General features: G+C 47.1%; 211 protein-coding genes, 1 tRNA gene, 4 pseudogenes and 2 riboswitches (1 of these 218 cut by a window edge). Of the genes and pseudogenes, 115 read left to right on the top strand and 101 right to left on the bottom strand.

Going from position 1 to position 230,686, the window contains the following annotated elements; genetic code table 11:
- Positions 1 to 1,169 (top strand): hypothetical protein (locus B5D50_RS20320; RefSeq protein WP_159448585.1); only part of this gene is annotated, 1,169 nt, incomplete at its 5' end.
- A gap of 40 nt (positions 1,170 to 1,209) precedes the next feature.
- Here B5D50_RS20320 and B5D50_RS05805 read toward each other — a convergent pair.
- Complete coding sequence (locus B5D50_RS05805) at positions 1,210 to 1,623, bottom strand: putative toxin-antitoxin system toxin component, PIN family (RefSeq protein WP_078921653.1); 414 nt, start codon at positions 1,621 to 1,623, stop codon at positions 1,210 to 1,212.
- Complete coding sequence (locus B5D50_RS05810; RefSeq protein WP_143594267.1) at positions 1,620 to 1,925, bottom strand: ribbon-helix-helix domain-containing protein; 306 nt, start codon at positions 1,923 to 1,925, stop codon at positions 1,620 to 1,622. The genes B5D50_RS05805 and B5D50_RS05810 overlap by 4 nt, the downstream gene beginning before the upstream one ends.
- A 161-nt stretch (positions 1,926 to 2,086) precedes the next feature.
- On the opposite strand from B5D50_RS05810, the gene B5D50_RS05815 reads away from it, so the two are divergent.
- Positions 2,087 to 4,942 carry a toll/interleukin-1 receptor domain-containing protein gene (locus tag B5D50_RS05815; protein WP_078921654.1) on the top strand — a complete coding sequence of 952 codons (2,856 nt, stop codon included), beginning with the start codon at positions 2,087 to 2,089 and terminating at the stop codon, positions 4,940 to 4,942.
- Positions 4,929 to 6,341, top strand: a complete 1,413-nt coding sequence (locus tag B5D50_RS05820; RefSeq protein WP_200807040.1) for a pyridoxal phosphate-dependent decarboxylase family protein — start codon at positions 4,929 to 4,931, stop codon at positions 6,339 to 6,341. The genes B5D50_RS05815 and B5D50_RS05820 overlap by 14 nt, the downstream gene beginning before the upstream one ends.
- A 134-nt stretch (positions 6,342 to 6,475) precedes the next feature.
- On the opposite strand, the pseudogene B5D50_RS05825 reads toward B5D50_RS05820, so the two are convergent.
- A pseudogene (locus B5D50_RS05825) lies at positions 6,476 to 7,239 on the bottom strand (transposase).
- A 173-nt stretch (positions 7,240 to 7,412) separates the two neighbouring features.
- Here B5D50_RS05825 and B5D50_RS05830 point away from each other — a divergent pair.
- The 4 genes from B5D50_RS05830 to B5D50_RS05845 are packed head-to-tail and all read left to right on the top strand — an operon-like array spanning position 7,413 to position 8,970.
- Positions 7,413 to 7,682, top strand: a complete 270-nt coding sequence (locus tag B5D50_RS05830) for a hypothetical protein (RefSeq protein WP_143594268.1) — start codon at positions 7,413 to 7,415, stop codon at positions 7,680 to 7,682.
- A 7-nt stretch (positions 7,683 to 7,689) separates the two neighbouring features.
- Positions 7,690 to 8,259 (top strand): hypothetical protein, encoded by a 570-nt coding sequence (locus B5D50_RS05835; RefSeq protein ID WP_078921656.1) that lies wholly within the window; start codon positions 7,690 to 7,692, stop codon positions 8,257 to 8,259.
- A 55-nt stretch (positions 8,260 to 8,314) separates the two neighbouring features.
- Entirely contained in the window at positions 8,315 to 8,746 is a 432-nt protein-coding gene (locus B5D50_RS05840) for a putative toxin-antitoxin system toxin component, PIN family (RefSeq protein ID WP_143594269.1), read from the top strand.
- Entirely contained in the window at positions 8,737 to 8,970 is a 234-nt protein-coding gene (locus B5D50_RS05845) for a toxin-antitoxin system HicB family antitoxin (protein WP_078921658.1), read from the top strand. Before B5D50_RS05840 ends, B5D50_RS05845 begins: the two co-directional genes overlap by 10 nt.
- Before the next feature lie 51 nt (positions 8,971 to 9,021).
- On the opposite strand, the gene B5D50_RS05850 is transcribed toward B5D50_RS05845, so the two are convergent.
- The 5 genes from B5D50_RS05850 to B5D50_RS05870 all read right to left on the bottom strand — a co-directional run bounded on the left by B5D50_RS05850 (position 9,022) and on the right by B5D50_RS05870 (position 14,271).
- Positions 9,022 to 10,035: a fumarylacetoacetate hydrolase family protein gene (locus B5D50_RS05850; protein WP_078921659.1), complete on the bottom strand. Its 1,014-nt coding sequence runs from the start codon at positions 10,033 to 10,035 to the stop codon at positions 9,022 to 9,024.
- Positions 10,032 to 11,330 (bottom strand): homogentisate 1,2-dioxygenase, encoded by a 1,299-nt coding sequence (hmgA, locus tag B5D50_RS05855; RefSeq protein WP_078921660.1) that lies wholly within the window; start codon positions 11,328 to 11,330, stop codon positions 10,032 to 10,034. The genes B5D50_RS05850 and hmgA overlap by 4 nt, the downstream gene beginning before the upstream one ends.
- A 9-nt stretch (positions 11,331 to 11,339) precedes the next feature.
- Positions 11,340 to 11,552 (bottom strand): DUF2783 domain-containing protein, encoded by a 213-nt coding sequence (locus tag B5D50_RS05860; protein ID WP_234975809.1) that lies wholly within the window; start codon positions 11,550 to 11,552, stop codon positions 11,340 to 11,342.
- Between the two features lie 6 nt (positions 11,553 to 11,558).
- Positions 11,559 to 13,232 (bottom strand): FAD-dependent oxidoreductase, encoded by a 1,674-nt coding sequence (locus B5D50_RS05865; RefSeq protein ID WP_078921885.1) that lies wholly within the window; start codon positions 13,230 to 13,232, stop codon positions 11,559 to 11,561.
- A gap of 76 nt (positions 13,233 to 13,308) precedes the next feature.
- Complete coding sequence (locus B5D50_RS05870; protein WP_078921661.1) at positions 13,309 to 14,271, bottom strand: MBL fold metallo-hydrolase; 963 nt, start codon at positions 14,269 to 14,271, stop codon at positions 13,309 to 13,311.
- Positions 14,272 to 14,382: 111 nt separating this feature from the next.
- Between B5D50_RS05870 and B5D50_RS05875 the strand changes: the two genes are divergently transcribed.
- Complete coding sequence (locus tag B5D50_RS05875; protein ID WP_078921662.1) at positions 14,383 to 14,850, top strand: MarR family winged helix-turn-helix transcriptional regulator; 468 nt, start codon at positions 14,383 to 14,385, stop codon at positions 14,848 to 14,850.
- A gap of 42 nt (positions 14,851 to 14,892) precedes the next feature.
- On the opposite strand, the gene purN is transcribed toward B5D50_RS05875, so the two are convergent.
- Positions 14,893 to 15,546, bottom strand: a complete 654-nt coding sequence (purN, locus tag B5D50_RS05880; protein ID WP_078921663.1) for a phosphoribosylglycinamide formyltransferase — start codon at positions 15,544 to 15,546, stop codon at positions 14,893 to 14,895.
- Positions 15,536 to 16,576, bottom strand: a complete 1,041-nt coding sequence (gene purM, locus B5D50_RS05885; protein WP_078921664.1) for a phosphoribosylformylglycinamidine cyclo-ligase — start codon at positions 16,574 to 16,576, stop codon at positions 15,536 to 15,538. The genes purN and purM overlap by 11 nt, the downstream gene beginning before the upstream one ends.
- A gap of 311 nt (positions 16,577 to 16,887) precedes the next feature.
- On the opposite strand from purM, the gene B5D50_RS05890 reads away from it, so the two are divergent.
- Complete coding sequence (locus B5D50_RS05890) at positions 16,888 to 18,195, top strand: hypothetical protein (protein WP_078921665.1); 1,308 nt, start codon at positions 16,888 to 16,890, stop codon at positions 18,193 to 18,195.
- Positions 18,196 to 18,204: 9 nt separating this feature from the next.
- Here B5D50_RS05890 and B5D50_RS05895 read toward each other — a convergent pair whose 3' ends face one another.
- Positions 18,205 to 19,368, bottom strand: a complete 1,164-nt coding sequence (locus B5D50_RS05895; protein ID WP_078921666.1) for a pyridoxal phosphate-dependent aminotransferase — start codon at positions 19,366 to 19,368, stop codon at positions 18,205 to 18,207.
- 35 nt (positions 19,369 to 19,403) lie between these two features.
- Here B5D50_RS05895 and B5D50_RS05900 point away from each other — a divergent pair, with 35 nt between their 5' ends.
- On the top strand, positions 19,404 to 20,228 hold the full coding sequence (locus B5D50_RS05900) for a M23 family metallopeptidase (RefSeq protein WP_078921667.1): 825 nt from the start codon (positions 19,404 to 19,406) through the stop codon (positions 20,226 to 20,228).
- A 446-nt stretch (positions 20,229 to 20,674) separates the two neighbouring features.
- Here B5D50_RS05900 and B5D50_RS05905 read toward each other — a convergent pair whose 3' ends face one another.
- Positions 20,675 to 21,052 (bottom strand): YkgJ family cysteine cluster protein, encoded by a 378-nt coding sequence (locus B5D50_RS05905; RefSeq protein WP_078921668.1) that lies wholly within the window; start codon positions 21,050 to 21,052, stop codon positions 20,675 to 20,677.
- Positions 21,053 to 21,087: 35 nt separating this feature from the next.
- Complete coding sequence (gene nhaR, locus B5D50_RS05910) at positions 21,088 to 21,984, bottom strand: transcriptional activator NhaR (protein ID WP_234975810.1); 897 nt, start codon at positions 21,982 to 21,984, stop codon at positions 21,088 to 21,090.
- A 124-nt stretch (positions 21,985 to 22,108) separates the two neighbouring features.
- Here nhaR and B5D50_RS05915 point away from each other — a divergent pair, with 124 nt between their 5' ends.
- Positions 22,109 to 22,597 (top strand): Rrf2 family transcriptional regulator, encoded by a 489-nt coding sequence (locus B5D50_RS05915; protein WP_078921669.1) that lies wholly within the window; start codon positions 22,109 to 22,111, stop codon positions 22,595 to 22,597.
- Between the two features lie 154 nt (positions 22,598 to 22,751).
- Here the strand turns inward: B5D50_RS05915 and B5D50_RS05920 are convergent, their stop codons facing one another.
- From B5D50_RS05920 to rnr, 4 genes are all read right to left on the bottom strand, one after another.
- Positions 22,752 to 24,377 carry a hypothetical protein gene (locus B5D50_RS05920; RefSeq protein WP_078921670.1) on the bottom strand — a complete coding sequence of 542 codons (1,626 nt, stop codon included), beginning with the start codon at positions 24,375 to 24,377 and terminating at the stop codon, positions 22,752 to 22,754.
- Positions 24,378 to 24,581: 204 nt separating this feature from the next.
- Complete coding sequence (locus B5D50_RS05925) at positions 24,582 to 25,244, bottom strand: outer membrane protein (RefSeq protein ID WP_078921671.1); 663 nt, start codon at positions 25,242 to 25,244, stop codon at positions 24,582 to 24,584.
- A gap of 357 nt (positions 25,245 to 25,601) precedes the next feature.
- Positions 25,602 to 26,354, bottom strand: coding sequence for a 23S rRNA (guanosine(2251)-2'-O)-methyltransferase RlmB (gene rlmB, locus B5D50_RS05930; RefSeq protein ID WP_078921672.1), 753 nt, complete (start codon positions 26,352 to 26,354; stop codon positions 25,602 to 25,604).
- Positions 26,354 to 28,594: a ribonuclease R gene (gene rnr / locus B5D50_RS05935; RefSeq protein WP_078921673.1), complete on the bottom strand. Its 2,241-nt coding sequence runs from the start codon at positions 28,592 to 28,594 to the stop codon at positions 26,354 to 26,356. The genes rlmB and rnr overlap by 1 nt, the downstream gene beginning before the upstream one ends.
- Positions 28,595 to 28,718: 124 nt before the next feature.
- Here rnr and B5D50_RS05940 point away from each other — a divergent pair.
- The 3 genes from B5D50_RS05940 (at position 28,719) to B5D50_RS05955 (ending at position 29,945) form a co-directional block, all read left to right on the top strand.
- Positions 28,719 to 28,803 (top strand) — tRNA-Leu (locus B5D50_RS05940).
- Between the two features lie 147 nt (positions 28,804 to 28,950).
- Positions 28,951 to 29,286 (top strand): Arm DNA-binding domain-containing protein, encoded by a 336-nt coding sequence (locus tag B5D50_RS05945; RefSeq protein ID WP_078921674.1) that lies wholly within the window; start codon positions 28,951 to 28,953, stop codon positions 29,284 to 29,286.
- A gap of 365 nt (positions 29,287 to 29,651) precedes the next feature.
- A complete protein-coding gene (locus B5D50_RS05955) occupies positions 29,652 to 29,945 on the top strand; it encodes an addiction module antidote protein (protein ID WP_078921675.1) in 294 nt (97 codons plus the stop codon).
- A 292-nt stretch (positions 29,946 to 30,237) separates the two neighbouring features.
- Here the strand turns inward: B5D50_RS05955 and B5D50_RS05960 are convergent, their stop codons facing one another.
- Positions 30,238 to 32,091, bottom strand: a complete 1,854-nt coding sequence (locus B5D50_RS05960; protein WP_078921676.1) for a response regulator — start codon at positions 32,089 to 32,091, stop codon at positions 30,238 to 30,240.
- A 352-nt stretch (positions 32,092 to 32,443) separates the two neighbouring features.
- Here B5D50_RS05960 and B5D50_RS05965 point away from each other — a divergent pair, with 352 nt between their 5' ends.
- From B5D50_RS05965 to B5D50_RS05995, 7 genes are all read left to right on the top strand, one after another.
- The gene (locus B5D50_RS05965; RefSeq protein ID WP_234975811.1) at positions 32,444 to 33,439 is read left to right on the top strand and encodes a PhoH family protein; all 996 of its coding nucleotides are present in this window, start codon (positions 32,444 to 32,446) and stop codon (positions 33,437 to 33,439) included.
- On the top strand, positions 33,436 to 33,915 hold the full coding sequence (gene ybeY, locus B5D50_RS05970) for an rRNA maturation RNase YbeY (protein ID WP_078921677.1): 480 nt from the start codon (positions 33,436 to 33,438) through the stop codon (positions 33,913 to 33,915). Before B5D50_RS05965 ends, ybeY begins: the two co-directional genes overlap by 4 nt.
- 5 nt (positions 33,916 to 33,920) lie before the next feature.
- On the top strand, positions 33,921 to 34,775 hold the full coding sequence (locus tag B5D50_RS05975) for a transporter associated domain-containing protein (RefSeq protein ID WP_078921678.1): 855 nt from the start codon (positions 33,921 to 33,923) through the stop codon (positions 34,773 to 34,775).
- Between the two features lie 26 nt (positions 34,776 to 34,801).
- A complete protein-coding gene (locus tag B5D50_RS05980) occupies positions 34,802 to 35,479 on the top strand; it encodes a tellurite resistance TerB family protein (RefSeq protein WP_078921679.1) in 678 nt (225 codons plus the stop codon).
- 96 nt (positions 35,480 to 35,575) lie between these two features.
- A complete protein-coding gene (gene lnt, locus B5D50_RS05985) occupies positions 35,576 to 37,081 on the top strand; it encodes an apolipoprotein N-acyltransferase (RefSeq protein ID WP_078921680.1) in 1,506 nt (501 codons plus the stop codon).
- A 19-nt stretch (positions 37,082 to 37,100) separates the two neighbouring features.
- On the top strand, positions 37,101 to 37,568 hold the full coding sequence (locus B5D50_RS05990; protein WP_078921681.1) for a hypothetical protein: 468 nt from the start codon (positions 37,101 to 37,103) through the stop codon (positions 37,566 to 37,568).
- Between the two features lie 30 nt (positions 37,569 to 37,598).
- Positions 37,599 to 38,552: a DUF808 domain-containing protein gene (locus tag B5D50_RS05995; protein WP_078921682.1), complete on the top strand. Its 954-nt coding sequence runs from the start codon at positions 37,599 to 37,601 to the stop codon at positions 38,550 to 38,552.
- Positions 38,553 to 38,583: 31 nt separating this feature from the next.
- On the opposite strand, the gene B5D50_RS06000 is transcribed toward B5D50_RS05995, so the two are convergent.
- From B5D50_RS06000 to B5D50_RS06010, 3 genes are all read right to left on the bottom strand, one after another.
- Positions 38,584 to 40,095: a peptidoglycan-binding domain-containing protein gene (locus B5D50_RS06000; protein WP_078921683.1), complete on the bottom strand. Its 1,512-nt coding sequence runs from the start codon at positions 40,093 to 40,095 to the stop codon at positions 38,584 to 38,586.
- Between the two features lie 106 nt (positions 40,096 to 40,201).
- On the bottom strand, positions 40,202 to 41,623 hold the full coding sequence (locus B5D50_RS06005) for a FecR family protein (protein ID WP_078921684.1): 1,422 nt from the start codon (positions 41,621 to 41,623) through the stop codon (positions 40,202 to 40,204).
- Positions 41,624 to 41,637: 14 nt separating this feature from the next.
- The gene (locus B5D50_RS06010) at positions 41,638 to 42,924 is read right to left on the bottom strand and encodes a surface lipoprotein assembly modifier (RefSeq protein WP_159448586.1); all 1,287 of its coding nucleotides are present in this window, start codon (positions 42,922 to 42,924) and stop codon (positions 41,638 to 41,640) included.
- A gap of 298 nt (positions 42,925 to 43,222) precedes the next feature.
- Between B5D50_RS06010 and B5D50_RS06015 the strand changes: the two genes are divergently transcribed.
- The 3 genes from B5D50_RS06015 (at position 43,223) to B5D50_RS06025 (ending at position 47,197) form a co-directional block, all read left to right on the top strand.
- Positions 43,223 to 45,439 carry a CHASE2 domain-containing protein gene (locus B5D50_RS06015; RefSeq protein WP_078921686.1) on the top strand — a complete coding sequence of 739 codons (2,217 nt, stop codon included), beginning with the start codon at positions 43,223 to 43,225 and terminating at the stop codon, positions 45,437 to 45,439.
- An 82-nt stretch (positions 45,440 to 45,521) separates the two neighbouring features.
- Positions 45,522 to 46,718: an MFS transporter gene (locus tag B5D50_RS06020; RefSeq protein ID WP_078921687.1), complete on the top strand. Its 1,197-nt coding sequence runs from the start codon at positions 45,522 to 45,524 to the stop codon at positions 46,716 to 46,718.
- 95 nt (positions 46,719 to 46,813) lie between these two features.
- Positions 46,814 to 47,197, top strand: coding sequence for a hypothetical protein (locus B5D50_RS06025; RefSeq protein WP_078921688.1), 384 nt, complete (start codon positions 46,814 to 46,816; stop codon positions 47,195 to 47,197).
- Between the two features lie 98 nt (positions 47,198 to 47,295).
- Here B5D50_RS06025 and B5D50_RS06030 read toward each other — a convergent pair whose 3' ends face one another.
- On the bottom strand, positions 47,296 to 48,609 hold the full coding sequence (locus tag B5D50_RS06030; RefSeq protein WP_200807041.1) for an omega-aminotransferase AptA: 1,314 nt from the start codon (positions 48,607 to 48,609) through the stop codon (positions 47,296 to 47,298).
- 139 nt (positions 48,610 to 48,748) lie between these two features.
- Between B5D50_RS06030 and bmt the strand changes: the two genes are divergently transcribed.
- The 3 genes from bmt (at position 48,749) to B5D50_RS06045 (ending at position 52,437) form a co-directional block, all read left to right on the top strand.
- On the top strand, positions 48,749 to 49,801 hold the full coding sequence (gene bmt / locus B5D50_RS06035) for a betaine--homocysteine S-methyltransferase (RefSeq protein ID WP_078921689.1): 1,053 nt from the start codon (positions 48,749 to 48,751) through the stop codon (positions 49,799 to 49,801).
- Between the two features lie 97 nt (positions 49,802 to 49,898).
- Complete coding sequence (locus tag B5D50_RS06040; RefSeq protein WP_078921690.1) at positions 49,899 to 51,998, top strand: molybdopterin-containing oxidoreductase family protein; 2,100 nt, start codon at positions 49,899 to 49,901, stop codon at positions 51,996 to 51,998.
- A gap of 88 nt (positions 51,999 to 52,086) precedes the next feature.
- Positions 52,087 to 52,437, top strand: coding sequence for a YajD family HNH nuclease (locus tag B5D50_RS06045; RefSeq protein ID WP_078921691.1), 351 nt, complete (start codon positions 52,087 to 52,089; stop codon positions 52,435 to 52,437).
- Between the two features lie 50 nt (positions 52,438 to 52,487).
- Here the strand turns inward: B5D50_RS06045 and B5D50_RS20040 are convergent, their stop codons facing one another.
- From B5D50_RS20040 to metK, 5 genes are all read right to left on the bottom strand, one after another.
- Positions 52,488 to 53,150 (bottom strand): hypothetical protein, encoded by a 663-nt coding sequence (locus B5D50_RS20040; protein ID WP_143594270.1) that lies wholly within the window; start codon positions 53,148 to 53,150, stop codon positions 52,488 to 52,490.
- A gap of 142 nt (positions 53,151 to 53,292) precedes the next feature.
- The gene (locus tag B5D50_RS06060) at positions 53,293 to 54,864 is read right to left on the bottom strand and encodes an ATP-binding response regulator (RefSeq protein WP_143594271.1); all 1,572 of its coding nucleotides are present in this window, start codon (positions 54,862 to 54,864) and stop codon (positions 53,293 to 53,295) included.
- 251 nt (positions 54,865 to 55,115) lie between these two features.
- Positions 55,116 to 55,790, bottom strand: coding sequence for a response regulator (locus B5D50_RS06065; protein ID WP_159448587.1), 675 nt, complete (start codon positions 55,788 to 55,790; stop codon positions 55,116 to 55,118).
- A 208-nt stretch (positions 55,791 to 55,998) separates the two neighbouring features.
- Positions 55,999 to 57,420 (bottom strand): adenosylhomocysteinase, encoded by a 1,422-nt coding sequence (gene ahcY / locus B5D50_RS06070; RefSeq protein WP_407701245.1) that lies wholly within the window; start codon positions 57,418 to 57,420, stop codon positions 55,999 to 56,001.
- Positions 57,421 to 57,444: 24 nt separating this feature from the next.
- Positions 57,445 to 57,535: riboswitch (S-adenosyl-L-homocysteine riboswitch) on the bottom strand.
- Between the two features lie 9 nt (positions 57,536 to 57,544).
- Positions 57,545 to 58,705: a methionine adenosyltransferase gene (metK, locus tag B5D50_RS06075; protein WP_078921697.1), complete on the bottom strand. Its 1,161-nt coding sequence runs from the start codon at positions 58,703 to 58,705 to the stop codon at positions 57,545 to 57,547.
- Between the two features lie 28 nt (positions 58,706 to 58,733).
- Positions 58,734 to 58,817: riboswitch (S-adenosyl-L-homocysteine riboswitch) on the bottom strand.
- Between the two features lie 284 nt (positions 58,818 to 59,101).
- On the opposite strand from metK, the gene B5D50_RS06080 reads away from it, so the two are divergent.
- Positions 59,102 to 59,356 (top strand): hypothetical protein, encoded by a 255-nt coding sequence (locus tag B5D50_RS06080; RefSeq protein WP_078921698.1) that lies wholly within the window; start codon positions 59,102 to 59,104, stop codon positions 59,354 to 59,356.
- Positions 59,347 to 61,413 (top strand): Ig-like domain-containing protein, encoded by a 2,067-nt coding sequence (locus tag B5D50_RS06085; protein ID WP_078921699.1) that lies wholly within the window; start codon positions 59,347 to 59,349, stop codon positions 61,411 to 61,413. Before B5D50_RS06080 ends, B5D50_RS06085 begins: the two co-directional genes overlap by 10 nt.
- Positions 61,414 to 61,496: 83 nt before the next feature.
- Here B5D50_RS06085 and B5D50_RS06090 read toward each other — a convergent pair whose 3' ends face one another.
- From B5D50_RS06090 to B5D50_RS06125, 8 genes are read right to left on the bottom strand one after another with little or no spacing between them, the layout of a single operon-like run.
- Positions 61,497 to 62,249, bottom strand: coding sequence for a peptidylprolyl isomerase (locus B5D50_RS06090; RefSeq protein ID WP_078921700.1), 753 nt, complete (start codon positions 62,247 to 62,249; stop codon positions 61,497 to 61,499).
- 3 nt (positions 62,250 to 62,252) lie between these two features.
- On the bottom strand, positions 62,253 to 62,930 hold the full coding sequence (narI, locus tag B5D50_RS06095; protein ID WP_078921701.1) for a respiratory nitrate reductase subunit gamma: 678 nt from the start codon (positions 62,928 to 62,930) through the stop codon (positions 62,253 to 62,255).
- Position 62,931: 1 nt separating this feature from the next.
- Entirely contained in the window at positions 62,932 to 63,615 is a 684-nt protein-coding gene (gene narJ, locus B5D50_RS06100; RefSeq protein ID WP_078921702.1) for a nitrate reductase molybdenum cofactor assembly chaperone, read from the bottom strand.
- Positions 63,612 to 65,165, bottom strand: a complete 1,554-nt coding sequence (gene narH, locus B5D50_RS06105) for a nitrate reductase subunit beta (RefSeq protein WP_078921703.1) — start codon at positions 65,163 to 65,165, stop codon at positions 63,612 to 63,614. The genes narJ and narH overlap by 4 nt, the downstream gene beginning before the upstream one ends.
- A complete protein-coding gene (locus B5D50_RS06110; protein WP_078921704.1) occupies positions 65,162 to 68,914 on the bottom strand; it encodes a nitrate reductase subunit alpha in 3,753 nt (1,250 codons plus the stop codon). Before B5D50_RS06110 ends, narH begins: the two co-directional genes overlap by 4 nt.
- Before the next feature lie 5 nt (positions 68,915 to 68,919).
- Positions 68,920 to 69,312 carry a TusE/DsrC/DsvC family sulfur relay protein gene (locus B5D50_RS06115; RefSeq protein ID WP_078921705.1) on the bottom strand — a complete coding sequence of 131 codons (393 nt, stop codon included), beginning with the start codon at positions 69,310 to 69,312 and terminating at the stop codon, positions 68,920 to 68,922.
- Between the two features lie 19 nt (positions 69,313 to 69,331).
- On the bottom strand, positions 69,332 to 70,939 hold the full coding sequence (locus B5D50_RS06120; protein ID WP_078921706.1) for an MFS transporter: 1,608 nt from the start codon (positions 70,937 to 70,939) through the stop codon (positions 69,332 to 69,334).
- 21 nt (positions 70,940 to 70,960) lie between these two features.
- Complete coding sequence (locus B5D50_RS06125) at positions 70,961 to 72,241, bottom strand: MFS transporter (RefSeq protein ID WP_078921707.1); 1,281 nt, start codon at positions 72,239 to 72,241, stop codon at positions 70,961 to 70,963.
- Between the two features lie 272 nt (positions 72,242 to 72,513).
- Between B5D50_RS06125 and B5D50_RS06130 the strand changes: the two genes are divergently transcribed.
- Both B5D50_RS06130 and narL read left to right on the top strand, forming a co-directional pair.
- Positions 72,514 to 74,376, top strand: coding sequence for a histidine kinase (locus B5D50_RS06130; protein WP_234975812.1), 1,863 nt, complete (start codon positions 72,514 to 72,516; stop codon positions 74,374 to 74,376).
- On the top strand, positions 74,366 to 75,016 hold the full coding sequence (gene narL / locus B5D50_RS06135) for a two-component system response regulator NarL (protein WP_078921708.1): 651 nt from the start codon (positions 74,366 to 74,368) through the stop codon (positions 75,014 to 75,016). Before B5D50_RS06130 ends, narL begins: the two co-directional genes overlap by 11 nt.
- On the opposite strand, the gene B5D50_RS06140 is transcribed toward narL, so the two are convergent.
- Entirely contained in the window at positions 74,961 to 75,575 is a 615-nt protein-coding gene (locus B5D50_RS06140; RefSeq protein WP_078921709.1) for a CBS domain-containing protein, read from the bottom strand. The genes narL and B5D50_RS06140 overlap by 56 nt on opposite strands.
- A 252-nt stretch (positions 75,576 to 75,827) precedes the next feature.
- On the opposite strand from B5D50_RS06140, the gene trxA reads away from it, so the two are divergent.
- Positions 75,828 to 76,697 carry a thioredoxin gene (gene trxA, locus B5D50_RS06145; RefSeq protein WP_078921710.1) on the top strand — a complete coding sequence of 290 codons (870 nt, stop codon included), beginning with the start codon at positions 75,828 to 75,830 and terminating at the stop codon, positions 76,695 to 76,697.
- Positions 76,698 to 76,777: 80 nt separating this feature from the next.
- Here trxA and xseA read toward each other — a convergent pair whose 3' ends face one another.
- Complete coding sequence (gene xseA / locus B5D50_RS06150) at positions 76,778 to 78,112, bottom strand: exodeoxyribonuclease VII large subunit (RefSeq protein WP_078921891.1); 1,335 nt, start codon at positions 78,110 to 78,112, stop codon at positions 76,778 to 76,780.
- Between the two features lie 104 nt (positions 78,113 to 78,216).
- Here xseA and guaB point away from each other — a divergent pair, with 104 nt between their 5' ends.
- The 3 genes from guaB to B5D50_RS06165 all read left to right on the top strand — a co-directional run bounded on the left by guaB (position 78,217) and on the right by B5D50_RS06165 (position 82,634).
- Positions 78,217 to 79,674 carry an IMP dehydrogenase gene (gene guaB, locus B5D50_RS06155; RefSeq protein WP_078921892.1) on the top strand — a complete coding sequence of 486 codons (1,458 nt, stop codon included), beginning with the start codon at positions 78,217 to 78,219 and terminating at the stop codon, positions 79,672 to 79,674.
- A gap of 92 nt (positions 79,675 to 79,766) precedes the next feature.
- Entirely contained in the window at positions 79,767 to 81,344 is a 1,578-nt protein-coding gene (guaA, locus tag B5D50_RS06160; RefSeq protein WP_078921711.1) for a glutamine-hydrolyzing GMP synthase, read from the top strand.
- Positions 81,345 to 81,347: 3 nt separating this feature from the next.
- The gene (locus B5D50_RS06165) at positions 81,348 to 82,634 is read left to right on the top strand and encodes a hypothetical protein (protein WP_078921712.1); all 1,287 of its coding nucleotides are present in this window, start codon (positions 81,348 to 81,350) and stop codon (positions 82,632 to 82,634) included.
- A gap of 32 nt (positions 82,635 to 82,666) precedes the next feature.
- On the opposite strand, the gene B5D50_RS06170 is transcribed toward B5D50_RS06165, so the two are convergent.
- The 11 genes from B5D50_RS06170 to B5D50_RS06220 all read right to left on the bottom strand — a co-directional run bounded on the left by B5D50_RS06170 (position 82,667) and on the right by B5D50_RS06220 (position 91,336).
- Positions 82,667 to 83,383 (bottom strand): DUF3581 family protein, encoded by a 717-nt coding sequence (locus B5D50_RS06170; RefSeq protein ID WP_078921713.1) that lies wholly within the window; start codon positions 83,381 to 83,383, stop codon positions 82,667 to 82,669.
- A gap of 43 nt (positions 83,384 to 83,426) precedes the next feature.
- Complete coding sequence (locus B5D50_RS06175; RefSeq protein ID WP_078921714.1) at positions 83,427 to 84,050, bottom strand: LysE family translocator; 624 nt, start codon at positions 84,048 to 84,050, stop codon at positions 83,427 to 83,429.
- Positions 84,050 to 84,844, bottom strand: a complete 795-nt coding sequence (locus tag B5D50_RS06180) for a thymidylate synthase (protein ID WP_078921715.1) — start codon at positions 84,842 to 84,844, stop codon at positions 84,050 to 84,052. Before B5D50_RS06180 ends, B5D50_RS06175 begins: the two co-directional genes overlap by 1 nt.
- 16 nt (positions 84,845 to 84,860) lie before the next feature.
- On the bottom strand, positions 84,861 to 85,058 hold the full coding sequence (locus B5D50_RS06185) for a hypothetical protein (protein WP_078921716.1): 198 nt from the start codon (positions 85,056 to 85,058) through the stop codon (positions 84,861 to 84,863).
- Positions 85,059 to 85,168: 110 nt separating this feature from the next.
- Complete coding sequence (nusB, locus tag B5D50_RS06190) at positions 85,169 to 85,672, bottom strand: transcription antitermination factor NusB (RefSeq protein WP_078921717.1); 504 nt, start codon at positions 85,670 to 85,672, stop codon at positions 85,169 to 85,171.
- A gap of 1 nt (position 85,673) precedes the next feature.
- Positions 85,674 to 86,150, bottom strand: a complete 477-nt coding sequence (gene ribH, locus B5D50_RS06195; RefSeq protein ID WP_078921718.1) for a 6,7-dimethyl-8-ribityllumazine synthase — start codon at positions 86,148 to 86,150, stop codon at positions 85,674 to 85,676.
- A 42-nt stretch (positions 86,151 to 86,192) separates the two neighbouring features.
- Positions 86,193 to 87,302: a bifunctional 3,4-dihydroxy-2-butanone-4-phosphate synthase/GTP cyclohydrolase II gene (gene ribBA / locus B5D50_RS06200; RefSeq protein WP_078921719.1), complete on the bottom strand. Its 1,110-nt coding sequence runs from the start codon at positions 87,300 to 87,302 to the stop codon at positions 86,193 to 86,195.
- A gap of 116 nt (positions 87,303 to 87,418) precedes the next feature.
- Positions 87,419 to 87,814, bottom strand: a complete 396-nt coding sequence (locus B5D50_RS06205; RefSeq protein WP_078921720.1) for a hypothetical protein — start codon at positions 87,812 to 87,814, stop codon at positions 87,419 to 87,421.
- A 13-nt stretch (positions 87,815 to 87,827) separates the two neighbouring features.
- A complete protein-coding gene (locus tag B5D50_RS06210) occupies positions 87,828 to 88,154 on the bottom strand; it encodes an Hpt domain-containing protein (RefSeq protein ID WP_078921721.1) in 327 nt (108 codons plus the stop codon).
- Positions 88,135 to 90,468 carry a hybrid sensor histidine kinase/response regulator gene (locus B5D50_RS06215; RefSeq protein WP_078921893.1) on the bottom strand — a complete coding sequence of 778 codons (2,334 nt, stop codon included), beginning with the start codon at positions 90,466 to 90,468 and terminating at the stop codon, positions 88,135 to 88,137. Before B5D50_RS06215 ends, B5D50_RS06210 begins: the two co-directional genes overlap by 20 nt.
- 19 nt (positions 90,469 to 90,487) lie before the next feature.
- Positions 90,488 to 91,336 carry an ethylbenzene dehydrogenase-related protein gene (locus tag B5D50_RS06220; protein ID WP_078921722.1) on the bottom strand — a complete coding sequence of 283 codons (849 nt, stop codon included), beginning with the start codon at positions 91,334 to 91,336 and terminating at the stop codon, positions 90,488 to 90,490.
- 310 nt (positions 91,337 to 91,646) lie between these two features.
- On the opposite strand from B5D50_RS06220, the gene B5D50_RS06225 reads away from it, so the two are divergent.
- Positions 91,647 to 92,906 (top strand): OmpP1/FadL family transporter, encoded by a 1,260-nt coding sequence (locus tag B5D50_RS06225; protein WP_078921723.1) that lies wholly within the window; start codon positions 91,647 to 91,649, stop codon positions 92,904 to 92,906.
- Between the two features lie 113 nt (positions 92,907 to 93,019).
- Positions 93,020 to 94,591, top strand: coding sequence for a hypothetical protein (locus B5D50_RS06230; protein WP_078921724.1), 1,572 nt, complete (start codon positions 93,020 to 93,022; stop codon positions 94,589 to 94,591).
- A gap of 206 nt (positions 94,592 to 94,797) precedes the next feature.
- Here B5D50_RS06230 and B5D50_RS06235 read toward each other — a convergent pair whose 3' ends face one another.
- The 7 genes from B5D50_RS06235 to B5D50_RS06265 form a co-directional block, all read right to left on the bottom strand.
- Positions 94,798 to 97,623 carry a valine--tRNA ligase gene (locus B5D50_RS06235; protein ID WP_078921725.1) on the bottom strand — a complete coding sequence of 942 codons (2,826 nt, stop codon included), beginning with the start codon at positions 97,621 to 97,623 and terminating at the stop codon, positions 94,798 to 94,800.
- 60 nt (positions 97,624 to 97,683) lie between these two features.
- On the bottom strand, positions 97,684 to 98,013 hold the full coding sequence (locus tag B5D50_RS06240; protein ID WP_234975813.1) for a hypothetical protein: 330 nt from the start codon (positions 98,011 to 98,013) through the stop codon (positions 97,684 to 97,686).
- 45 nt (positions 98,014 to 98,058) lie between these two features.
- The gene (locus B5D50_RS06245; RefSeq protein WP_078921727.1) at positions 98,059 to 98,481 is read right to left on the bottom strand and encodes a DNA polymerase III subunit chi; all 423 of its coding nucleotides are present in this window, start codon (positions 98,479 to 98,481) and stop codon (positions 98,059 to 98,061) included.
- Complete coding sequence (locus tag B5D50_RS06250) at positions 98,482 to 99,966, bottom strand: leucyl aminopeptidase (protein ID WP_078921728.1); 1,485 nt, start codon at positions 99,964 to 99,966, stop codon at positions 98,482 to 98,484.
- Positions 99,967 to 100,139: 173 nt separating this feature from the next.
- Positions 100,140 to 100,616, bottom strand: a complete 477-nt coding sequence (locus tag B5D50_RS06255; RefSeq protein ID WP_234975814.1) for an RDD family protein — start codon at positions 100,614 to 100,616, stop codon at positions 100,140 to 100,142.
- Between the two features lie 45 nt (positions 100,617 to 100,661).
- Entirely contained in the window at positions 100,662 to 101,387 is a 726-nt protein-coding gene (locus B5D50_RS06260; protein WP_078921730.1) for an LrgB family protein, read from the bottom strand.
- Complete coding sequence (locus B5D50_RS06265; protein WP_078921731.1) at positions 101,374 to 101,760, bottom strand: CidA/LrgA family protein; 387 nt, start codon at positions 101,758 to 101,760, stop codon at positions 101,374 to 101,376. Before B5D50_RS06265 ends, B5D50_RS06260 begins: the two co-directional genes overlap by 14 nt.
- 171 nt (positions 101,761 to 101,931) lie before the next feature.
- Between B5D50_RS06265 and murJ the strand changes: the two genes are divergently transcribed.
- The 11 genes from murJ to htpX all read left to right on the top strand — a co-directional run bounded on the left by murJ (position 101,932) and on the right by htpX (position 112,317).
- Positions 101,932 to 103,488 carry a murein biosynthesis integral membrane protein MurJ gene (murJ, locus tag B5D50_RS06270; protein ID WP_078921894.1) on the top strand — a complete coding sequence of 519 codons (1,557 nt, stop codon included), beginning with the start codon at positions 101,932 to 101,934 and terminating at the stop codon, positions 103,486 to 103,488.
- 98 nt (positions 103,489 to 103,586) lie between these two features.
- Positions 103,587 to 105,185, top strand: a complete 1,599-nt coding sequence (locus B5D50_RS06275) for a DUF945 family protein (RefSeq protein WP_078921732.1) — start codon at positions 103,587 to 103,589, stop codon at positions 105,183 to 105,185.
- Between the two features lie 12 nt (positions 105,186 to 105,197).
- Positions 105,198 to 106,079: a DMT family transporter gene (locus B5D50_RS06280; protein WP_078921733.1), complete on the top strand. Its 882-nt coding sequence runs from the start codon at positions 105,198 to 105,200 to the stop codon at positions 106,077 to 106,079.
- A 42-nt stretch (positions 106,080 to 106,121) separates the two neighbouring features.
- Positions 106,122 to 106,958, top strand: coding sequence for an alpha/beta fold hydrolase (locus B5D50_RS06285; RefSeq protein ID WP_078921734.1), 837 nt, complete (start codon positions 106,122 to 106,124; stop codon positions 106,956 to 106,958).
- Between the two features lie 95 nt (positions 106,959 to 107,053).
- Positions 107,054 to 107,215 (top strand): ribbon-helix-helix protein, CopG family, encoded by a 162-nt coding sequence (locus B5D50_RS06290; protein WP_200807042.1) that lies wholly within the window; start codon positions 107,054 to 107,056, stop codon positions 107,213 to 107,215.
- A 266-nt stretch (positions 107,216 to 107,481) separates the two neighbouring features.
- Complete coding sequence (locus B5D50_RS06295) at positions 107,482 to 108,054, top strand: Uma2 family endonuclease (protein WP_078921736.1); 573 nt, start codon at positions 107,482 to 107,484, stop codon at positions 108,052 to 108,054.
- 48 nt (positions 108,055 to 108,102) lie between these two features.
- Positions 108,103 to 108,387, top strand: a complete 285-nt coding sequence (locus B5D50_RS06300) for an ATP-binding protein (protein WP_078921737.1) — start codon at positions 108,103 to 108,105, stop codon at positions 108,385 to 108,387.
- Positions 108,388 to 108,444: 57 nt separating this feature from the next.
- Positions 108,445 to 108,711, top strand: coding sequence for an ATP-binding protein (locus B5D50_RS06305; RefSeq protein ID WP_159448588.1), 267 nt, complete (start codon positions 108,445 to 108,447; stop codon positions 108,709 to 108,711).
- A 218-nt stretch (positions 108,712 to 108,929) separates the two neighbouring features.
- A complete protein-coding gene (locus B5D50_RS20050) occupies positions 108,930 to 109,079 on the top strand; it encodes a hypothetical protein (protein ID WP_234975815.1) in 150 nt (49 codons plus the stop codon).
- Between the two features lie 29 nt (positions 109,080 to 109,108).
- Entirely contained in the window at positions 109,109 to 111,355 is a 2,247-nt protein-coding gene (gene parC / locus B5D50_RS06310) for a DNA topoisomerase IV subunit A (protein ID WP_078921739.1), read from the top strand.
- A gap of 74 nt (positions 111,356 to 111,429) precedes the next feature.
- Positions 111,430 to 112,317, top strand: a complete 888-nt coding sequence (gene htpX / locus B5D50_RS06315; protein ID WP_200807043.1) for a protease HtpX — start codon at positions 111,430 to 111,432, stop codon at positions 112,315 to 112,317.
- 69 nt (positions 112,318 to 112,386) lie between these two features.
- On the opposite strand, the gene B5D50_RS06320 is transcribed toward htpX, so the two are convergent.
- The 3 genes from B5D50_RS06320 to B5D50_RS06330 form a co-directional block, all read right to left on the bottom strand.
- Entirely contained in the window at positions 112,387 to 112,941 is a 555-nt protein-coding gene (locus B5D50_RS06320; protein WP_078921740.1) for an outer membrane beta-barrel protein, read from the bottom strand.
- A gap of 102 nt (positions 112,942 to 113,043) precedes the next feature.
- Positions 113,044 to 113,709: an outer membrane beta-barrel protein gene (locus tag B5D50_RS06325; RefSeq protein ID WP_159448589.1), complete on the bottom strand. Its 666-nt coding sequence runs from the start codon at positions 113,707 to 113,709 to the stop codon at positions 113,044 to 113,046.
- A 233-nt stretch (positions 113,710 to 113,942) separates the two neighbouring features.
- Entirely contained in the window at positions 113,943 to 114,221 is a 279-nt protein-coding gene (locus B5D50_RS06330; RefSeq protein WP_078921742.1) for an FmdB family zinc ribbon protein, read from the bottom strand.
- A gap of 73 nt (positions 114,222 to 114,294) precedes the next feature.
- Here B5D50_RS06330 and B5D50_RS06335 point away from each other — a divergent pair, with 73 nt between their 5' ends.
- The 7 genes from B5D50_RS06335 to B5D50_RS06365 all read left to right on the top strand — a co-directional run bounded on the left by B5D50_RS06335 (position 114,295) and on the right by B5D50_RS06365 (position 121,778).
- Positions 114,295 to 115,146, top strand: coding sequence for an SDR family NAD(P)-dependent oxidoreductase (locus B5D50_RS06335; RefSeq protein WP_078921743.1), 852 nt, complete (start codon positions 114,295 to 114,297; stop codon positions 115,144 to 115,146).
- The gene (locus tag B5D50_RS06340) at positions 115,143 to 115,565 is read left to right on the top strand and encodes a hypothetical protein (protein ID WP_078921744.1); all 423 of its coding nucleotides are present in this window, start codon (positions 115,143 to 115,145) and stop codon (positions 115,563 to 115,565) included. Before B5D50_RS06335 ends, B5D50_RS06340 begins: the two co-directional genes overlap by 4 nt.
- A 146-nt stretch (positions 115,566 to 115,711) precedes the next feature.
- Positions 115,712 to 116,512, top strand: a complete 801-nt coding sequence (locus tag B5D50_RS06345) for a caspase family protein (protein ID WP_143594275.1) — start codon at positions 115,712 to 115,714, stop codon at positions 116,510 to 116,512.
- An 83-nt stretch (positions 116,513 to 116,595) separates the two neighbouring features.
- Positions 116,596 to 119,115 (top strand): nSTAND1 domain-containing NTPase, encoded by a 2,520-nt coding sequence (locus B5D50_RS06350; protein WP_078921746.1) that lies wholly within the window; start codon positions 116,596 to 116,598, stop codon positions 119,113 to 119,115.
- A 12-nt stretch (positions 119,116 to 119,127) separates the two neighbouring features.
- Positions 119,128 to 119,823, top strand: coding sequence for a hypothetical protein (locus B5D50_RS06355; RefSeq protein WP_078921747.1), 696 nt, complete (start codon positions 119,128 to 119,130; stop codon positions 119,821 to 119,823).
- A gap of 20 nt (positions 119,824 to 119,843) precedes the next feature.
- Positions 119,844 to 121,097: a caspase family protein gene (locus B5D50_RS06360; protein ID WP_159448590.1), complete on the top strand. Its 1,254-nt coding sequence runs from the start codon at positions 119,844 to 119,846 to the stop codon at positions 121,095 to 121,097.
- Positions 121,098 to 121,121: 24 nt separating this feature from the next.
- Entirely contained in the window at positions 121,122 to 121,778 is a 657-nt protein-coding gene (locus B5D50_RS06365; RefSeq protein ID WP_143594276.1) for a glycoside hydrolase family 19 protein, read from the top strand.
- 21 nt (positions 121,779 to 121,799) lie between these two features.
- Here the strand turns inward: B5D50_RS06365 and ltaE are convergent, their stop codons facing one another.
- The 4 genes from ltaE to B5D50_RS06385 form a co-directional block, all read right to left on the bottom strand.
- Positions 121,800 to 122,882: a low-specificity L-threonine aldolase gene (gene ltaE, locus B5D50_RS06370; protein ID WP_078921749.1), complete on the bottom strand. Its 1,083-nt coding sequence runs from the start codon at positions 122,880 to 122,882 to the stop codon at positions 121,800 to 121,802.
- Positions 122,879 to 123,289, bottom strand: a complete 411-nt coding sequence (locus tag B5D50_RS06375; RefSeq protein WP_200807044.1) for a PaaI family thioesterase — start codon at positions 123,287 to 123,289, stop codon at positions 122,879 to 122,881. Before B5D50_RS06375 ends, ltaE begins: the two co-directional genes overlap by 4 nt.
- A gap of 102 nt (positions 123,290 to 123,391) precedes the next feature.
- A complete protein-coding gene (locus tag B5D50_RS06380) occupies positions 123,392 to 125,179 on the bottom strand; it encodes a vWA domain-containing protein (protein ID WP_078921751.1) in 1,788 nt (595 codons plus the stop codon).
- 203 nt (positions 125,180 to 125,382) lie between these two features.
- The gene (locus tag B5D50_RS06385) at positions 125,383 to 125,688 is read right to left on the bottom strand and encodes a hypothetical protein (protein WP_078921752.1); all 306 of its coding nucleotides are present in this window, start codon (positions 125,686 to 125,688) and stop codon (positions 125,383 to 125,385) included.
- A 265-nt stretch (positions 125,689 to 125,953) separates the two neighbouring features.
- Here B5D50_RS06385 and B5D50_RS06390 point away from each other — a divergent pair, with 265 nt between their 5' ends.
- Positions 125,954 to 127,360, top strand: a complete 1,407-nt coding sequence (locus B5D50_RS06390; RefSeq protein WP_159448591.1) for an MFS transporter — start codon at positions 125,954 to 125,956, stop codon at positions 127,358 to 127,360.
- 87 nt (positions 127,361 to 127,447) lie between these two features.
- On the opposite strand, the gene B5D50_RS06395 is transcribed toward B5D50_RS06390, so the two are convergent.
- Together B5D50_RS06395 and B5D50_RS06400 are read right to left on the bottom strand one after the other, a co-directional pair.
- On the bottom strand, positions 127,448 to 127,909 hold the full coding sequence (locus B5D50_RS06395) for a hypothetical protein (protein WP_078921754.1): 462 nt from the start codon (positions 127,907 to 127,909) through the stop codon (positions 127,448 to 127,450).
- A gap of 226 nt (positions 127,910 to 128,135) precedes the next feature.
- Positions 128,136 to 129,812, bottom strand: coding sequence for a glutamine--tRNA ligase/YqeY domain fusion protein (locus tag B5D50_RS06400; RefSeq protein ID WP_078921755.1), 1,677 nt, complete (start codon positions 129,810 to 129,812; stop codon positions 128,136 to 128,138).
- A 197-nt stretch (positions 129,813 to 130,009) separates the two neighbouring features.
- On the opposite strand from B5D50_RS06400, the gene panB reads away from it, so the two are divergent.
- Together panB and panC are read left to right on the top strand one after the other, a co-directional pair.
- A complete protein-coding gene (gene panB, locus B5D50_RS06405; protein WP_078921756.1) occupies positions 130,010 to 130,837 on the top strand; it encodes a 3-methyl-2-oxobutanoate hydroxymethyltransferase in 828 nt (275 codons plus the stop codon).
- Positions 130,838 to 130,864: 27 nt separating this feature from the next.
- Positions 130,865 to 131,740, top strand: coding sequence for a pantoate--beta-alanine ligase (panC, locus tag B5D50_RS06410; RefSeq protein ID WP_078921757.1), 876 nt, complete (start codon positions 130,865 to 130,867; stop codon positions 131,738 to 131,740).
- An 82-nt stretch (positions 131,741 to 131,822) separates the two neighbouring features.
- On the opposite strand, the gene B5D50_RS06415 is transcribed toward panC, so the two are convergent.
- Positions 131,823 to 133,775, bottom strand: a complete 1,953-nt coding sequence (locus tag B5D50_RS06415) for a S41 family peptidase (RefSeq protein ID WP_078921758.1) — start codon at positions 133,773 to 133,775, stop codon at positions 131,823 to 131,825.
- A 127-nt stretch (positions 133,776 to 133,902) separates the two neighbouring features.
- On the opposite strand from B5D50_RS06415, the gene B5D50_RS06420 reads away from it, so the two are divergent.
- The 4 genes from B5D50_RS06420 to B5D50_RS06435 are packed head-to-tail and all read left to right on the top strand — an operon-like array spanning position 133,903 to position 137,114.
- Positions 133,903 to 134,943, top strand: coding sequence for a YncE family protein (locus B5D50_RS06420; RefSeq protein ID WP_078921759.1), 1,041 nt, complete (start codon positions 133,903 to 133,905; stop codon positions 134,941 to 134,943).
- A gap of 60 nt (positions 134,944 to 135,003) precedes the next feature.
- Positions 135,004 to 135,624 carry a LemA family protein gene (locus B5D50_RS06425; RefSeq protein ID WP_078921760.1) on the top strand — a complete coding sequence of 207 codons (621 nt, stop codon included), beginning with the start codon at positions 135,004 to 135,006 and terminating at the stop codon, positions 135,622 to 135,624.
- Positions 135,625 to 135,627: 3 nt separating this feature from the next.
- Positions 135,628 to 136,587, top strand: coding sequence for a TPM domain-containing protein (locus B5D50_RS06430; RefSeq protein WP_078921761.1), 960 nt, complete (start codon positions 135,628 to 135,630; stop codon positions 136,585 to 136,587).
- Positions 136,581 to 137,114, top strand: a complete 534-nt coding sequence (locus B5D50_RS06435; protein WP_078921762.1) for a TPM domain-containing protein — start codon at positions 136,581 to 136,583, stop codon at positions 137,112 to 137,114. The genes B5D50_RS06430 and B5D50_RS06435 overlap by 7 nt, the downstream gene beginning before the upstream one ends.
- A 42-nt stretch (positions 137,115 to 137,156) precedes the next feature.
- On the opposite strand, the gene B5D50_RS06440 is transcribed toward B5D50_RS06435, so the two are convergent.
- From B5D50_RS06440 to B5D50_RS06450, 3 genes are read right to left on the bottom strand one after another with little or no spacing between them, the layout of a single operon-like run.
- A complete protein-coding gene (locus B5D50_RS06440; RefSeq protein ID WP_078921763.1) occupies positions 137,157 to 137,606 on the bottom strand; it encodes a GFA family protein in 450 nt (149 codons plus the stop codon).
- Between the two features lie 11 nt (positions 137,607 to 137,617).
- The gene (locus B5D50_RS06445; RefSeq protein ID WP_078921764.1) at positions 137,618 to 138,658 is read right to left on the bottom strand and encodes an ABC transporter permease; all 1,041 of its coding nucleotides are present in this window, start codon (positions 138,656 to 138,658) and stop codon (positions 137,618 to 137,620) included.
- The gene (locus B5D50_RS06450; RefSeq protein ID WP_078921765.1) at positions 138,655 to 139,551 is read right to left on the bottom strand and encodes an ABC transporter ATP-binding protein; all 897 of its coding nucleotides are present in this window, start codon (positions 139,549 to 139,551) and stop codon (positions 138,655 to 138,657) included. The genes B5D50_RS06445 and B5D50_RS06450 overlap by 4 nt, the downstream gene beginning before the upstream one ends.
- Before the next feature lie 203 nt (positions 139,552 to 139,754).
- Here B5D50_RS06450 and betI point away from each other — a divergent pair, with 203 nt between their 5' ends.
- Positions 139,755 to 140,369 (top strand): transcriptional regulator BetI, encoded by a 615-nt coding sequence (gene betI, locus B5D50_RS06455; protein WP_159448592.1) that lies wholly within the window; start codon positions 139,755 to 139,757, stop codon positions 140,367 to 140,369.
- Here betI and recB read toward each other — a convergent pair.
- Positions 140,356 to 143,934 (bottom strand): exodeoxyribonuclease V subunit beta, encoded by a 3,579-nt coding sequence (recB, locus tag B5D50_RS06460; protein WP_078921767.1) that lies wholly within the window; start codon positions 143,932 to 143,934, stop codon positions 140,356 to 140,358. The genes betI and recB overlap by 14 nt on opposite strands.
- 216 nt (positions 143,935 to 144,150) lie before the next feature.
- Between recB and B5D50_RS06465 the strand changes: the two genes are divergently transcribed.
- Positions 144,151 to 144,483, top strand: coding sequence for a hypothetical protein (locus B5D50_RS06465; RefSeq protein ID WP_078921768.1), 333 nt, complete (start codon positions 144,151 to 144,153; stop codon positions 144,481 to 144,483).
- 122 nt (positions 144,484 to 144,605) lie between these two features.
- On the opposite strand, the gene B5D50_RS06470 is transcribed toward B5D50_RS06465, so the two are convergent.
- The 3 genes from B5D50_RS06470 to B5D50_RS06480 all read right to left on the bottom strand — a co-directional run bounded on the left by B5D50_RS06470 (position 144,606) and on the right by B5D50_RS06480 (position 147,208).
- On the bottom strand, positions 144,606 to 145,913 hold the full coding sequence (locus B5D50_RS06470) for a vWA domain-containing protein (protein WP_078921769.1): 1,308 nt from the start codon (positions 145,911 to 145,913) through the stop codon (positions 144,606 to 144,608).
- Positions 145,906 to 146,949 (bottom strand): AAA family ATPase, encoded by a 1,044-nt coding sequence (locus tag B5D50_RS06475; RefSeq protein WP_078921770.1) that lies wholly within the window; start codon positions 146,947 to 146,949, stop codon positions 145,906 to 145,908. Before B5D50_RS06475 ends, B5D50_RS06470 begins: the two co-directional genes overlap by 8 nt.
- 112 nt (positions 146,950 to 147,061) lie before the next feature.
- Positions 147,062 to 147,208, bottom strand: coding sequence for an oxidoreductase-like domain-containing protein (locus tag B5D50_RS06480; protein ID WP_078921771.1), 147 nt, complete (start codon positions 147,206 to 147,208; stop codon positions 147,062 to 147,064).
- A gap of 186 nt (positions 147,209 to 147,394) precedes the next feature.
- On the opposite strand from B5D50_RS06480, the pseudogene B5D50_RS06485 reads away from it, so the two are divergent.
- Positions 147,395 to 147,505, top strand: a pseudogene (locus tag B5D50_RS06485) (IS1 family transposase); the annotation flags it as partial.
- 103 nt (positions 147,506 to 147,608) lie between these two features.
- On the opposite strand, the gene B5D50_RS06490 reads toward B5D50_RS06485, so the two are convergent.
- Positions 147,609 to 147,893, bottom strand: a complete 285-nt coding sequence (locus B5D50_RS06490; RefSeq protein ID WP_078921772.1) for a hypothetical protein — start codon at positions 147,891 to 147,893, stop codon at positions 147,609 to 147,611.
- 112 nt (positions 147,894 to 148,005) lie between these two features.
- Between B5D50_RS06490 and B5D50_RS06495 the strand changes: the two genes are divergently transcribed.
- Positions 148,006 to 149,697, top strand: a complete 1,692-nt coding sequence (locus B5D50_RS06495; RefSeq protein WP_234975816.1) for an NAD(P)/FAD-dependent oxidoreductase — start codon at positions 148,006 to 148,008, stop codon at positions 149,695 to 149,697.
- Between the two features lie 12 nt (positions 149,698 to 149,709).
- Here B5D50_RS06495 and B5D50_RS06500 read toward each other — a convergent pair whose 3' ends face one another.
- Together B5D50_RS06500 and argB are read right to left on the bottom strand one after the other, a co-directional pair.
- Positions 149,710 to 150,459, bottom strand: coding sequence for a hypothetical protein (locus B5D50_RS06500; protein ID WP_200807045.1), 750 nt, complete (start codon positions 150,457 to 150,459; stop codon positions 149,710 to 149,712).
- A gap of 61 nt (positions 150,460 to 150,520) precedes the next feature.
- Positions 150,521 to 151,402, bottom strand: coding sequence for an acetylglutamate kinase (gene argB / locus B5D50_RS06505; protein ID WP_078921774.1), 882 nt, complete (start codon positions 151,400 to 151,402; stop codon positions 150,521 to 150,523).
- A 122-nt stretch (positions 151,403 to 151,524) separates the two neighbouring features.
- On the opposite strand from argB, the gene B5D50_RS06510 reads away from it, so the two are divergent.
- Complete coding sequence (locus tag B5D50_RS06510) at positions 151,525 to 152,694, top strand: UbiH/UbiF/VisC/COQ6 family ubiquinone biosynthesis hydroxylase (protein ID WP_078921775.1); 1,170 nt, start codon at positions 151,525 to 151,527, stop codon at positions 152,692 to 152,694.
- Here the strand turns inward: B5D50_RS06510 and B5D50_RS06515 are convergent.
- Entirely contained in the window at positions 152,657 to 153,205 is a 549-nt protein-coding gene (locus B5D50_RS06515; protein WP_078921776.1) for a hypothetical protein, read from the bottom strand. The two genes, B5D50_RS06510 and B5D50_RS06515, sit on opposite strands and share 38 nt — an antisense overlap.
- Before the next feature lie 294 nt (positions 153,206 to 153,499).
- On the opposite strand from B5D50_RS06515, the gene B5D50_RS06520 reads away from it, so the two are divergent.
- Both B5D50_RS06520 and aroE read left to right on the top strand, forming a co-directional pair.
- A complete protein-coding gene (locus B5D50_RS06520; RefSeq protein WP_078921777.1) occupies positions 153,500 to 153,829 on the top strand; it encodes a hypothetical protein in 330 nt (109 codons plus the stop codon).
- Between the two features lie 20 nt (positions 153,830 to 153,849).
- Positions 153,850 to 154,668 (top strand): shikimate dehydrogenase, encoded by an 819-nt coding sequence (aroE, locus tag B5D50_RS06525; protein WP_078921778.1) that lies wholly within the window; start codon positions 153,850 to 153,852, stop codon positions 154,666 to 154,668.
- On the opposite strand, the gene B5D50_RS06530 is transcribed toward aroE, so the two are convergent.
- The gene (locus B5D50_RS06530) at positions 154,665 to 155,255 is read right to left on the bottom strand and encodes a Maf family protein (protein WP_078921779.1); all 591 of its coding nucleotides are present in this window, start codon (positions 155,253 to 155,255) and stop codon (positions 154,665 to 154,667) included. The two genes, aroE and B5D50_RS06530, sit on opposite strands and share 4 nt — an antisense overlap.
- Before the next feature lie 151 nt (positions 155,256 to 155,406).
- Here B5D50_RS06530 and B5D50_RS06535 point away from each other — a divergent pair, with 151 nt between their 5' ends.
- The 4 genes from B5D50_RS06535 to B5D50_RS06550 all read left to right on the top strand — a co-directional run bounded on the left by B5D50_RS06535 (position 155,407) and on the right by B5D50_RS06550 (position 158,221).
- Positions 155,407 to 155,937, top strand: a complete 531-nt coding sequence (locus B5D50_RS06535) for a YceD family protein (protein ID WP_078921780.1) — start codon at positions 155,407 to 155,409, stop codon at positions 155,935 to 155,937.
- Positions 155,938 to 155,944: 7 nt separating this feature from the next.
- Positions 155,945 to 156,151 (top strand): 50S ribosomal protein L32, encoded by a 207-nt coding sequence (gene rpmF, locus B5D50_RS06540; RefSeq protein WP_078921781.1) that lies wholly within the window; start codon positions 155,945 to 155,947, stop codon positions 156,149 to 156,151.
- A gap of 82 nt (positions 156,152 to 156,233) precedes the next feature.
- On the top strand, positions 156,234 to 157,259 hold the full coding sequence (gene plsX / locus B5D50_RS06545) for a phosphate acyltransferase PlsX (protein ID WP_078921782.1): 1,026 nt from the start codon (positions 156,234 to 156,236) through the stop codon (positions 157,257 to 157,259).
- Positions 157,256 to 158,221, top strand: coding sequence for a beta-ketoacyl-ACP synthase III (locus B5D50_RS06550; RefSeq protein WP_078921783.1), 966 nt, complete (start codon positions 157,256 to 157,258; stop codon positions 158,219 to 158,221). The genes plsX and B5D50_RS06550 overlap by 4 nt, the downstream gene beginning before the upstream one ends.
- A gap of 48 nt (positions 158,222 to 158,269) precedes the next feature.
- Here the strand turns inward: B5D50_RS06550 and B5D50_RS06555 are convergent, their stop codons facing one another.
- On the bottom strand, positions 158,270 to 158,713 hold the full coding sequence (locus tag B5D50_RS06555; protein ID WP_078921784.1) for a cytochrome b/b6 domain-containing protein: 444 nt from the start codon (positions 158,711 to 158,713) through the stop codon (positions 158,270 to 158,272).
- A gap of 120 nt (positions 158,714 to 158,833) precedes the next feature.
- Positions 158,834 to 159,220, bottom strand: coding sequence for an antibiotic biosynthesis monooxygenase family protein (locus B5D50_RS06560; RefSeq protein ID WP_078921785.1), 387 nt, complete (start codon positions 159,218 to 159,220; stop codon positions 158,834 to 158,836).
- Positions 159,221 to 159,313: 93 nt separating this feature from the next.
- Between B5D50_RS06560 and B5D50_RS06565 the strand changes: the two genes are divergently transcribed.
- Positions 159,314 to 159,772, top strand: a complete 459-nt coding sequence (locus tag B5D50_RS06565; RefSeq protein WP_078921786.1) for a MarR family winged helix-turn-helix transcriptional regulator — start codon at positions 159,314 to 159,316, stop codon at positions 159,770 to 159,772.
- Between the two features lie 104 nt (positions 159,773 to 159,876).
- Here the strand turns inward: B5D50_RS06565 and B5D50_RS06570 are convergent, their stop codons facing one another.
- From B5D50_RS06570 to B5D50_RS06585, 4 genes are all read right to left on the bottom strand, one after another.
- Positions 159,877 to 160,377: a hypothetical protein gene (locus tag B5D50_RS06570; RefSeq protein WP_143594277.1), complete on the bottom strand. Its 501-nt coding sequence runs from the start codon at positions 160,375 to 160,377 to the stop codon at positions 159,877 to 159,879.
- Between the two features lie 61 nt (positions 160,378 to 160,438).
- Positions 160,439 to 161,146 carry a hypothetical protein gene (locus B5D50_RS06575; RefSeq protein ID WP_078921788.1) on the bottom strand — a complete coding sequence of 236 codons (708 nt, stop codon included), beginning with the start codon at positions 161,144 to 161,146 and terminating at the stop codon, positions 160,439 to 160,441.
- A gap of 53 nt (positions 161,147 to 161,199) precedes the next feature.
- A complete protein-coding gene (locus B5D50_RS06580; RefSeq protein ID WP_078921789.1) occupies positions 161,200 to 162,567 on the bottom strand; it encodes a hypothetical protein in 1,368 nt (455 codons plus the stop codon).
- Positions 162,564 to 163,256, bottom strand: a complete 693-nt coding sequence (locus tag B5D50_RS06585; RefSeq protein ID WP_078921790.1) for a vWA domain-containing protein — start codon at positions 163,254 to 163,256, stop codon at positions 162,564 to 162,566. The genes B5D50_RS06580 and B5D50_RS06585 overlap by 4 nt, the downstream gene beginning before the upstream one ends.
- Positions 163,257 to 163,576: 320 nt before the next feature.
- Between B5D50_RS06585 and B5D50_RS06590 the strand changes: the two genes are divergently transcribed.
- Together B5D50_RS06590 and B5D50_RS06595 are read left to right on the top strand one after the other, a co-directional pair.
- The gene (locus B5D50_RS06590) at positions 163,577 to 164,080 is read left to right on the top strand and encodes a CYTH domain-containing protein (protein ID WP_078921791.1); all 504 of its coding nucleotides are present in this window, start codon (positions 163,577 to 163,579) and stop codon (positions 164,078 to 164,080) included.
- Positions 164,070 to 164,741: an HAD family hydrolase gene (locus B5D50_RS06595; RefSeq protein WP_078921792.1), complete on the top strand. Its 672-nt coding sequence runs from the start codon at positions 164,070 to 164,072 to the stop codon at positions 164,739 to 164,741. Before B5D50_RS06590 ends, B5D50_RS06595 begins: the two co-directional genes overlap by 11 nt.
- 18 nt (positions 164,742 to 164,759) lie before the next feature.
- On the opposite strand, the gene B5D50_RS06600 is transcribed toward B5D50_RS06595, so the two are convergent.
- The 3 genes from B5D50_RS06600 to B5D50_RS06610 are packed head-to-tail and all read right to left on the bottom strand — an operon-like array spanning position 164,760 to position 166,771.
- A complete protein-coding gene (locus B5D50_RS06600; protein WP_078921793.1) occupies positions 164,760 to 165,617 on the bottom strand; it encodes a 23S rRNA (adenine(2030)-N(6))-methyltransferase RlmJ in 858 nt (285 codons plus the stop codon).
- A 21-nt stretch (positions 165,618 to 165,638) separates the two neighbouring features.
- Positions 165,639 to 166,250, bottom strand: a complete 612-nt coding sequence (locus tag B5D50_RS06605; RefSeq protein ID WP_234975817.1) for a thermonuclease family protein — start codon at positions 166,248 to 166,250, stop codon at positions 165,639 to 165,641.
- The gene (locus B5D50_RS06610) at positions 166,205 to 166,771 is read right to left on the bottom strand and encodes an arylesterase (RefSeq protein ID WP_234975818.1); all 567 of its coding nucleotides are present in this window, start codon (positions 166,769 to 166,771) and stop codon (positions 166,205 to 166,207) included. The genes B5D50_RS06605 and B5D50_RS06610 overlap by 46 nt, the downstream gene beginning before the upstream one ends.
- Positions 166,772 to 167,094: 323 nt before the next feature.
- Between B5D50_RS06610 and B5D50_RS06615 the strand changes: the two genes are divergently transcribed.
- The 9 genes from B5D50_RS06615 to B5D50_RS06655 all read left to right on the top strand — a co-directional run bounded on the left by B5D50_RS06615 (position 167,095) and on the right by B5D50_RS06655 (position 180,973).
- On the top strand, positions 167,095 to 169,833 hold the full coding sequence (locus B5D50_RS06615) for a DUF2339 domain-containing protein (protein WP_078921796.1): 2,739 nt from the start codon (positions 167,095 to 167,097) through the stop codon (positions 169,831 to 169,833).
- Positions 169,823 to 171,187 carry a DUF3999 family protein gene (locus B5D50_RS06620; protein WP_078921797.1) on the top strand — a complete coding sequence of 455 codons (1,365 nt, stop codon included), beginning with the start codon at positions 169,823 to 169,825 and terminating at the stop codon, positions 171,185 to 171,187. The genes B5D50_RS06615 and B5D50_RS06620 overlap by 11 nt, the downstream gene beginning before the upstream one ends.
- A 387-nt stretch (positions 171,188 to 171,574) precedes the next feature.
- Positions 171,575 to 171,940, top strand: coding sequence for a response regulator (locus B5D50_RS06625; protein WP_078921798.1), 366 nt, complete (start codon positions 171,575 to 171,577; stop codon positions 171,938 to 171,940).
- Between the two features lie 108 nt (positions 171,941 to 172,048).
- On the top strand, positions 172,049 to 172,501 hold the full coding sequence (locus B5D50_RS06630) for a chemotaxis protein CheW (RefSeq protein ID WP_078921799.1): 453 nt from the start codon (positions 172,049 to 172,051) through the stop codon (positions 172,499 to 172,501).
- A gap of 3 nt (positions 172,502 to 172,504) precedes the next feature.
- Positions 172,505 to 173,743, top strand: a complete 1,239-nt coding sequence (locus tag B5D50_RS06635) for an ABC transporter substrate-binding protein (RefSeq protein ID WP_078921800.1) — start codon at positions 172,505 to 172,507, stop codon at positions 173,741 to 173,743.
- A complete protein-coding gene (locus B5D50_RS06640; protein ID WP_078921801.1) occupies positions 173,740 to 175,590 on the top strand; it encodes a methyl-accepting chemotaxis protein in 1,851 nt (616 codons plus the stop codon). Before B5D50_RS06635 ends, B5D50_RS06640 begins: the two co-directional genes overlap by 4 nt.
- 24 nt (positions 175,591 to 175,614) lie before the next feature.
- On the top strand, positions 175,615 to 178,476 hold the full coding sequence (locus B5D50_RS06645) for a hybrid sensor histidine kinase/response regulator (protein ID WP_078921802.1): 2,862 nt from the start codon (positions 175,615 to 175,617) through the stop codon (positions 178,474 to 178,476).
- A 26-nt stretch (positions 178,477 to 178,502) separates the two neighbouring features.
- Entirely contained in the window at positions 178,503 to 179,549 is a 1,047-nt protein-coding gene (locus B5D50_RS06650; RefSeq protein ID WP_159448593.1) for a response regulator, read from the top strand.
- Between the two features lie 113 nt (positions 179,550 to 179,662).
- On the top strand, positions 179,663 to 180,973 hold the full coding sequence (locus tag B5D50_RS06655) for an SEL1-like repeat protein (protein WP_078921804.1): 1,311 nt from the start codon (positions 179,663 to 179,665) through the stop codon (positions 180,971 to 180,973).
- On the opposite strand, the gene B5D50_RS06660 is transcribed toward B5D50_RS06655, so the two are convergent.
- Entirely contained in the window at positions 180,966 to 181,289 is a 324-nt protein-coding gene (locus B5D50_RS06660; RefSeq protein WP_078921805.1) for a BolA family protein, read from the bottom strand. The genes B5D50_RS06655 and B5D50_RS06660 overlap by 8 nt on opposite strands.
- Positions 181,290 to 181,368: 79 nt before the next feature.
- On the opposite strand from B5D50_RS06660, the gene B5D50_RS06665 reads away from it, so the two are divergent.
- The 8 genes from B5D50_RS06665 to B5D50_RS06700 all read left to right on the top strand — a co-directional run bounded on the left by B5D50_RS06665 (position 181,369) and on the right by B5D50_RS06700 (position 190,806).
- Positions 181,369 to 182,340, top strand: coding sequence for an AAA family ATPase (locus tag B5D50_RS06665; RefSeq protein WP_078921806.1), 972 nt, complete (start codon positions 181,369 to 181,371; stop codon positions 182,338 to 182,340).
- The gene (locus B5D50_RS06670) at positions 182,340 to 183,257 is read left to right on the top strand and encodes a DUF58 domain-containing protein (RefSeq protein ID WP_078921807.1); all 918 of its coding nucleotides are present in this window, start codon (positions 182,340 to 182,342) and stop codon (positions 183,255 to 183,257) included. The genes B5D50_RS06665 and B5D50_RS06670 overlap by 1 nt, the downstream gene beginning before the upstream one ends.
- Positions 183,254 to 183,742 (top strand): DUF4381 domain-containing protein, encoded by a 489-nt coding sequence (locus B5D50_RS06675; RefSeq protein WP_078921808.1) that lies wholly within the window; start codon positions 183,254 to 183,256, stop codon positions 183,740 to 183,742. Before B5D50_RS06670 ends, B5D50_RS06675 begins: the two co-directional genes overlap by 4 nt.
- A 1-nt stretch (position 183,743) precedes the next feature.
- Complete coding sequence (locus tag B5D50_RS06680; protein WP_078921809.1) at positions 183,744 to 184,730, top strand: vWA domain-containing protein; 987 nt, start codon at positions 183,744 to 183,746, stop codon at positions 184,728 to 184,730.
- The gene (locus B5D50_RS06685) at positions 184,731 to 186,503 is read left to right on the top strand and encodes a VWA domain-containing protein (protein WP_078921810.1); all 1,773 of its coding nucleotides are present in this window, start codon (positions 184,731 to 184,733) and stop codon (positions 186,501 to 186,503) included. It begins immediately after the preceding gene.
- Positions 186,503 to 188,230: a BatD family protein gene (locus tag B5D50_RS06690; protein ID WP_078921811.1), complete on the top strand. Its 1,728-nt coding sequence runs from the start codon at positions 186,503 to 186,505 to the stop codon at positions 188,228 to 188,230. The genes B5D50_RS06685 and B5D50_RS06690 overlap by 1 nt, the downstream gene beginning before the upstream one ends.
- A gap of 292 nt (positions 188,231 to 188,522) precedes the next feature.
- A complete protein-coding gene (locus B5D50_RS06695; protein ID WP_078921812.1) occupies positions 188,523 to 189,410 on the top strand; it encodes a helix-hairpin-helix domain-containing protein in 888 nt (295 codons plus the stop codon).
- 292 nt (positions 189,411 to 189,702) lie between these two features.
- On the top strand, positions 189,703 to 190,806 hold the full coding sequence (locus B5D50_RS06700) for a glycine cleavage T C-terminal barrel domain-containing protein (RefSeq protein WP_078921813.1): 1,104 nt from the start codon (positions 189,703 to 189,705) through the stop codon (positions 190,804 to 190,806).
- A gap of 65 nt (positions 190,807 to 190,871) precedes the next feature.
- Here the strand turns inward: B5D50_RS06700 and B5D50_RS20820 are convergent, their stop codons facing one another.
- From B5D50_RS20820 to B5D50_RS06715, 5 genes and pseudogenes are all read right to left on the bottom strand, one after another.
- Positions 190,872 to 190,961, bottom strand: a complete 90-nt coding sequence (locus B5D50_RS20820; protein ID WP_143594285.1) for an IS3 family transposase — start codon at positions 190,959 to 190,961, stop codon at positions 190,872 to 190,874.
- A 64-nt stretch (positions 190,962 to 191,025) separates the two neighbouring features.
- A pseudogene (locus B5D50_RS20825) lies at positions 191,026 to 191,157 on the bottom strand (IS3 family transposase); the annotation flags it as partial.
- A gap of 7 nt (positions 191,158 to 191,164) precedes the next feature.
- On the bottom strand, positions 191,165 to 192,757 hold the full coding sequence (locus B5D50_RS06705) for an OmpA family protein (RefSeq protein WP_078921814.1): 1,593 nt from the start codon (positions 192,755 to 192,757) through the stop codon (positions 191,165 to 191,167).
- 37 nt (positions 192,758 to 192,794) lie between these two features.
- Positions 192,795 to 193,469, bottom strand: coding sequence for a hypothetical protein (locus tag B5D50_RS06710; protein ID WP_078921815.1), 675 nt, complete (start codon positions 193,467 to 193,469; stop codon positions 192,795 to 192,797).
- Positions 193,470 to 193,576: 107 nt separating this feature from the next.
- Entirely contained in the window at positions 193,577 to 194,539 is a 963-nt protein-coding gene (locus B5D50_RS06715; protein ID WP_078921816.1) for a D-2-hydroxyacid dehydrogenase, read from the bottom strand.
- 188 nt (positions 194,540 to 194,727) lie between these two features.
- On the opposite strand from B5D50_RS06715, the gene B5D50_RS06720 reads away from it, so the two are divergent.
- The gene (locus B5D50_RS06720; RefSeq protein WP_234975819.1) at positions 194,728 to 195,885 is read left to right on the top strand and encodes a lytic murein transglycosylase; all 1,158 of its coding nucleotides are present in this window, start codon (positions 194,728 to 194,730) and stop codon (positions 195,883 to 195,885) included.
- 59 nt (positions 195,886 to 195,944) lie between these two features.
- Here B5D50_RS06720 and B5D50_RS06725 read toward each other — a convergent pair whose 3' ends face one another.
- Positions 195,945 to 197,126, bottom strand: coding sequence for a pyridoxal-phosphate-dependent aminotransferase family protein (locus tag B5D50_RS06725; protein WP_078921818.1), 1,182 nt, complete (start codon positions 197,124 to 197,126; stop codon positions 195,945 to 195,947).
- A gap of 154 nt (positions 197,127 to 197,280) precedes the next feature.
- On the opposite strand from B5D50_RS06725, the gene B5D50_RS06730 reads away from it, so the two are divergent.
- The gene (locus B5D50_RS06730; RefSeq protein ID WP_078921819.1) at positions 197,281 to 198,294 is read left to right on the top strand and encodes a quinone-dependent dihydroorotate dehydrogenase; all 1,014 of its coding nucleotides are present in this window, start codon (positions 197,281 to 197,283) and stop codon (positions 198,292 to 198,294) included.
- Positions 198,295 to 198,328: 34 nt separating this feature from the next.
- On the opposite strand, the gene B5D50_RS20465 is transcribed toward B5D50_RS06730, so the two are convergent.
- Positions 198,329 to 199,168, bottom strand: a complete 840-nt coding sequence (locus B5D50_RS20465; protein WP_078921820.1) for a hypothetical protein — start codon at positions 199,166 to 199,168, stop codon at positions 198,329 to 198,331.
- A 458-nt stretch (positions 199,169 to 199,626) separates the two neighbouring features.
- On the opposite strand from B5D50_RS20465, the gene B5D50_RS06740 reads away from it, so the two are divergent.
- The 12 genes from B5D50_RS06740 to gyrA all read left to right on the top strand — a co-directional run bounded on the left by B5D50_RS06740 (position 199,627) and on the right by gyrA (position 215,307).
- Positions 199,627 to 200,592, top strand: a complete 966-nt coding sequence (locus tag B5D50_RS06740) for a carbohydrate porin (RefSeq protein WP_078921821.1) — start codon at positions 199,627 to 199,629, stop codon at positions 200,590 to 200,592.
- A gap of 22 nt (positions 200,593 to 200,614) precedes the next feature.
- Positions 200,615 to 201,568 (top strand): carbohydrate kinase family protein, encoded by a 954-nt coding sequence (locus tag B5D50_RS06745; protein ID WP_078921822.1) that lies wholly within the window; start codon positions 200,615 to 200,617, stop codon positions 201,566 to 201,568.
- 46 nt (positions 201,569 to 201,614) lie between these two features.
- The gene (gene zwf, locus B5D50_RS06750) at positions 201,615 to 203,090 is read left to right on the top strand and encodes a glucose-6-phosphate dehydrogenase (protein WP_078921823.1); all 1,476 of its coding nucleotides are present in this window, start codon (positions 201,615 to 201,617) and stop codon (positions 203,088 to 203,090) included.
- The gene (pgl, locus tag B5D50_RS06755; RefSeq protein ID WP_078921824.1) at positions 203,087 to 203,785 is read left to right on the top strand and encodes a 6-phosphogluconolactonase; all 699 of its coding nucleotides are present in this window, start codon (positions 203,087 to 203,089) and stop codon (positions 203,783 to 203,785) included. The genes zwf and pgl overlap by 4 nt, the downstream gene beginning before the upstream one ends.
- 20 nt (positions 203,786 to 203,805) lie before the next feature.
- Positions 203,806 to 205,635, top strand: a complete 1,830-nt coding sequence (gene edd / locus B5D50_RS06760) for a phosphogluconate dehydratase (protein WP_078921825.1) — start codon at positions 203,806 to 203,808, stop codon at positions 205,633 to 205,635.
- A 4-nt stretch (positions 205,636 to 205,639) separates the two neighbouring features.
- The gene (gene pgi, locus B5D50_RS06765; RefSeq protein WP_078921826.1) at positions 205,640 to 207,286 is read left to right on the top strand and encodes a glucose-6-phosphate isomerase; all 1,647 of its coding nucleotides are present in this window, start codon (positions 205,640 to 205,642) and stop codon (positions 207,284 to 207,286) included.
- Between the two features lie 13 nt (positions 207,287 to 207,299).
- Positions 207,300 to 207,923 (top strand): bifunctional 4-hydroxy-2-oxoglutarate aldolase/2-dehydro-3-deoxy-phosphogluconate aldolase, encoded by a 624-nt coding sequence (gene eda, locus B5D50_RS06770; protein WP_078921827.1) that lies wholly within the window; start codon positions 207,300 to 207,302, stop codon positions 207,921 to 207,923.
- Between the two features lie 101 nt (positions 207,924 to 208,024).
- The gene (locus B5D50_RS06775; protein WP_078921828.1) at positions 208,025 to 208,492 is read left to right on the top strand and encodes a methylglyoxal synthase; all 468 of its coding nucleotides are present in this window, start codon (positions 208,025 to 208,027) and stop codon (positions 208,490 to 208,492) included.
- A gap of 43 nt (positions 208,493 to 208,535) precedes the next feature.
- A complete protein-coding gene (gene pyk, locus B5D50_RS06780) occupies positions 208,536 to 209,987 on the top strand; it encodes a pyruvate kinase (protein WP_078921829.1) in 1,452 nt (483 codons plus the stop codon).
- A 61-nt stretch (positions 209,988 to 210,048) separates the two neighbouring features.
- The gene (gene glgC / locus B5D50_RS06785; protein WP_078921830.1) at positions 210,049 to 211,374 is read left to right on the top strand and encodes a glucose-1-phosphate adenylyltransferase; all 1,326 of its coding nucleotides are present in this window, start codon (positions 210,049 to 210,051) and stop codon (positions 211,372 to 211,374) included.
- Positions 211,375 to 211,376: 2 nt separating this feature from the next.
- The gene (locus B5D50_RS06790; protein ID WP_234975820.1) at positions 211,377 to 212,552 is read left to right on the top strand and encodes an MFS transporter; all 1,176 of its coding nucleotides are present in this window, start codon (positions 211,377 to 211,379) and stop codon (positions 212,550 to 212,552) included.
- A 151-nt stretch (positions 212,553 to 212,703) separates the two neighbouring features.
- Positions 212,704 to 215,307 carry a DNA gyrase subunit A gene (gene gyrA / locus B5D50_RS06795; RefSeq protein WP_078921832.1) on the top strand — a complete coding sequence of 868 codons (2,604 nt, stop codon included), beginning with the start codon at positions 212,704 to 212,706 and terminating at the stop codon, positions 215,305 to 215,307.
- Positions 215,308 to 215,353: 46 nt separating this feature from the next.
- Here the strand turns inward: gyrA and B5D50_RS06800 are convergent, their stop codons facing one another.
- Entirely contained in the window at positions 215,354 to 216,007 is a 654-nt protein-coding gene (locus tag B5D50_RS06800) for an NUDIX hydrolase (protein WP_078921833.1), read from the bottom strand.
- A 193-nt stretch (positions 216,008 to 216,200) separates the two neighbouring features.
- Here B5D50_RS06800 and ppnP point away from each other — a divergent pair, with 193 nt between their 5' ends.
- Positions 216,201 to 216,512, top strand: a complete 312-nt coding sequence (gene ppnP, locus B5D50_RS06805) for a pyrimidine/purine nucleoside phosphorylase (protein WP_078921834.1) — start codon at positions 216,201 to 216,203, stop codon at positions 216,510 to 216,512.
- Between the two features lie 49 nt (positions 216,513 to 216,561).
- Here ppnP and B5D50_RS06810 read toward each other — a convergent pair whose 3' ends face one another.
- The 4 genes from B5D50_RS06810 to B5D50_RS06825 all read right to left on the bottom strand — a co-directional run bounded on the left by B5D50_RS06810 (position 216,562) and on the right by B5D50_RS06825 (position 220,925).
- Positions 216,562 to 217,830 carry a TlpA family protein disulfide reductase gene (locus B5D50_RS06810; protein WP_078921835.1) on the bottom strand — a complete coding sequence of 423 codons (1,269 nt, stop codon included), beginning with the start codon at positions 217,828 to 217,830 and terminating at the stop codon, positions 216,562 to 216,564.
- A gap of 101 nt (positions 217,831 to 217,931) precedes the next feature.
- Positions 217,932 to 218,429, bottom strand: a complete 498-nt coding sequence (locus B5D50_RS06815) for a DUF4124 domain-containing protein (protein WP_078921836.1) — start codon at positions 218,427 to 218,429, stop codon at positions 217,932 to 217,934.
- Between the two features lie 269 nt (positions 218,430 to 218,698).
- Positions 218,699 to 219,880: an acetyl-CoA C-acyltransferase family protein gene (locus tag B5D50_RS06820; protein WP_078921837.1), complete on the bottom strand. Its 1,182-nt coding sequence runs from the start codon at positions 219,878 to 219,880 to the stop codon at positions 218,699 to 218,701.
- A 121-nt stretch (positions 219,881 to 220,001) separates the two neighbouring features.
- Positions 220,002 to 220,925, bottom strand: a complete 924-nt coding sequence (locus tag B5D50_RS06825) for a LysR family transcriptional regulator (RefSeq protein ID WP_143594278.1) — start codon at positions 220,923 to 220,925, stop codon at positions 220,002 to 220,004.
- Between the two features lie 154 nt (positions 220,926 to 221,079).
- Between B5D50_RS06825 and B5D50_RS06830 the strand changes: the two genes are divergently transcribed.
- The 7 genes and pseudogenes from B5D50_RS06830 to B5D50_RS06860 all read left to right on the top strand — a co-directional run bounded on the left by B5D50_RS06830 (position 221,080) and on the right by B5D50_RS06860 (position 227,379).
- On the top strand, positions 221,080 to 222,501 hold the full coding sequence (locus tag B5D50_RS06830; RefSeq protein ID WP_078921838.1) for a form I ribulose bisphosphate carboxylase large subunit: 1,422 nt from the start codon (positions 221,080 to 221,082) through the stop codon (positions 222,499 to 222,501).
- Between the two features lie 93 nt (positions 222,502 to 222,594).
- Positions 222,595 to 222,951 carry a ribulose bisphosphate carboxylase small subunit gene (locus tag B5D50_RS06835; RefSeq protein WP_078921839.1) on the top strand — a complete coding sequence of 119 codons (357 nt, stop codon included), beginning with the start codon at positions 222,595 to 222,597 and terminating at the stop codon, positions 222,949 to 222,951.
- A 57-nt stretch (positions 222,952 to 223,008) separates the two neighbouring features.
- The gene (locus tag B5D50_RS06840; protein ID WP_078921840.1) at positions 223,009 to 223,323 is read left to right on the top strand and encodes a hypothetical protein; all 315 of its coding nucleotides are present in this window, start codon (positions 223,009 to 223,011) and stop codon (positions 223,321 to 223,323) included.
- Positions 223,324 to 223,352: 29 nt separating this feature from the next.
- Positions 223,353 to 224,165, top strand: coding sequence for a CbbQ/NirQ/NorQ/GpvN family protein (locus B5D50_RS06845; protein ID WP_078921841.1), 813 nt, complete (start codon positions 223,353 to 223,355; stop codon positions 224,163 to 224,165).
- 153 nt (positions 224,166 to 224,318) lie between these two features.
- A complete protein-coding gene (locus tag B5D50_RS06850; RefSeq protein WP_078921842.1) occupies positions 224,319 to 226,661 on the top strand; it encodes a nitric oxide reductase activation protein NorD in 2,343 nt (780 codons plus the stop codon).
- Positions 226,662 to 226,683: 22 nt separating this feature from the next.
- Positions 226,684 to 226,998, top strand: a pseudogene (locus tag B5D50_RS06855) (IS66 family transposase); the annotation flags it as partial.
- A gap of 63 nt (positions 226,999 to 227,061) precedes the next feature.
- Positions 227,062 to 227,379, top strand: coding sequence for an ATP-binding protein (locus tag B5D50_RS06860; protein WP_078921843.1), 318 nt, complete (start codon positions 227,062 to 227,064; stop codon positions 227,377 to 227,379).
- A 572-nt stretch (positions 227,380 to 227,951) separates the two neighbouring features.
- On the opposite strand, the gene B5D50_RS06865 is transcribed toward B5D50_RS06860, so the two are convergent.
- Both B5D50_RS06865 and B5D50_RS06870 read right to left on the bottom strand, forming a co-directional pair.
- Positions 227,952 to 230,471 (bottom strand): S8 family peptidase, encoded by a 2,520-nt coding sequence (locus B5D50_RS06865; protein WP_078921844.1) that lies wholly within the window; start codon positions 230,469 to 230,471, stop codon positions 227,952 to 227,954.
- Positions 230,471 to 230,686 carry the end of an AAA family ATPase gene (locus B5D50_RS06870; protein WP_078921845.1) on the bottom strand. 777 nt of this gene lie beyond the right edge of the window, so only the last 216 of its 993 coding nucleotides appear in the window; its start codon lies beyond the right edge, outside the window — the gene reads right to left on this strand; its stop codon occupies positions 230,471 to 230,473. Before B5D50_RS06870 ends, B5D50_RS06865 begins: the two co-directional genes overlap by 1 nt.

The following is a 230,686-nucleotide window of genomic DNA, read 5'->3' on the forward strand; positions in this document are numbered from 1 at the left end:
CGCTGGAAGAAATGCAGCCGTTGTTTAGTGCGGTGGCGCATGGGTGTGCGGCGGGGTTGCATCAGCAGGCGTTGGATGAGGTTTATTGGCCTCGTATCCGTAGAAAAGATAATCACTATAGTTTGTATCAACTCGGTGCTTTTAGGGATGATTTAGCTACAGTCGCTCATTTTTTTGAGAAAACATGGTCTACTCCCATCGTTAAAATGTCTCCATTGAGCCAGATTCAGGTTTTAAATTGGGCGAGTTTTTGTTTAAGAGTTTGGGGACGCTTAGCTGAAGCTATTGAGCCAGCTAAACATAATCTTGCATTAGCTATTCAGCAAGAAGAGTGGAGTGAAGCTACACATGCCTCAAGTAATTTGTGCGAGATCGAGCTACTTTTAGGTGAGTTGATGAAAGCACAGAAAACGGCTGAAGTGTCTATCAGGTATGCTGATTATTCGAGGAATTTGTTTCTGCGTATGAGTAAACGTGCTACCTATGGGTATACTTTACATCAGAATGGAAAAACAGACGAAGCTTTGCGTTACTTTTTAGATTCAGAGACGCTTCAACAGCAATATGAGTCGCATCGCCCTTGTTTACACTCATTGCGTAACTTCTATTACTGCTCTTTGCTTTTAGATGAGGGGAAAACTTTAGAGACAAAAGAACGTACATGTTATTCTTTAGCTATTTCTAAAGAGGAAAAGGGTCAGTTGTCGATTGGGTTGGATACTTTGCTGTTAGGTGTAGTTTATATGCAGAGTGCAAGGTTCTTTGAAGCGGGTGAGCAACTAAATAATTCAGTAAATACTTTAGTGAGTCGTCCAGATTATTTAGCCCACAGCCTGCTCACCCGCGCCGCGCTGCACCGCCACACCCGCGACTTCGCCCGCGCTCAGGCTGACTTACAGGAAGTGTTCGACATCGCCGACGGCAGTGGGATGCGGCTGCATTTGACGGATTATCATTTGGAGATGGCGCGGTTGCTGATGGCGGAGTCTCTTGCTCCCTGCCCCCCTTGCGGGGGAAGGGCTGGGGAAGGGGGGAATAGCCGCGCAGCGGCTGACCCTGCATACCACATTGCCGCCGCCGCCAAACTCATCAAAGAAACGGGCTACCACCGCCGTGACCAAGAATTACTGGATTTGCAACAAACCCTTGCTAAAGAAAGCCGCCCATGAACACTCCGCAGCGGCTTGGCTACATAGCTTATCCGAGTTCTCAGGCTTGACGCTTAGCCGGCAAATCAAGCTGGAGAAATGCCGCTGGTGTCACCACATCAACACCCACGCAGACATCCGCCGGAAAGTCGTTGCCATTGCCCGTTACCAAATATTTCGCGCCACTTGCCAGTGCGGCTAACAAATAAGGCACATCCTTTGGGTCTGGGAGTGGATAAGCAAGCGGCTCTGGATAAACGAATTCAGCCACCCGTGCCATGTCCAGCATGAAACCTTCCAGTTTGTCGCGGACACGGGCAAATTTGGGGCGGGATACCACATCCTGATATTCAGCCAAAATATCCGGCGACATCACTATCTCGTAATGCGCCAGTGCCGTTTGGAGCACGGCACGGCATGTTCCCGCTGTCAGCCCCGCTGAAATCAAAATGTTGCAGTCAATAACAACCTTCATGCTTTGCCTTGGCGGTAGGCTTGAATTTCTTCACGTACCATCTGCATGATTGCTTCTTCGCTCATATCAGCAAATTCTTCGGGGGGTGGTTCCGCCAAACGCTGTTGCAAGTTTTTGCGGGCGATTGCCTGTATCAGTTGCCACTTGCGGGCATCTTGCTCGCGTTGGGCTTGGAGCTGCTCTTGGTCACGACGGATAAGGCTGCGGATGTAATCGCTGATATTGCTGTAATCGCCCCCCGTTACCCGTTGGTTGATCCAGGTTTTCATATTGTCGGGTAAAGAAATGTTTAGCGTGGTCATGATTTAACTCTCCCATGTGCCGATACTTAGAGTCTTGAACGTTGACTCATTATTGTCAATATTGCCACATTGGCGCGGTGATCAAATGTTCATAAAGCCGGACAAAATGACGGATAAGCGGTATTATCAAGCCTATTGTAAAGTGAACAGGGCTTGCTCACATGACCAAGGTTTTCATCAGTTACAGTCACAAAGACGAGGCGTGGAAAGACCGCCTGCAAACCCAGCTTGCCGTACTGGAAATGGAGGGCTTGCTGTCGGTGTGGGAAGACCGCCAGATTGCTCTGGGTGATAGCTGGTATCCTGAAATCGAAACAGCGCTCAACACGGCTGATGTCGCCATCTTGCTGATCAGCGCCGATTTCCTCACGTCCAGATTCATCCGGGGTGAAGAAATCCCGCGTTTGCTGGAGCGGCGGGAGCAGCAAGGGATTCGTGTCATCCCGCTGATCTTAAAGCCCTGCCCCTGGAAAAAGGTTGGCTGGCTCAGTGCCATGCAGGGGGCGTCACGCGACAACGTACCGTTATCCACCTTGGTTGAGCATCAGCAGGATGACATCCTGTGTAAGCTGGCAGAAAAGATACACGATCTGGTGGGCACTTGTCGGTCGGGCTTCAGCCCGACAATCTCCCCGACGACGCCCTCCATCCACTCCGACCGCCTCCCCACCGTCAAAGGCGGCTTCTTCGGACGCACCGCCGAACTGCAACTCCTCAACACCGCATGGGCAAACACCACCACCCGCATCGTCCAATTCATCGCCCCCGGCGGCACAGGCAAAACCAAGCTGCTGCGCCACTGGCTGAACCACACCGCCAATATTCCTGTACTGTTTGAGTGGTCTTTCTATGCCCAAGGTTCTAGCGAAGACAAGCAGACTTCCGCCACGCCGTTTTTCAGCCATGCGTTTGCCAAGCTGGGTTCGAGCCGCGAGCGGTTTGCGTCAGAGGAGGACAAGGGCGACCACCTCGCCGAATTACTGCACGGCAAACGCTACGTGCTGGTGCTGGATGGTCTGGAGCCGCTGCAACACGGCGGCGCGGCGATGCGCGGCGAACTCAAGGACAAAGCCATCCGCCAGTTACTGCGCCAGCTTGCCCGCCATCCAAGCGGTTTGTGCATTATCACCACGCGGATTGCGCTGCATGAACTCAGTGACCGCGACGCGCCCACCGTCATCCGCCACGATCTGCAAAACCTGACGGTGGCAGATGGCATCCAGTTGTTGCAATCGCTGGGGGTAGTGGGCAGTGCGGCGGAACTGGGCAAGGCAGTGCGTGAATACGGTGGTCATGCGCTGGCGTTGAGTTTGCTGGGGAATGTGTTGCGGCTGCGGCATCAGGGCGATGTGCGCAAGCGCGATACGCTCAAGGCATTGGTCAAAGCCAAGGGCAACCGCGACAGCCGCCACGCCTTCAAGGTGATGCAGGCTTACGCGGAATGGTTTGCGGGCGAGCCGGAACTGGCGTTGCTGCACTTGTTGGGGCTGTTCGACCACCCCATCGGGCAAGACGTGCTGCAAATGCTGTGGGATGCGCAGATTCCGCACCTGACCGCAGGCATTGATGAAGATGAATGGCTGGAAGCCATCGCCAGTTTGCGCGAAGAGCACCACCTGTTGTCACAGCATGACAGCGGCGGCGACCTCGACTGCCACCCGCTGATCCGCGAATACTTCGGCGGGCAACTGCAAACCCAGCAGCCGCAAGTGTGGCAGCAGGCGCATGAACGGCTGTACGAATACTACAAAGCCCTACCGGAGAAAGAGTTTCCCGATACGCTGGAAGAAATGCAGCCGTTGTTTAGTGCGGTGGCGCATGGGTGTGCGGCGGGGTTGCATCAGCAGGCGTTGGATGAGGTTTATTGGCCTCGTCTTAGACGTGGGGAAGACAATTATATATGTAAAAGTCATGGTGCGTTTAGTGACAGCCTTGCCGTACTAGCGATCTTTTTTACTAAACCGTGGGAAAATCTGACAGAAAAATTAGAGCAGAAATACAAAGAGTTGTTATTAGATTGGGTTAGTTATTGTTTACGATCACTGGGACGATTGCATGAAGCAGAGCAGTCTTATCAAGCCTATATAAGCATAATTAAAACGACCTTATATTGTAAACGAACTGCGATAGCATTTAATAATTTGAGCGAAGTGCAACTTCTGCTTGGCAAAATAAATGAAGCTGAGAAGCAAGCTAAAAAAGCTATTAAGTTTGCATCTAATGATGGAAATTGGTACATAAAAACGAGTGCAACCTATGCTTATTCTTTGCTTCAGAGAGGGGATGTTACTGCTGCAGCTGATATTTTCATACAAATAGAGCAGGTCTTTAAAAATGATCTCTCTATTGGGTTTTTATTGTCAGTTGAAGGCTTTGAGTACTGTGACTTATTGTTGGAGCAGCAATATGTATCATGTGTATTGGAGCGTGCTGAAAAGGCTTTGGACTACGCACGATTCAAAAAAATGAGTCTATTGAGCATTTCATTAGATCAGCTCACCCTCGGATGTGCCCATCTACAACAAGCTCTCAGCTCATCCTCCTGCTCCCTGAGCGAAGCCGAAAAGTGGCTGGAGCAAGCTGTTACTGGCTTGCGCGCTGCAGGAGTACAGCATCACCTACCTCGCGGTCTGCTCGCTCGCGCCGCGCTGCACCGCCACACCCGCGACTTCGCCCGCGCTCAGGCTGACTTGCAGGAAGTCTTCGACATCGCCGACGGCAGCGGGATGCGGCTGCATTTGACGGATTATCATTTGGAGATGGCAAGGTTGTTGGTGGCGGAGTCTCTTGCTCCTTCCCCCCTTGCGGGGGAAGGTTGGGAAGAGGGAAATAGCCGTGAAGCGGCTGACCCTGCATACCACATCGCCGCAGCCGCCAAACTCATCAACGAAACCGGCTACCACCGCCGCGACCACGAGCTGCTAGCATTGCAGGCAGCATCAGGGATGTTATGCCATCGCCAGAGTGCACACGGGGATAACGCCAACGCAGGAGTGTTTAAGCATGACAGAGAATAAGCGGATAGCTGCCGATACGCTCGGCATGGAGGCCGCCGAGATGCGCCGCCTCGGCTACAAACTGGTAGACATGGTAGTCGAGCGGCATCTGCACCGTAACCATGAACCCGCCATCCAGATCGGTCAGCCGCAAGACTTGCTGGCAGCGCTGGGGGGCGAACTGCCCGAATACCCACTGGATGCCGATGAGTCACTGGAGTTACTGGCACAAGTAGCACTGGCGCATCAGCAACATGGTGATCATCCGCGTTATTTTGCACGTGTACCCGGACCCGGTTCGTTTGCCGCCTTGCTCGGTGAGTGGCTAGGCGTAGGCTTCAATACCATTGCCGCCTCCTGGGGGGGTGGTTCTGGCCCTGCGACGCTGGAAACCGTCGTAACCGGCTGGCTGGCGCAGTTGCTGCGACTACCGACCCACACGGAAGGTGTGATTCTGTCCGGTGGCTCCATCGCCAATCTGAACGCTTTTATGGTCGCACGGCATGAAACAGGTACAGGTGTCGCCTACCTGACTGACCAGACCCACGCCAGCCTGAAGCGTAACCTGCAACACATGGGACTGCCGGATAGCCATATCCGCATCCTCCCCAGTGATGCCGATTACCGCATGGACATGCACACGCTGCGAGCCGCCATCGCTGGGGATAGGCAAGCTGGTTTGATGCCGATGATGGTCGTCGCCAGTGCTGGCACCACCAATACCGGCGCAGTTGACCCCCTAGTAGAAATTGCAGCGCTCTGCCGCGAACAGGGTTTGTGGTTTCATGTGGATGGTGCTTATGGCGCACCGGCAGCACTCACCGCCCAAGGCCAACGCTATCTGGCCGGGATGGAGCTAGCCGACTCACTGGTGCTGGATCCGCACAAGTGGCTGTTCCAGCCGTATGATGCCGGAGTTTGCCTGATCACCCGCCCCAGTGCGCTGGAGCGCTGCTTTGCCATGTACCCGGAATACCTGCGGGATGCACAGGGGCAAGCACAACAGGTCGTCAACTTCGGTAATCGCAGTCTGGAGCTGACCCGCCGTTCACGGGCAGTGAAGCTGTGGATGTCGCTGCGCACGTATGGAGTCGCCCGCTTCCGGGAGGCGATCCAGTACGGCATCGAACTGGCGGAGCTGGCTGAAAAGGTGCTGCACGAACAGCCTGATGTTTGGGAGGTCGTTACACCTGCACAGATCGGGATTATCTGCTTTGCCTTGCGTCATGCCGAACCCGGCGAACATGCCCGCCGGGCGCAGACTCTGGCGGACAGTGGCTTTGCCTGCCTGACTTCGACCCAGCTACGTGGACGCGAAGTGCTGCGACTGTGTACCCTGAATCCGCTCACGACGGAGACGGATATCCGGGAAACACTAGCGCGTTTAGCTGCGTATCCTCTCCCCGCCCGGATCGTATGAGGGCTTGACCGCAAAGCGCGACAAACTCAAGTGATTAGCGTTGGCCTATCAGCGTTTTGTTAGAAAAAACACCAATCCATCGCAATTTTCAGATCGTTTTCCCGCATTTTTGCGGATTTTTCGGGGATTTCCCCTCAAATGGGCACAACGCCGCTTGCTTTGAGCGAACAAAGCCGCCGCAGGTTGTATACGGTAGCCTTGATGCTGAGTCCGAAGACTGCCCGTGCCAACCCAATGCTACAGATGGCTTTCCCATCGCACCGATTGATCCAAACACATGCTCAACCCGTGCACGGGGTCTAGCGATGCGGGTGTTGCGGCGCTTCTGGCAGTCGGATGGCGGCTTGCCTTTCTTGGCTCTGTGCTGGATGTGTAACCGCCAGCCACCTTGGTGGAGGCGTTGTTCACGGGATGGGTCTTCATAACCTTTGTCCGCCCATACGTCACGGCAGGTGTTGGCTCGATCAAGCACCACTTCAAAAGGGTGGGTGTCATGCTCTTTGGCCGTACTGATGTGGCGTTTACGGATGAGTTTATATTTCTGGTCAGCACTGATGCTGAGTTTGTAGCCGTGGTAACTTTTGCCGTGTTTCTTCGTCCAGCTTGCCTCAGTATCCTTTTGGCGACGTTGCGCAGAATTGGTATTCCAATGCCTCGTCCGACAGGTTGTACAGGTGTTGCAATACCAAGATTCGTACCATCAGTTCCGTTGGATAGGGCGGACGGCCTCTCCTCGCTTGTCACTGGGGCGTGGGGCGATGTGGTCGATTTCTGCTGCCAAGGCGACAAAGTTGACGTGCTGGTTCAGCGTGGATAGCAGATCGCCCTTGCGGTCGAGTTTCTGTTCACGCTCTTCGGCGGCAAACAGGCTGGTTTTGATGGCACTTTTCTTGGGCATGGCTAGTAACGAGGTCGTTGGCTCGGATGGGAATTTTCTCACATTTGTGTGGGTATTGGTGGGTTTTTAGAGGTTCCGAAGTCTTTGGGGAAATCCAATCAGAACCCTCACTACCGATGCTCAAGAAGCCTTATTAAATTATGCACGGGTCTAATTTGCGTGGATTGGGACGTTTGCAAGAAGCATTAGAAGTAATGCAGAAAAATATCGAAATAACTATTGAGAATCGAGATTGGCGCGAGACTGCAATAGGTTTTAATAATATCAGTGGCATTCATTTGACTCTAGGCAACTTAGGTGATGCTTTTAAGAGTGCTTGTGATAGCCTCGAATATATTGAAAAACCAGAAGATACAGGGCGTTTACTTACTCAGCTTGGTCTGCCCATCGAACTTACAGAAAATATTGGAATGCTGGTGGTTAATGATACAGTCTTTGATTAGCTCATCTATGAGATTTGATTACTGTCAACTCTTATTAGATGAGGGGGAGAATGATGCAGTAATTGATCGAGCCAAATATACACTCAATATTGCCAAGGAGAATAATTGGTTATCGGATATTGCTCTTGATCAACTCTCAATTGGTCGAGCGTATTTTCAACAGGCTATGTACCAAGATGCTTTGATCTGGATTGATCAATCAATATCTATTTTTCATGGTGCTGGATACATAGACATATTACCTTTCGGTCTGCTAAACCGCGCTGCGCTGCACCGCCACACTCGTGACTTCGCCCGCGCTCAGGCTGAGTTGCAGAAAGTGTTCGACATCGCCGACGGCAGCGGGATGCGGCTGCATTTGACGGATTATCATTTGGAGATGGCAAGGTTGTTGGTGGCTGCATCGGGCTTCGACTTCGCTCAGCCCGCGAACAGTGAAACGACCCGTTGCCTGAGTGGAGTCGAAGGCAATATGCAAAGCGCTCGGATTCATATCGCCGAGGCCGAACGCCTCATCAAGGCAACAGGCTACCATCGGCGGGATAAGGAGTTGGCAGAGTTACAAGCCCAACTATAAAAATGATAGCGGATATGCTATCATTATCTAATTAAAATGATTACAAGTAAATTGTTTGAAAGTTTTGATTGATACGAATGTTCTGGTAGCCGTTATGCTTGGAAAGGAAGGTTCTGCTGCTAGGAAAGTTTTGGAAATCGCTTTGCAAAATCAAATAACCCCGTTGGTGGGTGAAGCTTTATTCAATGAATACTGGGATGTGCTCAGCCGTGAAGATCTAATGTGTCACTGCCCTTTGGATACAAATGAGCGCTTAGAGTTTTTGTCAGCTTTTTTAGCTTGTTGTGAGTGGTGTCGAATTTACTTCGGGTGGCGACCTAACCTCAAAGATGAAGGTGATAATCATCTTATTGAACTTGCACTGGCAGGCAGAGCCAAATATATCATCAGCAACAATATACGTGATTTGAAAAGTGGTGACTTAATTTTTGATGACTTACAAATTGTCACACCGCAAACATTTATACAGGAGGCATTATGGGCGTAATTACAGTCAGGCTACCCGAAGACACGCATCAGCGAATTAAAAATTTAGCCGCCTCACGCAATATCAGCATCAATAAACTCTACGAAGAGTTTACCATCATGGCTTTGACCGAGTTTGATGCAGAAAACCGTTTCAAGGCTTTAGCAAGTAAAGGCAATAAACAGCGCGGATTGGAGCTACTCAAAAAGCTCCAAAACCACTATGGCGATACCCAAGTCTCATAGTTTAGCGGGTCAACTTCAGAAGGAGTTATATCCTCCTTCTTTGAGAGAGCTTTAGCCCTTATACGCTACCACCTGCTGATCAATTGCCCCAAACACGCTTTGCCCCTGCGCATCCAGCATTTCAATCCGAATCGTATCACCGAATTTCATAAACGCAGTTTGGGGTTGACCCGTATTAATGGTTTCAATCATGCGTACTTCCGCGATACAGGAATAACCCACGCCACCTTCAGCCACCGCTGAACCATGTTCGGTATCTTGCTTATTCGATACCGTCCCTGAGCCAATAATTGCACCTGCACCTAAAGGGCGAGTCTTGGCAGCATGGGCGATGATTTGCGGGAAGTTGAAGGTCATATCTTCACCCGCATTCGCTTTACCGAAGAGAGCTTGGTTATAAGTAACCAATAGTGGCAAATGTACCCGCCCATCTTGCCACGCAGCACCCAATTCATCGGGTGTGACCGCTACGGGTGAGAATACACTAGAGGGTTTAGATTGAAAAAAGCCAAAGCCTTTGGCGAGTTCAGCTGGAATCAAACCGCGCAAAGACACATCATTCACTAGCATCAGGAGGCGAATCTTATCAGCGCAGACTTCAGGGCTAGCGCCCATTGGCACATCATCAGTAATCACGGCTACTTCCGCTTCAAAATCAATCCCCCAGTCTTCGCTGGCTAAGGGTACTGGGTCGCGTGGGCCAATGAAGCTATCCGAGCCACCTTGATACATCAGCGGGTCCTGCCAAAAACTGGTTGGCATGTCGGCATTACGTGCCTTACGTACCAATTCAACATGGTTGACATAAGCGCTCCCATCGGCCCATTGATAAGCACGCGGCAGGGGAGAGGCACAAGCGCCTTCATCAAAGGTAAAGCTAAGCGGGGCTTGACCGCTATTCAATGCATCGGATAAAGCTTGTAAGCGTGGGGCAAGATTTGCCCAATCGTCTAGAGCCGCTTGGAGGGTCGGGGCGATACCGCTTGCTTTCACCGCGTGCTTTAAATCGCGTGAAACTACGATTAATTCGCCATCCCGGCCTTGTTTTAATGAGGCGAGTTTCATGCTGCTTCTCCAAAATGCTTAGTTAAACCCGCCCAGCACTCCATATAGTCGGTTTGTAAGGCGGGTGTTTGCAAGGCAAAACGAGTGGGTTGAATGACATAACGCGATTCAAACATAAACGCGAGCGTATTTTCATAGCGCTGTGGTTTGAGTTCAGCATGGCTGGCTTTTTCAAACACCGCTGCTTCCGGGCCATGCGGTGAGAAGCTATTGTGTAAGCTCGCACCACCGGGGTCAAATCCCCCGCTGTCTTTAGCATCATACACGCCCAAGATTAAGCCCATGAATTCACTCATAAAATTACGATGATACCAAGGTGGGCGGAAAGTAGCTTCAGCCACCATCCAACGAGGTGGGAAGATCACAAAATCGACATTTGCTACCCCCGCTTGGCCTGAGGGCGAAGTTAATACGGTGAAAATCGAAGGATCAGGATGATCGTAGCTGACCGTATTCATTACATTGAAACGGGCGAGATCATATTTGTAAGGTACAGAATTACCGGTCCAGGCGACGACATCGAGCGGTGAATGGCTTAAGTCACAGACATAATTCTGCCCCATGAATTTAGTCACTAACTCAAACGCGCCTTCACGATCTTCGAAAGCTGCGACCGGGGTTTGGAAGTCACGATCATTCGCATAGCCATTTGCACCGACTGGGCCGCGTTCGGCGAGAATCAGGGGATGACCATAGTTTTCGCAAACATAACCTCGTGCTGTTGCATTCAAAAGTACGACTCGCCATTTCATTCCGCGTGGGATAACCGCAATTTCACCCGGCACAAGTTCCAAGATGCCACATTCAGTGTGTAGCCGCAGGCCACCCGCTTGAGGTACTAATAGCATTTCGCCATCTGCATTCAGATAGAAACGCTCCTGCATAGATTGATTAGCCCGATAAATATGAATGCCTATCCCAGCTTGCCCCGGTACACTGCCATTGACGGCGAGTGTCGTTAATCCGGCCACAAAATCAGTGGGTTCAGTCGGGATAGGCAGCGGTGACCAACGCAGCATATCTGGTGGCGTTACCGCTTCTGTTAAGGGTGCACTTCGAGTTAAACCGTTCTCAAGCGGGCGATAGCGGCCTTGAATCACGGAAGGGCGAATCCGATAAAACCAAGTCCGGCGATTATCGGCCCGTGGCGCCGTAAAAGCCGTGGTATTGAATTGCTCAGCATATAAGCCGTATTGGACGCGCTGTGGGCTGAAACGCCCTACTGGTAAAGCGCCTGCTAAGGCTTCGGATTCAAATTCATTGCCGAAGCCGTGTAAATAGTGCAGTTCACTCATGCAAAACTCCTATTCATCGGTTGTGGTTACTTGAGCAGCTATCCGCATGGCTTCGAGCAGAATCGCTTGATCACCAATATGATTGGCGAGAATTAAAATTAATCGGGCGTTGATACGTTCACTTTTGCGCTCATCACCTTCACGGTGTAAATCAGCGAGCGCTGCAAAGAAAGCATCGGCATCCGAGAAATTAGCTTGAAGATTTAATGAATTCATCGTCATTTTGGCTTACTCCTTGCCTAATGCACGTTGCATCGCCGCCCTAACTGAAGCTGCTTGCACTTGTCGCCAACGCGCTGCCACATGCTGATCGGGGCGAATTAAATAAGCAGTGCCGGGTTTAAGGTCATAGCGCTCAGTGACTAAGCCAAGGTGATCTTTCAATGTTGTGTAATTGGGAACAGGTTGGTCAGCCAGTTGATCCGCAATCATGAGGATCTCTAAATCAGGGATTGACTTAAGGGCAGCTAAGTCCTCATCCGCTAAATCACGCCCATCGACTAAGAGTACGAAACGATCCCCTAATTGTTGCAAAAGCCAAGGTTCGCTACGGTAGGCAGTACTCAAAGCGGTGATCGGTGCATCCTTACAACTAGCCCCGGGGCGCAGTGCTGCGGGGAATTGATCACTGCGAGTATCCGGTGTATTTAGAGTCGAACCTGCATAAATACAAGGGGTGGATAAACGTCCGCTATTGACTAAAGGGCGCGCAAAAGCGTAATGCTCAGCCAGCTCTAACGCGGTGTCGCGGAATAAGCGAGTGACCCGATTTTTGGGCGTAATGAAGTCAGTGGCACGGGTGGAGTTGAGGATATTCTCATCCGCGCCCTGACTGCGTTCTTGATCATAAGTTTGGAGTAAACGGGCAGGCGCTTGCTGCTTTAACACACGGGCTAGCTTCCAGATGAGATTTTCTGCCGATTGCAGCGCTCCATTTGCGCCCCGTGCACCGAAGGGCGAAACCTGATGGGCTGAATCACCCACAAATATAATCCGATCTTGGTGAAGGAAGGAATCCATGCGCCGACAACGGAAGCTATAAACGCTCAACCATTCAAACTCAAACTCAATATCATCGCCGAGCATGGCCTGCACGAGGGGACGGACTTTTTCTGGGTCACGCCAAGCTTGCCGATCCGCATTCGGGCCGAGTTGGAAGTCAATCCGCCAGCAGCCATCAGGTTGCTTATGCAAGAGCACCGATTGCCCCGGATGGAAGGGGGGATCAAACCAAAACCAACGTTCGGTCGGGAAATCCGCTTTCATTAGAATATCGGCAATCAAGAAAGTGTCATTGAAAATCTGCCCTCTAGATGACAAACCTAGGCTGTCTCGAATCGGGCTATTAGCCCCATCGGCGACCAAGACATAATCACAAGTCATGTGATATTCGCCTTCAGGTGTACTGACACTGACCTCGACTTGTTCACCTATTTTCTTAACTTGGGTGACTTTAGTTTGCCAGCGTAAATCAATTTCTGGAAAGTCTTGAATCCGATTAACTAGAAACTCTTCAGGGTAGTACTGCTGAATATTGATGAAAGCAGGGCGTTGATGACCGTTTTCAGGCAGTAGATTAAACTCATAAACTTGGCGCTCATGGAAGAATACTTTGCCTAATTGCCAAGTCACTCCCTTATCCACCATCGCTTGGCCACAGCCGACGCGATCTAAAATTTCCAAGGTGCGCTTAGAGAAACATAAGGCGCGTGAGCCGTAGCTGACGGTATTATCTTCATCTAAAACCACGCTGGGGATACCTTGCTTGGCAAGATCTAGAGCACAATACAACCCAGTGGGGCCACCACCAACAATTAACACGGGATGATGAGCTGGCGGCTTAGCGTCTTGATCACGGCTGCGTTGGAAGGCATAGACTGGATTCACATAGGTTGAAACCACAATATTCACTCCTCCTGAAGGTTGAAGTTCTAAAGCCTTGCAACACTAGCAAGGCTCAATGGCGTGAACTAGCCTGTTATTGGCTAACCACGGCTTGGAGTGAATGCCACATTTGATTATCTCGCTCAGCCGTCCAAATACGTGGATCAGGATAGTCGCCTGCTTCGTCATAGCAACGGGTAACATCAAACGGTAAGCAGTGTTCGAAAATAACCCAATGGCCGAATTGAGGTTGCAGTAATTGATAGGTATTTGCATAAGTCGCTGCTAAATCCATACCGGCTGCACGGCAAGCTTTCACATTGCCATACATTTGTGCTAAGAAATCTCGCGTACCATGAATTGCTGCCAAACATTGCTCTGCAGTGACCAAAGCTTCGCCACGACCGGGGACTAATTTTTCCGGTTGCAAGGCGGCAATTTTGTCTAAAGTGTTCGGCCATTCCTCGTGATAAGCATCTCCCGTGTAAGGGGTTGCGCCATACTCCACTTGATCGCCAGAGAACAAGATTTTTTCTTTCGGTAACCAAACGACCGTATCGCCTTTCGTATGGCCTTTGCCTAAATGCATAATCCGCACTTCGCGCTGCCCCATAAAGACGGTCAACTCACGTTCAAACACAATATTCGGCCAAGTCAAACCCGGAATCGAGCTAGCATCTGCGAACAGACGTGGGAAACGACCTAATTCAGATTCAAAGTCTTGCTGACCCCGTTCGACAATCAGATCATAGGTATGACGGCTGGCATAAATATTTTGGGGTTGATAGGCTGAAGCGCCTAACACACGCACAGCATGATAATGCGACATCACCACATGCTTAATCGGCAAATCAGTCACTTCGCGAATGCGGCGAATGACATCCTCTGCCATTGTGGGGGTGGCTTGGGTGTCGATCACCATCACGGAGTCATCACCAATAATAATGCCAGTGTTCGGATCACCTTCAGCCGTGTAGGCATAGACACCTTCAGCTAATTGCGAAAAACTGATTTGTTTTTGATCTAGATCAGCTACGGATGCAAATTGTTTACCCATAATCTGGCAGACTCCTCATAGTGTGCGGTGGTGAAATTAGTTTCGATCAAAACTAATATAATTTCGAATAAAATCATTTGCAAGAAAAATTAATATAATTAAAATGTTGCAATGAACAAATTAGAGCTTGAAAATTTTTTGCCTTACCACCTTTCCATTACCTCTGAAATGGTGAGTCGGGCTTTATCTAAAGTCTATGCTGATTTTGGGGTGACTATTCCTGAATGGCGGGTCATGGTACATCTTAATCACCATGGTTCTTTGACACCTAGCCAGCTAGGCGTGGCGACTAGCATGGATAAGGCGCGTGTAAGTCGAGCTTTAATCTTAATGGATAAAAAAGCCTTGATCAGTCGGCAGGTCGATCAGTGGGATAAGCGGGTTGCACATATTTGCTTGACGGACACTGGCAAGGATTTGTTTACCCAGATTGAACCGGAAGTCATGGCATGGAATGCTTGCTTAGCGCGGGATATGCCCGATCAACAACATGATGATTTGCTGCAAGCTTTAAAAACCGTAGAAACTTGGTGTAAAGCCCAAGGCGACAGCACCAGTGAAGCGGACTATGATGATTGATTAGCTCAAGTCTTCAAAGAGCAGCAGAACAAACCGTAGCGCTTAAACAGCGTTGTGCTTAAGTTTGAGGGGGGCTAACAAACGTTGGCCATCTAAATAAGCAGCACCGTCTTGGTAGCTTAGGCGCTCAGCACAAAACCAAGCGACGACTTGCGGATAGATGCGGTGCTCTTTAACGAGGACACGTGCGGCTAAAGTTTCTGCGGTATCTTCGGCGAATACTGGAACTTCAGCCTGTAAAACCACCGCTCCCGCATCCAGTTCAGCGGTCACGAAATGCACACTCGCCCCATGTATTTGCGCTTGATCATCCAAGGCACGTTGATGGGTATGCACCCCCTTATAGGCGGGCAAGAGGGAAGGGTGGATATTAAGCATCCGCCCAGTATAAGCCTGCACAAACTCTGCCGTGAGAATCCGCATAAAACCCGCCAACACCACTAAATCGGGTTGAAAGCTATCAATCAAGGCTTTTAAGGCTTGATCAAATGCAGCCCGCTCGGCAAAGTTTTTATGATCGAGGGTTTGGGTTTCAATCCCGGCTGCCTGTGCACGCTCCAAGCCATAAACCCTAGGTCGATTGCTAATCACCGCGACTATCGAGGCTTGAATATCGCCTTGTGCACAAGCATTGATCAGGGCTTGTAAATTACTGCCACTGCCGGAGATTAAAACAACAATCCGTTTAGTCGACATAAGTTACATGTGTCTCAGCGGCATCCGTGGTGGCAAGCTCTCCAATCACCCAAGCAGGTACATGGTCTAAACGGCAAGTCGTGAGAATATCTTCTTTATCTTGAGCAGCGACCACTAAGATCAGGCCAATTCCACAGTTGAAGGTACGCAACATTTCTTCTTCAGTTACCTTACCTTGTTCTTGTAGCCAATTGAAAATCGCCGGACGCTCCCAACTTTTACACTTCACTCGTGCTTGCAGACCAGCGGGCAGAACACGGGGTAAATTATCGGTGATACCGCCCCCAGTGATATGGGCGATACCATGAATATCATGGCGTTTTAGTAGGTTGAGTACCAACTTAGTGTAAATTTTAGTAGGTTCTAACAGGGTCTGGCCTAAGGTGGAATTGCCAAAAGGCGCAGTTAAGGACGCTTGGCTGACTTCAAGGATTTTACGAATCAAGGAATAGCCATTGGAGTGTGGACCACTAGAGCCAATCCCAATCAATACATCATCACGATGTACTTTGGTTTGATCAATGATCTTATCACGTTCAACCACACCGACACAGAAGCCAGCTAGATCAAAATCATTGCCATGATACATACCCGGCATTTCAGCCGTTTCACCCCCGGCTAACGCAGCACCGGCTTGTAAGCAACCTTCAGCAATACCTTGAATGACTTGCTCAGCCACATCGACATCTAATTTGCCCGTTGCATAATAATCAAGGAAGAATAAAGGCTCGGCACCACTGACAATAATGTCATTCACGCACATGGCAACTAAATCAATGCCGATAGTGTGATAAATGCCAGTATCTAAAGCTAATTTAAGCTTAGTACCGACCCCATCAGTGCCAGAGACTAAAATTGGTTGTTTATACTGTGGCGGAATCGCTAATAAAGCACCAAATCCCCCAATCCCTGAAAGCATTTCAGGGCGGCGCGTTTTTTGCGCATGTGGTTTAATCCGGCGAACTAATTCTTCGCCTGCATCAATATCAACACCCGCATCGCGGTAGCTTAGAGAAACACCTTCAGCCATTGCCATTCTGTTCCAGAGTCAGGGAGCGCTAGATTTTAGCATGTCTTTTGGGGTAGCGCCTGCTTTTCAGTTGCAGGATTTGTTGGGGGGGCGTAGTTAGTGGCGATTTGCTGAAGCGATGTAGATAGAAGTAGCAGCCTAACTCAGAAGAGCTTAGCTCTATGATTTTTAAAATAATTATCTAGAATTCAGTGAATTAACTTGTTATCATAAAATTAATTTATTAAAACATATGAGCCTCTCCGGCACTGTTAGGGCAAGCAGCAGGTGAGGCATTCTCTTCGGCAAGCAACCAATTAATAGTAAAACAAATGCAAGCTAAGACCATACTGATCGGCTTAATCCTCAGCGTATTAAGCTTAACGCCTTGGATAATTCAAGCAGACACTTTAAGCAGCCATCGACCGCAACCAGACTTTGATCAAGACGGTTTAGGCGATGAATTAGAGCGGCAACTCAAGACTGATCCGGCTTTAGCGGATACTGATGGGGATGGTGTTTTAGATGGTATTGAAGTGGGCGCTAATCCTAAGCAGCCTCTTGATACGGATCAAGACTCAATCATCAATGCGGTTGATTGGGAGGATGATGGTGATCAAATTCCCAGCGTGTTGGAATCCAAGCAGGATACAGATCAGGATGGTTTGGCTAATTATCTAGATTTGGATAGCGATGCCGATGGTCAGCCTGATCAGGAGGAGGCGAGGCTGGCAGGTCTAGATAGCGATCAGGATGGCATTGATGATCGGTTTGATGCTGATTTCACTCAAGGCCAAGATCGGAATGGTGATGGTGTGGATGATAAAAGCGTGTTAGTGGCGGCGATCACCCAGTTTAGCTCAAAACCCGTATTGGCGACTCAATCGCTCACTCCAGCAGTGCCACCTAGCCCAGCTTTAAAGCCAAGTACTGAAGTCAGTAGTACTAATGAAGTGTTAGAGGTGGAAGTATCCGAAACCGCTGAGCTTAGTATGGTGGTTAATCCGTCATTATTTGAAGGTAATGCCCGTATTTTAGCAAAAAAACCTGATACCGATGGGGATGGTGTCCCTGATGACTTAGAGCTAGGTTTGGATGCCAAGCACCCCGTCGATACCGATGGGGATGGTATTTTTGATTTTCTAGACGAAGATGATGATGGCGATCATGTGCTGACGGTCATCGAAGGTGAGGCGGATCGAGATGGAGATGGGCGCGTTAATTACTTGGATGTGGATGAAAGTGGTTATTTTTATTGCGCTAATTCTGGGCGAATTGTCAAAGGAATTAAACACTTTAAAATCACCCCGAGTCATGAGGTAGTCTTGCAAGCTGATGCAAAAACTGGACGTTATCGTTGGTATGCTCTTAAACCCGGAACTTATACCTTGCAATTTATTTTGCCTAAAGGCTTGCGTACTGTGACTGAGCTAGAAAAGGGGCAGCTCTATGTGACGGGTGCAAATGGTGCGGTAGTCAATCTCGGCTGGAGTGAAAGTATTAGTCAAGAAGGGCGGTTAGCACGCTTTAATCCACAACAATTACCAGTTTGGTATAGCTCATTTGTGATTCAAGCGGGCGCTCCACCGATTATTAATCAGAATATTCCTTTAACCGGTGAAGCCTGCCTGAGCCGTTAAATTTTAAGCTCACAAATGCTTAGCTAACCGCTCTACGGCTTGTTCAAGTTCGGCTAAAGCAGTGGTATAGGCAAAGCGAACATGGATTTTTGCTGCCGACTCACCGAAGTCAATGCCGGGAGTAAATGCGACTCCAGCGGTTTCTAATAAACGTAGGCTCAAGGCATGACTATTGTCACTAAAGCGCTCCGCATCCGCATAGATGTAAAAAGCACCTTGTGGATTGTTCTGAATCTTAAAGCCTAAGTTTTGTAAGGCGGGGAGCAGAAAGTCACGGCGCTTGGCAAATTCAAAACGACGCTCTTCCGTAATCGCCAGTGTCGTTGGTTGAAACGCTGCGAGTGCAGCATATTGTGCAACCGTCGGGGGGGAAAGGAATAAATTCTGTGCTAAACGATTAATCGCATCCACGGCATAGTCTGGGGCAATCAACCAGCCTAAACGCCAGCCGGTCATTCCAAAATATTTCGAGAAACTATTCACAATCCAAATATCATCTGCAATGCTGAGCGCAGTGCTTGGCTCTTGATCATAAGTAAGCCCTTGATAGATTTCATCGACAATAAAAGTCGCTTGTTGTTGGGCGATATAGGTCGATAACTGCTGGGTGAGTTCAGTACTTAATAAACTACCTGTTGGGTTAGCTGGAGAAGCCAATAAGACCGCCCGAGTCTGCTCGCTCCAAACCTGTTGCACCTGCGCTAGACTGGGTTGATAATTGTGTGCAGCTGTCACTGGAATCGAAATCGGTTGCCCTTCAAACAGACGCACCAAATGTCGATTGCAAGGATAACCCGGATCAGTCAATAAAACTTGATCCTGTGGATTCACTAATACGCCAAGTGCTAATTGCAAAGCACCGGATGCCCCCGGTGTTACGATCACTCGCTCAGGCGCTAGTTTGACTTGAAAGCGTTGCCCATACCAAGCAGCGATAGCTTCACGTAATTCGGGAAGGCCACAAGCGGGTGTGTATTTAGTTTGGCCCGCTTTTAAAGCGCGTAAACCTGCCTCGACGATGGGTGCGGGGGTACTGAAATCAGGTTCTCCCACTTCCATATGAATAATCGAGCGCCCACTACTCGCTAATTGGCGAGCGCGTGCCAGAATATCCATGACATGAAAGGCTTGGATGGACTTCATCCGTTCGGCTAAGATAGTAGGCTCGGACATAATAATTAATCACTTAAAACAATAAGGCTTGAAAAATGGTCAGGGCTATAACAATCCTAACAGGCTTAACGCTACTCGCTTGTGCTTGCACAACACAAGCTTTTCCTACACAGCAAGCCGTTCCCGGTGGGCTGGTAATCATTCCTGTCGCTAAGCAATCGCAAGCAGCACCCCTTGCGTATTATGCGGGACAACGAGTCACCATCGTTCCGCATCAGGGCGAGTGGCTGGCTTTAGTCGGTATTCCTTTAGATGCCAAGCCAGGACCACAGCAACTGGAGGTGGCTAGTGCAGGTCAGCAGGAAACGATCAGTTTTGCAATTAGCCATAAGTCTTATCGAACCCAACGCTTACGGCTGGCAGATCATAATACCGTTGAGCCTGATGAAGCGTCATCCGCACGAATTATACAGGAATTAGCTTTGCAAAAGCGCTTGGTTAGACAGTTTTCAGAGCAAGAAGCTCAGACTGAATTTATTCGCCCAGTGGCTGGGCGGGATAGTGGACGTTTTGGTTTGCGGCGTATTTTAAATGGGCATCAGCGTCAGCCGCATAGTGGGATGGATATAGCAGCGGCGAGTGGTACACCAGTTAGGGTTGCTGCCTCGGGTAGAGTTATCTATACGGGTACACTATTTTTTAGTGGTCAGGTAGTTTATGTTGATCATGGAGGTGGACTTTTAAGTATGTACGCCCACTTGAGCCAAATTCATGTGCAACAGGGTGAAATGGTCACGCAAGGTGATTTATTAGGTTTGGTCGGAAAAACTGGGCGAGCCACCGGACCACATTTGCATTGGTCGGTTTATTTGAATGGGGCAGCGGTTAATCCGGCTTTATTTCTGCAGAAAGGCAATTGATTAAAAATCAGTCCATATATTCAGGTTTGATTCAGTGCTGAATCAATAAAATAGCTTCAACTTCAGCAGGAATCGCGAAAATTGGGGTTTGTGGTAGCGGTTCTGTCGTCACGACGATGCTGTAATAAAAAAATAATGTTTCCGCCGTTCTGACACTCAATGGCTTAGAGGTTTCAGAATGACGCGAGCTGAGGTTGCCGTTCCTGATTTGCCTTCACAACCGGCCATTCATTGGGGAGCTGGTTGTTGGGTAGATTAGGAGCTGTCAGGGATAGGCTGTGTATAACGCCATCCTTGATTTCCAAAGACTTGATCTTTGGAGTTCTTGAGTCACCTTCACAAAGCAAGCGGATCATGCTTTTTAGATCCGCTTTTTTATTTCAGCTAGTATAGAAAATTTTTATTAAATAAACAAGACCTGAATACCTAGGGTCGGTAACATTTCTTTATATTTCGCTATGAGTACCCGCTTTAATGGGTGCTAGGGGCGCTAAGCCATAGTGGCGACGTGCTCGATCACACGCCTCATTCGGCTCCCCCGCTTCCCATGACGCATTAAATTCTCTGCAAGGTGAAGGCCGTTGAGGATGAATGCTGCACAACACTGTTTGCCCTACCACACCTTGCAAGGCGCAACAGCGAGGCTTTGGTTGATCAGTGCCTTTCATGGCTGAGCGATGCGGGGAAATAGGCTGAGTTAATTCCGTAGGTACATATCCTCCGGGAGCAGCATCCGTCTCGCCCCAGTAAAAAGACACGCGAAAGCATGCACAACAAGCACCACAGCTTAAACAGGGATTAGGTGAACTAAGAGGATTTGGCATGATTTTACCTTATGCGCTGAGTGTAAACTGTGAGCTTAGTGTAACCAGCCTTGAGCATGTTCAGTAATGGCTTTAATGGCAGGATGAGTGATTTTTCGCTCAATCGAGATGGCATAGAAATTCTCATTAATATCACAACTGCGGCCAATTACTTCTACACGACCTTCTTGTTGTAAAACCGCCTCTAAGGCAGTGGGCGCAATAAATATACCTGTGCCTGCAAAACCAAAAGCTTGCATTAAAGCACTATCATCAAACTCACCAACAATCATCGGGCGAACTTGTTGATTATGAAACCATGTGAGCAGTTTAGTCCGAATAGCGGCACCCTCACTTAAAATTAACAGCGGTGCACCATCTAAACAGCTTGGAAATTCACCTGCTAAGCTCGCTTTCAGCGCGGGGCTTGCAAAAAAACTAATCCCACTTGAGCCTAGCTTATGGCTAAAACCTTTGACATTCATAGTATTAGGCATCGGACTATCTGCAATCACTAACTCCATCCGATGTACTGCTAAATCGGCAATAAGGTCAGATAATTTACCCTCAGTGCAGACAATATGAACTTTTTTCTGCATAGACATGGCGGGTTCTAGTAAACGATAAGCAATCGACTTAGGCACTAAATCCGAAACGCCGACTCTAAACAATTGAGCATGGCCTTTCAGCAGGTGTTGTAGGACTTGTTCCAACTCATCGCCTAATTGAAAGATCTCATTAGCATAGTTTAAGGCAACTTGCCCTGCCTCTGTCAGCTCAAGACCACGGCCTTGGCGTTTGAACAGATCAGTGCCTAAAGAAGCTTCTAATAAGCTAATTTGGCCACTTAAAGTTTGCGGTGTTAAGTGCAAGCTTTCACTGGCTCGTGCAAGGCTGCCCGCCGTGGCGACCTCGCGCATATAGTAAAGGTGTTTGTAGTTAATCATGGTCATTAAGTTCCTTAAAAAGCTTCGTTTTTTACGAACTAAACAGGTTCAAAATTCGAATTTTTATTAAAGTGGTTCTTTTATATACTCTCTACATGCCTTAAGTAAACCGTTATATAGGAGACGGCAGATGAAACTGACAACACAAAGCCAACGCGCAGTGATGGCAATGCTGGCGTTGGCATTACATAACGATCGCAAGGTACTCCGGTTAAGCAATCTCGCTAAAGAACAAGGGATTTCTTTATCGTATATGGAGCAACTATTTTATAGTTTGCGCCATGCGGGTTTAGTCGAAGGGATTCGTGGCCCCGGTGGTGGCTATCGTTTAGGTCGCCCAGCAGGGCGAATTTCGATTGCCGATATCGTTCGGGCGATTGAAACGCATGGTGAAGAAGATCGTGATGCCGCTGCTTGCTCGAATCAGGCTAATATTGATGCGATGTTGGTCGGTTTAGATGAGCGTGTCGCTGAGTTTCTAGATGGTATTAGTCTAGAAAGCTTAACTTATAAACATAAAAAGCAAGAAACAGCTTATCGTCCGGGGACGACAGCGAGTTTGATTGCCCGTATGTTTCCTGCACGGGGTGGTTTTATGCCCCAACCTGCAGGTGCATAAATAGATGCTTACTTGGTAAGTGTTTGATAACTGTTTGATTAAACTTGGTTTGATTGAAGTTCACTCTCAGCTGCCTGACTCCTCCTTAATCGCTACTGGCAGCTCATGTCGAGCGGGGTTGTCGCAAACATCAACCCCGCTTTTTAAGTACCGCTTAAGATTCACGCCCTAGAATACGATTAAACCATGCACCGATTCGTGAAGGCCGTGTTCCTGTTCCTGTTGATGGGCTTCTCGAGGGTGGTGTCGTGGTCGTAGTCGTTGGGTTAGGACTTGAAGGAGTCGGTGCAGGCACCGGTGGCGTATCGGTTGCTGCACGTACCGTACCATTTGAGAAAGCAATCAAGCGTTCAACAACTTTTGCTAAGGGTGCTCGATCATTCAGTGCAGCTTGAATCGCAGAGGTTCGCCAACTCACTGGCATGGCGCGTCGTATATCATCCCAATTACCACTGGCGGAGTTCTCATAGCGAGTTTGGGCTGGTGTCCCTTTGGCGGGTGTCCATAAGAAATCAGGGTGTTCATTCCGATACCATTCACCGCCAATAATCACATCATTCGCATCGAGTTCTAAATCATATTCATAAGCGACTTGTTGGATAGAATCATAAGCGGCTTGATCCTCCTCACGTTGAGTCGGGTTAACTTCTACGATATAGGACACTAACATAGACACACCGACGACGGAGCGGGTTTGAGGGCTACGGAAGCGTTTAAATTTATCAGTCGTATAAGCACTAATCGCGAGCTTAGCCTGTGCTAAGTTACTCGTGGCTTTACGAGTCTGGGGATTAAAGTAGGTATAGCTATAACCATACACAGGTTGATTCCAGACTTCATAATCAAAGGTGACATCAAAGACCATACTGCGTTTCGCCACGCCAATTTGATTCACAACCGCTAAATGCCAAGTACCCGGATTAGTATCGAAGCATTGCGCAGAGGTAACCCGCCCGGTACTTTGATCTAAGCTTGGGTTTTTATCATTACACCGCCCACCAATAAACCGAGTACGAGCAGGCATATTCGCCCATAGTAAGGAAGCAAGCGCTTTAATATCGGCTGGGAAGAATTTAATCGGAACATTGTCAGGGGTGACAAGGGTGACTGCTTTTTTAGGGCGAGCCAGCATATAGGCAGCGGGTGCCCAACCGTGGCAAATACCCATCCACGATTCAACCGAACCCGTTGCATCATAAAAGCTTTTACCATCCGCCCACATCCGTTGAGTCAGGCTGCCCTCCGCATCTCCGATGATGGCATCGTATTTTTCTGCCGGAGACAGGCGGTTAATCCGTGAGGCACTCCGACTTTTGATAATCGCTGCCACAGGATTAGCTGCCACGTAATTCCAGTTTTTTTGCCAATCGTCACTATTGGGAAAGTTGGGATCACCATAACGCGCACCTAATTCACCTTTGTATAAACCCCAATAATCATCTGACCACGGTGTTTCAGCGAGTTTGGCCTGCTTAAGCTTAGCGGTTTCCATCTCTTGAAGTTTGGTATAGCGCAAAGCATCAACGAGATTAACCGCCTTATCATTGGCTGCCGCTGCCGCCCGTGCAGTCCCCTGCGAGTTGAGAGCTAAAGCGCGTTGGCGCGCTAGGTCACGAGCCTCCACAAAGCGACGATTGGCAATGGTCGTGGCTCCAAATAAAGTTACTCCCGCGACGGGATTGCCATTCGCATCGTATTTGGTGGGCTTTTCATTCATGAATGCCACTGGATTGCGATTAAAAGCATCTAGGCGGGCATTAATCTCAGCTTCTCGATCCATCGGGTGTTCCTTGCTTGGGCTTGTTAGTATCAGCTAATTATAGTGTGTTCAGGCAAGTTTGCTGATTCGCTGGGTTATCTAGCGTGGGTCAGCACCCAACAGTCGATGAACTCACGTGGGTATTGCAGAGGTAGATCTACTTTTACCCACGAGGAGTGCTCATGCTAGGTCATATAAAACTCTAAATCATATAAATTAGCCTGACTAAAAATTAATAGTCAAACTACCCATTAATTCTCCACCTTTATAATTTGAGTTTAATCTTGAGCCATTTGCTGCTTTATGGCTATGTGATTTGCCAAGATTAGCGTATTGATAATCTAAACCTAGGTTAATGTGTTTACTAACCGCGAGATTAACTCCTGCACCCACCCCATAAGCCGCTTTGGTTTTTGCACGCTTCGCATAAGTCAGGGTATTAACATCATCTTGAGCCAGTCGACCCTGTAAACTATTACGTGCTAAACCCACACTGCCTTTTGCATAAGCTTGCAGATTATAAGCCATTGGTAGACGATAAACTCCGCTTACCATCAGGGCTTTATGCTGACTCTTAGCCTGCTCCACTTCATAATAAGCACGTTCGCCATGCGCTTTCCAGCCGCGTCTGCGCCAGTCGACTTCGACGCTGTATTGAGAGTTTAAGTGATAACCGAGGCGTAGATCGGTGATTTTGGTTTTATCCAGTGAGCCGTGATCAGCGCCTTTAGCGGGGAGTGATAAGTTTCTTTTTGCACCCCCCGTCTGTTGGCTGAGCTTGGGTTTATGATAAGTTTTACCAGCCGCAACTCCGCCGTACCAACGAGTTTCTGCATAAGCAAAGTTTGAGATACATAAACAACAACTGACAATTATTAATTTTTTCATTCTATTAACCTCACAAATGTATTCAAATAATCAAGGGCTATAATTAAATTTATTTTTGAATAACGATTTGTTAATTTACATTAAAATTTTTTATTTAAAACTAGAGTGGTTAGAATAACCAAACTCATACCTTAACTATAGGCATAAACTCAAGAAATAACAGTGAGTTTTAAAAAAACTTGTGGATGTATCGAGTCAAGCTGATTCGTTTCATCAAAGCAGGTTTTGATTTGCAGTTATGGGAAGGCGAGTCCCTACCTAAGTAAGGATGATGTTTCCAGTCATTAAATCATTACAGCTCGGGGTGGCTTAGAAATATCCGCAGCCACCACCGAGTCGGTCAGTGTATTTTCAAATCTAAGCTTGGCGTTGCCGCAAAGCCTCATACAAACACACCCCCGTTGCTACGGATACATTCAAGCTCGACACTTGCCCACGCATCGGGATCGAAATCAAAAAGTCGCAGCGTTCTTCAGTCAAACGGCGAATACCGCTGCCTTCTGCCCCCATGACCAAAGCCATTGGCCCTTTTAAATCCGCTTGATAGAGGGTTTGCTGAGCTTTATCGCTTGTACCGGTTAGCCAAATACCTCGCTCTTTTAAGCTATCTAAAGTCCGAGCGAGATTGGTGACGGCAATAAACGGTATCGCTTCAGCCGCTCCCGAGGCCACTTTGCGCACGGTTGGATTGATGCTTGCGGCATGGTCTTTAGGTGCAATCACTGCATGCACACCAGCCCCATCCGCTGTTCGCAAACAAGCTCCCAAATTATGGGGGTCAGTGACACCATCCAGTACCAACAAGAAGGCTTGGATATTTTCATTATCCAAGTGATCTAGCAGGTCATAAAGATCATTTTCGGTATAGTCTTTGGCTTGATAATATTCCGCGACCACCCCTTGATGGCGACCTGTACTGGCTATTTTATTCAACTGCTCAAGATCTGATGGAGTTGCTTTTAGACCGCCCACTTCTGCAATTTGTATTTGCAGTTTCTTCAGGCGGTCATTGCGGGTATTTTTTTCCAGCCAAATCGTTCCCATATTTTCAGGGTCATTGCGCAGGGCGCTTTCTACGGCGTGAATACCATAAATGATTGTCTTAGCCATTAAGATTTCTTCTTGCGTGCGACGGGTTTTTTACTGGTTTTAAGGCTTTTACGGGCGCGCTTTGCGGGTTTCTCAGCAGCATCGGCGAGTACAAAATCAATTTTGCGCTCATCCAAATCAACCCGTGCGACCTTCACCCGAATGCTATCTGCTAAACGGAAGGTGCGGCCTGAACTTTCACCCGTTAAGCGTTGCCGCACCGGATCATAGCGGTAATAGTCATTGGTGAGTGCGGTGACATGGACTAAACCTTCCACATAAATATCCGCCAACTCGACAAATAAACCAAAATTTGTCACCGAAGTGATCAGACCATCAAATACCTCACCGACATGTTCTTGCATGTATTCACATTTCAGCCAAGCCGTCACATCACGGCTAGCATCATCAGCACGGCGCTCAGCCATTGAGCAATGCTCACCGAGAGCCTGCATATCGGCTAAGCTATACATGAAATTAGCCGCTGTACCACCGGTTAAAAGATGGCGAATGGCTCGATGCACTAACAAATCAGGATAGCGGCGAATCGGTGAAGTGAAATGTGCATAATCCTCATGCGCTAAGCCAAAATGCCCCGTTTCGGCATCAGGGCTGTATTGTGCTTGCGATTGCGAGCGCAGTAGCATCGTCTGGATCAAATGGAAATCAGCACGCCCCTGTACTTGTTGTAAGACTCGCGCATAATCTGCAGGCTCTGGTTCTAGACCACCGCCTAACGATAAACCCACCCCTGCTAAAAAGGCTCGTAAGTCTTCGAGTTTTTCTGTAGAGGGTGGAGCATGTACACGATGCAAACTAGGCAGCTCATGCGCTTTGAGGAAGCCTGCTGCACAAACATTGGCTAGGATCATGCATTCTTCAATAATCTTATGGGCATCATTGCGCACACTCGGCTCAATCGCATCAATTTTGCGGTCTTCACCGAAAATAATTCGGGTTTCTGTGGTTTCAAAATCAATCGTGCCACGCTCTAAGCGGGCATGATTCAGCGTATGATACAGGGCATAGAGATTATCTAAATGCGGGGCTAGCTCAGCGTATTGCTTACGCAGCTCAATATCATGCTCGACAACCATCGCCGCGACCTGATCATAAGTCAGACGTGCTGCTGAATTCATCACTGCTTGCTTGAATTGATAATCAAGCACCGTGCCTTCATCATCTAAGCGAATCTCACAGAGCATACATAAACGATCCACCTGTGGATTCAGTGAGCACAGTCCATTAGACAGAATCTCTGGTAGCATCGGAATGACTTTGCCGGGGAAATACACTGAAGTACCGCGTAAAGTCGCCTCTTTATCCAAAGCCGTACCCGGTTTCACATAATGAGAGACATCTGCAATCGCCACCAATAAACGCCAGTGATCTGCTTCACGGCTACAAAAGACCGCATCATCAAAGTCTTTAGCATCGGCACCATCAATCGTCACTAAGGGTAATAAGCGTAAATCCTCACGCCCTTGTTTCGCACGTTCAGGGACTTCATAGCCCAAGCGATCTGCTTCTTCAGTGACTGCCTGTGGCCATTCAAAGGGTAGTTCATGGCTACGAATGGCAATATCTATTTCCATTCCCGGTGCCATATGATCACCGAGGACTTCAAGAATTTTGCCAATGGGGCGCGAGCGTTTGGTGGGGTGCTCAATAATTGCGGCAACGACAATTTGCCCCGGTTTGGCGTCATGTAATTGATCGGGTGGAATCAAAATCTCTTGAGTCAGGCGCTTATTATCAGGTACGACAAAGGCGATACCCGACTCCACCAATAAACGCCCAACAACTTGCTCGGTAGCGCGCTCTAAAACTTCGACCACGGCGCCTTCGCGTCGACCTTTGGCATCTAAACCGCGCACGCTGGCCAGCACCCGATCACCGTGCATCACACTATCCATTTGCTTGGCGTGCAGGAATAAATCCGGTGAGCCATCATCCGGGATTAAAAAGCCAAAACCATCGGGATGCCCCATTACCCGCCCAGAAATCAGATCAGCCCGTGAGACTGGCACATATTGGCGGCGACGATTAAAAAGAAGTTGCCCATCACGCTCCATCGCCCGCAGACGTTTACGGAGGGCATCAATGTCGATTTCTTCTACTAAGCCTAAAGCCGCCGCTAGACTTGGAAAATCTAAAGGGTGGGGGCTAGCAGCCAGAATTTGTAAAATGACTTCCCGACTAGGAATGGGATTATCGTATTTTTCAGCCTCACGCTCGAGATAAGGGTCTTTTAGTTTCAACAGAATTCCTTGTTTTAATGTTTGTGATTTTTAGCGGCTTAGGATACCAAAATGGCCGAATTTTTGTTTGACAAAAAAAGACAAGCTCGGTATTCTGCCCCGCACTTGAGACATTACTCTCTTTGCCGAGATGGCGGAATTGGTAGACGCGCTAGTTTCAGGTATTAGTGGGGCAACCCGTGGAAGTTCGAGTCTTCTTCTCGGCACCAAGTTATCATCTAGATTAATCTAGTACATCTATAAAGCCTTGAATCTTAACGGATTCAGGGCTTTTTTGTGTCTAGGGTAGTCTAGTCTACGACCATCTAAACAAAACAGGTATATAAACAGGTATATGAACTGTGGAGCATATACCTATGGCGGTTAGTATCTCAGATGTGAAACTGAAAAGCGCCAAGCCTGAAGAAAAGCCTTATCGAATCCCTGTGGGTGAGAATGTGTACTTGGAGGTACTTCCGAATGGTCGCAAGGTTTGGCGGATGCGTTACCTCAAGCTATCTGAAAAAAAACCAGCTATTTATATCTCTGGGGACTATCCCGATATTCCTTTAAAAGCACAAGCCCACTCTTTTGAAACCATCGCCAGAGAATGGCATCAGCATCGTCGCGATTCACTCCAACGCTGGAGGAGTGCAAAGAATGCGAATACTGGCGGTTGTTGCTGTGATGCAGTGTGTAGGCTTTATAAGTAGGTCGATAAGGCAAAATAATAATGAATTGATGAGCTAGATAGTAGTTAACCTAGGACAGTGCTATGCTCTAAATCTGTAACCTATGAGATACAGTTGATGTTTGAAGTCTTCCAATTTACGCGATAGGTCAGCTAGGGTGCGTATTCAAGCACGAATTGATCGAGTGGCAAGTGGTAATTTGGGCGATGTTGCTCCGATTGGTGAGGGCTAAGTGAGGCTCGTATTCATTATGGATCAGGTTATCGAGTTTATTTCAAACAACAAGGCCAAGTGTTGCTAGTTACTTTGTGGTGGTGATAAGTCCACTCAGCAACGCGATATTGAACAAGCCAAAGCACTGATAAAAGCATGGGAGGAAACGAACAATGCCTCAAGGATTTAGTCATTATGACTCTGCTGAGTACTTAAAAACAGATGAGGATATGCAGGCTTATTTAGACGCTTGTATGGAAGAAGCAAGCGATGATCCGGCCTTTATTGCCCGTGCCTTAGGGGTTGTAGCACGGGCGCGTGGTATGACTCAATTAGCGCGAGAAACAGGACTTGCTAGAGAGAGTCTTTACAAAGCGCTATCAGGTGAGGGGAATCCAGAGTTTGCTACCATTTTGAAAGTAATTCATGCACTAGGGTTACGTTTGACGGTACAACTTGCGCCATGAAGGATTTCTTATGGTGTTTAATGATGCTTTGCTACTTATATCCGTGTTACTTTTGCTGAAAATAAGCAGTGTCGTGTTAACGATGACCTACTGAAAGAAATTGGATACTCCTATAACGGCAATTGTGTTAATGACTTGGCCGATGGAAATGCACAGTAAGCGGTACTTCGATAGACAATCAACCATACAGTTATAAAGGCCACTTTAAAAAAGGTTACATTGAGGGGCAAGGATTTTCGATGCACCTAGGCCACATCTATTCAGGAAACTTTAAAAATCTGTACCAAGGCTATTAATACTTCAGCGGGGATAGCTTTAGCCAATGTTGCACGGTTTTTAACATTTCTTCTTTCTTGACCGGTTTGGCTAAATAATCATTTAGGCCAGCGGCTAGGCACTTTTCTCGATCATCTTTTAAAGCATTTGCAGTGAGGGCGATAATCGGTGTATTCGCTAAAGCATTGGCTTGCTCCCATTCACGAATCGCTTGCGTGGTAGTAAAACCATCCATATCGGGCATATTAATATCCATAAGGATCAAGTGATAAGGATAATGGGTCGCCTTGTGAAAGGCCTCTTTGCCATTGCTAACTAAGTCGATGCGATAAGGCAAGCTTTCTAACATGGTCGTGGCAATCAGTGCATTAATGGGATTATCTTCTGCTAATAAAATCGCAGGTGCGTGGTCACTGTTTTGATTGAGTTTCCCTCCAAGCAAGGCGGGTTGCTCGGGAGCGAAGCTTGCTTTTTGACGGGTTTGTTGGATTAGCAAGGTTTTTAAGGCTTTGGCTTTTAAGGGGGTACTCATACAGGCATTGACCCCATGTTCACGTTGCTCGGTTTTATCTAGCTCATGTGTAGTTAACATAATCAAGGGCAAACGATCATAATGACGATCAGTTCGAATGGAGCGAGCCAGTGTTTTACCATCCATTTCTGGTAGTGTGCGTTCCAAAATAATCGCAGCAAACGGTTCATTTAAGGCAAGGCTATTGCGCAGCATTTGCAGCGCTTCCATGCCATTATTTGCAATGATCGGTTTAGCTTTCCATGCTTTCAGGTAGTTTTTGAGAATGGCTTGGTGGGTCTGCTTATCCTCAACCACTAAAATATAGCGACCCGCTAAATAATCATCAACGATTTCATCGCTGACTAATTGTTTAATCGGGAGCTTAAGCTCGACCCAAAATTGGCTACCTTGACCCGGGATACTGTCAAGCCAGACTCGTCCATCCATTAACAGGACTAATTCTTTAGCAATAGTTAGACCTAAGCCTGTACCCCCATAGCGGCGATTAATGCTGGCATCGACCTGCACAAAGGATTCAAAAATACTTTCCTGCATGGCTTTTGGGATGCCAATCCCTGTATCTCGAATCTCAAAGACGAGAGTGGCTTCTTGTTCATTAACTTCATGAATGGCAAGGCTAATCATCACCTCACCTTTTTCAGTAAACTTAATCGCATTACTGGCTATATTCATTAACACTTGGCGAATCCGCGCTACATCACCGAACATCAAGGCGGGCGTTTCTTCAGGAACATAGCAATAAACATCTAAATTTTTCTTATGTGCCATGGTCGCCATCATTTGGCTAATGTCTTCGACTAAGGCGCTAGGGGAGAAATCAACTTTCTCTAAGGTGAGTTGACCTGCATGAATTTTTGAATAGTCTAAAATATTACTGACTAATTCCAACATCACTTCACATGAGCTATAGGCAATATTGATAAAAGCACTTTGGCGCTCATCTAATCGGGTTTCGCGTAGCACATCTAAAGAACCCATCACCCCATGAATCGGGGTGCGTAACTCATGGCTCATATTGGCCATGAAACGAGTTTTTTGCTCGGATTTGTGCAGAGCATCAATGCGTTGGGCACTTTCTTGCTTGAGGTTTTCATAGAGCGTCTTCATTTCTTGCGAGGACACGTCTAAGGATCGTTCTAGCAAATAATAGGCTTCATGATGACTGGCATAGGTACTATCAACAATATGCAAGAGTTTAGACCATTGCTCTTGACTCGTAGGTAAGTCAGTTGGAGTCAGTCGGCAACGCTTTAACTGAGCGGCAAGGCGGTGGCTAATGGTTGCCCCAGACTCAAGTTCATGATTAGGGCTAGGATTATTGAGTGCTGATGTCATAGTATCCGTCTCAAAACGCTCAGGGTAGGGCTAATTTACATCCCGTTCGTAAATAGCGGTTAGAGTGATGGTTTGATTATTCTGATAAAAGTACGGAGAGTCGCCTGCTAAACTGCCCATAATGACAGTCGCACTGGGCAAGTGTTGGTTAAGTCCTGCATTTATTCCTGTCATTTATTTTTGTACTATTATTAGGCTAAGCGCATTGTTTTATTGCAGCTATAGTTTAGCATAAGAATGATTTATAGCCTATTCCCATCCGTCGTCTAGCTTGCCTAGGCGAGATGTATAATACTAAGCACAGTACCTTAGGCTATAATCAGATTTTTCAAAAATAGGAAACTAAGTTAGTTTGACTACTGCTAATCAAGCGTCTCAAAACGGTGAATCGGTTACCGTTCGTTTTGAGCTTAATCCGGTGAATACCGAGCGTTTAATCAATTTAAGCGGCCAGTTTGATCAACATCTACGCCAAATCGAAGCTCGACTCGGGGTCGAAATCAGTAATCGTGGGCATTTATTTGCAGTATCGGGGCATCCTGATCTGGTGCAAACTACGATTAATCTACTGCAGAATCTCTATGTAGAAACCGCTGATACCCTACTCAACCCTCATAAGCTGCATATGTTTATGCAGGCCGCGAATTTAGATCAGCTGGCGGATGCAGGGCATGAGAGCGTGAAAATTCGCACGCGCCGTGGCTATATTCGCCCTAAAGGCTACACCCAAGCGCGTTATGTGCAAAATATTCGTAATCATGATGTCAGCTTTGGCATCGGGCCTGCAGGCACGGGTAAAACTTGGCTAGCGGTGGCTTGTGCGGTGGAGGCTTTAGAGCAAGATGAAGTCAGACGCTTAGTACTCGTGCGTCCTGCGGTGGAAGCTGGCGAAAAATTGGGGTTTTTACCCGGTGACCTTTCGCAAAAAATTGATCCTTATTTACGCCCGATGTATGACGCTTTATTTGAAATGTTGGGGATTGAAAAGGTCAATCGCTTAATTGAACATCATGTGATTGAAGTTGCTCCACTAGCTTATATGCGAGGGCGGACTTTAAATGATGCTTTTATCTTGCTCGATGAAGCGCAAAATACCACGGTCGAGCAAATGAAAATGTTTCTGACCCGCTTAGGGTTTGGTTCGCGTGCGGTGATCACGGGCGATATTACTCAAGTCGATTTACCCCGCCAACAAGCCTCCGGTTTAAAACAAGTGCTGGGGATTTTAAAGGATGTGCCGGGGATCAGTTTTACTTGGTTTCAAGGGCAGGATGTGGTTCGCCATGCTTTGGTACAAAAAATTGTGGCCGCTTATGAGCAGCATGAAACCGCTCGAGGTGGCTCATGAGCTTATGGGTTGAAATTCAAAATCCCGAAGAGTTTACCTCTATTCCTGCGCAGGAACTCATCGAGCAATGGGCGCGTGCTGCTTGCTTGGAGGAAAACGAAGCCAGTGTGGTGATTCGTATTGTGGGCATTGAAGAAGGCTTAGACTTGAACCGAAGCTATCGGTATAAAGACTATCCTACTAATGTACTGTCTTTTCCCTATGAACCCTCTGATTTTGAATTAGAGTTTTTGAGTACAGAGGAACTAGGGCATTTAGGCGATTTAGTACTTTGCCTGCCTGTGGTAGAGCGTGAAGCCGCTGAGCAAACCAAGCCTGTACATCATCATTGGGCGCATTTAATTGTGCATGGCTTATTGCATTTGCAAGGTTTTGATCATGAAGACAGTGAGGTCGAAGCTGATATAATGGAGGCGCGTGAAATTGAAATTTTACGCCAATTGGGTATGCCCAATCCTTACGAATTGAATGAATAGGTAGCATGAAAAACAGTGATATAGCCAGTTCTCAACCCCGACCGCGTTGGAAACGATGGCTGATTGATCATCTCGATCTAGACTCTCAGACTCATGGTCAATTATTAGATGATCTGCAAAGGGCTAATGATAGAAAAATTCTCCACACCGATGAAGTAAAAATGATTCAAGGTGTGCTGGAGTTTGGTAGTCGTCAAGTGCGGGAAATTATGATTCCGCGTTCTCAAATTAGCTTCATTGATCATGATGCTGATTTTCAACAAATTCTTACAGCGATTGCCGAAACTGAGCATTCTCGCTATCCGGTGATGAATAAAAATAAGGATGAATTGATTGGTATTTTGATTGCCAAAGACTTGCTCAAATATATTGGTCGGGCGGCAAGTTTTGCCATGCATGATATTGTCCGTCCTGCTTTACTCGTTCCAGAAAGCCAACGTTTAAATCGGTTATTAGCCGAGTTTCGAAATAGCCGTAGCCACATGGCCGTAGTACTCGATGAATATGCAGGTGTGACTGGTTTAGTCACTTTTGAAGATGTACTCGAGCAAATTGTCGGGGATATTGATGATGAGCATGATGACGAGGAAGACTTGAATATTCGTTTGCAAGCACCCAATCTATATCTCGTGGATGCTACAACCACCGTGAGTGAGTTGAATGCTGTATTGGGCACTCATTTCATGGTTGAGGACTATGATACGGTAGCGGGTTTAGTGATGCATGCAATGGGGAAAATTCCGAGTATCGGCGAAGAACTCATCTTAGATGAAGTTTTATTCCGCATTGTCGAAAGTGATAGCCGTAGGATTCTCTTATTAGAGGTTCAAACGAATTTGAACCTAAGCACGACGGATTAACGGACGGATTAACTCAAGAGGAAGGCATGGATATTAATCATTTATTAGAGCAACTATTAAAAACGGGCAAGGACACGGTACAGCAAGGCCAAACACTGGCAGAGCAAAAATTAGGTATTCCGGCCGAAGGGGCTGAGCGTGATTCTATGCTCTCTGGAATGAAAACAGGTGCTGCTGCCGCTGGTATTTTGGCTTTGTTATTAGGTACACGCACCGGGCGGAAAGTGACTGGGGTGGGCTTAAAAGTGGGGAGCGTGGCGGCTTTAGGGGGGTTGGCGTATCAAATGTATCAGCGTTGGCAAGCTGAGAATAATCCTACTGCAACTGTGGAAGTGAAGACGCCTATGCTACTGCCTGCACCTGAGCAAGCACCGCTGTTATCCAGTGAAGTCTTGCTCAAGGCGATGGTTGCAGCGGCCAAGGCTGATGGTCAAGTAGATGAACAAGAACTGCAGACGATTCGGACTAAAATGGCGGAGTTGCAGCTCGAGCAAGATCTCAATGATCTGCTGATGAATGAGCTGATCAAGCCGTTAACGGCTCAAGAGGTCGCTGCTCTAGCCAAAGGCGATAAGCAAGCAGGTTTAGAATTGTATCTAGTCTCTTCCTTGTTATTGGATAAACAGCAGGAAGCAGAGCGTGTCTATTTGAATGATTTGCAAACAGCACTGGGTTTACCAGACACGGTAGTCGCTTTAGCTTAATCGCTTAAATGATCTAGCAAGCTTAAATTACTGAAAATTTATGGTGCAAGTAGAAGGCTGGGGTATAATCCAGCCTTTTCCTTTTGAGCGTTTTGCATGTTGTCGTTTCGTGCCCAAACTTCCCGTTGGGATTATCTGTTGGCTTTCCTCGCTGGTTTAGCCTCCGTGTTAGCTTTTGCCCCTTTTGCTTGGTGGCCGATTGCTTTTCTGACACCTGCCGTCTTTTTCTGGTTGAATTTAAAACCTAGGTTGCGGGGGCAACGCCTGCGTTTAGCTTGGGTATTTGGTATCGGCCTGTTTGCGGGCGGCGCGCACTGGATTTATTTCAGTATTCATTATTTTGGTGGTGCGAATAGCTTGCTAGCAGGCAGCATGGTTGCCAGTTTTGTCCTGCTGATAGCACTCACTTTAATGCTATTTGGCTTATTGACCGCCTTTTTCCCTTATCCAGCGAACTGGATTAAGTTATTAATTATTTTTCCAGCCGCATGGGCTTTAACTGAGTGGTTTCGTGGTTGGTTTTTTACAGGTTTTCCTTGGTTGCAGCTAGGGCATAGTCAAAGCGATACCTTCCTTGCGTATTATGCGCCGATTATTGGTTCTTTAGGGATTAGTTGGTTGGTGGCCGTCGGTGCTGGGGCTTTAGTCTTATTTGTGACCGGTGAGCGTTTGCAAAAGCTCTATGCAGCGGTACTTGTGGCGGGTTTATTCGTGCTCGGTTATGGGTTGAGCTGGATTAACTGGACTCAACCGGTGGGAGAGAAGTTATTTGTCAGTCTGATTCAGGCGAATATTCCACAAGAAGATAAATGGCTACCGGAGTTTCGGAATGAGCATATTCAAAAGCATATTGATCTGATGGAGCCACGTATTACTTCTTCACATCTGATCATTTGGCCTGAAACAGCGATTTTCGATACCTTTCAGCAGTCGATGGAGGATGTAGTTAAACCGCTCCAAGAGGTGTTTAAGGCAGCTGAAACTGATTTGCTGATGGGCGGCTTTCATCATGATAAAGCAACCGAGAGTATGTATAACGCGATTATGTCCGTGCGGGATTTAGAGGTTTATGGCAAACGTCATCTTGTCCCTTTTAGTGAATATACCCCCTTCTTGGAGTATCTACGTTGGATGGAAGATTTTATTATGCTGCCTTATTCCAATGTTGCTCCTTGGAAAGGTAAGGTGAATCTGCAAGTGGCAGGGCAACCGATGCGAATGTCGGTCTGCTACGAAGATGCCTATGGCGAGGAAATGATCGACGGTTTGCCGGAAGCGACCATGTTAGTCAATGTTAGCAATGACGGTTGGTTTACTGGTTCGATTCAGCCCGCTCAGCATGCGCAATTAGCGCGTTTTCGGGCGCTTGAAACGGGGCGTTATTTATTGCGTGCCACCAATAATGGGGTGAGCGCAATTATTAATGAAAAGGGCAAAATCGTGACAACAGGGCCGCAATATCAAGCGGTGGTCGTTGAAGAGTTTGCTCAACCTATGCAAGGCAGTACGCCTTATATCCGGTGGGGCAATTGGTTTTTAATGCCATTATTAGCCATAACTTTAGTCGTCGTGGGCTGGTTAGGGCGTGGTAAATTCCGTTAATCCTTATCAGGAGTCAAGCATGCGAGTCAAATTATTAGTCAGTTTAGCTTTTTTAGGAAGCCTAGCTTTTCCTACCGTGCAAGCCGATGAGGTTTGGGATAGTAATTCAGGGCGCATTGTTTATGAAGCTGAAATGGGACCTACTGCAATGTGGTCTTATGGCACTCAGCAAGAACCCGGTGTGATTTATGTTTTGGGCTTAGCGAAAGTGTATAGCAATCGTGCAAGTTATCCGGGTTATTGGGCAAAAAACACCTCTAAAAAGCCCTGCGATACCCAGCGCCCTGGGATTAATGGGCAAATGACGGCGCATTGGGGGCGATTTAATGTGAAATTCTTGGATAAAGATTTTCCTTCACGTTGGGAAGCAACCTGGAGTTATTGTGATGGCCCGGATGAGAGCTTGAAAGTTGAGGCTAAGCCGGTGGTGGGTACACCGAATCAAGCGTCGAATTTGCAAAATAAATCTGCACCAGCTATTAAGTAAGCTTAATTCATTAGATGTTCGGGAGTAGTTATGGCGGGAGCAAGTCTGTTAGCTGTTATTGATGATATAGCGACTATTTTAGATGATGTTTCCGTCATGACTAAAGTCGCCGCCAAAAAAACGGCCGGGGTATTAGGCGATGATTTAGCCTTGAATGCACAGCAAGTGGCCGGAGTGAGCGCAGATCGTGAGCTGCCTGTCGTTTGGGCGGTGGCGAAAGGTTCTTTTTGGAATAAGGTCATTCTAGTGCCAGCGGCTTTAGGGATTAGTGCCGTTGCACCTTGGTTGATTACGCCTTTATTAATGATCGGCGGTGCTTATTTATGCTTTGAAGGGTTTGAGAAAATCTACCATAAGATTTTCCATCCCGCCGCTGAAGAGCAACATCATGCCATTGAGTTGCAAGCAGTGGCTGATCCGAAGGTGGACATGGTGGAGTTTGAGAAGGATAAAATTAAAGGTGCGATTCGCACGGATTTTATTCTCTCTGCAGAAATTATTGTGATTGCACTGGGGACTGTTCAAGATGCTCCCTTTAGTTCACAAGTGACGGTCGTGACTTTGATTGCGCTGATTATGACGGTTGGTGTGTATGGCCTAGTCGCTGGGATCGTGAAATTGGATGATGCGGGTCTGCGTTTAATCCAAGCTACAGCACAGCATGCTTGGGCTGGTTTTAAGCGGGCTTTAGGGCGTGGTTTATTAGCCTTTGCTCCTTGGCTGATGAAAACGCTCTCGATTGTGGGTACTTTAGCCATGTTTATGGTAGGCGGGAGTATTTTGGTACATGGTTTGCCACATTCCCATGAGTTTTTGGAAGGTGGGGCTGCTTTTGTGCGCCAAGTTCCGGGTATCGGTGAGTTTTTAGCAGCGATTACACCCACGGTATTAAGTACCCTAGTCGGGGTGATCGCGGGTGGTTTAGTTTTATTAGTCTGGACACCGATTAGTAAGCTGATTGGTAAATTAAAAGGGGCAAACTAACAACAGCCGCCCTTCGGATTTAATTCTTAACCTAACCCCAGCGCGCTACAATGAGTTTGCCGCCTGCTTGTTGCTCCATCAAGGTAGTGCGTGCACTGTAGCGAGTATCCACGAGATAACTAGGTTCTGAAGCATAAGTCACCACGGAGCTAGTGATTTTGCCGAGCTCATTGAATTCGACTGTGACTTCTTCGGAATAAGTATTGACGATATAGAGGCCGACACCTTCGACACTAGTCGCTGAGGAGGCATCCCGCACATCATCATAAGAACCTACCGCTAGCACGAGTTTACGAGTCCGCCCCGCACTGTCTTTGTCCACTTTTATGACGGTGACTGTATGATCAAATCGGCCATCACCGCTGTGATCAATAAAAATTAGATTACCTGCTGCGAGCTGATTCACGGGTAGTTCGGGTTTAGAGCTATCCCCACGATTGTCATAACTTGAATTCCAATCAAATAAACGAGTACAGGACTTGGCAACTTGGTTGGCACTAATTTCTGGATAATGCACATTCACCCCATACAGCATGGAATGTTCCGAGTCGAGCGCTTGTACCTTTAAAATTGCCCCATAACCGGGACGAGTAACGCGCAAACCCTGCGTTCTGAGTAACTGATCGGCGCGACTAAACAAGCCTCGAGTTTTATCACTAGTGGCAATAATCCATTTTTTTTCCGCCGCACCCCGTAACACCGGATGGGGCAATTGAATCAGTCGATCTTCAGCTAATTGTTTGCGGAATTGATCCATGAAGAAGAGGGCAATATTTTTGCAGTCGCCTTCTACGCGATTACGCTTCATCACTTCCCAATAAAAGCCAACAAATTGCCCAAAGGCATGGCGGATTTCTGGGCTAGCCCAAGTAAATACTTCAGCTGTACTACGAATAGTCAGAATCGGTAAACCTAAGCTACGGAAATTAGATAAATAGGCTAAAGGATCAGCCGCCTTAGCAGCAGGTGCGCGTAAATCCAACGCCACGACCGCTGTATCTAAGGCTTTTAAAACCACAGTATCTACGCTACCTGTCGTGGCTAAGCCGCGAGCAGCTTGAAAGTTCAGCAAGGCTTGCTCAGTGAGTTCGCCAAAACTACCATCACATAAAGCCTGTAAATAACCTAAGCGCCCTAAGGTATACTGTACTGCGACCACCCCTGTACCGATAGAACCACGTCCTAAACTTGCAGTGAGGCCTCTTGGAAAGGCCTTGGCTAAAGCACGATCCAGCAAATGGATACTCGGATTAGTGACGGGTAGGGTGGTCACTAACTCGCGAAGTGCCGCAACCATTCTACCGACCGGCGTTGGCGCGGTATTGCTGCCTAAATCCAAAGATAAAGACGAGCCATTCACATCAAAACGATCCAGCGCGGTAAAGAGATAAGTGAATTCACTGCCGCTGATTACACCATTTCGATTAAGATCTAAAGTCGTCCAATTCAAGCTAGTTAAGCGTGGCTCACGCCGCGCACGCTCAAGATTCAGGCTTTTATTGGCCATTTCTTGCAAAAAATCAGCCCGACTCAGTGTAGACATGGCTTGCTCCTAAGGCTTATCAAACAGTTCATTAGCTTAAGTGACTGGCCAATGACTTGCCAATTAAATGATATGACTGGCCAATTAAATGCTATTAAATAGGGCTTTAATTGCCATCCGGTTGTTGGATCAGGAAGGCACCATTAATATAATTGGCAGGGTTATTGGTTTGATGCATATCAAAGCCGCCGACAATAGCCTGACCAAAATTACCGACAAAATCACCACTAATCGACCCATTAACTGAACTGGTTTGTTGGTTAGCATGATTAATCAGCTGACCCTGTTGAAAATTGAGAGTTAAATCACCCGCACTAAGTTGCCCATCAAACTCTCCTTGCCAAGTATGGTCAGGTACTTCTGCGCTGATTTTACCTTGAGCGATTTTACCGCTATTAAAGTCGATATTCATTCCGACTTTGAGCTTGCTCACTTCACCCAAATTACTGTGTGCGGAGCTGGCGAGTAAATGATGATAGTGCGCAGAACCACTGCGTTGTTCTAAGATGGCTTTCGGTGTACCTTGATAGGAAATCCACATGAGTCCTTGTTGATTAGGTACTTCCTTGCCAGAGACGAGTTGGTAATTGGCCCAACGTCCCCATTGAACATCAAACTGGCTTAAAGGTTGACTATATTGTTGTACCTGCTGTGGGCGGGTAGTCAATATCTCACCTTTTACTTTGAGCAATGGCCTGCCTTCAGTATTCTGACTGGCTGAGCCTTTCACGACTTGCTGGCCTTTAATAATAATGGCCTGACGAGCGAGTGGTTTACCCACATCAGTGCCTCCATTTCCCCCACTGTTATCGGGTGGTAATTCTTCTTGTTTAGAGACAGTACGGGTTGGGTCAGTGGTTTCGTCTGAGGCTAGAGCCAGCGCTGTGCCATTGGCTTTAGGTTTGGGGGCTTTGCGCGTAAATATCGGGGGGGCTTCGGTTAATAACTCACATTGACCTTGCCGATTGACAAACGCAAAATTAGCCTGTTGCCCGATTCCTAAAGCGGTATTACAAGCGCCCGAATGGGTTTTAATGGTAATTCCCCCTTTCCATGCGGCTAAATACATGCCTTCTTTCGTTAGACTCACTTCATAAAACGTACCACGAATACCAATCGTCGCGGTCGGTGTTTTAAGTTGATAGTCGGATTTATTTTGTTTGCCAATCGCCCCAGAAATAGTCCTTAGGCCACCAGAGATTAGCTCCATAATCACACTACCGCGTTGGCCATCGGCTTTAAATTGGTATTCATGGAGACGCAACTCAGAGTTTTCGTAGAGATCAAGATAAGCATCGTCAATCATCCGAAATTGAGCGCTAGAGTCTTTACCAGAGCGAATCACATCGGTGCGATACACCGGGCTTAAACGTTTCAAAGCCTGTTTAGCACCCGAACGCTCTGCTTGAATACTGCCTTGTGCTAATAAGGTTTTACCTAAGGGCTCATGAGCAGTGCTAGTAGCCAAAGCCAGCGGAGAGCTTAATAAGAGGCATAATAAGCTATAATTTAATTTAGTTAACATCATTAACTCTCCTAGTCCTAAAACTGATGAGCAAGACCAAGTTTAACAAACGCTTTCTTTGAGTCATAAAGCTCTAAATTACTTAGGTTATCTATGTAGCCCGCATGAGTAAAGAGCGTTGTTTTATTCGTTAATTGCATTTGATGCGTCGCTTGTAAGGTCAGGCGTGTATCTTTGCGTTTAATTTTATAACTTAAATCCTCAGCTTGGTTGATCCGACGCTGAAGATTAATGCCAATTGAGCTACTGTGTTGGTCGTTCCAAGTGTGGTTTAAGCCATACCCTAAGCTTAGAACATCGCGGCTAAGATGGTTAAATTGAGTTTGGGCGGGTATTTCATGGCTAATAGCCACACCCCATTGCTGGCCTAAACGCCCTTGCCGAATTTGATATTGTTGGCTGAGTTGGATGGTTTGATTATTCTGGCTTTGATGACTCGTCTGCTGATAATTCGTCTGTGTCCAACTTAACCCGCTGAGCCAATTTTTATCGGTGGCGAGTTGATAGTTTAGGCTAGCGTCCAAAGCTTGGGAATAGTAATAGGCTTGATTATTTAATTGTAAGGCTTGTAAATTAAGACCCAGTTGATAGCGCTTAGCCCCGTCTATCCATAATTTGCCTGCCTGCAGACCTAGTTCTTGCGAATGATAAGCGCTCGCATGGGGATAATGTTTGTTACTCACATTACCATTGACGAACCACGCCTGTTGTGGGCTTGATACCCGATTATATCCCAACTGTGCACTCAATTCGCTAAAAATAGAGTCTTGTCGTACTGAGGCCTGATCAAGAATAACCTCACCAAAAATGGGTAGGTTAATGCTGGTATTGTTCAGCCCTAAGTTCACATTATTATCTTGTCCTAACGCGAAGCTCACTGAACCTTGCCAAGCACCAGAGCTAGCGATGGGTTTGGTTGCTAGTTGTTGAATTTGTGCTTGTACATTGCTACGCACGGGAGCAGGCAGCGGAAATTCAAGTGCATCTTTAAATTCACTGATAGCCGCCGATGGATTATTTAGAAGCAGATAAGTACGGGCTAATTCTAGGCGTGCCCTGACTAATTTCGGGTCATGGGTGACGGCGCGTTTCAAAGCCAATAAGGCATAATCAAGCTGTTGATTTTCTAAAGCAGCCAAACCATACAGATAATCAAAATAGGCATCACCTTCATATTGGTCATTCAGGGCTTTTGCTTGTTGCCAAGCACTTACATATTGGGCGCGGTCAATCGCTTGTTGCAGACTTTGAAACTCAGGCCGATTTGCTGCAAAACTGACTGGAGTATTCAAAAGGTTGAACATAAATAAAATCAGTAAATTTGAAAAATTTAGTTTATTTATGCCTAAAGTCATGCATTAGCCTCTCTCTTGTATCGGTTTCTGTACTAGTTTCTGTATCAGTATTTTCTGCCAACTACTTTACCATTCAGCCAGCGAGCGGTATAAGCCCTCAGTGAAAGCTTACCGTTTTACCCTGACAGTTTGACTAAGCTTATGCAGGTCTTGACTCAAGTACGACCCACTAAGTTCAAAACCAGTGAATAACTAACAGTTTCAGGCTTTTTAGCCTATTAAGCCACACAATCAATAAGTATTTGTAATGGTTAAATTTTGGCGTCGTTGGCGCGAGTTTTATATTAGCTTAGCAGGGCTGGTTATCCTCATCAGTGCCTGCTTGTTGTATTTAGGTCATCTAAGTTTTATGCCGATCGTGTTTCAGCGGATGGAGGCGCTCGCTTATGATCTAAGAATGCGGCTGACAGCATCGGCGCTAGTGCATAAAAACCCACCGATTTTAATCGTCGATATTGACGAACGCAGTTTACAGTTTGAGGGGCAATGGCCTTGGTCACGTTATAAATTAGCCAGTTTGATTGAGCGCTTGCATGCGGCCGGGGCGGCAGTGATTGCTTTAGATATGACCTTTCCTGAGCCAGAACGGCATCCGCTAGATGAAATTCGACAGCGACTGGGCGATAAGCTGCCGATTGGACAAAACCTATTAGCCCATTATCAACAATTGGATGCGGATCAGCACCTCGCTGATACGCTGCGCGGTAAAACGGTCATTTTGGGTTATCTTTTCCATCAAACCGATAGTTTTCAAAAAGGTGAGTTAGCGTCCATTCCTATCGACGGACCAGTTCAGGCGGGTACTGAGCCTAGCAGTTTAGTGATGCAGGGCTATACTGCAAATTTAACTCAATTAACTAAGGCTGCGGTTCAGACAGGCTTTTTGAATATTTTTCCTGATGATGATGGTGTAATTCGCTCAGCGCCCTTAGTACTTGAGTGGCAGCAACAACTCTATCCAAGTCTTGCTGTGCAAACGGTGCGCGAGTATTTAGCAGACGAACAACCCCTCAAGCTGAGTACTGCTCAAGTAGGGCAGGTCAGTGTTATCACGCATCTGGCGTTTGCGGGTAAAACTTTGCGGACTGATCCGACCGGACAAATAGCGATTCCTTTTTTGGGTAAGGCCGGGCAATTTCAGTCTTTTTCTGCAACTGAGTTATTGCAATCGCCACTGCCCACTGTATTTACGGATGCGATTGTATTGATCGGTACTTCGGCTAAGGGGTTGGCCGATTTACGTTCCACCCCGTTTCAGCCCGGCTTCCCCGGAGTAGAGGCACAGGCGACTTTAATCTATGCCTTATTGCATCCTGAATTAATCCCTATCACCCCCGAATGGTTGGATGCGCTGGTGATAGTAGAGTTACTCTGCTTAGGGCTGGCGATGCTGTGGCTTTATCCCTATTTGCAACCTTATGGCATGTTGGTGTTCGGTGGGGCTTTAACGGTCTTGGTGATGGGTTTGAATACTTGGCTTTGGACTTATCAGCACCTGAATACCCCGTTGCTACCGCCGTTATTCTTAGTGCTTGCATTAAGTCTATTTTTTGGCCTAGAGCGCCTGATTAAAGAATATCGGCAGCGGCAACGGATTCAAACTATGTTTGGGCAATATGTACCCGCTGAGCATATTGATCAACTCTTAGCGAATACTAAGCTCAAAGCCAGTATGGAGAGTGAGCGGCGAGAAATGACCGTATTATTTTCCGATATTCGTCAGTTTACACCCTTAGCCGAGCAGCTATCGACCACCCAAGTACAACAGTTTTTGAATGCTTATTTAACCCCCCTGACTTCAATTATTTTTCAGCATCAAGGTACGGTTGATAAATATGTAGGCGATATGATTATGGCGTTTTGGAATGCGCCCTTACCAGATCCTGCACATGCTGAACACGCTGTACTTGCCGCTTTAGCTATGCAACGTTCTTTAGCAGGGATGCAGCCACAATTTGCTGAGCTAGGCTTGCAACAAGAGGTGAGGGCAGGGATAGGGGTTCATAGCGGCGAGATGACGGTCGGTGATATGGGATCAGCGTATCGGCGTGCTTATACGGTGTTGGGGGATGCAGTAAATTTAGCCTCACGCTTACAAGAGCTGACTAAATACTATCAAGTTTATACCTTAGTCAGTTTAGAGACGGTGCAATTATGCCCTAGCTTAGCCTTTAGAGTGCTGGATCATGTCAGGGTAAGGGGGCGGCAAGAATCCGTGAAGATTTTTCAGCCTTTGGGTTTAAGCAGTGCATTGAGTGCGATGGAGCATCTGCACTTGGCGCAACACAATGCGGCTTTGCAGGCTTATTTTGTAGGCGACTGGTGGACAGCTAAACATAGTCTTGAAACCCTAGCAGATCAGCACTTAAGCCACTATTACGCCTTGATTTTACAGCGCATGCAAGCAAGCGCTTATCAAGCCCCGAGTACTTGGGATGGGATCATTAATTTAGCGGATCACTAACTCCAAAGGCTTTTGCTAGTCGTCATTGAAAGCGTTACCATGCTTGATTCCAGATAATATTCACAAAAATGGGGCCTCGCTTATGTTACCTCCACGTCCGTCTGGAGTGATCGCTTTAGCAGCAGACACTGATACCGGCGGAGCTTTAGCTCGTTTAACTGCCCTTGAGGGTTTATCGCGTGCGGTGTTAGTCGGCATTATTCCGTTGATCGCATTTGAAGCTTTAGGTAGTAAAGAGGCCGTCGCACAAACTTACTTAATCGCCGCGATGATTACTTTATTTATCACCCTGAATTTTAGTCGCTTAGAAAAAATCCTGCAGCGGCGTTGGGTATTAAGCTTGGGCGGTGTTCTACTGATTGCTTCTTCGATTTTAATTTATAAAGGCAATGATTGGGGATTTGCCCTTGGGGTGGGTTTACGTTCGGCTGCTGCTTCGATTTTTACGGTGTGTATTTCACTGTATGTCATGGATTATATTAAAAAACTCGAATTTGCCCGCACGGAATCGCGACGTATGTTGTATAACGGTGTGGCTTGGTTATTAGGGCCGTTGGTCGGTATTTGGCTATGGAATCACGGCTGGCCGTTTAGCGCGTTTTTAGTCTCCATTTTAGCTGCTGTTATTATGCTGGCTTATTTTTGGCATTTACGTTTGGGGACTAATCCGGTGTTAGTCGCCGCTAAACCCCGTAAGCCTATTCATCCTTTAACATTGTTACCGCATTTCTTTAGGCAAAAATTCCTACGGATTTCGTATTTAATTACCTTAGGGCGGGCGATTTTTTGGGTGCTGCTTTATATTTATGGTCCGATTTATGCTATTGAGGCTGGCTTGCCTAATTGGGTAGGGGCTGCTTTATTATCAGTCGGTTGTGCGATGTTGTTTTTTAGCCCGTGGGTACGTGCTTTAGCCGAACGTTTCCATACCAAAAATATCTTGATTGTGGGTTTAAGTCTGTGTGGTGGCTCGATGTTGATGCTCGGGGTGTTAGGTGATGCTCAAAAGCTAGGCTTATTATTTTGGTGGACAGGTGCTTGGGGGGCTTCAATGGTCGATGTGCTGGGTAATATTCCTTTTATGCGTACCGTCAAACCGTATGAGCGCACTGAAATGACGATGGTATTTTCCACTTGGCGTGAAATGTCTGAGTTGGTCACGCCCCTAGTGATTGCGATTATTTTATTGATACTGCCTTTTTATGCTGTTTATTATGTTTTTGGTGGGCTGTTATTGCTGATTGCTTTATATGCACGGGCTTTACCGAACCGAGTTTAGGCAAGTTGTGTATAAAAGATGTTGTTTTTTTACATCAATGTCGGTTTTTGCACTAAACTTAAACTATTGTTTTGTTTATGGAGCGGATAGGGGGCATGAATCGGGTCACGCAAAGTCTGCAAGTGAGTGTAGTTTGGGGTTGCTTAATGCTGGGAAGCGGTTGTAGTTCAACCCCTCAGGAAGTAACCGGTGTTCCAGAAATTCAAGGAGTCTGGCGGCATTCAGAGGGACGGCTGCCCCATGTTGAACCCTCTTTGACCTTTGAGTTTCAACGTAATCAATTTCGTGTGAGTGGGTACCCTGATATTTATGCGCGGGGACAGTATAGTTTCGAAGCTCTGCCTCAGGGTGCTTATCAGTTAAGCTTACGCCCAGAAGAAAGTCGCGGCTTTGAAATGAGTAAGCTCCAAATTCAAACAACAGGTGGTCGTATTCTGTTCATTGATCACAAAATGTATCGGCGAATTCTGCGCCATTAGTGGGGCATAGTCCATACAGGCCAGCTGAGCTTGTTGAGGTAAGGATCAAGCTTGACCTCAACAATAGACTCACTGATTCCTAAGGTTTTAAACTCCGCTTATTTCAGCTGACGAATCGCATCAGCTAAGATATTAAACATCTGATCAATTTCGGATTTTTCTGCAATAAACGGTGGAGCTAGAGAGATATTATTACCGCCGTACCGTACATATAAACCCTGCTGCCAACAATATTCAAACACCTCCCGGGGGCGAATCGTGCCATCGCCATTGCGGGCCGCTAATTGAATCGCTCCGGCCAAACCGCAATTGCGTAAATCCTCCAAATGCGGCAAGCCTTTAAGTTGATGTAAGGCATTTTCAAAATAAGGGATTAAATCATTCACTTTGGCTTCGATCTGTTCACTATCGTAAAGCTGCATCGCTGCAATCCCCGCCGCACAGGCCACAGGATGCGCGGAATAGGTATAACCATGCGGAAATTCAATGGCATGCAAGGGTAAATTTGCTTCCATGAAGGCATTATAAATTTTCTCATGTGCAATCACTGCACCTTGGGGAATGGCTGCATTAGTTAAACCTTTAGCAACATTGATCATATCCGGCATGACCTCAAAGGTTTGTGACCCAAAGCATTGGCCAGTCCGGTAGAAGCCCGTGATCACTTCATCGAAAATCAGCAGGATATTATGCTTCGTGCAGATTTCACGTAAACGTTTGAGATAACCTTGTGGTGGTACAATCACCCCACCCGAGCCTGCGAACGGTTCGACAATCACCGCAGCGATATTACTCGCATCATTTAAAGCAACGATTTCCTCTAATTCATCGGCTAAATGTGCGCCGTAGGTGGGCAAGCCACGACTGAAGGCATTTTCCGCTAGCCAAGTATGATTGAGATGGTCGGCATCTAGCAGATTACCGTAGAGTTTACGGTTTGAGCCAATACCGCCCACGCTCAAACCACCAAAATTCACCCCATGATAGCCTTTGCCACGACCAATGAAACGGGTCTTAGTGGGTTGCCCGACCATTCGCCAATAAGCCCGTGCCATTTTTAAAGCCGTATCCGCTGCTTCAGAGCCAGAGCAGGTAAAAAATACTTTGTTTAAACCGATGGGCGTTTTTTCTATCAGGCGGTTTGCGAGTTCAAAGCTGAGTTCATGTCCGACTTGGAAGCCCGGTGAATAATCTAAACGCCCCATTTGCTCAGCCACTGCTTGGGTGATTTCTGTGCGGGTATGCCCTAAGCCACAGCACCATAGGCCGGATAGGCTATCAAATAATTTGCGACCGTGTTGATCGTAAAGATAAGCCCCTTCGGCGCGACTAATCAGATAGGGATTTTGCTTAAATTGGCGATTGGCCGTGAATGGCATCCAATGCGCATCGAGAGAGGGGGTGTGCTTCACAATCAGGCTCCTGTAGTGTTATGCCTGCAGGCTATCAAACCCTTAGGGGGCTTGGCAACTTAGTCACGAGTTAGTTGGTAACCCTGACTAAGCTGTGCCAGAATGCACGCATTCGTTTGATTTTAAGGCTGGTTTGAGAATGTCCGAATCTAATTTATTTTTACGTAGGCTGGCTGAAAAGCGCTTTTTATTAGCAGACGGTGCAACCGGCACGAATTTATTCAGTATGGGGTTAATGACCGGGGATGCCCCTGAGTTGTGGAATACTGAATATCCCGAGCGGATTGCTGTCCATTATCGCAGCTTTGTGGAGGCAGGTTCCGATATTATTCTGACTAATACCTTCGGTGGCAACCGTCGCCGCTTAGTGCTGCATCAAGCCCAAGATCGAGTGCATGAATTGAATACGGCGGCTGTACGTATTTTGCAAGCGGAAATTGCTCAAGCCGGGCGCGAGATTGTAATCGGTGGTTCGATTGGACCTACTGGGGATATTTTAGAGCCGAATGGTCCATTGTCGATAGCAGAAGCCGCTGCTATTTTTGAAGAGCAAGCCCGTGCTTTAGCCGAGGCCGGAGTCGATGTTTTATGGCTGGAAACTTTATCCTCTCGTGAGGAAGTCGAAGCTGCGGTATTAGGAGCAGGGCGGGTCGGTTTGCCGATAGTGAATACCTTAAGTATTGATACCAATGGCCGCACGATGATGGGCTTGACCGCAGCGGATATTATTAATCTGCAACCCAATTTAAATCCGCATCCGATTGCCTGTGGGACGAATTGTGGCGTAGGCGCGTCTGAAGTGGTGGCGGCAGTGTTGAATTTCTTTAATGCGTCGGGTGAGGAGCAAGAGCCAATCATTATCGCTAAAGCCAACTGCGGTATTCCTGAATATGTCGATGGCAAGATTGTCTATAACGGTACGCCCGAGCTGATGGCGCGTTATGTGGAATTAGCGATGGATGCAGGGGCGCGGATTATTGGCGGTTGCTGTGGCACTAGTCCTGAGCATATTAAAGCGATGCGTGCGGCGATGGATGCGCATGTCCCCCAAGCAAAGCCGAGTTTAGAAGTGATCTTGCGCGATTTGGGTACGGTGTCGAAAGGCGCACAAGCACAATTGGCGGGTGATTTAAGTGTGGAGGGTGGGTCTTTAGGCGGCGGTGGAGTGCGTAAACGTTCGCGGCGTGCTTAAGTGGTTTGTAACAACTGAGCTTAACTTGAGGCATCAAATAATTACCTGCTCTACAACAGTGGGTGATTGCTAGCTGTACCTGCAATGAGACGTTTTTATGACCCTTAGCCCCAATACAATCAAACATACCACCTGCTACGAATGTGATGCAAATTGCGCCTTTACCGTGACTTTGAACGCACAACAAGAAGCGATAGCCGTGGAAGGCTTGCCGAATTGCCCACGTGGACAGAGGCAGTTGGAACGTCAGTATCATCCTGAGCGTTTGTTGTATCCTTTGAAGCGTGTTGGTGCAAAAGGTGCAGGACAGTTTGAGCGGATTTCTTGGGATGAGGCACTGGATACCCTTGTTGCAGAGCTGAATAAGGCTAAAGCAACATACGGTGCACCGGCGGTGGGTTTTTTTGCAGGTTATACCAAAGAGGCACGCCCACAATTGCAACGTTTGGCGCATGCCTTTGGCAGCCCAAATTACCTTACTGAGTCCGGCTGCTGTTTCTCGGCGACGATGGTCGCAGAAAAGCTCACTTACGGTTATAAACTCAAAACCACGTCTACGGTGGAGTCGCCTAAGACTCGATGCGTGTTGGTTTGGTCGACTAATGCCGCTGGCTCGATTCCACCCTTTGAAAATCATCACCTCGCCAAAAAGAAAAAACAGCGCAAAATGATCGTGGTCGATCCGCGCCGTACCGAAACTGCTGAGTTAGCCGATATTCACTTGCAAATTCGCCCCGGTACCGACGGAGCCTTGGCGCTTGGTTTTCATCATTTAATTTTTGAAAATGGCTGGCAGGATCAGGCATTTTTGGATGAGTGGGCGAATGGTTTGGCGACCTTTCGTGACTATATTCGTGAATTTACTCCGAGTCGGGTAGCAGACATTTGTGGGATTCACGAGGCCGATTTACGCGCTGCGGTGGCGATGTTTGCGACCCAGTTACCTTCACAAATCGCAATGTCACCCACCTCCACAGTGCAGCATAGTAATGGTTTCCAAAACCATCGGGCGATGATTTTGCTCTCAGCCGTGCTTGGGATGATTGACCGCGAGGGAGGGAATCGCTTTTTTAATGATAAAGTATTGCCTAAACCAATTGAGCTATTCGATGTCTGCGTGAACGAATTGCCGCCTCGGATTGGCGATGAGATCTTCCCGATTTGGACGAAATATTGGCCTGCAGGGCAAAGTATGCTCATGCCTGATTGCATTCTCGAAGGTAAGCCACAGCCCCTGCGTGCCTTGCTGGCGATGGGGATTAATACCGCGATGTGGGCAAATTCTAAACGTATGGAACAGGCTCTAGGTAGGCTGAATTTCTTCGCTGTCTCCGATTTTTTTCATAATCCCGCGACCTTACAAGCCGATCTGGTGTTACCTGCTGCAACAAGCTTAGAGCGCCCGGCTTTAATTGCTTATCCGGGCTGTGCTTATCAGGGGGAGGTTAAATATCGTCAGCAAGCCTTAGCTCCACGTGGCGAAGCCAAACCAGATGGGCAAATTTTCCTCGAACTCGGCGTGCGTTTAGGTATGGCAGAACAATTCTGGAACGGTGATTTAGAAGCTTCATGGGCAGAAATGGCAGAAGGCTTACCCGATTCTGTGCGCCAAGCAGCCTATGAAAATCCTGAAGGGGTAACGGTTTACAGCCCTATTATTGAAGAGTTAGTTGAGCGTGGCTTTTTGGATGCTGACCGTCAATGGCGGATCAATGGTTTTAAGACGGTGACAGGCAAAATAGAATTCGATTCAGTGGAGCTGAAGCAACAAGGTTATGAGGGTTTACCGATTTATCGTGAACCTGCTGAAAGTCCGAGGTCTACCCCAGAATTATTGGCTGATTTTCCATTAGTATTAACTTCGGGTGGGCGGCAGAAATACTTTACGCATTCTCAGCAACATAATGTTGCCGCATTGCTTCAATTTGATCCTTATCCACGGGTGCAGATTCACCCACAGGATGCAGCTAAGCGTCAGATTCAAAACGGTGATACGGTAGAAATCAGTTCACGGCGTGGCCAAGTTGTATTTCGTGCAGAGGTGACCGACAAGATGAAGCCCGGTGTTGTGCATGCTTTCCACGGCTGGAATAGTGCGAATATTAATGAACTAACGGATGATCAAAGCCTTGATCCCATTAGTGGTTTTCCACCCTTTAAATCCTTGTTATGTCAGCTTAAGAAAGTGTCGGTATAGCAGGCCGACTATTGTAAGATAGCTAAAATTTTATATCGGTAGGCTGCAGTAGCTACTCAGTCTGCAGGCTCAACGAGGGAGCAAGTTCATGAATGCAAAAGAGCAAGACATTATCTTAAAAGCACGCCGCCAAGCCGAAGAGCGAGCTAAAGGCTATCGTGAGCAAGCCTTAAAGCTGTATCCTTGGGTGTGCGGACGCTGTGCACGCGAGTTTAATCATAGCAATTTGCGAGAGTTAACCGTGCATCACCGTGACCATGATCACGATAATAATCCATCTGATGGTAGTAATTGGGAATTACTATGCTTGTATTGCCATGATTATGAACATCAAAAACTGACCGAAGCTGCCTACGGTGGCTCAGCAGGCACGACTGGGCCAGCTGAGGCCAAGTATAATCCATTTGCGGATTTGAAGGCGAAAATGCAGAGGAAATAGGCCTATAGCATTTGCTCATAGCCTAATGCCCTAGTTTCACCAATCAATCATTAAGGGTTAGTAATTAAAATATCCATATAAGTTGAGTCACACTGATGGTTGGCGCCTTTTGCATTAACTTTAAAATATAATTTATGGCCTACGGCCATCTTCAGCGATAGTGCTTGCGTATGACCTTCTGTCCAGCTATTTGCGAATGCACCTGCAGCTTTGAGTGATGCATTTTTGTAAATTTGCCATGAAGCACCATCACCGCAAAAACCATTAGCATCCGAGACTCTGACTAATATTTTGATCGTACCGGAAATAGGGCTGGTCCAACGGACAACGGCCTCTTGTGTCGGTGATGGATGCAACATTGCAATACCAGCAAAGTAGGTTCCGCCACTAACCGGTAGGTCACTAGGTGCAAGAAATACACTGGGTGTAACGCTACCGTTCAGCCATCCATGCAGAGTCGTTCCAGAGTAATTGTTGGTGTAAGTATTGAATGGGATATAACCAGAAGGGCTGGTATTGCCGTTAGGGGTATACATGAGTGTCCATACATTGTTAGGTCCGAAAGAACTTGCACTTGAACTCATCATTATGTCTCTGGATAAATTCCATGACTTCGCAGGTGCTGCCCATGCAGAATCAGCCAGCGAACAGGCTAATACGGCGCTCAGCAGTGTTGTTTTCAGTGCTAAGTGTTGGGTGTTGAAGGTATTCATGCTGCGTCCCCTATAATCATTTAACGAGTTTGGATCGTGATCAACTATTGAGTTCGATCCTAGCTTTAGTTTAAACCCGATGACCTCAGTTAAAAATGAGGCATAAGTTCTAGAACTTTCGGCCTATATGCCTGATTTTTAATTATTTCGGATACAGCAATAAGTAAATTTTTTCTAGTAAGTTATTTATTTTTATTGGTTTTTGTACTAAGCAGTAGGGTTGTAGTTGCGCTAACAGTGACTCTGCATGAACTTGGGTATCGCCTGTGAGTATGAGAACTGGAAGCGGCTGTTGTAGGTAGTGGCGCAACCATACGGCTGCTATTGTGCCTGTTTGCGCTTCAGGTAAACGATAGTCTGTCAGTAAGGCATCAAACTTTTCATTCGGATGTGTTTTGATATAGCTTTGGAGTGCAGCGAAATTTGCCAAGCTAACCATCTGTATACCCAATGATTGCAGCTCATGGCTAAATAACTCACGCAATTCAGCATCATCCTCTACATACAATAGGCGTGTTCCTCTAAGCGCGGCGTATAGATTTCTTTGCAACTGAGCCTGAGGTAGTGTAGCTATCGTATAGGTATTAGGGGGCGCATCCGCTTTCTTACAATAAATACGAAAAATTGTGCCTTTGCCTAAAGCTGAAACCAGTTGGATTCTTGTATCAGTTAGTGCAGCCAGCCTTTGTACAATAGACAAACCCAAACCGACACCTTTGCCAGTATCACGATTACGCTCAGAATTATTCAATTGATAAAAATCTTGAAATATTCGGCTATGCTCGACGGTATCTATGCCTATGCCAGAATCTCTAATCTCGATACATTCACGCTGTGGGCGGTATGCAACCCACACGCCACCGTGTTCGGTATATTGAATAGCGTTATGAATCAAGTTTCCCAAGATGCGTAGGAGTAACTCAGCATCGTGTGACACAAAAGCATGAGTAGGCTTGACGTGTAGCCAAATATTTTTGTGCGTTGCCATTTCACCATACTGTGTAGCTAGTGTATGAAAGGTGTGTGCTAAGTTAATGGCTTGGCTGTTTACTTGTATCTTGCCTGACTCTATGTGTGAAATATCAAGTACACGATTGAATAAATTGCGAATGCTGTGCAAATTACCAACAATTTTCTCAATCACCTGTCGGTCATGAGCTACCAGTTGTGTGGAGCGTAGCAAGCTTTCACTCAGCAAACTAATGGCTTGTAATGGTTGGCGTGCATCATGGCTAGCAGAAGTGAAAAAATACGATTTTGCTAGATTAGCCTGCTCTGCTTGTTCTTTTGCTAGGTTTAACGCTTGACTCAATTTTTCTAATTGAATCTTTTGCTCAATTTGGTTAATAAAAGCCTGCCTTTGTAGTTGAGCGAAAGATAAAACCGCGATGATCAATAATAGTAAAAATACCGCAATGGCCACATCACCTGCATCTTGTGGTTGATAAGCAAAAAATAACAATAGCGGGATAATTAAGGTAAGATTAGCAATCAAAATTGAGGCTGGACACATGAACACATTGAGCACTAAGCCCATATAAAACAAGATCATCCCTAACACACTCGGACTATTGAGGCCGTCATAACTAGTCGCTAGTGTTCGCATACCAATCCCAGCTACCGCTAGACTTTGTGCAACACTAATAAGTAAAGCCAGCCCCATATAGTTAGGCAGTTCAATTAAATTTGTGGTTGTACTTGCCAATTGTGGCATGATTTTGATAGCCAAAAGGTGGTAATACAAAGCCACCAGAACCCAAAAAACTAATAAGCCCAAGTAGATTGGCTCATGTTGTACAAAGTCGTAATAATACCAATAAAAGCAACTAGCTACGATGCTAGTAACCAGCGATAAAATCGAATCTTTATACTGGGCGATCACTACTATTTGAAGTACACCTTCACCTGCTACTCCCCAACAAGCGAGTTGGCACCATTTGTGCCAAATTTGAGTGAGTGTAATACTTATAAAAACCACTCCCGTGTTTTGCTCAAGGCTTCGCTGCGACTCTTAACGCCTAATCGTTCATACAAAATAAACAGATGGTTTTTAACTGTCCCTAGGGCTAGGCCATATTCTCGAGCTATCATTTTATTCGGCAGCCCAGCGTGCAAGGCACGAAGCATATCTAGCTGACGTGAGGTTAATTCGATGTTGTTCGGAGGACTTAACTCATTCTGTGTAGGCTGAAGTCGTTGTTTAGAGTAAACCACATCTACAGGTAACAGAGGGGCATCTGCTTGATTATTCGCAGTATCGAGCGCAGTCCGCACATAATTGAGCAATTCGTCTGCATCATTTGATTTGTATGCTACGGCAAACACACCCATGTGAATTAATTGATGATAGGTGACTGATGATGCTAGTTCTGAATAAATGATGACTGGATGCGGTGAGGCTAAATCCAATAGTGTTTGAACTGAATCCAAGCCATTCATTCCTGGCATACGCAAATCCAGAATAATCACAGCAGTTTGGGAATCGGCGTGCTCTTGCCATTCAGTCAAGCAGTGTGCTGTTTGTACAAAATTACTGGAAAACTCAAATACGAGTTGAGCAAACGAGCGTGATAACAACTGTTGTATGGCGTCGCGCATTAAGGAGTGATCATCTGCCAGCAGAATTTTCCTCGGTTGCATACTCTGTATCATCAGTATAAGTATAATGTAATTATAGTTGTTTTATTAAGGCAGGGTGCATGCCCATAAAAATGATGCTAGATTAATCGGTTGTTTGAGTGCTAGTGCTTGCCAGCGATGTTTACAGAGTAAAAAACAGAAGTGATTTATAAAAGGAAAGCAACCCGCCATTTCAAAAGAAATAGCGGGCAAACTAAACGATGACTAATTAATACCGATAATGATCAGCTTTATACGGCCCATCTACCGAAACATTAATATATTTCGCTTGATAGTCAGTTAGTTGCGTGAGTTGTGCATTCAATTTCCGCAATTGTAAACGCGCCACTTTCTCATCTAAATGCTTAGGCAAGGTGTAAACATCAATCGGATATTTGCCAGAATCACGTTCAGTCCATAGTTCAATTTGTGCAATGGTTTGATTGGCAAAAGATGAGGACATGACATAAGAAGGGTGACCCGTACCACAACCTAAATTCACTAAGCGGCCCTGAGCTAAGAGAATAATACGCTTACCATCTGGGAAGATAATATGATCAACTTGGGGTTTGATCTCATCCCATTCGTATTGTTCGAGGCTGGCGACATCAATTTCATTATCGAAGTGCCCGATATTGCAGACAATGGCTTGGTCTTTCATTGTTGCCATGTGGTCGTGGGTGATCACATGGAAATTACCTGTTGCAGTGACAAAAATATCAGCTTTATCTGCCGCATAATCCATAGTCACTACACGATAACCTTCCATCGCAGCTTGCAGTGCACAGATTGGATCAATCTCTGTAACCCAAACTTGGGCCGATAAAGCCCGTAAGGCTTGTGCAGAGCCTTTGCCTACATCGCCGTAACCTGCTACCACGGCAATCTTGCCTGCAACCATCACATCAGTGGCGCGCTTAATGCCATCCACTAAGGACTCACGGCAGCCATACAGATTATCGAATTTAGATTTAGTAACCGAGTCATTCACATTGATCGCTGGGAATTTCAGTTCGCCACGGGCATGCATTTGATACAAACGATGGACGCCAGTCGTGGTTTCTTCAGTCACACCCCGAATGGCGGCTAAGTTTTTGCTATACCAACCTGGTTGCTCTTCCACCCGGCGACGAATTGCTGCATAGAGATAAGTTTCTTCTTCAGACGTTGGGTTAGCGACGATACTCAGATCTTTTTCCGCACGTGCACCGAGGTGTAAGAGCAAGGTTGCATCGCCACCGTCATCCAAAATCATATTGGGTGTGCCACCATCCGCCCATTCGAAGATTTTATGGGTGTAGTCCCAATACTCTTCCAAAGTTTCGCCTTTGTAAGCAAAAACAGGAGTGCCTGCTGCTGCAATCGCCGCTGCCGCATGATCTTGCGTGGAGAAAATATTGCAAGATGCCCAGCGCACATCAGCCCCGAGCGCTTTTAAAGTTTCAATCAGTACCGCAGTTTGGATGGTCATGTGTAAAGAACCCGCCACCCGTGCACCTTTCAGTGGTTGGCTAGCGGCATATTCTTCACGGATCGCCATTAAACCCGGCATTTCGGTTTCAGCGATTTTGATTTCTTTACGACCCCAATCCGCGAGGGCCATATCAGCAACAATATAATCGTGGAGGGTATTTGCTTTCGCGTTCATCATTCAATCTCCGAATGTTTACTTTGAATTGAATGAGCGCAGTTAATCATTGAGTGATTGCCTGAGCCTAGCGGTTAGCCGATTAAACAGGCTAACCGTTGCAGCGCTCCTCAGGCTGAGGACGACCTTACAGACCTGCAGCAGAGCGTAACGCCGCTGCTTTATCGGTACGTTCCCAAGGTAGATCTAAGTCTTCACGCCCGAAATGACCATAGCTTGCAGTTGGACGATAGATCGGACGTAATAGATCGAGCATTTTGGTAATGCCATAAGGGCGTAAGTCGAAATGCTCCCGCACTAAGTTAGTGATCAGCTTATGATCAACCTTGTTAGTCCCGAAGGTTTCAACCGTGATCGAAGTGGGTTGTGCCACACCAATCGCGTAAGAAACTTGGATTTCGCAACGATCCGCTAAACCTGCTGCGACGATATTTTTTGCGACATAACGGCCTGCATAAGCCGCTGAGCGGTCAACTTTAGAAGGGTCTTTACCGGAGAAAGCACCACCGCCGTGCCGCGCCATGCCACCGTAACTATCGACGATAATCTTCCGACCTGTTAAGCCACAATCACCCACAGGGCCACCGATCACGAAATTACCAGTCGGGTTGATATGGAATTTGGTATCTTTGTGCAACCATTCAGTGGGTAGCACGGGGAAAATCACCTGTTCTAAGACCGCAACTCGTAAATCGTCTAAGCTGATCTCGGGGCTGTGTTGGGTCGATAAAACCACGGCATCAATCGCGACGATTTTATCATTTTCATAGCGAACGGTGACTTGTGATTTGGCATCAGGACGTAACCAAGGCAGAGTACCATTTTTACGTACTTCGGCTTGGTGTTTGACCATGCGATGGGCAAAGGTTAAAGCGGCTGGCATTAAAACTTCAGTTTCATTGCTGGCATAACCGAACATTAAACCTTGGTCGCCAGCACCTTGATCTTCTGGTTTAGCACGGTCTACGCCCATCGCGATGTCGGGTGACTGCTTACCGAGGGCATTGATGACCGCACAGGTATGACCGTCAAAGCCAATTTCTGAATTATTGTAGCCAATGTCATTCACCACACCACGCACAATATTTTCGTAATCAATTTCTGCTGTGGTCGTGATTTCACCTGCGAGTACCACCATGCCTGTTTTGGTCAGGGTTTCGCAAGCAACACGTGCATATTTATCTTTAGCCAGAATCGCATCCAGAATCGCATCGGAAATCTGGTCGCACATTTTGTCGGGATGACCTTCTGATACAGACTCAGAGGTGAATAAGTACGCCTCAGTCATTATCAATCTCCTAAATCAATCTATTAATGATGACTGAGCGCCGTTGTTACTTAAATTGTCCTTCAACTGTCTGAGCCTGGCAGGAAAACCTGTCGCAACGCTCCTCAGCAGTCGAGCTTTTTGAGGCTAGTCAGTACTCGCTCAAAAATGGCCTGCAAGCATAACTGAAACTCAAAGCAGATGCATCTGCTTTTGATCGTTCAAATGGCTCAACTAATGGCTGAGCTGGTTTCGGAAAGTTTAATAGAAACCGCTCAACGGTACTTGTGAGCAGACTAGCCTTCAGTTTAAGCTTAATTATCTTATTTGATTTGTTAATAATTTAAAATTATAACTAATGCGCTAAGCTTCGCTCTGCGTCCTTTCGTCAAAAGCTTATTGAAGAGTGTCAACTTCATGAAGAAACATCAACTTGCGCAAATTATATGCGGCTTAACGACCTCGGCTGTTCTTTGCTCGTTACCGCTCACCATCGCCGCTCAAGAACAAGGCAGAAGTTATGGTTTGGGGCATCCTTTCCAATTACAAGAGTTACCTAAAAGCCCGTTAAAAGATAAATTAAATACTTATCCAGTAAAAAACGGGAAAAAGCTAAAGCTTGGTTGGATAGCATCCAATTTCATGACCGCGATTTGCCCTTTATGCGTGTAGATGATGAGGGGGGGATTTATATTGCTGATCCTATCGAACCAAATGCGACGGTGAGTGGTGCTGCGCGTAGTTCGATGTTAGCGGCTGACCTACCCGCTGGAGTTGATGTTTTTAAATTGCACAGTAATCCGGGTGCAGCGAATGTGGTTTATTTGGATTTTGATGGGCATGTCATCACTGGAACTGCATGGAATAACTCCACGAACCCTAGTTTCACGGCTCGCCCTTATGATCTAGACGCTAATCCGAGTAGTTTTAGCGAGACTGAAAAAGCCAATATCGCTGAGGTTTGGCGGCGAGTTGCTGAAGATTATGCCCCTTTCAATATTGATGTCACCACTGAATTGCCAGCTAGCTTCGGGGCGAAAACAGGGCGGCTGTTAATCACGGCCAATGTGGATGCGAATGGGTTGGATATGCCTGCAAAGACTTCGGGCGGTGTTGCTTATGTGAATGTATGGGGTTCAACGAATTATCCTTATTATTCCCCCGCTTTGGTTTATTACAATCAAGTTGGTGGCCCAGATAATATTGCGGAAGCGGCCTCACATGAATTGGGGCATAACTTAGGCCTATCGCATGATGGCACGAGTACTTCTAGCTATTACACTGGACATGGTACGGATTTTACCAGTTGGGCGCCGATTATGGGGGCGGGTTACTATAAACACATGACACAATGGAGCAAGGGTGAGTATCTCTCTGCTAACCAAACTCAAGATGATCTTGCCCTCATTAACGCTAAGCTGACGACTCGGTTTGATGACCATAGCAATACCCGTATGGGAGCAACGCCCTTAACCGTGGATACTAACGGTCATATCTTTTCAGCGACACCTGCGACTAATCCACTCGATTTATCAAGAGTCAATAAAGGTGTGATTGAAACCAGCGCTGATATTGATGTGTTTAGCTTTAGCTCAGGTGCAGGTACGGTAGTTTTACAAGCAACACCTTTGCGGGAGTTAACAGCGGAGCGTGGCGGTAATCTAGATATTTCGCTGAATCTTTATGATGCAACCGGTAATTTACTCAGTAGCAGTAATCCAGCAGATGAAACCGATGCCGGGATTACGCTCAATTTGCCAGCAGGTACTTACTATCTATCGGTAGAGGGTATAGGCAGCGCTAATTATAGTGATTACGGAAGTTTAGGGCAGTATTTTATTGAAGGTGTCCTACCTCTAGCCGAGCCAGATACCACTGCTCCCAATCCAGATCCGCTGACTTGGGCGCTTGCACCGGAGGCTAGCAGTCGGTCAAGTATTCAAATGACAGCCACTACAGCCACTGATGATAGCGGTCAGGTAGAGTATTATTTTGCGTGTACCTCTGGTGGCGTGGGCTGTGTCGATAGTGGTTGGGTCAGTTCAGCTCATTTTGCCTTGACAGGCTTAGCCGCTGATACTGCGTATAGCTTTACGGTAAAAGCGCGTGATCCAGCCGGCAATATGACAGCCAGTACCGCTGCAGCCACTGCCACTACTTTAGCCAATCAAGCACCTGTTGCGAATACGGATACGGCGACAGTCGTGAATAATAGCCGTGTTCTGGTTAATGTTTTAGCGAACGATACCGATCCAGATGCTGATCCTTTAAGTGTAACCACGGTGACTCAAGCGACTCATGGTCTCGTCAGCTTCACGGCAACTGGAGTGACTTATCAACCTGCGAGTGGCTTTGTAGGCACTGACAGCTTTACTTATACCCTCAGTGATGGCTTGGGTGGTAGTGCGAGTGCAACTGTGACCGTCAATGTTACCGAAGCCCCCTTGGTGACGTTAAACCGTGCACCGGTAGCAGTGGCTGATTCCATTAAAGTGGTATTAGGGCAAACTATAACCATTCCTGTTTTGAATAATGACTATGATCCTGATGGTGATACCCTAAGTATTAGCTCAGTCACACAAGGTAGCCGTGGCTATGCCACTATTACCAATCAAGTTTTGACCTATAAGCCTAAGCGCACGGGGAATGATACGCTAAGCTACACGATTAGCGATGGGCGCGGCGGAAAAGCCACCGCTAAAGTGTATGTCAGTATTGTGCGCAATTAGTTGAGTTTACATTGTTCCACTCCAGGCTAGTCTGCCTGACTCTGATCAACTGGCTCTTGAAAAAGAGCCAGTTTTTGCGCTTGTCATAGGCTAAAGGCAATCCCCTCAACGCCAATTTCCGCACCCAATACCTGCAAGTATTGGCTCAACGCCCGCCGCGTCACCTGCTCATGCAAATACTGGCGGATGCGCGTTGCCACATGCTCATATTCCAGCGGCTCACCTTCCACGCGCTGATCGACGTGCACCAGATGAAAACCAAAGCGCGTTTCCACCGGCTGTTCGGCAAGTCCGACCGGCAAGCGCCATACTTGCCGCTCAAATTCTTCCACCGTTTGCCCTTTCGACAATTGCCCCAAGCTGCCGCCTTGCCCCGATGATGGGCAGGCGGAATATTGCTGGGCTAAAGCCGTAAAGCTGTCCGCGTCAGCCTGCAACTGCCGTAGTAATTGCGTCGCCAGAATGCGCTGTTGGTCACGTTGCTGCACATCATCCGGCGCGGCGGGCAGCAAAATATGACTTACTGCCAACAACACTGGCGTTTGAAAGCGTTGCCGATTGCTCTGGAAATAGTGAAGACACTGCGCCTCTGTTGGATCGGGCACTTGCATATCCCTTTCCAACAACAGGGCAGTGCGTTCTTCTTCACTAGCGGCTTCGATACCCAGTTGTGCAGCACGTTGTTCCAGCAAGGTTTTCACCACCAAGCTGGTTGCCGCTGCCTGCCATGCTTCATCCAATTGTGCCGCAGGGTGGTATTGCAACTCCTCCGCAATCGCCTCCTCCGTCAGCACTTGCGCACCAACACGCACCGGGGTATACGTTCCAACTTCCATAAATTACCCCCGCGCCCGCACGATTTGATACTGGCGAGTCACGTATTGCACCGGCACGCTCCAGATATGCACCAAGCGCGTAAACGGGAACAGCAAGAAAATGGTCAAGCCCAGCAAAATATGCAGCTTAAAGATAAAGCCCACATCCGCCAGATGCGCCGCCGCGCTGCCCTTAAAGAACACAATGGATTGCGCCCATTCCGCCAATTTCAGCATATTGCTGCCATCCAAATGCCCCAAGGTCGGAATGATGGTCAGCAAACCCAACGTCACTTGCACCAGCAAAATACCAATCACCGCCAAGTCCATCGTCGTACCCGTAGCGCGTACCCGTGGATCATTCTTGCGGCGCATGAACAGCAAGAACGCGCCATACCAGCAAGCCGCCCCTGCAATCCCACCAATGAGAATCGCCAGCACTTGCTTCGTGCCCGGAGACATGAACGGTTCATACAACCAATGCGGGGTCAGCAAACCCACCAAATGCCCGAAGAAAATCACCAGAATGCCCACATGGAACAAGTTACTCGCCACGCGCATTCCGCTGTTGCTCAACATCTGGCTAGACCCTGCCCGCCACGTATATTGCGCTTGGTCGTAACGCAGCCAGCTACCAATCAGAAACACCGCCCCCGCCACATACGGGTACAGCCCAAAGAAAAGTGAATCAAAGTAAGACATATCAGTTCTCCCGAAAATGCAGCGTGTGGGTTTGGTTGGTGGATTGGGTGGGTCGGCACGATGCGCCTTTGTCTTCCACAAAAGCGACCATTTCCTCTTCCCAGACCTTATCCATCGCAGCGGCGGTGTCATCGCGGGGTTCGGTTGCCACTTTACCGCGCAATTCCCCCATGTTCGGCTGGATGCCAATCATCGCCAGCAACGCATCAAACAACAGATGGTAATTGCTGCCGCGTTCCTGCAAGCGTGCCGATAACAGCGCGAGAATCGGGTGAACATCACCCAAGCCTTGCGCCGCTTCCGCTTCGCTGCGGGTGGCGAGGTATTCCAGATACAACGGGATGTAATCTGGCAATTCCTTGACACTCAACTCCAGCCCCGCATCGCGGTATTGCTGGAGCAAATCCACCATTGCCTGCCCACGATCCCGCGATTCACCGTGAACGTGTTCAAACAGCAACAAGGACAGCGAACGCCCACGATCAAACAGCGCCACGTAATCTTCCTGCGCATCCAGCAAATTGCCCGTACCCAATTGCTGGATAAAAGCGCTCAGGGAATCGCGCAAGTTCACCGGCAAACGGGTTTCTTCACGCACCACGTCAATCAAAGCACTCCGTGCTTCGATCAGTTCCGCCGTGGGGTAATCCATTAAGCGTGCCAGTACGGCAAAAATCTTAATCATGGCTTGACCTCCTGCTTCACGAAGTCGATTTTCTGCACCATGGTCACGGTTTGCTTGCGCCCGCCGAACAGGTTGACCTCGTTATTCCCCGTGCTAGTGCCGCAGCCGTCGCCGAAACTGAAACCGCAGCCGCCGCGTTCGGGGAAGGCTTCGCGTGCCAGTTCGCGGTGACTGGTCGGGATCACATAACGGTCTTCGTAATTGGCAATCGCGAGGTAACGGTACATTTCCTTGGCTTGCGCCTCAGACAAACCGACCTGTTCCAGCGCACGGGTATCGTGGATGCCTTCCACGGTTTCAGCCCGCTTGTATTGGCGCATTGCCATCAGGCGTTTGAGTGCCAATTTCACTGGCTCTTCATCACCCGCTGTCAACAGATTCGCCAAGTAGCGTACCGGAATCCGCAAGCTATCCACGTCCGGCAATACACCGTCGTAGCCGATTTTGCCCGCATCCGCCGCTGATTGAATCGGGGAGAGTGGCGGCACATACCACACCATTGGCAAAGTACGGTATTCAGGGTGCAATGGCAGTGCCAGCTTCCAATCCATCGCCAACTTCCACACGGGAGACTCTTGCGCGGCTTTCAGCACATTGTCGGGAATGCCGTCTTTCTTCGCCTGCGCAATTATCTTCGGGTCGAATGGGTCGAGGAATACGTCCAGTTGTTTCTGGTACAAATCCTTCTCGTTCGGGGTGGATGCGACGGACTCAATCTGATCCGCGTCATACAGCAATACGCCAAGGTAACGGATACGCCCCACGCAAGTTTCGGAACACACCGTCGGCATCCCCGCTTCAATGCGTGGGTAACAGAAAATGCACTTCTCGGACTTACCGGATTTCCAGTTGTAGTAAATCTTTTTGTAAGGGCAGCCGCTCACGCACATGCGCCAGCCCCGGCATTTGTCTTGGTCGATCAACACAATGCCGTCTTCGTCACGCTTGTAAATTGCACCGCTGGGGCAAGAAGCGACACACGTAGGGTTCAAGCAGTGTTCGCACAAACGTGGCAGGGTAAACATAAAGGTGTTTTCAAATTCACCGTAAATGTCCGCCTGAATCTGGTCGAAGTTTTTATCCTTGCGGCGTTTGGAAAATTCCGTGCCGAGGATTTCTTCCCAGTTTGGCCCCCATTCGATCTTGTCCATGCGCTGCCCAGAAATCAGCGAGCGCGGGCGTGCCACCGGCTGATGCTTGCTATCGGGCGCATTGTGTAAATGTTGGTAATCGAAATCGAACGGCTCGTAATAGTCGTCAATCGCAGGTAAATCGGGGTTGGCAAAGATATTCGCCAGCACCCGAAACCGCCCGCCGATGCGCGGCTCAATCTTGCCATCGGCACGACGCAACCAGCCGCCTTTCCACTTGTCCTGATTCTCCCACTCTTTGGGATAACCGATACCGGGTTTGGTTTCAACGTTATTGAACCATGCGTACTCCATGCCTTCGCGTGAAGTCCAGACGTTTTTGCAAGTAATCGAGCAGGTATGGCAGCCGATGCACTTGTCTAAATTCAGCACCATGCCGACTTGGGAACGGATTTTCATTTTACTGCCTCCTGAATGGTGTCATTGCCTTCGCCGTCCAGCCAATCGACGTTGGTCATCTTACGCACAATGACGAATTCATCGCGGTTAGAACCGACCGTGCCGTAGTAGTTGAAGCCGTAAGCCTGTTGCGCGTAACCGCCGATCATGTGGGTGGGTTTCGGGCAAACGCGGGTAACGGAGTTGTGAATGCCGCCGCGTTCGCCAGTAATCGCCGAACCGGGTACGTTCACAATCTTTTCCTGCGCGTGGTACATCATCACCATCCCCGGCATGACGCGCTGGCTGACTACTGCCCGCGCTGCGATTGCACCGTTGGCGTTGAACAGGTCGATCCAGTCGTTGTCGACAATGCCCAGTTTTTTGGCATCGTCTTCACTCATCCACACTATCGGCCCACCACGTGACAGTGTGAGCATGATCAGGTTGTCGGTGTAGGTGGAATGGATGCCCCATTTCTGGTGCGGGGTAATCCAGTTCAAGGCCAGTTCCGGGTTGCCGTTGGACTTTTGGTTGAGCAGCGGCTTGATGGTTTTGGTGTTGATCGGCGGGCGATACACCAACATGCTTTCACCGAAATCACGCATCCAGTCATGGTCGAGGTAGAACTGTTGCCGTCCTGTCAAGGTACGCCAAGGAATCAGCTCGTGAACATTGGTATAACCGGCGTTGTATGACACATGTTCATCTTCCAAACCCGACCAAGTAGGGCTGGAAATGATTTTGCGTGGTTGCGCCACGATGTCACGGAAACGGATTTTCTCGTCTTCCTTGTTCAAGGCAAGGTGGGTGTGGTCAATGCCGGTAATTTTCGACAAGGCTGCCCACGCTTTCACCGCCACTTGCCCGTTGGTTTCCGGGGCAAGTGACAGGATCATTTCCGCCGCATCAATCGCGCTATTCAGGCACGGACGACCTTCATTCGTGCCGCTGGTGTGCTGGTGATTGAGCTTGCCGAGGAACGCGATTTCGGTTTCGGTATTCCAGCCGATGCCTTTGCCGCCGTTACCGAGCTTTTCCATCAAGGGGCCGATGGAAGTAAAGCGGGCGTAGGTTTCGGGGTAATTGCGTTCGACCGCAATCATCGCTGGGGCGGTTTTGCCCGGAATCAGGTCGCATTGACCTTTTTTCCAATCCTTCACGCCGAAAGCTTGACCCAATTCGGCTGGCGCATCGTGCAACAGTGGCAGTGTCACCAAATCGGTTTCCACGCCCAAATGCCCGACGCATACCCGTGAGAATTCCTTGGCAATGCCTTTGTAAATTTCCCAGTCACTCCGTGCTTCCCACGACGGATCGACGGCGGCGGTCAGCGGGTGAATGAACGGGTGCATGTCGGAGGTATTCAGGTCATCCTTTTCGTACCACGTCGCGGTCGGCAGCACGATGTCGGAATACAAGCAGGTGGTGGACATGCGGAAATCGAGCGTTACCAGCAAATCGAGTTTGCCTTCGGGCGCATCTGTATGCCACTTCACTTCTTGCGGTTTCACTCCGCCCATTTCGCCGAGATCTTTGCCTTGCACACCGTGCTTTGTGCCCAGCAAATACTTGAGCAAGTATTCATGCCCTTTGCCCGAAGAACCCAGCAAATTGGAGCGCCACACGAACAGATTGCGCGGGAAGTTTTGCGCGTTGTCGGGGTCTTCCGCTGCAAACGCGATCTTGCCGGATTTGAGGCTGGCAACGGTGTAATCCGCCGGACTCATGCCCGCGTCTTTGGCTGCCTTGGCAATACGTAACGGGTTGGTATTGAGTTGCGGCGCGGAAGGCAACCAGCCCATGCGTTCTGCCCGCACGTTGTAGTCAATCAAGTTACCGGATTGACGCTCTTTGTTCGCCAGCGGGGAAAGGATTTCCTTGATTTCGAGCTTTTCGTAACGCCATTGGCTGGAATGGTTGTAGAAGAACGACGTGCCATTCATTTGCCGTGGCGGACGTGACCAGTCCAGCCCAAACGCCAGCGGCAACCAGCCGGTCTGCGGACGCAGCTTTTCCTGCCCGACGTAATGCGCCCAGCCACCGCCGGATTGCCCGACGCAGCCGCACATGGCGAGCATATTGATCAGACCACGGTAATTCATGTCCATGTGATACCAGTGGTTCATGCCCGCGCCGACGATAATCATCGACTTGCCCTTGGTCTTGTCGGCGGTATCGGCGAATTCACGCGCAATGCGGATTACCTTGTCACGAGGTACGCCCGTAATCGCTTCCTGCCATGCTGGCGTGTACGGCGCGTTGGCATCGTCGAAACCTTTGGCACTGTCATCGTCACCCAAGCCACGGCTGATACCGTAGTTGACCATGTTCAGGTCGTACACGGAAACCAGCAAGCCTTCGCTACCATCCGCCAAGGTGACTTTGCGGGCAGGCAATTTGTACTTGAGAATGTCTTTGAGCGTATTCCCTTGGAAATAATCGCTGGGTACACCGCCAAAATAAGGCAGCGCAACGTCCACCACGGTGTCGTGCCGTGCTACCAAAGACAAAGAAAGCGCAACCTCGTCGTGGGTTTTGCCGTCTTTCTGTTGCAGATTCCACTGCCCGCTTCCATCCCAGCGGTAGCCAATTGAACCGTTCGGGGAAATGATTTCGCCCGTAGCATCGTCAATCGCCACCGTTTTCCAATCAGGGTTTTGCTCTTCGCCCAAACCAGCAACGAAGTCACTAGCACGCGCAAAGCGTCCCGCTTGATAACTACCATCGTCACGCGCTTCCAGCAACACCAGATTCGGCCAGTCGGTGTAACGGCGCACGTAATCGGTGAAGTATTCGCTCGGCTTGTCAACGTGGAATTCTTTGAGGATGACGTGTCCGAATGCCATTGCCAATGCCGCATCCGTTCCCTGCTTCGGGTTCAGCCATTGGTCAGCATGTTTGGCAACTTCCGCGTAGTCCGGCGTAATCGCCACGGTTTTCGTGCCTTTGTAACGCACTTCGGTAAAGAAATGCGCGTCAGGGGTACGGGTCTGTGGAACGTTAGAACCCCACGCAATGATATAGCTACTGTTGTACCAGTCTGCGGATTCCGGCACGTCGGTTTGCTCGCCCCACACCATCGGCGAAGACGGCGGCAAGTCGCAATACCAGTCGTAGAAGCTCAAACACACGCCACCAATCAGTGACAGGTAACGGCTTCCGGCAGCATACGACACCATCGACATCGCCGGAATCGGTGAGAAACCAATTACGCGGTCTGGGCCATACTGTTTGGCAGTGTACACGTTGGAGGCTGCAATCAGCTCATTCACTTCATCCCACGAAGAACGCACGAAACCACCCAAACCACGCCGGGTTTTGTAGGATTGCGCCATCGCCGGATTTTCAACGATGGAAGCCCACGCTGTTACCGGATCAGGGTTTTTGGATCTTGCCCCGCGCCACAATTCCATTAACTGGCGGCGCATCAAGGGGTATTTGAGGCGGTTCGCGCTGTACATATACCACGAATAGCTTGCGCCACGCGGGCAACCACGCGGCTCATGATTCGGTAAATCCGGGCGGGTACGTGGGTAGTCGGTTTGCTGGGTTTCCCACGTTACCAAGCCGTTTTTCACGTAGATTTTCCAGCTACACGAACCTGTGCAGTTTACGCCGTGGGTAGAACGTACCACCTTGTCGTGTTGCCAGCGTTTGCGGTAGCCGTCTTCCCAGTCGCGGCTCTCTTCGGTCATCGCCCCATGTCCATTGGCGAAGGGCGTTTGGGTGCGTTTGAAAAAATTCAGTCGGTCAATAAAGTGGCTCATAGCAATCAATGCTCCCCTTTGGTTCTACGGATACCCGCCAAGCGATTGCCCTGCTTTTGTGGGCCGCCTTTAGGGAATATTTCATGCAGGTAATGGTTGGTAGCGAACTCTTCACCCCACACTTGTTTGAAGTGCTTGAGCATGTCACGCACCGGGGCTTGTACCCCGTGTGCCTGATAGTAGTGACGCAGGAACTCAATGATTTCCCAATGCTCGTCCGTCAGCACCAAGCCTTCACGTTTGGCGAGGGCTTCCACAAAACCTTCGCTCCAATCATCCATGTTCTGGATGTAACCTTCTTGATCAGTGAGGATTTGCTTGCCATCGACTTCAAGGGTGAGGTTGTAGATGGCATAGGGATTGGTTTGTAGCTTGGGGTCGTATTGTTGAATCGTCATTGTTCTATTTCCTCGAAATTTAGGGATTCTTGATCTCACTGTTTTTGCGTAGATAGAACCACCAGTTCAGGACTAGGCAGAGTGCATAGAAAATAGCGAAGCCATACATCGCGTTTTCGGGTGTACCCGCTTTAATCTGGTCACCAATCACGACGGGCGCGATAAAAGCACCATAGGCGGCTACTGCTGAAGTCCAACCTAGTACGGGACCTGCTTGAGTTCGGTCAAAAATGAATCCTACGGAACGGAAGGTTGAGCCATTGCCAATGCCACTCGCGGCAAATAACACAATAAATAAGCCAAGGAAGGCTGGAAAATAATGTTCCGGTGTGGGTGAAGCATAGGCTTGCATCATCACATAGCCGACCGAGATGGAGGCGATCACCATCATCGTTGAAATAATTTGGGTGACGATTGAGCCACCGACTTTATCTGAAATCCACCCACCGACAGGGCGAACCGCTGCACCTACAAAAGGTCCCATCCAAGCATAAGTCAGTGCTGAGGGCGCATTAGGATTTTTAGCGGTATGTGTCATCACACCCGCCGCATCAGGTAGATGTTGAAACCCAAAAATGACAGTAATGGCCAAGGGTAAAGCCATAGAAAAACCGATGAATGAACCAAAGGTGACAACATATAAAGCGGTCATCGACCAAGTATGTTTGTTTTTAAAAATAGTAAATTGCTTGGTGATGTTTTCTTTCATGCTGCCAAAAGCTGCTAAGCGCATGACGAGGAGTGCAGCCATAATATCTAGGGGAATCGCTATCCACATATTCAATAAACCCAACCCTGTCGGCGCAGGTAGGTATAGATAAAGCATGAGAATGGAGGGAATAAAAGCCAGTGAATAAAGATAGGTGATTTTCAGAAAAGCCATTAATGGGCTACCCGTATCAGGTGAGACGGTTTTTAAGTTATTCATCCCAAACCAGCATAATAAGGAGAGCGGTACTAAAGACAGTACCCAAGCAAAACCTGCATTTTGAATCCAAGTGGGCGTGCCAGCGGCAATCTTGCCAAAAATCCAGCCACTGTCTTTTTGTAAGATCATGGGTTCGCCCGCTAGCGCTCCTAATAAGCCGACGGTCATCACCAGTGGTATGATGATTTGCATCGTCGTCACGCCAAAATTACCTAAGCCAGCATTGAGACCTAAGGCTGTACCTTGTAAGCGCTTAGGAAAAAAGGTACTCATATTAGACATGGAACTAGCAAAGTTACCGCCACCCACGCCTGACCATAAGGCCAGCAATTGGAAAGCCCATAAAGGCCAGTCAGGATGTTGTAAGGCAATACCAGTACCGATGGCGGGTGCGAGTAGCATGGCAGTGGTTAGAAAAATAGTATTCCGTCCCCCCGCCAGCCGGATCAGGAAAGAGGCAGGAATCCGCATCGTTGCCCCTGAAATGCCAGCAATCGCGGTCAAAGTAAATAATTCTTCCTTAGTAAAAGGAAAACCGAGATTTAGCATCTGTACCGTAATGACGCTCCACATACTCCACACGGCGAATCCACATAAGAGCGCTGGAATCGAAATCCATAAATTACGGTTAGCAATTTTTTTACCGGTTTGTTCCCAAAATGTTGGGTTCTCCACATCCCAGTGTTTAATGTCACGCATAGCTAGCTCCTTGGATTTAGATCACTCGAGTGAGTGAGCCTGAGTAGGTGGGCGCAAACCCTGTTGATCTGTATGAAGACTCGCATACACGGGGCGTACTTCGGTGAAATACATCCACATGAGTGATACCCAAACCACCCCAAACATCAACATGAAGGCGGAAGAACGTATGCCGGTCAGATCGAGTAACACACCAAATAGAATGGGCATCAGAAAACCACCCAAGCCACCTGCTAAGCCCACCATGCCAGCCACCACCCCAATATTGTGTGGATAATCGTCGGCGATATATTTAAAAACGGAGGCTTTACCGATAGCGAAAGCAACGCCCAAGGTAAACATAAGAAGGGTAAACCAAGTGGCATTCAGGCCGACCGAAAAAGTGTTGGGGCCATTCACGGTTTGAATTGTGAATACGGTCTGGGGATAAGACAGGAAGAACAAACAAACCAAAGCAACCCATAATACCCACCAAGTCACCGTATGTGCGCCAAACTTATCTGAAAAATAGCCACCGATGGCACGTAAAATTCCGCCCGGAATACTGAAGGCAGCCGCTAAAAATGCAGCTGTTTTTAGATCAAAGCCATATTCACCGACATAGTATTTAGTCATCCACAAGGCCAGTGCGACATAACCACCAAACACAATGGAGTAGTACTGGCTATAACGCCAGACTTTAGGATCTTTCAGTGTCGCTAACTGCTCACGGAGAGTGACGGCTTTACCCACTTTATGGCTTGGGTCGCTAAAAGTGAAAAACCAGAAAATGAGGGCAGTGACCAGCATTAAGATCGCATAGACTTTAGGTACCATCGTCCAGCCGTAGCCAACCACGATAATGGGGGCGACTAGTTTGGTGATCGCAGCTCCTGTATTGCCTGCACCAAAAATGCCCATCGCTAAGCCTTGGTGATCTGGGTCAAACCAGTGGGCGCAATAGGCTATACCCACGGTAAATGAGCCACCCGCTACTCCAATAAACAGTCCAATGACTAGGAATTGCCAGAATTCGGTTGCATAAGAAATCATCCAAATAGGTAGGATGGTGGATAACATCAAAATGAAGAATACCGGACGACCTCCCAACTTATCGGTCCATATACCTAAAGGCAAACGGATCAGTGAGCCGGTCAGTACCGGAGTTGCGACTAAAATTCCGAACTGTGTTTCATTCAAACCCAGATTATCTTTGATGGGAATGCCAATAACGGCAAACATCATCCAGACCATGAAGCACACCGTGAAGGCCACGGTACTCATAATCAAGACTGACCAAGCCTTGTAGTTTTGTGTTGCCATAAATTCTCTCATGTCCTCGCCCAAGCCGACTCAGCCGCTGTTTTACGCCTGAAAAAAACCTTATGCTAGTCGTGGAGTTGGAGTAAAAATCACGCTTGCTACCACCAAAGTGGTAGCAGAGGTAGGGTGCTATCTAATTGTTATTAAAGGACTATATTGAAGCCACTACACTGTGTAGCTCGGTTAAAAAGTTTGTGGAGGTACACCCTAAAACTGGGTGAGTACAGAGGCGGGAGTATGCGACAATGGATGATCAGTAAGGAGCTGGTCAGATGAAGCAACTGCAAAACTCATTACTTCTACGAATTGGTGGCATGATTGTAGCCATTACCGTGCTCGCTTTGGTGAGTATGTCTACCTCATGGATGATCGCAGAAACGACCCAAGGTAATGGGCAGGCGATCAATCTTGCGGGTAGTTTGCGGATGCAAAGTTGGCGGATGGCCTCGCTCTATCAGCAACAAGTCACTGCCTCGGCCTCTGCAGACACCTTAGCGCAAGCCATTCAAGATTTTGAAAAGAGTCTTAAGGCCGCTGCGATTCAGTCAGTATTACCCATAGACAGCACAACGCCTTTGCGCCGTGTGTATCAGCAGGTTGTGCATGATTGGCAGCATATAATCAAGCCTGAGCTACTGACAGCGACGAGCCAAGGGCAGGGACTTGTATTAAGCAATATTCCGCCATTTGTTGATCAGCTTAACGATTTGGTCAAGCAGATTGAGGAAGCGACTGAAGCCAAGATTTTCGTGCTGCGACTGATTCTCGGACTAGCCATTATTGGTACGCTCTTCGTGGTTATTTGGTCGATTTATTTGATCAATAATATTTTAGTGAAGCCTCTGACCACTCTTTTAGGGCTGACTGAGCGGATTCGTCAAGGTAAATTAACGGTGTATACCGATTTCATCGGGGATGATGAAATTGGACAACTGGGGCGAGCCTTCAACCGCATGGCAGAGGATCTCGCTAAGCTCTATCAGGATTTGGAAACACGGGTAGAGCAAAAAACTGCCGAGTTAACCCGTAGCAATCGTTCGTTGGAGTTGTTGTATCGTTCTATTACTCGCTTGCATGGGGTGTCCCCTAGCACGGAGGTGTTTCAAACGGTTCTCACCGATGCTGAAGCAGTTTTAGGCTTAGATCATGGTCTCATTTGCCTCAAAACTGACAGCGAAACCCAAGGCAAAGTGATTGCCAGTACTAATCCACAACAGCCTCCGCCCTTATGTCAACAGGTCAGTAGCTGCGCTGAATGCAATAGCAGCCAAATGTTATGTATGAATAACTTGCCCGATGGACAACAGATACTCCGTCTGCCTTTAACCGACGCAGAACAGCGCTATGGTATTTTGGCGGTCAATCTACCTGCGGATCAAGAGCGGGTACAGTGGCAAGTGCCTCTGCTAGAGGCTTTATCCCACCACATTGGGATTACCATTGCCTCAGAGCAGCGTAGTGAACAGCATCGTCGTGTTTCCTTATTGGAGGAGCGGGCGGTGATTGCCCGTGAGCTGCATGATTCTTTAGCACAATCGCTGGCTTATATGAAAATTCAAGTCAGTCGCTTACGTACTGCACTCAAACACCCCGCAGAGGGTGAGGAGGTGACTGAAGCGTTGGAGGAGTTACGTGAAGGCTTGAACAGCTCTTACCAACAATTGCGTGAGCTATTATCTACTTTTCGCCTACGCATGGAAGACGCTGATCTGGGTAGAGCTTTGCAACAAACGACGCATGAATTTACTGAACGGGGTCATCTGCCTATCACATTAGAGTTAGCCTTAGGGTCGATCAATCTCAGCCCTAATGAAGAAATTCATCTGCTACAAATCGTGCGTGAAGCCCTCTCGAATATCCTTAAGCATGCTCAGGCTGATCAAGCTTGGGTTAGTTTGCAAGCCCAACTGGATGGCAGCATCCGTTTACAGATAGAGGATAATGGTGTGGGTATCCAAAAAATGGCTGGAGTGCATCATTATGGAATGGCCATTATGGAAGAACGTGCTCGTGCTCTTCATGGTAGGCTTCAATACCTGTTGCGCACTACAGGTGGAACTTGTGTCCAACTTGAGTTTACTCCCAACAGTGCCTCATCCTTCGCCCATGATATAAGGATTGCTCATGCTGCATGAATACCCGCAAAGTTTGTTGATTGTGGATGATCACCCGCTGTTTAGAAAAGGGGTGCGTTATTTAGTCAATATGGTGCCTGGCTTTACCATCATCGGTGAAGCTTCCAATGGTCAAGAAGGTATTGATCTAGCACAAACGCTAGCGCCGGATATGATCTTGCTCGATTTGCACATGAAGGATATGAGTGGCATTGATGTCCTAAAAGTGATCAAAGCTTCGGGTCTGGATTGTCGAGTGGTGATGTTGACGGTTTCTGATCAAACCGAAGATTTAGTGGCGGCTTTACGTGCTGGAGCAGATGGCTATCTGCTAAAAGAAATGGAACCTGAAGATTTGGTGGATAAACTGGCAGAAGCAGCGGCAGGGCAAATCATTTTGACCGAACGGATGGTCAATGTGCTAGCACACGCCATGCGTAATGATAGCAATCAACCTAAAACTCGTTCTGAAGCAGGTTTAACGGACCAAGAGCAACGGATTCTCGAACTGGTGGCTTCTGGCAAAAGTAATAAACTGGTCGCACGGGAGCTTAATATCGCTGAAGGTACCGTCAAGGTACATGTCAAGCATCTATTACGTAAGCTTAACTTGCGCTCGCGGTTGGAGGTGGTGGTGTGGTATGCGGAGCAGCAGAAGTAAAACGCAGGATGTCAGAGCGGGTCACTATGCCAACGACCTGATGCTGTTTATCCACAATCACCAAGCGAGTTACTTGATGGCGGCGCAGTAATTCCAAACCTTGGCCTAACGTGTCATTGGGTTCTGCAGTGACAACAGTATGGGTCATCATCTCCCGTACTTTGGTGGTGGCGCTGCTGGTATGGAGCATGTGTGGATGTAACCACGAATCCAAGGCTTTTTTTACTCTGGAGGTCTGTGGTGTCCGTGCGGGTACACCGAACTCTGCCATTAAGTCGCCTTCAGTAATGATACCAACTAAACGATTATTTTCGATAACAGGTAGGCCGCTGATCTGCTGTTCTAAGATGAGTTGAGAGGCCTCAGCTAGCAAATGATCCGGGCTAATCGTGGTCACAGGGGTATGCATGAGTTCGGAGAGTGGATGGCTGGCTTGTTCCCGTAATCGTGCATAATGCAAGGCGGATTGGTATAAACGCCAGAGTTCATCGAGGAGAATGGGTGGGTCTTCGCTATAGTCTTGCAATGCAGCCAAAAAATCTTGCTTGTCCAATGCCATAGCTCGTTATCCTTATTGAACTGATCGGATAGATAGGCCTAGATTAACAATCAAAGCAGATCTAGGCAATTACACTGAGGTAGTACGATTCATTACCACTGAGGTGTTATCAAGGTTTGCGATCTGAGCCTTGCTTAGAGTAGAAACCAGCTAAACACGGATTATCGGGTGGTTTTTCTTTTTAAATCTTGTATTTTTCATTTTCCGCCTTATTGTTAAGGCCATTCTGGTTTTTCTTTAGGATGGTTGGATATGGCCGAGTCACCGTTTATCTTTGAAGCGAATACTCAAAATTTCGCGCAGCTCGTGATTCAAAATTCACGACAAGTCCCGGTACTTGTCGATTTTTTCGCGGACTGGTGTCAACCCTGTAAGACACTCACCCCTGTTTTGACGAAGTTGATTGATGAGTATCGTGGCGCTTTTATTCTGGTTAAAGTCAATACCGATCAAAACCAAGCGCTCGCTGCTCAATTAGGGGTACGTAGCTTACCCACGGTTAAGCTGTTTAAAGAGGGTAAAATCGTTGATGAATTTATGGGGGCTTTGCCAGAGGTAGAAATCCGCAAGTTTCTGAATAAACATCGGACGCGCCCGACAGAACCCTATCGTCAGCAAGCGCTGATGATGCAAGAGGAGGGCGACTTAGCAGGGGCGATGAATTTAATGGAGCAAGTCTTGCAGCATGAGCCGGACTTTTATGAGGCTGCTTTAGATTATGCTGCGATGTGGTTGGCATCGGGCGATGTGAATCAAGCCGAAGCTATGGTGAATCAAGTTCCTGCCAACTCAGTTGAGCCTGAGCTGATCCAAAACTTGCGGTCTGAGATTAAACTGGCGCGCTTAAAACAGCAGTCTGAAGGGCAAGACACCTCTGAATTAGAACAGCGCCTTGCAGACAACCCACAGGATTATGCCGCTATGATTGAATTAGCTAAAATCCGTGTTGCACAAGGTCGCACTGAAGAGGGTTTAGCGTTGTATTTAAAGGTGATGCAAGCAGATCGTAGCTTTGGCGACGATGCAGGCCGACAAGGTTTAATTGCAAGCTTCGATTTATTGGGCGCAAGTGATCCTTTAGTGAAAAAATACCGTAGCAAGATGTTTTCATTGCTTTATTGATTTCAGTTTTGCGACTAGCCCTCTTTTTAGGGGGCTTGAAGTCTTCTGAAGGTGATCAAATCTAAGTAGCTAGCCGTTTTCTAACTCTCACCAACGACTTGGCAAGTAATCACGCCATCTTGTAACTGTATCTGGATAAGGTCGTTAGTTTTTACTTGCTGGATACGTTTAATTAATTGCTGTTTTTCATCCATTACCAAAGCATAACCCCGCTCTAAAGTAGCCAATGGGCTATAGGCTTGTAAACGTGCTGCTTGCAAACTAAATAACTGACTTTTACGCTGTAATCTTTGTTCGATGCAGCGCTGTAATTGCTGGCGCTGCTGCTGCAGTTGGGTCTGTAAAACTTGAATAGCTGAGCTAGGATTTTGCCATTGCAAACGTTGCTGAAGTATCTGTAGGCGCAGATTGACTCGTTCTTGTTTAAGCGCTAAAGCACGCCGTAAGCGGAACTCAAGTTCATCTAAACGTTGAGTTTTCTGCTGCAAATAATTGAGTGGATGTTGACGGTGGAGGCGGTTTTGCAATTCAGCTAGCTGCTGATGGCGAGTCGTTAATCGGTGTTGCATGGAACGTTGCAGCTGGAGTTCGAGGTGCTTAATCCTAGCTAACAGACTCGCAGAGTCAGGGCTGACCAGCTCGGCAGCCGCTGAAGGGGTTGGGGCGCGTAAATCAGCCACTAAATCAGCAATCGTGAAGTCAATTTCATGACCAATACCGCTAATAATTGGCAGTGTGCTGGCATAGATAGCTTGGGCAACGCTTTCTTCATTAAAAGCCCATAAATCTTCAAGTGAGCCACCCCCCCTTGCCAAAATCAGCACCTCACACTGTGGTTCACGATTTGCTTGTTGCAAAGCCCGTACAATCTGTGGAGCGGCAGTAGCACCTTGCACTGCGACGGGATAAATCAAGACTGGGATTTGCGGGCAACGGCGTTTGAGTACATTTAAAATATCTTGTACGGCTGCACCGGTAGGTGAGGTGATGATGCCAATGCAGCGTGGATAGCGGGGGAGGGCTTGTTTTTGTTCACTCGCGAACAGGCCAGTCGCCGCTAAATATTGTTTCAACGCTTCAAAGCGCCGCTGCAGTTCACCTTCACCCGCTGCCTCCATGCGCTCAATAATAAATTGATACTCGCCGCGAGGTTCATAAAGACCAAGCCGCCCGTAGGCAAGAACTTTATTACCGTTATCGGGTTTGATCCGCAAACCTAAAGCTTTAGGGCGGAACAAAGCACATCTTAACTGCGCTTGGCTATCCTTGAGTACAAAATAAAGATGCCCAGAACTCGGCCGAGAGAGATTAGAAATCTCACCCTCCACCCAAAGTTCTGGAAAGCCCTGCATTAGCAATTGGTTCACATCTGCATTGAGTTGCGAGACACTCAGGACGAGGCGTTGATTAGTCATAGTGGGTATACTAAAGGTTTTAGACATTTGTGTGATAGCAGTTTACCGCGTCTAGGCCAAACCTTATAATGAAGCGCTTTTATTTTAAGAGCCGGATCACTCCTATGCGTATTCTTCAGGAAGCTCTCACCTTTGATGATGTCCTGCTGGTGCCTGCCCACTCCACAGTTATGCCAGCGAATACTAACCTACAAACCCGCCTGACTCGCACCATTCATCTTAATTTGCCGCTGGTTTCTGCAGCGATGGATACCGTCACTGAGGCTCGCTTAGCCATAGCCTTGGCTCAAGAGGGTGGGATGGGCATCATTCATAAAAACATGAGTATTGCCAAGCAAGCTCAAGAAGTAGGTGAGGTTAAAAAATACGAAAGCGGGATTATTAAAGAACCTATTACGGTGGCACCGGATGCAACGATTCGTGATGTCCTTGAGTTGACTCGGGCGAAGCGAATTTCAGGGGTGCCAGTGGTGAAGGGTGAGGATTTAGTCGGTATTGTCACCGGGCGTGATTTACGCTTTGAAACGCATCTTGATGCTCCCGTTAGTACCATCATGACTCCGAAAGAGCGTTTAGTCACCGTCGGTGAGGGTGCTGAAAAGGAAGAAATTCAGTTTTTATTGCATAAACACCGGATTGAAAAAGTCTTAGTGGTGAATGATCAATTCCAATTGCGCGGATTGATTACCGTGAAAGACATCCAAAAATCGCATGATTACCCGCATGCGTGTAAGGATGATCAAGGGCGTTTGCGCGTTGGTGCCGCCGTGGGTGTTGGGCATGGTACGGAAGAGCGTGTGGCTGCTTTAGCGGCCGCAGGGGTTGATGTGATTGTGGTCGATACCGCCCACGGTCACTCGCAAGGGGTATTGGATCGGGTGCGTTGGGTGAAACAGAACTTCCCGCATATTCAAGTCATAGGCGGCAATATTGCTACGGGTGCAGCTGCCTTAGCCTTAGTAGAAGCAGGGGCTGATGCAGTAAAAGTGGGGATAGGTCCTGGTTCAATTTGTACGACACGGATTGTTGCGGGTGTGGGCGTGCCACAAATTACGGCAGTGATGAATGTCGCGGCTGCCCTCAAAGGCACGGATGTTCCGTTAATTGCTGATGGTGGGATTCGTTTCTCGGGGGATATTGCTAAGGCAATCGCAGCGGGTGCGCATCTCGTGATGCTCGGTGGTTTATTTGCTGGCACGGATGAGGCTCCTGGCGAAGTGGAATTATTTCAAGGTCGCTCTTATAAATCCTATCGAGGCATGGGATCTCTAGGCGCAATGGCACAAGGTTCGAGTGATCGCTATTTCCAAGAGTCGGAAAATGCGGTAGATAAACTTGTTCCAGAAGGAATTGAAGGGCGTGTGCCGCATAAGGGGCCTTTGTCGGCGATTGTGCATCAGTTAATGGGCGGTTTACGTGCTAGTATGGGTTATGTAGGCTGTGCCAATTTAGATGAGATGCGTAGTAAACCAGAGTTTATGCGGATTACTAGTGCTGGGATGCGCGAGTCACATGTACATGATGTGACCATTACTAAAGAGTCACCCAATTACCGTGTTTAAGCGCTGTCTGTGTTGGTAAAAGGCGGTTAATCAGCTTTTTACCAACTTCAGCTCACTCCCCGTTTAGGGGATTTTTTTTTGAGAACAGATTTATGAGCCAAGATATTCATTCCCAGCGTATTTTAATCCTCGATTTCGGCGCTCAATACACCCAATTAATTGCACGGCGTGTGCGTGAACTGGGCGTGTATTGCGAAATTTACCCTTGGGATGTGAGCGAAGCTGAGGTAGCTGCTTTTGGGGCGAAGGGTATTATCCTTTCTGGTGGTCCTGAGTCGGTGACGGCGGGTGATGCACCCTTTGCACCGGCAAATGTTTTTAGCTTGGGTGTGCCGGTTTTAGGTATTTGCTATGGCATGCAAACGATGGCTGCTCAGTTAGGTGGCAAAGTCGCCAGCTCGAATCATCGTGAGTTTGGCTATGCACAAGTACGCGCGCGGGGGCATACTCAGCTATTACAAGGTATTGAAGATCAAGTCACGCCAGAAGGTTTTGGCCTGCTGGATGTGTGGATGTCACATGGTGATAAAGTCATCGAAATGCCAGCGGGTTTTAAACTAATGGCGAGTTCTGAGGGTGCGCCGATTGCAGGGATGGCGGATGAAGAACGGCAGTTTTATGCGGTGCAATTCCATCCCGAAGTCACCCATACTCGCCAAGGTAAACGTTTATTAGAACGCTTTGTGGTCGATATTTGTGGTTGTGCACGGCTTTGGACGACGGCCAATATTATTGAAGACAGTATTCAACGAGTGCGTGAGCAAGTCGGTCAGGATGAGGTCATTCTAGGCTTGTCGGGTGGGGTGGATTCCTCAGTGGTGGCTGCACTATTGCATCGGGCGTTGGGTGAGCAACTAACTTGTGTTTTTGTTGATACGGGTTTATTGCGCCATCAAGAAGGCGATCAAGTGATGGCGACCTTTGCCCAACACATGGGCGTAAAAGTGATTCGCGTCAATGCCGCAGAGCGCTTCTTAACAGCTTTAGCGGGTGAAACAGATCCTGAAAAGAAACGCAAAATCATTGGGCGCTTATTTGTTGAGATCTTTGATGAGGAAGCACAAAAGCTCAGTAAAGCCAAGTGGCTAGCGCAAGGCACGATTTATCCTGATGTGATTGAGTCCGCAGGCAGCAAAACGGGCAAAGCGCATGTGATCAAATCACACCATAATGTCGGTGGTCTGCCTGAGAATATGCAACTCAAATTGGTTGAGCCTTTGCGCGAGCTATTCAAAGATGAAGTGCGTGTGATGGGGGTAGAGCTGGGCTTGCCGCCTGCTATGGTCTATCGTCATCCCTTTCCCGGCCCTGGTTTAGGCGTGCGTATTTTAGGTGAAGTCAAGCAAGAGTTCGCTGAGCTATTGCGGTTAGCCGATCATATTTTTATTCAAGAACTCTATCGACATGATCTTTACGACAAAACTTCGCAAGCCTTTGCCGTATTTTTGCCGGTGAAATCAGTAGGCGTGATGGGCGATGGGCGCTGTTATGATTATGTGATTGCTTTACGTGCGGTCGAAACCATTGATTTTATGACAGCTCGCTGGGCGCACTTGCCGTATGAGTTTCTCGATTTGGTGTCACGCCGAATTATTAATGAAATCAAAGGTATTTCACGGGTGGTCTATGATGTGTCCGGCAAGCCACCCGCGACGATTGAGTGGGAATAAGTCATGCTCCGCTTCAGTGCCAGCTTCTTGCTGGCCTTGATGGCGCTGTTCAATTTCCTGCATATCTTTGAGCCAACTAGTCCTGTTTGGCTGAGTGGTTTATGCGGTTGGCTCAGTTTTGCCCTGTTGTTCAGTTTCACACCTTGGCGTAGTTTCAGCCAATTTCTGCTGCTAGCAGGGATGGGCGTGGGCTTATTAATGTGGGGCTTAGCTCGAGGCGCAGAGCTGACCTTGACTAGTTTGCTAGTGCAAAATAATAGTTTGTTGGTGATGTTATACAGTGTAAGTTTTTTGCGCTTGGTGGCTTTACCTGAGGAAGCAGCAGGTGTTTTACCGCGTGGACGCTTAGCTTTTTTGCAGACTTTGCTCGGTGTACATGTTTTGGGGGCTGTGATTAATTTATCTATCTTAGTGCTGGTCGCGGGGCGTTATCATGCTCAAGGTTTATTGCGGCAAGATACGGTGAGTTTAATTAGCCAAGCTTTTTCTGCAGCGGCTTTCTGGTCACCTTTTTTTGCGGCGATGGGTGTGGCTCTAAGTTATGCACCAGGAGCGCAATTATTGCAGGTGATGGCCTTCGGTGGGTTGCTGACGCTGGTCTCGTTTATTTTAATTACGCTCTTAGCCGGTGGCTGGCACTTACAAAAACTTGTTGATTTCCCCGGCTACCCTATGCATCTACACAGTGTGGTTATTCCCGCCGTGTTAGCGTTAGCAGTGATCAGTTTACATTTAATTTTCCCGCAGATTACTGTTTTGGCTTTAGTCTCGATGAGTGCAATCGGCCTCGTTCTCGGCGTATTATGCTGGCGTGACCCCAGTCAAGCCGGTGTGAAGCTGTATCAACATGCGGCCAGTGCGGCGCCACGAATGGGGCGTGAATTAGGTTTATTTTTAGGTGCTGGCGTCCTCACCTTAGGTTTGCAAACGGTATTGGTGGGTGTTGGTGATTTGCAATGGTTGAAGCAATTGACAGGGCTTGAGGCGAGTATCTTATTAGCGGCAGCTATTTTAGTGTCGATCTTGGGGATTCATCCGATTATTAGTATCTCGGTAGTCGGTCCGCTAGTATTACCCTTGAAGCCGGATTTGGAATTATTGGCGACCTTATTTCTAGCCATGTGGAGTTTAGGGGTGGTCGCTAATCCCATTTCAGGGACGAATGTCATGTTGTACAGTCAGTTTAAAGTAGCTGGGCGCGATGCTTTGCGCTGGAATTTGCGCTATGTAGTGTGGATGTGGTTCGCAGCTTCAGTTGTTTTTTTGCTACTCGCGGCTTATAGAGAGTAGCAATGATCAGTCATCCCTTAGACTCGAATTGGCTATTGAGCAGCTGCTTGATAATTGTGTTTGAGTTGTAAATAATCGGCGACTAATTTATCTGCAACCGCTTGCTCATGTGGAATTAAACCACTGACCAGTAGCCGCTTAAATCCATGCCCGACTTCAATACCATCGGATTTAATCACAAAATTCAAATTCACTTCACCCCGTTTACCCTTGACGATTAACTCGGCTTGTTTAGCTTCTAATATCGGATTTTCAACCATCAAACTATCTAATTCAAATAGCATTCGCTCATAAATCACCAGCGGGCGTTCTGGATTAAGCATCACATTTTGCGCAGTTAGCAGCGGTTGAATGGTATAAGGGTAATTATGTCCAGAAAAAGCGACATAATTACGACTCAGGGTTTCGGCTAAGCTAGGATTTTTAATGATTGCTCCTGAACGCTCTACCCGTAAGTAGACTTTATCTGCTCCATTGCTGATATTAAATTCATTAGCTTCACTGGGGCTAAAATCCAAAGGATCATTGTCTCCCACCATGCCCTTAAAAATAAAACTCATTTTCGGGCTAACCCCATATTTAGCCAGCACTAACGAGAACAATAAGTCACCGGGTACACAAAAACGTGCGGCTTCAGGGTCATGAATCGGATTAAAATCATCCGCAAGCTCTTTGGCAAAGCGGCTCGCTTGTTGAGCGCTAATCCGCACAGTGGAGCCTTCGGCACGATGAAACTCATCAAGGAACATAAAAACTCACAATGAATAAAGGGGTCTTAAGTATAAGCAAGTTTTAGCTGAGAATCAGCCAAATACCTATCCCTATCATGAGAGATCCTGTCATCCGATTGAGCAGGCGAACATTGCCTTGTTTTAAGAGCAAATGGCGCAGCGCTTGGCCACCGCTGGCATAAGCTAATAAACAACCCAATTCCATGCTGAGTACGATCGTCAGCATGATTACTAACTGTGCACCAATCGGACGGCTATGATCAATAAACGGTGGTAGCAAAGAGAGTAAAAAGGCCCAGCCTTTTGGATTGGAGACTGCGGTGATAAATCCACGCATCGCTAAATCCCAGGGCTGAATTGAAACTGTTGCATCGGGCGTTTCTGGAATGGCTAAGCGTCCACGCGAACGCCACATTTCAATCCCAATCCATGCTAAATAGAGGCCACCCAAGATTTTGAATACTAAAAAAACAGTGGGGAATTTCAGCATCATCGCGGCGATCCCAACGATACCTAAAGTGGCCACTAGTCCTACTCCTAAGAGTTCACCCCACATCATTGGCAGGCTACGTTTTAAACCAATCGACATGCCTAGGGTCAAGGCTAAGGTCATACACAAGCCGGGAGTGACCGATACAAAAAAGAAAGTCGGAATAAACACCGCTAAGGTTTCAGCTGACATCATTAAATCGCTATCGGTGCTTTAATATGTGGATGGAATTGATAATTAACTAATTCAAAATCTTCATATTTAAAGTCAAAGATAGAGGTCACCGCCGGATTTAATTTCATTTGCGGTAATGGGTAAGGCGTGCGAGCTAATTGCTGCTCAGCTTGCTCTAAATGATTCAGATATAAATGCGCATCGCCTAAGGTATGAATAAATTCACCCGGTTTTAAACCCGTGACTTGGGCAACCATTAAGGTAAGCAAAGCATAAGAGGCAATATTAAATGGCACACCTAGAAAAATATCCGCGCTCCGCTGATAAAGCTGACAGGAGAGTTTGCCATCAGCGACATAAAATTGAAATAAAGCATGGCAAGGTGGTAAAGCCATCTGCTCTAGTTCCCCTACATTCCAAGCACTAACAATTAACCGCCGCGAATCGGGGGTGGTTTTGAGTTGCTCAATCACTTGGCTGATTTGATCAATATGTCGCCCATCTGCACTAGGCCAAGAGCGCCATTGATAGCCATACACCGGGCCTAATTCACCGTCTTGATCAGCCCATGCATCCCAAATACTTACCCCGTTCTCTTGCAGATAGCGAATATTAGTCGCACCTTGCAAAAACCACAGTAGCTCATAAATAATCGAGCGTAGGTGTAAGCGTTTAGTGGTAAGCAAAGGGAAGCTGGTTGAGAGGTCAAACCGCATTTGGTAGCCGAAGACCGAAACAGTGCCTGTGCCTGTACGGTCTCCTTTTTGGCAACCTTGGTCGCGCACATGACGCATTAAATCAAGGTAGGTCTGCATGATAAATAACCGCTAATTAGCCTTGTTGCTGAGGATTAGCTGCTAGTTTACCTGCTTGTTGCTTGCGTGTATTAAATTTTAAAGTGCAAGTATAAACTAACGGCAAGCTATCAGTGCTGCCTACTTGTGGGCTGTGCTCTTCAAGATAGCAAGTCGATTTGTGGGTATAGCACAAAGGACGCTGTTGAGTTTCTTCTTGGTTAAAATGTTGCATAAATAATTCCTTATTGTTCTTGTAGGACAATTTAATTGTAGGCCCTAAGCAAAATAGAACATTAGTTAGTCGATAATAGGTGGATAAAAGGCGAAGAGTTTAATCAGCGGTCAGTTTAGGGTGGATGACTGGCTAGCTTTAAATTCTGCAGGGCGAGTTTGGCTGGCGACTTTATCTAAGATACCATTCACAAATTTGTGGGCTTGTTCAGCACCAAATTTTTTAGTGAGATTCACCGATTCGTTGACGACTACTTTATAGGGGGTTTCGGGATTATTAATCAGTTCGCAAGTTGCAATCCGCATCACTGCATGCTCAATCATATCCACCTGCGATAGTTTGCGATCTAGGTGTGGATTTAATAAGGCTTCTAGTTGCTCAGTATTTTCAATCGACCAACGCAGCATTTTATGGAAAAAAGCGGCATCACATTTGCGAAAGTCTTCGGCTAGTTCTAAATCTTGTTGGAAGTACTGATAAATTTCCTCAAAGGTATTGCCCGTCATTAGCCATTGATAAGTACCAATCATCGCTAAGCGGCGAGCGACACGACGTTTGGCAATCAATTGCTGCATGTCATTCAGTGGGGGACGACGTGAGGGTTTTTTGGACATTTCAGGCACGCAGTTTATTTAATAAAGAAACCATTTCAATCGCAGTCAAGGCTGATTCTGCGCCTTTATTGCCCGCTTTAGTACCTGAACGCTCAATCGCCTGCTCAATGGTGTCGGTGGTTAATACCCCAAAAATGACTGGAATATCATGGGCTAGACCGACTGAGGCTAAGCCTTTAGCCGCAGCTCCTGCAACATAATCAAAATGAGCAGTACTACCACGGATGACTGCCCCGAGGGCAATAATGGCATCATAGTCACCATTCACAGCCATCGACTGCACGACAACGGGCAATTCATAAGCCCCAGGGACTCGGACAATTTCAATATCCTGCTCTTCAATGCCGTGGCGTTTTAAAGTATCCAGTGCACCTGCTAATAAACTCTCCACGATAAAGCCATTGAAACGCGCAACCGCAAGGCCATAACGTGCTTTTTGCGGGATGAAATCACCCTCAGTTACTTTGATGCCTGTCATACTCAACCTTTAATCCTTGAGTCTAAGCAGCAAGCTGCTATCTCAATTGTGAACATAATCAACTACTTCTAAACCAAAGCCCGCGATACCTAAGAAGCGTTTGGGTGCACTCATCACCCGCATTTTTTGGACGCCAAGATCCGCGATAATTTGCGCACCAATGCCATAGGTTTTTAGGTCAGCAGGCGAAGAGGGCGTATTGTCCTGCACAATCGGTTGAGATTCAAACGCTTTTAAGCGATTCAGCATATCTTGGGTATTATTATTGGGTTCACGCAGAATAATAATCACTCCCGCGCCTTCATCAGCAATCCGTTGCATGGCATCCCGCAGCGGCCAACCGCAGCAAGGTTCTTTCAAAGCTAATAAATCGCAGAGTTCATTTTCGAGGTGGACACGTACCAAAATTGGTTGCTCGGGATGAACCTCACCTTTAACTAAGGCTAAATGAATATTCGAGCGCGCTGCCTCTTGATAAGCAAATAGCTTGAAAGTTCCCGCTTCAGTTTGTATTTCACGGGTATAAACCAGTTCAACTGTTTTTTCGTTCTGCACCCGATAACGAATCAGATCTTCAATCGAACCCATTTTTAAGCCGTGTTTAGCGGCAAACACCTCTAAATCTGGGCGACGTGCCATAGTGCCATCTTCATTTAAGATCTCGACAATGACTGCAGCCGGTTCAAAACCCGCTAAGCGTGCCAAATCGCAGCCTGCTTCGGTATGCCCAGCGCGGGTTAAAACCCCGCCGGGTTGAGCCATGATGGGGAAAATATGCCCGGGTTGCTCAATATCAGAAGGCTGGGCATTCGGGGCGACAGCTGTGCGGATGGTATGCGCACGATCATAAGCCGAAATCCCAGTGGTCACGCCTTCGGCGGCTTCAATCGAAATCGTAAAATTGGTACGATGGGCTTCATCGGTAGCTGCATTCATCAAAGGCAAATTGAGTTGTTTGCAGCGTTCACGGGTGAGTGTCAAGCAAACGAGGCCACGCCCTTCTTTCACCATAAAGTTAATATCTTCAGGACGGGTCAGGGAGGCAATCATCAGTAAATCGCCTTCATTTTCACGATTTTCGTCATCGACGATGACCACCATTTTGCCTGCTGCTAAATCCGCAAGGATTTCTTCAATTGTATTAAATGCCATGATGTGGTGTCCGCTTGGGGTCGTCAGCAATTTCTGAGGCGGCAATCATACGCAAATCTGTAGCAGATGACTAATCGTCATCGCAGATATTTATAGATATTTCTCATTCAGCGAGCTTAAAGTCGTCGATCACTGATGGCGGCTAAGCGACTGAGGATCCAGTTGATACTAAAGATGATTAAGCCTGTGGTCAGTAAGGTGAGTAATAAAGAGTTGGTGTCTAATGCAGCCTGTGCTAGCCAGGTCTGCTCTGCATGGCGAGTATGTTGCACGATTAAATAATCAAACAGGCCGATCTTGGTTTCTCCAGTACCTTGATTAAAATTCACTGAACCCGAAATTCTACCCCAGAGCAGCCAAACCATCGCAAAGCTTGATAAGCTGCGTACTAAGGCAAAACTAGGATTGGGGATTTTCCATTTAAAAGCGATTACTAAAGTTAAAACTAGAGCCAGTGAAGCAGAGCTAATCAGCGTAAGGGGATAGATATTATTGGGGGTAAGTTCGAGCATTCAGCCTGTCCATTCAAGTTTGAGTTTGCTGCAAAGCAGCGAGTGTGACGGGATAGCTAGTCACTAATTCGGCGATAAAGTCGTCTATGCCTAGTTTATCTTGAGCCTCACCTTTATGCTGTAATTCCGTGCAAAGCTCAGCCATGTTTTCTGCACCGAGGCTCAGGCAAGAGCCTTTGAGGTGATGTGCTGCTTGTGCCATTGCCAGTAAATTACCACTCGCAGCGTGTTGCTGAATTTCGGCAATAAGTGCCGGTGTGGTTGAGGCAAAGAGGGCAATTAAGCGCGGTAAAATAGAGGCAGGGAGTAGTTCTAGAGTTTTATTGGCTAAGACTGACATAGTTTAATAAGGGTTGGGCTTGAGGTTTAGGTGGAATACACCAATGTTGCAGCGCTGCTTCAATCGCTTCTGGCAGGATGGGCTTGCTGATATAGTCATTCATTCCTGCGGTTAAGCAAGCTTGTTTGTCGCTTTCCATCGCATTTGCAGTCATGGCAATAATAATGGGCTGACGATCCGTGGGGAACTCGCTACGAATTAAGCGGGTAGCGGCTAGGCCATCTAATTCGGGCATTTGCATGTCCATGAAAATGACATCAAACGCTTGTTTGCGTAAAGCTTCCAGCACTTGGCGGCCGTTTTCGGCAATTTCGGCTTTATAGGCCATTTCATTCAGAATAGACGTGGCAACAATTTGATTAATCGGGTTGTCTTCAGCGAGCAAGATCGACAAAGGTAAGCGTTCACCGAGTTTAAGTGGAGCTTGCTCAGTGCGAGCAGTGAGAAGATTCAGCTCACCGAGCACGGTCATTAGGCTATCAAAAAGGCGGCTACGGGTAATGGGCTTGGTTAAATAAAGGTTAAATAACTCGCGCACGAGCTCTTTAGGATGTGGGTCGTTGGGCGGCGCAATCAGAATCAGTGGGAAAGCCTGTTGGTTATAACGATTGCGTACATAGCGACCAAAGGCTAGGGCTGAGGCTTTCGGTAGTCGGCTATTGACTAAGCCTATATCATAGTGCTGGCCTGAAACTAATAAGCTGATGGCTTCGCTAACATTGGTACAAGCTTGGGTAATTGCTCCCCAGTCCTGACAGAAGTTTTGGAGAGCTTGATGATTGATGGGATTATTTTCAACGATCAGAATTCGTTTACCTGTGATTTCAGGAATATTCGGATAAAGAAAAGGTTTGAGCTTGCCAGTGGCGGTTTGGGTCATAAGGGTAAAATGAAAATGACTACCGACACCTAACTCACTTGCTACCCAGATCCGCCCCTCCATCATTTCAACTAAGCGCCGCGAAATCGCTAAGCCCAAGCCCGTGCCTTCTCCTTGTCGAGTAAGAGTATTGTCGGCTTGGCTAAAAGATTCAAAGATACTGTCGATTCGGTCGGTAGGGATACCATATCCGGTATCACTAATTTCAAATTCAAGCTCATAGCGCTGCTTATCTTGGCTAGCGGCAGTAACAGAAACCGAAACCTCTCCTTGTTCTGTGAACTTAATCGCGTTGCCAATCAGATTGGTGAGTATTTGTCGCAAGCGTGCCACATCGCCTTCAATAAACAAGGGAATAGTCGGTGCGACTGCATAGGCTAGCTCTAAATTTTTTTCTAAGGCTTTAGCGCTGAGTAGATTAAAAACATCTTCAATACAAGCTCTTAGCTCGACAGGCTCACGTTTTAAATCAAGCTTACCTGCTTCGATTTTAGAAAAGTCGAGTACATCATTAATCACTGTCAATAAATGCTCACCGCTGAGATGAATACTTTCCACAAATTCCGACTGCTTTTTGCTCATGGGTGTATTCATTAATAAGCGGGTCATACCAATCACCCCATTCATCGGGGTGCGGATTTCGTGGCTCATCGTGGCGAGGAAGCGCGCTTTAGTTTTGACGGCCTCTTCAGCCATCGCTTGTGCCTCTTGAGCCGTATAAATCAGTTGTCTAAAATGACCCGAAAAATAAAAGCGACTGAGTAATAAACCTACAATAATCAAGGCGGTTATTAATAAAGTTTTATACTTGACGGCTTCAAGGCGTTTGGCCATTGCTTGGGTATTAGCGGCTGTCTCTTGAATCGACTCTTGGATTGAGAGCATAGTCTGTTGGCCCACTTTATCATCGAGTGTGGTGACTTTCTCCATCAGTGCATGTGCCTCACGCGAGGTATCATGAGCATCACGGGCTAATTGTAGCCAATGAGCAGATGATAAGGACTCCAATTCATCAATCAAACCGGTCAGTATGCCGGTCAGCTCTTCAAACTGTGCTTTAAGATGATGGTCAGTGTTAATCGGCCAAGCCCGCAAAATATCGGCACTTCTTTTTTTTAAATGATCAGAGAGTTCTCTAATGAGCGGTAAGTTCTCACGGTCACTGTTTGGGTTATTGGCAAAGCGAAAAAATTCATCATTCAACGCATCATAGGCTTTGCGCTGATTATCAATTAAAACCTCTAGTTCGGTTTGTTTTTGAAAGGCAAGATAGGCTTCTTGGATAGCCAAAGCATAGTGTTGTTCATTTTGTTGGGCTTTAGCTGAAACATCACTGAGGCTAGACCAAAGTAAGAGAGCCATGCCAGCGAGTAAGGTAATCAGCAGGCTGGTATCAATGATTTGTAATAAGCGTAGATTCGTAAAGATACGCATAAGTTTAAGATTGATGACCTTAAAACTTAAAGAGCAGGGTTTGAGAGATAAAATGGTGTTCATTCTCATCGTGATCAAAAACTGCAATCGCACCTTTGACAGTTTCACCCAAGGTAAACCGTCTATCATCCGCTTGTTGGGTATCGAGTTTACGGCTTTGCTCTAAATACCATTTGCCATTTTTCCAAATGCCTTTTGCTTTAACATCATCCGTACCTTTAGCGAGCAGCTCACGGGGAAGGTATTTAGCCATCAAATCCTGCTGTTTTTTGAAATAGCGCTTGGTGATATAGGGTTCTTCGCCAGAGTCAGTCGGGCGTTGAATATAAATAGCACTGCCATCCGGTAGTGTACCTTTATAAGACTCGGGCATCGCTTGGCGGCTAAGAATCGTCATTTTGTCATGGCTAATATGAATCGGATTCGTCCGTGCAGCTTTCCAATTCCACATATCGGCTTTAAATTCTTTGCCCGAGAACCAATTAGCGTCGTAATCCCCCGTCATCGCAAACTCAAGCGCAAAGCGGTCTTCGCGTTGTGGACCTTCAAGATATTTTTGCTGAGCCGCATCCCAGACATGTGGTTTATGTTGAGTATCTGCGGTGCTGTCTTCCCATTCGCTGTAGAAAAATACTTCATCACCAAAAATCCCTGCTTTAAGCCGTACTGTTTTCACCCACTCAGGTTTGCCTAAATAGACTAAAGGAATTTCTACGGCTGGTATGGCCTGCCAATCGTCTTCCGAACCATCTAGTACAGGCTTAGACTCCAGTTTAAGAATCGGAATAGTTGGTAGCTCAGCAGCACCAGCGGGAATCAGGATCAAAGTGGAAACTGCAAGCAAAAGTGCAGGTAGAACAACTCGCATAGACACGTTCCCTCTAATTGTTGTATTTCTGGTGTCAAATGGTTAAGAACAAGCTCCTAAAAGCTTACCGAATCACTTGATAAAAGGAAAGAATGGGGCGATGAGCTGCAAGCTCCACCTAGGATCAGCAGTTTTTGTAGTGAGTTAGTATGTAAGTCAGTATTTGAGGGCTTGGCTGTTTTTTCATCTATGTACATGAGTCACTCTAGCCATTAGAGATAGGGAGCTGCTTTTCAATTGACAGTTTTGACTAGCTTCGGTGAGTATGCTAGTTAGGTAATCACTACCGCTGACGAGAGGAGATATAACTATGCACGCAAGCGTCTTGCGCCTATCACTGCTGTCTACTGCTATTCTTTTAAGCTTCACCACTATCCCCGCTTTCGCTACCAATGGTCTTGCGCCCATCGGCTTAGGTACGGAGCATCGTAGCCTTGGGGGGGCTGGAACGGGTTATGCCGCGAATACTTCAAGTATTGCCAGTAATCCCGCCGCTACTTCGTTTGTCGCCGATGGTTATGATGTAGGCTTAGAAGTTTTCCAACCTAAGCGCAGTGCCACCTTTAATGGTAAAGCGTTTGGGATGCCCGCCGATGTGACTTATGATGGGAATGGTAAGCAAAACTTTTTTATTCCAGAGATTTCCTACAAACGCAGTTTAAAACAGTTTGATTTTGGGGTGGCGGTCTATGGCAATGGGGGGATGAATACTAGCTATGAGAAAAACCCCAACTTCGGGATAGGCAAGGCAGGGGTCGATTATCAGCAGTTATTCGTTGCGCCCACCCTCAGCTATAAATTAAACGAGCATCATGCCATTGGTGTTTCCGCGAATTTGGTTTATCACAAATTCAAAGCAGAAGGTTTGCACAACTTTGATAATGCCCAATTCTCAGCTAATCCGGGGCATGTCACGAACAATGGTTATGATAGTTCAACTGGGATCGGTGCAAGTATTGGTTGGCAAGGTAAAATAGCGCCTAGTTTATCCTTAGGGGTAGCTTATCGTTCCAAAGTGAGTATGGGCAAATTAGATCAATACTCGGGGTTATTTGCCAATGCAGGTGAGTTTGATGTGCCTGCTGCTTTAAGTGTGGGTTTTGCTTGGCAAGCAGCCCCAAATACTTTAGTCGTTGGTGATGTGCAGCGGGTTAATTACACGGATCTAGCCGCGATTGGCAATAGCAGTCATAAACCTGTGCAATTTGGTGGCAAAGATGGTCCGGGGTTTGGTTGGAAGGATGTCACTACTGTTAAATTGGGTCTAAAGCAGCAAGTCACCCCACAAATGGCGATGATGATCGGTTATAATAAAGGTACGAACCCCGTTAAATCCTCGGAGACGACGCTAAATGTCTTAGCACCCGGTGTCGTTGAGCAACATCTCACTTTAGGTGCTGAATGGCAACTCACCCCCAAGTCGAGCCTAATTGCCTCCTTTACGCATGCTTTCGAGAACGAAACTAAAGGTGATACGACAGTACCGCCACCAGGTCCTGTGCCGTTAGATGCCTATAATCTGAAAATGAAGCAAAACGCGATTGGCATTTCTTATAGCCATCAGTTCTAAGGGCGAGTGCCCCCTATTTGACATTATGACACACGTTCATCGGGCGTGTGTTTCTAGCCTTCGGTCAAGTTTGTATTTAGCCAAAGAGACTAGGCTTACTTATATCTTGATGCATGAATCAAGGAATTTTTTGGCTGATATGGCTTTATCTCATTGCAATACCTGCCTATGCAGGTCTGCCGGCCTTTCCGGGGGCGGAGGGGGCGGGTGCCGATAGTCTAGGCGGGCGTGGAGGGCAAGTCTTAGTGGTGGATCGCTTAGATGATCCTTGTCCGACTAAGGCTTGTAGCACAGCCGATCTTGCTGATCCACATCAATTAATTCCAGGTACTCTACGTTGGGCGCTGATGCAGCCTTACCCACGCACGGTGGTATTTCGGGTATCTGGGGTGATTGAGCTGCTCAAGGATGAACTGACTTGGAATGAAAAAACTCAACAAGTTGATATTCAACGCTTAGGTAATATCCGTATTACCAGTCCTTATCTGACGGTCGCGGGGCAAACTGCTCCAGCGGGTGGCATTACGATCAAAAATAATGGAGTTAGTATTTTAACCCATGATGTGCAGCTGCGTTATCTGCGCTTCCGTACTGGACGACAGTTACCGGTGTTTGCTGGTCAACAAACCCCAGAAACTTTGATGTTGTCGAATCAAGCCCGTGCCGTCATGATTGATCATTGTTCTTTCAGTTGGATGCCTGCTGAGGGGGTTAGTGTATATACCGGAGAACTTTGGGATGGCTCTAAAGGGACAGCGACTGATCTTACTCTTTCTTGGAATCTAATCGGTGAAGGGTTGGTGCGACATGAGGATGGGCGTGGGCACCCTAGTGCTGCTTTTATGTCGGGTTATGACGGTGATCCTAAATATGCCGCTGACCGCCTTAGTCTTCATCATAATTTATTGGTACACAGCCAGAAGCGTAATGGTGATTTACTCACCAAGCAAGGGCAGCTGATTAATAATCTAATCTATAATTGGCAATGGTTGCCTACGGTTTTGGCGGGTGCTGTTAAAGCGGATGTGATTGGCAATACCTGGAAGGCAGGACCGATTACGGCGGCTGATTATGATCAAGGCTTGGGCGGTTTACACTTAGTTCCTGCCGCCCGCGAGCGAAAGCAACAAGACCCTGACGGCTGGTGGGATGGCTTGCCGGGTGATCCATCCTTGTTCTTAAAAGATAATCGTTATTTAGTGGCAGGCGAGCCTACTAGCCAGCAGCTACTTTGTCATTATCAGGAGCGCAAACAAGCCTGTAGCAAGCGCATGCCTATTTTTTGGTTTCGCCCGCAAGCTCTGACGACTCATGGTGTCGCTATTACTGTCCAAACTGCGGTGGAAGCGGAAAAATCGGTGTTAGCACAAGCCGGGGCGAGTCAGCGGATTAACAGCCGAGGTCAATGGGTGAATAATCGGGATGTGATTGATCAACGTTATGTCGATGACTATCGCATGACAAGGTATATCAATAAAACCTTTCCTTTTACCGAGTCCGAGGTCGGTGGTTTTCCAGTACAGATTGAAGGTGAACTTTATCCTGACACTGACCGTGATGGTATCTCTGACCACTGGGAGCAAGTACGAGGATTAAACCCTGCTGATGCCAGTGATGCTAAGCAACCAGCAGCCGGGCAGGGGGGCTATACTTGGCTGGAACTGTTTATCAATGGTGCTCAGTAGCAGTGGCAAGGTTTAATTTGCCACGAACAACATGAAGGTTGGGTTATGCCGTTAGCTCGTAGTCTAGCCGAGATTATCAGTGAGGCTGATTATTTAGCAACTCAGGTTTCTAGTGGCTTCATGCAGATTAATTTCTCAATCTGCATTTGTTGCCACTCCTTCCGCTCTTAGGCTAGATCACACTTATTAGCTGAGTTTAGATAGAGTTATAAAGCCTGCATCTTCTCCAATTGCCCTTGTAATTGCCCCAATGCCAACCGTTGTTCTTCAGCTTGCTTCCTTGCGGTTTCAATCACTTCGGGTTTAGCTTTTTCTACAAAGGCTGGATTATTTAAGCGCGATTCTACACCGATTAAATTCTTTTCGATTTTCTCGATTTCTTTGCTCAAGCGGGCAATTTCTGCGTCTTTATCAATTAAACCAGCCAAGGGGATTAGAATCTGCATTTCACCCACTAAAGCCGTCGCGGATTCAGGGGCAATGGCCTCTTTAGCTAGCCATGTGGCTTGGCCGACTTTAGCCATACTTTGTACGACTGCTTGATTGCTGGCATAGAGGGCTTGATCGTTCGCACTCCAGTTAGCTAGTAAAATATTTAAGACTTGCCCCGGTTTAATATCCATTTCAGAACGAATGCGGCGAATCCCCATAATGAAGGTCTTTAACCATTCGATTTCTGCCACTGCGGTGGCATCTAATTGAGTCTGGTCTGCCTTAGGCCAAGGTTCTAGCATAATGCTCTTGCCAGTTTTGCCGGCTAAATCCTTAATACTTAACCAAATTTCCTCAGTAATAAACGGCATGATTGGGTGCAGCATCCGCAAACTTGCTTCTAGGACACGAACGAGGGTTCTGCGTGTACCACGTTTGGCGGCTTCATTGGTATTCTGTTTACTTAAAACGGGTTTGGTTAGCTCCAAATACCAGTCGCAGTATTCATACCAAGTAAACTCATACAAAGCTTGCGCTGCTAAGTCGAAGCGGTAATTATCTAAATGATCGGTGACTTCGGTTGCGACCGTTTGCAGTTTGGAGTCAATCCAACGATCTGCCGTGGATAATTCTAGGGGGAGGCTATCATCTAAGCCCGTGTCTTGGCCTTCGCATTGCATCAAAACATAACGCGCTGCATTCCAGAGTTTATTGCAGAAATTACGATAGCCTTCTAGGCGTTGTAGGTCAAAGCGAATATCACGGCCTGCCGTGGCAAATGATGCAAAGGTAAAGCGTAAAGCATCTGTGCCATGAGCTTCGATACCCGCAGGGAATTGCTTACGAGTGGCTTTTTCAATCTTTTGTGCAAGTTGCGGCTGCATCATGCCACTGGTACGTTTTTTCACCAATGTTTCTAGGTCAATGCCATCAATAATATCCAGTGGGTCAAGTACATTGCCTTTGGATTTAGACATTTTCTGGCCTTCGGCATCACGCACCAAACCGTGGATATACACATCACGAAAAGGCACATCACCGATGAATTTTTGCCCCATCATAATCATCCGTGCCACCCAGAAGAAAATAATATCGAAGCCAGTGACAAGCGTGCTGCTAGGGTAGAAAGTCTTCAAGGCTTGGTCAGGAGGATTAGGCCAACCCAAGGTGGAGAACGGCCATAAAGCAGACGAGAACCAAGTATCTAAAACATCGGGGTCTTGTACTAATGTGAGTTCAGGCGCTAACTGATGTTGGTGGCGTACTTCAGCTTCATTGCGCCCAACATAAATAGTACCCGCCTCATCATACCAAGCCGGAATTTGATGTCCCCACCACAGTTGACGTGAAATACACCAATCTTCAAGATTATGCATCCATTGGTTATAAGTATTGATCCAATTATTCGGGATGAAGCGCACCTCACCTTTCGCCACAACATCAATCGCTGGTTGTGCTAAGGCTCGTTTACCCCCGGGGCGACCATCAGCTTGAGTCTCGCAGGTGAGGTCGATATACCATTGATCGGTGAGATAAGGTTCGATGACTGTCCCCGAACGATCCCCACGTGGCACCATCAGTTTGTGCTCTTTCACTTCTGCCAATAGACCTAATGCGTCTAAGTCAGCAACGATTTGCTTACGCGCTGCATAGCGCTCTAAACCCCGATAAGGTTCTGGCGCAGTGTTATTAATATGCGCATCTTTGGTGAAAATATTAATCAGTGCTAACTGATGGCGCTTGCCGACTTGATAATCATTAAAATCATGTGCAGGAGTGATTTTAACGCAACCTGTACCTTTTTCTGGGTCAGCATAGTCATCACCTACAATCGGAATTAAGCGCCCCACCAAAGGCAGTAGCACTTGTTTGCCGATCAAATGCTGATAGCGTTCATCATTGGGGTGTACTGCCACCGCCGTATCCCCTAGCATGGTTTCAGGACGGGTCGTGGCAACGATCAGATACTCTTGAGTAGCCGCACCATTGGCATCTGCAATCGGATAGCGGAAATGCCACATCCAACCATTTTCTTCTTCAGAAACCACTTCTAAATCTGAAACAGCCGTATGCAGTACCGGATCCCAGTTCACCAAGCGCTTACCGCGATAGATTAAACCTTCTGCGTGTAAGCGCACGAAAACTTCCACAACGGCTGCCGATAAATCTTGATCCATCGTAAAGCGCTCACGACTCCAATCGGGAGAGGTACCTAGGCGGCGCAGTTGACGATTAATGGTATCGCCGGACTCACTTTTCCACTCCCAAATTTTCTCGATAAAGGCTGTTCGACCATAGTCATGGCGGGTTTTACCTTCGGCATTCACCCGACGCTCAACCACCATTTGTGTTGCAATCCCCGCATGATCAGTCCCGGGTTGATAGAGGGTATTATTGCCCTGCATTCGGTGATAGCGAGTGAGGATGTCAATGACCGTTTGATTAAAACCATGCCCCATGTGCAAAGTGCCAGTGACATTGGGGGGCGGAATCATGATACAAAAGGCTGAACCCACACCACTAGGCTTAAAATAGCCCTGTTGCTCCCAGTTCTGGTAAAGGCGTGGTTCGATTGCTTGAGGTTGGTAGGTCTTATCCATGTCCGCTCTTTGTGAAGAATGCTGAAAAGAGCGGATTATAACCCGATTAAGAGAAAATTTTTACTTTAACATCGCTGACAATTCACGCAACAGCTGTTGGCGACGCTGATCAATTTCTTGCTCATAGCTTTGATTAAGGCTGAGGATATTATCGCCATCCTGTTGTTCAGAACGAATCGCATGGGCGCGTGCTAAGCCCGCGTATTCATCTTGGCCGGTGGCGGATTGCAATTCTTCAATCCGTTCTTTTAAGCGCCGCTCGAAATGTTTTTGATATTCCGTATTCGAGCCTGCTTTCGCACGTTTAATCGCTTCTCGATCACCGGGACGCACTAAATCCGTAATCACTGGAATGCGTATGGTGCTTTCTAAGTCGTGTCTGCTACTCATCTCGTATGCCAATAGTATTTTTTATGCCAGCAATCTCTCTACTCATCACAACTGATGATAGTCTAGAGTATAGCCGTGGTTTCGATAAGTTTGGTAACGTTTGCGACCAGCGACCAAAATAGTTTCTTCCTGATCAAGTACTTCCGCCATGCGCTCAAAGCGCTCAAAGAAGCTAGGCGTCTCATTCGACAGGTTAATCAACAATTCACAAGGTTCAGGTGGTTCGCTATCGTGCCCAATCAATACCTTTAGGCCTCGCTCAGTACTCGGTGCAAGGGCGTGCGGTATAAAGCTTAAGTCGCTATAAGTCCAAAGTAGTTCATCTAAGCGAGTGCTGGTGCTGAACTGATCGGTATGGATATAAACCTGCAGGCCTTGGGCGAGTGCTTTTTCCACCAATTTACAGGCTAGTAGTAGCCTAGCCTGTAAGTGCTGGGATGAGCCCACATAGAAGGCGATACGAGTCAATTATTGTGCTCGATTAATCAGCCATTGGCAGAGCAAAGGAACAGGACGGCCTGTAGAGCCTTTAGCCGCTCCACTTTTCCATGCAGTACCCGCAATGTCTAAATGCACCCAAGGATAGCTTTCAGTAAAGTGGGCTAGGAAACAAGCAGCAGTAATCGTCCCCGCAGGCGGGCCACCAATATTAGCCATATCGGCAAAATTACTTTTCAGTTGATCTTGGTATTTTTCACCCATTGGTAATCGCCAAGCCTCATCATTGGCTTGCTTACCTGCTGCGAGCACCTCATCGGCTAAGGCATCATTATTACTTAAGAGGCCGGAAATATGATGGCCTAAAGCGGTGATACAAGCACCGGTGAGAGTCGCAATGTCAATCACAGCACTGGGTTGATAGCGCTCGACATAAGTTAAAGCATCACAGAGGACTAAGCGGCCTTCCGCATCGGTATTGAGGATTTCGATGGTTTTGCCTGCCATGCTGGTGACAATATCACCGGGTTTACTGGCATTACCACTAGGCATATTTTCAGCGGCTGCTAAGACACCAATCACATTCAACGGCAATTGCATCGCGACACAAGCACTGAGTGTGCCTAAGACACTGGCCGCACCGGTCATATCGAATTTCATTTCATCCATTGCCGCCCCGGGCTTGAGGGAAATCCCCCCCGTATCAAAGGTAATGCCTTTGCCCACGAGGACAACAGGTGCTGCCTCTGCTGGTCCGCCTTTATAGTGCAGGATAATCATTTTGCCCGGTTCTTCACTGCCTTTAGAGACCGAAAGAAAAGAACCCATTCCTAATTCAGCCATATGGTCTTCTTCAAGCACACTGACTTCTAGATTGGCTTGGGAATGACCTAGTGTTAAGGCTGTTTTGGCTAAATAAGTGGGGGTACAGGTATTACCAGGGCTATTAGCTAAATCACGACAGAGCTTCATTCCCTCCGCAATTGCTGCCCCTTGTTGGGTGGCAAGTGCTAACTGGGTTTTACCACGGTGAGCTAGGGTCCATTGCTCTAGGCTCGGTGCGGGCAGCTCATCTTTATTGCTTTTGAACTCATTAAAACTATAAAAAGTATCAGCGACCGCAATGACTGACTGGCGAACGGCATTATTCGCTAGCGCTTGGCTGGCTTCATCCGTAAGAAAAGAAATAACCTGTTTAACTTTAGTGGTTTTGAGCGAATTCGCAGCACAGTAGCTGGCTTGTGTGAGGCTATCTACGGTCAGCTTATCACGCTCACCTAAACCGACTAACAGCACTCGCTTAGCCGTTACACCGGGTAGCTGATACAAAATACTAAAGCGGTTTTTATCACCGCTGAAATCACCTAAGTCCAAATGTTGAGTGATCATGCCAGAAGATGCAGTATCTAATTGTGCAGCGGCATGGGACAGCTCATTGGCTTTATACACACCGACTACCACGCAATCAGCCTCTGCTTGGGCGGCATGGGCATTAGCCTGAAATTGATAAATCATGACGAATCCTACGGTTTTTTTTGGAGTTAATACGCTATAGAAAAATCTGAACTAGTATAACGCTAAACTTACTTAAAAAGTGTAATGCAAATGGTCAGGCAAGATCTAATCTCAAGCTCTAATCTAGGGTGAATCAGGCATAGAACCGCTGCAATCGGTAGTCGTCCAAGCTATCAATGGGTATGAATCAGATGAGTACGAGAGAAACGATCATGCCAAGTCAATTTTTGGGGATCAAAAATCGCCATCCAGAAACCAACTCCTAACGCGAGCCAACTAAATAGAGCACCTACATACCGAAAAAAAGCCTGTGGCCAGAGAAAGGGCGAGCCATCATCGGTCACTACTTTAATGTTCCAAGCCCGCATCCCCAAAGTCTGACCGCCATGTGTCCAAAACCAGCCAAATAGAAAAAAAGCAATCACCAAATCCAGTAGAAATAACAGATTAGACAGGCGTGAGCCGGGGTGTAGCTCAATCCCACCCACCTGAGCGACGATGGTTGCAAGGATACCGCCAATAATTGCCGTAGTAACACCGATCAGTAAAGTGTCATACAAGACCGCTGCCATGCGACGGGGAAAACTAACCACTTTATTCGAAACACTCATCCGCGAATTCTCAAGCTCAAAACCAAAGATCGGCCTCACTTTAGACGCTTCAATCCTCTCAAGCAAGCCTGCCTACTAGCCTCTTTATAAGGGCAACCAGCGGACAATCCACGGTAGCATCAAGGCATTGGCTAAGGCAGACAATGCCATTGATAGCCCTGCAAAAGCCCCCATCTGAGCAGATATTTGAAAAGCCCGTGATGTCCCCACCCCATGTGCCGTCACACCTAAGGCCACCCCCATCACTCGAGGATCTTCGATTTTAAGCCAGCTTAATAAGCTTGGACCAAAAACAGCGCCAATAATGCCGGTTGATACCACTAAGGCGGCTGTCAGTGAGGGCAAACCGCCTATATGTTCAGCAATACTCATTGCTACGGGTGAGGTGACCGATTTAGGTGCTAATGAGAACATGGTTGATGTAGAAGCACCTAAAGCTTTACTGATATAAATCGCAGTGACTGCACCGACCAAGACACCCACGACTAAGGCAATCAGCAATGGCAGCAAGACTCGTTGAATCGTAGCCAGTTGCTTATATAAGGGGATGGCTAAAGCTACCGTTGCGGGGCCTAATAAAAAATGTACAAATTGCGCCCCATCAAAATAATCTTTGTAAGCAGTATTAGTCAGCAGCAATAGACTGATCAAGGCAAGCACTGCTAAAGCGACAGGATTGGCTAAGGGTGAGGCATGGCAGCCTAAATAAACACGATAAGCTAACACATAAGCCAATAATGTCGCGGTTAAACCTAACAAAGGTGAAGTGGAGAGGTAAACCCAAATGGCTAAGAATTCATTCGTTTGCATCGTTTGACTCAGCAGGTTCAGTTTTAGGTTTAAACAGCCTCATTAAACCCTGCATAGTCAAAGCAATCACGGCCATACTGATGAGAGTACTGGCGATTAAAGTCACTAGAATTGGCAGCCATTCTTGGGTGAGTGCATCAAAATACAGCATTAAGCCTACCCCTGCCGGAATAAACAACAACGATAAATGGCTCAGCAAAGCGGTTGAAGCGGCTTCTAAGGCCAGCGGCACCCGCTTATAAACAACGAGAGTGATGAATAAAAAGCTCATCCCAACGACCGGTCCTGGGATCGGTAAGTTAAAGCTGCGGACTAAAACCTCCCCCAGCAGTTGATAGATTAAGAGTACCGTGATTCCATTTAAAAAGGGCATCTTGCCACCCTCCAGCCATAAAAATGGCAGCTTGCCTGATCAAGCCAGTGTCTGCAATGCAACTAAGCGTTAGGCTGAGTGTGACCTAGAAAAAAATCACAGGTTCTGCATGACCTTTGCACATGATTGATGCAGAATCAGCGCCTTCAATTGCAAGGACTAGCTTCAACTATGAGTCGCCTATTGCGTTCCGGTGCGATCATCAGCGCCATGACGATGATTTCACGAATTTTAGGTTTAATTCGTGATATGGTGGTTGCGCGTTATTTTCCCGTGGATGGCGCAACAGATGCTTTCTTTGTTGCCTTTAAAATTCCGAATTTATTACGCCGCTTTTTTGCCGAGGGCGCTTTTGCTTTAGCGTTTGTCCCAATTTTATCTGAGTATAAAGAAAAGCAGAGCCGAGCCGCTTTGCGTGATTTAATTGATTATGTTGCAGGGACACTCGGTTTAATTCTGCTGTTGATAAGCGCCATCGGTATGATGGCAGCCCCCTTTTTAGTGGAGGTATTTGCACCCGGCTTTAGTCAGCAGGCCGAGGCTCGCCCTGAGTTAGCCGCTGAAATGTTGCGGATTACTTTCCCTTATATTTTGTTTATCTCACTAGCGGGGTTAGTCGGTGGGATTTTGAATACCTTTGGTAAATTTGCAATTCCGGCTTTAACCCCAGCACTCTTGAATGTGGTGATGATTGCTTTTGCGATTTGGGGGCCGCCCTATTTTGATGAGCCTATTATGGCGCTGGCTTGGGGGGTGTTTGTAGCGGGGCTGGTGCAGTTTTTGTTTCAAATTCCTAGCCTCATGCGGCTTGGGCTGTTACCACGCTTTAAAGTACGCAGAGCACATGAGGGGGTGAAGCGCGTGATGCGTCTGATGCTACCCGCTTTGTTCGGCTCATCGGTTGCACAATTAAATCTGGTGATTAATACAATTATTGCTTCATTTTTGGCGGTGGGGAGTATTTCATGGTTGTATTACTCTGATCGCTTTGTTGAGCTACCGTTGGCGATTTTTGGAGTGGCTTTAGGTACGGTGATTTTACCTAAATTGTCCAGTGATCATGCTAAGGCCGATGCTCAGCAATTTCGTAGCACGATGGATTGGGCATTGCGTTTAGCCCTATTAATTTCAATTCCCGCGACTTTAGGGTTGATGTTGCTGGCTGAGCCAATTCTGGCAGCCGTCATGATGTATGGTGAGTTCAAATGGAGCGATGTGGAAATGTCGGCTTTGAGCTTAATGACCTATGCGTTTGGTTTACCCGCTTTCATTTTAGTCAAAGTGTTAGCCCCCGGCTTTTATTCACGGCAAGATACTAAAACACCTGTAAAGATTGGGATTATTTCGATCTTTGCCAATATGCTATTGAATTTACTGATTGTTTTGCCTTGGTATTATGCTGGATGGGTGGGAGCACATGCAGGCTTAGCCCTAGCCACTGCGCTGGCAGCTTATGTCAATGCGGGTTTATTATTCCGTATTTTATATAAAGAAGGGATCTTTGCTGCCCAAGGGGGATGGCTGAAGCATCTTGCGCGGATTGCCTTGGCTTCAGTGGTTATGTGTGGGTTGGTGTGGCTAGTTTCACCCCAAGCGGGGTGGTGGCAAACGGCGACGAGTGCGGGGCGTTTAAGTGTTTTAGCGGGTTTAATTGCCTTATCTGTAGTTAGCTATTTTATTAGTTTGCGGTTAACTGGCGTATCATTTAAACAAATGCTAGGACGCTAGATGCTAACGGTGAGCCTATCGAGGGTTTGGAAAATCAGTGCTCTAAAATAATTTCAGCTTAAGTAGCGCAATCAATATTAAAAATTAGGAGAAAGTCTATGAAAAAACTCGGTGTAGTGATCGCTACTTTGCTAGCGGTGGGTGCTGCTGCTTGGTTAGGCGGTAGTTGGTGGGTCGGTAAGGAAACCGAACGGATAGTTCGTGCACAAATTGAGCAAGCGAATCAGCACAGTGCAGGGCGAGGGGTCAGTCAAGAATTAGTGAGTTATGATCGCTCGCTGCTAGGGGCTAAGGCGGTAACACGCATGAGCGTCACCGATCCCTTACTGGCATCGTGGCTGGATCAGGCTCAATTTAGCCATCAGATTAAACATGGCCCGCTACTCTTAGCCGATGGCGTGAGCTTCGGGGTTTCGCATTGGTCGACTCGCTTAGATATGGCTAGTTTGCCGACAGCATCAAAAACTTTTGTCGAGCAAGCTTTTGCGGGTAAAGAGCCGTTTACGGCTGAAACTAAGATTGGTTTTGATAAAATCATTCATACCACCGCTAATTTTAGCCCGATGGATGCGCGCTTAGAGGCGGATGGCACGACTCTGAAATGGGCAGGTGCAAATTTTACAGGCGATATTTCTGCAACAGAAAAGTCTGGACCTTTTAGCTTTAAAGCGAATAAGTTTGAACTGCGTGATGCTAATGCCAGTTTCACGCTGCCCAGTCTGGATATACAAGGGCGGATGGGGCCTGTAGCTGGAGGCTTAGAAAACTTCACGATGAAACTACCCACTCTTTCCATGTTGGTGGCTGGAGAAACACAGCCTATCACTATGGATCTGAGTGTGGACTCCGTGCTCAGTGAGCAAAACGGGGCGGTGCAAGGCAAGGCTTCTTTCCAGATCGCAAATATTCAAGGTAACAATCAGCAGGGCGTAGCTATTCCGGTGAAGCAAGTCGATGTCAAAGTCGATTATGCAGGTTTTAAATTAGAAGGTTTGAAAGAAATCCAAGCACTCCAAGCTAAATTGCAAGCTTTGCAAGAGCAGATGCAAGTAGATGAAGCCGCTACCGAATTACCCGAAGGTCAAAAGCAACAACAGCAATTAGCCCAACAGGCTCAACAGTTGACTGAAGAATTATTAGATCTAGTCTTGAATAAAGTCTTGCAAGCGGGGCTATCGAAACTGCGCTATGACCTCAGCCTAAGTTTGGATAAGGGTAAAGTGACCGGCTTGGCCGATTTGACATATGTAGGCAGTCAACAACCGCTTAAGCTGAATGATTTAATGCTCTATGGCCCACAAGATTGGGGGCGTTTAGTGACAGGGAGTATCGACTTGAGCGCGGATAAAGCCGCTTTACCCGCCGATGTAAGTTTGTTAATGGGGTATGCACTCGAGCAAAAAGCGATTCTAGAAGCCAATAATCAATATACCCTGCAACTTAAATTATTGGGTGAAACAGCCGAACTCAATGGGAGTCCGATTGGATTCGCCGAATTGCCGTCTAAGTTTTTCCCGCAAATGCCGAGTTTAAGTGAAGAGGCTAGTTTAGGGTTACCGCCCGATTTGATGCAGCAGATTGAAGAGCAGGGCATCACGCCTGAAATTATGCAGCAATTAGAAGAAAGCGATGATGTGCCGAAAGAGACTTTAGAAATGCTTAAACAGCTCCAGCAAATGAATAGTCAAGTTCAATAAAGGGTAAGGGTTTTGAAAGCTAATCTAGATCACCTGTTTATTCAGGCTATTCCCTTTTTGTTTGTGTTTTTATGGAGTACGGGATTTATTGGTGCTAAGTATGCTTTGCCCTTTATTGAGCCTTTTTATTTGCTGTTTATTCGTATGCTATGGACGATAGCGGTATTTTTACTGCTATGCGGCATTTTGCGGGTGCAATGGCCAACTTGGCAGCAGGCTGGGCATCAAATGGTGACGGGCTTATTATTGCATGGCTGCTATTTAGGTGGAGTTTTTGCTGCCATTAAATGGGGGATGCCAGCGGGAATCAGTGCAATTGTGGTGGGTATTCAACCGCTGTTAACCGCTTTAGTTGGCTGGCGCTTATTTGGTGAAAATTTATTACCCCGCCAATGGCTCGGTCTTGCTTTAGGTCTATTTGGGGTTAGTGTCGTGGTCTTAACGACCCGTGATTATGATCAGACGGCTTTAACACTGCCTGCTTTAGTGGCGATTATTATTGCTTTATTTGCGATTTCGATGGGGACTATTTACCAAAAGCGTTTTGGGGGCGGTGTCAATTTAGTGGCGGGTTCATTGTGGCAATATGTGAGTACGGCGCTGTTGATGGGGATATTGGCCTATAGCTTTGAAACCCGAGTAGTGGTTTGGGATCTACAGTTAATTCTTGCCTTAGCTTGGTTGGTCTTAGGTTTGTCGGTCACGGCAATTTTATTGCTGATGTATATGATTCGTGAGGGTGAGGCGGCTAAAGTTGCGAGTTATTTCTATTTAGTACCGGCAGCGACGAGTATTGAAGCTTGGTTATTATTTGATGAATCTTTGCCGCTGCTAGCCGTGGCTGCGATGGGGTTGACAGTGGCGGGAGTGTATTTGGTTGTCAAAAAATCTTAAACGCGGCTATGCTTAAGCCTATTCAGTTTTAGGATTGAGCTTATGTCGCCACGTCATCATTTTATCAGTTGCCAAGATCTCGAAATTCATTATGTGGAATGGGGTGAACCGACCGCCCCAGTGGTGATTTGTTGGCATGGTTTAACCCGCACTGGGCGTGATTTTGATGAATTAGCTGCCGTTTTAGCTAAGCGCTATCGAGTCATCTGCCCCGATACACCAGGGCGCGGTTTATCACAATGGAGTGACCAGCCATTGCAGCATTATATCGTGCCGTTTTACGCGCAGATTGCACTAGATTTAGCCGATCAATTAGGGATTGAGCAATTTAATTGGGTCGGGACTTCAATGGGTGGCCTGATTGGTATGGTGGTGGCCGCATTGGCTCCTAACCGTGTGCAACAGCTCGTTTTGAATGACGTCGGCCCTGAAGTGCCTGTTGCTGCGGTGGAGCGGATCCGCAGTTATGCAGGCGCACAACCGAGTTTCAATACTATCAGCGAATTAGAGGCTTGGTTGCGGCAGGTTTATCTGTCTTTTGGGGAGAATAGCCCGGCTTTCTGGCGACGGATGGCGATGACTTCTTCGCGCCGGACTGAGCAAGGAAAAATTACTCTGCATTATGATGTGCGTTTAGTTGAGCCATTTAAAAATTATACGGGTGAAGAAACACTATGGCCGTTCTGGGCGCAAATTATCTGCCCGACTTTAGTGATTCGTGGTGAGTTATCTGATTTATTATCCGCTGAGCAAGTCGAGCAAATGCTGGCGCGTAAACCAGAGGCGAATGCGCAAGCGGTGACTTTTGTTAAGGTCGGGCATGCGCCAACTTTAACAACGCCGGAGCAGATTGAAGTGGTGCGGGGGTTTTTGGGGTAAGGGTCTGGCAGAACGACACGGCAGAAATTCAGCAAGTTTTAAACTAATCCACTGCTAAGGCGTGATTTTTATTCATAGCTTGCTACGGCCATTCATTGGAAAAACAGGTTTCTCGTGCTGAATTGATTCGGCGTGCCATCGCCGAGTATTTGCAACGCTATGCTTCGCCTATCGAAGATAAGGCTTTTGGTTTGTGGGCGCAGCGGGGCGAAGATGGTTTGGTCTACCAAGAACGCTTGCGTGGGGAATGGGATTGATGAAAGCCCTGTTTGATACCAATATCTTGATCGACTACCTGAATGGAATCGAGGCTGCCAAAGACGAAATCAACCGTTTAGGATTTTGTTATCAGCTTCTCGCAAGCCGCTAAATTGAGTTGGACAAAATCATCCCACGATATGATAGCTTGATAATGAGTTGTGTATTGTTCATCGACTCGGCAAATGCTAGGACAGGTGTCGTCAATACGGCATAATTTGCTGCTGTCATCGTAGTTTTTACTATTAATGAGTGAGGCGTTTTAATGTTAGCCCAAGTTCTGCCCAATTTAGCACTCACTGAAACTGAATATTTAGCCCAAGAACACACTGCTAAAGAGCGCCATGAATATGTGGGTGGGCAGGTATTCGCGATGGCGGGGGCGAGTAAAAATCATAATGAAATTGCTTTGAATCTGGCTTTGGCATTGCGTAATTTAAGTAAAGGTTCTAGCTGTCGCGTGTTCATGTCGGATATGAAATTGCGCATCAGTCAGCGTAATAGCTATTACTATCCCGATGTTTTGTTAACTTGTGAGCCTAATCAAGAAGACAGTGAGTACTTTGTTGATCGGCCTTGCTTAGTGATTGAGGTCGTGTCTAAGTCCACTGAATGGAAGGATTTTTACGAAAAATTGTTGGCTTATCAGTCTTTAAGTTCAGTGCAAAATTACTGGGTGGTGGCACAAGATCGTTATGAAGTGACTTGCTTTTATCGTGATCAGCAAGGTGAGTGGTGGGTGAAAACTTATACAGACTTAGAGCAAACGCTAGCGGTGGACTGTTTGCAGTCAGTTTTGAGTTTGACGGAAATCTATGCGGGTCTGTCTTGGACTTAAGTTTGCAATCGAGCAGTTCATGATCCATTGTAAGAATTATTACAATCCATGAGATTCTATAATCGTGAAGCTGAACAGCAGCAATTGCAGTTGTGGTCACAACAAGCGGCGGCTGGAAAGTCTAGCCTGACTTTAATGGTCGGGCGGCGACGGGTTGGCAAAACTGCTTTATTAGCCCAGACCTATCAAGGCTCAGCGCTGTATTTATTTGTGTCACGTAAAGCTGAGCCGTTGTTGTGTGAGGAGTTCACTGAGCAAATTCGTGGTCAACTCGCTATTCCAATTTTTGGGCAGCCGCGCCAATTCCGTGAAATACTAGAAATTTTATTTTAGTACGCACAAACGCAACCGTTAACTTTGATTTTGGATGAGTTTCAAGATCTGGCACGAGTGAATCCAGCAATCTTTTCCGAATTGCAACATTTGTGGGATCAGTACCGAGGGCGCTGTAAGCTGCATTTAATTTGTTGTGACTCATTATGTTTATTAATGACGCGCTTATTTCAAAATAGCAAAGAGCCTTTATTGGGTCGCGCTGATCATCGAATTAATTTGCAGCCATTAAAACCCGCTTATATTGCCGCGCTATTAAAAGATACTGGGCGTTTTTCAGCAGAAAATTTATTGACTTGGTATACCTTTAGTGGCGGTGCCTAAATATTTAGAATGGTTAGCACAAACTGATTCATAGCAGGATTTATGGCTAGCTTTGATCAATGAATTTAGCTTAGTTATTGAAGAGGGGCGTTATCGCTTAGTTGAAGAATTTGGTTTCGTTCACAATTAGCTGCAACGGGTGAGTATAATATTATATTATCGGTAGTTGTTGGGAATCGGGTAATAAAAATGAAATTGATCTGGTGGCGGTGAATGACTTGAGCAAAACAGCCTTGATTGCTGAAATTAAGCGCAACCCAGATAATTTACGTCTTAGTCAGTTAAAAACTAAGGCACAACGCTTAGAGCAGCAGCTCAAAGCTTATGATATTCAGTATCGAGGCTTCTCATTAGCCGATTTGCTATAATCTGCCCAAGCAAAACAACAAGGATTAGCATGAACTACGACGGGATCGAGACTCTAGCTTTACAAACCTATACCGAAAAAGCCTACTTGGATTATTCCATGTATGTCATTTTGGATCGGGCTTTGCCCCACTTGGGCGATGGCTTGAAACCAGTGCAACGGCGGATTGTGTATGCGATGTCGGAGCTAGGTTTATCAGCGGCCTCCAAACATAAAAAATCGGCCCGCACGGTGGGGGATGTGCTGGGTAAATATCATCCGCATGGCGATTCAGCCTGTTATGAAGCGATGGTCTTGATGGCGCAACCGTTTTCGTATCGCTACCCACTGGTGGATGGGCAAGGTAACTGGGGTTCACAGGATGATCCTAAATCCTTTGCCGCGATGCGCTATACCGAATCACGCCTGACACCCTATGCCAAAGTTTTGCTCCAGGAATTAGGGCAAGGTACCGTCGATTGGCAAGCGAATTTCGATGGCACACTCGAAGAGCCAGTGACCTTACCGGCGCGTCTACCCAATGTGCTTTTAAATGGTGCAACGGGTATTGCCGTCGGGATGGCGACCGATATTCCACCGCATAATCTGCGTGAAGTGGTGAATGCTTGTCTGTATTTATTAGATCATCCACAGGCCAGTTTGGGCGATGTATGCAAATTGATTCCTGCCCCGGATTTTCCGACAGAAGCAGAAATTATTACCCCAGCCGCTGAATTCTTAAGTCTTTATGAAAAAGGCACGGGTAGTTTCAAAATGCGGGCGCGCTATGAAATGGATGAAGGGGATTTGGTGATTACAGCCTTGCCTTATCAAGTATCTGGCTCAAAAATTTTGGAACAGATTGCCCAACAAATGCAGGCAAAAAAATTGCCACTGGTCGAAGATTTACGTGATGAATCTGATCATGAGCAACCCGTGCGCCTTATTATTGTACCGCGTTCAAACCGAGTGGATATTGAGCAACTGATGTCGCATTTATTTGCGAGCACGGATTTGGAAAAAAGCTATCGGGTTAATCTGAATATGATTGGCTTGAATGGTCGCCCTCAAGTTAAGGATTTACGCCAAATCCTCAGTGAGTGGCTGCACTATCGCCGCCAAACCGTGACGCGCCGCTTGCAATGGCGTTTGGATAAGGTTGAAAAACGTCTGCATTTATTAGCCGGTTTATTAGTTGCCTTCCTGAATTTAGATGAAGTGATTCGGATTATTCGTAGCGAAGATGATCCCAAACCTAAATTAATCAAGCGTTTTGGCCTGACTGAGATACAAGCGGATTATATTCTTGACACCAAACTGCGGCAGTTAGCGCGTTTGGAAGAAATGAAAATTCGCGGTGAGCAAGCCGATTTGGCAAAAGAACGTGAAGACATTTTAACTTTGCTAGGTTCGGAGAAAAAACTCACGAGTCTGATACGCAAAGAGTTGAAGGAGGATGCGAAGCTCTATGGTGATGAACGGCGTTCGCCTTTAGTGGAGCGTGAGGCGGCTCAAGTTTTAGATGAAACCGCCCTTACACCCGCCGAGCCGATTACCGTGGTGTTATCGAAAATGGGCTGGATTCGAGCAGCGAAAGGCCATGATATTGAGCCAGAATCTTTAAGCTATAAACAAGGCGATGGCTTTTTATCCGCTGCTTATGGCCGATCTAATCAGCAATTGGTGCTGTTGGATAGTACCGGGCGTAGCTATTCTTTGCCTGCGAATGCCTTACCCTCTGCACGTGGGCAGGGTGAACCGTTAACGGGAAAACTCAGTTTACCCACCGGGGCGCGGTTTATTTATAGCCTATTGGGCAAAGATAGCGATCAATATCTGCTGGCTTCCGCCGAGGGGTATGGCTTTATCTGCTCCTTAGCCGCCATGCAAAGCCGGAATAAAGCTGGGAAGCTGACTTTGACTGCGGGTGAACAAGTACCGATTTTACCTCCTGTGGCTTTAGCGCAGTTGGAGACCGATTGGTTGGCTTTGGTTTCAAACTCGGGTTATTTGCTGTTGATTCGGGCTGCTGAATTGCCAAGCTTAACTAAAGGTAAAGGCAATAAGTTAATCAGTTTGAAAAAAGGAGGCTTAGGGATAGCCGATGAAGCTTTGGCTTGGGTGATTCGTCTCAGTCAAGGTGAGCAGTTAGTGATTCATGTCGATAATCGTAAAAAGCCTTTAGTGTTAAAAGACGCTGATTTAGCCGATTATCGCGGTGAGCGTGCTCAACGTGGCAAGTTACTACCTAAAGGTTATCAGCAGGTAACGGCCTTAGCAACACAAGGCTCTCGGTAGTGGATACTTGCATCTCAGTTGAACTGACCTATGATTAGTTGCTAACTAAAGTATTAAATGGAGGTATGACGAAGATGATGCGAATCTTTTTATTAGCCCTCACCAACTTCGCGGTCATGACCGTGTTGTTTGTGACGATGAATGTGCTGGCAGCCTTATTCGGCATCAATATGTCGCGGGGCAGTATGACCAGTATGCTCGTGATGGCAATAGTATTTGGCTTTGGTGGCTCGTTTATTAGCCTATTAATGTCCAAATGGATGGCGAAAAAAAGTATGGGGGTGCAGTTGATTGAGCAGCCCAGCAATAATCAAGAACGTTGGCTAGTCGAAACGGTGCGCCGCCAAGCGGAAAAAGTCGGTATTGGTATGCCTGAAGTGGGGATATTTTATTCACCCGATCCGAATGCATTTGCAACGGGGGCTAATAAAAATAATGCTTTAGTGGCAGTCAGCCAAGGTCTCTTACAAAATATGACCCCCGATGAGGTCGAAGCCGTGTTAGGGCATGAGATCGGGCATATTGCGAACGGGGATATGGTCACACAAACCTTATTACAAGGGGTATTGAATACCTTTGTTTTCTTCTTTGCGCGTGTGATCGGTATGTTGATTGATGGTCTATTACGCGGGAATAATCAGGAAAACAATGGGGTGGGAGTGGGCTATTTTATTGGCTCGATGATTGCTGAAATTCTATTAGGCTTCTTGGCGACGATCATTGTCATGTGGTTCTCACGTTATCGTGAATTTCGTGCCGATGAAGCAGGTGCTGAGTTAGCAGGGCGGCAAAAAATGATTGCTGCTTTACGGCGTTTGCAACAGGCGCATGGCGTTCATGAGCTACCCGGTGAAATGGCTGCATTTGGGATTGCAGGTGGCTTAGGCTCTAGTTTTGGTAAATTGTTTATGACCCATCCTCCTTTGGAAGAACGGATTGCCGCTTTACAAAATGCCAGCTAAGCTTCGTTAATCGGGTCTATCCATTAAAGCCAAGAAAGTGAATACTTTCTTGGCTTGACTCCACCTCAATCAAAAGGTTGAATAAGTGAGGCCTGCACTGTAATTGGTGCTATCTAAATCACCGCCTACGTATTCGACTTCACCGCGTAAACCGATATTCTCAGTCAGTTTGCTTTGTACACCCCCGCCTAACAGCATATCTGTTCCATCTGCTTTGGCGATGCCATCCGTGCGTGCTTCCCATGCGAGAAAGCCGAGCTTACCAAATAAATCAATATTATCTTTAAGTGAATGAATGGCCAGTGCAGAAGCACTTAAACCCGTTGATTCAACCTTAGTTCCATCGAGCTGAGAGCGGCCACTAAAGAGATTATGATAACCCCCTTCGAGGGCAAAATTTTCTAAAGGGCGATAGCCTACAAAGGTTTTCCAAGAGAAACAGTTCAGATCCATCTTATCGCAAGCATCAGCTGAATCACCGCCTAAAATGCCAAGGCCAGCACCGACATAAAAATTGACTGAACCATCTTTATAGGTATCTTCTGTATAAGAATAGTCATAGGCGAAGACACTACCTTGCGCCAAAAGCAGAGCGAGTGCACTGCCGAGTAAATACTTTTTCATGTTTTTCCCTGTGTGGTTTTATTATGGGGTAGGGAAGGGTGTTAGGCTGGGCGGCGTAACACCCTGGGTTTTTAATCGTTATTGGGTTTGGTTTTTAGGCTGTTATAAAGTGGAGAAGGTCGCACCTACCGATACAATACCCACGTCATGATCTTCGTCAGCCATGTCTTGGCGTTTGAAGTGTTCATATTCACCGCGAATACCCCAATTATCACTTACTTTGTAATTGGCACCGACCCCGAGTAATAGACTCGTACCCTCTTTTTCAGCAATATCGGTACCCTTACCGCTCTGACCTGAGACTGTATCGGTAATTTGAGCAGTCACGGTGGCTTCCGATTTCCACATCATTGCACCCGCTTTACCAAAGACTTCAAAATTATCGACCACTGGAACACTCGCGACTGCACTAATTCCAAAGCCACTGGCTTCCCCTTCTGCACTCGGATTAGTAATGGTGTATTGGCCCTTGGTATAAGAACCTGTCATGGTTTCTTCCATCGTACCTAGGCTGTAGTAGCCGCCTTCAACTGCAAACATATCGGTCAGTTTGTAACCGCCGTAAATTTTAAAGCCAGTTGAGCTGCAGCTTTCTGTATCATCCATCATGCAGTCTGTAGTCGCTTGGCCAACACTACCACCACCATACATAGTGCCGACTTCCATACCTTCGCCCGAGCCACCTAATAGTGCGCCACCGCCTGCGAATGCACTACCTGTTGCCAGCATGATTGCTGCGAACAGAGAGAACCTAGAGATTTTTTTCATGCTAGTTAACCCCATTTCCATTTATTTTTAATTATTGGTTAATGTCTATATCAAAATAATTGATGCTAGCAATTCTCAGTGGCTTTGCAGCAATTTGCAATCTTATGCAGGCTTGAAGGCGCTATTTTCCGATGAGTGGGGAGAGCCTCGTGGACTTGAAAAAAAGCTTGTGTGCGATTAAACCGCCTGTCTGTTTTTAAGCAACTCAACAGGCCTTAATCAGTCGTGATGGTTTATTGGCAAGCGGGGCAAGTACCTGTGCCACAGGTTGGAGCGGCGGGTGTGCTGGCTGCAGAGGCTGTTTCTTTAGTGGCTAAATTCTTTTGGTTATTAGTTTTAAAGTCAGTTTCATACCAGCCACCCCCGCCTAAACGGAAAGCCGCCGCCGTAATTTTTTTGCCTAAACTGGCACTGTGGCAGTGTGGACAATCTGTTAATGGGGCATCACTCATTTTTTGCAGCGCTTCCATTTGATGGCCGCAAGAACTACATTGATAAGCATAAATAGGCATAATCAGTTTCTCCTGATAGTCAAGTGCGGCAATAATAAGGATGCTCAGTATTAAATTCAAGAAGGAAGCGAATATGCGTAAAGTATTAGTCACCGGCTGTTCTAGTGGAATTGGTTATTGTGTCGCGAAAGGTTTACGTGAGCGGGGTTATCAGGTATTTGTGACCGCTCGCAAGCCAGCGGATATTCAAAGCTTAACCGCCGAGGGCTTTAAAGTGATTCCTTTGGAGCTGGCTGATCCGCAGAGCGTCCAAGATTGTGCCTATGAGTTAATGCTGCGCACAAACAACGAGTTGTATGCCATTTTCCATAATGCTGCTTATGGTCAGGCGGGAGCTGTGGAAGATTTGAGCCGTGCTGTCTTGGAGCAACAGTTTGCGGCGAATGTATTTGGCTGGCATCAACTCACTAACTTACTCTTACCGTTGATGCGGCATCAGGGTTATGGGCGGATTATTTATAATAGTTCGCTGCTGGGGTTTGTGGCTTTGCCGTTTCGAGGGGCTTATAACGCCAGCAAGCATGCGATTGAAGGTTTAGCGGATACTCTCCGCTTAGAGTTACAAGATACGGGTATTAAGATTTGTTTGATTGAACCAGGGCCGATCGAAAGTCGCTTTCGTGCTAATGCGCTCAAATCACTTCTAGACCATGTAGATATTGAAAAAAGCGTGCACCGCGATAAATATAAGGGTGCTATCAAGCGCTTAGAAAAACAAGGCCCAGCCGCGCCTTTTACCTTGCCCCCTGAAGCCGTATTAACCAAAGTGTTGCAGGCTTTAGAGGCTAAGCGGCCTAAAGCGCGTTATCGCGTGACTTTCCCTAGCAGTTTATTTGCTGTTTGTAAGCGGGTTTTACCCACGAGTCTTTTAGATAGGTTATTGCTAGCTGTCTCCCATCAGGAAAATCAAGGAAGTGAATCATGAGCGATGTTTTAGAGTATTTATTTTTTACCAGAGCCATTGCCGACCAATTTGCTAAAGCTTTAGAGGAGCGGGGTTTGCCTTATCAAGAGGAAATTGAGGCCGTGCAAGCCGCGATTGTCTTTAAAGTTCCCGAAGAGGCGGCTATAAATGCTTGGGATGCCTTGGATGATTTATATGATGAACTCGCTATCGCGGATCAAGCTTTATTAGAGGTAAGTGTAGAGGACGAAATGGCTGGGAGTGCCGCCGGTATTTATCTGCAACTAGCGAATGGCCAACAGACTATTGCTCAGGTCGATCCTGATGTGGTAAATCGTATTCTCTCCGTTTTGAGTCTCAAAGAGTTTAATCAGTTCGTTGATACGCTCGTTAAAAGTGTTGAGCAGCCGGATGAATCAGCGATTTGTCAGCGCAGATAAAATCGTTATTTATTTTTTGATCAATATCTACTGTTATTCATTAAAAAAATCGTAATCGAAGGCCGACTATTTTCTGAACTTAAGCTGAAACCCTGATCTATATAATAATTAGCGTGGGATTTATGGCTGGCCAGAGGAGAGTAGGTATGGCTACGGGTATCGCAGTAAATATCGGTGTCAATTTTATTGATGCTAAGCATTACGGTTCAGATGGTGCTTTAAAGGGCTGTGTCAATGATGCTAAAGCGATGCATGAACTCGCTTTAGGACAGGGGTTTAAAGGGCAGTTACTCCTCAATACAGAAGCTAATCGTACTCAGGTGATCCGAGCGATCAATCAAGCAGCTACGAGTTTGCAAGCAGGTGATTTATTTTTTATCTCTTATTCTGGACATGGCAGCCGCGTACCGGATAGCCACCGTGATGAAGATGACGGTATGGATGAGAGTTGGTGTTTGTATGATGCGCAATTAATAGATGATGAGCTGAATGCATTTTGGTCACGCTTTAAAGCGGGTGTGCGTATTCTGGTTGTTTCCGATAGTTGCCATAGCGGAACGATCACTAAACCCGGTGAGCCTGAACCTGTTTATACACAACAAATACCTCGATTTTTACCCTTGGAGCAAATGCAAAAGGCTTGGAAAGATAATGAGGCTTTTTATCAAGATTTGACGAGTGCTCTACCGCGTGCTGCTCCTGAGGTCAAAGCCAGTGTACGGTTGTTATCGGGTTGTCAGGATAACCAATATTCTTATGATGGCGATCAAAATGGCGCTTTTACCACGCAGTTATTGCAAGTGTGGAATGGTGGGCGTTTCCAAGGTAATTATCAACAGTTCCACAAAAAAATTCTCATGCGGATGCCTGCGATTCAATCACCGAATCATTCAGTGATTGGTGCAAGTGATCCACAGTTTGACCAGCAAACTCCTTTTGAAATCTAGTTTGGGTTTCTTAAATTAGCCAAGGATTGGCAGATACTCTTGATAGTTGATGCTTAACTTATCTATTTAGGCTGGGTGGTTTTATGGGCGAAAACACCGCAGGCGGAACAGGCTATGATTTTTTTATCTCCTTTGCAGATGATGCGAAGGAGTGGGTTTATGGTGTTTTAGTACCTAAATTAGGGCGTACTGGCAAGCGTTTTGCTTTAGAAGCTCAGACCTTAAATGGTCAGTTATGGCTGAAAAATCTACAAGATAATATTGAAAATAGTCGAACTATACTTCTTATTTTATCCCCTCAATATCTGACAAGTGAGCGTAAAGATCTCATCAAGCAGATGGCTTTGCTCAAAGTTACCGAGCAACGTCAATGGCAAGTTATTCCTATTTTGCTCAAATCCGTTGAGCGTGAATTAGTCTTGCGTTTGATTGATGGCATTGATCTAACTAAAGGTTATGAGCATGAAGAGCGGCTTGATGCTCTGCTAGCCAGTGGTGAACCGACTCCTGAAGAAGAGGAGGATTTAGCCATTCCACCTTATCCCGGTATGGTTACGTTTAAAGAAGAAGATGCGAGTCGATTTTTTGGGCGTGAAGATGAAATTGATCAATATGCCAAAGCTTTGCGTGATCAACATTTATTAGTGCTCACCGGTGCTTCAGGTTGCGGTAAATCATCGTTAGCACGGGCAGGTATTATTCCGCAGCTAAAAGCCAAGCATCAATTTTTAGTGAAGTCGTTTCGGCCGAGTGATGCAAGTTTAGCGATTTGGTTAGCTGAATTAGAGCGTTTATTAGCAATTAGTCTTGAATCAGTTCAAACTTTTTTATGGCAAGAGCAAGCTCAGGCGCACAGTTTCCTAGTATTGATTGATCAATTTGAAGAGTTATTTGCGGTCGAGAATACCGAGCGATCTTCTTTCGCTTTAAGTGAAAAAGCGAGCAAGTTATTAAGTGTTTTAGCGAAGTTAAGACAACGGCTTCCTGAGTTCTATTTATTAGTGACTGTACGTGCTGAGTTTTTTCCACAGCTCGCTTTATGTCAGACCTATATTGATTTTGATAAATATTTACAACGAGTTAATGCATTAGGGCGAGAAGGTTTAAGTGCCGCAATTACTAAGCCCGCCTTGAAAAAACGTGTATTTATTGATGAGCGTCTAGTCGAGCGCTTAGTGAATGATGCAGGCAATGATCCCGGTATTTTGCCCTTTGTTCAAGAAACTCTACGCGATTTATGGGAGAAGCGTTACGAGCGCTATATTGGCCTAGAGGCTTATGAAAATTTAGGTGGTCAGAATGTATCTGGGTTAAGAGGATCTATTACCAATAAGGCTGAGGCTGCATATAAAAAATTACCCTCTGATGAGCATAGAAAAATTGCCAAACGTATTTTTATTCGTTTAATTCAATTCAATGAAGATAAGCCAGATACCAGAAGACGACAAACTGTATCTGCCTTAAAGGTTATTGATGAATCAAGCCTTCTTTTTGAAGAAACATTACGCCATTTATCTTCCGAAAATTATAGATTATTGACTATTCATGATGATGAGTATCAAAAAGAAATAAAAGTTGATATTGTGCATGAAATTCTAATTCGGGCTTGGGTTACACTCAAAAATTGGATAGCTTCTTTAAAGGAAATTGAACAGTCTTATAGATATTTAAGTTTTCAAAGTGAAAAATGGGAAGGTGATTTTAAAGGTAAAGCTGGTCTTTTAAGTGTTCAGCAAATAAGGCTTTTGAGGCCAAAATGGAAATTAATTAAAGAGTATGGAGTTAGTGATAAAGTTGAAAGATACTGGCAAGCTAGTATTGACTATAATAAATACTTAACTTATAAGGAAGTCATTAAATATTTTTCTGTTGTTATTATATTCTCTATTTTGACTTATACTGGTTGGATTATTTATGGTTTTTATATAAAGAATTCAGTCTTACTTGCTTTAGATCAAGTGAAGATCCATGGAGGTATTCTGCCAATAGTAGTTGAAACTGAAACTAATAATGAAATAACAAATATACAAAAAAGTATAAAATTGAATGAATTCATGATCCATAAATATGAAGTGAATAAAGGATCTGTTTGTAAGTGCATAAAGGTTTTAGAGTGTAAATTAGGTGATGTAAATAATATCTGCAATGACAAAGAGTATAATTTACCCATGAATAATATAAATCTAGCTGATGCTCAAAATTTTTGTGAATGGTTAGGCATGCGATTGCCATTAGAAATTGAATGGGAAATGGCAGCAAAAAATATAGATTCATCTATTTTATTAAATAAAGTTAATTCAAATATTATTGAGGTCAATAATGAGTATATTGATAGAACAAAAGATAACATATATGGCTTATATGGTAATGTAAGTGAATGGACTCTCTCTGAATATCAAGAAGATGCTTTTTACAGTAAGCGCTATTGGCATAAATCGAGTGATATAGATAGTGTGACAGTTAAAGGGACGAGTGCTAAGTATTCAGAAGTTAAAAACTATTTTTATAGAGTGGATTTGATGCCAGAAGTACTTGATAACTATGTTGGTTTTCGTTGTGTAAGTAATTTACCTCCAGAAGAAATTTTGTCTCATATCGAATAAAAGGGGTTTGTGATGATTAATCAATTTCCTATGATTCCTGTCTTTAATGAAAGAAAGCATATAAAAGATGGTTTTTTCTCTTGTGAGAGTATTGTAGAGAATAAAGGAAATAGTGTTTTTAGCTTGGAGCTAATTGGAACTGAAAAATTAATTGATGACTATATCAATAATCTCATAATTATCGATATTAAACTATCCTATATTGAGGATAAGGTTTTCGATAGGTTGATTGAAAGCAAAAAATTAAAAGAATCAACCTCCTTTGAGGAGAATGTCTTATCATACAAATGTCAAGGGTTGGATGTGGATTCTAGTAAATTTAGTGAGCTTTTAGGGAAGGCGTACTTAAATGATGATGGAAACTATTTTCATGAAAATATTTTGAATATAAATTTAATTTTGCTAAAAGAAAGTGTAGATTGGAATTTCTTTTATTTTGAAATAGATCCACCAATAAATAAAGGAAATACGCATGCTTACAAGCAAAAATTTTCTAATGGAAGAGGGTATATAGATATGGATATTAGTGGAGGTCAGTGTTGTTTATCTGTCAACTCAACTACCTATGGCTATTTTACTAAAAGTAATGATTGTAGGCCAATAGAATGGGGTGCGTCGTCTAATGAATTTCAAAGAGCTAATATTTCTTCAAATAAAGATGGATCAAACTATACGATTTCTGGAGGATGGCAACGAATCGCTCAATAGCAGTAACGAGTAATAATAAAATGATTAAGAATCATGGGTTAGTCATCGGTATCTCCGCCTATCAACATATCAAACCCCTATCCGCTAGTGTCACTAATGATGCCAACAGCATTCATGCCTTAATCACCAGCGGTAGTTTGGGTTTATATGATCCTGCCCATATTCAGCTCTTAACCGATGCTGAGGCGACAGGTTCTGCGATTCGTGCGGCTTTAAATAAATTAGCCGCTGAATGTTTAACGGATAGTACCGTGTTGATCTATTTCTCCGGTCATGGTGCTCAGTTATTAGCTGGGGATCAGGCCGGAGCTTATCTCTTACCGGTCGATGTGCGTTATGGCTCAGACGAAGAGCTAGCAAGCACAGCTATTTCGGGTAAAGAGTTTAGTGCAGCTTTACGGCAATTAAGATCACGCCGGGTGTTAGTAATATTTGATTGTTGCCATTCGGGAGGTATTGGTGAAACTAAGAATCTAGTCGATACCGAGTTAAAAGCAGGTCTACCGGATTATTATTATAAAGATCTATCTAAAGGCTGGGGACGAGTGATTATCGCTTCCTCACACCAAAATGAAGTTTCTTATGTGTATCAGGAGGATAAAAATAGCCTATTTACCAAGCATTTATTGGATGGTTTACAAGGCAAGGCTTTAGTTACAGGGCAGTATGTACGGGTGTTTGATTTATTCTCTTATCTACAACCGAAAGTCACAGCCGAACAGCCAAACCAAAATCCCTTGATTAAAGCCGAGCTTGAAGAGAATTTTCCAGTTGCTTTGGTCGCTAATCTACCCGCACCACCACTGCCTAAAGCACCAAATGATGATTATAAATATGATCTATTTTTAAGTTATCGGCACATTGATCCTGATCAGCAATGGGTTAAAAAGCAATTAGTGCCTGCTTTAACTAATGCGGGTCTAAGCGTTTGTTTTGATGGTGATTATAAATGCTTTCGTGCAGGTGAGCCGATTATTAAGTCGATGGAAAAAGCCGTCGTCAATAGCCGTTATACGGTTGCTATTTTTACTCCCGAGTATGAGGAAAGTGGTTTTACTGAATTGGAAAATTTAATGGCTCAACATTTAGAAACAGAAGCCAGTCAGGTCGTAGGTAAAAATAAACGCTTGATCGGTGTTTTATATCGTGATTGTGATATGCAAACCTTATCCTTACGTCTAAGGTATAAGCGTTTTATTAATATGCTTGATCCGGCTGAGTTTACTACAGGGATTGAGCAATTGGTTTATGAATGTCGTCATCCTATAGACTAACTAAGTAGAGTTGGGGAGATTAAGATGGACAAAAAGATATTTTTCGACTGTGTACGCGCTTATCCATCGAATGGTAAATTAAGCAAACGTCAAGTCTTGGGTATGGAAGTGATTCTTAGTGAGTGGCAACAGCGTGAGCTACAGGATACTCGCTGGCTCGCATATATTTTAGCAACAGCCTATCATGAAACCGCTTTTACGATGGAGCCAATTGATGAGTATGGGCAAGGGCAGGGGCGAGAATACGGTTTACCCGACCTTGAAACAGGTCAGGTTTATTATGGGCGTGGTTTTGTACAAGTGACTTGGAAGGCGAATTATCTGCGTTTTAGTGAATTACTCGGTATTGACTTACTCAATCAGCCTGAACTGGCGTTAGAGCAAGGCGTCGCAACGAGTATCCTCTTTGAGGGGATGATTCAGGGCTTATTTACGGGTAAGGCTTTACGCCATTATTTTCGTGAGGAAAGTGATTGGTATAATGCCCGCCGGATTGTGAATCGTTTAGATCGTGCTGAGTCAATCGCTCGTTATGCACGTGCTTTCTGGTATGCGCTTTTGATGGCTGAAGGTAAAGTTGAGCAGGCCTTACTCGTTCCTAAAAACCCCGAGCCAACGAGTGCCGAGGGTTTAGCGCTTGAGATTGAAGAACTCGCTCGCCAGTTTGGAGCGAAAACTTAACTTTTAGTACTTAAGCGCTGCTTAGGTTCGCGAGGCTTGATAGTAGCGCTTGAATAAAGCGATAATTTGCTCTACTTCCTGTGCAGAGACGCCTAAGTGTAAGACGCAACGCATCCACGGTTGCTGCCAGCCAATGCGTACCCCCTGTTCAGCCATGAACTGCTGTAAAGGGGCATGGTCTGCAGGTCGTGGTTTAATAAAAAACATATTCGTCTGTAAACGTTCTTGATCGACTTCTAACTCAGGTAGCTCAGCTAAAGCCTCAGCGATCTGGCGGGTATGTTCATGATCTTCTGCTAAACGCTCGATATTATGGTCGAGGGCATACAAGCCAGCGGCGGCCAGCATTCCGGTTTGACGCATACCACCCCCTAGAATTTTGCGTTGGCGCTTCGCATAGCGAATGAATTTCTCTGAGCCAACTAACACTGAACCTGCGGGTGTTCCTAAGCCTTTAGATAAGCAAATCGAAACTGAATCCATCGGGGCAGCGAGTTCGGCGGCTGCGCGCTGTTGTTTGACGACCGCATTAAAAAAACGTGCGCCATCTAGATGCACACTCAAGCCGTGGGCATGGGCGGCCTCTGCTAATGCGGTCAAATGCGCTTGATCTTGCACACAACCCGCCACCGTATTTTCTAAGGCGAGCAATTTGCTAATCGGGTCATGAATATCATCAGGCTTGATCGCTGCTAGTAGATCGGCGATTTGAATTTGCCCGAGTTTACTGGTGGGCAAAGGGTGCATGGCGATGCCACCAAGTACCGAAGCGCCACGTGCTTCATGCAAAAAGGTGTGATATTTCTCACCCACGATCACTTCTTCGCCGCGTTGGCAATGGCAGAGGAGGGCAGCTAAATTGCTTTGTGTGCCACTAGGGAAAAAGAGCGCCGCTTCTTTTTGCAATAAGTTGGCTAAGCGCTGTTCTAAAGCTTTAACAGTCGGGTCTTCTTCATACACATCATCGCCAAGCGGAGCTTCGATCATCGCTTGTTTCATGGCAGCGGTGGGTTGGGTCACGGTATCACTACGCAGGTCGATCATGCGCTTAGGCAAACCCTGAGTATTCGGATCAACTTTTGGACTTGCGGCATATTGACTCATTGAACGGCTTCCGGTGGAATTGAATAAGTACCCACTGCATGGGCAACAGGCTCAGAGCTGCCAGCCGAATAAATGTAAACCTCCCCCACGACTAAGCGCTTGCCCAGTTTAAGCAGTTTACATTCACCCACCAAATCAGTATGAGCAGCCGGTTTATTGAGGAAATTGATCGAAAGCTGCGTGGTGACTGCCAAAGCAACAGGCCCCAGTTTATGCAGAATCGCTATATAAATCGCAACATCGGCTACGAACATTTGTGTCGGCCCTGAAACAGTACCGCCGGGGCGCAAATGGCTAGTATCAATAGGCTGACGTACCCGACAGGTTTGCTCGCCTACTGCTTCGATTACTAGATTAGTTTGCGGAAACTCTTGAGCAATGAAGGCACGAATTGCAGCTAAATCCATAGACATCCTTTGAGCAGCTTAAGACAGCTAAGCCTAAGGCCTAACTATCTTGGATCATGCCAAAGGGCGCTTAGCAATGCAATTGAGCGTTATCACTGCCCCTCATTCACTAATGTTTTCCACAACTTTAATCGGTGTTTCGGTGAGTAGCTCATTGCGATCAGTCAGCCAACGCAAGCTGTATTCACCGAGTTGATCAGGGACGGTTAAAGTGGCAGGTTCATAGCCTTGCGTAGCGCTGGCCCGTACATAGCCATAAGTAATGCTTTGGTCTTTCCCTTTAGCAAATAAGTGGATATGGCCGCTCAAACCATCAGGGCCTTGCAGAGCGATCTGGATTTCAGTGGATTTTTGTACCTGATCCGGGGCTGACAAACGAATATCGGCCTCAGTCACTTGGATAGGCGCTTCCGCTAGCAGCTCATTGCGCTCAGATAGCCATTTCACTTCATAATCGCCGGGGGTGGCGGGTAAGCTGAATTCCGTCGGTTCATAACCTTTAATGGGGTTTTCACGCACATAGCCATAGGTGATGCTTTGATCTTTACCTTTAGCAAAAATATGTACATGTCCGGCTAAACCATCTGGGGCGGTTAAACCGATTTTCAGTAAAGTCCCTTTTGGTGCTGAGGCAGGGAGTTCAAGCTTAACCTCACTTTCAGTGACTTGAATCGGCGCAGCTGCGAGTAGTTCATTGCGATCAGATAGCCATTTGATTTCATAAGCCCCCGTTTCAACCGGTAGGCGAAGTTCAGCATCTAAATAGCCCCCTTGCGGATTGGGTCGGACATAACCATAAGTAATACTTTTATCTTTACCCTTGGCAACAATATGTACATGGCCTTCGAGATTGGCTGGGGCGGTTAAGCCGACTTTGAGGAGTGTACCTTTGGGCGCAGATTCAGGCACCTTCAGTGCAATATGGGCTTCAGTGACAGTAATCGCAGTTTCAGCTAGGAGTTGCTCCTGAGGATCTTTCCAGCTGAGGGTATAATCCCCGGGCGTGGCGGGTAAGCGTAGTTCAGTCGGTGGATAGCGATCACCCTCGGGGCGGACATAGCCATAAGTAATGCTTTGATCTTTACCTTTAGCATACAGATAAACATGGCCTTCTAGCCCCGGTTGTTCGGCTTGATGCTCAATTTTAATGAGTGTGCCTTTTTCGGCAGTGCTAGGCGCCGTGATTTTTGCACTGGGGAGAGGGGCTGGGGTAGGTTTCGCGGGTTCAGGTGCAGGTGTCGTGGCCTCGACGACAGGTAGTTGCACGGTTGCTATGAGAGCTTGATTGAGTTCCTTGGCATTGGCGGCCGCAATAAATTTGCCTCCGGTATTGTCTGCTAAGCATTTTAGCCCAGCTTGGTCTTCGAGTTTAGCCACATCAAAGCCAATCACATGTGCGGTGAAGTTTACCCCTGCTTTTTCTAATTCAGCACCGAGTACACAGGGATCTCTATCACAGGTTTCTTTGCCATCGCTGATTAGAATGACCGTGGCTTGCTCTTCGGTATATTTGAGTGCTTCGGCGGCTTGCTGAACGGCAGCGGATAAGGGCGTTTTGCCTTTAGGGATCAAGCCATCGACCACTTTACCGATTTTGTCTGCATCTAAAGTACCCACTGGTAACAGGGTTTCAATATCCTTGCAATCGCCTTTACTGCGATGCCCATAAGCCACTAACCCCACTTCCTGACCCTCTGGCCAGTCGGCGAGCATGGATTTAAGGGCTGTGCGGGCAATTTCGATTTTAGGTTTGCCCTCGATTTGTTCCCACATGCTGCCAGAAGCATCGAGGACTAAAATAGTTTTATTATCAGCCGCTGCTAGTGTCGTGCTGGCTAAACTCAGTAGGATAGCTGTACCCAAAGTATAAAAGTTATCAGGCTTATGCATTGACAATTCCCCCTCGCCGAATCGTTAATTAGCGTATTTGTGTGAAGTACTCATAGTAAGTATAGACTAAACTGATTGGTATGCTATTGGCTGAGTGGAGTAAAGCCAGCGATTGCAGATGAACGCCGATATGCGCCGATCAAGCTAAAAAAAGGCAATCCGAAGATTGCCCAAAATGCAGAAAGAGACTGTGTAATAGTGGCTTAATGGTGGCTATAACCACCACTTTGAGAGCGCCGCTGGTGCGGGTGTTGGTATTGAGTGGGTCGATAATGACGATTACTTAGACAATTGCGTTCCGCTCGAGTGACACGCCCATCGACACGCACACATTGATTACGATAATTCACGACGCGGTGATTCTGGCGCTGATAATGCACTACTGCAGCACGGGTAGGGGCAGGGCGATGATAACCAGAATAGCCAGTCGCACATTGGGAGGCGAGTGCGCCTGTACTCGCTATGAGCAGGCTGCTACCGAAAATGGCAAGGGATAGTATTTTCTTCATGCAAATGCTCCTCGATTTGGGGTGGGTAAACTCAATAACGCAGCAAGAGTGTTCTTGGTATACAAGCCTAGGGTTGAATTGCGTAGTAAATACGCGCTTAACTGTGCAAAGAATAAGGAAGTACCAGAGTATCGAGACAGATTTAAGATCGTGTCGCCTACCTTCTACTCAAGTCGATTACACTGCTTAAGCATAAACCTAGAAGCAGTGTGTTTTTAGCGGGCATGTTAGTATCCGACCTTGCGTAATTTTTTGGATACTTGTGGTGGATAGTCAACAAACCGAGCGCTACTATCAGGACAACCCTGTTGCCCGTTATGTAGTCTTAATTGTGGTGTGTATTAGTAGTTTTTTAACACCGGTTTCTTTATCGGGTTCTTTTGTGGCAGTGCCTGCCATTTCTGAGGATTTGCATGTTAGTGCTGTCTATGCCAGCTGGATTCCGGCGGCTTTTTTATTAAGTAATCTGCTGATGATGCTACCGGCAGGGCGGTTAGCGGATCAACATGGGCGCAAGCGCATTTTTTTAATCGGTGGTGTTCTATTTAGTATCGGTAGCTTGATTGCTGGCTTTGCACAAACTATTGAACTATTGCTATTCAGTCGGGTGATTCAAGGCATTAGTAGCGCGATGTTTTTTACCACCGGAATGGCGATTATTACCAGTGTGTTTCAGCAAGGCCGAGGGGCTGCTTTAGGTTGGCTGGTCGCTTCGATTTATTTAGGCTTGACCTGTGGCCCTTTATTAGGCGGCTGGGTGACGGAGCAGTTTGGTTGGCAGGCAGTTTTTTGGTTTCCTTTGCCATTAGTCATCATTGTTTTGATGCTGGCTGGTTTGACCATGAAGGGTGAATGGCGAAGTGCTCAGGCTGATCGCTTAGATTTAGTCGGTACTCTGTATATGGCGATTGGCATGATTGGTGTGTTTGTCGGTTTAAGTATGCTTCCAGATCTGAAGGCCACCATTGGCTTAGTGATCGGTGCAGTCTTTATCGGGATTTTTATTCATCATTGCTACACCGTGCCTAGCCCCTTAGTACGGTTAAATTTAGTGCTGGGCAATCGACCTTTTTCTCGAGCTTTAGCCGCGTCAATCATGGTGTATGCCAGTAATTATGGTTTGATTTTTTTGCTGAGTTTGTATCTGCAATATAATCGTGGCATGACGCCCACCACGGCAGGGCAAGTCTTGATGGTACAAGCAATCGTGATGACGCTCTTGGCCCCGTTAGCTGGGCGTTTATCGGATCGCTATCGACCGCGCCTCTTGGCAACTTTGGGTTGTTTAGCGATGGTGGCGGGCTTGGCCTTATTAGTGGTGACGGTTGGCCCTGCTACCCCGATTTGGATTATTCTGCTGTGCTTGATGGCCTTTGGGGTTGGTTTTGGGCTGTTTTCCACTCCCAATACCAATAGTGTACTGGGTTCAGTACCACCAGAACGGTTGGGTATGTCCTCGGCCTTATTGAATTTATCGCGCCTACTTGGGCAGATGTTAGGGACAGCGGTGATCACTTTATTGATGTCGCTGATGATCGGGCAGGCGAAAATTACTCCAGAGCATTATACGGATTTAATGGAAGTGGTGCGCTGGGCGGTGGGTCTATCCTTGATCTTTGCGCTGGCGGCGACTTATTTTTCTAAAGAGCGGCCGCTGGCAGTGAGTGTTTAACCGCTTAAAAGGGCCAGCTCCTGATGGAGACTGACCCTAGCCCCTCAAACACTAACACCCTTAAGTTGAGCTGTTAATCCGTTGGGATTATTTCACGTGGATCATTGACCCAGTGGGTAAAGCACGAATAATCGCAACGGTTTTATCGTTCTTTACATGCTGATAGTTGCCACGCTTATCATCATAGCGGTCGTGGTGGCGATCATGTTGATAACCGCGTGCAAGGATTCGGTTGTTGCTGAGTTTATAAATACTGCGTTTTAAGCGACTTTCTTTGTGTTCCAATGAGCTGCGCTCTTTATTTGTCAAACGATGATCTTTTAAGGCGACTTTCAATGAATAACGCAAGCTTTTCAGTTCAGAACGGAGCATCCGCTCTTCACCACGAGTTAATTTGCCTGTGGCTACACCACTATCAATCCGCGCTGCCAAAGCACCTAAATTGACCGAGTTAGAAGCATATCCATGCCCCGGTGCAGCCATTGCAGCAGAAGAGCCTAAAATCGTGCCAGCCACCAATAAACCAGAGAGTAGAGCTTTCAGTTTCATGATATTTCCCTTGTGAGCTTGTTTAAAATTTTTTGTTTCGACAGGGGTAAAGATACGCGCTGAATTTGTGGCAAAAATGCGCTAATTGTGAAAAGAAAGGGGAAGGCTGATCCCTTATTTAGGGGATGAGCTTGTTGCAAGCTTTAGAATAATTGCTATAGAAAAATAATTGGTTTAGCGATATCAGCCTACTCATATCAAATCAGCAGGCTGTTTTAACAGGTTATTAACCCTCTTGCTCGATCTTACCCCAAGTATCTTTTAAGCCAATAATTCGATTGAAGACGGGCTGATCGGCGCTGGAATAGCGTGAATCCAGTATAAAATAACCTTCGCGCTCAAATTGATAGCGATCATTGAGGGTGGCTTGGGCTAAACTCCGTTCAGCCTTGCAGCCGTGGAGGATCTTTAAGCTATCGGGATTCATAAAGTCCAAGAAGTTTTTATCGCCTGCATCGGGGGCGGGATCAGAGAATAAGCGATCATATAAACGCACTTCGCAATCAAGGTGCTCGCGGGCAGACACCCAATGAATCACCCCTTTGGCTTTAATGCCATCAGCAGGGTCTTTGCCAACTGTGTCTGCAATCACTCGTGCACGTAGTTCGATAATTTGACCCTTAGCATCTTTAATGGCTTCATCGGCTTCAATCACATAAGCATTGCGCAAGCGCACCCGCTTACCAAGGACGAGGCGTTTGTATTGCTTATTGGTGGTTTCGCGGAAATCATCTTGGTCGATATACAGTTCGCGGCAAAAGTGCAGCTCACGATTCCCCCAATCTTCGCGTTGGGGGTGACGTGGAGCAACTAGGGTTTCGGTTTGATCTTCAGGATAATTGGTTAAGATTACTTTGAGCGGATGTAAAACACACATCGCCCGTGGCGCGAGGGCATTTAAGTCTTCGCGCAATGCATGCTCTAGCATACTGATGTCGACCACACCATCGACTTTAGTCACGCCCGCCATTTCGCAGAAATCACGTAAAGCTTGCGGGGTAAAACCACGGCGGCGCATACCTGCAATCGTTGGCATACGTGGGTCATCCCAACCATCGACATGCTTTTCATCCACCAATTGCTTGAGCTTGCGCTTGCTGGTGACGGTATAATTCACATTCAAACGTGAAAATTCATACTGATGTGGCTTGGCAGGTACGGGCAGATTATCAATACACCAATCGTATAAAGGTCGATGTGCTTCAAACTCCAAGGTACAGATCGAATGGGTGATCCCTTCAATCGCATCACTTTGCCCATGAGCATAATCATAAGACGGATAAATACACCATTTATCCCCTGTTTGATGATGCGAGGCGTGCTTAATCCGATATAACACCGGATCACGTAAATTGATATTGGGTGAGCTCATATCAATTTTGGCGCGGAGTGAGCAAGCGCCATCGGCAAATTCACCCGCCCGCATTTTTGCAAACAAAGCCAGATTTTCTTCAACGGAGCGATCACGATAGGGGCTATTTTTACCCGGCTCAGTCAGCGTGCCGCGATATTCGCGCATTTGCTCAGCACTTAAATCGCAGACAAAAGCTTTGCCGTGTTGAATTAAATACACCGCCCATGCATGCAATTGATCAAAATAATCCGAGGCATAGCGGACTTGCCCTGCCCACTGATAGCCTAGCCATTGCACATCAGTTTGAATGGCCTCGACATATTCTTCATCTTCTTTGACCGGATTGGTGTCATCCATCCGCAAATTACATTGGCCACCATAACGCTGGGCTAAACCAAAATTCAGCCAAATGGATTTGGCATGACCTAAATGTAAATAGCCATTGGGTTCGGGTGGAAAGCGGGTTTTTACTTCACTCACCACATGATTGGCGAGGTCATCTTCAACGATGCGCTCAATAAAGTTTAAGGGACGGCTGGTATCGCTCATAGTTTTTAGCTTTTTTCAGTGATTGCAAGATAAGAATTAGACTCTGTGTCGGCTAGTATGTCTAGTACAGGCCTTTCGAGCAATTTTTCTCAACGCCAGACGGTAGGAAACAGCTCCTTGTGCGGCGCAAAATTGCTTGAATAGTAGCAGATTTTTCGGGTTATACTGTGCCTCCGACATTCGGAGGAGTACCTATCATGGATCAAAAAGCTAGCTCAGGCGCTAAAACGGTCAAGCGCCGTACCGTCACGACCTTACGCAAAATGAAGCAAGAGCAAGAAAAAATTGTCATGCTGACCGCTTATGATGCAAGTTTTGGACGAGTTTTAGATGAGCAAGGGGTCGATGTGATCCTTATTGGGGACTCGCTAGGGATGGTGATTCAAGGCCATCCGACAACGATTCCTGTCACAGTGGAGGATATGATTTATCACACCCGTACCGTGGCAGCAGTCGCCCAAACAGCTTTAGTACTGGCTGATTTACCTTTTATGAGTTATACCTCGCCAGAAATGGCCTTGCGTAATAGTGCGCGTCTGATGCAAGAAAGCCATGCCCACATGGTCAAGCTTGAAGGGGGCGCACCGCAAGTAGCGACCGTTAAGCAACTCACTCATCATGGCGTACCGGTCTGTGCACATTTAGGTTTACAACCGCAATCGGTGCATAAATTAGGCGGGTATCGGGTGCAAGGTCGTGAGGCAGCGGTCGCTCAGCAAATGCAAGCGGATGCGTTAGCGTTGCAAGAAGCCGGAGCTGATATGATCTTATTGGAATGTGTACCTGAAACCCTCGCAGCGGCGATTACTCAGGCAGTCGAAGTGCCTGTGATTGGCATTGGTGCGGGTCGAGCTTGTGATGGGCAAGTACTGGTTTTACACGATATGCTCGGCATTACCCCGCGTGCGCCGCGTTTCTCGCAGAGTTTTATGCAAGAAGGCCGCACGATTCCGCAGGCGATTCGTGCTTATGTTGAGGCAGTGAAAGGCGGTAGCTTCCCTGCTGATGCGCAGTGTTTAGTTTAGGCAGGCTAATAACAGGAGAACTCAAGCATGCAATTAGTGCATCAGATTGAAGAGCTACACGCACACATCCGTACTTGGCGACGGAATGGCGAAACGATTGCTTTTGTCCCGACGATGGGCAATCTACATGGTGGACACCTGACTTTAGTCGAGCGTGCTAAAGCAATGGGAACTAAAGTCGTGGTTTCGATTTTCGTGAATCCGGCTCAATTTGATCGCCCCGAGGATTTAGCGGCTTACCCGAAAACCTTAGATGCTGATTGTGGCTATCTAGCCAAGCTCAATACCGATTTAGTTTTTGCTCCCACTCCAGAGAGTATGTATCCGACTGGTAAACTGCGCACTAAAGTCGAAGCACCGGGGATTAGTGATATTCTCGAGGGTGAAAAGCGCCCTGGGCATTTTACGGGGGTGGCGACGGTCGTTTGCAAATTATTCAATTTAGTGGAACCGGATATTGCTATTTTTGGTGAGAAAGATTTTCAACAATTGCTGGTGGTGCGGCAAATGGTGAAAGATCTGAATATTAATGTACAGATTGTCGGGGTGACTGCAGTCCGCGAGGCTGATGGTTTGGCCATGAGTTCACGCAATGGCTATTTGACCCCCGAGCAGCGCCAACAAGCGCCTTATTTGCATCAGACTTTGCAGGAGGCGGCTCAGCAAATGGTGGCACAAGGCCAAGTCACGGAAGAGGGCTTTGAGTCGATTCAGCAAATTATGATCGGGCATTTAGCTGAGCATGGCTTTCGCCCAGAGTATTTTGAAGTGCGCCGTGCCAATGATTTACAAATACCTACCCGAGGCGATGAGAATTTAGTGATTCTCGTTTCTGCATGGCTAGGGAAGGCTCGCTTAATTGATAATGTACAAGTGTTTTTAAAAGACGGGCGGATTGTTTAAACGGGTTTAAGCCGAACAATTTCAACACTTAAAGCTTTGAACAGCGGTGCTGGAGCTAGTCGCTGTTCAAGGCCAGCGGTACTCAGCTATTGCATTTAAGCTTAATTTGTGTGGTAGCTACTTTGGTATCCTTGGCGAAACCTTCTAGGCGTAATAGACGTTCTGTGCTGGTTTTGGGCAATTGTAGGGTCACTGCATTATTCCTCACCTCAACTGAACCTGCAGGGCGGTCATCCAGATACCAGTCAACGCGGTCAATGCCTTCACTGCTCACCTGTAGTGCACACTGATTCGTATCCAGTTTGACCGTCAGGGGATAACGGGCTTGGGTAAGTAGTAGTTTGGCGGCATGATGAATCAAGTCTTGGTTTTCGTTTAAAAGATCGGTGCGCGTCATATAATGACGTTCGTCCGGTTCTACGCCGAAGTCTTCTAAGGGAAGACCCGCTTGTTCACCTGACCGCAGCATCCGCCGACTTGACACCCGAAAATCTGCCATACGGGGTAATTCAGTGAAGGCTTTAGTCAAGGTATTATTCTCAGCCCGCCCCGGTGCTTCGGCTAACACCCGCAAGACCAAATGTTGCCAAACATTCGCTCCACCTGCACCCGTATTATCACTAGCACCTAAAATTTTGCCAATTTTATGGTCTCTAAAGCCCGCTGCAAACATATCGGTTGCGCTATAACAATGAGCATCCGTGATTAAAACCACTGGGCCGGTATATCGTTGGCCGATATTATTCGCTTCTTCTTCGGTTGTGATGGCATGAGCAGTCGAATACAGCGTACCTGTGACGGGTGCTTGTTTAAGCGAGGGTACCCATGCTTTAAGATTGATCTGTGGAGCGATAGGCGAGGGTGAGTTACGAATACATAATTCACGAATCAGCGAAGTACTAATAAATTGTGCCTTTTCTGGTTCAATCCGCTGTGGGGTAAAAATTTGTAATAGTCGCTCAGCGGCGGTAATCAAGCCGCCTGAATTACCACGTACATCGAGAATCAAACCGTTGGAGGGGAGAAGTTTGAGCAGGCGAATAATCTCTTCAAGAAAGGCCTGATCATCCTGCACCATGAAAGAAAATAAGCGCAGATAAGCAAAACTTCCGCTTGGGGTATTCACTGCCCGCGCATTAATATCGGGTAGCAGTGATTTGACTTCTGTACTATCAGCGCGCCGAGTGGAGTTGCGGCGGGTAGGGCGACGGAATTCAACAAATAATTTTTTACGGGCTTGATTAATATAATCACCTTCTAGTTGGTTACCCATTAAAAAGTCACGATAAATATCACTCGGTCGCTGAGGTAAAGGTAATAGCTCATCTGGGCTAGCTGTCAAACCTAGGTCTGTTGCCAAACCGCCCATTTGCTTTAAAACCAACCATTCCAAAGCCAGCTCGTGTAAGCTACCCTCAGCTGTTTTGTATTGCAGATAAATCCGGTGCTCTAAGGGGGGTAAATTAATCGCTAAGGGTCGAATGGTAAGGGAGCGTAAGCCAACGGCATAGCGAGCTGCTGGATTACTGCCTCCGCTTTGTTCACCATTTAAGCGAATCGCTTCTTGAATCGGTAAACCATTCCAGAGGATTAACTCCACTCCGGCTTTAAAACTATCGGTGACAGTGGCGACGCTACTGATTTTGGTGATTAGATAATGGGCTTGCTGCTGATCATCAAAATACTCCTCCACAAGAAAGGGCAAGACAGCAGTCAAAGCATTGTAGGGCGCTGGTAAGACATAATTGGTATGTAAATCATGCAAGCTTGTAAAAATGGCGAGGAGTTCTCGATGAAATTCCAGCTCGCTGTTGACAACTAGATCGCTAGGATTTTCTAAGCGGTATTGTAATAGGCTTAAGCGCTGTACTGGGTCAATGGCATACAAGGCTTTTTTCAGATAAATATGGGCATAAACTTGTTCAATAAGAACTTTGGCTTGATTGACGAGCGTGCGTTTATCCGCAAGGGTTAAGCCGGCTTCTTTGGGTAAATTATCAGCTAAACGAGGTAGGCTAGCGGCAAGCTCTAACATGGCATTCTCCCCAAGTTGTTGTTGATTTCAGCTAGACAGTATACGCTGCCCATTTAAGAAACATTGGAAAATTCAGGTAGCTTCAACGATTTTCCGATGGTTAATCTAGCTGAGCAGGGCAAAGAATATGCATAATCTAACTCAATGGAAGTCTGGGATGGCGGCTATGTTATTCAGCGTCATGGTGAGCTTAAGTAGCATTCACCCAGTTTTATCGGCTGAAGTGCCGAATAAAAGCTATGTAGCTTTAAGCCCAGAACAAGGGCAGGTTTTATGGCTGCAAACAGGCCTATCACCTGCTATTTTGAGCTTTAATGGGCAAACTGGGGCTTTAGAGCACAGCCTTGCTTTACAGCACGAGGCCACGCAATTAATCATGGGGTTTACGCCAGATGGTTTTAAGGTTGCCCGCTTAGAAGCCGCTGGTTTAAGTATTCTGCATCGCACTGGCAAAAGCTTACGCCGTTTAGCTATATCGAATTTACCCCAACCAGCGAGTCGTTATCGACCGATGACCGCGATTACCAATGCAACTGGCACGGCACAACTGTTTCATGACACCCGAACACCGCAGTTACAGGTATTACATACGGGTAATGGTAAGATTTTAGCGACGGTGGCTTTACCTAAAGCCCGCTTATTAGCCTTAGGCTTAGATGCTACGATTAATAAACTTGCCTATGTAACCGCAAATGTAGCTGGCAAAACAGACAAAGCTGATCTGCAGATCTATGATTTATTTAAAAATAAATTAATAAAAACCTATTCGATTCAAGCTCCCTCACCGTTTAGCCAACCCGTAGTCTTTAGTTGGGATGGCAAGTATGTGGCTGTGCTACCGCAAGTCATTAATTTGCAAACCGCAGAGCAGATCACTGTTAAGGGTGCAACAGGCTCTGCGGTGTTTACTACAGATCATCAAGCCTTGTTGTTTGCCAGTCGCCAAGGTATGCAGCGTTTTGATTTAGCTCGCAAGCAGCAGCAAGCTTTGGATTGGCAACTACCGGCTGATTGTCAAACGACAGTAGCGGAGGATATGAGTGTTGATCAACAGCAGTTAGCGTTTGCGAGTTTGTGTACACCAGCAGCTAACAGCTTAGCCGTCGTTTCTTTCGTTAATGCTCAGACAGGGCAGTGGCAGCGTAATCTCAATTTGGCTAAACCTTAAATTTCACAAGCAAGCCTAAAGCCAGCTACAATCTCTTTAACCCATTGATGGAGCATGAGTATGAAGCAGTTTGGTGGTCGTTTTTATCTAGCGGTTTTGATTTTGCTAAGCAGCCTATTGAGTGGTTGTGGCTATAATAATTTGCAAGCCCAAGATGAGGCCGTAAAAGCCACTTGGGGTGAGGTTTTGAACCAATATCAACGCCGTGCAGATTTAGTGCCGAATTTAGTGAGTGTCGTGCAAGGTTATGCAGCACAAGAAAAGGATGTACTCACTGAAGTAACCAATGCACGGGCGAGTGTTGGGAGTTTAAAGCTCAGTCCAGAAACCCTCAATGACCCTGCAGCCATGCAGCAATTCGGTGCGGCACAAGCGGAGTTAAGTGGTGCGCTGTCTCGCTTACTGGTGGTGAGTGAGAATTATCCAAACCTAAAATCAGATACCGTCTTTCGTGATTTAAGTGCTCAATTAGAAGGGACTGAAAATCGGATTGCCGTGGCACGCAATCGCTATATTGAGCAAGTTCAAGTCTTTAATACTACTGTGCGCCAATTCCCGGAAAATCTCACCGCTAAAGTGATTGGTTTAAAACCCAAGGAAGGTTTCACTGTGGATAGTGAGGCGACTATTATGCGTGCACCTAAAGTCGATTTCACTCAGCCTAAACCCGCTGGGCAATAACTGATGTTTATATCGCCGCAAGAGCTGAGTTTTGGCCTAAGCTTTAGGCGGTTTTGGCTATTGCTCAGTAGCTGTTTGCTCTTCTTTGCCAGTGTAGCACCGCTAGCCTTGGCTGAAACCACCGATAAGCCCGCCGCCCGCTCGTTGAGTTTAAATGCGCCAGTGATTGACCAAACCAACACCCTCAATGCTGCGGAATTAGCCGCTTTAGAGGCGCAGTTACGAGCGATCCATCAGGCTGGACGTGGGCAGTTGGCGATTGTCTTAGTGCCATCAACGGGTAATGAATCGACCTTTGATGCAGCCCTACGCCTTGCTGAGCAATGGCAGCTTGGCACGGCGCAAGCGGATAATGGCTTATTAATCTTCGTTGCCGTGCAAGATCGGCGAGTACAGATTTTAACGGGTTATGGTTTAGAGTCAGTGCTACCGGATGTGATGACGAGTCGCATTATCCGTGAAGAAATAACCCCCGCTTTTAAAGAGGGTGATTATGCGGGTGGTTTAACCGCTGCAGTGAATCGCATTGATCAGATTCTCCAAATGGATCCTGAGCTGGCTAAGTCGCAAGCACTGCAAGCCCAAGATCAAGCTCATCAAGCCGCTGAAGATCCTTTCGCCAGTTTGTTTGGGGTAGGTATTTTTTTATTGGTGCTGGGGCAGTTTTTACGTTCTTTGTTGGGGCGGTTCTTAAGTGCTAGTCTAATCGGTGGTTTGGGCTTTTTTATCGGCTATGGGGTGGTGGATTTATCGCTCGCCCTGTCTTTGTTCCTAGGCGGATTTTTATTTGTCTTGTTGTTAATCGGTACAGAGATGGATAGCCGCCGTGCCAGTGGTCGTCGTGGACGGGGTGGAGTCGTTTATGGAGGCGGGAGCGGTTGGAGTAGTGGCGGCTCATCTGGTGGGGGTTATAGTGGTGGTGGCGGCGGTTTTGGTGGTGGAGGTGCATCAGGTTCATGGTAAAACAAGCAGACACTCAGTTAAGCCCCACCCCGAGTTTGAAGCGTTGGTGGAGGCATGCGCTCTATCTGCCGTGGCGCACCAAGGGTTATTTTACACCAAGCCAACTTGAGCAAATCGAACAGGCGGTGGGCGTGGCGGAATTAGGCCATCCGGGCGAGGTTATGGTGATTATTGAAGGTAATCTGCCGCTACGCCAAGCCTATTGGGTGGACAGTCGCCAGCGTGCTTTAGATCTATTCAGCCTGTTTAAGGTTTGGGATACCCAATACAATAGTGGCATGCTGTTGTATGTGAATATCTGTGAGCATCACCTTGAGCTATTAGCAGATCGGGGTATTGATCAATTTGTTGCTCCTGAGCATTGGCAAACGATTTGTGATCAAGTGATCGCTGAATTTAAACAAGACAAGTATGCACAAGGGGTCTTAGCGGGTGTGCAGTTGATTGGCCAAACCTTACAGGCGTTTTATACCCTTCAAGTCGAAGACAGGGGCAATGAACGTGCGAATCGGCCTATTTTGATCTAGGCCTAAGAATGGTATGAGCGGTAGGGTTGTGGCTGAATCACCTTAGGTCTTCGCCGCATTCAAACAGTGGCTGTTGCGCCCCGCTTCATATTGAGGCAGACCATCAGCAAGCACACTCCAGTTTGCTTTCGAACCGACATAAATATGAGCGTCGGGCTGCTGAACTAGGGGAGTATCTAAACTACCGAGCGCGATTTCAATCAGCTCTAGCGCCTCGGCAGAGTCAGCAAAGGTCAAGCTTGAGCCACATTGTTTACAAAAGCGGCGCACGGTGCCATTAGGGGCTTGATAAGCCACTAACTCGGTTTCACCTTGTAACCAGCGGAAGTTTTCACGCTGTACTGAGCCAAAGCTCGCAAAAGCGGCTCCATGAAATTTACGGCACATCGAGCAATGGCAATGCGCCATCTTCGGTTCAAACTGGCTGATTTCATAGCGAATCTGCCCACATAAGCAGCCACCTTGATAGAGAGTTGAGGGTTGAGTTTGCATAATAAGCTCGCTTAATCAGTGGTCCAACGGAAACCCCAAGCACCAATCGCTAAAAATACCACGGACATGACCAGCAAAACGAATAAATGCGGTGTTACTTGCCAAAGGCTAGCGCCATCTAACATGATCGCACGGGCAGCAGTCAACGTATGCGTGAGGGGGGATAGCTGGCTTAGCCATTGCATAATCGGATTGGTACCCTCCATCGAGAACCATACGCCTGAGAGTAACATCATCGGCCAAGTCAGTAGATTCAATAAACCATCGGATAGCTCTTCACTGCGCACCCGGCTCGCAACCAATAAACCCAAGGTGATTAAGGTAAAAGTACCGAGGATCAAAACTACCAATAAATCCAGATAACTACCTTCCATCACAAACTGCATAAATAAATTCGTGAGCGTAAACACCAGTACACTCACACCCACCACTAAGACCATGCGCGACACAATTTGCCCTAACAGAAATTCGGTCGCGGTAAGTGGGGTTGCGTTCAAACGCTTAAGGTAACCATTTTTGCGATAGCGCACGATCACATAGCCCACACCCCAAAGGCAACTGAACATCATATTCATGCCTAAAATGCCGGGAATGACCCAATCCACATAGCGAATTTGTTCACCTTTCACAATCGCTTGGGTGAGTTGATGGCCTTTGCTGGCGGTTAGCAATAGCTCCAGAAAATAGCCTTTAGGTGATTCGGTATTCACCCAATAATGCATTTGCCCCGCCCGTAGATCCAAGAGCATATCCACTTGATGGCGGCCAACCTTTTTAATGGCTATCGCTTGCTGCTCAGGGGGTAAGCTATAAAAATCAATATGTTTAGTCGCTAAAAACGGATGCAGACTAGGATTAGGTTTAGCCTCAGCGGCTAAGTTCTCAGCAATCACGCCAACTTTAAACAAGGGCTGCCCATCGCCGGAAAAAATAAAAGCTAAACCTAGCACCATCACAATCGGCATCACCAAGCTCCACGATAGGGCAGAGCGGTCGCGGATAAACTCAAGGCTACGGGCATAAATAACAGCCCCAATACGCTGTAGCTTCATGGGCGGAGTCCTTTACCGGTGAGTTCTAAGAATAAATCTTCCAAACTTCGGGGGCGTACTTGTAAACCGGCTAAAGAAGCGCCTGCTTGTAATAATTCCGCAAGGGTAGCATTCACATCACGGGTACTGATTTCAATCATCGGTGTGACTTTTTCTAAGCGTCGATGTGGTAGGGTTTGAGCCGCGACGGGGAAATCACTCGCCGGTAATTCAATAATCACATCTTGGAAGTGTTCGGCGAGCAGTTGATTCGGTGAGCCTTGAGCAATGATTTTGCCATGATCCATAATCGCAATCTGCTCACACAGCTTATAAGCTTCCTCCATATAATGCGTGGTGAGTAGCACAGTTTTATTGCGCGCTTTAATCCGATTAATCAGCTCCCAAAAATTCAACCGCGCTTGTGGATCAAGCCCAGTAGTAGGTTCATCCAGAAACACGATCTCAGGATCATTCACCAAAGCAATCGCTAGCAACATACGTTGGCGTTGTCCACCCGAAAGCTTACGCGCATCTCGATCCAGATAAGCTTGCAAGGAGCAAATTTCAATCAGCTCATCCACTGACATATTTTTTGGATAGAGCCGACTGAAAAAGTTTAGATGCTCACGGACGGTCAGAAAATCTTGCAAAGCAGTCGATTGAAACTGAATGCCCACTTCGTTTTTAAAACGTGGCCCCATTGGTTCGCCTTTATATAAGATTTCCCCGGAGCTTGGGCGAATAATGCCCTCCATCATTTCAATGGTGGTCGTTTTGCCAGCCCCATTAGGACCTAGCAAACCAAAACAAATCCCAGTAGGGACAGAAAAATCAATGCCATCCACGGCTTTTATTTTTGGATAATGTTTGTGCAGATGGCGTACTTCAAGGATCGGTGTCTGGATATTCATGCCTTCATTAGAACGGATTACGAATCAGGCTGCAAGCAGTTCACAAAGCAGTTCACAGCCTAGCCTTCACTAGGCGAACCACTCTGTCGCGGTGGGTTAATGTACCCGCTTAAACGAGTGCTTCTCTATCAGGAAAGCTGCTCTTCTATTGACTGAGTAGTCAATCAACCCTAAGCTGTAGTCCCAAGTCGATGGAGATAGTCATGAGCGACCACAAAATATCTGAACGCTTCACCTTCGGTGAGTTAACAGAAGAATCGACTCCATTGCGGATCATGCACTCTACACTTGAGGAGATCAGTACCAATGGCTTAAGTGGTTTGACCACCAAAGGGATTAGTCAACGAGCTAATTTATCCACCGGGATTATTCATCACTATTTTGATACTAAAGATAATCTAGTTTATGCCGCTTATGTGTATTTAGTGCGTGATTTGCACCAATCCAGTTTAGCGATTTTCCGTGCTGAATCTGACCCAAAGAAACGCTTACAAGCTATGATTCGCATGAATTTTTCTTCAGTGCATATCTCACCTGAGGCTCGGGATGTATGGCCGCAGTTTTGGGCACAAGCAGCCCATGAAGCTCGGGCTGCACGTCTATTACGGGTGTATTATCGCCGTTTTCAAAGTAATCTTGCGCATGATTTTCGGGCTTTACTCGGTGATCGTGCCAAGGCACAGGCTGCTGCTAATCTCTTGCTAGCCAGTATTCATGGTGTTTGGTTCATCCACCGTTTTAGTGATAGCCCCAAACACTTAGAGGAATCTATTGCCTTAGTTGAGCAGAATTTAGAGTTGCTGCTTAAACCTGCATAATATAGTCGAGTGCTGCAAGCAGCTCGAGATCGGGTTTATGAAAAAAAACCCCTTGTTGCAAGTTATCAGGGTGCATACCGCGTAAGAATAAATAAAAAACGCCGCCAAAATGCGTATCCCACTGATAATCGCTTAAGCGCTGAGCTAAATAGCGATGCAGGGCGACACAGTAAATCAAGTATTGTAAATAATAATGTGCATCCGCCATCGCTTGCATGAGTTTAGGCTGAGCATAAGCATCTGGCTCATCACCTAGCCAATTTGATTTATAATCAACTAAATAATATTTACCCTCCCACCGAAACACTAAATCAATATAGCCCTTCATATAGCCGCTTAAATCTTTAAAGTCTAGGCGCTCAATCGCGGCCTGAATGGGTTGCCATAGGTCATCATCTGGCAAGAAGTGTAAGACCATTTTAAGCTTGGCAGGACTCAGTTGCTGCACTGGAAAATAAAACTCTAGTTCGTTTAAACGTTCTTTTCTCGATAAACAACTCAAAGAAAAATCAACCAGTGGATGCAAAGGTGTTAATAAAGCGGGTTGAAGTAACTGAATGGCTGCAGTTTGGAGGTTAGGGCTAAAACCTTGTCCTTTTAAGCCATTGAGAATGACCGTTTCAACCTGCTCACAGAGGGGTTGCTGAAAATCGGCTTGTTCTAGCAGGTTATGTAAACAAACTCCCGCTCGAGAACCCGTTGGAAACTGGGTTAAATCCAGTGGCAGCGGCGAACTGCTATAGAGTTCAAGGTGAGCAGGGTGATCATAATCGGGGCGATGGTCATAATCATGGGTACCCAAAGTCAGGCTACTGAAACTGCCTACCCGTAAAATTTCAGGGAGTTGTTGCTTGAACTCGCGCACTTGAAACGGTTGGCTAGACTTAGGTGCTTGATAACGTAGTGGCTCTAGTGCATCGGGCAGAGCCTGCCAACTAATGGTTGCTTGTGCTTCCTCAACGAGGTCAGTTAGAGCTTGCTGCATGAGCTGCTGGCGTTGGGCAATCGTATCAGGTTTGCCTAAGCTGCCGAGGAGCTTAGCACTAGCTGGCAAATGTCCGAATAGTAACCACGTTAAAGCCGTGTCATAGCTAAAATTTTTATAAGTCACCGCTGCACTGAGATTGACAAGTGTGCAATGGTATTGAGCACGAGTCATGGCTACATATAATAAGCGTAGATTTTCGCTGCGCTCTTCGGCTTGTCGTGCTTGTTTGGCAGCTTCTAGATTAAAGTGGCTGGCTTGTAAACAAGTTTGCCCTTCTTGTGTGTCATACCAAGCAAACCATGCTGTCTTCAGCGCTTTTTCTTGGTCATTCCATAAAAAAGGGCAATAAACAATTTTATATTGCAAACCCTTGCTTTTGTGGATAGTGACGATTTGCACTAAGTTTTCATCACTTTCTAGGCGTAATTGGTGTTCTTCACCCGTTTGCTCGGCTGCTCGGCGCTGTAACCAACGCAAACAGCCTTGCATACTCAAGGCTTGTTGGCGTGTTTCAAGATGAATCAGTTCAGCTAGATGCAACAGATTCGTCAAGCGTCGTTCACCGTCAATATAAGCCAGCAAACGCGCCCGCACCGCTCGCCGCTGTAACCAATCCCGAAACATCCGCATAAAACCCTGTTTTTGCCAAAGCGCTTGCCAACGGAAAAAGTCTTCTAGCTCATGGTCAAATAGGGCTGGGTTAGCGTCTAAGTTTGCTAAAGTTTCCGCCGTGCCACCCATCAGTTCTGTCACCAAAGCCCGCCGTAATTGGCTGATTTGGTTTGGCTGAGCAATCGCAGTCAGAACTAATCGGAGTTCTGCGGCTTCTTCAGTTTCAAAAATACCCAGTGGTGATTTTTGCACACTGGCGATACCGCAAGCTTGAAGGGCTTCTTTGATTAGACGGCCTTGGCGATGGCTGCGCACGAGTACTGCAAAATCACCACTGGTAATCGCCTGACCTTCAATATGGGCTAAACCTTGTTGGCCTTGGCATAGTAAATGCGCGATATCATTTGCCACTGCTTGAGCAACCGCTGTTTGCACCTTAGCTAAGCTAGCCGGTTGCTCAGGATCACCTTGTATATCCCAAATACGCAAAGGCGCTAAAGCGGGTTCAGTGTGTAGTTCTCCCTTAACAGTCCCTCCACTACTGACCGTTTCATAATCAATACGCTGATCATTACGAAACGGATCTTGTGAGCGAGCATACAAATAATTAAAAGCCTGCAATAATTTCGGCTGTGAGCGAAAATTGCGTGCCAAGGTATAGCGTTGTTCAGGTTTAACCCCGGTCGCAGCTTGTAGATAAGTATAAATATCTGCGCCACGGAAGCTATAAATGGCCTGTTTGGGATCACCGACATAATAAACCTGCCCTAGTGTAGGCTGGTAAATATGCTCAAACACGGAGTATTGAATCGGATCGGTATCTTGGAACTCATCAATTAAAGCTACAGGGTATTGTTCAGCCACTTGAGCAGCTAATGAGGGGCGAGCGTGTAAGGCAGTTTGCAAATTGAGTAATAAATCATCAAAGCTGAGTTGGCCTTTGAGCCGTTTGCGCTCAGGTAATTGCTCTCTTAACCACAGTAACAAGTCATAAACGAGTTGCTCTAAGGCTAGAGTTTGTATGGCTAACAGTTGTTGAAAAAGCGGTAAAAGCTCTGTTATTAAATCAAAAAAACGATGTTGAGGTGCGGCTTGCTTAGCTTTGGTTTTACTGGCTAGGGCCGGGCTGCTTAATTTTTCGAGTAAGGTGTATGTCTCTTCTTGACATTGACCGGCTAAAACTGCCTGCCAAGCGGCTAAGGCCTTCTGCACTTGGGTAGGGCTATAACTGTTTTGATTTAAGCGCTCTTTATCATGAAGGAGCTTAAGTATGTCGGTTTGTTCAGTCAGCCAAACCTGCTTGGCTTGTTCTAATAAATCCGTATAGCCTTGTTTTATAAGGATAAAATCAGTCTCAGTGACACGCGGTTGACGGATGACTGTTAGATAAGGCCGACCAATAAATTCTCGTACTTCTTGGAGAAGCTTTTCGGGTGTGATTGAACGACTGCTAAGCACTAGAGCATCTAAAGCCTGAGGGTGAACTAAGCGCTGTTGCCAGAATTGATCGGCCAGTTGCAATTGCAGCTCAGCTTCACTGGATACCAATTCACTTTCAAAGGGAATGCCAACTTCAAACGCATGTTGCTGCAAGACGCGCTGGCAAAAACTATGGATGGTGAAGACGGCTGCCTCATCAAAGCTCAACAAGGCACGCTGTAAATACCACAAGCGTTCAGGATCAGCGGGATATTGGGCTAATAAAGCTTGATATTCATCACTGGCTAGGGTTGGTTGTTCATAAGCAGCGACGGCGGCTTTTAAGCGGGCGCGAATTCGTGAACGTAATTCATCGGTGGCAGCACGGGTGTAGGTGACCACTAAGATCTTATCGACGGTGAGCAATTGCTCGAGGATTAGACGTAAATACAGCAAGGAAATAGTCCAAGTTTTGCCCGTACCGGCACTGGCTTGGATGAGATTTTTACCGTTTAAAGGAATACTGAGCGGATCAAGAGCTTGCATGCGGGTAGTTTATCGCAAGCCTCAGTGCGTTAGCTAACATTAAAAAATTTTCGTTATTTTTGGTTATTTCTTCGTGAGTTGTCAACGCGATTCAAAGTTAAGCGTTATTACGGTTAAGCTTGTGTTCAGCTACCGATGGAGGCGCTAATACAAGCTTATCGCCCAGGCACAAGGACGTGCCTGTAGTGCACTACCCCTTGATATGGAGATCGTATTATGAAATCAGTTCTTATTCCTCTGACTACTTTTATTGCTTTAAGTGCAGCCAGTGCTGTGTTTGCAGGTGCAGCGCCAGAAGCGCAGCCAACTGTCACTGTCACACCGACGGAAGTCCCTGTTGAAGTCAAAGTGGAAGTTGAGCCAACCGTGGTGACTTGCGAACCAATGGCTCAAAAAGCTTGCGAGAGTACTGAGGTTAAAGCAGAACCTAAAAAATCAGAAGCTACACAGGCTAAAACAGAGCCTAAAGAGCCAGAAGCTCCTGAAGTCAAAGTTGAGACGCCTGAGCAACCTGCTGCGGTAACGACTGATAAACCCACCCAAAGTTAATAGGGTCGGTTGATTCAGTTCAATAATCAATTATGAATAACAATTAAGTGATTCTGTCAGTATCCCCGGTTGTTAAGCAATCGGGGAATTTATGAAATATTTAGTTCAAATTTAATTCAAGTTTAGTTCAATTGTATTTTCATTCCCCAAGGGACATCCTTGCGACCTTTGACTAGCCACAATACCGGATAATTCGGCTCTAGAGTTGGAAAAAACCCTGCTGCATCGGTGAAATAAACCAAAATATCGGGAGCTTGATCTTGTTGGCTGATCCAAGTAAACACCGGACGAAAATCGGTTGTACCGCCACCCGCTAAATCTGGTGGCAAACTCAATTCTTCCCATGGCTCAAACACGCGGGGAAAACCTTCCACAAGGTCTGCATCACAAGCGAGCAAGCTAATCCGCGCCCGCACTTGGCCTTTGATGGCGTTAATTTCTGCTAAACATTCCTGCAATTCAGCATCGCTAATTGAACCACTGACATCCAAAGCGATGACCGCATTAATTTGTTGGCTTTTCAGGCTAGGGAAAATGGCTGGATTACCGCGCCGGTTGGAAGGGCGGGTATAGGTATAGTCATCACGAGCTAAACCCGTGAAATAATGTGCAAGTAGATGTCGCCACGGTAAGCGTGGACGCAGTAGTTCTTGGACTAAGCGCTTCATCACTCCACTTAATTTGCCTGCTTGTTCGGCCTGTTGTGCAGCCCCTGCCAACCGTTGCTGCCATTGAACACCTAAGTCCTCGGCTTCTTGTTGGCTTAAAGGCGGGGGCTTACCCCCATTGGCAGCAGGATCAAACTCGGTTTGATTAGGTTGAGAACTAGAAGCCGAAGTTGGCTCGCTGCTCTGGCGGGATTCAGCCGATGGTGATGGGTTGGGTTGTTGCTTGGCTGGGTCAGATTCGGATGGGCACTGATCCAGTGGATTACTCTGCTGATCTTGGCTACCTTGATGGGAAGAGTCTTCTTTATCGTATAAATGCTGATCAAGGGTTTCAGAATGATCATTATCGGCAATGCAAGGGTAAATTTCTTCGGCTGTTAGCCCCGCATACTCCTTAAGCATCAGTATACCCGGTGGGGGCTTGAGCCCTTCATCCAGCAAAATCGGATTAATCGCATAATCACAGGCCAAATCCCAGCGATGTTTAACTCGATGTTGGCGACGCACAAAATGCCCCAACGCACAGTGCAAGGCCTCATGTGCTAACACAAATTGCAGCTCGGCAGGGCGCAATTCGGCAATGTAGGCGGGGTTATAATAAAATTTTCGGGCATCCGTACCGGTGGTCGGACACCAAGCTGGCTGGGCGACTTGCAAGGGTAAACGTAAAACTAAAGCACCTAAAAAGGGTTGATCTAAAATCAGGCGGGTGCGCGCCGCGACTAATTTGTCTTCAATAGCTTGAGCGGAAAGTTCAGTCATATAGCATCACATCGCCAATTGTTTCTGCCCAAAGTGCAAATTCCGGCACACTGAACAACGGTTCGCCCACGGCACGTAGCATATCCGATACTAACATCACTCCCATTTCACGTAAGGGCAGGGCTTTGGCATAAGTCAGAATATAGCCATACACTTGTCCTGCCTGCTCGCTCCCCTGAGCACGAATGGCGCGCCCGACTAAGGCAGATGCGACCGCATATTGTAAGTCGACCTCTTGCGGTGTTTTGACCGTTTCACCGCGCAAAATAGCATCAATATCAGGCATTTGATCTAAATGATCAATAAACGCTTTCAGCTCAATACCCGCTGCCGTACCGACACAGGCTTGCAGTGTATTGAGCAAAAGCTGCGGCGAGTTCGCAAATTTTTGGAGTGCTCGATGGGCAAACTCCCAAGAGCGTGGTGTCGGGAAGGCAACCGGATTATGAGCAGGGTCAAATTTGAATAATAGCTCAGGGCGAAAGCGTAGAAAGCCAATAATGCGCTCATCGAGCTGATGTTGATACGCCCAAGCCACCCAATCATCCAGATTCAGTTCTACTTCAAAATGGGAAAAGCGATTCGCAAGAGGGGCTGGCATAGTATAAGTTACGCCACGATCACCTTGTCGATTGCCAGCTGCAAAAATTGCCCAACCCTCAGGTACGCGATAATCACCCAAACGTCGATCAAGAATCAATTGATAGGCGGCGGCGGACACACTAGGTACGGCTGAGGTGATTTCATCCAGAAACAAAATCCCTTGTGCGCCATGTCGCTGTGCATCCGGGAGCATGGCGGGAATTGCCCATTCCACTAAATTTCCTTCCCGAAAGGGAATGCCGCGCAAATCACTGGGTTCCATTTGCGACAAACGCAGATCAATCACCGGAACCGCATGACGTTGCCCGACTTGTGCAACAATCTGTGACTTACCTACGCCGGGTGGTCCCCAGAGCATGACAGGCGTATGACTCGCTTGCAAAGTGGCAAGAAATTCTTGGTCTAAAACAGAACTCAGAAATAGCGGACGCATAATTAGCCTTTAAATTAGCCTTGGTTGATAAGCTTAAGAGCATTAAAACAAATCTCAAGCCCTATAGTTTATTAGGCCGAGGGGATAGAAGGGATAGCCACGACTAGCTACACTAGGCCGCCTGCTCTTTTTCAGGGTTCTTTTGCTGCTGTTCTTGCCATTGCCGCAAGGCTTCATAGTAAATATCCCAAACACAAGGATCACAGCCGTTTTCACAGCATTCATTCGGCGCGGGTGGGAGGGGGGCTTCTTCATTCATCACGATGGGTCTCTCAATAGCATAGGCTGATTCTAGCCTAAATGGATGAGCTAAGCTTATGGCCGCTATTGGTAAACGGCTACAGCCTATCCGGTCGTGATTTAGATGAGTTGAAGTTGGACTTGCAGTAAGATGAGGATTTTTTCCGGTGAGGTTCTGATGGCAAGCATTTGACTGGGAAGCCTAACCCGCACCAAGCGCCTACAACGCAAGACCCTCTGTTCCTCTAAGTCAATCGAAATGCATGATAAGGTCATCGGTGAGTTCATCAACAGGGAGTTCTTTCAAGTCATCTAAATCATTACCTTTTCAAGGTGGTTGTCGCAAAAAACATGCAGCGCTTCTCAAGTCTTTCCGATCAGGTTTGCTAGGTTAGATCATAGCTCATGGTTAACTAAATTTAGTTAAAACTAATCGGTGGTTTATAGACATCACTGGGAAGGCGAGAAGTGGGAGGGCGCATGACCTTGGGGGCTTGGGTACAAGTTCCTGAAGTGCACCAATAGGTAGGTGAGCCATTTTTGGTGCACTCAACAAACCCTGCGGATACTACCTCACAGGCATAGCCATCTTTTTTTAAGGCATCAATGTCTATCGTGCCGCCAGCATTATTTTGACGAGCACTTAAACTTAGGCTGCTTACAATTAAGCTTATACCTAAAGTAGTTAAGATTATACGTTTCATCAGTAGCCTCGTTATTTCAGCTCATGACCAACAGCAGAATTAAAACTTTTTTCTTTGTTAAAAGTTTAATGGGTTGTTTCAATGATTTATATCCCTTAATTAGGGGAGGCTGATGGCACTCAAAATGAGTGCTGCGGATATTTTTTTGCAAATAGCTTATCATGTCGCTCTTCCTCGATTACGTTTGAACCCCACGCTCATGATACGCCTAACTGAACTGCGCCTACCGCTTGAACATAGCCCTGAAGCCTTAACCACTGCGATTTTAGAAAAGTTAGGGATAGCTGCTACCGATTTAATTGATTTCACGATCTTTAAGCGTGGTTATGATGCGCGTAAGCGGACGGCGATCAGATTGGTCTACACCTTAGAGGTGCAGGTGGCGAACGAAGCAGCGGTCTTGAGCCGATGTTCCCATGACCCACAGGTATCGCTAAGCCCGGATACGCGCTATCACTTTGTGACTCAAGCCCCTAAGGAATTGCCGCATCGTCCACTCATTATTGGTTTTGGCCCGTGCGGAATCATGGCAGGACTAGTGCTTGCACAAATGGGTTTCCAGCCGATTATTTTGGAGCGGGGTAAAAAAGTACGCGAACGCACTAAAGACACTTGGGGTTTGTGGCGTAAAAGTGTGCTCAATCCTGAGTCCAATGTGCAATTTGGAGAAGGCGGGGCAGGAACCTTTTCTGATGGCAAGCTGTATAGCCAAATCAAAGACCCGAAACATTATGGACGTAAAGTCTTAACTGAATTTGTGAAAGCCGGTGCACCCGAAGAAATTCTCTATGTTAGCAAGCCGCATATTGGTACTTTTCGTTTAGTGAAAATGGTGGAGAATATGCGTGCCCAGATCGAAGCCTTGGGGGGGGAAGTTCGTTTCCAGCGACAGGTCACTGATTTGCTGATCGAGCAGGGGCAAGTACGCGGCGTGATGCTGGCCAATGGTGAGCAATTACGCAGTGATCATGTGATTTTGGCGCTCGGGCATAGCGCCCGCGACACTTTCAAGATGCTGTTTGAGCGCAAAGTCTTTATGGAAGCCAAGCCGTTTTCGATCGGTTTTCGGATTGAGCATCCCCAAACTCTGATTGATCAAGCTCGTTTTGGACAACAGGCGGGGCATGAGTTACTCGGGGCTGCTGATTATAAATTGGTACATCATGCTAATAATGGCCGCTCGGTGTATAGCTTCTGTATGTGTCCGGGAGGACAAGTGGTCGCAGCGACTTCAGAAGAAAATCGAGTCGTCACGAATGGGATGAGCCAATATTCGCGGGCTGAGCGCAATGCTAATGCAGGGATTGTGGTCGGGATTTCGCCAGAGGATTATCCGGGAACAGTATTGGCTGGCTTGGATTTTCAGCGGCATTGGGAGTCACATGCCTTTGAATTAGGTGAGGGTAGCTATCGAGCGCCTGCCCAATTGGTGGGTGATTTTCTAAAAGGGATACCGTCTAAGCAACTCGGTCAAATCGAGCCATCCTATCAACCGGGTGTGCAGTTAACTGATTTGACAACTAGCTTGCCAGCTTATGCGATTACCGCGATTCGAGAGGCCTTACCTGCGTTTGAGCGGCAAATTAAGGGCTTCTCGAGGTATGATGCGGTGCTGACTGGAGTGGAAACTCGCACTTCTTCACCACTTAGGATTACTCGTGGCGAAGATCTGCAAAGCTTAAATCTGCAAGGCTTATATCCAGCCGGAGAAGGAGCAGGTTATGCTGGTGGGATTTTATCCGCAGGTGTCGATGGAGTTAGAGTAGCAGAAGCGGTGGCTTTGAGTTTAAATGCAGTTAACTAGCCAGTTGTTTACCTAAACCCAACGATACCAATCCTCAATGCCCAAGGTTCGACCCCAACTATCAATTAATTCACGGTCTAAGGTTTCATCAAATACTTGGTGCATACAGGCATCGAGCAATAAAGTTGCTGCTGCTTCCATCCCAACGGTTTGATAGGGGGCGAAAATATCAGGGATGTCAAACAAAGTGGCAACCATCAAGGCTTGGGCTGCATTCATGACTTGATTGGCGCGTAGCACCCTACGTGGGAACATGTCAGCGGTCATTTGTAGGCAACCAATATGCTCAACTACTTGATTAATCAAGGATTGGCGCTGAGTTGCCTGTAGCTCGGTATAATCACGATGCAAGGCAAGATCAATCAGCATCCCGACAGGCATCGAACGTAATTGCGTTAGAACTCCGCCGATCACATGCTCACTGAAATGCTCACGCTGGCTAATCGGAATTTGTGGATGCATTTGCAGCAATTCACTTTTGATCGGAGCGAGTGCCGCTGGTTCTGGCTTGAGATTAGCGCGCTCCGTTTCGGGCATTTGAAATTGATGCAAAACAAAGGCAGCTTGCCAAGCAATCAAATAATTATTTTCATCACTTGGGAGACGCAGAATAATTTCATGCCGCTCACGACCCTCGCGCCCCGCGATTTTTACGCTAGAAGAAATCGGTAAATTATAATCGTAAACAATATCAAAACCTGCACCACTGATTGCAGTCGCTTTATTTAATAAGGTTTGAGTACTTTGAGGATAGGCGGTCATGATCTATTCCATACAAAACCCTCAGCTTAAGGCAGAGGGTAGCCAAGCTTAGGGAGTGAGATTAACGGGTGATAATAGTACCCATACCTTGATCAGTGAGTAGCTCTAGCAATAAAGCATGCTCAACGCGCCCATCAATAATACAGGCATTATTTGCCCCCCCTCGAATTGCATCTATGGCACAGGTGAGTTTGGGTAGCATGCCGCCATGAATCGTGCCATCATCCATCAGCTGGAGAATCTCTGCTTGTGATAAAGCCGTCAACAACTTACCTTCTTTGTCCAAAACCCCAGGGATATTGGTCAATAAGAGTAAACGTTCAGCCCCTAAGACTTCTGCAATCTTACCAGCCACTAAATCAGCATTGATATTATAAGTTGTCCCATCTAAGCCCACTCCAATGGGTGCAACCACGGGAATAAAACGATCTTCATCTAATAAACGTAAGAAGCGTGAGTTAATCTTAGTGACCTCACCGACATGGCCTAAATCAACCGCTTCGAGTTCACCTTGGGCATTCTTAGTTTTCATCGCCATTTTTTCAGCAATAATCGTATGCCCATCTTTGCCCGTTAAGCCCACCGCTCGGCCGCCCGCTTGATTGATCAAATTGACGATCTGCTTATTTACTAAACCCCCGAGTACCATTTCAACCACATCCATCGTTTCGGCATCAGTAACACGCATACCTTCGATGAATTTGCTGTCTTTACCTAAGCGTGTCAGCATTTCACCAATTTGTGGGCCACCCCCGTGAACAACCACGGGATTAATACCGATTTGTTTGAGGAGTACGATGTCGCGGGCGAAGCCGAGTTTGAGTTTTTCCTCAGTCATGGCATTACCACCGTATTTCACCACAATGGTTTTACCTGCATAGCGCTGAATATAAGGCAAAGCCTCAACGAGAATTTTTGCGGTATCGTGAGCATCGTGTGCCATAGCGAAACTGTCCTAGATCAAGCTGAAAATGGCGGCAAGTATACCCAGTTTGCTGGCATTGGAACATTAATGTTGTCGCTGAATCCTGCTATATTGTTGGCAAGACCCAGATAGGATGAGACATGGATTACGAAATTATTATTGCGGGTGGTGGCATGGTGGGCGCCGCTTTAGCGGGTTTGCTTGGTCAGGCCGGTAAAAAAGTTGCCGTTTTAGAGGCAACTACCCCCCGAACTTTTGTGGTGAGTGATCCATTCGATAATCGAGTCTCGGCTTTAAGTCGAGCCTCACAGCGTTTACTCGAGCAAGCAGGCGCATGGCCGGAGGTATTGGCACTGCGTGCTGCACCGTATGAAAATATGCAAGTCTGGGATGCGACTGGGGCGGGCTTAATTCGCTTTGAAGCAGCTGAGCTAGGTGAGCCAGATTTAGGGCATATTGTTGAAAATCGGGTATTACAGTTAGCCTTGTTAGCAACCTTAACACGCTATCCTAGTGTTGACTTACTTTGCCCAGCCCGCTTAGCTGACTTTGAGCTAAGTCCGCAGCAGATTACCGTGAAGTTAGCCGATGGGCGGCGTTTAACCGCTCAGTTATTAATTGGTGCAGATGGTGCTCAATCGGGCGTGCGCCGTTTGGCTGCTTTGCCTTATGAAGTTTTAGACTATGGGCAAAAGGCTGTGGTGGCTACGGTTTATACAGCTTTACCGCATGAGGCTACCGCTTGGCAACGGTTTTTACCGTCAGGGCCAGTTGCTTTTTTACCTTTACCTCATCCGCAGGCTTGCTCAGTGGTTTGGACGCTAGCGGCTGATCAAGCGGATGCAGTGCTGCTTTGGAGTGCTGAGCGTTTTAACCGTGAGTTAGCCCAAGCCCTCGATTTTCGATTGGGTGAGCTGATCAGTAGCGAGGGGCGTGCGGCTTTTCCTTTGCGGGGTTTGCATGCTCAAAGCTATCTACATGAGCGAGTGGCTTTGATCGGTGATGCTGCTCATACCATTCACCCGTTGGCAGGGCAGGGGGTGAATTTAGGCTTTAAAGATGCCCACGTTTTAGCAGAGTTAATCCTTGCAAATCAAACCGCTGATCTGGGTTCATTGAGATTATTACGGCGTTATGAGCGTGCACGCCGTGGGGATAATGAGCTGACGCAAAAACTCATGGAAGGCTTTAGCTTGTTATTTAGCAATACCCTGCCACCTTGGCAATGGCTACGTAATACGGGTCTAAGCACCGTCAATCAATTGCCACCGCTTAAATATCAGCTGGCAAGGCGGGCGATGGGTTTGTAGTATTGGCCGGTGAATTCAATAACTGGGTTGGTGGGCTTTTACTAGCCTGCTGTTCTTGAATCAATAAGCTTAAGGCTTGCACAAACTCCTGAACTTTTTTGCGCTTGGGACGACTCTGCCAAATATATAAAAAATTTTCGCGGGTATGCAGATGTCGAAAAATCACTAAACGGGTGGTGTATAAAAAAAAGCGATAAGCCAGAACTAGCGTTGTGCCGGCTAAGATCGCGGCCAAAATGTATAAAGCGAGCATGTTTTTCATGAGTGCCCAATACAGTACAAACCCCGTTAAAGAACCAACAAATAAGCTATGAAATAACCACTTGATTGAAAAAGAGGATGAGTAAGTCGGAGAGGGGTCTAGGACACTCAAGGGAATTTGTGTTTCATGCAATCGACCTAGAGAGCGCTCTTTAACCAGTAAGGCATCAGGTGCTTTGATTACAAACTCACGGCTACCGAAGAGTAGGTGACGTTGTTTGAGTGTTTGATAGTTGGATGTCGCTTGCATTGTTATGAATTTGCTCTGATAAGATGGCGATCTTTGCCTACAGTATAGAGGGGCTTATAGGAAGTCCGTAGGCTTTTCCGATAGTCTGTGTTGCTATGCAGGTGACTGGGTGTGAAAATAAGCGCTTAATTTTTCATCGTTTTGACTATCATTAATAATAGCTTAGATAGAAAATAGTCTTCCCCCCACAGCAAGAAATGGGTTTAGGTATTAAGACGAGGGACGACAATAAGAATAACTAGCGCTGTTGACCTGTCATGGAGAGTGATAATTATGAGAGGCGAAAAAAAGGGCATGTGTTGGAGAGTGTTATTAGCCAGTGCTGTATTCGTATGGCAATCCCTATCAATGGTACAAGCAGAGCCTACGGTATTGGAGGAGGATGGTATTGTTAAATTAGTGGCAACTTTACAAAATAACCCCGCTTTCACCAATGTGCTATGGCGAGTCTATCGCATGGATGATATGCGTAATCCGGTTGAGACCATCACACGTCATACGGCGACCTTGAATCTGCGCCCCGGTGCTTATAAAGCCGTCGCGGTGCTCAACAATAAGGAACGAAGTCGGGCTTTTCAGTTAAAATCTAAAGGTAATGCAGAAATTGTATTGTCGATGGACTAACTGAATTGAAAGGAATTGTGATGTCTTTGCCGCTTGATCGTTACGTTGTGCTTGGAAACCCGATTGCGCATAGTAAATCGCCACTGATTCATCGTTTGTTTGCAGAGCAAACCCAACAACACTTGGATTATCAAGCGGTCTTAGTGCCTATTGGTGGCTTTGAGCAGACAGTGCAAGCTTTATTTGCTGAAGGTCTGCGTGGTTGCAATATAACGATCCCTTTTAAGCAAAATGCTTGGGCTTTTGCGCATGAGCTGAGTCCTTATGCACAAATAGCGGGTGCTTTAAATACCTTAATGATACGCCCTGATCAAAGTATTTATGGGCATAACACCGATGGCTTAGGCATGATGCGTGACCTGCTAGTGAATAAGCAGGTGCAAATTCAAGGTAAAAAGGTCTTGGTATTGGGTGCGGGCGGCGCGGTGCGTGGCATTATTCAACCTTTATTAGAGGCTGAACCTGCAACGGTATTATTGGCCAATCGCACTGCTGCCACGGCTTTAGAGTTAGCACGTGATTTTAAGACTTTGGGTGAGCTGCAAGGGGTTGGGCTAGACGCTATTACTGGGTGTTTTGATGTCATTATTAATGGCACAGCAGCGAGCTTACAGGGTGAGTTGCCCTCTTTACCTGCTTGCCTTGCTGAAGGTGGGGTCTGCTATGACATGATGTATGGCAATGAACCGACCCCCTTTATGCGTTGGGCTGATGAGCAGCGTGCCGCTCAAGTATTTGATGGCATTGGCATGTTGATTGAGCAGGCCGCTGAGGCTTTTGAGTTATGGCGTGGTATTCGCCCAGCGACTCAAGCAGTGTTTGCCGCTTTGAAAGCTTAAACAGCACTAGGAATTAAATAGCCTTGCTTGCGTAACATCGCCGCTAAGCGAATTAAGGGCAGACCGATCAAAGCGGTCGGGTCGTCGCCGTGCATACGATTAAATAAGCTAATCCCCAAGCCTTCCGATTTGAAGCTACCCGCACAATCATAAGGTTGCTCACGCAGCAAATAATTTTCGATTTCTGCAGCCTGCAGTTCGCGGAATTCGACTTGGAAAGGAATAACCTCGAGTTGAAAACTTTGAGTTTGGCTATCTAATAAGCATAATCCGGTTAGAAATTCAACGATGCGTCCTGATGAAGCTTGTAATTGTTGGCGAGCTTGTTCATGGGTTAGCGGCTTACCGAGAATTTGCTCACCTAGAACGGCACATTGATCAGAGCCAATAATCAAAGCTTGCGGGTATTGTGTGGCTAAAGCAGCGGCTTTTTGCCAAGCCAGACGTGCAACCATCGCTTGAGCCGACTCATCGGCTAAACGGCTTTCATCAATATCCGGTGCCGCAGTAACAAAAGGGAGCTGTAAGCGTGTTAGTAATTCACGCCGATAGCTAGAGCTAGAGGCTAAAACTAAAGTTGTTGGCATAAGGCACTCAGTATGGCTTAATGGCTAGGAGCTAAATGGAATGAGAGCGGCAGCATCTTATGTCAAGCATAAAAAATCAAGCAGCTTTCTATCCACTCGACGGTGATTTTTCTTTACACTCAGGCCTCTAGATTCATATAATCGCGCGCTTATGTCGAACAGGTTACCCATTGAAGTTAATCCTTTCCGAATGATTGAGCAACGTCGATCATTAACGGGCGTGTTGCCTTTGCAGCAACTGCCACGTTTACGTGAGTTGGCGGTGGCATCTCAGGAAAGTGAGTTCAAAGTAGAAATGATTTTCACGCATTCTGCTAGCGGTCTGCCATTGATTGCAGGTTCGGTAACAGGGCAGCTTTGGTTAAGTTGCCAACGCTGTTTAGAGCCTGTCAAAGTGGAGATTGCTACTGAACTTAATGTGGTCTTAACGACTTCACAAACAGATCGTGAACCCGAAGAAGAGGGTTACGAACTTTATATTGTCGACGACGAGCGTATTTTCGTGCGAGATTTTATAGAAGATGAAATTCTTTTAGCCTTGCCGGTAGTTGCTCGACATGCAGCTTGTCAGCCAGTTAAGCCTTTATTTGAAGGTTCACCTGATGAGTTCGTGGAACCCTCAGCAGCAGAAGAGTCAAAAAATCCTTTTGCCGCCTTAAAAGATTGGAAGAAATCGGAGTAAAATTGCTATGGCAGTCCAACAAACTCGTAAATCGCGTGCTAAGCGTGATATGCGTCGTGCACATGATGCATTAACCGCACGTACTACTTCAGTAGACTCAGTTTCAGGTGAAACCCATCTGCGTCATCACATGACTCCAGGTGGCTTTTATCGTGGTCGTCAAATTATAAAAACTGCTGTTGAAGTCGACGACGAAGAACAAGATCAAGCGTGATGACAGGGCTTCACCTGATCAAAGGGTTATGAATAAAAATCGCGGGCTTTGACCCGCGATTTTTTTGTAGGAGAGAAACAGCATGGGTACTTGGTACCGCATTGCTTTAGACGCGATGGGTGGGGATCATGGGCTGACGGTGGTGATCCCTGCTGCAAAAAAAGCATTAGAAAATCACGTAGATATTGCCTTAATACTCGTAGGCGATGAGCAGCAAATTCGAGCTGCTTTACAGGCACAGAACATGGCTGAAACGGAGCGCTTGCAAGTTAAGCATGCCTCACAAGTCGTGACGATGGAGGATTCACCCGCCTTAGCACTCAAAAATAAAAAAGATTCGTCGATGCGAATCGCGATTAATTTAGTCAAAGATAATCAAGCTGATGCCGTTGTCAGCGCCGGTAATACAGGGGCCTTGATGGCCACGGCACGTTTTGTCTTAAAAATGCTGCCCGGTATTGATCGTCCGGCTATCTGTACGGTCATGCCATCTTTGCAAGGGCATACGCATGTCTTGGATTTAGGGGCGAATGTCGATTCCTCCGCTGAGCATCTTTATCAGTTTGCTTTGATGGGTTCGGAGCTGAGTAAAGCTATTGATGAGTTAGCTAGCCCACGAGTGGGATTGCTAAATATTGGCCAAGAAGCTATTAAAGGCAATGAGCAGGTCAAAGCCGCTAATGCTTTGCTAGAAAATTCACCTTTGAACTATATCGGTTATGTTGAAGGCGATGATATTTACTTAGGTGAAGTCGATGTGATTGTTTGCGACGGCTTTGTAGGAAATATCGCGCTAAAAACTAGTGAGGGCTTAGCGAAGATGATTTCATCCAAGCTCAAAGGCAGTTTTACCCGTAATTTTCTTAGTAAAATGGCTGGGCTGATTTCATTGCCGGTCTTGAATAATTTTCGGCAAGAAATTGACCCTCGGCGTTATAATGGCGCTAGTTTATTAGGTTTGCAGGGTATTGCTGTGAAAAGTCATGGTGGGGCAGATAGTTTAGCATTTGCCAATGCCATCAGTATCGCCCGCACAGAAATTATTAAGCAAGTTCCGCAGCGGATTAATAAGCAAATCGCAGCCTTGCTAGAAGGACAAACAGTATGAGCTATGCACGCATTATCGGTACTGGCAGTTATTTACCGCCACGGATAGTCACTAACCGTGAGTTGGAAGCAACCGTTGATACCCATGATGAGTGGATTGTCGAGCGCACGGGAATTCGTCAACGCCATGTAGCAGACACGGAAACCACCTGTGACTTAGCCGAAGTGGCTGCCCGCCGTGCTTTAGAGATGGCGGGTAAGCGTCCTGAGGATGTTGATCTGATTGTGTTAGGGACTTCAACACCGGATTTAGTGTTTCCTAGTACGGCTTGTCTGTTGCAAGGTCGCTTAGGAATTGCAGGTGGCCCCGCCTTTGACGTGAACGCCGCTTGCTCAGGGTTTATTTATGCTTTAGGGGTAGCGCATAATTTCATTAAAGCGGGGACAAGCCGCTGTGCTTTAGTGGTGGGTAGTGAGGTGATGACCCGTATTCTCGACTGGAATGATCGCACGACTTGCGTCTTATTTGGCGATGGAGCGGGAGCTTTAGTATTAGAGGCCTCGGATGAGGCGGGTATTCTTTCCACTCATTTGCATTCTGATGGTAAATATGAGCACCTGTTGAATGTATCCGCAGGGATTTCTCGCAATCATCAGTTGCTGCGGGAAACGGGCGCTTTCTTACAAATGAAGGGCAATGAAGTCTTCAAAATGGCGGTGAATACCTTGGGCCGGATTGTCGATGAAACTCTCGAGGCGAATCAATTGACTAAGGCTGAGGTTGATTGGTTAGTCCCGCATCAAGCAAATATTCGTATTATTCAAGCAACAGCTAAAAAATTGAATATGCCGATGGAGCGAGTGGTCGTGACCGTAGGTGAACATGGGAATACCTCTTCTGCCTCAATTCCTTTAGCTTTGGATGCAGCCATTCGTGATGGGCGGATTCAGCGCGGGGATATGCTGCTGCTCGAGGCCTTCGGCGGTGGTTTTACTTGGGGTTCGGCTTTGGTGCGGTATTGAAGGGCTGTGAACGCTACTACTTAGCAGCGTTATCTAGGTACAGCAAACTTAGCGCTTACCGAACCACATCCGCTTCATGAGCTTATCTTTTAGTATCACCTGATGATAAATAGCACCGGCTATATGTAATAAAATCAGTGCGATTAATAGCTTAGAAACGATTCCATGCACGGCACGGGCTGGAAAATCCTGAAAATTCATCGGTAAAGGTTGACCAGACCCACCAAAGACTATATCGGGCAATTCGGCACCTAGGGCTAGTGCGATACCACTACCTGCCATGACCAGCACTAATAAATTTAATAATAGATGAACTAGAGCCGCCACCTTATCCAAAAACGCATTGCTTGTAGTGACTGGATTAGGCGAAGCAGTCTTAAAGCGTACAAAAATACGTAGCAAAGTTAATATTAAAATCAAACCACCCGCTATCATATGACCACGTAAAGCATTGATTTTTTCAGGATCAATATTAGGGGTTTTTAGGTGCATCAGCCGCAATACTTAACTTAACCACGCTGGGCATGGTAACGCAAAATGTTTTTAATACGCTTGTCAAGCATCAAGCTGCTTAGCAGGAATTGATGCTTGTAGAGGAAAAAACTGGCTTGTTCAAACTAATTCAGCAGGTTCACCAATACATAAATTGGGTATACCTACACAGGAAAACAGATGAGGGCTTGCGACTACTGAATCAGGATAATCGGCGATAGCGGCTTGGAATTCTGGGTGGGTAAAGGCCTGTTTGAAATGGCTCACGGATTCCCAAACGGCATAATTCATAAAGACGGTACTACCCGCAATACCCCGATGCAGTTGGGTGGAAATATACCCTGGTTGGCGCTTCATCCAATTGGCATCATGCTCCCAAGCCTTTAATAGCTGAGGAATATCGTTTTCAGCAACGGTGAATATATTGACTAGTACTACTGGGGATAAGTTGGTATCTAGTTGTTGGAAAATGGGTGTGGTTTCATCCAGTGGTTTGAATTTTAGCATGGTAATGATCTCATTGGTGTAGTAAGTTAGTGTAATTTGACACTATATTGCCATTATGACAATATAGTGTCAAATTAATAAACCGGAGCATAGATGATAAGTCACACATCAGAAGGGCGATTGTTGACTGCAATTGTATTAGAAACGTTTAAGCTGAGTGGCTTGTTGGTACAAGCTGGAGATGCTATGTGTGCTGAATTCGGGCTAACCAGTGCCCGCTGGAAAGTATTAGGTGCCTTATTGTCTACTCCAGAACATCCGATGACTGTGCCACAAATTGCCCGCAGCATGGGCCAGACTAGGCAGGCAGTACAACGGCTTGCCAATGAAATGGTGGAACAGGGTTTTGTTGCTTGGCAAGATAATCCTGATCATAAGCGTGCTAAGCTATTGACGATAACGGTACAGGGGCGTGAGGTTTTTGAGGGCTTATCGGAACGCCAAGTACCTTGGGCAAATTTCTTGGGTGCGCAGGTATCTGATTCAGATTTGCAAACCACTTGGAGTGTACTCTGCAGGTTGACCACAATTTTAGAAAAAGATGACGGCTAGTGTGTCAGTGCTTTTCTCCTTCTTAATCTAATTTAAGCTGGTTGGTCTATTGTACAACTGATCAGTGAATCAATATGTGGCTGGTTCGAACAGTGGACAGCTCGCTAATTATCACTATTAATCATCAGCTTTAGAGCTTTTCGTAACCGCTCACGTTCAGCTAAGAGCGCATTAATCCGTTGTTGTTGTTCTGCTTCTTGCTGGGCTTGTTGTTGCCTAGCTTGCTCAAGTTGCCGAGTGGCTGCTTGCAAAGCTTGGATTTCAGTCGCAAGCTTTGTGCGTTGCTGGGTTAAGATTTTAATCTTATGTTGGCTTTGTTGAGTGTGCTGCGTATGTGTGCTTGAAGTTTGGGCTAAGGTGCTAGCCTCTTGTTGGAGGCGAGCCTGTTGGGCTTGTAGCTGTTTAATCGCCATTTGTTGCTTAGTTTGCTGACTCTGCCAATTTCGTAGTTCGGTGCGTCGAGCCTGCAAATACTGCTCATATTTGCCAGTTTCTAAAGCATCTAGCGTCTTGAGCAAATCGCCACTCACGGGGTCAGTTGCGATGGGTTGAGTGGGGTTTGCTCCTAAGCTTGAGCTACAACCGGCTAAAAAAAGTATTGGCATACAGCTGCCTGCTCGTAGCATGAATGCTAGAGCAAGCGCTTGGCCATTGGTGGGATGCTGCTTATGCTTCACTTAAATCCTGACGCAGTTGGCTAAATTTGGCATTGTTTTCTTGCAAAGTTTTAAGGTTCTTTTGCAAGGCTTGGATTTCGGCCATTAATTCATCTTCTTTGACTTGCTGTTTTAAACGTTTGCTGTCAGCTAGGGTTTTTTGTTTGAATCTAAATTCTTCTTGGGCTTGTTTAAAAATAATTTGGTCATTAGCCACTTGTTCAGCAAGGCTAGCCGCTAAATTAGCTTTTTGGGCCGCTTGAGCCGCATCGACCGCTTGTTGGTTACGTAAGCCGCTCAGCATCAATTCAAATTTAGAGAGTTCAGTGGTCTGCTGGGCGAATACCATCGTAAAACCTGCATTCATTTTTTTTGCATGCGCAATTTCACCATTTAATTGATCAGTTTGGGTGACATAGCTGCATTTGCGTTCAGCAATCGTTTCACCGAATAAGAAACCTGAGGCACCACCCGCCATACAGAGTAAGGGGGCGGGATTGTTGCTACCAATCGCTTTAGAGAAGGCCATACTGGCCATGCAGCCAAAGGAAACAGATTGCAATTTAATCTTGTCATTCGCGGGTAACTTCTGTTTGCACATCTGAATGGCATGAGCACGCTTTTCATCTATCGGTGTTGTCGTGGTACAGCCGATTAAACTGCCCCCGAACACTAAAACCCAAACAAAACCACGATTCCACTTGCTCAATGTGCGCATCCAATAGTCCTCAGTTGTTTAGCCCTTGCAGATTATCCCTTTGCCCCAATGGCTTAGGGTAGAATCTGATAGTGCGTTAATAATTGCTGTTTAATTTGTTGGCTAGAAAGCCCTTGACATTGCTTCCAATCTTGTAAGACCCATTGCTGGATCTTATGGTTGTCACGCTCCCCGTTGCTCAGTTTGCCATTTTGCCAACCGGTGGGTGACGAACTACAGAGTTTGGCTACTTGCATGGTATAAGAGCCTGACAAATGGTCGAGCCTGAGCTGTAACTGCTTGATTTGTTGTTCAAGTTCAGTCAGTTGTTGGCGATAAAATGTATCACCAGTTAAATTTAAGAGTTGAATGACTGCGGCTCGATCAGCCTGTTTTTTACGGAGTCGTAACACCTGTTCGACTAAAGTTTGCATCGCTTGCGCAGTTTTTGTGAATAGCGGTTTGATTTCCGTTCGGTTGGCTGCTGACGTGGTTGGAGTCGTTTTTGTTTTAGCAGTCACTTGAGTGGGCGTCGAGGGAGTGGCTTGCTTAATAGGTTTTTCCGGTGGCGAGGATAGCCGAGTGGATGGCGGCTGAGCGGCAACACTGACTGCTTTTAAAGCAGGCTGCGGTTTGGGTTGGGTGATCGGCTCTAGCTTGGGTTTTGCTTTTGGCTCTGATTTTGAGTTTGATTCTAGTTTTAGCTCTGGCTCTGGCTCTGGCTTTGCTAGACGTACAGGCGTTTCAAAACTTGCTAGGGGTTGGGTTTGTAATAAGACCGACTGAATACTTTCGCGTTCGGTATCTAAAGTATCTAATTTTGTCCACTGCGGGGAGGCTAAGGATAATAAAAACGGGCTGTCAACAGTGGGTTTAGCTTGCATGGGTGCTTGAGCTAGAGGCTGAGGTTGAGGTAAAGCGACTGATGAGGGTAGCGGTGTTGGAAAAGGGTGTAGGGTGAGCTTACTTAGCGCTGGCTGTGGCAGGCTGAGGGTGATTTGTTTAGAAGCTTGCTGCCTAGGTAGTGGCTCATCAAGTTTCTTATAAAAGGCAATAGCCGAACCTACTAATAAGATCACTACCCCCGTTAATACGCCGCCTAGATAAGTGGTTAAAGTGAGCCAAGAGGGTGCTTGCTGAGGTCGAGTAAGATCTTTCAGAGCATAAAACCATGTCTCTGCCGCTGCTAAGGCTTGGGGGGCAGGTATTGAATGCGCTTGCCCAAATTGTAAGGCTAGCTCTTTACGTTGTTGACTAGTTTGCGTTAAAAGCAGTTTATGGGGTAATCCATCAGCCACTGCAGCGACTAATTGGCGGCGTTCAGCTGGAAAATCCGGCATTAAATCAGCTAAATAAGCATTGCATAAGCGTTGTGACCGACTAAAAGCGAGGCCATGCGTATGGACAATGCTCTTTAAAATATAACGGACGGTTTGATTCATGGTTGGGTTTCTGTTAGCAGTCGGCCGATAGCCTCTGCAGTAAATACCGATACAAGTTCACAGACTTCAAGGGTTGAGCCTGCAATCGCAAGCTGCCTAGCAGCTAGTTTGGTGGCTTTGGGTACGGATGGTTGTTTCTGCTGCCAAGCTTGTATCCAAGCCTGTAGGACGGCAGTATCGACTTGATCGCCAATCCCAATCGCTAGTCGTAAGCTGGTCTGGGCTAAAGGTTGAGCTGCGAGCTTGGCCAAAGCTGTGGCAACATCATCCGTTGGCATCCCATCTGAAAATAGAATCAAGATAGGTGGCAAAGGTGGGAGCGCAAGCTTAGAGGCTTGTTCTTCAACCTGAATGAGATAATCAGCTAATAAATCATAAGCAGCACCCAAAGCAGTAAGGCCGCTGGTGTCCACTAAGGGTGAGTAACGAAGTTGTTCTACTGGGCTAGGGGGAATATGCCAAGTAGCAGTATTGGCAAACCTGAGCACCGCCATCTGGAATTTAAGTTTTGGATAAACATCGGAAAACTCGATTAGCTCAGCTAGAGCTTTGTTCAAGGCGGTATTGACGGTGGCGATTCGACTGCCGGCCATTGAGCCAGAGCAATCACAGAGGTAAATGAGATTAACGACAGGCGCGGTTTGCCGAATTGCAAGCGTTGAAGTGTTTTCTTGGAAAACGCTATCCATGTGTTTTCGATGTCCAAAAAATTGATTTGTACTTTATTTAATCTGAATTCGGGACAACAAAAGGTGTAACTTTTGTAATATATTTTCCCATCGACTCACCAGCAACCCATTTGAGCCTCTCATCAAACCTAAGTCGCTAAGATTAAAGCTTCCGTTCGATTTTAATACGCCCAAGTTCTCAGCAGCAGCAGAATAAAGAGCAAAATACCGGTTAATTCAGACTAACGCTCAATTCTCAATCTTCCATCCTTGTGGGCAAACGCTGGAGGCTAATGCGGGTGATCTGCTAGACTGCTGTTTTGCTTATATGGGTCTCAAGTATGGCTGTGGAAATTGAGCATAAGTTCCTGCTTATTTCAGACGAATGGCGCAATTTAGTGAGCCGCTCTGAAGTCGTTCGCCAAGGCTATCTCAGCAATAACCCGGCCGCTTCGGTGCGGATTCGCATCGCGAATGATCAAGCTAGTTTGAATATCAAAGGCATGACCATTGGCATCCATCGTCCTGAATATGAATATAGCATCCCTTGGCAAGATGCTGTTGAAATGCTGAATCAGCTTTGTGCACGCCCCTTGATTGAAAAAACTCGCCATTTCCTAGAATTTGCGGGTAAAACTTGGGAAATTGATGAGTTTGCAGGCGAAAATCTGGGTTTAATCGTGGCAGAGCTAGAATTAACGGCCATTAGTGAATATTTCCAAAAACCAACTTGGGTGGGAAAAGAGGTCTCAGGGATTGAGCGTTATTACAATGTCAGCTTGCTGACTTATCCCTACAGCCAATGGACTGAAGCGGAGAAAACGGAGCACGCGGATGCAGCTTAAAGCCGTATTATTTGATCACGACGGTACTTTGGTCGATTCTGAAGGGGTGCATTATCAACTGTGGCTAGAGATACTGAAACCTTATGGTGTGAGTATTTCGGCTGAGCAATACATGCAACTTTATTCAGGGATGCCTACCTTGGATAATGCAATAGATCTCGTGGAGCGCTTCCAATTAGCCGTTGCAGTCGAGACCTTAGTTGCTAAGAAACTCGCTATTGCACAGGACTATCTCCAGCAGACTGCTTTTCCGCTCATGCAGGGTGCTCGAGCTATTCTCGATTATTTTCAGCAGCAGCCGCTGATTCAACAAGCCATTGTGACCGGAGCGGGGGCGCAGATTGTCAATGCCACAGTACGCTCACATGGTTTAGCAGATTATTTTGCTACCATCGTTTCTTATGATGATGTTGAGCGCAGCAAACCCGCCCCTGATTGTTATGTATTAGCCACCCAACGTTTAAATCTAGACCCGTTGGCGTGTATTGCACTAGAGGATACTGAACATGGTGTAGCCGCTGCTGTAGCGGCTGGGATAGCTTGTATTGCGATTCCAAATGCACAATCACAACGTCATGATTTTTCTAAAGCGATTGCGGTGCTGCCCGATTTAAAAGCAGCCCAAGCTTGGATCAGTCAGCGGTATCAGCTTCCTCGTTAAGGGCGAGTTTAAAGCCGCTTACGTGGTCGAGATCAGCCAGTCGACTCGCCAGTGGCCTTGGTTGCCTAATTGCAAGGCTTGGCTTAAGCGCGGTAACAGTTTGATTAATGACTGATCCAATTGCCACGGTGGATTAATGATCGCTAAGCCCGAACCATGCATGCCTAGATCAGGATGTTGTGCCTCGATACTTAATTCAGCGATTAATACACTAGCAAAGCTGGTTTTTTCTTTTAAATCATGCAGCAAGCGCCGACTCTGATCGCGGGCTTTCGCCAAGAGTGGATACCAAATCAGATAAGTTCCGGTTGGCCAGCGCGTATAGGCTTTTTTTACGGCTTGCACGACTTGGGCGTATTCCTCATGACGCTCATAAGCGGGATCAATCAGAACTAAACCACGGCGGGGTGTGGGTGGTGTGAGCGCCGTTAAACCTTCAAGGCCATCCCGATGATGCAGATGGACTCGAGGGTCTTTAGCCAAATGGGTGCGCAATACGTCAATTTCTTGCGGATGTAATTCCATTAAGAGTAATTGGTCTTGCGGGCGTAACAGTTGGCGGGCGATCTCTGGCGAGCCGGGATAAAATTGCTGCCCAGCTTGTGCGCTGTTGAGTCGGTTCAATACCTGAAAATAATCGGTCAATTCCGGCCATTGACTAGGTTGATGCCACAAACGCTGAATCCCACTATTCGCTTCTTTAGTTTTGCGCGCCCACTCACCCGCTAAATCATAAATCCCGCCACCTGCATGAGTATCTATATAAATAAACGGTTTATCTTTCTGTTTAAAGCTGGCTAAGGCTAAGCTTAAACTGGCATGTTTGAAGACATCGGCATGATTGCCCGCATGAAAGGCATGGCGGTAACTTAACAAAATGCGTGCTCACTGATAGATTTAAGGGTGCGCTTGTTGGCGGAATTTCCAAGGCGCGATGGGTCTGGCATCTTGCCACAAACCCCGCTCAGCAGCACGTGCTTGTTGTTCGGCTTGGGTATAGGCCTTTTGGTCAAGGGTATTTTGCTCTTTTTCATAGGCGGTATAATGCCAGCCACAACCGGCTTTAATCTGCTCTAAGGCTAAATCTTTACCCTTCACGCTGACTTTAGCCACAATACGACCATAGCGGTCTTGCTTATAGGCTTCCACTTGAGCCGTTTGATTTTGGCTAAGCTGCATTAAAGTAGTTTTGCAGACCTGACCAAAGGCTTGTTTTTTTTCAGGCGCATCGACCCCCTGTAGGCGGATTTTATAGCGAGTTTGATTGCTGGCCAGCAGCGTGAGGGTATCACCATCGGCAATATTCACGACTTTTGCATCCGCTAATAAAGTATTCACTTCGGTAAGCTGGCTGTTTTTAGGTAACTTTTTATAAGAGCCAGTTTGTGATCCTAAATGATCGCCACAAGCAACCAGCAAACTGGCCATTAAGCAAATGCAGAGACCTTGAGTCAGGTCCGGCATTAGGGCTTGACCGGCTTGAGAAGCACGTACTCTAAGCTCGGCCATAAGTGCTCAAGAATTTTGGCTTGTGCCTCAGCGGTTGGATGTAAGCCATCTGCTTGCATTAAGTTAAAATCCGTGGCAACACCTTCTAATAGGAATGGAATAAAACTTAATTGATGCTGCTCCGCCAAATCTTTATAAACTTGATCAAACTTTTCAGTATAGCTAAGCCCATAATTCGGCGGTAAATGAATGCCAATCAAAATAACTTGAGCAGGGGCAGCGATGGCCTTTTCAATCATTTGCTTGAGATTATCTTGAATGACAGTGATCGGTTTACCTTGCAAGCCATCATTAGCACCTAGCTCAAGCAGCACATAATGCGGCTTAATCGCGGCTAAGGCAGCAGGCAAACGTTCCAAACCACCGCTCGTGGTTTCACCGCTAATACTGGCATTGACTACTTGAAATTCAGTACCGAGTTTAGCTTGCAATAAATTCACCCAGCCTTGCTCGACGGGAATTCCATAAGCAGCACTTAAGCTATCCCCCCACACGAGGATGGTTGTTTTAGTCGGTGGCATCAGGGCATAAGCAGCTTGAAAACTGAAAAGTAGCCAACTTAAACTCAAACTTGTTAAGCATTTCCAAAGCGACATCGTTGATCTATGGGTAGTTAAAGTTCTGGTTAGCCTACCTGAAGCCAGCGCTAAAGGCATTAAAGCCCTACTAAAATCCTGCTGCAAGTAATCAAACTTTAATCTTTGTAAATAACCAGCAACCTTAGGCAGAAAGCAGGTAGCATTCTACGCTACCCAAGGGTTTACTGCTTGCCACTTATCCTTTAAGGGTTAGGGCGCGGCGGGGGCTTGCTTATACTGCTTGAAAATTGCTACAGGTCAAGATCATGATTTTCAGTCTGTTTCTATTAATAGTGGGTGGTTTGTTAGCGGCCTTCTGGGGTGACTCACCGATAGTTGGTGGAGGTTTAGGCTTGTTAATCGGTTGGGTCTATCACCTCATGCTGCGTATTCGTCAGTTAGAGGCCACTATCCAACAGCTGGCGCCGCCAGAGTCAGCGCCCGTACAAACATCAGCACCCGTACCCACTCCAGTCCCAACACAAGTGTCAGCCTCCGCAGATACTTCAGTATCTGCTCCAGCGTCGGTGCAGATGGATTTAGAGCCTAGCCAGCCTGAGCTACCCTTGCCTAACCAAGCTCTGCCTGAGCCAATTGTTCACACTGAGCCGGCTGCCTTATCTATCTTGAGCAAAGCCAAAGCTTGGTTGTTCGGTGGCAATCCCTTTGTTCGCTTAGGAGTCGTGATTCTATTTTTCGGCGTGGTGTTCTTATTACGCTATTCGCTGCAGCATAATTTAGTGCCGGTTGAATTACGTCTATTAGGCTCAGCCAGTGCAGCCTTAGCTTTACTGGGTTTTGGTTGGCGGTTACGCACGCGCACGGGGGCTTATGGCTTGATTTTGCAGGCAGGTGGGATTGGCTTACTGTATTTAACGATCTTTGGTGCTTATAGTCTTTATCATTTAATCCCTTCATTGATCGCTTTCGCGCTACTACTGATGATCGTTTTGGCCGCTGCGGCGTTGGCAGTGCTACAAAACAGTTTGCCCTTGGCGGTATTTGCGACGGTAGGTGGTTTTTTAGCCCCCTTATTAACTTCAAGTGGTAGTAATAATTATATCGGCTTGTTTAGTTTTTATGCCTTGCTGAATGCTGGGATTGTCATGATCGCGTGGTTCAAATCTTGGCGCTTACTCAACTTAATCGGCTTTATCTTTACCTTTGTGATTGCGGGTTTTTGGGGTTGGTTTAGTTATCGCCCTGAAGATTTTTGGGCAACGGAAGGTTTTCTGATGCTGTTTTTCTTATTCTATGTGGCGATTGCTATTCTGTTTGCTACCCGCAGCCCATTTAATTTCAAAGATAAGGTGGATGGCTCGTTAGTATTTGGCACCGCCATTATTGGTTTTTGTATGCAGATCGGCTTGTTCCTGCCGTTATTAGCGGAAGGCCGACCCGTGACTTTCCTCAGTCAATATGGCTTAGCGATGAGTGCGGTGATTTTAAGCCTGTTTTATCTAGGTTTAGCGTTTCTATTATGGCGGCGTTACGCTGAGGCACAACGGCTATTGGCAGAAACTTTTCTGGTGTTAAGTGTGATTTTTGCGACCCTAACTATTCCTTTAGCTGTGCAGAGTGCGGCAATTACGAGTGCTGCTTGGGCGATTGAAGGGGCAGGGATTATTTGGCTGGGGATTCGCCAACAGCAATTTGTGCAACGCTTAGTGGCAGTGGGCTTACAGTTTATTAGCCTATTGATCTTAATTCTAAACTTAGGCGCATCAATAAATGCCTACCCTTATGGAGCGGATACGGGGTCTATGCTGGGTGTTACTCAGGGTTTATTTCTGGCTAGTAGCCTGATTGCCTTGGCTATGCTAGTCGCCAGTCGCTTACTCTCGGCTGAGTTTGCAGGTAAGCGTAGCTTGGAAACAGGTTTAGCCATGAGTTTATTAGTGAGTGCGCTGGTGATGCATTTCCTGAGCTTTGAGTTGCAACTGGCTTGGAGTGATCTTGATTATCCCATCCATTTCCACCTGCTCTATGCAATGGCAGTGATAGCGCTGTTGCTATTGAGTACTCGCCATTATTGGCGTTTACTCAGCTGGGTTTTACCTTTGCCGATCGTGTTGTTGAGTTTAGCGTTATTGATGATGTTGGTGGAAGGACGGTCATTGTTTGAGGCTTATCTGGTCTTAGTTTGGGCCGGCGCTTTAGGCTTATGGTACGGATTTCTCTGGCGTCTAGAGCGGCAGGCTTGGTTTAGTACTTGGGTGAAGCTTGCGCAGGCCTTCACCCTTTGGCTGATCATTATTCTGCTGATGCTGCAATTACAGGTTTGGCTCAAAGACTATTTTACGCTAGACAATGCTTGGCCGATAGCGGCTTTACCCCTCGTACCTTTGAGCATGATTTGGCTGATTTTAAAAGCGCCAATTTGGCCTTTCACAACCCAGCGGGCTTTGCTGTTTTATAGTGTTGTTTTGCCAAGCTTATGTCTAATTACGGGCTGGTTTTTGCTAAGTTTAAGCGTGGCGGGTGATGCAGAGCCTTTACCTTGGTTGCCTGTCTTTAACCCCATAGATCTCGTGACGGTGTGGTTCGCTTTTACCTTATTGATGGTTAATTCTTATTGGCAGCAACAGACAAGTTTAAAAGCACCGAGATTCTTGCCTTATAGCCTGATTTTCATTGGGTTTGCATGGTTGAATCTAACCGTATTGCGCGTATTACACCATTGGTATGATCTAGCTTGGGCGTTTCCTGATTTGCTGATTAATCCCATTACCCAAACTACGCTGGCGCTTGTCTGGGGTAGTTCAGGGTTGCTCTTCACTTGGTGGGGGAATCGTTCTGGTAGGCGAGGTGTATGGAGTGCAGGCGCTATGCTATTGGCGGCGGTGATTTTAAAATTATTCCTGATTGATTTCGCTTCCTCAGATACGGTTGAGCGGATTATTTCATTTATTGGGGTTGGCGTACTTTTGCTGTTTATTGGTTATTTAGCACCACTACCACCTGCGCCTAAGGATGCAGCTAAGGAGCTGACTCATGTTGAATAAACTTTTAGCATTATTCACTCTAGGGCTATGGTTCAGCCCTATGGTGAGCCAAGGGGCTGAACCCGAGTTTCATTATCAAGCGCCTTTGAGCGAGGCTACGAGTGAATATAGACGGGCAGAGCTACCTTGGGAGGTATTAGCGCATTTACTCCAAGCTGAGCAAGCGGATTTACAGGTAGTGAATGCGGCAGGTCAAGCCGTTCCTGCACGGGTCAGTCCTATCAGTGATCTTGAGTTAAATCCTGAAGAGCGTAGCTTAAGTTTTTTTCGAGGCGATGATCCGACCCAAGTTGGTTTATTGCTAACCTTAGGCGCTAGCCCTAGTGCACCTAAGCTTGAGCAGCTAGCGTTAGCAGATCGGCACTATTTGATTGTGCAAAACGCGGTATTCGATGGCAAGCTATTCACCTTGCAAAGCCTGAATTTAGCTTGGGATAACCAGCATTTAGCCCAGTGGTTGCCGAAAAGTTTAATACTGGAAACCAGCGATGACCTACAGACTTGGCAAAGAGTTACTACTCAAAGCCTGCCATATATTTTAAAAGAGAAGGAAGTTCTGGTTGAAAATCATCGGATTGAATTTGCTCAGCCTGTACAAGCTAAGTTCTTGCGCTTATCGGGGCAGGCAGATTTTTCGCCAATTTTAACCAGTTTACAGGGTGTGACAGGGATTGCACCGCAACAAACGGCACAACGCATCGCTTGGCAGACCATCCCGTTATTAACAACTGACCAGCCCCAGCAATTTCATTATCTAATGCCCGCTTCTGTACCCGTCAAACAATGGCGGATGCATCTAGCGCAGTCCGGTGATTTATATGTCGGTGAGCTAGTAACTCGTCCGCTTGATGAGCGCTATGGCAAACAACGTAATCAGGAGTCAAGGGTGAGTTTTGTCGATTATCGCCTTAACTCAGACTTGGGTGAATTGCGTGCACCGGCTCAAAGCTTGCCTAATATCTACTCTTGGGATGCCAATCAGGTGATGGATTGGCATTGGACTTTTACCCAACCCCAGCCATTAACTGCGGATAAGGCGGTTGTTGAGTTTGGCTGGCAACCCTTAGAATTGCACTTTATCGCCCAAGGTCAAGGTCCTTTTCGTTTAGTTTATGGCAGTCGTGATCCAATTTCGCATTTAGATTTGCCGTTTCCCGATGAGACGATGGCGGGACGTTGGCTAGCAACGACGGTGCAAGTTGGTGCAGAGCAAGTCTTGAAGCCTCTAGACCATCCCGCCGCCTATAAGCAATGGCTGCCCTATTTGTTAGGTGGTGTACTGCTGGTTGCGGTACTGCTGTTACTAGGGATGGCACGGCATTTATGGCGAGATTTGGATAAAACCGGTAGCTAAGCTATCCCGTTGCAATGTGATGAGCAAAAATCAAGCAAGACTGCTGATGGGTGTCACTCATCTTTATAAGTTGCATTTGATGAAATATTGACTATTATCAGTTTGATATTATAGTTAATAAGTCAGTTCTTGTTAGCTATACACGCAGACTTTGTTGCTAAACGGTCAATAACTACAACTCAAAAACGACCCTTTAGGCCTTGTAAGTACCCCCCACTTATAAGGTTCTGCATCAGTTGAGTTGAGTGTAAAACTAAATAGGAATGGCTTTATGCAACTTATGACTATGTTGCTGTCACCCACAACGTATGTGCTGTCTCATGCTGCAGTTTCGCAGTGCTTGTGCTCATCTTCATCCCTAGAATTTATTCATTTAGGTGGAACACTATGTCTGCAATAAAAACCATTTTGATCGCCGATGACTCCCAGACTGAGCGTCTCTACTTAAGCCGAATTTTGCAAGATGCCGGTTATCAGGTGATTGTAGCCACTTCAGGGAATGAGGCTAGAATATTGGCAGAAACCCATCAGCCGGATGTCATTTTTCTCGACATTATCATGGAGGACGGCGATGGTTATCAGACCTGTCGCAATCTTCGCCGCCAGCCAGCCACTGCAACCACCCCGATCATTATGGTTTCCAGTAAGTCTAATCCGGTGGATATGCAATGGGCTAAAAAATTAGGGGCTAACCATTATCTAGTCAAGCCTTATACGCCGGGTGCAATTTTGGCGCAATTAACGGCACTGTAAATACTGCACGCTAAGATGCCAGTGAAAAAATAACTAAAGCAGCACAGTTGTTTAACGAGGGAAATAAGCAACTGTTGACAATAACTAAATTGGGTAAGGAGTAGGACGGTGCAAGCTGCATTCTCTTATAAGGTAGGTGATTATCGTATTTTGCTAGAACCCGGCCTTCGTTCTGAGGTGCTAACCCTAGATACGGTTTATCCAGTGCCTTATGCGCCAGATTGGTGTGCGGGTTTATCTAATGTTCGCGGGGATCTCTGTCCGGTTATTGATATGCATGGGGTCTTATTTAAGCAGCCGCGTCCGAAAAAACAATACCTGCTCTGGTTGCAACACGAGGCTTTTGCGCCGGTTGTAGTCAGCTGTGATGAACTCCCTAAACAAATCACTGTACCGGATACGGCTACTCAAAGCGGACGGATACCGGGGATGCCCGGCTGGATTCAGACAGTCTGGAGTCAGAATAATGCCCTGCTATTAGCGGCTGATCATGGACGTCTATTTAGGTTATTAAGTAAAACCAAGCCCAGTGGATCCACAGCCACTGTTAGAGGGAAATAAATCATGATAAACAATAAAAAAACCATCTTGCGATCGCTAGTTTGGCTAGCCTTTGGTGTTTTGCCTTGTATAGCGCAGGCGGAAGAAGTCCCGGCTAATCAAATTCGCTTAGCCACGTCCTTGGATTTACAAGGTCAATCCAAAGGTCTAGGTACTGGTATGCTGAGCGGTTTAGAGGCTGCTTTGCAAGATAAGCAAATCGGTGCTAAGCAAATTAAATTATTAAGTGAAAACGATAATTATAGCCCACCCAAAACGATTGAAGCCGTTAATAAATTACTCAGTCAAGATGTATTTGCCTTCGTCGGCAATGTAGGCACTCCGACTGCAGCAGCAGCTTTACCCTTATTAGCAGATAAAAAAATACCTGCGATTGGTTTTTTTACAGGTTCTGATTTATTACGTAGTAATCAAGAAGATGTTATTAATTATCGAGCCAGTTATGGGCAAGAAGTTAAAGCCGTTGTTGAAGAGGCGTTTAATCATGGTTATGGCCCAGCGTCGATTTGCGCTTATATACAAGATGATTCTTATGGTTTATCTGGTTTGCGCGGTTTGAAAGCAGTGTTAGCTGGCAAACAAGGTGTAAATTATATTGCTGAGGCCTTAGATAAAATCTTCGAGCAAGAAGGTGACAATGCTCAGCGTAATGGGATCGGTCCTGTCGGTGTCTATAAACGCAATAGTCTTGCCGTGCGTGATGGCTATGACTCTATTAAGAAATGGGAGGCCAAGCAAGGTCGGCCTTGTAAATTCGTGGTAACGGTCGGTTCTTATGAATCAGTTGCTCGCTTTATTACTTATGCCAATAGTAAAAAAGAGTCTTGGGTTTATAGTGCAGTATCTTTTACGGGTGCGGATAATTTCCTGAAACAATTAAGCTCATTTGGTGTAGCTGATCGAGTATTAATGACTCAGGTGGTGCCTGCTTTAGACAGTGAGCTACCGATTGTTAATGAAGCACGCGCAGCACTGGGCGATAAATTAGGATATGTTTCTTTAGAGGGCTATATTGTAGGCCGGATGCTCTTAAAAGCAATGGGTGATGTTGAGGCTGCGGGGCAAGAAATGACACGAGCCAATGTCGTTGCCGCTTTACGGGGTAAGCAGTTTGATTTAGGTGGTCTACCGCTCGATTTTACCGATGATAATCAGGGGTCGGATTTGGTCGTGATGACGACGCTAGCAGATAACAAATGGGCGCCTGTCGATAGCTCAACTTGGAAAGGATGGTATAAATGAGTGATTTAGCGAACAACAAGCAGAAAACGGGCTGGCTAGCGAATATGCCAGTTGCTCAGCGGATATTTCTCTTGGTCTTGATTCCATTGCTATTGTTAATGCTGTTGGGTAGTGGTGCAATTTTTGCATTGAATAAAAATCAAATGGTTTTACGTGATTTAAGTAATCATATTGCATTAATTGATACCGGCAATAGTTTGATTCGTGATACTCAAGATAACCATGTTTTACTCTTACATCAAGTTGTTTTAGGGACTAAATCTTGGGAGGATGCCTTAAAAGAGTTAAAGGCTTCTGAAAAGAATTTTATTGAAGTGAGTATGCCACGTTATAAAGCACTGAAAAGTGTTGATAATCTAGATGATGAACAGATACGTAAAGAATTTAATCGTGTGCAAGAAGAAATGGATCAGCTTTTGGTGTCCATGAAGCGCAGCGAACGTTTGTTAGAAGGCCAAGATCGTAATCAGCTTGAGCTTTATGTACAAAATGATTTGTTAGCAGATACCCAAGGTTTTCGTGATAAAATTAATGCACAGGTTGAGAATGATATTAAGCAATCTTATGCTTTATCTGATGCAGCCACTGAAGATGCTCGGCGCTTATTGATTGCTGCCGTCAGTATGATTTTGCTGGGTATGTTAATTGCCGCGATCTTAGGGTATTTAATTTATCGCTCGATTGGTGGGCAATTGGGACGTTTGAATAGTACAATTCGTGAGATTGCCGCAGGTGATTTGAATGCTCGAGTGGAGTTAGGTGGACGCAGTGAGTTGGCTGAATTAGGCCAAGCGTTTGATGGTATGGTAGAAGATCGTATTTCGACTCAACGAAAAATCAATGCAGAACACCAACAATTAAATGAATCGGTCTTTACCTTATTAGAAGCGGTCGCTGATTTGAGTGAGCGTAATTTAACCGTGCGTGCGAAAGTGACGGAAGATGCCACAGGCCCACTGGCCGATGCGATCAATCAATTAGCTGAAGATACTACTGAGGTACTCAAGCAAGTCCGTGAGGTTGCCTTGACCGTGGATGCCACTTCTCAGGATGTTAACCAACATGCGCTGTCGGTGAATCAATTAGCACTGTTAGAACGCAATGAAGCCGAAGAAACGGTTGAGCAATTAGGCAATATTTTGGGTCGTTTAGATTCCATTGCCGCCTCTGCACAACAAGCGAATCGAGTGGCGGATAGTACTTCACGTGCCACCCGTGAAGCGCAAGAATCTGTTGCACGTACTTTAACCAGTATTTCAGGTATTCGTGATACCGTGCAAGAAACAGGTAAGCGTTTGAAACGGTTAGGGGAGCGTTCGCAAGAAATTTCCCGCATTATCGACATTATCAGCAATATCTCTGAACGTACAACGGTGCTGGCCTTGAATGCGAGTATGCAAGCAACGGCAGCAGGTGAAGCAGGGCGGGGTTTCTCGGTGATTGCCGAAGAGATTCAGCATTTAGCAGAAAGCTCACGGGAGTCGACGGATCAAATCGGTGCTCTGGTAAGAAATATTCAACAGGAAGCTAATACAACGATTGCGACGATGGATCAGACCATTTCTGAGGTGGTCGATGGTTCGAATTTGGCAGAGCAAGCCGCCACTCAAATGCAAACGAGCTTAGATGCGACGAATGAACTCGTCCAGTCGGTTGAGAAAATTGCGGTGGATTCGGCTGAACAGGTCAAGATCAGCCAAGAGTTGCAAACTCGTGCTGAGCGGATTGTTGAGGCTACTCAGTCGACAGGTAAGGAGTTATTGTCTCTCACTAGCTTAACTAGCAGTATGGCTGAAGCTGGTCAGCGTCTCGTCAAGTCCGTCAACGTATTCAAGCTGGAAGCCTAAAGGTTCGAGCATGAGGAGACTTTGATGGATAATCAGCTGAATGAAGATCGTTTGGCGTTTGCCGAAGAGCTAGAAGAGGTGGCCTTGCAATTATCTATGCTGGATACCAGCTTAGAGCTTGCTGAGCAACTTGACCAAGTGACGGCTGAGTACGAGCGTTTGAGCATGACTGCTGAAATGTATGCTTGGCAGGATGTGGTTGCTGTGGTCAATTGGGTACAAACCTCATTAACGACGAACTCAGCCCCAGAACTTTTAGAGCAAGGGAAATACTTTGGTTGGTTAGAAATGACCGCCTTAGTTTTACGCGAGCCGGATGAGCTGGGTCATTTGCCGATGCTGACGGCTGAGTTAATGGATTTTACTTGGCCCGAGGCCTTGGATCCGCAGTTATTGCAACAATTTCTATTAACCTTACGTGCTAGTGGGCAAGCCAATTTAGAGGAGACAGCAGAAACCTCACTTAGCCCAAGTACTGAGCTAGCCTTTGCAGCGGATGTGCACCCAGAGTTATTGGCGGCCTATTTAGCGGAAACACCGGGGCATATTACTGAAGCTGCGCGGTTGATTCGGGTACTTGCTAAGGGCGATAGCCGTCTTGAGCAGCAGCGGCATGCTTCACGCTTAGTCCACACCATTAAAGGTTCGAGCGGTGTGGTTGGGGTTGAGCCGATTGCGAATTTCACTCATCAGCTCGAAGACTTATTAGATGCGGCTGCTCTGCAAACGCTCCCTGCAGGTTTGGGGTCTATTTTAGAAGCTGCGGCTGATTGTTTAGAGGCTTTATTCGACCATCTAAAGGCAGGTACTGGCTTGCCGGAAGAGTATGCAGAGCTTAATCATCAGTTAAAAGAGTGGAAAGAGCGCTTAGAACAAGAGACTTCGGAAGACGATGCGGGCGATGATGCTTTAAAGCTAACCCCAGTGGTTAAACTACCTAGCTTTATTACTGAGCACACGGCTGAAGCTATCGAGTCGATCGAAGCGAGTAGTGAGGACGAATTACTCGATGAAGATGAGTCCCTACCCTTAACTTCCACGGTTTTGCACAGTGGTGCGGCTTCGGTTGCAGTCAATGAGGAGCGAGTTGGACGCTTACTGAGTTTGACTGGGGAGTTAATTAGTTCAAGTAGCCAATCGGCTGAATTATTGCAGCAATCTAACCGTATGGGTAAGCAGCTGTATCAACATGATGAGCAAATTCGCCAGCGTTTAGATGAATTAGAAACAGCAATTGAACATCAAGCTCAGCGTCAGACGAAAGGCTCAAAAGCGACTCAAAAGGAAGGACCAACCTTAGATGAATTAGAGCTAGAGTCTTACAGCGATTTAGTCAGTGCGAATAATTTATTAATGGAGGCAGCTGCTGATAGCCACGAGTTGGTGCAGAGCTTGCAGCAAATGATGCGGCGCTTGATGGATGAGCTGTATCAGCAGCAACGTATTCAGCGGCAATTGAGTGAGGCCGTCCTGTCGATGCGCTTGACCCCCGTCAGTACTTTACTGCCACGCTTAGAGCGGATTGTGCGCGAGACTTGTCGGAAAACGGCTAAAAAAGCTGAGATTGAGATTCAGGGTCAGCATTTACAAGTGGATGCGGATATTCTCAAGGGGGTGACTGATCCTTTGCTGCATTTATTACGGAATGCGGTTGATCATGGTATTGAAGCGCCCGAAGCACGAGTGGCAGCCGGTAAGCCCGAAACTGGTAAAATCACCCTGACCTTCGCTCGGCGGGGTAATCATATTAGTTTGAGCTTAGAAGATGATGGGGCTGGCATGAATCTAGAGCGGATTCGCGCCCGTGGGCTTGAGCGTGGGCTGATTCAGGCTGATACACCACTCGCCGAAGAGAGCTTATTAAATTTAGTGATGCAACCGGGCTTTAGTACTCGGGATGAGGTGAGTGAGGTTTCAGGACGTGGTGTCGGCATGGATGTGGTGCAGGCGGCTATTGAAAAGTTGCGCGGCAGTGTGAAGCTCCACAGTCAAGCGGGGCTTGGCACAAAAATTGTGCTGGACCTGCCCCAAACCCTGATTTCTACCCATGCCTTAGTCGTTCGGGCGGGTGAGCATTGGGTGGCTATTCCGGCTGATAGTATTGAGCAAGTATTGTATGTGGCAGCGGATGAAAGTATAGACGATCACGGAGTGTGGCGGATTCATACCAATCGTTATCAATTACCGGTTGAGTCCCTCGCGCAATTATTACATTGGCCTGCGGCTGCGGTGAATATTCAGCAAGGCCATACCCTGCTAATTATTCGCAGTGAAAAGGGCGCACATGCACTTTATGCCAATGAAGTCTTGCCTTCTCGGGATATTGTGATTAAAAATCTTGCATCATGGTTGGGTTATTTGCCCGGCATACAAGGTGCCTGCATTTTAGCCAACGGCACGGTTGCCCCTGTTCTGGATATGCTGCGTTTAGTCCGTGATCTAGAAGATGGCAAAATTCAATTGCAGGCCGCTGATGAAGTGAAGACGGTTGAGCTTAACAAAACTGCATCCACGATTTTAGTGGTGGATGACTCGCTCAGTAACCGTAAAGCACTGCGGCTCAGTTTAGAGGGCATGGGGCATGTGGTGCATACGGCCGTGGATGGTTTAGATGCCTTACAAATCATGAATACTACACCTGTTGATATGGTGTTAACTGACATGGAAATGCCTCGGATGAATGGCTTGGAAATGACTCAAGCGATTCGGATTTGGCCAGAGATGAAAGATTTGCCAGTCATTATGATTACTTCACGAAGTACACGTAAGCATCGTGATTTAGCTGAACAAGCCGGCGTAGATGGTTATTTAACTAAACCCGTACAAACAACAGCCTTACAGGAACAAATAAAAAAATGGCTAGATACGCAGTTGGCGATTATATAAGTGTTTCTTCAGGAGTAAATGGAGCTATGGCTCAGGCGGATCATACAGTAGGTGTTTGCCTCTATAAGCTTGATGCCCGCGAAGAAGCGGTCTTGAAGCGGGTAGTAACATTTAGTGGTGCACAAGGGCGCAACTATGTGTTGACGGATTTATCTTCTGCGCAGTTGGTGGTGGTGAGTAATGAGACGCTGCTTGACTTAGCAGCCTTGCACCCTGAAGGTGCTATGTTAGTTCGGATTACTGATCAAGACAGTGAGCAGCCTTATGATGTCTTGATGCAGCGCCCCTTATTGGTGACGCGAGTGATGCGTACTTTGGATGAGGCGCGTAAATTATGGCTAGATCATCTGGCTGAGCCTGTGGTTAAAACGTCTGAACCTCCGCAGTTAACGGTGGTGGAAGCCAACCTTGCAACGCCCGCAGCGCTTCCATTGCCAACACTTAAAGCCGAGCTTGAGCAACCCGCTTTGGCGCTGAGTATCACAGTACCTGAGACTCAGCAGTTACCTGAGACTCAACAACTACCTATTGCTGAAACCCCGATAATTCCGGTGGCTCCTGTAATGCCTGTACCAACGGAAGCCATGCCCGCTGCAGCTCCTGAGCAGCCGAGTCGGTCGGTAGAAGAACAGGTCGCTGTTCCTCATGCTGAGCCACCTATAGAACTCAGTCGTGAATATCATCACCGTGCTTTAGTGGTCGATGATAGTGCAGCGATTCGTAAGCAATTAGAAATCGAGTTACGGCAGGCGGGGATTGCCTCTGATTTTGCAGAAACAGGTGAAGAGGCTTTACAAAAAGTGGCCAGCCACCGCTATGACCTAGTGTTTTTAGATATTATTATGCCCGGGATTGATGGCTATGAAACCTGTCGCCAAATGCGGATTCGGCGGGAAATGAAAAAGACACCGATCATTATGCTCAGTGCTAAAACCTCACCTCTAGATGAGGTACAAGGTGTTATCGCGGGTGCTTCAACCTATTTAACTAAGCCAGTTAAAAGTGATCAACTCCAAAAGACTTTAAAGCGAGTGTCGATGTGGTTAGATAACTTTCAACAAGCACGCTCTTAAACGATGTTTAATTCGGCATTTAATTCAGTGCAAGTTTAGCTGGAGTGGTATATAAAAATCAGCAAAAAAACAAGTGTTTAGCCATACCCAATCAAACCCACGGGGGCAAAATAATGAAAATAATAATACGCAACCGATCTTTTTTATTTATTTCACAAGTACTGTTAGCCAGTTGCTTACCTGCGCAATTGACCCTTGCTCAGGCAGCCTCGGCTAGTTTGGAAGAGGCCGCACCACCTTGGGCTGCTCGTGAGGATCTACCCTTAGCCGCACCTGCTGCAGCTTTGCCAGCCGCTACGCCGCTTGCCACTGAAGCGGCTGCTAACCCGCCACCGCAGCGTCAGGCCGTGAAGCCAGTCACTGCAGCTACTGAGCAGGGAAAGAGTATTGAGCAATGGTATGCGAATCGCCAAGCACATCGAGCTTCAGCCTCAACTGTTTCAGCAACAGCCTTACAGGCCAAGGCGACTCAGGGGGATTTGAACGCGCAATATGCTTTGGCTTTACAATTGCGCCAAGATCCCAGTCCTGAAAATATTAAGCAATCTCTCGACCTACAGGAAAAAGCGGCGCGAGCCGGGCAAGTCGAGGCTCAATATGGCTTAGGGGTGATGTACAGCAATGGTCAATACCTGCCCTTAGATCAGCGCTTAGCTAAGTTTTGGTATACTCAAGCGGCTAAGCGTGGGAGTGAAGCGGCTAAATTAGCCTTAGCCAGTCTTACCCCTGCGGCAGAGTTAGCCCCTGCTGTGCAAGCTGCTCCAAGGTTAGCGGCTATCGCTCCAGCTCCGGTTTCAGCTCCAGACCCCATGCCCGCTCCAGATCGTGTTTCAGCTCCAGCTTTAGAATCAGAGTCTGAAGAACCAGAGTCTGAGCTAGCAGCTTTGCCGATTGAGGGTGCTGCGGGTGCAGAGGGTATGCCTGAGGCTCAAGCCGCTGTGGTCGAAGAGCCGGGTGATATATCCGTTGAACATAATCAATCCAAAGTTGATCTAGGCAATATGAGTGTGCAAGAGGTGATTGACACTGCTCAGCGAGGAGATATGTATGCGCAACTCATGCTAGGTGCTCTCTTTGAGGATGGTACTGATCCGGCTATCCCGCAAAACATTGCCGAAGCGGCTAAATGGTATGCCAAAGCAGCCAAGCAAGGTTATCCGAAGGCACAGCATAATTTAGCACTGCTCTATGAAGATGGGCGTGGTGTGAAGCAAAACTATGCTGAGGCAGCAAAATGGTATGCCAAAGCAGCTAAAGCGGGTTTTTCTGAGGCACAAAACAATTTAGCCGTGCTGTATATTATGGGCAACGGTGTCAAACAAGATCGTGCACAAGCAGAAAAGCTATTGACCGCAGCAGTAGGCCAAGGCAATGAAAATGCTCGGCGTAATCTGCAGAAATTGCTAGAAGGCCCTGCTAGCTAAGCGAAGGGGTCTTAGCACCGCCCATACACAAAGGGGAGTCGGCAACGGCTCCCGCTCGTTTAAAGTATTCGTCAGGTGTTAGTGTATGAAGAGCGAGGGCATGAATTTGATGTAGCTCGCTGGCTAGAGCCTGATTAACTAAGCGATGCCTTGCCACTAATCGCCGATCCTTGAATTGCTCACTGACAATAACTGCTTTAAAATGCGACTCAGCGCCCGGGGGGACATTGTGCAGATGGCTTTCATTAATCACTTCTAACACATCAGGATTAAAAGCCTGTCGGAGCTTTGCTTCAATTTGTCCTTGCATACCCATAATCATTTCCTTTTGTTAACTTGAATCTGCTTTAATACCGCGTATATTTCATCAGATTTTTATAAAGACGCTTGCGAGCATGAACCAAAAACAAAATTTTGACAAATTGTCACGTTATCTAGAACGGAAAATTGTTGGCCAAAAATCGTTGATCAATCGTCTGTTGATTGCCTTACTCGCAGATGGTCATTTGTTAGTGGAAGGTGCTCCAGGGCTGGCTAAAACTCGTGCGATTCAAATGCTCGGGCAAGGGGTGGAGGGGAGCTTCCATCGTGTGCAATTCACGCCGGATTTGTTACCGGCTGATATTACAGGCACTGAGGTGTTTCATCCTAATGATGGCAGTTTCAAATTCCAAAAAGGTCCGTTATTTCATAATCTGATTCTTGCCGATGAAATCAATCGTGCACCCGCTAAAGTTCAATCAGCTTTGCTAGAGGCGATGGCCGAGCGTCAAATTACAGTCGCAGGTACGACTTGGAAATTACCCGATCCTTTTTTGGTGATGGCCACTCAAAATCCGATTGAGCAAGAAGGTACTTATCATTTACCGGAGGCTCAATTAGACCGCTTCCTGATGCATGTTTTAGTCGATTATCCCACAGCGGAAGAAGAGCGTTTGATCCTACTCCTAGGGCGCAAAGAGGCGATGGAGGAGGTCCGGCATGAAAAGCTAGTAGAAGAGCCGCTGGTAGGGCCGGCAGAGATCCGTGCTGCTCGCCAAGAGGTTTTGATGCTCTATATGGCGGATAATATTGAGCAATATCTATTGCAACTGGTATTAGCCACTCGTCACCCTGAGCGCTATGGTAAATCCTTGACGGGAAGCATTGCGTATGGAGCCAGCCCCCGCGCCACCTTGGCGTTAGATCGTTGTGCCCGTGCTCATGCTTGGTTGGCAGGACGCGATTTTGTTAGCCCCGAAGATGTGCAGGCGGTGGCTCATGATGTCTTACGGCATCGGTTATTGCTAACCTTTGAGGCAGAGGCCGATGGTATGAGTGCTAATCACTTGATTGATGAGCTCTTAGCTCTGGTGGCAGTGCCTTAATGCGCCCAGGTGATGGTTTAGTTTATAGCTCTTTGCAGTCTTTAATTAAGCTGCAAACTCAAGTGCGAACTTTGAATTTAGCTAAGCGTCATGTGCGTGCGCGGCAGGTCGGTTTGCATCGCTCGGTGTTTAAAGGTCGGGGGATGGATTTTGCCGAATCTCGCCCTTATCAACCGGGGGATGATATTCGGACGATTGATTGGCGGGTAACCGCTCGTAGTGGCAAAGTCCATACGAAAATCTTTCAGGAAGAACGTGAAAAGCCGGTTTTGATTTGGCTAGATTTGCGCCCGTCAATGTTTTTTGCAACCCAAGGCCGCTTTAAAACCGTGGTGGCGGCGGAAACTGCTGGCTTACTGATCTGGAAAACCCTTTCCGAAGGTGATCGTGCGGGGGGCGTATTACAGCAAGCTAATGGACATTTAGAATTTAAACCCTCACGTAGTCGCAGTTCGGTCTTGGGTTTTATGCGCGCGCTCGCTGAAGCGACGCAGCAAGATCAGTCAAGCTTGCTGAGCGATACGGCGGTGCTACAAGATAGTTGGCGACGTTTAAGACGGGTGACTGAATCAGGCACACAGGTTTTTGTGATCAGTGATTTTCGTCAAGCTGACCCGGTTGCCTTACAACAATTAGCGATGATTCATCGCCAAGCGAGTATCACTTTAGTGCTCGTGCGTGATCCGTTAGAAAATCAACTTCCCCCGCAAGGTGTGCTACGTGTGACGGATGGCAAACGCAGTTTATGGGTGAATCTCAAGCAGAAAATGTGGCGGCGCGATTATCATGAACGTCAACGACAAGCCCAGGTTTCGCTGCAGGAGTTTGCACGCAAGCATCGGATTCCCCTCATTCAATTATCGACCCGCGATACCACGAATGAGCGTTTGTTGAAGTTAGTCAGAGGGATGCGATGAAGCCAACTGAACTCCCCTTACGCGATATTCATTTGCCCGCTGAAATCGGCTGGTGGCCTTTAGCTTGGGGTTGGTGGTTAGTCTTGATCTTAGGCCTAGGTGTTGGCCTTGCACTAATCATTTGGTGGCTGAAACGTCCCACTAGCCAGCGGCGTATACAGCGGTCAGCTCAAGCCTCTGCCTTACAAGAGCTAGAGCGGATTGAGCAACAATATCGACATGATCCGCTGGGGTTGGTACGTGAGTTATCGGTACTCTTGCGGCGGATGGCGATTAGCCTATATGGGCGGCGTAGTGTAGCAGGTTTGACAGGTATGAGTTGGCTACAGTTTTTAGACCAGCACACTGGCTCACCCGTGTTTAGTCAGCACTTTCAACAAGCTTTAACTGAATTACCGTATCGTGCACAAGGTAATGCGGATGTAAAAGCTTTAGTACAAGAGGTGCGTCAATGGCTCAGCTCGCAAGCGTTGGCAGGTAAATAGCATGTATGAGTTCGCTTGGTGGTGGCTATTTGGTTTGCTGCCTTTACCCTTATTGATTCGCCAACTTTGGCGACCTGCCAAACAACGTGTTGGCCTAGCCTTGAAGGTTCCTTTCCTACAAGACTTTTTACAAGGTGAGGCTGCTTCTGAAAAAGCGTGGACTTCATGGCTGGCTTTAGTCTTCGCAGCACTGGCGTGGTTAGCTTTAGTGACGGCGGCTGCCCGTCCGATTTGGGTGGGTGAGAGTGTGGCCTTGCCTGTTTCTGGGCGGGATTTAATGCTGGCAGTCGATTTATCCGGCAGTATGCAAGAGCAAGATTTTTACTTGAATAATCAGGTAGTTGATCGCTTAGTTGCGACTAAGGTGGTGGCGGGTGATTTTATTCAAAAGCGAGTCGGGGATCGGATCGGTTTAATCGTGTTTGGTGATCAAGCTTATTTACAAGCGCCCCTTACTTTTGATCGGGTGACGGTACATACGCTGTTAAATGAAACGGTGATTGGTTTGGCGGGCGAGCGTACTGCGATTGGTGATGCCATCGGTTTGGCCATTAAGCGCTTACAAGATAGCCAAGAAAAGAATCGTGTGCTCGTTTTGATGACCGATGGAGCGAATACGGCTGGTTCGGTTAGTCCTGCCGCTGCCGCCGATATGGCCGCGAGTGCAGGCTTAAAAATCTATACAGTAGGGATTGGTTCTGAAGGTCCACAAGCGCGCAGTTTGTTTGGCATTCAATTGATTAATCCGGCCGCAGAAATTGATGAAGAGTCTTTAAAAGCGATTGCGAGCAAAACAGGTGGGCAATATTTTCGGGCGCGGGATACGGAAGAGTTTCAGCGTATTTATGCCGAATTAGACCGCCTAGAGCCGGTAGAGCACGAGGCTGAAGAATGGCGGCCGCAGCAAGAATTATTTCGGTGGCCGTTAGGTTTGGCATTTATGCTGGGCTGGTTAGCTTTTGTCGTGCGTATGGAGGCGGAGGCTTAAATGGCGGATTTTCATTTTCTCTATCCAGCGGCTTTCTGGTTATTCGTTTTGCTGCCCGTGTTATGGTTTTGGATTTTACGGCGGCGTAAACACCACAGTGGTTGGCAAGATTTAGTCGACCCTGCACTCGCGCCTTTTATCCTTACAGGGCGGGAGCGGCGGGAAAGTTTGTCTGCACTGATCATTTTTTCTTTGCTGGCGCTACTCAGCATTCTAGCGCTAGCGGGGCCGGCTTGGGAAAAGAAAGAAGTTCCCGTCTTTCGTCAGCAGCAAGCGTTGGTGATTGCGCTTGATTTGTCCGCTTCAATGTATGCGCAGGATTTATCGCCCAATCGCTTAGAACAGGCACGTTTTAAGGTCATGGATATTCTGCAGGCTCGCAAAGGAGAGCAAACAGGGCTAGTCGTGTTTGCAGGCGATGCTTTTCCTGTTTCACCCTTGACGGATGATATAAAAACCATTGAAGCGCAAATGAAGAATCTCAGCCCAGACATTATGCCAGTGCAAGGTGGTTTCTTGAGTTTAGCGATTGAGCGTTCAATGGAGCTGCTCCAACAAGCAGGTGCAAAAAGTGGCAATATTCTGCTAATCACCGATGGGATGACCGATGGTGCACAAGCTTTAAGTGCTGCCCGCGCCGCATTGGCTAAAGGTGTGAATATTTCTGTATTAGGCGTGGGGTCAGTGAATGGTGCGCCGATTCCTTTAGCAGAGGGTGGCTTCTTGCAAGATGCCCGAGGCAAAACCATCCTACCCAAACTGGAGGTGGCTAGCTTGAACGCTTTGGCACAAGCGGGTAATGGGGTTTATGTAACCGCTGGGATTGGTGACGCCGATGTCAATCGTTTAGCCGCCGTATGGGAGGCAAAAGCGGGTGAGCAGAATTTAATTTCGGGTGGTCAGCGCCAAGTGGATACTTGGGTGAATGCGGGAGTTTGGTTGGTCTTAGCGATATTACCGTTCGCGGCGGTATTGTTTAGACGAGGTTGGCTCTTATCTTTAAGCTTAGTAGTGCTGGTTTTGCCACAAACTCAGCCAGTACAGGCCAGTGTCTGGGCTGATTTATGGTCAACACCGGATCAACAAGCTCAGGCTGCTTTACAGGCAGGGCAAGCTAAACGTGCCAGTGAATTATTTGAAAATCCGCAGTGGAAGGCTGCTGCTGCTTATCAAGCAGGGCATTTTGAGCAAGCGGCTCAGCTATATTCTGCAGATAAAAGTCTAGAAGGTTTATATAATTATGGGAATGCCTTAGCGCGCTTAAATAAATTCCCGCAGGCGATTGCTGCTTATGAGCAAGTACTCGCGCAAAATGCACAACATGCCGATGCACGCTATAATCGAGATTTACTGAAAAAACAATTAGAGGATCAGCAACAGCAGCAAGGTTCACAAAACCAGCAGCAAAATCAAGATCAGCAAAACCCATCGAATCAGCAACAGCAAGCAGGTCAAGCTCAGCAGAATCAACCCAATCAACCGCAGCAAGACCCACAGCAGGCTCAAGCCCAGCAAGAGCAAGCCGCACAGGAACAAGAGCAAGCTAAGCAGGCTGAGCAAAACCAACAGCAGGAAGCAGAACAATCAGATGCTAAATCAGAACCAGCCCAAGCAGAGGCTGCTGCCCCAATCGACCCCAAAGCAGCAGAACAACAACAAGCCACAGAGCAGTGGCTACGCCGGATCCCCGATGACCCAGCAGGTTTGTGGCGGCGTAAGTTTCAATATCAATATCAACAGCGCGCCCATCCTAGCCAAGGAGATGCTTGGTAATGACTGTGTTTAGGTTCATCGCGCTGGTTTGCTTTTGTTTGAGTTTTAGCTGCAAAGTATGGGCGGCGGGTGTGCAAGTCCAAGTCAATCCGGCAACAGTATCGGTGGGGGATGATTTCACCTTAACCTTTTCAGCCGATCAAGCACTGGCGATTACGCCTGATTTTAGCCCGTTGGATCAAGACTTTCAGGTGACAGGGAGTTCAACGAGCACTAACCTGCAATATATCAATGGGCAAATGGCGCAGCAAACCGCTTGGAGAATTAGCCTATTCGCCAAGCAAGCGGGCAACTTACAAATTCCTAAGATTCATTTCGGCCAACTCAGCAGTGAGCCAACGACTATTCAAGTGGTCGAGGGGGCGGTTGATTTGAATGGTAAACCTAATACCGATATCCTCGTTGAGCTGAGCGCTGATCCGCCTCAGCCTTATGTGCAGCAGCAAGTCATTGTCACCCAACGCTTATTGCATGTGGTCCCGTTATTACCGACCCGTGCTAGCATGTCGCATCCTGAGTTAGAAAAAGGCAAAGGTCTGATTCAGCAATTGGGGAATACCAAAAGTGGGGTGGTCAATCGCAATGGGGTGCGCTATCAAATGATTGAGCGCCGTTATGCCGTATTTCCCCAAGTCAGTGGGGAGCTGACCCTAGGGCGGACGGTATTTCAAGGTGCTTTAGATGATCGTCGGTCGCGGCAGCTCGATCCTTTTGGTATCAGTGGTCAGCAAGTCCGCCGCTTTTCGGCACCTTTAGTGATTACTGTGCAGCCACAGCCACAGATCAAATCGACTTGGCTACCCGCCAATAGCCTGACGCTGAACGCACATTGGGAGCCAGCCAATAAAACTTTAAAAGCAGGTGAGCCAGTCACTTTGACGATTGCGATGATCGCAGAGGGTTTAATGGCGGAACAATTGCCTGCCCTCGATATTAAGCCCCCAATGGGGATTAAAGGCTATGCCAATCAGCCAGAGTTTCGCAATGACCTCGGTGGGAACAGTGTGATTGGGATGCGTGAAGAAAAATGGGTCTTGATGGGGACTGCAGATGGAAATTATGTCTTGCCAGAGATTAGCGTCGATTGGTGGGACCTGAAAGCTAAAAAAATGCAGACAGCCCGGATTGAACCTACCGCTTTAATAGTGACCGGCGTAGGGCAGAGCCAACCCTCGACTGACCCCAATTCCGCTGCTAAAGCCAATCCTGAGCCGGGGGCTGCCAATAGTTTATTGACCCCTAGCGAAGAGCGCATGCCTTCTAGTCAAGCCCCCAACACGGGTAGGCTAACTAAGCTTTGGCTCTTAGCCATTTTAGCGGCTTTGGTCTTAATCAGCTTAGCAGGGCTGGGCATTCGGTTGCTTAAGCGAAAGTCCAAGGACAGGGAGGCAAGTCGTTTTGCCAGCCACAGTATTGCGCCCTTACAGGCATTGAAGCAGGCCTGTCAAAGCAATGATGCCCATGCTGCTTTTCAAGCGTTACAGGCTTGGATTCGGGAGGATTTACATTTATCACCGGCGACTATTGCTACTTTAAGAACCCACGCCGACTTACCCTTAAAACAAGCTTTGGATGATCTCAGCACGGTGCTGTATGCGTCCACTACCCATGTTTGGGAGGGGCAAGAGCTGTGGCAGGCGGTGCAGAATTATCAGCCGCAGCCATTGACGGATTCAAGCTCAAGTTCACAACAAGGATTAGGCTTGGCTGAGCTTTATCCTAGCTAGGGCTAGTGGGGCGAAATACACATCGAGTAAAGAGCAAGTCAAACCAATACTGGCCAATTCCAGACTGGCTTCAGCCCCAAAAAAGCTAAACAGCTCCCAACGATGCTGAGCATTACGAGGAAACACCTCTCCAAGAGTATTTCTAGCTAGGTTAGTCTGTTAATGACTGTTTGGCAAAAATGTCTAATAACAGTTAATAGATCAATTGGCTTTTTTTTATAATTTCGGCAAACTGTAAAGTCAGGTTTTTTCTACAATAATAAATATCAAATATGCTAAGGAGTTTAGGCTTATGACTTTATCACTTTCTTCTGTTAAATATGTGGGTCCTGCGATGCAAACCCGTTTGGAGTCCAATGGGGTGGCGACGGTTGAGCAACTGGCTGGAATGTCTGAACAAGCGTTGGCGGATATTCCGGGGATTGGAACAAGCACCGCACGCGGTATTTTAGACAGCGCCAAGGCTTTAATTGCACCAGCTGAGCCACCGACAGAGCAGGCAATTGAGCCAGCTGCAGAGCAGACGGTTGAAGAGCCTGCTACTGAACCGCTGGAGGGTGCACCCGCTGTTACACCGACTGCCACCGATACACCGGAGCTGACAGACACAGCTGAACAGCCAACGCCAGTCGCTGCACCAGAGGCTAAGACAGATAAAACCGCTGAACCGAAAGCCTCGGCTGCCAAACGCCCTAGCCGTGCTAAAACCGCTGCTAAGCAGCCTACTGAGACTAAAGCTAAGGTGGCGAAAGCAGCGCAGTCGACAGAAGCTAAAGCCAAGGAAACGGCTTCTAAGCGAGTCAGAGCTAAGGCTAAGCCGATCACTGTTTCCGAGCCTGAGACTGCCTCTGCCCCTGAGGTTGCTGTTGCACCTGAGCCAGCAGTGAAGAATGAATCCACTCAGCCGCCAGAGCAGGAGCAGGTAGTGAAAGCCAAAGCCAGCTCTAAAAAACAAACTAAGGCTACTAAACAAGAACTCAGTGCTGAAAAACAATTAAAAAAAGCGAAAAAGGTTGTAGAGCAAGAACGTAAAAAAGAACAGAAGGCTTTAAAGAAAATTGCTAAGCAAGAGCAGCAAGATAAAAAAGCCGCTGATAAGGCCGCGAAGAAAATTGTAAAAAGAGCTAAAAAAGCGGCGAAAGCAGCGGCTAAAAAAATCCTAAAAAAGGCAGGCTGCTAACCAAGGAGCATTAAGTTTTAAATCCTAGGCGCGGCTTGCCTAAGTTTTCCCAACCCTTACCCCTGCAAAGGGGTAGGGGGTAAGAAAGTCATGGGTTTAGTGAGTGGGTTTGATCTGGCTTCCAAAAAACCGGATACCTTAAGATGTGATCTACCCCATCAAAAATGGACACATCAAGAAGCGAGTTTCTGGTAAAAAGCGGTCCCAATGACTACCGGACTTTGGTGACCTTTGGCAGAGTATTATTAATGTTTAAAACGCTCCCCGTCACTCCCACCACTTAGGAGACAACATGTTTGGTATTTTCCCCTCAGCGCGGCTCAAACCTTCGCCCTATTACCAAGCGACAGTGACCGCAGGCGTAACCTCGTTCACGGTCTACAACAATATGCTGATGCCCACGGGTTATGGCAATCCCGAACCTGAGTACTGGCGTATTATCAATGGTGTCAGCCAGTGGGATGTTGCCTGTGAACGCCAAGTGCAGTTGCGGGGGCCAGATGCTAGCAAGTTGGCACAAATCCTCAGTCCGCGTGATCTCTCCATCTGTAAAGTGGGTCAAGGTAAGTACATCCCGATGTGTAACCACGACGGTGTGCTCATCAACGACCCCATTCTGCTGAAGCTCGATGAAGAGCGTTACTGGTTCTCGATTGCCGACAGTAATATCTGGTTTTGGGCAGCCGCGATTGCAGCCGAGCGTGGTCTGAAGGTTGAAGTCAGTCACCCCGATGTATCACCACTGGCGATTCAAGGCCCCAAAGCCGAGGCCGTGGCAGTGGCCTTGTTCGGCGACTGGGTGAAAGACCTCAAATATTTTTGGTTCAAAGAAACCACACTGCACGGTATTCCGATGGTGGTAGCCCGTTCAGGCTGGTCTAAACAAGGTGGTTTCGAGCTATACCTCATGGATAGCGCCCGAGGTACTGAGCTGTGGAATATCGTCAACGAAGCGGGTAAACCGTGGGACATTGGCCCGGGCAACCCCAACCTGCACGAACGGGTCGAAAGTGGGCTGCTCTCCTATGGCGGCGACACCGACCAACACACGAACCCCTACGAGGTACGGCTGGGTAAATACATTGATTTACAGGTAGCCGATGACGTGATTGGCATCCAAGCCCTGCGCCGCATCCACGCCGAAGGCCCCAAACGTCACCAGCTAGGTATCAAATTTGAGGGTGATCAGCCCAATCCATTTGGTTTTGCTTGGGAACCTGTGTTCCAACACGGTATTAAGGTCGGCGATCTGACCAACGCGGTCTGGTCGTACCGTCTTCAATGTAATATCGGTTTCACCTTGATTTCAACCCGCGCCCAACCCGGCGATACCGTAGAAGTACAACGCGCCAGCAGCTGGGTACGTGGTACATTGTGCGAACTGCCTTTTCTATGAACGCAGCATGATGCAGATAGAAGCCCAATAGCCTGTTCTGATCTGGCTTCCAAAAGCCGGACACCTCAAGATGCAAGTGTTTGAGCCTCAAAGTCCACCGGACTGAGATAGCCGAGTGTATTATGCAGGCGATGACGGTTGTAGTGTGTTTCGATCTATTCAAACACCGTGTATCACATATTTTCGCGAGTGTCGAAGCGTTCACTGTGTAGGGCTTTCACCTTGGTCAGAATGCATGATGACGCTTTTGGGTCGTTTGCGTTTGAAAACCGCCATTTGCAGGGCATCACACACCCAGTCGGCGGTCATCCGTTCGGGCATTGCCTAACCAATAACCTGACGGGAGAACAAATGATGGTTAGGGTTGACAAGTTTGCTGCCTAAATTCAACGCGGCGATCTACCGCATCACGGAGGTCGTCAGTCCCTGTTCCGATAATATTTTCATAAAAGCCTTTGCCTTCAGCCTGTGTCTGTGTCTTGACTGCGCCTTGTTTACTCACCATTAATTGTCGAATCCCGCTCGCACGGGAAGTCGATAGTTTTAAATTATAGGCGGCTGAACCACTATGACTGCTATGCCCTGCGATTAACAGGCAACGCTGGCTGTGTTTGAGATATTGTGCTAGTTCTTCGATCCATACTTGGTATTGACTACTCAGGAAATGACCTCCTGCAAATTGAGTCGAGTCGACCGCAAACAAAATTTTAAAAGTTAGCATTGGGCTATGCTTAAAGCCGGATTGGATTAAATCGGCGAAAGCCCGCCGTGCTTCTGCGGTTCGATTCATGCGTAATAGCGTTAAGTAGCGTCCTGCTAAGCTACGTAAACTTTGAACCTCTTTAATGGCATTTGCGGCTTCATATAATTCTAAAGCCTGTGCATAGTGAGCACTAGCATAAGCCTTCGCTGCATCCGCAAGAATGGCCTCTAACTTTAAGCGGCTTGGATAATGCGGTCGTTGCATTTCTTGGCGTAAATCAAAACCCTCTGCGTTTGGATTGAGCGGCTCGGGGTAGACGGGGCTATCTTTCGCTTCAGCGGTCAAGGTATAGGGCAAACCTTGGCTGAAGACTTTGTTATGAACATAGGCGACTAAACGTCCTGTTTTCGCTTCACGTAGCCAAAGATTGAGGTCATACATCGCACCTTGACTATTCTTATCGACCGCCAGCGCACTGTGCACGAGGTAATGGGCTTGTGGTAATAAGCTTTGAGAGATCAATGCTATTTTGATAGCTGCACCGCTGTGTGTTTGCAACTGAGCTTGTAGATCACCCATTAGGTTCAAATTTTCCTTGGAATTAGCGTCATAGATAGGCACTAACAGCAACTGGGCAGGCGCTAATTGGCTGTACCACGAGCGATCTTGCTTGGCGCGGTTCATGACTAGACGACTCGCCTCCTGTAAAGCTTTCAACCAAGTTTGGGCGGGTAGCTGCTGGCTGATACTAGGTTTTAGCAGTGGTCGCTCAAGCTGAACCGCTGAGCTAACTGTAGAGAGGATGCGTTTAGATTTAGGCTCTTGCATCCACATACTGAAGACTAGTTTTTCTCGGCCTTGTACAGTAGTCATCCGCATTGTGCTATGCAGCTCATAATTGACTGTAGCCTCCCCTTGGGTAGAGTGGGTAACGAGCTGTATACCTTTAAAAGCGGTGGCTTGTTGTTGTAAATAGGCTTGAATTTGTTGGCTAGGCTCTAAAATCTTGCGAGTTTTTTCTTGGTAAGTGGGTAACACCAAAATTCGGGTCGCAACCCAATCACTGCGCCAACTACGTTCCCGTTGTACGAGGGGCAATAAATGTTTAGCTGCTCGTTCAGTGGCTTTTTGTAGCGAGACGGGGCGTGTCAGTTCTAATAAGGTAGGCGCTTGAATAATGGTCGTGGTGCAAGCCGCTAATATAAAAAATGCCAGCAATAGAAGCATCATTTTTTTCTTAAATGACATGGAATCACCTTGATTGTGAGCCGTGCAATACAAGCCGCTATTGCAGGGGAATACCTAAAGATTGCTCAAGTAGTCGGTAATCTTCCTTATGTCTAGACTCAGTGGGTGCGGCTGCCTGTGGTTTAGCCAATTGATTGATTTTCGGTTCAATCCTTGGTTCAGGGCGCGAGCGCGGCATGGGTCTAGAAGAGGGAACTGATTGACTGACTGTTTGGGGGGATTTAACGGGTTTATGTTTCGGACGTGGAGTACTAGCAGGACGGTTGCGATTATTCAGCTGATCTTTGGTATTAGCAGCGTTTATAGGCTTGGTGGCTGGCACAGCCTTTGGTTTTGAGTGAGGGCTTGGTTTAGGGCTAGGGCTTAAAGTGATGGATTTCAAAGGTGGCTGAGGTAAAGGCTCAGTCGATGGCTGAGTAGTTTCAGTGATCTTAGTAGTCTCTGGGATCTTAGTAATCTCAGTGATCTCAGGGGGGGTTAAAGGCGAATGCGGGAGTGGGCTGGTCGCTAGCTTCGGTGATGAGCTGGTAGGGGCTAAAGGTAACCAAGGGGATTGCCCAGCTTTCAAACTAGAAGGCTGCAGTTGGCTGAGGAGCTGACCGGTTAAAAAGCCTGCCAGTAAGGCTACAGGGAGTAAGCCTAATAGCCAAAATAGGATGGTTTGCCGCGTCAAACGCGGGGGAGGCTCACGTTTAATAATAAGCTTAGGCATGCTGATCTGAAGGTGCTAGCGACCACAATCACTTACAGTAACCTTAAGCTTATTTAGATACAGGCGCTAAGCAGATAGACTCAAGATTTAAAGCGCTAATCGGGTCGTTAGTTCACTCGGTTGATCAGGTGATTGGCTTGAAAGCTGCGAATAATATCAGCGAGCTGATCAATTAAGGTTTGGCGAGCAGGGCGACTGGCCCAAGCAATATGTGGGGTAATCAGCAAATTGGGCAAGGTGGTTTGTAATAATGGATTAGCTTCTGTGGGCGGTTCTAGGCTTAACACATCGAGAGCTGCACCCGCGATTTGGCCCGTTTGTAGCGCTGCTAATAAATCAGCTTCACAAATTAATCCTCCCCGTGCGGTATTCAGCAGAAAGGCGGTGGGCTTCATTTGCTGTAAGCGTTCGGCATTGATGAAGGCTTGAGTCTGCTCGGTCAGTGGGCAATGTAGGCTGATAAAATCGGCTCTAGTCAAGAGTTCGTTCAGGCTAACGCGCCCGGGGCGCACTTGAGGTGCATCCAAGCGTTCAGCCACTAAGATTTGCATACCAACGGCTGCCGCCAATTCGGCGGTTGCTTGGCCTAAGTTGCCATAACCAATAATACCGAGCGTCTTGCCTGCCACCTCAGTAATCGGATAATCCAATAAACAGAAATGCTGACTGTGTTGCCAAGCTTGGTTCTGTACCGCCTGATGATAGGCAGGCAGTTGACGGGCTAGAGCAAAAATTAAACTTAAGCAATGTTCTGCCACTGAGCGATTGGCATAATGACGGACGTTGCAAACGGGAATACCTAACTGCTTAGCAGTATGCAGATCAATATTATTCGTACCTGTCGCGGCGACACAAATGAGTTTAAGTTGATCTTTCAATGCTATGAGAGTGTCAGCATTCAGTAAGACTTTATTGCTAATCACAATTTCAGCTTCACCAATATGCGCTAAAAGCTTGTCAGCTTGGGTGGCTGGCCATAAGTGTAACTGCCCGCAAGCTTGTCGCAGCCGCGTCAAATCGAGGTCATTATGGCTGGTACTGGCATAATCAAGAAAGGCCACTTGAGGCATAAAAAGCTCCTAATGCATTAATAAGCTTCAACAGGCGATGCAGGCCTGCTTAAGTTTGTTTATGATAGCGCCTTACATTGACGTCTTTGGTTTTAGGGATGGGTCGCAAGCTAGCGCGTACACTACAACTTGGTATTCTTTTTATCGTAATCTTGTTTGGATATACAGTATTTTCTGATCAAGAATTTATGCTTTGGCAAAATAATTTTCGGCAATTTGCGCAGCAGCGAGGAATTAGTGAGGCTACTTTAAATTTAGCTTTTCGCGGCCTATTAACCGATAAAAAAGTGCTCAGACTCGATGCTTATCAGCCCGAGTTCAGTCGCCCGATTTGGGAGTATATGGACAGTGCTGTCTCCCCAGAGCGGATTGAGCAGGGGCGCTATATACTTAAGGAATATGCGCCACTCTTAAAAAAAATCAGTGATACTTATCGGGTGGATGCCGAATATATTGTGGCAATTTGGGGGATGGAAAGTAGCTATGGCCAGCAATTAGGTAATTATTCGGCGATTCGTTCTTTGGCGACTTTGGCCTATCAAGGGCGTGAAGAGCGCCGCCATTTCTGGCGTAATCAACTCTTGGCCGCTTTAAGGATTCTGCAAACTGGGGATATGCCGATTAATAGTTTGCGTGGCTCATGGGCGGGTGCGTTGGGACATACTCAATTTATTCCTACCACATTTGAGGAGTTTGCCGTCGATTTTGATGGGGATGGCAAACGCGATCTGCGTGCGAGCATTCCTGATGCTTTGGCTTCGACAGCTAATTATTTATCCCAATCGGGTTGGCAGCGTGGGCAACCTTGGGGAACGGAAGTGGTATTGCCGGTCACCTTTGATTGGTCAGAAACTGAGCCTGCTAATTGGCAAGCCTTGAGCTATTGGATGGCGCAAGGGGTTTATCGAGTGGATGGTACACCTTTAGATGCCTCACCCATGACCCGTTCGGCGGTCATTGTGCCAGCGGGCTATCAAGGCCCTGCCTTTTTAAGTTATCCTAATTTTAATGCCTTATTGAAATATAATAATGCGATTAGTTATGCGCTAGCGACGGGTTATTTAGCGGAGCGTCTCAAAGGTGGTTTAGCCGTACAAGCCGCATGGCCGCGTGATGAGCTAGCTTTAAGCCGCTTGGAAAAAGCAGAATTGCAAGAGCGCTTAAGTGCCGTAGGCTATAGCACGGATGGGATTGATGGCAATATCGGGCCAAATACCCGCGCCGCCTTACGTCGTTGGCAGGCTGATACGGGTTTTCCTGCTGATGGTTATGCAACTATTGAGCATCTGCAGCTGCTACGTGAGCAAACTGCTCTACCAAAGTCGATAGAAGCAGGCAGTTTCTAAACCACCTGCTTGCACTCAAAGCTTTAATTTAACTAGTTAAAGCCACAGAGCTTCCGTGCTTAAGCTTGGTAAAATGCCTGCGCAGCACCCACCGCCACCCCGGATTCAATCGGGGCTTGCAAGGAGCTGAGTACTGCATCTAAAGCGCCTAAGCAAATTAGAACGTTTTTGGTATTACAGGCATGCCCCATTAAACCAATCCGCCAGACTTTACCCGCTAAAGCGCCTAAACCAGCGCCAATTTCGATACTGTATTCATTCAATAAGCGAGCACGTACTGCGGCTTCATCAACCCCTTCAGGGACGGTGATTAGATTCAATTGTGGTAAGCGCGCCGCTTCCTCCACCACAAACCGAATGCCCATCGCTTCTAAGCCTGCTTTTAAGGCTTGATGATGGTGTTGATGGCGTGCCCAAGCATTTTCTAAACCCTCTGCTTGCACCATGACTAAAGCCTCATGCAGAGCATACAGGGTATTCACCGGCGCGGTATGATGATAAGCCCGCTTAGTACCACCGCCCCAATACCCCATAATCAGGCTCATATCTAAAAACCAGCTTTGAATTTTGGTTTTGCGAGTTTTGATCACGTCGACGGCGCGGCTACCGAAACTGACTGGGGACAAGCCGGGTACACAAGACATGCATTTTTGAGTACCCGAATAAATCGCATCAATACCCCAAGCATCGACCCTTAGCTCTGAACCCGTTAAGGAGGTGACTGCATCGACAATGACTAAGCATCCGTATTGATGGGCTAGCTCGGTTAATAGCTTGGCATCTGAGCGCACGCCAGTTGAGGTTTCTGCATGCACAAATGCCAAAATTTTAGTATCTGGATGGGCTTTTAAGGCAGCTTCGACTTTTTCAGGATCGACAGGTTTACCCCAGTCATCCATCACCATAATAGCAGTGCCACCAAAGCGTTCGACGTTTTCCTTCATGCGTCCACCAAAGACACCATTTTGGCAAACGATGACTTTATCACCGGGTTCGACTAGGTTGGCAAAACATGCCTCCATCCCTGCTGAGCCGGGTGCAGAAATGGGCATGGTCAGTTCATTCTGGGTTTGAAAAGCGTACTGCAAGAGGCCTTTGACTTCATCCATCATCTCGACGAATAAAGGGTCAAGATGGCCCAGAGTAGGGCGCGCCATTGCTTGTAAAACACGGGGGCTAACATCCGAAGGGCCAGGTCCCATTAAAATCCGTTGGGGGGGGTAAAAGGGCGACGTTGCCATGCACAATCCTCTCTCAAGTCTTAAAAAATAGCAGCTTATTATGCCATAGCTTGTACGAAAGCTGAGGATTGTTTTTCCTAACGAGCATTGTTGCAGTGCATAAGTTTAAGCATAATCCTTCCTTTGTGTCCGTTTGCCACCTGAGGTCTTGTCTGTGTACAGTTTGTTACGTGAATTACTCTTTTTGCTCCCTCCTGAATTTTCACATCATACCGCTTTGAAGGCCTTAAAATTAGCCTATCACGCAGGTCTTAATGGTCAGGCTGCTCCCTTGTTAGCGACTCCTGTGGAGGTCATGGGTATTAAATTTCCTAATCGGGTTGGCTTGGCAGCGGGCTTAGATAAAAACGGCGAATACATTGACGCTTTAGCGAGTTGTGGTTTTGGCTTTATTGAAATTGGCACCGTGACACCCCGCCCACAGCCCGGTAATCCCCATCCACGTTTATTCCGTCTGAAGTCCGCGAAAGCGATTATTAATCGTATGGGATTTAATAATCATGGTTTGGAGTATCTGCTAGGGCAAGTGAATAAGGCTCAGTATCAAGGGATTTTGGGCATCAATATTGGTAAGAATTTTGATACGGCGGTTGAGCGTGCCGTGGATGATTATCTGATCGGTTTACGTAAAGTCTATCCGCATGCTGATTATGTCACTCTTAATATTTCCTCGCCGAATACACCCGGTTTGCGGAGCTTGCAATACGGTGATGAATTAAAGCGCTTATTGACCGCCCTAAAGCAAGAGCAGGCTATTCTGGCTGATCAACAAGGTCGCTATGTACCCTTGGCGGTGAAAGTAGCGCCGGATTTAAACGCGGCCGATATCGCGGGGATGGCAGAGGTTTTATTAGACTGTGAGCTGGATGCACTGATTGCAACGAATACGACGCTAGATAAAACTGCAGTCGCCTCGCTAGCGCAAGGAGCAGAACAGGGGGGCTTAAGTGGTCAACCACTGACTGCGCGTTCGACCGAAGTCATTCATTTATTTTATGAGCGTTTGGGTACACAAATTCCCATTATTGGTGTGGGTGGGATTATGTCAGCTCAAGATGCACTGGCTAAATTGCAAGCGGGGGCGGCTTTAGTACAAATCTATACGGGCTTTATTTATGCAGGTCCGTCCTTAATTAAAGCCTGTGTACACGCGAGTGAATCAGCCTAGTTGAGTCAACTAGGCTGAGGTGTCGATAAGCTAATTAATTAGTCTTAGCCGGTGCTTGAGCAGCAGGGTCAGCGACTGGTGCAGGTGCTTGAGTCGGTGCGACAGGCGCTGTCGGTGCAACTGGAGCGACGGGTGCAGCGGCAGCAGCAGCTTTGCTTTGTGCTTCCATCATTTTGCGTTGCTCTTCCATTTGTTGCTTATAGAAGGCTTCTGCTTGAGCACGTTGAGTGGCCATTTGTTGTTGCATTTGAGCAAAATTAGGGTTTTGCATCATCGGCTGCTGCATACCGTATTGAGGTGCATATTGAGGCGCGACCATTTGCGGCATCATTGGCATCATCGGCTGTTGCATACCGTATTGAGGCGCATACTGTGGTGCGGCCATCTGTGGCATCATTGGCATAGCAGGTTGTTGATACTGTTGGTATTGTTGATAAGGATAGTAACCACCCCAATTAGGCATGCCATTCCAAGGTGCATAGCCGCCACCACTAGTCATGCTATTGGTATAGCCATTCCAGTTGTTATAACCTAAACCAGAACCTGTGCCTTGACCGTTGAAATTACCATCGGTAGTACCATTGCCACGACCTACCATATCCGAGTTCATGTCGGTATTGCCTTTGCCTTTGAAGTTGATTGAAAAATCAACTTCACCGTCACCCGTGCCTTTACCGCTACCCCAACCGTCAACATTGCCTTTGCTTGTGCCATAACCGCTGCCTTGACCTGTGGTATAGCCTTGGCCTTGACCTACACCTTGAGCATTCCCAGCTCCCGTGCCATTATCAAAACCATTAAAGAAGTCAGTCGCTGATGCCGTAGTCGCCACTGCGAAGATGGCCATTGCCAATGTAATTTTTCTAAGTTCCATGAACAGATACCTCTAGCTGGGATAAGCTGATAATCAGCTTTTAAATTGGATAGGAAGAATATAAGAAAATATTAATATTCTAATTCTTTAAAAGCAAGCAAAATTTTACAAAAAGCGGATTAAAAAGTGAATTGGTACGATATTTGCTTGAGACTATCCCTTTTGAGATAGTGCGACTACGATGAGTGTTTAATAAATCAATTTGAATTAATTATTGACAGGGTGGGAGCAAGTCATTAACCTACCAACATTAACTTTTTATTAATGATACGGTTATTGCAAAGCTTTCTAAGTTGACAAGCATGCAACTTTACGAGATTATTTTTTTCAGCTGTTGAAAAAATTAAAGAGTTACTGTGGGATAAGTTTTAATGGGCTGCGAGTGTTTTGTGCTTCAAAGCGCTTTGGTAGTGTGTTTTAATAACCGTGTTTTTGATTGAATAGCGAAGGTAAATGCAATGAAAACCAAATTGAAATTGAGCGTTGCTTGCGGGATAGCTGCTTTATTAGTCGGCTTTAGTGTTCAAGCAGAAGAGAAAACTTTCAGCATTGGTGGGGATCTTGAATTAGATTTAACTGCCAAAGATGCAGCTGAAACCAGTTTTTATCATGGTGGTCGTGTCAAGTTGAATGCTGTTGGCCATCTGAAAGGCGATGATTATTTTATTAAAGGCGTTGCCCAGCCCTTAGTGCCGCTGAAAGGCAGTGACTTAGGCTATGATGATGTCTATTTGCAAATGGGTCGTAGCAACTGGGATGTGCAGATTGGTCGTTTTGAAGGCATTGATCTCTTCCCAGTCGGTAAAGATACGGTAGCAGAGCATGCAGGCGGCATGGGCACTTATGGCACGAATGCTGCCCGTGGTCGTAAAGACAGCGTGATCCATACTGCTTTCCACCTTAAGCCTAATGATGCGATGAATTTCGAATTGGGTGTGATGGGGGCTAAAAATACGAGTGATTTTGACAAGTTTGCTGCAGTACGCCCTGCAATGACGTATAAGGCGGGTGCTTTTGCAGTACGTGCTGGCTTTGAAAGTGTAAAAAGCACTCCAGCTGGTGGTACAGAGTCTTCACATACGGGTTTTGGTGTTGGTGCTGGTTTTGATGTGATCGGTGGGACTGTCAATGCTAGCCTCAGCAAGAAAAATGCAGATGATGATGGTGTAGACACTACTTCTGTTGCTTTAAACTTTACCCAAGGTCCTTGGGGTGTGGGTTATATCACGTCTAAAGATGACATGATTGGCGCTGATCCTAAATTAAATACTTTCTTTGGTGCTTACACTGTGCCGTTATTTGGCAGCAAAGATGCATCAGTTACTTTCGCAGCTAGTACTTCCAAAGCGACTGATGTGGGTGGTGTTGAGGGTACGGATGATAAAGTTAACGCTGCGCGTGTTCGCTTTAACTACACCTTCTAATTCAAGTTAGGTAAAGCCAATCATGTTTTTGGTCTGTGGTGAAGCACTATTTGACGTTTTTACAGCAGAAGTTGTCGAGCAGGCGGCTTTTGAAGTACCACTCAGTGCTCGTGTCGGTGGTTCGCCACTGAATGTGGCTGTAGGGCTGGCACGACTAGGTTGCCCAGTAGGTATGTTGACAGGGCTTTCTACAGATTTTTTAGGTGAGCGGCTTTTAGCGAGTTTGCAATCAGAGGGTGTTAACACTGAGCTGATTGTACGCAAACAAGCACCGACTACTTTAGGTTTCGTTCAGCAGGATGCTGCGGGCGTACCTAGTTATGCTTTTTACGGTAACGGCGCGGCAGATCGTTTGTTAACTTTAGATGACATTCGTGTTGATCTAGAGGGAACAGCGGTTATTCACTTCGGTTCCTATTCCATCGTTGCACAGCCGACGGCCGATTCGTACTTTGCGCTTGCCCAGCAACACTCGGGCAAGCGCCTTCTTTCTCTTGACCCCAATGTGCGCTTAAATGTTGAGCCACGGATAGCAGTTTGGCGAGCAAGGATTGCTGAGTTGATGCCTTTAGTCGATGTGGTGAAGGTGAGTGATGAAGATTTGCATTTACTGTATCCCGACCAGCAACCTGAGGCTATTATTGAAGACTGGCTAAAGCAAGGTCCACAACTGATTGCACTGACTCGAGGGAGTAAGGGCGCATCGTTATGGAGTCATCAAGCCAAAGTCGATATACCCGGTCGGTCGGTTAAAGTGATTGATACGGTAGGGGCGGGTGATACATTTCAAGCATCTTTATTGGATGCTGTCGTTGAGTTAACACATTCTACAGATTCTACAGCTGTTTGGTCTGAGCAGCTTAATAGCGATACCTTATTTAAGATTGGCCACACTGCGGTTATCGCAGCAGCGATCACTTGTTCGCGGCGTGGAGCCAATTTGCCGACTCGTGCAGAAGTACAAGCTGCACTCTAATAACAAATAAAATTGTTAAAATAACCACGAAGGAAATCAAGTATTCATGAGCAGCATGGTTATTCCTGTTGATCCTTTTGATCTTGTCATTTTTGGTGGCACTGGCGATTTGGCAATGCGTAAATTATTGCCTGCTCTGTTTCGGCGTGATGCTGATGGGCAAATTCCAGCCACTGCTCGCATCTTAGGTTTAGCACGCACGGATCAAGATACTGAGTCTTTCAAAGCAGAGGCGCGTGCAGCCTTACACAAACATGTCGCCGTCGATGAGCTAGATTCAATAGCACTAGAACGCTTTATTGAGCGTTTAAGTTATTTGCATATTGATGTCACTGATGCGCGTGCTTGGGGTGAGTTAGTCAGTTATCTGAATGAGCGCCCAGAACATATCCGTGTCTATTATTTAGCAGTCGGGCCCGCACTGTTTGGCCCGATTGCTCAAGGTTTGGCTCAAGTGGGCTTGGCGACTACCAAAGCACGTTTAGTCGTCGAAAAGCCGTTAGGGCATGATTTAGCGAGTGCGATGACCCTCAATCGTGAGCTCAGTAGTGTCTTTAATGAAAAGTCCATTTATCGGATTGATCATTATTTAGGTAAAGAAACGGTACAGAACTTAATGGCGCTGCGGTTTGCAAATGCGCTATTTGAGCCTTTATGGAATGCTAATCGCATTGATCATGTGCAAATCACGGCCTCAGAGTCTTTAGGGGTCGGTACGCGTGGTAGCTACTATGATACGGCAGGGGCTATTCGCGATATGGTGCAAAACCATTTAGTGCAATTGCTTTGTCTGTTGGCGATGGAGCCGCCGTATAAATTTGATGCTGATGCTTTGCGAGATGAAAAATTAAAGGTTTTGCGTTCCTTACGTCCTATTACTGGGCGCAATGTCTTAACCAATACGGTGCGTGGCCAATATTTAGCGCATGGACCGGATGCCCCTTCCTATTTACAGGAAGTGGGCAATCCTGATAGCAAAACCGAGTCCTATGTCGCTATTAAGGCGGAGATTGATAACTGGCGTTGGTCGGGTGTACCTTTCTATTTGCGTACTGGCAAAAAGCTTAGAGCACAGATGACTGAAATTGCTGTGGTATTTAAAGAGCCTGCTCATTCAGTCTTTGGTGATTTAGAAACCCCCAGTATGCCGAATGTATTAAGCATTCGCTTGCAACCAGATGAGGGTTTGCAATTAGTGATTATGACCAAAGATCCAGGTCCTGGTGGTTTCCGGCTACGTGCTATTCCTTTAGATATGACTTTTGCTGAAGGGCGCGGGAGTAATTGGCGAATGCCGGATGCGTATGAGCGCTTACTGATGGATGTCGTGCGTGGGAATCAGACTTTATTCATGCGCGGCGATGAGGTCGAAGCGGCTTGGCGTTGGATTGATCCGATTATCGAGGCTTGGGAGGCTTCAGGGCTGAGACCCGAAGGCTATGATCCCGGTAGTCGAGGCCCGATTGCCGCCGTCGAAATGATGGCACGTGATGGTCGACGTTGGCGGGAAATTGAGGTATGAACCTAGTTAGTTATGCTGATCGCGCTCTACAGGCTGAGCAATTAGCTCAGTTAGTGGCTAGTGAGTTGCAGCAGGCTGTTGCCTCCCAAGATAAAGCCAGTGCAGCGTTTGCAGGTGGAACCACGCCGGTCTTATTTTTTAAAGCACTGTCTAAGCAAGCGGTCGACTGGTCAAAACTGAGGATTACTTTAACCGATGAGCGCCAAGTCGAACCTAATCACGAGCGCTCTAATGCTTTGTTATTAACAAACAATCTATTAGCTAACCTACAACCACCTGCTCATTTTCAAGCTTTATATCAACTAGGGCAGACGGCCACTGAGCTAGCCAGCTTAAGTTTGAATTTGCAACAACAGTTTTTTCCTTTGGATGTTGTCGTTTTGGGGATGGGGAATGATGGCCATTTTGCTTCCTTGTTCCCACACGCTCCTAATTTAGCTGCAGGTTTAGACCCTGATTATCCTGATATTTTATTAGAAATACGGGTGGCTGATTTGCCAGAGGCACGTATTTCCATGAGTTTAGCGGCTTTATTGCAAGCTAAGCATTTACACTTATTAATTACCGGTGCTGATAAAAAACAACTATTAGAACAAGCTCAGACCCGTATTGCTGCTCGCTTGCCTGTTCAATGGCCGATTGAAGCGCTATTACAGCAAGCAGGCGACAGTTTGACGGTTCACTATGCACCTTAAAAGCACGGATCGAGAAGATTATGAATACCACCACAGTTCATCCAGTCATTGCCGAGGTGACCGCTCGCATTGAGCAACGCAGTCAGCAGACTCGCAATGTCTATTTAGCCCGTATGCAACAAGCAGCGATTCGTGATAATCGCCACCATCTGGCTTGCGGCAATTTAGCGCATGCCGTCGCTGCCAGCCCGACGTCAGATAAATTCAAGATTGTCGCTAGCAAAACGCCTAATCTGGGGATAGTGACCGCTTACAACGATATGTTGTCAGCGCATCAGCCGTTTGAGACTTACCCAGCCTTAATTAAGCAAGCCGCCCGCGCTATGGGTGCAACAGCGCAAGTCGCTGGTGGTGTACCCGCGATGTGTGATGGGGTCACTCAAGGTCAGCCCGGAATGGAGCTTTCGCTATTTTCACGTGATGTGATCGCGATGGCTGCTGGAATTGCACTGAGCCATAACTTATTTGATGCGGCGGCGTTTTTAGGGGTCTGTGATAAAATTGTCCCCGGTTTAGTGATTGCAGCCGCCAGTTTTGGCTATTTACCCTGTGTATTCTTGCCAGCAGGCCCGATGGTTTCAGGTATCTCTAATGACCAAAAGGCCAAGGTACGCCAGCAATATGCTGCCGGGCAGGTCGGGCGTGCTGAGCTATTAGAAGCAGAAATGCAGTCTTACCATGATGCGGGTACTTGTACTTTTTACGGTACAGCCAATAGTAATCAAATGTTGATGGAGTTTATGGGGCTGCAATTACCGGGCAGCAGCTTCGTCAATCCCAATACCCCTTTACGCGAAGCCCTAACGGTTGCCGGTACTGAGCAAGTACTGCGCTTAACTGCAGATTTGGGTCATTACACTCCCGCTTGCGAAGTGTTGTCCGCCAAAGCGTTTGTGAATGGCATCGTTGGCCTTAATGCAACCGGTGGCTCGACCAATTTGGTCTTGCATATTATTGCCATGGCGCGGGCGGCGGGTTTGATCGTGCGCTTAGAAGACTTCTCTGATTTATCAGCATTAACTCCTTTAATGGCCCGAGTTTATCCGAATGGTTCGGCGGATGTTAACCATTTCCATGCTGCTGGTGGCTTGCAGTTCGTGATTCGCGAGCTGCTGGCTGCCGGTCTTTTACATGAGGATGTGCACACGGTAGCGGGTTTTGGCCTACATCATTATACCCAAGAAGCTAAGTTGGATGAAAACGGCAAAGCGATTTGGGTTGAGGGTGCGGCTAAGAGTCATGATACTGAGATTTTGCGCCCCTATACTGAGGCTTTCCAAACTTCAGGTGGCTTAGTGACTTTACGCGGTAATTTAGGTGAGGCAGTGATCAAAGTCTCTGCCGTGAAACCAGAGCGGCGGGTGATTGAAGCACCTGCCAAAGTTTTCCATGATCAAGAGGATGTCAAAGCTGCCTTTAAAGCAGGTGAATTGACGGGTGATTTTGTCTGCGTGGTGCGTTTCCAAGGGCCAAAAGCGAATGGCATGCCGGAATTACATAGTCTCACGCCGATTTTGGGGGTGTTACAAGATCGTGGGCAACGAGTTGCTCTGATCACCGATGGACGCATGTCAGGAGCAAGTGGCAAAGTGCCAGCGGCAATTCATTTAAGCCCAGAAGCGATGGATGGTGGCGCAATTGCCAAAATCCGTGAGGGTGACTTGATTCGCCTTGATGCGGAGCAAGGTAGTTTGACCGTGTTGGCAGCTGATTTTGAGAGTCGTTCGGCGGTCGTTGCGAATTTAGAGGGGAATGAGGCTGGGCTTGGGCGTGAATTATTCCAAGTCTTCCGGCAGGCCGTTGGTTCGGCTTCGAAGGGTGCCAGTGCCTTATTTGCTACAGAAGGATAAAGATATGCAAGCTAATTTAGCTAAACACTGGAGTTTGCTCCAACAACACGCGGAGCGCTTGAAATCACAACCACTCTGTGACTTATTTGCAGCTGATGCGGAGCGGTTTAGTCAATTTTCAGTGCATTTAGATGATCTATTAATGGATTTTTCTAAAGAAAAAATTGATCAAGCGGCCTTAGCGGCTTTATTGCAGTTAGCCCAAGCCGCTCAAGTCGAAGCGCGGCGTGATGCAATGGTACAGGGCGAAAAGATTAATAGTACCGAGCAACGTGCGGTTTTGCATATGGCGTTGCGGGATGGGATTCCTGCAGGCGTTCAGGTGGATGGGCAAGATGTACTCAAAGAGGTTGCCGCCGTTCGGGAGCGTTTCCTTGATTTTGCTGAAGCAGTGCGCACAGGTGCGTATAAAACTGTTTCGGGGCAAGCATTTACAGATGTGGTGAATATCGGGATCGGTGGCTCCGATTTAGGGCCGGTAATGGTGACTACAGCACTAGCACCTTGGCATGATGGTCCGGCGGTGCATTTTGTCTCGAATGTTGATGGTGCTCATAGCGTTGATACACTCAAAGGGCTTAATCCACAAACGACTTTAGTGATTGTCGCTTCTAAAACCTTCACCACCGCTGAAACCATGTTAAATTTCAGCACGGCTTTGGCTTGGCTTAAAGCTAGCCTAGGCGAGCAAGCAGGGCAACATGTCGCGGCGGTTTCTACCAATTTAGCGGCTACACGCTCGTATGGAATTGAAGATACGCGAGTTTTTGGTTTCTGGGATTGGGTTGGCGGGCGCTATTCAGTTTGGTCAGCAATTGGTTTACCGGTGGCAATCGCGGTCGGTAAGCAAGCCTTTACCGAGTTTTTAGCGGGTGCTAAAGCAATGGATGAACATTTTCGTTCAGCCCCATTAGCACAGAATTTGCCAGTTCTATTTGCCTTATTGGGGATTTGGCGGCGCAATCTATTGCAGTATCCGACCGTGGCTTTGATTCCTTATGATCAGCATTTAGCGCGTTTCCCCGCTTATGTGCAACAGTTAGATATGGAGTCGAATGGTAAACGGGTACAACTGGATGGCAGCCCCATTCAAACCTCGACAGGGCCGGTAATTTGGGGTGAGCCGGGGACGAATGCCCAACATTCTTTCTTTCAGCTAATCCATCAAGGCAGTGAAGTGATTCCGGTTGATTTCTTAGCCGCTGCAAATCCGAGCAGTCAGAGCGAGTTTGCTGATCTAGAGTTACATCATGAAACCTTATTGACCAATGTCTTAGCACAAGCACAGGCCTTAGCGTTTGGGCGTGATGCTGAAGCCGTGCGCGCCGACCTACAAGCGGCTGGTTTGTCTGCCGTACAAATTGAGGCATTAGTAACGCATCGTACTTTCCCCGGTGATCGCCCTTCAACCTTAATGCTTTATCGTCAGCTGACTCCCTACACTTTAGGCCGATTAGTAGCTTTATTTGAACATAAAGTATTTGTGCAAGGGGTTATTTGGGGTGTCAACTCTTATGATCAATGGGGGGTGGAATTAGGTAAGAAGCTCGCCAATGTATTAGCACCCGCTTTACATGATCGGACTGTACCTGCCGGTGTAGATGCGTCTACGGCAGGACTGTTACAACATATTCACGCGCTGCGTGCTTAAACGAGGATGGCAAATGTTTGCATTACGAGAACTGTGTCAGCAAGTAGCCGTGATTCCGGTGTTAGTGGTGAAAGAATCTCAGCAGGCTCAGCCTTTAGCTGAAGCTTTAGTGGCGGGTGGTTTAACAGTTTTAGAGGTGACTTTACGCACACCTGCTGCGCTTGAGGTGATTCGCTTAATGAGTGAAGTACCCGGTAGTCAAGTCGGTGCAGGAACAGTCTTGACCCTAGCGGATGTGAAAGCCGCCAAAGCGGCAGGGGCACAATTTGCGGTATCACCGGGGGCGACCGCTGATTTAGTGAAAGCGGCGGCTGATGAGGGTTTACCTTTATTGCCGGGGGCTGCAACCGCTTCTGAGGTCATGAGCTTGTTGGAATTGGGTGTAGATACCTTAAAGTTTTTCCCAGCCGAAGCGGCGGGTGGTGTTGCCATGCTCAAATCTTTGTATGGTCCTTTACCAAAGGTGAGATTCTGCCCCACCGGTGGAATCACGGAGCAGACCGCCGCGAATTATCTAGCTCTGCCCAATGTAATGTGTGTAGGGGGGTCTTGGGTGACGCCCGATCATTTAGTACAAGCCGGTAATTGGTCAGCGATTCAGGCTTTGGCGCAAGCAGCACAGGCTTTAAAAGTCTAACGGATTGCTGGCTTGTATTTTTGCGTTTTTAGCTTGGTGCTTTTGCTGTTGATTAATAAACTAAGCCCACCTAGAGGGCTAGACTATGGAGATACCTAGTTATGCCGAAATCAGCGATTGCGATGATTGCGCATGATCGAACAAAACCTGATCTTGCGGCATGGGTGGGCAGAAATTTAGCTCATTTACAAGGGCGCTTGATTTATGCCACGGGTACGACAGGGCGTTTATTAAAGCATGCTTATCCTGAGTTGGAGATTCATCCGCTTAAAAGTGGCCCCTTAGGGGGTGATCAGCAAGTCGGGGCTTTGATTGCAGAGGGGCGGATTGCTTGTGTCATTTTCTTGCAAGATCCGATGACACCACAACCCCATGATGTTGATGTGAAAGCCTTGGTACGCTTAGCGACCTTGTATGAAATTCCTTTGGCTTGTAATCAAAGCACCGCAGATTATTTGGTTGCTAGCCCGTATTTTTCAAAACCTGAATTAGCGCCTGAAATTCTCTCGCTGGAGGAGCGCTATGAAGCTTATCTGCAGCGGTTGAATACCACCTTAGAGTCAAGCTGAAGCTTCAGTGATTCAAATAATAGATTATGGAATAAGTAAAGAAATGAATAGTCCTTTTAAACTTGACAGGCGCACCAAGATTGTAGCGACCTTAGGTCCTGCCTCGAATGATGAGCAAGTCTTGCGTACTTTAGTCGAAGCCGGAGTGAATGTATTCCGCTTAAACTTCAGTCATGGCACCCATGAAGATCAACGTGAACGTTTTAATTTAATTCGCTCGATGGAGGCTGAGTTTGATCGTCCCATTGGGATTCTAATGGATCTACAAGGTCCGAAGTTGCGGATTGGTACTTTTGCTGAAGGCAGAATTACCCTGAAGAAAGGCGATAGTTTTAATCTATACTTAGAAAAACGCCTCGGCGATCAAGAAGGTGTGAGCCTCCCGCATAAAGAAATTTTTGATGTTCTCGAGGTCGGTCACGAACTTTTGGTGGATGATGGTAAAATCCGGTTAAAGGTTACGCAGATTTCTCCGCTGGTCGCAGTGACCACCGTGGTAGTGGGTGGTGTGATTTCTGATCGGAAAGGGGTAAATGTTCCTGATAAGCAATTACCGATCAGTGCCTTGACTGAAAAAGATCGGGCTGATCTAGAATATGGCTTAGAGTTGGGGGTCGATTGGGTGGCTTTGTCGTTCGTGCAGCGCCCGGAAGATATTATTGAGGCACGTGCTCTAGTCAATGGGCGGGCAGGGGTGTTAGCTAAGTTAGAAAAACCTTCTGCTTTAGATCAGTTATACCGGATTATTGAATTAGCCGATGCTGTGATGGTTGCACGGGGTGATTTAGGTGTGGAGTTGCCACCTGAGCGAGTGCCAGCGATTCAGAAACGGATTGTAGAAACCGCCCGCTCTTTAGGGCGACCCGTGATTGTCGCAACCCAAATGTTGGAGTCGATGATTAACTCGCCTGTGCCGACTCGGGCTGAAGCCTCTGATGTGGCCACGGCGATTTATGATGGTGCGGATGCGGTCATGTTATCGGCTGAAACCGCAGCAGGGCAGTATCCAGTCGAAGCCGTCGAAGTGATGGCGCGTATTATTACTGAGACTGAGCGTGATGTGCGCAGCAATCATGCTTTAAAAGTTTATCCCTTAGAAGGTGAACCAACGGATGCGGATGCGATTGCCCGTGCTGCCTCGGATATCGCCAGTGCACGTCGTTGTGTGGCGATTGTGACTTTCAGTAGTACAGGGTCAACGACTTTGCGCGCAGCTCGGGCGCGTGGTTTAGTACCTATTCTAGGTTTGACCCCTTCGCATCACGTGGCACGTAAACTTACCTTGGTATGGGGCGTGTATGCCGTGCAAACCCGTGATGTGGTTTCACTCTCAGATATGGTAGGCAAGGCGGCACGGATGGTTCAGCGTAAAGGCTTTGCGTTGTTAGGAGATCGCATGGTCGTGACAGCGGGGGTACCGTTTGGCCAACCCGGTTCAACCAATGTCATTCGGTTAGTAGAAGTAACAAAAGAGTATGATAAACCCAATCTATAATAAGCCTTAATTGTGCTTGAATGGAGGCGGTTGTGAGGTTTTACACCCAGAGGAGCATAGCATGAGTGAGAAAGAGAATAATCCAGTCCGTATGGACTTTTCGCGCCCGAATTTAGCACGGGAATTAAGCCGTAATACACTGGCTTTAGTTTTAGCCGGTGGGGAGGGTTCACGCTTAAAGAATCTGACTCATCGCCGTGCTAAGCCAGCGGTTCCGTTTGGCGGCAAATACCGTATTATTGATTTTGCTTTATCCAATTGTGTCAATTCGGGGATTCGCCGGATTGGTGTATTGACCCAATATAAATCAGATTCTTTGATTCGACATATGCAACGTGCATGGAATTTTATGCGCGCTGAAATCGGCGAGTTCGTAGAAATTCTACCTGCTCAGCAACGCACCGCTAAAAAAGAATGGTATCAAGGGACAGCCGATGCGCTTTATCAAAACCTTGATATTTTGCATCGCCATGATCCTGAATATGTCATTGTGTTGGGGGGTGACCATATTTATAAAATGGATTACTCCGACATGCTGGTACAGCATGTACTCTCAGGGGCTGATTTCACGGTAGGTTGTATTGAAGTACCTGTGGAAGAGGCTACTGGCTTTGGTGTGATGTCCGTAGATGAAGACATGCACATCACCAAGTTCACTGAAAAACCCAAACAACCCGAGCATATGCCGGGTAAACCGGGGATTGCGCTGGCTTCGATGGGCATTTATGTATTTTCGCGCGAATTTTTATTTAGAACCCTGAGTGAAGATGCGCTCAGTGATGATTCTTCGCATGATTTTGGTAAGGATATTATTCCTAATCATATTCACAGTGCGAAAGCCCAAGCTTATGCTTTCCGTAATGCGGCGACGGGTGAACCTGCTTATTGGCGTGATGTAGGTACGGTTTATTCTTATTGGAAAGCCAATATGGAGCTGTGTGCAGTCGAGCCAGAATTGAATTTATATGATCGTTTATGGCCGATTTGGACCTATCAACCTCAATATCCACCTGCTAAGTTTGTGTTTGATGAAGATGGCCGTCGTGGTGAGGCGATTGATTCTTTGGTATCGGCAGGTTGTATTTTATCCGGTGCACGCATGAAGCGTTCGGTGACCTTCTTTGCCGTCACGATTGGTAATAACTCGCTGGTTAAAGACAGTATTATCCTACCCAAAGTCAGCATTGGCCAAAATTGTCGCTTGACCAAGGTCATCGTTGATAAGGGCTGTGTGATTCCCGATAACACAGTGATTGGTGAGAATTTGGAGGAAGATAAAAAACGTTTCTATGTGACCGAAGAAGGTATTGTATTGGTGACTCTGGAAATGTTGGGTCAATCCTTAAGTAGCCGTGATAAAGAGCATATTTGGCGGATGGATACCTAAATTTGCAAAGAGCAGCTTTTTGGTTAGTCTTGAGTGGCTTTTTTGCCTTAGGCGCCATTTTTGGTTCTTGGCAAGTCATGATGGCGGATCTGCAAAGTGCTTTTGGGTTAAGCTCAGGGCAACTGGGCTTAACGCTTACCTTAGGCGTAGTTGGTTCTTTTCCGGCGATGTTATTGACTGGGCGTCTCGCAGATCGCTGGGGTGCTCGGCGTTTAATGCTCATCAGTATTTCTCTCTCTGCTTTGGCCTATGCCTCTTTTTATTGGGCGAATAGCTATCTTTGGTTAGTGGTGTCGATTATTGGTTTAATGGCTGCGTCCGGTGCTTTGGATGTGGGCATAAACGCAGCTGCCGTCAATTATGAGCAAAATACCGGCGACACTCGGATGAGCTTCTTTCATGCTGGCTATAGTGGCATGGCCGCAGTGGCTGCGTTAACAACTGGATTTTTGCTATTTAAGGGCATAGAGTTTCGTACTATCTATTTGCTAGTGGCAGGTATCTTAAGCCTGCTGGCGGTCGTTTATGCCTTAACTGCTCGCTTAGATCCAATGATTAGTCATCACCAATCCCAGCCAACCAGTGCTAGTGGTATCTCGCCTAGCACCCATCGTAGCGTTTTATTTAGAACTCCCGTCTTATTATTACTGGCTGCGATTACAGGTTTAACCTTCTTTTCTGAAGGCACACTAGAGTTATGGTCAGCGGTATATCTGCGCTTATCACTGGATTTACCCACCATGGTGGGGGCGGCAGGGCCTGCGGTATTTCATTTTGCGATGATGATCGGGCGTTTAGGTTCAGGCTGGATTCTCTTGCATTGGCGGCGACGTTGGGTGCTGCGAGTGTCAGGCATCATGGCTGCCTTTGGTATTATTCTTTCAATTAGCACTTTGTATCCACCCTTAATTCTGATTGGATTTTTAATTGCCGGTTTAGCCCTAGCGGCTGTCGTACCAATAGTCTTTTCGTTAGCGGGTGATATTGCTCCGAAACAAGCAGGGCAGGTCATTTCGGTGATTACCATTTTAGGTTATATGGGTTTCTTATTAGGTCCGGCTTTGATTGGTAATCTAGCTGAGGTGATCGGTTTACGTTTGGCTTTATTAGCTTTAGGGGTGGCTAGTCTCGGGGTGGTTTTGATGAGTTTTAAAATTCAACATCCTGCTTTGGATTAGTACATAAATTCAGGCGTTGTGCTGTCTAGTTACGAGCATGCGAGCGTATAAATCCTAAGTACGACTGCCCGTTTCCAAGCCGCATTTTGCCTTTTTCTGCATCTTATCTGCTATAATAGCCGCCTCTATCTTTAACGGTCGAACAATAAGTATGGCTGATTTTGCCAAGGAAATTATTCCAGTTAATCTGGAAGATGAAATGCGTCAGTCCTATCTGGACTATGCCATGAGCGTTATCGTTGGGCGTGCTTTGCCGGATGTACGTGATGGCTTAAAACCTGTGCATCGTCGTGTTTTATTTGCGATGAGTGAGCTAGGTAATGATTGGAATAAACCCTATAAAAAGTCAGCACGGGTCGTTGGTGATGTGATCGGTAAATATCACCCTCACGGTGATACGGCGGTTTATGATGCAGTGGTGCGGATGGCTCAGCCCTTTTCGTTGCGTTATATGTTGGCGGATGGCCAAGGTAACTTTGGTTCAGTCGATGGTGATGCACCGGCAGCGATGCGTTATACCGAAGTGCGTATGTCGAAAATTGCGCACGAACTGTTAGCCGATATTGATAAAGAAACGGTTAATTTCGTTCCAAACTATGATGGTGCTGAGCACGAGCCAGCGGTGTTTCCTACTCGTGTTCCGAATTTATTAGTGAATGGCTCATCCGGCATTGCCGTCGGGATGGCGACTAATATTCCCCCGCATAATCTGCATGAAGTGGTGAATGCTTGCTTAGCATTGATTACGAATCCTGAGTTAGAAATTGATGATCTGATGGAGTATGTGCCAGGACCCGACTTTCCTACTGCAGGTATTATTAATGGTTCACGCGGGATTCGTGAGGCTTATCACACCGGACGTGGGCGGATTTATGTCCGGGCGCGGGCAGAGGTCGAAACGAATGAAAAAACTGGACGTGAAACCATTGTTGTTCATGAGCTGCCTTATCAAGTCAATAAAGCCCGTCTGTTAGAAAAAATTGCCGAATTAGTTAAAGACAAGAAGATTGAAGGCATTTCAGAGCTGCGCGATGAGTCGGATAAAGACGGTATGCGGATGGTGGTTGAGGTCAAGCGTGGCGAATCCGCCGAAGTGCTGCTCAATAATCTGTATAAGCAAACCCAAATGCAAACCGTGTTTGGCATTAATATGGTGGCTTTAGTTGATGCTCAACCTAAGCTGCTTAATTTAAAACAGATTCTGGAAGCCTTTTTGCGACATCGCCGTGAGGTTGTGACGCGCCGCACTATTTTCAATCTACGTAAAGCCCGTGAGCGTGCACATCTTTTAGAGGGTTTGGCGGTCGCACTGTCCAATATTGATGAGATTATTGATTTAATTAAGCAAGCCGCTAGCCCTGCTGAAGCAAAAGAAGGTTTAATGGCACGCGGTTGGAGTCCGGGGATTGTCTCTGAGATGTTAATGCGCTCAGGGGCGGAAATGTCGCGCCCGGATGATTTGTCTGCCGCACTTGGCTTACGTGAAGGTCACTATTGGCTTTCTGAAGAACAAGCCCAAGCCATTCTCGATCTACGTCTGCATCGTTTAACGGGCTTAGAAAAAGACAAAATCCTGGAGGAATACCGTGAGCTTCTAGAGCGTATTGCAGATTTGCTGGATATTTTAAGCAATCCAGAGCGCCTCATGCAGGTGATTCGTGATGAGTTGCTAGAGTTGCGTGAGACTTATAGTGATAAGCGACGCACTGAAATTAATGTAATTGGCGAAGATTTAAGCCTAGAAGATTTGATTGCGGATGAAGAGGTCGTAGTCACACTATCGCATGAAGGTTATGCCAAAGCCCAACCCTTAGACACTTACCGCGCTCAACGTCGTGGGGGTCGGGGTAAGACAGCAACGACGATGAAACAAGAAGATTTTCTGGAGAAACTGTTTGTCGCTAGTACGCATGACACGATTCTTTGCTTCTCCAGTCGTGGGCGCATGTATTGGCTGAAGGTTTATCAATTGCCACTCGCGAGTCGTAACTCACGAGGCCGACCGATGGTCAATCTCTTACCCCTTGAAGAAGGTGAGCGGATTAATGCGATTCTGCCGATTCGTGAATACGAAGAAGGCAAGTTTATTTTTATGGTCACTTCGAATGGTACGGTAAAGAAAACACCATTAAAAGAATTCTCGCGGCCACGTAATGCGGGGATTATTGCGGTCGATTTGCGCGATGATTACTTAGTCGATGTCGCACTCACTAATGGCGAAAATGAAGTGATGCTATTTACTTCAGCCGGTAAAGCCATCCGTTTCCATGAAAGCGATGTCCGGGCGATGGGACGGGGGGCAGCGGGCGTGCGTGGTATTCGTTTAGACGAGAATCAGCAGGTCAATGCGCTTTTAATTTTGGGTGAAGGTGAAATTCTGACCGCGACTGAAAATGGCTATGGTAAACGCACTCGTGTGGATGAGTTCTTAGCCCAAGGGCGGGGCGGTATGGGCGTGATCGCTATCCAAACTTCTGAGCGCAATGGGCAAGCGATTGGTGCGGTTCAAGTTACTGAAACGAATCAAATTATGTTGATTACCAATGGGGGTACTTTAGTCCGTACACCGGTGGCTCAGGTTTCGGTCGTGGGGCGTAATACCCAAGGTGTGACCTTGATTCGTCTGAATGAAGGGGAGAAATTGGTACAAATTGCCCCTATTTTGAGCACTGGCGATGAAGAAGTGGAGCTAGACGAAGCTGAAGCTGGCATTGCTGAGGACACCAGCAATACCAACGACATCAGCAGCGAATAAGCTAACTCACCCACTAGACGTCTGCTGAGCCAGACGTCTAGCCGAGTTAGGCGGCTCTGGCCATCGGTGGCTCTAGTTCCTTAAAATCCACGCCAAGTCGATACAAAAGATTTAACGTCATGCGTGCAGTCGCCCCCCAGAGTAACTCTCCATCGTATTCCTTAAAATAAACGACAGGTACTTTCGTACCATTCAATTCACGTAAACGTAACTCGTGATTACGGGGTTCAGCCAACCAAGTTAAGGGTATGGTAAAAGCACGATCCACTTCGCTAGGCTGTAATTGTAAAGAATAAGGCCAAGGTACTTGCCCCACAATCGGTGTAATTTTGAAGTGACTGATGCTGTGATGAGGGGGCAAATGCCCTAAAATAGCCACATCTTGTGGATCAATACCGATTTCTTCATGGGCTTCCCGCAAAGCAGTGCGATATAAATCGACATCTTGTGGATCTCGCTTACCACCTGCAAATGCCACCTGACCACTGTGTCGATCACGTTCTGAACAGGCACGGCGAATATAAAGTAAATGCCATTCATCCCGTAGACGCACAAAGGGGACGAGTACGGCTGCATCACGGAACTGATCGCCGATTAAATCACTGGGTACATCAAAACTACGCTGAGCGTTAAACGGAGAGTTAACGGGTTGTAAGCGTTTACTAATATCTTGTGCGGTTAATTTATCCAAAGCATGCATGCTAAATCCTAGTGTTTTTTAAGCAAGTTCTAATTGTTCTCAAACTGGGTGACTTGAAAGTGTAGGTGCTGCTAGAAAGATTCCAAGCCGCTGATGCTACTGTTACACTGCCTACGCTTTTTTTATGACCTATTTTATAGATACCCACCCGATGGGTGCTACTTCCTATTGTAATCTGTTAAGGATCGACTTGATGAGCCAAATCGAAAATGTTCGTCTTCAAACCACTGGCAATGTGTATTTTGATGGTAAATGTGTCAGCTTTACCTTTTTCACGGCCGACGGTAGCCGCAAGAGTATCGGTGTTATTCTGCCAGCTGAGCTTACTTTTGGTACCGCTGCACCCGAAATAATGGAGATCCAGCAAGGGCATTGTCGTGTCCGTTTAGCGGGTACTGAAGTATGGCAAGACTATCGCGGCGGACAATCGTTTTCGGTCGGTGCTAATACTTCATTTGATATTGAGGTGTTAGAACCCACCCATTACCTCTGCCACTACGGCTAGTTTTAATAGTTTTGCATCCTTTCATGTAAGTTTTTTGTAAAGGATGCAATTATTTTGCCATGATCCCTAAATTCTGCTCGATAAATTTTATTAGCTGGGGTTCATCCCATTCTAAACCACCAAAATATTGATAGCGTAATCGCCCTTGACGATCAAGCAGATAGGTACTCGGAAAGGCTTGCAGTTGCCAAGGCTCGATTAAGCTGCTGGTAGTATCCACAAGTACGGGATAGTCTGCAGGCACATGTTCTAAGAAAGTTTTAATTTCTTTTAGTTCCTCACCGACATCAACACTGAGGACGACAAATTCATCTTTTGAAAATTGGCTCTGCAAATTGTTCAGTGAGGGAATCTCTTTGATGCAAGGGGGACACCAAGTCGCCCAGAAATTTAAGAGCACCACTTTGCCACGGTAGTCTTTTAAATCTTGTATTTTTCCTGCTAAGTCAGGCAAACGCAACTCGGGCGCTAAGGATTGAGTCGGATGTGCTTGTAGAGGGGATTCATTTCCGTTAGTTATTTGTGGCTGTGGCTTAAGCGAAGGTTTAGCCAAAGTAGCCACCGCTTGCGCTAATTGGGCTGGAAAGACACTAAGCTGGAGCAGCTCTTCTTCTGAATGGGCTTGACCTTGCAAAAAGCCTTCAGTGGTATCATTCAGCAGTTCCGAATAAACCGTATTACCACCTTGTTCTAAAGCAGTGACTAAAGCTTCCATCCCTTTTAATTTAGATTTTTCAGTCGTTTGAAAGACATAGATCGGCAGTTTGAATGGATAGGTTGCCTCAATTCGTTTGGTCGATTTAGGCTTAGACGGATTCAGTTGCAGATGGGGATAGGCCAGTACTAAGCCGGTGAGCTGTCCGGTGAGTGCTGGGGCGTGACCGTGAGTTTCTTGCCAGGTATTCAGTCCTTCGAGGGTCGCTTTGGCACTGTCGCCAATACTAAAAATAAACAATGGATGCTTAGCTTGACTCGGTAACGAGGCTTGGATCAATTCGGCCAATGCAGTTGGACTTAAGCGCTGCGGAGTTTGGTGAGTGGCGGGTTTTTTAGGTATCGCTTCTAGGGAGGTTAGCCATATTTCTAAATCATAGGCGGCTAATTGTTTAGCTAAATTAAAGTCGGCGGCTTGGGTTGCTGGAGTGGAAAACCACAAAATACGTTGTGAGGCTTGACCAAAACGGTGAATCGAGGTTTCCAGTTGACCTGATAAAGGTACAGTGACCGTTTCGTCAGGTTCTTCAGCAGACAGGCAAGGATTCATCAAGCTGCTTATCACGAGTACAGCCAGCGCTAACCAATACTTTGTTCGGATCATTTGAAATTCTATGCAGTTAATTAAGCCCTGTAGGCAGCCTACTCTAGGCTACCTAGCAAGATTGTACATTATCCCTGACGAAGACAGGGCATAATTAACCCTTATTGAGCTTTATTCACTTTATCGGGGAGTACTTGCGGATTGCAGAGGTCTTTAAGGCTTTTTTCCATTTCAGCAATTTTATCCGCCCGTTCTTTTGCCGTGAGAATTTTTTCTGCATTATCGGTGGAGCGCCAGCGAATCACGGGATTAGCCAAGAGCTGTTTTAAAGACGCTTTTTGCTGCTCACAAAACTGGCGATGTTTATCTTCATTCTTGCTGCCTTCATCTTTAGCCTGATCCAATTCCTTTTTATCGGGGTCTTGATCGTCTTCAGCCTTGCCACTGGTATTGGTTTTTTCGGCGTGTTTGGCTTTTCCACTGGATAAGCCAATATCTTGTGCAATCTCCTTCGCTTTGGATAAATCAGGGGGTGGGGTTTGAGTGTAATGCACTGCCCCCGAGGCATCTGTCCACTTGTAAATTTCGGCCTCTACGCCAGTTATCATGCAAGATAAAAGAGCGGATAGTGCACAGAGTTGGATGACTGTTTTTTTCATAATAGAGCGGCCTCTGCGTAATTGTTTTTAGTGATTGCTGGGTTTTTATGCGGTTTTTATTTTAAATTTATTGAATTTTAAATTCATAAAACTATTGTATGAGCTAATTATCACATGAAATCAACTCAAACAGATAGGCTGATCGTCGGATTTATATAGAGTGGTTTTAGTTAGGCAAGAAGGCGGTTTGGCAAAGTCTTAGGGTAGGGTACTTAGGATTGCGTTACTCGGTGGCGAAATCTGCTCCACCGAGTACACTTAAGCAAGTCTTACATGCGCTCAAAGACAGCAGCAATACCTTGACCGCCACCAATACACATAGTGACTAAGGCATATTTGCCATTAATGCGTTGTAATTCATACAGTGCTTTGGTGGCAATGAAAGCCCCTGAGCAACCGATAGGATGACCTAAAGCAATAGCCCCACCGTTTGGATTGGTTTTGTTCATGTCTAAGCCTAGACCGCGTGAGACTGCAATAGCTTGAGCTGCGAAAGCCTCATTAGATTCAATCACATCCATTTGATCTAAAGACAAGCCCGCTTTTTTCAGCGCTTGCTTAGAGGCAGGGATCGGACCTTCACCCATAACATCGTTCGGGACACCCGCGACGGCATAAGAGACTAAGCGTGCGATGGGTTTTTGGCCTGCATTCGCCGCCACATCCGCTGCCGCTAAGACAAAGAAAGCAGCGCCATCATTAATACCAGAGGCATTACCAGCAGTTACTGTGCCGTCTTTCTTAAAGGCTGGGCGCATTTTCGCCAAAGTTTCAACGGTTGTATCGGCTTTAACATGCTCATCAGTGTCAAAAATTACTTCACCTTTACGAGTTTTCAGCGTAATTGGCAGAATTTGTGATTTAAAACGACCTTCTTTAATCGCATTGGCGGCACGGCGTTGTGATTCAGCGGCTAAGGCATCTTGCTCTTCACGAGTAATACCCCATTTGGCGGCTAAATTCTCAGCAGTGATACCCATATGGCCGACACCAAAAGGGTCAGTCAAGGTGGCAACCATCATGTCGACCATTTGTGTATCGCCCATGCGTGCACCATTACGCATCGCCGTTGAGAGATAGCCAGCGCGTGACATAACCTCAACGCCACCACCAATCCCATAGTCATAGTCACCGAGCATAATGCCTTGTGCAGTCGTGACAATCGCTTGTAAGCCAGAGCTACATAGACGGTTCACTGCCATTGCAACAGATTCCATTGATAAACCTGCTTGAATGGATGCAACCCGTGCCACATAAGGGAAACGAGATTCAGTAGGGATGGTATTACCTACTGTTACATAATTGATTTGTGCAGGATCAACACTAGAACGTTGGACTGCTTCTTTCATGACTTGACCCGCTAATTCAGCAGGTTCTATGCTGCTTAAACTTCCGCCGAAAGCACCAATAGCAGAACGTACCGCACTTAATACAACAACATCACGACTCATTACACTTCTCCTTGCATGGGTTATTCTGGACCCTTCCTCAACGCTTGCACAGCATAGCCGAAAAACTTGCGCATTGCAGCAACTAAGCATAGCGCCTCACCATTATCTATCGGCCTTGCGGTTAGCTTAAAGCCGTATAATTGGAGCGTACAAAGCGCGGTGCTTCTGCCATCACAAACGACTTAAATTCGCGGGCAATCGGTGATAAGCGTTTACCTTTACGCATCACTACATACCAATGCCGCCGAATCGGGAAGTTTTCTACCTCCAAAATCACCAAGCAGCCACTGTCTAATTCAGGCTGAATGGTATGCATGGAAACTACTCCTAAGCCTAATCCTGCCCCGACTGCATGTTTGATGGTTTCATTGCTGCGCATTTCGAGGGTATTTTTGTAGCTCGCCTGGTATTTATGTAAATGGCGTTCAATCGTACTGCGCGTCCCTGAACCTTTTTCGCGTACAATAAAACGCTCAGCCACTATCTCGCTTAAGCACAAGGCTCGCTTGAGTGAAGCCAGTGGATGCGTTGCAGCTGCAATCACGACTAAAGGGTTTTCCATTAAACGCTCAGATTGTAAGCCGTGTCCTTTGGGAGGCTCACCCATAATGACCATATCCGGTTCATGGTTTTCTAATTGATTCAACAGCGTATTCCGATTGCTCACATCCAAGGTAATATTAATATCTTCGTGTTGCCGTGAAAATTCGGCGAGTAGTTGGGTGACGAAGTAATTAGCCGTGGTGACAACCGAAATAATTAAATGTCCCCCTTTCGTGCCTTTGAGTTCTTTCATGACCCCTAACATATCATTGTGGGCTTGTAGTACGCGGCTGGCATAGTTTTGCACCTCTTTCCCAATCGGGGTGAGACACATTTTTTTCCCTTGGCGCTCGAATAAAACCAAGCCACTTTCATCTTCTAATTGCTTGATTTGCATGGAAACAGCTGGCTGAGTCATAAATAGCTTTTCCGCCGCACGGGTGTAGCTCTCGTATTGTGCTACTGCTTCAAAAATACGGATTTGGCTGAGTGAATAAGGCACAGGCTATTTCCTTTCAAAATATAAGTATTGCTTATGTTTGCATATTTCATTATTGAGTTTTAATTATAGCTTCTGTTTGCCATACTAGGCTATCAACACAGTTTGATAGTTGTTTAAGCAAATTTTTCATTAAGCTCGTTGGAGGCATTACTTCATGGCCGTTAAAAACTACAGTGCAGGTGTTAAAGAATACCGCGAAACCTACTGGATGCCGGATTACACTCCGAAAGATACCGACATCCTCGCTTGCTTCAAGGTGACACCTCAGCCCGGTGTACCGCGTGAAGAAGTGGCTGCTGCAGTGGCTGCAGAGTCATCCACGGGTACTTGGACGACGGTCTGGACTGACCTACTCACCGACTTGGATTATTACAAAGGTCGTGCTTATGCGATCGAAGATGTACCGGGCGATGACACCTGCTTCTACGCATTCGTGGCTTACCCGATTGACCTGTTTGAAGAAGGCTCAGTGGTCAATGTCATGACTTCTTTGGTTGGTAATGTCTTCGGTTTTAAAGCTTTACGTGCACTGCGCTTAGAAGACATCCGCTTCCCGATTGCTTATGTGATGACCTGTAATGGCCCGCCACAGGGTATTCAGGTGGAACGTGACATCCTCAACAAATACGGTCGTCCGCTGTTGGGTTGTACTATTAAGCCGAAGCTGGGACTGTCTGCTAAGAACTACGGTCGGGCCTGCTACGAAGGTCTGCGCGGCGGTCTGGACTTCACTAAAGATGACGAAAACGTTAACTCACAGCCCTTCATGCGCTGGAGACATCGTTTCGACTTCGTCATGGAAGCGATCCACAAAGCCGAAGCCGAAACTGGCGAGCGTAAAGGTCACTACCTGAACGTAACTGCACCGACTGCTGACGAAATGATGCGCCGTGCAGAATATGCGAAAGAAATCGGTGCGCCGATCATTATGCACGACTACATCACTGGCGGTTGGGCGGCGAACACTCAATTGGCGCAATGGTGCCAAAACAACGGTATGTTGCTGCACATCCACCGTGCCATGCACGCGGTACTCGATCGCAACCCGCACCACGGCATCCACTTCCGCGTTCTGACCAAGATTTTGCGGCTGTCTGGTGGCGACCATCTGCACTCCGGTACAGTCGTGGGCAAGCTGGAAGGTGACCGTGAAGCCACCTTGGGCTGGATTGACATTATGCGTGATAAATACATCAAGGAAGACCGTTCACGTGGTATCTTCTTCGATCAAGACTGGGGTTCGATGCCGGGCGTATTGCCGGTCGCTTCCGGTGGTATCCACGTCTGGCACATGCCTGCACTGGTTAATATCTTTGGTGATGATTCCGTCCTGCAATTCGGTGGTGGCACTTTAGGTCATCCTTGGGGGAATGCAGCCGGTGCTGCGGCTAACCGTGTCGCGGTTGAGGCTTGTGTCGAAGCGCGTAATATGGGACGCGAAATCGAGAAAGAAGGTAAAGACATTCTGGTCAATGCCGCCAAGTCTAGCCCTGAACTGAAGATTGCTATGGAGACTTGGAAAGAGATCAAATTCGAGTTTGACACTGTTGACAAGCTTGACGTTGCGCACAAGTAATTGTTGTTTACTACCCCCATCCCCAACCCTTCCCTCACAAGGGGTGAAGGGAGCAAGGGAGGGATCTAAAGCTGAATTTCAGGAGTACATCACATGAGTGATATGCAAGACTACCAATCAAGCTTGAGCGATGCAGGTAGCCGCAAGTTTGAAACTTTCTCTTATTTGCCCGCGATGACGGCTGAGCAGACCCGCCAACAAATTCAGTACATCGTGAATAAGGGTTGGAATCCGTCCATCGAGCACACTGAGCCAGAAAATGCTTCCGGCAGCTATTGGTATATGTGGAAACTGCCGATGTTCGGCGAAACCAACGTTGATGCTATTTTGGCAGAACTCGAAAATTGCCATGCTGCCCACCCGAACAACCATGTTCGCTTGCTGGGCCTGGATAATTATGCACAATGTGCGGGTGCTTCGATGGTTATCTATCGCGGTAAGACGGTTTAACTATCGTAGGGGCGAAAAATTTTTCGCCCCTACTCCCCCACAACAGGAGTTCAGTTTATGTCCACAAAACCCGATCGCTACGTTGGTATTGACCACGACATCAATGGTGGCATGACCACGATTGGCAAAATCATCCGCGATGCGTGGGTATTTGATCTGATCCCTGAAACAGAAACCTGTGCCAATTGGAACCTAGCCGGGATTGATGCTTTGCTACAAAAGGTCAATGCCGAGTGGGACAAATATGGTTGTTTGGTTAGCCGCCTGCCTCCTGAGTTGGCAGCACGCCATCAACAGATTCACGATGCCGCGATTGCCAAAGCACGCGCTGCAGGTTGGTCGGGCGAACACGAAACTGATGACGAAGATTAAAAGCTTCAGCGAATTTAAGAGGATTAGCCATGTCTGCAGCCGTTGACCCAAACCAGTACATCGTAAAACAAGAACCCTATTACCAAGCCGTCGGTGACGAAATTGCGCTTTACGAAGCTGCCTACAGCGCCCGGATGCCGATGATGCTCAAAGGCCCGACCGGTTGCGGTAAATCACGTTTCGTCGAACACATGGCATGGCGGCTGAAACGTCCACTGATTACCGTAGCATGTAACGAAGACATGACCGCTTCTGACTTGGTAGGGCGTTTCTTGCTCGACAAGGACGGCACGAAATGGCAAGACGGCCCGCTGGCAACGGCAGCACGCATCGGCGCGATTTGCTATTTGGATGAGGTCGTGGAAGCGCGGCAAGATACCACCGTCGTGATTCACCCGCTGACCGACCACCGCCGTAGTTTACCGCTGGATAAAAAAGGCGAGCTGATCGAAGCGCACCCTGATTTCCAATTGGTGATTTCTTACAACCCCGGCTACCAGAGCTTGATGAAGGATTTGAAGCAGTCCACCAAGCAGCGTTTCGGTGCGCTGGATTTTGATTACCCGCGTGAAGCGATTGAAGTCGCCATCGTTGCCAAAGAATCCGGCGTGGATGAAAAAACCGCCGCCAAATTGGTACAGATTGCGCATCGGGCGCGTAACTTGAAAGGTCATGGGCTGGATGAAGGCATTTCCACCCGTTTGCTGGTGTACGCCGGGCAATTGATCGGCAAAGGTATTGCGCCACACGCCGCTTGCACCATGACGATGGTGACACCCCTAACCGATGACCCGGATATGCGGGACACGCTGAATGCGGCGGTGCAGACGTTCTTTGGGTGAGAGAGAAGAAGACCCCATCCTAACCTTCCCCCGCAAGGAGGGAAGGAACAAGAGGCACATCCCTCTTCCGTCTTGCTCCCTTCACCCCTTGCGGGGGAAGGGCTGGGGATGGGGGGAAAGGTTCGGAGTGCCAGTATCAACAGGTAAGCAACTATGGCAATCCATCTTGAAGAGTATCGGGAATTTCTCGAAAAAATAACGCCACGGGTGCGTGATGTCCTCGATGGTTCGTACCAAGAAGCCACGCGGGTGATGTCGCCAGTCGGATTGCTGGATTATCTGGACGGTGCAAAAGCGATCCAGAAACTTGGTCGCGGTGAAGACCTGCTCATCACCTATTTGCAGGAAATGCCGCTGGTTGCCAAAGAATGCGGCGAAGACATTATCCCCGATGTGGTCACCTCCGCGATGAAACTGTCGTCGATGGTGTCCGGCGAAGTCATTACCCTGATGCTGTCCAGCCTGCCCACTGCGTCACGCCATCTGGGGGATGCCGAACTGGTGCGTGGCTACCTGACCTTCATCCACCAGTTTTCCTCGACGGCGGCACGCGGCTTGCGCCCGATGCTCAATCACATGGATGAATTGCTCTCCAAGCTGACTTTAAGCGGCTTGCGGCGTTGGGCGAGTTTTGGGGCACAAGCCTACCGCCGTGACTTCAATAACCTCACCCAATATTTTGATCTGGAATCGGCAGATAGCCGCGCTACGTTGCAGAAAGAACGCCGTGGGGTGTTATTCGTGAAAACCCAGCGCAAACTGAATTTTTACCTGCGGGCATTGTGGGGACGCGATTTCTTCCTGCGTCCGACGGGTGCGGATTACACCGATTTTCGCCCCTACATCGAACACCGCATTTTCCATCTGCCGGATGCGGTGGATGATTTGGGCGATATTCCGGGGCTGGAATTGTACCGCGCTACTGCCGCGCACATGGCGGCGCATTTAATGTATACCCGCAAGGCATTGTCGGCGGAACAGCTTAGCCCTGCGCAACTGTTTTTCATCGGTTTCATGGAAGATGCGCGGGTCGAATACAAGGCGACGCAAGCTTTTCCCGGCTTGAAAACCTTGTGGAGCCGCTTGCTGACCTCACACTATGACGGCGCGGTGGAACACCCGACCATGCGTTTGCTGGAAAACATCGCCCTGATGTTGCTGGATGAGCAGGTGAAAGGTAAGGGTGATGAAGCAATCAGCGCGTTCGTGGCGAAATTCCACGCCAATATTGCGGAAAAACAGGACGATGGACAGTTCTCGTGGTTGATGGGTGTCGAGCTTTACAACCTGTTTGCGGGGCGGCGTGAAGTGCCGAGCTTGCGGATTCTGGAGCGCATCCGCATCCCGTTCCGCGATGACAACCGTTATGTCTGGACGATGGAGGAAATGACGTGGGATGTCGGGTTTGAATACGTCCCCGCCAGCCAGCGTCAGGTACGTCGTCAGGTGAGCGTGATGGAAATGGCGAACGAGGTTGACTGCGAACTGGCAGGCGATGACGCGCAGGAAATCTGGACGTGTGCCACCGAGATGTACCCTTACGAGGACGATCTGGAAAATACCCAAAGTTTCAACCAGATGTGGGGCAAAGAGCCGGTTTCCGAACCGTTCCACTACCACGAATGGGATTACCACATCCAGTTGCATCGCCCGGACTGGGTGACGGTGTACGAACGCCGCCAGCAACGCGGTGATCCTGATGATATTCGAGCCATTATCGACGCTTACCGCCCGGTGGCGCACCGCATCAAGCAAATCATCGACTTGCTAACGCCCGAAGGCGTGCAACGCCAGCGCGGACTGGAAGACGGCGACGAAATCGACATCAATGCGGCAGTGGATGCGATGATTGCCATCCGCATAGGCCAACAGCCCAACCCGCGTATTACGATGCGCAATGTCATCAAAAACCGTGATCTGGCGGTGGTGGTATTGCTGGATTTGTCGGAATCCACCAATGAAGCTCTGAAGGGTTCAGACAAAACCGTACTGCAATTGACCCGTGAAGCCTCCACGTTGGTGGCGACGGCGATTGAAGGCATCGGCGACCCGTATGCGATTCACGGCTTTGCCTCGGATGGGCGGCATGATGTGCAGTATTTCCGCCTGAAGGATTTCAACCAGCATTTTGATGATGAAGCCAAAGCGCGCTTGGCGGGAATGAAGGGCGGGCTTTCCACCCGCATGGGGGCTGCATTGCGCCATGCGGCATACCATTTACACAAGCAACCGGAACGCCGCAAGCTGGTATTGCTGGTGACGGATGGCGAACCGGCGGATATTGACGAACGCGACCCGCAGCATTTGCGCTTTGATGCGAAAAAGGCGGTGGAAGAGCTGTATGCCACGGGCGTGCAGACGTATTGTTTGACGCTCGACCCACACGCGGATGATTATGTGAAACGGATTTTTGGGCAGAATAATTACACGGTGATTGACCATGTGGATCGGTTGCCTGAGCAATTGCCGGTGTTGTTTGCGAGTTTGACTAAGTAGGACTGATGAGATAAGGGGACTGCAACACACCCATCTGCCGCCTGATCAAATAGCAGAACTGGGACAGCGTTATGACCAATGGGTAAACCACGGTTTGCTGGTCTTTCCTGAATTGCCCAAAACCCGCCCCAAACAAGGAAAAGCGAAGCAGCATCCTGCCAGAAACCTATTGTGTCGGTTGAAGGACTTCAAGGATTCGGTGTTGCTGTTCCTCCAGCGGTTTGACGTGCCTTTTGACAACAACTTGGCTGAGCGGGCAGTACGCCCTATGAAAGTCAAACTCAAGGTGGCTGGAGGCTTCCGGGCAATGGGGGGAGCGGAGGCCTTTGGTGTCATCTGATCTACCCCGCGAATAGATGACATACTGAAATACGACAGTGTTGAGGTTTTAACATCTGCGATGCAGCGTTTGGATCTGTTGAACGCGGCTGGTATTTTTAGAGCCAATCCACCTCCCTTCACTGACAGTAAAGTCAGAGTTCACCAAATCAAGTCACTCAGTAATGAACAGCAAGTGATGTTTGTCAAATTGCGCCTACAGGCAATTTTCGATCAGTGTAAGCGCTTAGGCACTACTGCCTCCGGCACTGAGTTACGGCATGTAGTTTTTCTGGACGAGGGTCACAAATATTTCTCAAAAGAGCCAGATGACATTATTAATGTCATTGCCAAAGAAGCACGTAAATTCGGCTTAGGGCTGTGGTGTGCCTCTCAATAGCCTACAGAGTTTCCTGAAGCGTTTTTGACGAATGTGGGTGCGACCGTGCTATTGACGATCCATTCACGTTATTGGGAAACCGCCCGGCGTCTGAATGCGGATTAGTGAGGAAACGTTACGCTTTACTCGGCCTAAGGAAGTGATTGCTGTAAAGTTCCAACGGGACGGTCAAGCCGATCCACCGTGGCAGAACACATAGTCACCAACCCGAACAATTCAGCGGGGGTGGTGGCGATGGTGGCTGGGTAGAAGCAGTTTTCTGGAGTCTGGTGAGGCTGCCTGATGGCAACTGGATGAGAGGAACCTTATCTTGAAAAGTCGCGGGTCGGAATTTTTAACGTGCCGCATTGATATTGATAAGGTTGTCACTGGTTCGACATGGACAAACCATGTAGCTTGGACTTGCTAACACCTAGTTGGCTACAAAAGACCATAGATGACCGATACGGCATGCACGCCACGGCGATACACGAGCCTATACAAGCGAGGCAGCACAGCTCAAAACGACACAAACCACGCAGTTGCAGTTGGCGGATGTGTTGGCAGGCAAACAATGGAATGGGATGAGCAGGTTAGTTGCTCGATACTGTTATGCCTATTGGATTTGAGGCTTCAATCGCAGTAAGTACCCCTGTGTACAGATCAATCCCAACGGAAGGAGCCTCGATAGATACAATCAGCGAGTATCTGGCTTTTTTGTCATACCGCTCAAGCTGGGTTCTGGTTCGCCACCAGCCCATCGCAGGGTAAACAGCGATATGCCCACGGTCAGCAAGTTCGGCGGCTGTACCTGACCAAATATCTTTGTGTACGGAACCCTTGTGTCTGAAATCTCCGAATAACCAGTTCGGATCACTCGGTGCTTTGCTGGTTCCCTCCTCCTCGTCGTGGACTGCGCGGCTGAGGCGGTTTTTGAAGTCTTTGATGGATTCAGTAGGGCGTTTCACTTCAAAGCGGAGCTGATGACTGGGATAGCGGTACTTGCTGGAAACATTACGGCTTGAGGGATTGGACTCGATGAAATAGGACAGAGTGACGGTCATGGTGACTTCCACCTCGCCCAATGCCTGAAGTTGCTCCTTCGGCCAAGGCAAATCATGCAAATGCATATCCCGTGTGGAGGAGTCTTTGCCTTTCCTCTTCTCGAATGGCTGGAGTTCATCTTCAACGATCATCGCCAATGAATTTTGCATACTCCAGAGTGCTTTACCCATATTGGGCACGCCATAACCGACGCAGCGCACCAAACGTTTAGCATTTTGTTTATTGGTCTTTCTGCTATCCCCAAACTGGGTTCTCATGGCATCTGTCCAGTCAGCAGAATGAACCATCAATGCCCGCACAGTCTCAGGCCAAAACACAGGGTATTGGGCATAAATCTCGGCTGCAAATTTGGCAGCCAATGCGGTTGCGGCACTGGTCGCTTCAAAGGTAGAAAAATACCGCTCATTCGGTTGATGGTGCGTAGTCAACAATTTCAGGCTATGCAAGCCAGCACAACTATAATCATCAACGCCAACATTTCCCCCTTCAAAAACCACTTCAGGCTTGATGGGCATGGATGTAGTCCATGTGATGGAGGTTGTGCTATAGGGACTCAAGCCACCTTGCGGAGCCAAAGGGCGGTAATGCCTTGCATCTTCTTCAGTAATGGTATTTTTACGGGTATAAGCACCAACAGTTAGTGCATTCCAAGCCTGCCCCGGATCGTGAATATCTTGTAGTTCATTGTGTTGTGGATACTCCTTCAAACGCACAAGGTCGTCGCCCGTGTTTCCAGCGCAGAGAACAATCAGTCGTGGGTTTAGATTTTCACCAAGGTAATCACAGGCCAGATTGTCTACCGTTGCCGACCATGCTGATGGTTTGCCTCTATCTCTGGAATCTTTGGCGGATAAGGCCATCGTATAAATTCGAGTACGGTCATATTGAGCGATTTCAGGCAGCGCGATGCCATCAGATGTGATGTTGCCAAGGTGCTTGCCCTCATTGTCACCAGAATGGCGTAGCAGCTTGACCGACTCAATGCGGTGATTCACCCTTCGCTGCTCATTGCTTGCCAGCGGTTCGGCCAAATCACCCCACAGGGCAAGCCCAGCCATACCCGTGCCGTGACCGTTATCGTCCGTAGGAGTCCATTCAGGGTTGACCGTGTGTTGATCGTTATCGTCGAGAAAAGGTTGCAGCAAGGGATGTCCGTTATTGGTTCCGGTATCCAGAATACAAATGTATGGTGAGTTTACGGCAGGTGGCACGGTACGGCTAATAAGGTCGTCTGCCCATTCCCTCTGGCTCAGAGGCTCCAAGGAGTCAAAAAACTCAGCCGTTTCTTTGGCCTTGCGCAGTTCAGAGATGTTGGATAATAACAAAGCTGAGGATGAGAGTTGCGCCCGGTTTGCCTTGATCAACAGGATGGAACGTTCAGGGAACTTAAGAGAGTCTTTAAGAGGATTTTCCGAAATTTGGATGCCTGCGTGTTGTGCAATGGTTTTGAAGTCATGAATGACGGCTGGTCTGTCACCCAGCACTGGTAGCCATACTTCCCACCAGATCACGGTTTCAGCATCTTTCGGGTACAAATCTGGCTCATCAGACCAGAGTTCTTCCAATGCTGCTTCCCTGATAGATTGAATGGCATCAATCAACTTGCGGTTGTCACACGGCTGCCCATTCTTGTTAGTTTTGTAGCTTAGGTAAGATTCCAGTTTTTTCTCAATGACAGCTAATTTTCCCGGCGGGACAAGGATCGTTGCCTGAATTTGAGTGCCAATGTGACGGACGTTCAGAAGCTCAATTTTTTGCCTCGCATCTGCAAGGCTTTCAAAAGCCATGTCAATGCCCGGAAAACTCTCGAATGTTACTTGTAAGCCAATGGGGGACTCCACTGCGAATAATGAAGCTTGTTGGGCTAATTGCGTTTGTCTTTGGGCGACTTGATTGAGTTGGTTTTTCAGGTTTGCAGCATGTGAGGAGCGGTCAAGAGCGGGTATTTGCGGGGATTTTCCTCCACCAGAACCGGGGTGGGTATATTTCTCAGGTTTGCCGTTTTTTCCGATAAAGATGTGTGGCTTAAGGTCTTGGTTGTCCGCCATTAGATTCCTTTTTCTTCCAGCAAGCTGTTGCGCATTTCCCGACGATCCATGATGGCTGTTTCCAACATCGGCATGGTCACTTTCTCATGGTCATGGATCAGCAAATCTTTCACCGCCTCATCTGCTGCTCTGGTTATTTCTGCACTACTTAATCCCAGCGTGATAGCAGGGAGTTTTTTCCACGCAAAATTCTTGGCTACAAATGGCTGCAAGCG

It is taken from the genome of Thiothrix eikelboomii (assembly GCF_900167255.1).
In the GTDB taxonomy this organism is placed as follows: domain Bacteria; phylum Pseudomonadota; class Gammaproteobacteria; order Thiotrichales; family Thiotrichaceae; genus Thiolinea; species Thiolinea eikelboomii.

What these genes read in the sequence shown, in the direction of transcription:
- B5D50_RS05805 (WP_078921653.1), bottom strand. Translation starts at nt 1,623, where the DNA reads ATGAAGGTTGTTATTGACTGCAACATTTTGATTTCAGCGGGGCTGACA.
- B5D50_RS05810 (WP_143594267.1), bottom strand. Translation starts at nt 1,925, where the DNA reads ATGACCACGCTAAACATTTCTTTACCCGACAATATGAAAACCTGGATC.
- B5D50_RS05815 (WP_078921654.1), top strand. Translation starts at nt 2,087, where the DNA reads ATGACCAAGGTTTTCATCAGTTACAGTCACAAAGACGAGGCGTGGAAA.
- B5D50_RS05820 (WP_200807040.1), top strand. Translation starts at nt 4,929, where the DNA reads ATGACAGAGAATAAGCGGATAGCTGCCGATACGCTCGGCATGGAGGCC.
- B5D50_RS05835 (WP_078921656.1), top strand. Translation starts at nt 7,690, where the DNA reads ATGAGATTTGATTACTGTCAACTCTTATTAGATGAGGGGGAGAATGAT.
- B5D50_RS05845 (WP_078921658.1), top strand. Translation starts at nt 8,737, where the DNA reads ATGGGCGTAATTACAGTCAGGCTACCCGAAGACACGCATCAGCGAATT.
- B5D50_RS05850 (WP_078921659.1), bottom strand. Translation starts at nt 10,035, where the DNA reads ATGAAACTCGCCTCATTAAAACAAGGCCGGGATGGCGAATTAATCGTA.
- hmgA (WP_078921660.1), bottom strand. Translation starts at nt 11,330, where the DNA reads ATGAGTGAACTGCACTATTTACACGGCTTCGGCAATGAATTTGAATCC.
- B5D50_RS05860 (WP_234975809.1), bottom strand. Translation starts at nt 11,552, where the DNA reads ATGACGATGAATTCATTAAATCTTCAAGCTAATTTCTCGGATGCCGAT.
- B5D50_RS05870 (WP_078921661.1), bottom strand. Translation starts at nt 14,271, where the DNA reads ATGGGTAAACAATTTGCATCCGTAGCTGATCTAGATCAAAAACAAATC.
- B5D50_RS05875 (WP_078921662.1), top strand. Translation starts at nt 14,383, where the DNA reads ATGAACAAATTAGAGCTTGAAAATTTTTTGCCTTACCACCTTTCCATT.
- purN (WP_078921663.1), bottom strand. Translation starts at nt 15,546, where the DNA reads ATGTCGACTAAACGGATTGTTGTTTTAATCTCCGGCAGTGGCAGTAAT.
- purM (WP_078921664.1), bottom strand. Translation starts at nt 16,576, where the DNA reads ATGGCTGAAGGTGTTTCTCTAAGCTACCGCGATGCGGGTGTTGATATT.
- B5D50_RS05890 (WP_078921665.1), top strand. Translation starts at nt 16,888, where the DNA reads ATGCAAGCTAAGACCATACTGATCGGCTTAATCCTCAGCGTATTAAGC.
- B5D50_RS05895 (WP_078921666.1), bottom strand. Translation starts at nt 19,368, where the DNA reads ATGTCCGAGCCTACTATCTTAGCCGAACGGATGAAGTCCATCCAAGCC.
- B5D50_RS05900 (WP_078921667.1), top strand. Translation starts at nt 19,404, where the DNA reads ATGGTCAGGGCTATAACAATCCTAACAGGCTTAACGCTACTCGCTTGT.
- B5D50_RS05905 (WP_078921668.1), bottom strand. Translation starts at nt 21,052, where the DNA reads ATGCCAAATCCTCTTAGTTCACCTAATCCCTGTTTAAGCTGTGGTGCT.
- nhaR (WP_234975810.1), bottom strand. Translation starts at nt 21,984, where the DNA reads ATGACCATGATTAACTACAAACACCTTTACTATATGCGCGAGGTCGCC.
- B5D50_RS05915 (WP_078921669.1), top strand. Translation starts at nt 22,109, where the DNA reads ATGAAACTGACAACACAAAGCCAACGCGCAGTGATGGCAATGCTGGCG.
- B5D50_RS05920 (WP_078921670.1), bottom strand. Translation starts at nt 24,377, where the DNA reads ATGGATCGAGAAGCTGAGATTAATGCCCGCCTAGATGCTTTTAATCGC.
- B5D50_RS05925 (WP_078921671.1), bottom strand. Translation starts at nt 25,244, where the DNA reads ATGAAAAAATTAATAATTGTCAGTTGTTGTTTATGTATCTCAAACTTT.
- rlmB (WP_078921672.1), bottom strand. Translation starts at nt 26,354, where the DNA reads ATGGCTAAGACAATCATTTATGGTATTCACGCCGTAGAAAGCGCCCTG.
- B5D50_RS05945 (WP_078921674.1), top strand. Translation starts at nt 28,951, where the DNA reads ATGGCGGTTAGTATCTCAGATGTGAAACTGAAAAGCGCCAAGCCTGAA.
- B5D50_RS05955 (WP_078921675.1), top strand. Translation starts at nt 29,652, where the DNA reads ATGCCTCAAGGATTTAGTCATTATGACTCTGCTGAGTACTTAAAAACA.
- B5D50_RS05960 (WP_078921676.1), bottom strand. Translation starts at nt 32,091, where the DNA reads ATGACATCAGCACTCAATAATCCTAGCCCTAATCATGAACTTGAGTCT.
- ybeY (WP_078921677.1), top strand. Translation starts at nt 33,436, where the DNA reads ATGAGCTTATGGGTTGAAATTCAAAATCCCGAAGAGTTTACCTCTATT.
- B5D50_RS05975 (WP_078921678.1), top strand. Translation starts at nt 33,921, where the DNA reads ATGAAAAACAGTGATATAGCCAGTTCTCAACCCCGACCGCGTTGGAAA.
- B5D50_RS05980 (WP_078921679.1), top strand. Translation starts at nt 34,802, where the DNA reads ATGGATATTAATCATTTATTAGAGCAACTATTAAAAACGGGCAAGGAC.
- lnt (WP_078921680.1), top strand. Translation starts at nt 35,576, where the DNA reads ATGTTGTCGTTTCGTGCCCAAACTTCCCGTTGGGATTATCTGTTGGCT.
- B5D50_RS05990 (WP_078921681.1), top strand. Translation starts at nt 37,101, where the DNA reads ATGCGAGTCAAATTATTAGTCAGTTTAGCTTTTTTAGGAAGCCTAGCT.
- B5D50_RS05995 (WP_078921682.1), top strand. Translation starts at nt 37,599, where the DNA reads ATGGCGGGAGCAAGTCTGTTAGCTGTTATTGATGATATAGCGACTATT.
- B5D50_RS06000 (WP_078921683.1), bottom strand. Translation starts at nt 40,095, where the DNA reads ATGTCTACACTGAGTCGGGCTGATTTTTTGCAAGAAATGGCCAATAAA.
- B5D50_RS06005 (WP_078921684.1), bottom strand. Translation starts at nt 41,623, where the DNA reads ATGATGTTAACTAAATTAAATTATAGCTTATTATGCCTCTTATTAAGC.
- B5D50_RS06010 (WP_159448586.1), bottom strand. Translation starts at nt 42,924, where the DNA reads ATGTTCAACCTTTTGAATACTCCAGTCAGTTTTGCAGCAAATCGGCCT.
- B5D50_RS06015 (WP_078921686.1), top strand. Translation starts at nt 43,223, where the DNA reads ATGGTTAAATTTTGGCGTCGTTGGCGCGAGTTTTATATTAGCTTAGCA.
- B5D50_RS06020 (WP_078921687.1), top strand. Translation starts at nt 45,522, where the DNA reads ATGTTACCTCCACGTCCGTCTGGAGTGATCGCTTTAGCAGCAGACACT.
- B5D50_RS06025 (WP_078921688.1), top strand. Translation starts at nt 46,814, where the DNA reads ATGAATCGGGTCACGCAAAGTCTGCAAGTGAGTGTAGTTTGGGGTTGC.
- bmt (WP_078921689.1), top strand. Translation starts at nt 48,749, where the DNA reads ATGTCCGAATCTAATTTATTTTTACGTAGGCTGGCTGAAAAGCGCTTT.
- B5D50_RS06040 (WP_078921690.1), top strand. Translation starts at nt 49,899, where the DNA reads ATGACCCTTAGCCCCAATACAATCAAACATACCACCTGCTACGAATGT.
- B5D50_RS06045 (WP_078921691.1), top strand. Translation starts at nt 52,087, where the DNA reads ATGAATGCAAAAGAGCAAGACATTATCTTAAAAGCACGCCGCCAAGCC.
- B5D50_RS20040 (WP_143594270.1), bottom strand. Translation starts at nt 53,150, where the DNA reads ATGAATACCTTCAACACCCAACACTTAGCACTGAAAACAACACTGCTG.
- B5D50_RS06060 (WP_143594271.1), bottom strand. Translation starts at nt 54,864, where the DNA reads ATGCCACAATTGGCAAGTACAACCACAAATTTAATTGAACTGCCTAAC.
- B5D50_RS06065 (WP_159448587.1), bottom strand. Translation starts at nt 55,790, where the DNA reads ATGCAACCGAGGAAAATTCTGCTGGCAGATGATCACTCCTTAATGCGC.
- ahcY (WP_407701245.1), bottom strand. Translation starts at nt 57,420, where the DNA reads ATGATGAACGCGAAAGCAAATACCCTCCACGATTATATTGTTGCTGAT.
- metK (WP_078921697.1), bottom strand. Translation starts at nt 58,705, where the DNA reads ATGACTGAGGCGTACTTATTCACCTCTGAGTCTGTATCAGAAGGTCAT.
- B5D50_RS06080 (WP_078921698.1), top strand. Translation starts at nt 59,102, where the DNA reads ATGAAGAAACATCAACTTGCGCAAATTATATGCGGCTTAACGACCTCG.
- B5D50_RS06085 (WP_078921699.1), top strand. Translation starts at nt 59,347, where the DNA reads ATGCGTGTAGATGATGAGGGGGGGATTTATATTGCTGATCCTATCGAA.
- B5D50_RS06090 (WP_078921700.1), bottom strand. Translation starts at nt 62,249, where the DNA reads ATGGAAGTTGGAACGTATACCCCGGTGCGTGTTGGTGCGCAAGTGCTG.
- narI (WP_078921701.1), bottom strand. Translation starts at nt 62,930, where the DNA reads ATGTCTTACTTTGATTCACTTTTCTTTGGGCTGTACCCGTATGTGGCG.
- narJ (WP_078921702.1), bottom strand. Translation starts at nt 63,615, where the DNA reads ATGATTAAGATTTTTGCCGTACTGGCACGCTTAATGGATTACCCCACG.
- narH (WP_078921703.1), bottom strand. Translation starts at nt 65,165, where the DNA reads ATGAAAATCCGTTCCCAAGTCGGCATGGTGCTGAATTTAGACAAGTGC.
- B5D50_RS06110 (WP_078921704.1), bottom strand. Translation starts at nt 68,914, where the DNA reads ATGAGCCACTTTATTGACCGACTGAATTTTTTCAAACGCACCCAAACG.
- B5D50_RS06115 (WP_078921705.1), bottom strand. Translation starts at nt 69,312, where the DNA reads ATGACGATTCAACAATACGACCCCAAGCTACAAACCAATCCCTATGCC.
- B5D50_RS06120 (WP_078921706.1), bottom strand. Translation starts at nt 70,939, where the DNA reads ATGCGTGACATTAAACACTGGGATGTGGAGAACCCAACATTTTGGGAA.
- B5D50_RS06125 (WP_078921707.1), bottom strand. Translation starts at nt 72,241, where the DNA reads ATGGCAACACAAAACTACAAGGCTTGGTCAGTCTTGATTATGAGTACC.
- B5D50_RS06130 (WP_234975812.1), top strand. Translation starts at nt 72,514, where the DNA reads ATGAAGCAACTGCAAAACTCATTACTTCTACGAATTGGTGGCATGATT.
- narL (WP_078921708.1), top strand. Translation starts at nt 74,366, where the DNA reads ATGCTGCATGAATACCCGCAAAGTTTGTTGATTGTGGATGATCACCCG.
- B5D50_RS06140 (WP_078921709.1), bottom strand. Translation starts at nt 75,575, where the DNA reads ATGGCATTGGACAAGCAAGATTTTTTGGCTGCATTGCAAGACTATAGC.
- trxA (WP_078921710.1), top strand. Translation starts at nt 75,828, where the DNA reads ATGGCCGAGTCACCGTTTATCTTTGAAGCGAATACTCAAAATTTCGCG.
- xseA (WP_078921891.1), bottom strand. Translation starts at nt 78,112, where the DNA reads ATGACTAATCAACGCCTCGTCCTGAGTGTCTCGCAACTCAATGCAGAT.
- guaB (WP_078921892.1), top strand. Translation starts at nt 78,217, where the DNA reads ATGCGTATTCTTCAGGAAGCTCTCACCTTTGATGATGTCCTGCTGGTG.
- guaA (WP_078921711.1), top strand. Translation starts at nt 79,767, where the DNA reads ATGAGCCAAGATATTCATTCCCAGCGTATTTTAATCCTCGATTTCGGC.
- B5D50_RS06165 (WP_078921712.1), top strand. Translation starts at nt 81,348, where the DNA reads ATGCTCCGCTTCAGTGCCAGCTTCTTGCTGGCCTTGATGGCGCTGTTC.
- B5D50_RS06170 (WP_078921713.1), bottom strand. Translation starts at nt 83,383, where the DNA reads ATGTTCCTTGATGAGTTTCATCGTGCCGAAGGCTCCACTGTGCGGATT.
- B5D50_RS06175 (WP_078921714.1), bottom strand. Translation starts at nt 84,050, where the DNA reads ATGATGTCAGCTGAAACCTTAGCGGTGTTTATTCCGACTTTCTTTTTT.
- B5D50_RS06180 (WP_078921715.1), bottom strand. Translation starts at nt 84,844, where the DNA reads ATGCAGACCTACCTTGATTTAATGCGTCATGTGCGCGACCAAGGTTGC.
- B5D50_RS06185 (WP_078921716.1), bottom strand. Translation starts at nt 85,058, where the DNA reads ATGCAACATTTTAACCAAGAAGAAACTCAACAGCGTCCTTTGTGCTAT.
- nusB (WP_078921717.1), bottom strand. Translation starts at nt 85,672, where the DNA reads ATGTCCAAAAAACCCTCACGTCGTCCCCCACTGAATGACATGCAGCAA.
- ribH (WP_078921718.1), bottom strand. Translation starts at nt 86,150, where the DNA reads ATGACAGGCATCAAAGTAACTGAGGGTGATTTCATCCCGCAAAAAGCA.
- ribBA (WP_078921719.1), bottom strand. Translation starts at nt 87,302, where the DNA reads ATGGCATTTAATACAATTGAAGAAATCCTTGCGGATTTAGCAGCAGGC.
- B5D50_RS06205 (WP_078921720.1), bottom strand. Translation starts at nt 87,814, where the DNA reads ATGCTCGAACTTACCCCCAATAATATCTATCCCCTTACGCTGATTAGC.
- B5D50_RS06210 (WP_078921721.1), bottom strand. Translation starts at nt 88,154, where the DNA reads ATGTCAGTCTTAGCCAATAAAACTCTAGAACTACTCCCTGCCTCTATT.
- B5D50_RS06215 (WP_078921893.1), bottom strand. Translation starts at nt 90,468, where the DNA reads ATGCGTATCTTTACGAATCTACGCTTATTACAAATCATTGATACCAGC.
- B5D50_RS06220 (WP_078921722.1), bottom strand. Translation starts at nt 91,336, where the DNA reads ATGCGAGTTGTTCTACCTGCACTTTTGCTTGCAGTTTCCACTTTGATC.
- B5D50_RS06225 (WP_078921723.1), top strand. Translation starts at nt 91,647, where the DNA reads ATGCACGCAAGCGTCTTGCGCCTATCACTGCTGTCTACTGCTATTCTT.
- B5D50_RS06230 (WP_078921724.1), top strand. Translation starts at nt 93,020, where the DNA reads ATGAATCAAGGAATTTTTTGGCTGATATGGCTTTATCTCATTGCAATA.
- B5D50_RS06235 (WP_078921725.1), bottom strand. Translation starts at nt 97,623, where the DNA reads ATGGATAAGACCTACCAACCTCAAGCAATCGAACCACGCCTTTACCAG.
- B5D50_RS06240 (WP_234975813.1), bottom strand. Translation starts at nt 98,013, where the DNA reads ATGAGTAGCAGACACGACTTAGAAAGCACCATACGCATTCCAGTGATT.
- B5D50_RS06250 (WP_078921728.1), bottom strand. Translation starts at nt 99,966, where the DNA reads ATGATTTATCAATTTCAGGCTAATGCCCATGCCGCCCAAGCAGAGGCT.
- B5D50_RS06260 (WP_078921730.1), bottom strand. Translation starts at nt 101,387, where the DNA reads ATGCAAACGAATGAATTCTTAGCCATTTGGGTTTACCTCTCCACTTCA.
- B5D50_RS06265 (WP_078921731.1), bottom strand. Translation starts at nt 101,760, where the DNA reads ATGCCCTTTTTAAATGGAATCACGGTACTCTTAATCTATCAACTGCTG.
- murJ (WP_078921894.1), top strand. Translation starts at nt 101,932, where the DNA reads ATGAGTCGCCTATTGCGTTCCGGTGCGATCATCAGCGCCATGACGATG.
- B5D50_RS06275 (WP_078921732.1), top strand. Translation starts at nt 103,587, where the DNA reads ATGAAAAAACTCGGTGTAGTGATCGCTACTTTGCTAGCGGTGGGTGCT.
- B5D50_RS06285 (WP_078921734.1), top strand. Translation starts at nt 106,122, where the DNA reads ATGTCGCCACGTCATCATTTTATCAGTTGCCAAGATCTCGAAATTCAT.
- B5D50_RS06295 (WP_078921736.1), top strand. Translation starts at nt 107,482, where the DNA reads ATGTTAGCCCAAGTTCTGCCCAATTTAGCACTCACTGAAACTGAATAT.
- B5D50_RS06300 (WP_078921737.1), top strand. Translation starts at nt 108,103, where the DNA reads ATGAGATTCTATAATCGTGAAGCTGAACAGCAGCAATTGCAGTTGTGG.
- parC (WP_078921739.1), top strand. Translation starts at nt 109,109, where the DNA reads ATGAACTACGACGGGATCGAGACTCTAGCTTTACAAACCTATACCGAA.
- htpX (WP_200807043.1), top strand. Translation starts at nt 111,430, where the DNA reads ATGATGCGAATCTTTTTATTAGCCCTCACCAACTTCGCGGTCATGACC.
- B5D50_RS06320 (WP_078921740.1), bottom strand. Translation starts at nt 112,941, where the DNA reads ATGAAAAAGTATTTACTCGGCAGTGCACTCGCTCTGCTTTTGGCGCAA.
- B5D50_RS06325 (WP_159448589.1), bottom strand. Translation starts at nt 113,709, where the DNA reads ATGAAAAAAATCTCTAGGTTCTCTCTGTTCGCAGCAATCATGCTGGCA.
- B5D50_RS06330 (WP_078921742.1), bottom strand. Translation starts at nt 114,221, where the DNA reads ATGCCTATTTATGCTTATCAATGTAGTTCTTGCGGCCATCAAATGGAA.
- B5D50_RS06335 (WP_078921743.1), top strand. Translation starts at nt 114,295, where the DNA reads ATGCGTAAAGTATTAGTCACCGGCTGTTCTAGTGGAATTGGTTATTGT.
- B5D50_RS06340 (WP_078921744.1), top strand. Translation starts at nt 115,143, where the DNA reads ATGAGCGATGTTTTAGAGTATTTATTTTTTACCAGAGCCATTGCCGAC.
- B5D50_RS06345 (WP_143594275.1), top strand. Translation starts at nt 115,712, where the DNA reads ATGGCTACGGGTATCGCAGTAAATATCGGTGTCAATTTTATTGATGCT.
- B5D50_RS06350 (WP_078921746.1), top strand. Translation starts at nt 116,596, where the DNA reads ATGGGCGAAAACACCGCAGGCGGAACAGGCTATGATTTTTTTATCTCC.
- B5D50_RS06355 (WP_078921747.1), top strand. Translation starts at nt 119,128, where the DNA reads ATGATTAATCAATTTCCTATGATTCCTGTCTTTAATGAAAGAAAGCAT.
- B5D50_RS06360 (WP_159448590.1), top strand. Translation starts at nt 119,844, where the DNA reads ATGATTAAGAATCATGGGTTAGTCATCGGTATCTCCGCCTATCAACAT.
- B5D50_RS06365 (WP_143594276.1), top strand. Translation starts at nt 121,122, where the DNA reads ATGGACAAAAAGATATTTTTCGACTGTGTACGCGCTTATCCATCGAAT.
- ltaE (WP_078921749.1), bottom strand. Translation starts at nt 122,882, where the DNA reads ATGAGTCAATATGCCGCAAGTCCAAAAGTTGATCCGAATACTCAGGGT.
- B5D50_RS06375 (WP_200807044.1), bottom strand. Translation starts at nt 123,289, where the DNA reads ATGGATTTAGCTGCAATTCGTGCCTTCATTGCTCAAGAGTTTCCGCAA.
- B5D50_RS06380 (WP_078921751.1), bottom strand. Translation starts at nt 125,179, where the DNA reads ATGCATAAGCCTGATAACTTTTATACTTTGGGTACAGCTATCCTACTG.
- B5D50_RS06385 (WP_078921752.1), bottom strand. Translation starts at nt 125,688, where the DNA reads ATGAAGAAAATACTATCCCTTGCCATTTTCGGTAGCAGCCTGCTCATA.
- B5D50_RS06395 (WP_078921754.1), bottom strand. Translation starts at nt 127,909, where the DNA reads ATGAAACTGAAAGCTCTACTCTCTGGTTTATTGGTGGCTGGCACGATT.
- B5D50_RS06400 (WP_078921755.1), bottom strand. Translation starts at nt 129,812, where the DNA reads ATGAGCGATACCAGCCGTCCCTTAAACTTTATTGAGCGCATCGTTGAA.
- panB (WP_078921756.1), top strand. Translation starts at nt 130,010, where the DNA reads ATGGATCAAAAAGCTAGCTCAGGCGCTAAAACGGTCAAGCGCCGTACC.
- panC (WP_078921757.1), top strand. Translation starts at nt 130,865, where the DNA reads ATGCAATTAGTGCATCAGATTGAAGAGCTACACGCACACATCCGTACT.
- B5D50_RS06415 (WP_078921758.1), bottom strand. Translation starts at nt 133,775, where the DNA reads ATGTTAGAGCTTGCCGCTAGCCTACCTCGTTTAGCTGATAATTTACCC.
- B5D50_RS06420 (WP_078921759.1), top strand. Translation starts at nt 133,903, where the DNA reads ATGCATAATCTAACTCAATGGAAGTCTGGGATGGCGGCTATGTTATTC.
- B5D50_RS06425 (WP_078921760.1), top strand. Translation starts at nt 135,004, where the DNA reads ATGAAGCAGTTTGGTGGTCGTTTTTATCTAGCGGTTTTGATTTTGCTA.
- B5D50_RS06430 (WP_078921761.1), top strand. Translation starts at nt 135,628, where the DNA reads ATGTTTATATCGCCGCAAGAGCTGAGTTTTGGCCTAAGCTTTAGGCGG.
- B5D50_RS06435 (WP_078921762.1), top strand. Translation starts at nt 136,581, where the DNA reads ATGGTAAAACAAGCAGACACTCAGTTAAGCCCCACCCCGAGTTTGAAG.
- B5D50_RS06440 (WP_078921763.1), bottom strand. Translation starts at nt 137,606, where the DNA reads ATGCAAACTCAACCCTCAACTCTCTATCAAGGTGGCTGCTTATGTGGG.
- B5D50_RS06445 (WP_078921764.1), bottom strand. Translation starts at nt 138,658, where the DNA reads ATGAAGCTACAGCGTATTGGGGCTGTTATTTATGCCCGTAGCCTTGAG.
- B5D50_RS06450 (WP_078921765.1), bottom strand. Translation starts at nt 139,551, where the DNA reads ATGAATATCCAGACACCGATCCTTGAAGTACGCCATCTGCACAAACAT.
- betI (WP_159448592.1), top strand. Translation starts at nt 139,755, where the DNA reads ATGAGCGACCACAAAATATCTGAACGCTTCACCTTCGGTGAGTTAACA.
- recB (WP_078921767.1), bottom strand. Translation starts at nt 143,934, where the DNA reads ATGCAAGCTCTTGATCCGCTCAGTATTCCTTTAAACGGTAAAAATCTC.
- B5D50_RS06465 (WP_078921768.1), top strand. Translation starts at nt 144,151, where the DNA reads ATGAAATCAGTTCTTATTCCTCTGACTACTTTTATTGCTTTAAGTGCA.
- B5D50_RS06470 (WP_078921769.1), bottom strand. Translation starts at nt 145,913, where the DNA reads ATGACTGAACTTTCCGCTCAAGCTATTGAAGACAAATTAGTCGCGGCG.
- B5D50_RS06475 (WP_078921770.1), bottom strand. Translation starts at nt 146,949, where the DNA reads ATGCGTCCGCTATTTCTGAGTTCTGTTTTAGACCAAGAATTTCTTGCC.
- B5D50_RS06480 (WP_078921771.1), bottom strand. Translation starts at nt 147,208, where the DNA reads ATGAATGAAGAAGCCCCCCTCCCACCCGCGCCGAATGAATGCTGTGAA.
- B5D50_RS06490 (WP_078921772.1), bottom strand. Translation starts at nt 147,893, where the DNA reads ATGAAACGTATAATCTTAACTACTTTAGGTATAAGCTTAATTGTAAGC.
- B5D50_RS06495 (WP_234975816.1), top strand. Translation starts at nt 148,006, where the DNA reads ATGGCACTCAAAATGAGTGCTGCGGATATTTTTTTGCAAATAGCTTAT.
- B5D50_RS06500 (WP_200807045.1), bottom strand. Translation starts at nt 150,459, where the DNA reads ATGACCGCCTATCCTCAAAGTACTCAAACCTTATTAAATAAAGCGACT.
- argB (WP_078921774.1), bottom strand. Translation starts at nt 151,402, where the DNA reads ATGGCACACGATGCTCACGATACCGCAAAAATTCTCGTTGAGGCTTTG.
- B5D50_RS06510 (WP_078921775.1), top strand. Translation starts at nt 151,525, where the DNA reads ATGGATTACGAAATTATTATTGCGGGTGGTGGCATGGTGGGCGCCGCT.
- B5D50_RS06515 (WP_078921776.1), bottom strand. Translation starts at nt 153,205, where the DNA reads ATGCAAGCGACATCCAACTATCAAACACTCAAACAACGTCACCTACTC.
- B5D50_RS06520 (WP_078921777.1), top strand. Translation starts at nt 153,500, where the DNA reads ATGTGTTGGAGAGTGTTATTAGCCAGTGCTGTATTCGTATGGCAATCC.
- aroE (WP_078921778.1), top strand. Translation starts at nt 153,850, where the DNA reads ATGTCTTTGCCGCTTGATCGTTACGTTGTGCTTGGAAACCCGATTGCG.
- B5D50_RS06530 (WP_078921779.1), bottom strand. Translation starts at nt 155,255, where the DNA reads ATGCCAACAACTTTAGTTTTAGCCTCTAGCTCTAGCTATCGGCGTGAA.
- B5D50_RS06535 (WP_078921780.1), top strand. Translation starts at nt 155,407, where the DNA reads ATGTCGAACAGGTTACCCATTGAAGTTAATCCTTTCCGAATGATTGAG.
- rpmF (WP_078921781.1), top strand. Translation starts at nt 155,945, where the DNA reads ATGGCAGTCCAACAAACTCGTAAATCGCGTGCTAAGCGTGATATGCGT.
- plsX (WP_078921782.1), top strand. Translation starts at nt 156,234, where the DNA reads ATGGGTACTTGGTACCGCATTGCTTTAGACGCGATGGGTGGGGATCAT.
- B5D50_RS06550 (WP_078921783.1), top strand. Translation starts at nt 157,256, where the DNA reads ATGAGCTATGCACGCATTATCGGTACTGGCAGTTATTTACCGCCACGG.
- B5D50_RS06555 (WP_078921784.1), bottom strand. Translation starts at nt 158,713, where the DNA reads ATGCACCTAAAAACCCCTAATATTGATCCTGAAAAAATCAATGCTTTA.
- B5D50_RS06560 (WP_078921785.1), bottom strand. Translation starts at nt 159,220, where the DNA reads ATGCTAAAATTCAAACCACTGGATGAAACCACACCCATTTTCCAACAA.
- B5D50_RS06565 (WP_078921786.1), top strand. Translation starts at nt 159,314, where the DNA reads ATGATAAGTCACACATCAGAAGGGCGATTGTTGACTGCAATTGTATTA.
- B5D50_RS06570 (WP_143594277.1), bottom strand. Translation starts at nt 160,377, where the DNA reads ATGCCAATACTTTTTTTAGCCGGTTGTAGCTCAAGCTTAGGAGCAAAC.
- B5D50_RS06575 (WP_078921788.1), bottom strand. Translation starts at nt 161,146, where the DNA reads ATGCGCACATTGAGCAAGTGGAATCGTGGTTTTGTTTGGGTTTTAGTG.
- B5D50_RS06580 (WP_078921789.1), bottom strand. Translation starts at nt 162,567, where the DNA reads ATGAATCAAACCGTCCGTTATATTTTAAAGAGCATTGTCCATACGCAT.
- B5D50_RS06585 (WP_078921790.1), bottom strand. Translation starts at nt 163,256, where the DNA reads ATGGATAGCGTTTTCCAAGAAAACACTTCAACGCTTGCAATTCGGCAA.
- B5D50_RS06590 (WP_078921791.1), top strand. Translation starts at nt 163,577, where the DNA reads ATGGCTGTGGAAATTGAGCATAAGTTCCTGCTTATTTCAGACGAATGG.
- B5D50_RS06595 (WP_078921792.1), top strand. Translation starts at nt 164,070, where the DNA reads ATGCAGCTTAAAGCCGTATTATTTGATCACGACGGTACTTTGGTCGAT.
- B5D50_RS06605 (WP_234975817.1), bottom strand. Translation starts at nt 166,250, where the DNA reads ATGGCCGAGCTTAGAGTACGTGCTTCTCAAGCCGGTCAAGCCCTAATG.
- B5D50_RS06610 (WP_234975818.1), bottom strand. Translation starts at nt 166,771, where the DNA reads ATGCCACCGACTAAAACAACCATCCTCGTGTGGGGGGATAGCTTAAGT.
- B5D50_RS06615 (WP_078921796.1), top strand. Translation starts at nt 167,095, where the DNA reads ATGATTTTCAGTCTGTTTCTATTAATAGTGGGTGGTTTGTTAGCGGCC.
- B5D50_RS06620 (WP_078921797.1), top strand. Translation starts at nt 169,823, where the DNA reads ATGTTGAATAAACTTTTAGCATTATTCACTCTAGGGCTATGGTTCAGC.
- B5D50_RS06625 (WP_078921798.1), top strand. Translation starts at nt 171,575, where the DNA reads ATGTCTGCAATAAAAACCATTTTGATCGCCGATGACTCCCAGACTGAG.
- B5D50_RS06635 (WP_078921800.1), top strand. Translation starts at nt 172,505, where the DNA reads ATGATAAACAATAAAAAAACCATCTTGCGATCGCTAGTTTGGCTAGCC.
- B5D50_RS06640 (WP_078921801.1), top strand. Translation starts at nt 173,740, where the DNA reads ATGAGTGATTTAGCGAACAACAAGCAGAAAACGGGCTGGCTAGCGAAT.
- B5D50_RS06645 (WP_078921802.1), top strand. Translation starts at nt 175,615, where the DNA reads ATGGATAATCAGCTGAATGAAGATCGTTTGGCGTTTGCCGAAGAGCTA.
- B5D50_RS06650 (WP_159448593.1), top strand. Translation starts at nt 178,503, where the DNA reads ATGGCTCAGGCGGATCATACAGTAGGTGTTTGCCTCTATAAGCTTGAT.
- B5D50_RS06655 (WP_078921804.1), top strand. Translation starts at nt 179,663, where the DNA reads ATGAAAATAATAATACGCAACCGATCTTTTTTATTTATTTCACAAGTA.
- B5D50_RS06660 (WP_078921805.1), bottom strand. Translation starts at nt 181,289, where the DNA reads ATGGGTATGCAAGGACAAATTGAAGCAAAGCTCCGACAGGCTTTTAAT.
- B5D50_RS06665 (WP_078921806.1), top strand. Translation starts at nt 181,369, where the DNA reads ATGAACCAAAAACAAAATTTTGACAAATTGTCACGTTATCTAGAACGG.
- B5D50_RS06670 (WP_078921807.1), top strand. Translation starts at nt 182,340, where the DNA reads ATGCGCCCAGGTGATGGTTTAGTTTATAGCTCTTTGCAGTCTTTAATT.
- B5D50_RS06675 (WP_078921808.1), top strand. Translation starts at nt 183,254, where the DNA reads ATGAAGCCAACTGAACTCCCCTTACGCGATATTCATTTGCCCGCTGAA.
- B5D50_RS06680 (WP_078921809.1), top strand. Translation starts at nt 183,744, where the DNA reads ATGTATGAGTTCGCTTGGTGGTGGCTATTTGGTTTGCTGCCTTTACCC.
- B5D50_RS06685 (WP_078921810.1), top strand. Translation starts at nt 184,731, where the DNA reads ATGGCGGATTTTCATTTTCTCTATCCAGCGGCTTTCTGGTTATTCGTT.
- B5D50_RS06690 (WP_078921811.1), top strand. Translation starts at nt 186,503, where the DNA reads ATGACTGTGTTTAGGTTCATCGCGCTGGTTTGCTTTTGTTTGAGTTTT.
- B5D50_RS06695 (WP_078921812.1), top strand. Translation starts at nt 188,523, where the DNA reads ATGACTTTATCACTTTCTTCTGTTAAATATGTGGGTCCTGCGATGCAA.
- B5D50_RS06700 (WP_078921813.1), top strand. Translation starts at nt 189,703, where the DNA reads ATGTTTGGTATTTTCCCCTCAGCGCGGCTCAAACCTTCGCCCTATTAC.
- B5D50_RS06705 (WP_078921814.1), bottom strand. Translation starts at nt 192,757, where the DNA reads ATGTCATTTAAGAAAAAAATGATGCTTCTATTGCTGGCATTTTTTATA.
- B5D50_RS06710 (WP_078921815.1), bottom strand. Translation starts at nt 193,469, where the DNA reads ATGCCTAAGCTTATTATTAAACGTGAGCCTCCCCCGCGTTTGACGCGG.
- B5D50_RS06715 (WP_078921816.1), bottom strand. Translation starts at nt 194,539, where the DNA reads ATGCCTCAAGTGGCCTTTCTTGATTATGCCAGTACCAGCCATAATGAC.
- B5D50_RS06720 (WP_234975819.1), top strand. Translation starts at nt 194,728, where the DNA reads ATGCTTTGGCAAAATAATTTTCGGCAATTTGCGCAGCAGCGAGGAATT.
- B5D50_RS06725 (WP_078921818.1), bottom strand. Translation starts at nt 197,126, where the DNA reads ATGGCAACGTCGCCCTTTTACCCCCCCCAACGGATTTTAATGGGACCT.
- B5D50_RS20465 (WP_078921820.1), bottom strand. Translation starts at nt 199,168, where the DNA reads ATGGAACTTAGAAAAATTACATTGGCAATGGCCATCTTCGCAGTGGCG.
- B5D50_RS06740 (WP_078921821.1), top strand. Translation starts at nt 199,627, where the DNA reads ATGAAAACCAAATTGAAATTGAGCGTTGCTTGCGGGATAGCTGCTTTA.
- B5D50_RS06745 (WP_078921822.1), top strand. Translation starts at nt 200,615, where the DNA reads ATGTTTTTGGTCTGTGGTGAAGCACTATTTGACGTTTTTACAGCAGAA.
- zwf (WP_078921823.1), top strand. Translation starts at nt 201,615, where the DNA reads ATGAGCAGCATGGTTATTCCTGTTGATCCTTTTGATCTTGTCATTTTT.
- pgl (WP_078921824.1), top strand. Translation starts at nt 203,087, where the DNA reads ATGAACCTAGTTAGTTATGCTGATCGCGCTCTACAGGCTGAGCAATTA.
- edd (WP_078921825.1), top strand. Translation starts at nt 203,806, where the DNA reads ATGAATACCACCACAGTTCATCCAGTCATTGCCGAGGTGACCGCTCGC.
- pgi (WP_078921826.1), top strand. Translation starts at nt 205,640, where the DNA reads ATGCAAGCTAATTTAGCTAAACACTGGAGTTTGCTCCAACAACACGCG.
- eda (WP_078921827.1), top strand. Translation starts at nt 207,300, where the DNA reads ATGTTTGCATTACGAGAACTGTGTCAGCAAGTAGCCGTGATTCCGGTG.
- B5D50_RS06775 (WP_078921828.1), top strand. Translation starts at nt 208,025, where the DNA reads ATGCCGAAATCAGCGATTGCGATGATTGCGCATGATCGAACAAAACCT.
- pyk (WP_078921829.1), top strand. Translation starts at nt 208,536, where the DNA reads ATGAATAGTCCTTTTAAACTTGACAGGCGCACCAAGATTGTAGCGACC.
- glgC (WP_078921830.1), top strand. Translation starts at nt 210,049, where the DNA reads ATGAGTGAGAAAGAGAATAATCCAGTCCGTATGGACTTTTCGCGCCCG.
- gyrA (WP_078921832.1), top strand. Translation starts at nt 212,704, where the DNA reads ATGGCTGATTTTGCCAAGGAAATTATTCCAGTTAATCTGGAAGATGAA.
- B5D50_RS06800 (WP_078921833.1), bottom strand. Translation starts at nt 216,007, where the DNA reads ATGCATGCTTTGGATAAATTAACCGCACAAGATATTAGTAAACGCTTA.
- ppnP (WP_078921834.1), top strand. Translation starts at nt 216,201, where the DNA reads ATGAGCCAAATCGAAAATGTTCGTCTTCAAACCACTGGCAATGTGTAT.
- B5D50_RS06810 (WP_078921835.1), bottom strand. Translation starts at nt 217,830, where the DNA reads ATGATCCGAACAAAGTATTGGTTAGCGCTGGCTGTACTCGTGATAAGC.
- B5D50_RS06815 (WP_078921836.1), bottom strand. Translation starts at nt 218,429, where the DNA reads ATGAAAAAAACAGTCATCCAACTCTGTGCACTATCCGCTCTTTTATCT.
- B5D50_RS06820 (WP_078921837.1), bottom strand. Translation starts at nt 219,880, where the DNA reads ATGAGTCGTGATGTTGTTGTATTAAGTGCGGTACGTTCTGCTATTGGT.
- B5D50_RS06830 (WP_078921838.1), top strand. Translation starts at nt 221,080, where the DNA reads ATGGCCGTTAAAAACTACAGTGCAGGTGTTAAAGAATACCGCGAAACC.
- B5D50_RS06835 (WP_078921839.1), top strand. Translation starts at nt 222,595, where the DNA reads ATGAGTGATATGCAAGACTACCAATCAAGCTTGAGCGATGCAGGTAGC.
- B5D50_RS06840 (WP_078921840.1), top strand. Translation starts at nt 223,009, where the DNA reads ATGTCCACAAAACCCGATCGCTACGTTGGTATTGACCACGACATCAAT.
- B5D50_RS06845 (WP_078921841.1), top strand. Translation starts at nt 223,353, where the DNA reads ATGTCTGCAGCCGTTGACCCAAACCAGTACATCGTAAAACAAGAACCC.
- B5D50_RS06850 (WP_078921842.1), top strand. Translation starts at nt 224,319, where the DNA reads ATGGCAATCCATCTTGAAGAGTATCGGGAATTTCTCGAAAAAATAACG.
- B5D50_RS06860 (WP_078921843.1), top strand. Translation starts at nt 227,062, where the DNA reads ATGCAGCGTTTGGATCTGTTGAACGCGGCTGGTATTTTTAGAGCCAAT.
- B5D50_RS06865 (WP_078921844.1), bottom strand. Translation starts at nt 230,471, where the DNA reads ATGGCGGACAACCAAGACCTTAAGCCACACATCTTTATCGGAAAAAAC.